Below are 222045 nucleotides of genomic sequence, written 5' to 3' on the forward strand. Positions count from 1 at the left end.
GTAGCCGGCCTGAGAGGGTGACCGGCCACACTGGGACTGAGACACGGCCCAGACTCCTACGGGAGGCAGCAGTGGGGAATATTGCACAATGGGCGCAAGCCTGATGCAGCAACGCCGCGTGCGGGATGACGGCCTTCGGGTTGTAAACCGCTTTTAGTAAGGAAGAAGGGGCTTCGGCCTTGACGGTACTTGCAGAAAAAGGACCGGCTAACTACGTGCCAGCAGCCGCGGTAATACGTAGGGTCCGAGCGTTGTCCGGAATTATTGGGCGTAAAGAGCTCGTAGGCGGTTTGTCGCGTCTGCTGTGAAAACTAGAGGCTCAACCTCTAGCCTGCAGTGGGTACGGGCAGACTTGAGTGCGGTAGGGGAGAATGGAATTCCTGGTGTAGCGGTGGAATGCGCAGATATCAGGAGGAACACCGATGGCGAAGGCAGTTCTCTGGGCCGTAACTGACGCTGAGGAGCGAAAGCGTGGGGAGCGAACAGGATTAGATACCCTGGTAGTCCACGCCGTAAACGTTGGGCGCTAGATGTGGGGACCTTTCCACGGTTTCCGTGTCGTAGCTAACGCATTAAGCGCCCCGCCTGGGGAGTACGGCCGCAAGGCTAAAACTCAAAGGAATTGACGGGGGCCCGCACAAGCGGCGGAGCATGCGGATTAATTCGATGCAACGCGAAGAACCTTACCAAGGCTTGACATACACGAGAACGGGCCAGAAATGGTCAACTCTTTGGACACTCGTGAACAGGTGGTGCATGGTTGTCGTCAGCTCGTGTCGTGAGATGTTGGGTTAAGTCCCGCAACGAGCGCAACCCTCGTCGCATGTTGCCAGCACGTAATGGTGGGAACTCATGTGAGACTGCCGGGGTCAACTCGGAGGAAGGTGGGGATGACGTCAAATCATCATGCCCCTTATGTCTTGGGCTTCACGCATGCTACAATGGCCGGTACAAAGGGCTGCGATGTCGTAAGGCGGAGCGAATCCCAAAAAGCCGGTCTCAGTTCGGATTGAGGTCTGCAACTCGACCTCATGAAGTCGGAGTCGCTAGTAATCGCAGATCAGCAACGCTGCGGTGAATACGTTCCCGGGCCTTGTACACACCGCCCGTCAAGTCATGAAAGTCGGTAACACCCGAAGCCGGTGGCCTAACCCTTGTGGAGGGAGCCGTCGAAGGTGGGATCGGTGATTAGGACTAAGTCGTAACAAGGTAGCCGTACCGGAAGGTGCGGCTGGATCACCTCCTTTCTAAGGAGCAACTCGGAAGCCTTCGGGTTTTCGCAGTGCGCCAGATCAGACCGAACGTGTCTGCTGGTTGCTCATGGGTGGAACATTGACATAGGTGCTCGTCTGAATGGTTCAGACCTAGTACGCCACTTCGGTGGTTGGAACGGTGGGGGCCGGCCGGTCGGGCACGTGCACGCTGTTGGGTCCTGAGGGGCCGGACAACTCCTGGGCTTCGGCCTGGGGTGATGGTCTCTTCAGACCTTCACGAAGCCGATGGTTCTGATTCGGTGGGTGTGGGGGTTCTGGCCGTCTGTTGAGAACTACATAGTGGACGCGAGCATCTTAGAAGCAGCCCTTTGGGGCTGTTTCACAAAGATTTCGATGACATGGTCCTTCGGGGCTGTGTCTGACTAATCATTGGTCAATCTCGCACTTTCGGGTGCGCGATCGATTCAAACTCATGTGATTTCAAGTTTCTAAGAGCAAACGGTGGATGCCTTGGCATCTGGAGCCGAAGAAGGACGTCGTAATCTGCGATAAGCCTCGGGGAGCTGATAAACGAGCTGTGATCCGAGGATTTCCGAATGGGGAAACCCCGCCAGGCCCTTAGGGTGACCTGGTGACTCCCGCCTGAATATATAGGGCGGGTAGAGGGAACGTGGGGAAGTGAAACATCTCAGTACCCACAGGAAGAGAAAACAACCGTGATTCCGTGAGTAGTGGCGAGCGAAAGCGGAAGAGGCTAAACCGGTCATGTGTGATACCCGGCAGGGGTTGCATGATCGGGGTTGTGGGACCTTTCGGACTGTACTGCCGTGCAGTCACGGTGACGCGTCAGGTATAGACGAACCGCATTGAAAGGCGGACCGGAGTGGGTGTGAGTCCCGTAGTCGAAATGCCTGGCCGGCCGGAGAGGTATCCCAAGTAGCGCGGGGCCCGAGAAATCCCGCGTGAATCTGTCAGGACCACCTGATAAGCCTAAATACTCCCAGATGACCGATAGCGGACAAGTACCGTGAGGGAAAGGTGAAAAGTACCCCGGGAGGGGAGTGAAATAGTACCTGAAACCGTTTGCTTACAAACCGTTGGAGCCTCCTTGTTGGGGTGACAGCGTGCCTTTTGAAGAATGAGCCTGCGAGTTAGTGATCTGTGGCGAGGTTAACCCGTGTGGGGCAGCCGTAGCGAAAGCGAGTCTGAATAGGGCGATTCAGTCGCAGGTCCTAGACCCGAAGCGAAGTGATCTATCCATGGCCAGGTTGAAGCGACGGTAAGACGTCGTGGAGGACCGAACCCACTTCAGTTGAAAATGGAGGGGATGAGCTGTGGATAGGGGTGAAAGGCCAATCAAACTTCGTGATAGCTGGTTCTCTCCGAAATGCATTTAGGTGCAGCGTTGCGTGTTTCTTGCCGGAGGTAGAGCTACTGGATGGCCGATGGGCCTCAACAGGTTACTGACGTCAGCCAAACTCCGAATGCCGGTAAGTGAGAGCGCAGCAGTGAGACGGTGGGGGATAAGCTTCATCGTCGAGAGGGAAACAACCCAGACCACCAACTAAGGTCCCTAAGCGCGTGCTAAGTGGGAAAGGATGTGGAGTTGCACAGACAACCAGGAGGTTGGCTTAGAAGCAGCCACCCTTGAAAGAGTGCGTAATAGCTCACTGGTCAAGTGATTCCGCGCCGACAATGTAACGGGGCTCAAGCACGCCACCGAAGTTGTGGCATTGACATTTGTGGTAGGCCTTCGTGGTCCAGCCGTGTTGATGGGTAGGAGAGCGTCGTGTGCCGGGTGAAGCGGCGGTGGAAACCAGCCGTGGACGGCACACGAGTGAGAATGCAGGCATGAGTAGCGAAAGACGGGTGAGAAACCCGTCCTCCGGAAGACCAAGGGTTCCAGGGTCAAGCTAATCTGCCCTGGGTAAGTCGGGACCTAAGGCGAGGCCGACAGGCGTAGTCGATGGACAACGGGTTGATATTCCCGTACCGGCGAAGAACCGCCCACATGAAATCAGGAGTGCTAAGCATCCCAAGACGCGTGGATCCCTTCGGGGACGATCGCGTGGCGGCATGCGACCCCATCTGGTGGAGTGAGCGTATTAACAGGTGTGACGCAGGAAGGTAGCCCAGCCCGGGCGATGGTTGACCCGGGGCAAGCGTGTAGGCCGAGCGATAGGCAAATCCGTCGCTCATCAAGGCTGAGACGCGATGCGGATGAAAAGTGGGTGATCCTATGCTGCCGAGAAAAGCATCGACGCGAGGTTCCAGCCGCCCGTACCCCAAACCGACTCAGGTGGTCAGGTAGAGAATACTAAGGAGATCGAGAGAATCGTGGTTAAGGAACTCGGCAAAATGCCCCCGTAACTTCGGGAGAAGGGGGGCCTGAGGCGTATTAGGACTTGCTCCGAAAGCGTTTGAAGGCCGCAGAGACCAGTGGGAAGCGACTGTTTACTAAAAACACAGGTCCGTGCCAAGTCGCAAGACGATGTATACGGACTGACGCCTGCCCGGTGCTGGAAGGTTAAGAGGACCGGTTAGCCGCAAGGCGAAGCTGAGAATTTAAGCCCCAGTAAACGGCGGTGGTAACTATAACCATCCTAAGGTAGCGAAATTCCTTGTCGGGTAAGTTCCGACCTGCACGAATGGCGTAACGACTTCCCAGCTGTCTCAACCGCGAACTCGGCGAAATTGCATTACGAGTAAAGATGCTCGTTACGCGCAGAAGGACGGAAAGACCCCGTGACCTTTACTACAGCTTGGTATTGGTGTTCGGTGTGGCTTGTGTAGGATAGGTGGGAGACTGTGAAGCTGGCACGCTAGTGTCGGTGGAGTCATTGTTGAAATACCACTCTGGTCACTCTGGATATCTAACTTCGAACCGTGATCCGGTTCAGGGACAGTGCCTGGTGGGTAGTTTAACTGGGGCGGTTGCCTCCCAAAAAGTAACGGAGGCGCCCAAAGGTTCCCTCAACCTGGTTGGCAATCAGGTGGCGAGTGTAAGTGCACAAGGGAGCTTGACTGTGAGACTGACAGGTCGAGCAGGGACGAAAGTCGGGACTAGTGATCCGGCAGTGGCTTGTGGAAGCGCTGTCGCTCAACGGATAAAAGGTACCTCGGGGATAACAGGCTGATCTTGCCCAAGAGTCCATATCGACGGCATGGTTTGGCACCTCGATGTCGGCTCGTCGCATCCTGGGGCTGGAGTAGGTCCCAAGGGTTGGGCTGTTCGCCCATTAAAGCGGTACGCGAGCTGGGTTTAGAACGTCGTGAGACAGTTCGGTCCCTATCCTCTGCGCGCGCAGGAAATTTGAGAGGATCTGACCCTAGTACGAGAGGACCGGGTTGGACGAACCTCTGGTGTGCCAGTTGTTCCGCCAGGAGCACCGCTGGTTAGCTACGTTCGGAATGGATAACCGCTGAAAGCATCTAAGCGGGAAGCCGGCCTCAAGATGAGATTTCCATCCCTTCGGGGGAGAGGCTCCCAGCCAGACGACTGGGTTGATAGGCCGGATGTGGAAGACAGGACTAACGACTGTCGGAGCTGACCGGTACTAATAAGCCGATAACTTGATAATCATTACACTCACACGATTTGAACTCATTCAAGTAAAGGCCGTGTGCGTGGCCTGAGATGTCTCGCGTCCACTCTGTGGTTCCCTTCAGACGGAAACACACGTAATTCAATACGACCCCCACCACGGTGAGGGGTCCACCGAAACCACCAACCCCGCACACCACGTGCGGCCCAGTTGGTCCTAGAGTTTCGGCGGCCATAGCGCGAGGGAAACGCCCGGACACATTCCGAACCCGGAAGCTAAGACTCGCAGCGCCGATGGTACTGCAGGGGGGACCCTGTGGGAGAGTAGGACACCGCCGGACAAACATTACGAAGAGCCGCCCACCACGTGGGCGGCTCTTCGACTTTAACAACCACGAACACCCGAGCCGCACAGCACCCGTCATGGGCGGCTCTTCGACTTCAACAACCACACCACCAGAGCCGCGCAGCATCCGTCATGGGCGGCTCTTCGACTTCAACAACCACACCACCAGAGCCGCACAGCACCCGTCATGGGCCAGCTGGGCGGCTTTTCTGCGTGACCACGTACCCTGAAGACATGGGTGCTCGACTCGCCGATGCCGTGAGCCCCTACCTGCGGGCTCACGCGGGGAACCCTGTCGACTGGTTCCCGTGGGGAGACGACGCCTTCGCGGAGGCTCGCCGGAGGGATGTGCCGCTGCTCATCTCGATCGGCTACGCCACCTGCCACTGGTGCCACGTGATGGCCAGGGAGAGCTTCGGCGATGCGTTGACGGCGCACGAGCTCAACGCGCACTTCGTCGCGGTCAAGGTCGATCGCGAGGAGCATCCCGACGTCGACGCGAGCTACCTCGCCGCGGCCTCCGCGTTCACGCGCGAGCTCGGGTGGCCGCTGACGGTCTTCGCGACGCCCGACGGCCGCGCGTTCTACGCCGGCACCTACTTCCCACCACATCCGCAGCGTGGAATGCCGTCGTTCCGACAGGTGCTGGGTGCCGTCGGCGAGGCGTGGCGCGAGCGCCGGGGCCAGCTCGAGGAGACGGCCGCAGCGGTCGCGACCGCCCTGGCCGCAGCCTCGCTGGCGCCGACGGCCGGCGCGCTGCCGGGCGAGCAGGAGCTCGGCGCCGCGGTGGCCGAGCTCTCAGCCGACGAGGACCGCGTGCACGGGGGCTTCGGCGGCGCGCCGAAGTTCCCGATCGCTCCGGTGCTCGGCTTCCTGGCGCGGAACGCCGGCAACGGGCGTGAGCTCGCCCGCCGCACGCTGCTCGCCATGGCGGGGTCGCCGCTGCGGGACGACATCGACGGCGGCTTCTTCCGGTATGCCACACGGAGCGACTGGAGCGAGCCGCACTACGAGCGGATGCTCACCGACAACGCCCTGCTGCTCGACGTCTCGGTCGAGCTCGCGCGAGGCGCCGACGCCGACGCGGACCCCGTCGCCGTCACCGCGGTCGGTCGGGGGATCGTCGACTACCTCACCACGACACTGCAGCTTCCGGAGGGCGGATTCGCCTCGGCGCAGGACTCCGAGAGCCTGGTCGACGGCGTTCGCACCGAAGGCGGCTACGCCACGGCCGACGCCGAGCGACGGCGGACGCTCGAGCCCCCGGCGCTCGACGAGAAGGTGCTCACCGGGTGGAACGGACTCGCGATCGGCGCCCTGGCCCGGGCGGCTTCGGTGCTCGACGCACCCGGCGCGCTCGTCGCGGCCCGCCGCTCCGCCGACTACCTCCTCGCCGAACACCTCTCGCCCGACGGCGTCGTGCGGAGGGCCTCCCGCGACGGCGTCGTCTCGTCGGCGCACGCGGCCCTCGAGGACGTCGGGATGCTCGCCGGCGGGCTGATCGAACTGGCGCTCGCGACCGGTGAGGTCGAACACGCGGCGGTCGCGCGAACGCTCATCGACGCGGCGCTCGATGCCGCGCCGGACACCACGGACGACGACGTCACGACGGCCGAACCCTCGGCCGTGTTCGCGGTGCCCGGCGGAGCCGACCCGGTGCTCGCGGAGCGCGGGCTCGCCCTGCCCACCGATCCCGCAGAGGGGGTGGCGCCCTCGGGGATCACCGCGTGCGCGACGGCGGCCTGGCGGCTCTGGCTGCTCGGCGCCGGCGACCGCTATCGCGAGGCGGCCGAGCGGGCGATGCGACAGCTCGCGGGTGCCGCACTCGAGCGGCCGATCGCCTTCGGCGCCGCGCTCGAGCTCATGACGCGGTTCGCGGCACCCGTGGTGCAGCTGGTCGTCGTGGTGCCCGAGCGCGACGGGCCGGGCCGCCCGCGCGGCGACGAGGAGCTCATCCGTGCGGCGGGGGCGGCGGAGGCATCCCTCGTCGTGATCGTCACCGAACGCGAGGCGGCGGCATTCGCCGACGCCGGCTTCGACCTCCTCGCGGGCCGCCGGCTGATCGACGGGCGCACGGCGGCGTACCGCTGCCGCGAGTTCGTGTGCGCGTTGCCGGTCACGGACCGGGCGGCGCTCGAGGGACTCGCGCCGTGACCTCGCCATGTCCGGTTACATTCGAATGCGAGTTCGAACAGGTGTGGAGAAGCCTGTGGATAACTCAGGCGGACGTCGCGCGCCCCGCCTCCCATTCGCTGCGGAGCAGGCCGTAGATCTCGCTGTCCTGCCAGCCGTCGTACCAGACGTCCTCGATCAGGGTGCCCTCGAGACGCATCCCGAGCCGACGGCAGAGCGCGGCGGACGCGACGTTGCGCACGTCGACGTGCGCCTCCAGCCGATGCGGTGCGACGACCTCGAACGCGAAACGCACGGCCTCGCGCACCGCCTCCACGGCGAGCCCGCGGCCCTGGAAGGCCGGATGGAGCACCCAGCCGAGCTCGAGCTGCGCGTGCTGGGTGCTCGAGAGGCGGAGCATGACGTCGCCGACGACGCGATCGCGATGGCGGTCGTCGACGACGGGGGCCGTCGAGCGCTCGCCGCGCAGCGCCATGGCGAAGTGGAACGCGTCGCCGGTCTCGGCCAGCCGGCGCATCCCGGCGCGCTTCAGCGTGTGGACGTGCGCCTCCTCGCGACTGCGGGGCGGCCACGGGATGTAGCGCAGCACCTCGGGCAGGCGCTGGTACTCCCAGATGTCGTCGCTGTCGTCGGGTTCGATCGGGCGCAGCGTCATCCGCTCGGTGCGGAGCGGGGAGGTGAGCGAGTCGGCGTCGAAGGGGAGCGCCATGGCGGGCGCGCGCCTGGCGTCGACGGCGTCGGCTTCGCTGGCGAGTTCGTCGGTCATGCTCCGACGCTAGCGGCTGGCGGCGCGGGGCGCCCGGACGTGCGCGGTGGGACCGCCCCGGCTCAGCCGGCGAACGGTGCGGTGCTCGCTCGGATGACGAGCGCGGCGTCGACGTCGGTCGAGGTGGGCGGGGCGCTCGGATCGTCGATGCGCCGCAGCAGGTGCTCGACCGCGAGGGCTGCGATCACGCCGAACGGCTGTGCGACCGTCGTGAGGGCCGGGCTGCAGTACGCCGCCAGGGCGATGTCGTCGACCCCGACGACCGAGACGTCCTCGGGCACGCGCCGACCGAGCTCGTGGAGTGCGCGGATCGCGCCGAAGGCCATCTCGTCGCTCGCGACGAACACGGCGGACGCCTCGGGGATGCGGCCGAGCAGCAGGCCGGCCTGGTAGCCCGACTCGGGCGACCAGTCGCCGTGGAGCAGCGGCGGCACCTCTCGGCCCGCCGCCTCGAGCGCGGCGCGCCAGCCCGCTGAGCGACCGGTCGAGTCGAGCCACTCGTCGGGGCCGGCGACGTGCCAGACGGTGGGGTGGCCGAGCTCGAGCAGGTGCTCGGTGGCGAGGCGGCCCACCTCGAACTGGTCGATCGCGACGACTTCGCTCGAGAGCGTGCGGGAGCCGTCGATGGTGACGGTCGGGATGCGCCGGGCGATCGCCTCGACGGCGTCGGTGCCGGTCGGGACGGGCACGACGAGCACGATTCCCTCGACCGACTGCTCGTCGAGCCGGCTCATCGCGGACGCGATGGCGGCGGGGTCGAGCGAGCTCGCGGTCGAGATGTTGACGGCGTAGCCCGCGCGACGTGCGGCGGTCTCGACGCCGTGCGTGACGGCGGAGCCGGAGTAGTCGACCGTGGGCAGCACCACGACGCCGATGGTGCGCGTGCGGCCCGACGACAGCGCGCGCGCTGCGCTGTTCATGCGGTAGCCCAGCGCGTCGACCGAGCTCAGCACGCGCTCACGGGTCGCGGCCTGCACGTTGGGGTGGCCGCTGAGCACGCGGGAGACGGTCTGCGCCGAGACGCCGGCGTGGTTCGCGACGTCCGCCATGCTCGGCGAACGCGTGCGGCCGCTCGCGTCGAGCCGCCTGGTGTTGGTCATCTGGGTGGCCCTCCAACGGTGGTAGCGGAAACATGCTACCGCGATCAGCGAAGATAAAGCAGTACCCCTGACCATCGAACTCAGGCTTGTTATCGATAACAAATTGTGGCACCATCGGAGCACGCCCCTGCGGAACCGTCCCCCGAGACCGTGGCGGCCTGGATCGTTGCACGACGCATTCCGAGCTCATTCAAAGGAGAGGCAGCAGTGAAGAAGACAGTCATGCGCACGGTAGGCATCACCGGCGCGTTGGGCCTCGGCCTGGCGCTCGCCGGATGCTCCGGAGCCGCCGAGCCCGCCTCGTCGGGCCCCAGCGAGGTCACGTTCTGGGGCTGGGCCCCGGGCTACGCCGACGCCGTCGACGCGTTCAACGCCTCGCAGGACGACGTGGTCGTGAAGTACGAAGAGGTCGCGCCCGGCGCCAAGGGCGGCTACGACAAGATGCTCAATGCCGTGACGGCCGGCAACGCGCCGTGCCTCGCCCAGGTCGGCTACGAGACCCTCACGAGCTTCGCCGCGCAGGGCGCCCTCGAGGACGTCTCCGAGTTCGCGAACGAGAACGAGGGCGAGTTCACGCCCGCGACCTGGTCGGCCGTGTCGATCGGCGACGCCGTCTACGGCGCGCCCGTCGACCAGGGCCCGATGGCCCTCTTCTACAACAAGGCGGTCTTCGACGAGCTCGGCATCGCCGTGCCGACCACGTGGGCCGAGTACCAGGCCGCGGGCGAGAAGCTCAAGGCCGCGGGCAAGTCGCTCTCGGCGAGCTACCTCAACTACGACTACGCCGGCTTCGACTGGCAGGCCGAGGCCCCGTGGTTCTCGGTCGACGGCGACAGCTGGAAGGTCTCGATCGACTCGCCCGAGGGCCAGAAGGTCGCCGACTACTGGCAGGGCCTCACCGACGCCGGTCTCATCAGCCAGGCCCCCATGTGGGACCAGTCCTGGTACACCGGTCTCGGCGACGGCTCGATCGCGACGCACGTCGGCGCGGTCTGGATCGCGGGCATCCTGAAGGGCAGCGCCCCCGACGGCGCCGGCAAGTGGGCCGTCGCGCCCATGCCGCAGTGGGAGGCCGGCGACGACAAGGTCGGCAACGTCGGCGGCTCGGCCACGGCCGTGCTGAAGGGCTGCGAGAACCCCGAGGCCGCGTGGGCCTTCGCGCACGCCATGAGCACCGATCCCGACATCTACACCGGGCTCATCGAGGCGGCGGCGCTCTACCCGGCCGCGACCGAGCTCCTCGACCTGCCGGCGCTCACCGAGCCCGACCCCTACTTCGGCGACCAGGTCATCTTCGACGTCTTCGCCGAGGCCTCGCCGAACGTGACGACCGGTTGGACCTGGGGTCCGAACATGCCCGAGACCGTCGGCTTCCTCGACGACGGGCTGGGCAAGGCCTGGTCGGGCCAGGGCACCTTCGCCGACGCGCTGGCGAACACCCAGCAGCAGACCCTCGACGCACTCGAGGCGCAGGGCCTCTCCGTCTCGGAGTAGCTCCCGGACCTGCGGCCGGGGCGGCGAACGTCGCCGTCCCGGCCCCACCCCGGGGCATCCCACTCGACCACGTCGGCCGAAACGCGGCCGACCCACCCATCGCACTGACGCAGGACGACATGGACACCTCATCGACTCGGGCGGTCACCGCCGCCGACACCGGGCGCCGCGGCATCGGCCGTGCCGCCGCGGGTGCCCCGGCACCGGGCGGCACCGCTCGCGCCCGCTCGGGCGGCCGCTGGCGCACCCCGCTGCTCTTCCTGCTGCCCTTCGGCGTGCTGTTCATCGCGATGTACCTCGTGCCGATCGTGTTCGCGTTCGTGCAGAGCCTGTTCACCCTGCAGCGCTCGGGCCTCGGCCTCGAGGCCCCCACGCTCGAGTTCGCCCCGCTCGCGAACTACGAGCGACTCCTCGGCGACACCGAGTTCCTCGCCTCGCTCGGCCGCGTCGCGCTCTTCGGGCTCGTGCAGGTGCCGGTCATGCTCGGACTCGCGCTGCTGCTCGCGCTCCTGCTCGACTCGAAGTCGGCGCGCGGCAAGGGCTTCTTCCGCCTCGCCGCGTTCCTGCCCTACGCCGTGCCGGGCGTTATCGCCGCGGTCATGTGGTCGTTCCTCTATTCGCCCGTGACGAGCCCGATCAACACCTTCCTCGAGCGGGCCGTCGGCACCGGCATCCCCTTCTTCGCCCCCGAGATCGTGCTGTGGGCCGTCGCGAACATCGTGACCTGGGGGTGGACGGGCTACAACATGCTCATCATCTACTCCTCGCTGCAGACGATCCCGGCCGAGACGATCGAGGCCGCCCGCCTCGACGGCGCGGGCCCCGCCCGGATCGCGTGGAGCATCAAGATCCCGATGGTCCGCCCCGCACTGGTGCTCACCGCCGTGTTCTCGATCATCGGCTCGGCCCAGCTCTACAACGAGCCGAAGGTGCTGCAGACCATCTCGGGCGGCGCGATCAGCAACACCTTCACGCCGCTGATGGCGGCGCAGGCGCAGGTCACCGCCCAGAACTACCCGTACGCCGCCGCGCAGTCGGTCGTGCTGGCACTCCTGGTCGGCGTGCTGTCGTTCACCTTCTTCAAGCTCACGAATCGAGGCGAACGATGACCGCCCCCACGCTCGCCTCGGCGACGCGCACCCCGCGCAACGACCGGCCGGATGCCTCGCGCCCCCGCCGCTCGAACCGTGAGGCGAGCCTCGCGAGCCGCCTCGGCGTCTTCGCCCTGCTCGGTCTCTCGGCGTTCTACTTCATCATGCCCATCTGGTGGCTCGTCGTCGCGTCGACGAAGCCCGCGGGGCACCAGTTCTCTGAGCCCGGCCTCTGGTTCGACGGGTTCGGCCTGTTCGACAACATCGCGCTCGTCTTCGCCGAGTCCGACGGCATTTTCGGGCAGTGGATGCTCAACAGCGTCTTCTACGCAGGCGTCTCGGCCGTCGTCGGCACGCTGCTCTCGGCGATGGCCGGCTACGCGCTGGCGAAGTACGAGTTCCGCGGCCGCGGGGTCGTCTTCGGGGTCATCCTCGCCGCCGTGCTCATCCCCAAGGTGATGTTCACCCTCCCGCTCTTCCTGCTCTTCAACCAGGTGGGCCTGCTCAACAACCCGCTCGCGGTGCTGCTGCCGAGCGTGGTGAGCCCGTTCGGCGTGTACCTCGCGCGCGTGTTCGCCGCCCAGTCGGTGCCCGACGAGCTCATCGAGGCCGGCCGCATCGACGGCGCGGGGGAGTTCCGCATCTTCTTCTCGATCGGCGTGCGGATCATGTCGCCCGCCCTCGTCACGATCTTCCTGTTCCAGTTCGTCGAGGTCTGGAACAACTTCCTGCTGCCGTTGATGGTGCTGAATGACAGCTCGCTGCAGCCGGTCACGGTCGGCCTCGTCGGCTGGGCGGGCAGCAACGGGCAGGTTCCGGCGGGCACCGTCGTGGTCGCCGCGCTGCTCTCGGTCGTGCCGCTCATCATCGCGTTCCTCGGCCTGCAGCGCTTCTGGCGGGCCGGCCTGACCGCGGGAGCGGTCAAGTGAGCGCGGGCGCCACCGTCGGCACGAGCGCGCTCTCGGTCGTCGACGGCGGGTTCCTCCGGCACGGCCGCCCCCACCGCATCCTCTCGGGCTCGATGCACTACTTCCGCGTGCACCCGGCGCAGTGGCGCGACCGCCTCGAGCGCCTCGTCGCGCTCGGCCTCAACACCGTCGACACCTACGTGGCCTGGAACTTCCACGAGCGCCGCCGCGGCGAGCTCGACTGGAGCGGCTGGCGCGACCTCGAGGGCTTCATCGCGCTCGCCGGCGAGCTCGGCCTCGACGTCATCGTGCGCCCCGGGCCGTACATCTGCGCCGAATGGGACAACGGCGGGTTCCCCGCCTGGCTCTCGGGCACGCCCGGGATGCGGTTGCGGTCGAGTCATCCGGCCTACCTCGACGCGGTCGACGCCTGGTTCGGCGAACTGCTGCCGCGCCTCGCGCCGCTGCAGGCATGGCACGGCGGGCCGATCGTCGCCGTGCAGCTCGAGAACGAGTACGGCAGCTACGCCGACGACGTCGACTACCTCGCCTGGCTCCACGACCGTCTCGTCGCGGGCGGCATCACCGAGCTGATCTACACGGCCGACGGCCCGACCGAGCTCATGCAGGACGGCGGCAGCGTGCCCGGCGTGCTCGCGACCGCGACGTTCGGCTCGCGCGCCGCGCAGGCGGCGTCGATGCTGCGCGAGCGGCGCGACGGCGAGCCGTTCGTCTGCGCCGAGCTCTGGAACGGCTGGTTCGACCACTGGGGCGACCCGCACCACGTGCGCACTCCGGCGGGCGCGGCGGGCGTCGTCGCCGACATCCTCGCCGAGGGCGGTTCGCTGAGCCTCTACATGGCGCACGGCGGAACGAACTTCGGCCTCTGGTCGGGCGCGAACCACGACGGGGTGCGCCTGCAGCCGACGCAGACGAGTTACGACTCGCACGCTCCCGTCGCCGAGAACGGCGCGATCACCGAGAAGTTCCGGCTCATCCGCGAGGTGCTCGTGGATGCCACGGGGCGGGTGCCGGCCGAGGCATCCCCGACCCCCGCCGTGCTGCCGGCCGCGACCCTGCCGCTGCGGCCGATTGCCGGCCTCCTCGAGACCGTGCGTCGCTCGGGCCGCGAGGTGCGCACCGCGATGCCGCCGAGCTTCGAGGAGCTCGGTCTCGACGCCGGGCTCGCGCTCTACCGCGCCGAGCCGATCGTGCCGCGCGGCGGAGCCCTGCTCACCGTGCGCGGCCTCCGCGACCGCGCCGTCGTCTTCGTCGACGGCGTGCGCGTCGCGGTGCTCGACGCCGATCAGGCGGCCGCGGGGGTGCGGATCGCGGGGGAGGGCCGGACCGTCGTGCTCGAGCTCCTCGTCGAGAACCAGGGCCGCATCAACTACGGCCCGCTGCTCGGCGAGGGCAAGGGCATCCTCGGCGGCGTGCAGCTCGACCGTCGGCTCGTGCAGCGCTGGTCGACGCGGGCGCTGCCGCTCGACGAGTGGGGCGAGCACGAGCTCGCGCCTGCATCGCACGGTTTCAGGAAATGGGCCGCGAATCAGGACGATTCTGCGGATTCCGTCCTGACCAGCGCACTTTCTCCTGAAACAGGTGATGGCCGTGACGGGCTGGCCACCGCGGTACTGAAGGTGGACGAGCCGGCCGACGCCTTCCTCGCGTTCCCCGGCTCGGGCAAGGGCTTCGTCTGGGTGAACGGGTTCCTGCTCGGCCGCTACTGGGAGATCGGCCCGCAGCTGACCTATTACGTGCCCGCGCCCCTGCTGCGCGCGGGCGAGAACACCATCACCGTGCTCGAGCTCGAGCGCCTCGGCGGCACCGTCGAGCTGCGCCCGCAGGCCGAGCTCGGACCCGAACAGGAGTACATCGAGACCTTCGACTGAACTGCGCCGTCGGCGCGGGTCGATATGGACGCGTCGACTCGACGCGGGAATGGAGACGAAGATGCCTTCATCACGCCCACCGGGCCGCCTCTGGCGCCTCGGACTCGCGTGCGCGGTCGCGAGCGGAATGCTCGTCCCGCTCATGGCGACGCCCGCCGTCGCGGCAACCGCCGCGCCGGACGGGTTCACCGCTCCGGCGCCCGGCGCGTCGTTCGGCCTGCGGACGAGCGACCTCGCCGTCACCGCCGACGCCGCGTTCCCCCAGGTGATCTCGTACGCCGACCGCGACTCGGGCGCCGTCATGCACGGCAACGACGTCACGATCGCCGCCGTGACGATCAACGGCACGGCGCAGCCGGTCGAGGTCGTCTCGCAGGCCGACGGCCGGAGCGCGGTCGACTACGTGCTCACCCCCACGGCGCTCGCCGGCGTCTCGATCGAGGCGCGACTCTCGGTCAAGGGCAACGTCGTCACGATCGAGGTGACGAAGATCGTCGACCCCGACGGCGTCGTGAAGACCCTCCAGATCCCCGACCACCGGCTCGTCACGGTCTCGTCGGCGGAGGCCGGCGCCGCCGTCGCCGCGGCGAACCTGTCGGTCGACCGCGGTGCGTCGGGCGACGTGTTCCTGCCCGTCACCGCGTCGACGCCCGTCGACGCGGCACCCAGGGGATCGAACACGATCATCGCCAACACGGGCGAGCTGGCCGCCGCCTTCGCGACGAACGCGCTCTACGACACCTCGTCGGGGCCGAGCTCGAAGGACGCGGGCAACTTCTGGCGCCAGGCCGTCGCCGGCGACGGCGGGGTCGAGGTCGGCATCGCGAGCGGGCCTTGGCTCTATCGCGCGCAGGGCCAGGACGGCACCGAGGAACTGCCCTGGGTCAAGGTCGCGATCACCCCCGACGCCAACGGCGACGACGTCGTCGACTGGCAGGACGGCGCGATCGCGATGCGCGACATCCGCATCGCCCCCTACAAGGGCGAGCAGACGCCCGAGAACGTCATCACGCACATCCCCTTCAACTTCGCCTCGCAGGCGACGCACCCGTTCCTGCGCACGCTCGACGACGTGAAGCGCATCGCGCTCAACACCGACGGACTGGGCCAGGTCGCCATGCTCAAGGGCTACACGAGCGAGGGGCACGACTCGGCGAACACCGACTACGGCGACAACTTCAACGAGCGCGCCGGAGGACTCGCCGAGCTCAACGCCGCCGTCAAGGCCGGTGCGAAGTGGAACGCCAGCTTCGGCGTGCACATGAACGCCACCGAGATCTACCCCGAGGCGAACTCGTTCAGCGACGAGATCGCGAACGAGAACGCCAAGGGCTGGAACTGGCTCGACCAGTCGTACTACATCGACCAGCGCTACGACCGCGCCTCGGGCGAGCTCGACCAGCGCATCGGCGAGCTCGCCGATGCGACCGACGACAACCTCGACTTCGCGTACATCGACGTCTACTACGAGCACGGATGGCTCGCGCAGTCGCTGCAGGACTCGCTCGTGAAGCACGGCTTCCGCGTCGGCTCGGAGTGGGCCGACAAGCTCGCCGAGAACAACACGTGGTCGCACTGGGCGAATGACGAGAACTACGGCGGCTCGTCCAACAAGGGCGTCAACTCGCAGATCCTCCGCTTCGTGAACAACACCGAGGCCGACGTCTGGAACCCGCACCCGCTGCTCGGCACGAGCCACATCGTCGAGTTCGAGGGCTGGACGGGCCAGAACGACTTCGACGCGTTCCTCGCGAACGTGTGGACGGCGAACGTGCCGGCCAAGTTCCTGCAGCACCACGAGATCACGCGCTGGACGGCGGACCGCATCGACCTCGAGGACGGCGTGAGCGTGACCGGCACGAGCGCCGCGGACCGTTCGATCACGGTCGACGGCGCCGAGGTGCTGCGCGGCGGCACCTACCTGCTGCCGTGGTCGTCGAAGCCGGGCAAGGACGCCGACAAGCTCTATCACTACAGCCCGGCGGGCGGCCAGACGACGTGGCAGCTCACGGCTGACTTCGCGGATGCCTCGTCGCTGCAGCTGTTCGCACTGGGCGACGCCGGTCGCACCAAGGTCGCCGACCTCCCGGTCGTCGACGGCGCCGTGACGATCGACGCCGAGGCGGGGCAGCCGTACGTGCTGGTCGCCGGCAAGAAGGCCACGGGCGCGTCGACCCTGCCGAAGAAGGTCTCGTTCGGCCAGGGCACGCAGGTCGTGGACCCCGGCTTCAACGGGCAGGACCTCGCCGCGTGGAACCCCGTCGGTGCGGCGAGCATCGAGCGCGACGACCGCGGACGCCGCGCCGCGGTGCTCGGCGCGGGCGAGTCGTCGATCAGCCAGCGGCTCGGCGAGCTCGAGCCCGGCACCTACGCGGTGTCGGCCGACCTCGGCATCGCGGCCGGCCAGACGCGCGCGACGACCCTCTCGGTCGACGTGCGCGGCGACGCCGGCGATGACGCCGCGACGAGCGTCGACAGCTCGGGCGCCGTCAACCTGATGGCGGCCGATGAGTGGCGCGACACCACCCTGCAGCGCCTGCGGACCTACGTCACGGTGACCGAGGAGACGCGGCCGACGCTCACGATCGCCGCGGCGGAGGGCGACGCCCCGGTGCGCATCGACAACGTGCGCGTCGTCGCGACCGACGACCCGGCCACGGGCGACGCCGGCGATGGCGAACGCGTGCTCGTCGACGAGGACTTCGAGCAGGTCGACCAGGGCTGGGGCCCGTTCTTCAAGGGCGACGCCGGCGGCTCGACCGACCCGCGCACGCACATCGCGAAGCGCAACGAGCCCTTCACCCAGCAGGGCTGGAACGGCCGGAAGTTCGACATGGTGCTCGGCGGCGACTACTCGCTCATGGCGCACGAGGAGAACCGCGGGCTCGTGTACCGCACCAGCGAGTACACCGCGCCGTTCGAGGCCGGGCACCGCTACCGGGTCTCGTTCGACTACCAGAGCGGCGTCGCGGGCGCGTACTCCTTCGTCACCGGGGTCGACCAGATCGCGGGCGGCGTCTCGAAGGCCGTCGACCTCACCTCGACCGAGTTCGGGGCCGTCCACGAGACGACCGAGTTCGTGCACGAGTTCGACGCGCCGGCGTGCGGCGACCCGTTCATCGGCCTCCGGCGCAACGCGGTGGGCGGCACCGGGTCGGACCTGATCCTGGACGACCTGCGGATCGTCGACCTCGGCGAGAGCGAGACCACGGGCGCCTGCGCCCGCCTCACCCTCGCGGCGCCGGTGAGCGGACTTGTTCCGGGTGAGGCGAACACCTTCACCACGAGCTTCACGAACCACGAGGGCGAGGCCGCGACCGACGTCGGGACCACGCTCGCCGCGCCCGACGGTTGGAAGGTCGCGCCGGTCGGCGCAGCCGAGTTCGCCTCGGTCGCGCCCGGCGCCACCGTGAAGACGACGTGGCGGGTGTCGGCACCGGCCGACATCGAGCAGGGCAGCTACGAGATCTCGGCGGCGACCGGCTACACGGTCGCGGGCGGAGAGCGCACCGTCGAGGCATCCGTCTCGGTACCGACGCTCCCGCCGGGGCTGATCCCGCAGTCGCGACTCGCGATCGCGGGCGTGAGCGACGCGGAGCCGGGCACCGGCGACGGCAGCGCCCGCGCCGCCATCGACGGCAACGCGGCCACCATGTGGCACTCCGCGTGGTCGCAGGTGAATCCCGACACGCCCTACCCGCACTGGATCGCGCTCGACCTCGGCGACAGCTACGCCGTCGACGGCTTCGACTACCAGGTGCGGCGCGGCAACGGCTCGATCAAGGCCTACGAGCTGTACCTCAGCGCCGACGGCACGAACTGGGGCACGCCGGTGAAGACCGGCGAGTTCGCCTCGACCGCCGAGGTGCAGCACCTGTCGTTCGAGGCGCGTGACGCGCGGTTCGTCAAGCTGGTCGGCCTCAACGCGATCAACGGGGCGGCCTTCGCCGGCGCGAACGAGCTCAACGTCTGGGGCACCCGTGCGGCTGCGCCCACGCCCCTGCCGAAGGACGCGATGACGGTCGTCGACTTCGACTCGCAGGAGACCGAGGGCGAGGACGGCCACGCCGCGAACGTGATCGACGGCGAGTCGGCCAGCTGCTGGCACAGCGAGTGGCTGAACGACTCGCCGGCCTACCCGCACCACGTGGCGGTCGACCTCGGCGGCTCGCAGGAGCTGCGCGGCATCTCGATCCAGCAGCGTCCGGGCTCCGAGCCCAATGGACGCATCAAGGGCTACGAGGTGTACGTGAGCGCCGACGGCACCGACTGGGGTTCGCCCGTCGCGACGGGCGAGCTCGGCACCGGCACCGCGCCGCAGCCCGTGATGTTCGACGCGCCGGCCACGGCCGGCTTCGTCAAGGTCGTCGCCACGAGCTCGCACAACGGGCAGCCGTGGGCCTCGATCGCCGAGCTGGAGTTCTTCGGCGTCGAGTGAACCACCGGTGCCGGGCGGGCCGCTGAACACCCGTCCGGCGCCGGCCGTGCGAACGCCCCCGCGATCCTCACCGCGGGGGCGTCCGTGCGTCCCGAGGCGCGGCTAGCGGCGGTGCCGCTTGCGGAACTCGGCCGGGCCGACGCCGACGCGCTGCGTGAAGAGCCGCGAGAAGTAGGCGGGGTCGTCGTAGCCGACGCTCGCCGCCACGGCCTGCACCGACAGCGTCGTGGACGCCAGCAGGCCGCACGCGCGGTCGATCCGGGTGCCGATGACGAGCTCGTTCGGCGTGCCGCCGGTGACCTCGCGGACGTGGTCGCGGAGCGTGCTCACGCTGACGCCCGCGAGCGATGCCCTCGCCGCGACATCCAGCTGCAGCGCCGCGTCGGCCTGGACTGCCGCGACCGTCGCCTCACCGGCCGTCGACGAGGCCCGACCGGCGACCGAGTCGGCGAGCAGCGCCTGAGTGAGCATCGACGCGTCGACGGCGGCCCGCCATCCGGGGCGCCCGAGCGCATCGTGCAGCGATCTGAAGCGGCCCGGCAGCTCGTCGGGCAGCCGTGCACCCGGTTGCACGGGCCGTCGCCGGTCGAGCACGCCCATGCCCTCGAACGCGGCGACCGTCGCCCCGGAGCAGAGCACCCAGTGCTCGGTCCAGCCGCGCGGCGAGGCGTAGTCGTGCGGGCGCTGGGGGAACACCTGGATCGTCGCCGGCGCCTCGACCGCGATCGTGCCGACGAACGGATCGCGGTAGACGCCCGACCCGCTCGAGACGAACACGATCGCGTAGTCGCTCAGGCGGCGCCCGCCGCCGAACCCCGGTGAGGGGCCCGTGTGCTGCCCGGCGCCGAGGCACGCGAGGCCGTGTTGCGCGAGCAGCGGGTGCGACTGCGAATAGATCGCCCAATCGGTCATGAAAGTCCAATTCCGTGTTGTCAGGAGTCTATTCCGCTCCGCGCCGCCCGAACTGATCATGGATTCATGCTGACGTCGAACGGATACGTGCTCGAAGAAACTCCATCACGGCTCGGCGGGCTCGAGCCCGTGCCGATGGAGGAGCGCGGCGACCGCGAGGCGCTGTGGGCCCGGCTGCGCCGCGACGGCTACCTCTTCCTCACCGGGCACCTCGCGCCCGACGACGTGCTCGAGTTCCGCCGCTACTACTTCGACGCGCTCGACCGCGCCGGGCTCATCGCCGAGGGCTCCGACCCGGTCGACGGCATCGCCGCGCCCGACGACGTCGACCGGGCCGCATACCGGCGCATCCTCTTCGACGAGATCGTGCCCGGTGCCCAGTACGAGGCGCTCTGCCGGTCGCCGCGGATCGCCGAATGGTTCGCGTGGCTCCTCGGCGACGACGTGCACCTGCACCGGCGCAAGATCATCCGGCACACGAAGCCGGGCGAGCGCGGCATCGGCACCGCCACCCAGGCCCACTACGACCTCGTGTACCTCCGAGAGGGCAGCGACCGGGTGCTCTCGATGTGGATCCCGCTCGGCGACATCCCGCTCGAGCGCGGCGGGCTCGCCTACCTCGAGGGCAGCCACCGGCGGGTCATGGCGCAGGAGGCGGCGGGCGAGCTCCGCCACCCGGCGGCGTCGATCACGGCCGACCTGCCCGGCCTCGCCGACGAGCACGACGCGCGCTGGCTCGTCGCCGACTACGCGGCCGGCGACGTCATGGTGCACTCCGCCCACATCGTGCACGCCGGTCTCGACAACGTCGACACCGAGGGCCGCATGCGCCTGTCGACCGACATCCGATACCAGCGGATGTCGGAGCCGATCGACTGGCGCTGGCAGAACCACTGGCACCTGGACGACGGGCTGTGACCGGCGCTCATCCCGCGCCGGCGGGCTCCGGAGTGCACGACGCGACGCCGCCGCCCCCGCTCGTGCTCATGTCGGACTGGGGGAGCGACCTCGGCCCGTCGGCGTTCCCCGCGGCCGCCGCGGCGGACGGCTACGACGGGGTCGAGCTCTGGTGGCCGGCCGACCGCCGGGACCAGGACGGGCTGGGAGAGGCGATCGCCGCGACCGGCGGCGCCCTCGCGCTGCTCGTCACGAGTCCGGCCGGCGACCCGCACGAGCACGTCGACGAGATCGAACGTCAGCTCACCGAGATCGACCGGTCGGGACTCGCGGTCGAGCACCTCACGCTCCATCTCGGGCGCGACCACTGGGGGCTCGACGTGCAGCACGACCTCGCCCGACGAGTCGTCGACTGGCGCGGGCGCTTCGGCCTCGACGTGCTCGTCGAGCTGCACCGCGGACGCATCCTGCACTCGGCGCACCACTCGCGCGAGATCCTGACGGCCCACCCCGAACTGCGCGTCACGTTCGACGTCTCGCACTGGATCGTGGTCGCCGAGTCGATGCTCGACGACCAGACGGCCGCCGTCGAGCTCGCGATCGAACGGGCGGACCACATCCACGCGCGCATCGGCCACCCGCAGGGGCCGCAGGTGACGTCGCCCGAGACCGCCGACGGGGCGATCGTCGAGCGTCACTTCGCGTGGTGGGAGCGGATCGTCGCCCGCATGAGGAACGAGGGGCGGCGTCCCAGCGTGCTCGCGGAGTTCGGGCCGGTGCCCTACGCGCCGGCTCGACACGACGGGCGAGCCGTCGTCGACCCGGCGCGATCGAACCGCTGGATCATGCACGAGGTCCGCCGGAGGCTCTGACGAACGTCGGCGGCCGCGGCCGCGGCGGCGACAGTATGCGCGCCGGTCAGCGCAGTTCGTCGGCGCGCACGCCGAAGACGGCCTCGAGGCCGTCGATCCAGGCGCGCTGGTCGCCCGCCCTGGCGTACTCGCGCGAGCGCACCATCGGGGTGTGCAGCAGCACGCCGGCCATGTGCCGGAGGGCCGCCTCGACGCGCTCGTCGGTCGCGGCATCGCCGGTGCTGCGCGAACGCGCACGGGCGATCTCGGCGTCGAGCACGCCCTGCACGTGCGAGCGGAGCGCGACGACCGAGGGCGCGAGGTCGAGCTCTTCGCCGACCGCGCCGAAGTTGCGGGCCGCGCGGTCGACGATGACGCGGGCGTCGTCGGTCGCGCCGAGCTCTTCGAGCGGGGCGTGGCGGCGGATCGTCTCGAGGTCGAGGAGCTCGACGCCGTCGACCTCGACGACGTCGGTCGCGACGTTGCGCGGCATGCCGAGGTCGATGACGAGCTGGCGCGCGTCGTGCGCGGCCTCGGGCACCGGGCACCAGGCGCGGAACTCGGCGAGCACGGCCGACGACGAGGCATCGGGCTGCGAGTGCGAGGCGGCGAGCGTCGCCCGGCCGCCTTCGAGCAGCACCCCGTCGACGACGTGATGGTCGGCGGTCGTGCACGTGATGATGACGTCGGCGGCCGCCGCAGCGACCGCGTAGCCCGCGTGCGACACCGCGGTGATGCCGTGGCTGCGGGCGAACTTCGCGGCACGGCCGGAGGGCGAGTAGACGCGGACGTCGTTCGCGCCGCGATCGCGGAGGGCCGCGAGCGTCGCGCCCGCGTACTGGCCGGTGCCGACGAGCAGCACCCGCGCCGCCGACCAGTCGCTGACGCGGCTCGACGCGAGCTCGAGGGCGAGGCGCACGAGCGAGCGGCCCGCGCCGCCGACGCCGGTCTGGTTCTTCACGCGGCGGGAGGTCTGCGAGGCGCGCTGGAACAGCCGCTCGAGCTCGGGGGTCGTGGTGCCCTCGGCACGGGCCCGCTCGAGCGAACGGCGCACCTGCCCGGCGATCTCGCCCTCGCCGACGACGACCGACTCGAGGCCGGAGGCCACCGAGAAGAGGTGGCCCGCGACCGCGTTGCCGTGCACGAACCCGAAGGTCGCGCGCAGCTCGTCGGGCTCCACGCCCGCGACATCGCTCACGGCGCGGATGGCCTCGTGCACCGCGGGGACGGGTGAGTCGCCCTCGGGGGTGTCGAGGTCGAGGTAGGCCTCGAAGCGGTTGCAGGTGGCGACGACGATCGCACCCTGGAGCGTGTCATGACGGTCGAGGATGCGCGGCGCGGCGGACTCCGCGTGCGCCGACAGACGCTCGAGTGTGTCGAACCCGGCGTTCTTGTGGCTCGCGGTCAGGCAGATGAGCACTCGAAGATTCTACCCGCCGTCGAAGGCGAGGATGACTCACGCGGTCATGCCGCGCCGATGAGGCGGGTGCGGCCGACGGGGCGCCCCCGCGTCGGGACGGAATCAGCGCGCAGCCGCCAGCATCTCCCGCGTGATCACGGGGATGGGCGCCGTGAGCGGCGGCAACTCGAGCCCCTCCCGCTCGAGGGCGGCCCGATGCAGGGCCTTCCACGAGCGGACGACCGCGTAGAACGGGGCGTCGGTGACGGCGAAGGCACCGGGACGCTCGGTCGCGAGGATGATCGGCAGGGCGATGCTCGCGCCGTCACGGCGCACCCGCACGACGACGATCGGCACCGGTCGGCTGCCGGCGATCAGCTCGTCGGCACGGATGTTGCGGACCTCGTGCCACGCGAACTGCGCCGTGCGCCGCGGACGGCGGCCTCCGCTCCAGAACGAGAGCCCGTGGTCGTCGGCGACGATCGAGAAGCGCTGCGAGAGCGAGGGCCGGCGGCCCAGCAGCTCGGCCAGCATCGCGTCGAGCTCGCGGTGGCGCAGGCCGCATTCGACGGGGCCGTCGAAGCTCCGCTCGAGCGCGCGGCGCCGGGCGCGGCATCGTGCGAGCACGACGAGGCGGACGGCGGTCGCCACGATCACCAGCACGGCGACGGCGCCGAGGAAGCCGATCGTTCCCGTGCGGCCCGACACCTCGGGCAGTCGCGGGACGAGCTGCTCGACCTGCGGCGCCCCGGCGACGAGCGCGCCGACGACGAGCAGGGTGAGCACGGCGACGAGGACGGTGGGGGGCAGGCGTCGCTCGGCGCTGTTCATCGGCGCGCGCCGCTCGAGGCGTCGGCGCCGCTCGTGGGCCGGGCGGCGCCGGGCGGGAGGCACCCGCATCCGCAGAGGCAGGCGGGCATGGGCGCAAGGGGAACGGTGACGATTCGGGACACGTCGCTTCTCTCCGTGGGTGGCGGAGGCGCGGCGACGTCGACGTCGCCACGTCGTCGCGCCCGGGGGGACGGCACGACGGGACCGACTTTAGCGCGAACGCCCGCGCGAAGGTAAGGGTTCTTCAATTCGGTGTGGCGAGGCACAGACCGCTCCCGACCGGGTGCGGTCGCCGTCGAGGCCTCCTCCCAGCGCGATGCGAGACAATGTCGGGCGTGATCCTCTCCCCGCAGCACCCGCTCTCAGCCGGCCTCACCAGCGACTCGCGCCTCGTGCGCGCCTATCGCGGGGAGCGCGCCGACACGACGCCCGTCTGGTTCATGCGGCAGGCGGGCCGGTCACTGCCCGAGTATCGCGAGCTGCGCGTCGGCACGCGCATGCTCGACGCCTGCCTCGACCCCGCGATGGCGAGCGAGATCACCCTGCAGCCGGTGCGCCGCCACAAGGTCGACGCGGGCATCTTCTTCAGCGACATCGTCGTGCCGCTGAAGCTCGTCGGCGTCGACGTCGAGATCCAGCCGGGTCGCGGCCCGGTGTTCGGCAAGGGCTACGGGGATGCCGCCGCCGTCGCCGAGCTGACGGCGATCGACCCCGCACGCCTCGACGAGGCATCCGGGCCGATCGCCGAGGCGGTCGCGCAGACGATCGCCGAGCTCGCGACGACCGACAACGGCTCGGGCACCGCGACCCCCCTCATCGGCTTCGCCGGCGCCCCCTTCACCCTCGCGGCGTACCTCACCGAGGGCGGCCCCTCGAAGGACCACCTCGCCGCGCGCACCCTCATGCACGCCGACCCCGGCGCGTGGCGGGCGCTCATGGAGTGGACGGCCGAGCTCACCGGCCGCTTCCTGCGCACGCAGATCGTCGCCGGCGCCTCGGCCGCCCAGCTCTTCGACTCGTGGGCCGGCGCGCTCTCGCTGGCCGACTACGAGACCCATGTCGCGCCCGCCTCGGCCCGCGCGCTCAGCTTCGTGCACGACCTCGAGTACGCGACCACGGATGCCGCGGGGCAGGCGCAGCCCGCCCGGCCGGTGCCGGTCGTGCACTTCGGCGTCGGCACCGGTGAGCTGCTCGGCGCCATGAAGGAGGTCGGGGTCGACGTCGTCGGCGTCGACTACCGCGTGCCGCTCGACGTCGCCGCCGCACGTATCGGCGCAGGCGTGCCGCTCCAGGGCAACCTCGACCCCGCGCTGCTCGCGGCGCCGTGGCCCGTGCTCGAGTCCGCCGTGCGCGAGGTGCTGCGGCAGGCCGAGGCCGCACCCGCCCACGTCTTCAACCTCGGGCACGGCGTGCCGCCCGAGACCGACCCGGCCGTGCTCACCCGCGTCGTCGAGCTCGTGCACGAGGCGGGCGCCGCGTGAACGACGGACAGCCGGCGGCGGAGCGGCTGACGGCCGACGTCGTGGTCGTCGGCGGCGGGGTCGCGGGCATGGTCGCCGCGCTCGAGTGCGCGAAGATCGGCCTCGCCGTCACGATCGTCGAGCGCCGCGACGCGCCGGGCGGCTGCGTCGGCCGCATCGAGCTCGACGGGCTCACCCTCGACTCGGGTGCCGAGTCGTTCGCGACGCGCGGCGACGGCGTCGCCGAGCTCCTCGGCTCCCTCGGCCTCGACGACGAGATCGTGGATCCGAACCGCGCGGGCGCCTGGCTGGTGTGGGGCGCCGGCGACGGACTCGACGCCGCACCGCTGCCGAAGACCGGGGTGCTCGGCATCCCCGCCAACCCGCTCGGCGACGACGTGCGCCGCATCATCGGCTGGAGCGGCGCGACGCGCGCCTACCTCGACCGGATCAAGCCGATCCTCCGCATCGGCCGGGCGCACAGCCTCGGCGAGCTCGTGCGCTCGCGCATGGGCCAGGCCGTGCTCGACCGTCTCGTGACCCCGATCTCGTCGGGCGTGTACTCGGCCGACCCCGAGCTGCTCGACCTCGACGTCGTCGCGCCCGGGCTCAACGAGGCGATGACCCGCACCGGCTCGCTCTCGGGCGGCGTCGGCCAGCTGGTCGAGCAGCGCAAGGCGGGCGGGGCGGTCCGCGGGCTCCGCGGCGGCATGCACACCCTCGTCGACGCGCTCGCCCGCGAGCTCGAGCGCTTCGGCGTGACCGTGCTGACGGGAGTCGAGGTCACCGGCCTCGCCCGCGCCGGCGACGGGTGGACGGTCACGGGCGAGCCCGTGGCATCCGCTGCCGACGACGCCGTCGCGGAGGCCGCCGTCGGCGCCCCCGAAGCGGCGTCACCGCTCGAGATCACCGCGCCCGACGTCGTGCTCGCCGCCGCGGGGCGCACCTCGCTCGGCCTGCTCGAGGCGGCCGTCGAGGGCTGGGAGTCGACCGCGGACTGGCCGCAGGGCGCGTCCGTCGAGCTCGTGACGCTCGTGCTCGACGCGCCCGCGCTCGACGCCGCCCCACGAGGGACCGGGGTGCTCGTCGCCGCCGACGCGCCCGGGATCGTCGCCAAGGCGCTCACGCACTCGACCGCGAAGTGGTCGTGGCTCGCCGAGGCCGCGGGCGGGCGTCAGGTCGTACGCCTCTCCTACGGCCGCGCCGGCCAGCCGAATCCCCTCGAGGGGCGCAGCGACGCGGAGGTCGCGGAGCTCGCGCTCGCCGACGCGAGCGCGGTGCTCGGCGTGCCCCTCGACCGCGGGATGCTCCGTGCCTCGGGCCGCACCGTCTGGCGCGACGCCGTCTCGCACGCCGCCATCGGCCAGCTCGATCGCGTGCGCTCACTGGAGGAGACGATCGCCGCCGAACCCGGCATCGAGGTGACCGGTTCGTGGGTCTCGGGCACGGGGCTCGCCTCGGTGGTCCCGCACGCGAAAGCGGCCGCGGCGCGCGTCAGGCACCGCAGGGTCGCACCCGACGGCACTGCATAGCCGAAACGGAATATTTCGTCGCAACCCCCTTGCGCGGCTCGTCGCGGGGTCTACGCTGGAGAGGTCGCTGCATGCGCCGCAGTGCGGAAAGTCGGGGGTGCACATGAAGGGCAAGGTCCTCTTCGTCGTCGGACTCGGAGTCGGGTACGTGCTCGGCACGCGGGCCGGTCGCGAACGTTACGAGCAGATCAAGCGCGCCGCCGAGGGCGTCTGGAACACCCCGGCCGTGCAGCAGGGCGTCGACACCGTCAAGGGCTTCGCCGCCGACAAGGTGGGCGACCTCTCCGACAGCGTGCTCGACGGCGTGAAGTCGTTCATCGGCAACGCGACCCGCGGATCGGGCGCCACCCGCCAGGACGTCTCGGACGCCGCCGCGAAGGCCAGGCAGGGCGTCGCGAAGGGCGCGAGCGCGACGAAGTCGGCGGTCGACGACGTGGCCGACACGTTGAGCGAGGCGATCGACTCGGCCGCCGCGACGGCCGCGGGCGCCGCGAAGCCGGCGAAGTCGACCAAGGCCGCCCCGAAGCGGGGCAACTCGTCGCGCGGCGCCTAGCCCGCGGCATCCGACCCAGAGAACCGAGGTGACCGCGCGATGGCCGCACCGACGAACGACGACCGCTCGCTCTTCACGCTGATCGGCGAGCTGCCCGACACGATCTCGAACCTCGTTCGGGCCGAGATCGACCAGATCAAGGCCGAGATCACCTACAAGGTGAAGCACTTCGGCATCGGCTCGGGCTTCTTCGTCGTCGCCCTGGTCGTGCTGCCGTTCCTGATCTTCACCCTGCTCGCCGCCGCGATCTTCGCGCTCGCGCTGGTCATGCCGGCGTGGGCGGCCGCGCTCGTCGTCTCGGGCGTGCTGCTGATCATCATCGCCGTGCTGGTGTGGATCGGCATCGTGAACTTCAAGCGGGGCTCGGAGCCCCTCGAATCGGTCGAGAGCCTGAAGGCCGACCTCGACGCACTGAAGGGAACGGGTGACTATGACCGCCGCTACTGACGCCCCGCGGCCCTCGAAGCGCGAGAGCGCGCAGCGCGCGCGCAACCTCACGCGGGTCGAGGCCCGCGCCGCCTCGACGCGCGCCCGCGCCGAGTTCGCCGGCACGCTCGACGCCCTGGAGGACAAGCTCAACGTGCCCAAGCAGGTGGGCATCCGTGTCGACCGCGCGAAGGCGTCGTTGAAGGCCTTCTACGACGAGCAGCCCGGGGTCGCGATCGCGGCCGCGGCCGGCGTCGCCGCAGCGGTCGGCGGGCTCGTCTGGCTCATCGTGCGATCGAAGCTCGGCGACTGAGCGGCACGAGACGAGAGGATGCGTCGGTGCCACCGCACACCGCAGACACCGTCGTCGAACGGGTGGCCGAGGCGCTGCGCGCCGAGATCCTGAGCGGAGCGGTCGCCCTCGGCTCGCCGCTGCGCGAGGAGGCGGCCGCCGAACGCTTCGGGGTGTCGCGGCACACGGTGCGCGCGGCGTTCCAGCGGCTCGTCGCCGAGCGGCTCGCGGTGGCGGAGGCGTACCGCGGCGTGCGGGTCGTGAGCTTCGACCCCGACGAGATCGTCGCGCTGCAGCAGTTGCGGGCCGCGCTCGAGGGCGAGGCGGTGCGGATCGCCGGCGAACGCTTCGGGGCCGCGTGGCCCGAGGAGGTGCTCGCACCGGCCGTCGCGGTGCTCGACCGGCTCGGCCGGATCGCGGCGGCGGCGCCGGGGGCCAGGCCGACTGCCGTCACTGAGCCGGCCGTCTCAGGCTCCGAGGCCGACGACGGCATCGACTGGCTCGAGGTCGAGCGGCTGCACGCCGACCTGCACCGCGCGATCGTCGCGGCCTCGTCGAGCCCGCGCATCATCGAGGCGCACGACGCGCTCGGCAGCGAGCTGCTGCTGTTCCTGCTGCACGTGCGACCGCACTACACGCTCGAGGGGCTCATCGCCGAGCACCGCGAGCTGCTCGAGGCGGTGCAGCAGCGCGGGGCCGAGGCCATGCGCGAGCACCTCGCGCACTCGACCGAGCTGCTGCTCGAGAGCTGAGCCGAGGGGGCCGGGCCCCCTGCCTGCCCTGCCTTGCCCGGCCCGGCCGGCCGGAACGCGCTACGCGGTGATCGCGGCGTACCAGATGAGCAGCATCGTCACGAGGAACCCGACGACGTAGTTGATCGCGAGGAAGCGCCGCCATCCCGCGTTCGCAGCGCCCGAATCGGCGTCGCTCACGGAGGCGAAGGGTGCCGCGGCGGCGAGGTATGGCGTGACCAGCAGTGCCGCGAGCGGCCCCGGCCAGGCGGTCGCGAGCATGAGCAGGCCGGCGATCGTCCACGCCGCGATCGCGAAACGCACCGTGCGACGGGCGCCGAGCACGGTCGCGATGGAGGCGATGCCGCCCTCGCGGTCGGGCACGATGTCCTGCACGGCGCCGAAGGCGTGGCTCGCGATGCCCCACGCGAGGAACGCCGCGAGCAGCGCGAGCAGTTGCGGCGTGAACGTCGCACCGGCGAGCACGAGCCCGTAGACCGCCGGGCTCACGAAGTGCACGCTCGAGGTCAGCGAGTCGAGGAACGGCACCTCCTTGAAGCGGAGCCCGGGTACCGAGTATGCGGCGACGGCGAAGAGGCTCACGACGAGCACCGCCCAGGAGGCGGGACCGCCGAGGAGCACGAGCGCGACGACGAACGGCGCGCACAGCGCGATGGCGGCGACGATCGTGAGGCGGTGCCGGCCGGGCTCGAGCAGCGCGCCCTCGACGCCGCCCTTGCGCGGGTTCGCGGCGTCGGAGGCGTAGTCGAACACGTCGTTGATGCCGTACATCGCGAGGTTGTACGGCACGAGGAAGAAGAGCGTGCCGACGACGAGGGCGAGGTCGACCTCGCGCGTCGTCAGCAGGTAGGCCGCCGCGAACGGGAAGGCCGTGTTCACCCAGCTCAGCGGGCGCGAGGCGGTGACGAGCTCGGCGACGACGCCGCGGCGGGTGTCAGTGCGCACGGTCGGGCTCCCGGGGCGCGAGGAGGTTCCAGAGGCCGCTCAGCAGGAGCACGCCCGCGATCGGGTAGGCGAAGTCCTCGATCGGCGCGAGGCCGATGCGCACCCCCCAGATGTGCGCATCGCTGTAGCCGAACAGGCCGGTCGCGATCATCACCGTGTCGAACACCGCGGTCAGCACCACGAGGGCCGCCGCGGTGACGAGCACCGCACGGAGGTGCCCGCGCGGCGCGCGCCGCCATCCGACGGCGGCGACCACGCCGGCGACGACGAGGAAGACGAGGGAGAGCAGGGCGTAGGTCATCGTCGCGCCTCCGGTGCGCGTGCCGTCGTCGGTGCGCCCGGTGCGCCCGGTACCCCGGATGCCCGCCGCTCCCGGCGCGCGGCGAGCATGCGCAGCGTTCCCGTGTAGAGCACGAGCGTCAGATAGCAGAGGAAGGCGAGGAAGACGAGCTCCTCGAGCGGAAGCTCGGGGGCGAGCAGCACCCCCGTGCTCACCGGGTTCTCACCCCGGTGGAAGATGCCGAGGGCGATGCCCGCGAGATCCCAGCCGAGGAAGAACGCGAGCCCCAGCCCGAGCACGATCGCCGCGCGGCCACCCCGACCCGGTGCGGCGAACACGAGCCGGAATCGCGCGTCGAGGAGCGCCATGCAGGCGAGGCCGCCCATGAGGATCACGAGGTACGCGAGGCTCATGCCGGCACCCTCCGCACCGTCGGCTCGGGCAGCGGGCCGGTGCCGCGCTCGCCGCGGATCGCCTTGAGCACGAGTTCCGCGCTGATGAGGCACATCGGCAGCCCGATGCCGGGCACCGTCGTCGCGCCGGCGAAGTACAGGCCCTGGACCGTCGGCGACGCGGTGCGACCGCGGAAGAAGGCGCTCTGCCGCAGCACGTGGGCGGGCCCGAGCACCGAGCCGCGCCACGAGTTGAAGTCGTCGACGAAGTCGGCAGGGCCCACGGTGCGCCGCACGACCACGCGCTCGGCCAGGTCGGCCTCGCCCGTCCAGGCGGCGATCTGCGCGATCGCGGCGTCGGCGACCCGCTCCACGTCGGGGTCGCCGGCCCCGTCGACGCCCCCGCGCCCGAGGCCCGGGTCGGCCGGCACGGGCACGAGCACGAAGAGGTTCTCGTCACCGGCGGGCGCGACGGAGGGATCGCTCGCGCTCGGCATGCAGACGTAGAGCGACGCCGGGTCGGGCACGGACGGCGAACGGCCGAAGATGCTCGCGAAGTTGCCCTCCCAGTCCTCGGTGAAGAGCAGGTTGTGATGCGTCAGGCGGGGGAGGCGGCCGCGAACGCCGAGCATCACGAGCACCGCGCCCGGCCCCGGATCGGCGCGGCGCCACGAGGCGTCGGAGCGACTGCGCAGCCCGGGCGGCAGCAGGGCCTGCTCGGTGTGATGGAGGTCGGCGGCCGAGACGACGAGGTCGGCCTCGGCCGTGCGCTCGGCACCCGAGGCGTCGAGGTACCGGATGCCCCGTGCCGCACCCGACTCGACGACGATGCCGGTCACCCGTGCGTTCGTGACGATGCGCGCGCCCGCCCGCCGGGCGAGGCGACCGACGCCGTCGATGAGCTCGCGGAACCCGCCGAGCGGGTACCGCACGCCGTCGTCGAGGTCGAAGTGGCTCATCAGGTGGTACATGCTCGGCGCGGCCTGCGGGGAGGTGCCGAGGAACACGGCCGGGTAGCCGAGCACCCGGCGGAGCCGCTCGTCGCGGAAGCGCGCCGCGACGAAGCGGTCGAGCGGCTGCAGCAGCAGCCGGCTCAGCCGACCGAGCCGGCGGAGCAGCGGCGCCGACAGGAGCGCGCCCGGCGAGGAGAAGTCGGTGTACAGGAAGTGTTCGACGGCGAGGCGCGCGGTCTCGCCGGCCGAGTCGAGGTGACGCTCGAGCGCCTGCCCCGCCCCCGGCTCGATCGACTCGAAGGCCGCGACCGAGCGGGCGCGGTCCGAGCCGAGGTCGAGGTGACCCGGCCGCTCCTCGAAGAAGACGCGGTACCCGGGGTCGAGGCGCACGAGCTCGAGCTCGGCCGCGGTCGTCGTGCCCATCATCCGGTAGAAGTGCTCGAACACCTCGGGCATCAGGTACCACGACGGCCCGGTGTCGAAGCGGAAGCCCGAGGCATCCCAGCGGCCGGCGCGGCCGCCGATCGTGCCGCCCTGCTCGTACACGGTGACCTCGTGCCCGTCGCGGGCGAGGAGCGCCGCCGTCGCGAGGCCGGCGATGCCCGCCCCGATCACGGCGATGCGCGTCATGCCGGGACTCCCACCGGCGCGGTCGTCGCGACCGAATGCGGCCGCGAGGCCGCGGCGCGGGCGAGCAGCAGCAGCTTGCGGCCGGCTGGCACGCTCACCCGGACCGTGAGCAGCTCGCTCGCCGGGGTGCGCCGCAGGCGCTCGGCGAGGGCGGAGAAGAGCGCGTGCGCCGCGGCGACCGCCCGGCGGCACCCGCCGGGGAGCTCGCCGACGACCTCGCCGGCGATCGCGAGGTCGCGATCGATGTCGTCGAGGAGGCGGTGCTTGTCGGACTCGCCGAAGTCGCGCGGGTCGACTCCGGGGAAGTAGCGGCGGTCGAGCGACCCGACGTCGTCGGCGAGGTCGCGCAGGAAGTTGATCTTCTGGAACGCGGCGCCGAGGTGGCGTGCGCCGCGCTGCCAGCGCGCATCGCGCTCGTCGTCGGCGGGTAGCCCGTCGCTGAACGCCCGCAGGCACATCAGCCCGACCACCTCGGCCGAGCCGTAGACGTACTCGCGCAGCTCGGCCTCGTCGAACGCCACCGGGTCGAGGTCGCGGCGCATGGAGGCGAAGAACGGGCGGGTCAGCTCGGCGCCGAAGCCGGTGGCGCGCGCCGACTGCGCGAACGCGTGGACGACGAGGTTCGAGCTGTAGCCCCTGGCCATCGCGAGCTCGGTCTCGGCCTCGAGCGCGTCGAGCAGCTCGCGCCGCTCGCTCGCGTCGAGCCCGGCCTCGGCGGCGGGGCCGTCGACGATCTCGTCGGCGATGCGCACGAGCGCGTAGAGGTCGGCGAGGTGGGTGCGGATCGCGGGGGAGCACAGCCGGCTCGCGAGGCCGAAGGACGTCGAGTAGCGCGAGATCACCTGTGCGGCGCTCTGCCGCGCGGTGCGGTCGTAGAGCGCGAGGCCCGTCGGCGCGCCGGCGTTCATCGCGCACGCTCCACGCAGTGCCGGGCCGTCGCCGTGAGCGAGGCGGTCAGCCGGGCGGGGAGCCCCGCCCGCCCGACGGCGGCGACCGCGTCGTCGCAGCGCTCGTCGATGAGCCGCTCGACGCGCTCGCGCGCTCCGCTCGACTCGATCGCCTCGCGCAGCCGTCGTGCTCCCGACTCGTCGAGCTCGGCGCAGCCGAAGTCGGCCGCGACCTGCTGCCACGACGCGTGCTCGCGCGCGTAGGCGATCAGCAGCGTCTCCTTGCCCTCGCGCAGGTCGCCCACCACCGACTTGCCGGTGACGTCGACCGCGCCGAACACGCCGAGCACGTCGTCGCGCAGCTGGAACGCGACGCCCAGGTGCCGGCCGATCTCGCCGAGCTCGAGCACCGACTCTGCGGGCGCCCCGCCGAGCACGGCGCCCGCCTGCAGCGGCGCGCTGAACGAGTACGAGGCCGTCTTGTGCTCGATCATCGCGAGGATGTCGCCCTCGCCGGGCGCGCCGCCCGACTGGCGCACGTCGGCGTGCTCGCCCGCGGCGGCGAGGAAGACGCATTCGTCGAGGATGGCGAGCAGCAGCTCGCGCACGCCGACCGGGGCGTCGAGGCCCGCGACGATCCGGTGCGCGCCGCTCAGCAGCAGGTCGCCCGCGAGGATCGCCGACGCCTCGCCGAGCTCGTTCGCCCGGGCGCTCGAGAGGCCCCGGGCGAGTCCCTCGATCGCGAAGCGGCCGGCGACGTTGGGGGCGCCGCGGCGCACGAGGTCGTGGTCGATGACGTCGTCGTGCATGAGGAACGCGGTGTGCAGCAGCTCGAAGGCGGCGGCGAGCCGCACCGCCTCGGCGGAGTTCGGGCTCGCGAAGGCCGCGTGGGCCTCGAGCACGAGCGCGGGCCGGATGCGCTTGCCGCCGGCCGCGCCGTCGCGGGCCGCCTGCCAGAGGAGGACGTAGTCGCGGCCGTGGCTCGTCGCGCGATCGACGCGCTCGGCGAACCAGCCGTCGAGGTACTCGTCGACCGCCGCCCGGTCGGCGAGCGGCCGGTCGAGCGTCGCGCCGATCATGAGGCGATCGCCTCGGGGGCGGCGTCGGCGCCGAGGAACGGCAGCAGTCGCGCCTGGAGGACGAACCACGGGCTGAAGGCCCACGGCGCGTGCTCGATCGCGAGCGAGAGCCGTTCGAGCTCGACCCACCGGTGGTCCATCACCTCGCCCGGGTGCGGCTCGGGCGTCGACGTCGTCGTCGCGGTGTAGACGGGGCACAGCTCGTTCTCGACGACCCCGGAGGCGTCGGTCGCGCGGTAGTGGAAAGTCGGCAGGACGGGCTCGATGCGCTCGAGCTCGAGTCCGAGCTCGAACTCGCCGCGCCGCCGGATCGCGTGCACGAGCGTCTCCGCGGGCGCGGGGTGGCCGCAGAACGAGTTCGTCCACACGCCGGGCCAGGCCTGCTTCGCGAGGGCGCGCCGCGTGACCAGCAGCTCGCCGCGGTCGTTGAAGACGTGGCACGAGAAGGCGAGGTGCCTGGCGGTGTCGGCGCCGTGCACGCTCGACTTCGGCGCCCGGCCGATCGGGCGGTCGTACGCGTCCAGCAGCACGACCTCTTCGATGTCGTCGGCTCCCATGCTCGCTCCATCCCTCGGGATCGCGTCGCCGCGATGTTCTGTCGCCTCGATCATTAGCTGCCTTGGCTAGTAAACAGCTTAGCGAGAATAGTACCGAGTTGGCTACAATCACCTCATGGCAGCAGAGGGGGAGTCGCCGCACGACGTCCGCGCGGGGATGCACGACCCGCGGATCTTCGACGGCGCCGGCGAACTCGTCGACCGGACGGGGCTCGACGACGCCGAGATCGACCAGATCGTGCGGGTCATGCAGAGCCTGCGCGGCTGGCACGACGCTGCGCGGCGCATGAGCGAGGTCTCGAGTCGCTACATGAAGCTCAACGAGACCGACATGCGGGCCCTGCGATTCCTCATCGCCGCGCGCAACCAGGGCGAGATCGCGACGCCCGGCGCCCTGAGCGAGTACCTCGGCATCTCCAGCGCCTCGACGACGAAGCTCCTCGACCGGCTCGAGCGCGGCGACCACATCACCAGGTCGCCGCACCCCACCGATCGCCGGGCGCTCGCCATCACCGTCACCGACGAGACCCGGGCGGTCGCGCGCGAGTCCGTCGGGCGCCTGCACGCCCGACGGTTCGCGGCGGCCGCCGCGCTCGCGCCCGACGAGCGCGAGGTCGTCATCCGGTTCCTCGACGCGCTCAGCGCGACCGAGCTCGACCTCGAGCACCCCGACGACGGCTGAGCCAGGGGCTCACACCTCGGGGCGGGCGCGCTCCCATGACGCGACGGGCCCGTCGACCACTGCGAAGAGCGGGTGGGCCTCGGGAGCGACGACCCCGGCCCAGCGCACTGCGAGCTCGGGGCTGCGCGCCTCGAGCTTCGCCATGAGATGCCGCCACTCGAGAGCCAGCTGCCCGCTCGACACCTCGATCGCGACGGGCGGGGCGCTGCGCCGGTGCACCTTGGCCGCGTCGAAGCGGTAGCCGCGCTCGCCGGCCTCGGCGGCGACGGCCGCGAGGTAGTCGCCGATCGCCCCGAGCGGGTCGGCCGCCTCACGGAACCGCTCGAGCTGCGGGTGGTTCGTGTAGCCGCGGGTCGCCCCCTCGAGCACCGCCTGCGCGAGCAGCGTCTCGCGCCAGCAGGCGGTGAGGCCCTGCCGGTCGAGGTAACGGGGATGCACCGACCAGATCCGCATGGCAGGCAGCCTATGCCGAGCCGGCGGCCCGCGAGCCGCACTGGCGAGCGGCGCGGGCGCGAGGCATCCACTCGCTTTTGGCCGTTCGAAGAGAAAGGGGGAGACTGGAGGCATGTCTTCCCCCGCTGCCGAAGCGGCAGCCGACGCGTTCCAGAACAATTCCGATGCTGCAGGGGCCGACGGCCAGCAGTCGCCCGAGGGCTACACGGTCTTCGCGGTGCTCCGTCGCGACCCCGCTCGCCCCGACGACTTCGACGGGCACGACGTCCGCCGGGTGGTCGAGGAGCTCGACGGCGTGATCTCGCTCGTCGAGAACGAGGGCGTGACCCTCCGCGGCATCTACGACGTCTCGGGCCTGCGCGCCGACGCCGACGTCATGCTGTGGCTGCACGGCCCCACCGCCGAGGGCCTGCAGTGGGCCCTGCGCGAGCTCCGCCGCGCCCGCCTGCTCAAGGCGCTGCTCCCGACGTGGAACGCCATGGGCGTGCACCGCGACGCCGAGTTCAACAAGGCGCACGTGCCCGGGTTCCTCCGCGGGCTCGAGCCCAAGGCGTGGATGACCGTCTACCCCTTCGTCCGCAGCTACGACTGGTACCTGCTCGACCCGGCCGAGCGCAGCCGGATGCTCGCCGAGCACGGCCGCAAGGGCGCCTCGTTCCGCGGCGCCATCGCGAACACCGTCAGCGCCTTCGCCCTCGGCGACTACGAGTGGCTCCTGCCGATCGAGTCCGACGAACTCACCGAGCTCGTCGACATGATGCGCGAGCTCCGTGCCACCGACGCACGCATGCACGTGCGCGAAGAGGTGCCGTTCTACACCGGTCGTCGCATCACGACCGCCGAACTCGTGGAGGTCCTGCAGTAATGGTCGCGACGAACCTCGGATCCACCGGAGCGGCGGGCGCCCCTCGCGGCCGCAAGCCCGGCCCCGCGGCCTCCGCCCCGTGCGCCCAGGGCGCGATCGTCCCGGGGGCGACCCCCGCGGCGCAGCAGGGTGCCGAGCACGTCACCGAGCCGGTCGCCTACGACGCGATCCTGCTCGCCGGATTCGGCGGCCCCGAGGGCCAGGACGACGTGATCCCGTTCCTCCGCAACGTGACGAGCGGGCGCGGCATCCCCGACGAGCGCCTCGAGGAGGTCGCGCACCACTACCGCCACTTCGGCGGCGTCAGCCCGATCAACGAGCACAACCGCGAGCTGAAGGCGGCCCTCGAGGCCGAGCTCGCGCGCCGCGGCGTCGACCTGCCCGTGCTCTGGGGCAACCGCAACTGGGATCCCTACCTCAACGACGCGCTCGCCGAGGCGAAGGCCGCAGGCCGCACGAAGCTCATCGCCATCGCGACGAGCGCCTACAGCTCGTACTCGAGCTGCCGCCAGTACCGCGAGGACTTCGCCGACGCGCTCGCCGACACCGGGCTCGGCGACGTGATCCAGATCGACAAGGTGCGCCAGTTCTTCGACCACCCCGGCTTCGTGCAGCCCTTCGTCGAAGGGGTGCGCGACGGCATCGCGAGCCTGCTCGAGCAGAACCCCGGCCTCGAGCGATCCGCCATCGAGGTCCTGTTCGCGACCCACTCGATCCCCTCGACCGACGCCGCGAAGTCGGGCCCGGCCGAGCGGGGCTTCGGCGAGGGCGGCGCGTACGCGGCCCAGCACCTCGCCGTCGCCGAGGTCGTCATGCGCGAGGCGGGCGCCGACGACGTGGCGTGGCAACTCGTCTACCAGTCGCGCTCCGGCCCGCCCTCGATGCCGTGGCTCGAGCCCGACATCAACGACGCGATCGCCGAGCTCCCGGCCGCGGGCCGATCGGCCGTCGTGATCGTGCCGCTCGGCTTCGTGAGCGACCACATGGAGGTGCTCTGGGACCTCGACAACGAGGCGCTCGAGACCGCCGGCGAGCACGGGCTCGCCGCCGTGCGCGTGCCGACCCCGGGCACGCACCCCGCGTACGTCGCCGGCCTCGTCGACCTCGTGCTCGAACGCGTCGAGGGCACCCCGGTCGCCGACCGGCCCGCCGTCACCGAGCTCGGCCCCTGGTACGACGTCTGCCGCCCGGGCTGCTGCGAGAACGTGCGCCTCGGCTTCCGCCCGGCCCTCGCGGGGATCGCGCCGTGACCGTCATCAGGGTCGGCACTCGCGGCAGCGCTCTCGCGATGGCGCAGACGCGCCAGATCTCCGAGCGGATCGCGAAGGCCGCCGGGGCCGAGATCGAGCTCGTGCCCATCACGACGCAGGGCGACACCTCGCGCGCCTCGCTCGCCTCGATCGGCGGCACCGGGGTCTTCGCCGCGGCGCTCCGCGAGGCACTGCTCGCGGGCGAGTGCGACCTCGTCGTGCACTCCCTGAAGGACCTGCCGACCGCCGAGCACGCCGGCCTCCGCCTCGGCGCCGTGCCGAAGCGGGTCGACGCCCGCGACGTGCTCTGCGCCCGCGACGGACTCACCCTCGCGACGTTGCCCGAGGGCGCCCGCGTCGGCACCGGTTCGCCGCGACGCATCGCGCAGCTCGGCGCCGCGCGCCCCGACGTCGTCGCGGTCGACCTCCGCGGCAACATCGACACCCGCCTCGGCAAGGTCGAGTCGGGCGAGCTCGACGCGGTGCTGCTCGCCGCCGCCGGGCTCGGTCGCCTCGGGCGGCTGGATGCCGCGACCGACCACCTCTCGCTCAGCGACTGGCCGACCGCACCGGGCCAGGGTGCCCTCGCGATCGAGGTGCGGCGCGAGCGCGGCGACCGCGACCTCGAACGCGCGCTCGAATCCATCGACCACCCCGTCACGCGGGCGACCGTGCTCGCCGAGCGCCTCGTGCTGGCCGGGCTCGAGGCCGGCTGCGCCGCGCCGGTCGGTGCGACCGCCTTCCTCGAGGACGAACTTCTGTTCCTGACGGCGAGCGTGTACAGTGCCGACGGGACGCGGCGACTCACCAGCTCGCACGCGGCCACCCCCGAAAGCCGCTCGGCCGCCGATCTGGCGGATGCGGCACGCGACGTCGCAGACCGCGCCGTCGACGAACTCCTCGGCAACGGCGCCGCAGACCTCGTTCCCCCTGAGGAGCAGCCGTGACTGAATTCGAACCGATGACGGGCGCCATCAGGCTGCCCGCATCGGCCGGTGCCGCCAAGCCGCTCGCGGGCTGGCGCGTGCTCGTGCCCCGAGGCGGCCCCTGGGGCGACGGCGTGGCCGCGGCGCTGCGTTCGCGCGGAGCATCCCCGATCATCGCGCCCCTCATCAACTTCGCGCCCGCCGACGACCAGCCGGCGCTCGAGGCCGCCCTCGCGAAGCTCGCCGCCGGCGAGTTCGACTGGCTGACCGTCACCAGCGCGACGACGGTCGACGTGCTCTCCTCGTACGGCGCCGTCATCCCCGAGACGACGAAGGTCGCAGCGGTCGGCGAGACGACCGCTGCCGCGCTCGTCGCCGCGGGGTACCACGCCGACATCGTCCCGGCGGAGGACAACTCGGCGCGCGGCATGCTCGAGGAGTGGGAGGCCGCGACCGACGGCGCGGCCGGCCTGCGCGTGCTCGCGCTGCGCTCGGCGATCGCGAAGCAGGTGCTCTCGATCGGCCTCGAGCGCATGGGCCATCACGTCGAAGCCGTCGTCGCCTACCGCACGGTGGGCGTGCCGGTCGCCGAGAAGGTGGCCGCCGACGTGCGGGCGGGCCTCGTCAACGCCGTGCTCGTCACCTCGGGCAGCGTCGCCGAGCAGGTGCAGAACCAGCTCGGGCCACTGCCCGAGTCGACGCTCGTGGCCGCGATCGGCCCGCAGACCAAGAAGGACGCCGGGGCTGTGGGCCTCCGCGTCGACGTCGTGGCGCGCGAGCGCTCGGCCGAGTCGCTCATCGACGCGGTCGTCGACGCGGCGACCGCGCTCGCGTAGCCGCTTCACTGCCCCGCTGCCCCGCTGCCCCGCTGCCCCGCGCCCCGCTGCCTGTGCAGGAGAATTGCGGTGGGCGGCCCGAATCCTGCCCTGCCAGTGCACTTCTCCTGCAGAAGCAGCAGCGGAGGCGGCGCACAGCCTGGCGCGCGTAGGCTGGTTCGGTGAGTTCCACGCCTGCGCCCCGCGTCCGCCCGCGCCGACTTCGCGAGACCCCGGCCCTGCGCCGCCTCGTCTCCGAGACCCGCCTCGACCCCGCCGATCTCGTGCTGCCGATCTTCGTGCGCGAGGGCGCCGTCGCGCCTCTGCCGATCGCCTCGATGCCCGGCGTCGTGCAGCACTCGCTCGAGAGCCTCCCGCGGGCGATCGAGGAGGCCGCCGCGGCCGGTGTCGGCGGCGTGATGCTCTTCGGCGTGCCCGCGGTGCGCGACGCCCGCGGTTCGGGCGCGACCGATCCCGACGGCATCCTCAACGTCGCGACCCGGGTGGCGGCCGAGGCATCCGCCGGCCGTCTCGTGGTGCAGACCGACCTCTGCCTCGACGAGTTCACCGACCACGGGCACTGCGGCGTGCTCGACGAGCGCGGCCGCGTCGACAACGACGCGACCCTCGAGCGGTACACCGCGATGGCGCTCGCCCAGGCGCGCGCCGGCTCCGAGCTGCTCGGCCTCAGCGGCATGATGGACGGCCAGGTCGCCGCCGTGCGCGAGGCGCTCGACGACGCCGGTCACCAGGACGTCGCGCTCCTGGCCTACTCGGCCAAGTACGCGAGCGCGTTCTACGGTCCGTTCCGGGACGCCGTCGAGTCGACCCTCGAGGGCGACCGGCGCACGTACCAGCTCGACCCCGGCAACCGCCGCGAGGGCCTCCGCGAGGCCATGATCGACATCGACGAGGGCGCCGACGTCGTCATGGTGAAGCCCGCGGGCGGCTACCTCGACGTGCTCGCCGACGTCGCCGCCGCGAGCGAGGTTCCCGTCTGGGCCTACCAGGTCTCGGGCGAGTACGCGATGGTCGAGGCCGCCGCCGCGCACGGCTGGATCGACCGCAAGCGCGCCGTCATCGAGTCGGTGCGCTCGATCAAGCGGGCCGGCGCCGACGTCGTGCTCACCTACTGGGCCGTCGAGCTGGCCGAATGGATCCGCAACGGAGAAGCCGCATGAACGCCACGAATGCCGAACTCTTCGCCCGAGCGCAGGCCGCGATCCCCGGCGGGGTGAACTCGCCGGTGCGCGCGTTCCGCTCGGTCGGCGGCACGCCGCGATTCCTCGTCTCGGCGAAGGGCGCGGTCGTCACCGACGCCGAGGGTCGCGAGTACGTCGACCTCGTCGCCGGGTGGGGGCCCGCGATCCTGGGTCACGCCGACCCGCGCGTCGTCGACGCGGTGCAGGATGCCGCGAGCCGAGGCCTCTCGTTCGGTTCGTCCACGCCCGCCGAGACCGAACTGGCCGAACTCGTCGAGGGCCGTGTCGCGCCCGTCGAGCAGCTGCGCCTCGTGTCGACCGGCACCGAGGCGACGATGAGCGCCATCCGGCTCGCCCGCGGCTTCACCGGCCGCGACCTGCTCGTGAAGTTCGCCGGCCACTATCACGGCCACTCCGACGGCCTGCTCGCCGAGGCCGGCTCGGGCCTCGCGACCTTCGCCCTGCCGGGCTCCGCCGGCGTGCCGGCCGACATCGCCGCGCTGACGCTCGTGGTGCCCTACAACGACCTCGACGCGCTCGCCGCGGTGTTCGCCGAGCACGGCGACCGCATCGCCGCCGTCATCGTCGAGGCGTCGGCCGCGAACATGGGCGTCGTGCCGCCCGCGCCCGGGTTCAACCGTGCGCTCGTCGAGCTCGCCCACGCGAACGGCGCGCTCGTCATCAGCGACGAGGTGCTCACCGGCTTCCGCGTCTCGGAGGCGGGCTGGTGGGGGCTCGAGTCCCGCGACGAGGCCTCCGCCTACACCCCCGACCTCATGACCTTCGGCAAGGTCATCGGCGGCGGCATGCCCGTCGCCGCGCTCGGCGGTCGCGCCGAGATCATGCAGCAGCTCGCGCCGCTCGGGCCCGTGTACCAGGCCGGCACCCTCTCGGGGAACCCGGTCGCGGTCGCCGCCGGCATCGCGACCCTTCGGGCCGCGGATGCCGCGGTCTACGAGCGGCTCGACGCCGCCGCCGCGACGATCAGCGCGGCGACCTCGGAGGCGCTCGCCGCCGAGGGGGTCGCGCACCGGGTGCAGCGGGCCGGCAACCTGTTCAGCTTCGTCTTCGGCGAGGCGCTCGCGGGCAGCGAGGTGCGCGACTACGCGACGGTGCTGCGGCAGGAGTCGTGGCGCTACGCGCCGTTCTTCCACGCGATGCTCGACCGGGGCGTCTCGCTGCCGCCGTCGGTGTTCGAGGCGTGGTTCGTCACGGCCGCGCACGACGACGCCGCGATCGCGCGGATCGTCGACGCGTTGCCCGCCGCGGCGAAGGCCGCCGCCGCCGCGACCCCCGCCTGACCTCGTCACCCACGACGGGGAGGAGCCGTTTCCCAGGACGAGGCACCGCGTGGCCGGGCCCCGCGCGGCGTGTCGTCCTGAGAAACCGCCCGTCCGGCCCGCGCCGTCCTCAGGAGCATTCGGTGCGGAGGCGGATGGGGCAGTATTGAGGCATGGCGAAGCTCCGAGTGCACAGCGACCGGGTCGAGGTCCACCTCACCGCGGCCGAGAAGTCGCTCGCGCTCCGCGGCGCCGACCTCGTGGTGCAGCGCGACGACATCCGATCGGCGACGATCACCGACGACCCGTGGATCTGGATCCGGGGCATCCGCCGTCGCGGCACCGAGGTGCCCCTGGTGGTGGCCGTCGGCGTCTGGAAGTACCACGGCGGCAGCGACTTCGTCATCGTCAAGGGCAAGCGGCAGGCAGTCGTGCTCGAGCTCGCCGACGGCGAGTTCGCCCGCATCATCCTCAGCACCAACCACGCCGCCGAGCTGATCGACCGACTGCGGCTGACGCCGCTCGACGAGTCGTCCGACCCCGCGGGCGAGTGACGCGCGGCGGAGTGTTCCACAGCGGATTCGGCGGCGACATCCGCCTCGTTTAGGATGTCCCCCGGATGTCGCGGCACGGCCGCGCCGCCGCCGGGGGCCCTGCGTCCCCCGACGGCGCAGGCGAGGCATCCGCGACCCGAACAGCTCCCGGCGCGCCGGTGACCCGACCAGCCGGCAGGAGGCCCCCGCTCGTGGCGAAGCGTCTGCCCTCCCCACCGCCCGTGCTCTCCGGCTACAGCTACGTGCGCCCGCTCGGCACGGGCGGCTTCGCCGACGTGTTCCTCTACGAGCAGGACCTGCCGCGACGGGTCACCGCCGTGAAGGTGCTGCTCGTCGACGTGGTCGACGCCGAGGCGCGACGGGCGTTCACCGCGGAGGCCGACGCGATGGCGCGCCTCAGCGCGCACCCGTCGATCGTGACGATCCACCAGGCCTCGATCTCGGCCGACGGCCGCCCCTACCTCGTCATGGAGTACTGCCCCGAGTCGCTCGGCGCCCGCGCGAAGCGCGGACCGGTGCCGGTCGGTGAGGTGCTCGACATCGGGGTGCGCATGGCCGGCGCCCTCGAGACGGCGCACCGCTCGGGCCTGCTGCACCGCGACATCAAGCCCTCGAACCTGCTGGTCAACTCCCTCGGTGCGCCCGTGCTCGCCGACTTCGGCATCGCCGGCACGATCGGCGAGGGCGGCGCGGGGGACACCTTCGCGATGTCGATCCCGTGGAGCGCGCCCGAGGTGCTCGGCGAACGCACGACCGGCACGGTCGCCACCGAGGTGTGGGGGCTCGGTGCCACGCTCTACACGCTGCTCGCCGGCCACAGCCCGTTCGAGCTCGCCGAGCGCAGCCGGAACAGCGTCGACCAGCTGTCGCGCCGCGTGCTCGGCGCGAAGTACACGCCACTCGCACCCCGCGGCGTGCCCGCGCGCATCGACACCGTGCTCTCGACCGCGATGCAGCGCGACCCCGCGCGTCGCTACACCTCGATGACCGAGTTCGGCGAGGCGCTCCGCTGGGCGCAGTTCGAGCTCGGCATCGCGCCCACCGGGCTCGAGGTCGCCTCGCCCGAGTGGGCGGCTGCGGCTCCGCTCGGCTTCGCGGATGCCTCGGCGAGGGGCCCGGTCGTGACCACCGTCAACGCCGACTCGCGCCGTGCGGGCCGTGCGGCGGCGGTCGCCGCGGCGAGACCGTCCGGCCCCGTCGTCGACGACGGCGGGCTCGCACCCGCCCGGTCGCGCGGCGGGTGGCTGAAGCCGGTGCTGATCGGCGTCGGCTCGGCGGTCGCGGTGCTCGCCGCCGGCGCGGTCGGGCTCGTGGTCGCGGGAGTGATCTGATGGCGGCGCGACGCGCCGCACGGGCGGGCCTTCGCCGTCGCGGAGGGCGGCGCGGGGCGGTCATCGCCTCGGTCGCGGGCCTCGCCGCCGTCGCGACGGTCGTCACCCTCGCGGTCACGGCCAACGGCTACGAGGCGCAGGAGGTGCCCCGGCTCGAGACCGCCGTCTGGGTGACGCGCGACAGCGGGCAATACGCGCGGGTCAACACCGACCTCGCAGAGATCGACCTCGTGCGCGACGTCGAGGACCCGAGCGGGGTCGTGCAGTCGGGCTCGGAGATCTCGCTCTACAGCCAGGGCTTCCGCCAGCGGTGGCGCATCGATCCCGCCGATCCGGTCGACCTCGTCGCCGAGGACGGCGGCGGCTCGATGCCGACGCCCGTGGGCACCCGCGACGTCGCGACCGCGGGCGAGTGGATCGCCTACCGAACCGACACCGGGACGGTGCACGCGGGGCGCATCGACGGCGACGACGCGTTCCCCGTCGACCCGTACGCCGAGGAGCGCACGGAGGACGGCGAGGAGAAGACCTACGCGGCCGCCGCCGTCGGGATCTCGCCCGACGGGCTGATGGCCCTGTACTCCGCACGCGAGGAGGCGGTGCGGACCTTCGACGTCGCCACCGGGGAGTTCGTCGGGCGGGCGGAGGCGATCGCCGACCCGCCGGCGCCCGACGCCCGGCTCGAGGTCACCGTCGTCGGCGAACGCTGGGTCATGCTCGACGCCGCCGACGCCCGGGCGTGGGTCGCGGGTCGCGACGCCGCCGTGCCGGTCGACGTCGCGGCCGACGCGCGCCTCCAGCAGGGGGCGGGGGCCGCGGAATCGGTCCGCATCGCCGACTCCGCCGGGCTCGTCGAACTGCGTCTCGACGGCGGCGACGCCGAACGCGTCGTCGACGCGAGCGGCACCCCTGCCGCGCCGATCGTCGCGGGCGGCGAGCTCGTGGCCGCCTGGCTCGGCGTCGACGGGGGCACCGCCTGGACGAGCGGCACGGGCGAGACGGTTCCGCTCGAGACGCCCGACGGGCAGCGCGAGGCCGAGGGGCCGCAGGCGATCACCCCCGTGCTGCGCGGCAGCGGCGACCGCGCGGTGCTCAACGAGACCTCCTCGGGGCTCGTCTGGACGGTGCCCGACGGCCGCATGGTGCCGATCGAGCAGTGGGAGCTCGACGACGAGGTCGAGGACCGCGTCGGCACCCGGGAGGTCGAGGACCTCGCCCGCCAGGAGCCGCCCGTGGCCGTCGCCGACAGCTTCGGCGTGCGTGCGGGGCAGCAGGTCGAGCTGCCCGTGCTGCTGAACGATCACGACCCGAATGCCAAGGACGTGCTCACGGTCGACCCGGCGTCGATCTCGGGCGGCCTCGCCGACGCCGGCTTCGGCGAGCTGGCCCTCACCTCCAACGACCAGACCCCCGCCGTCCGGGTGCGGGCGGCCTCGGGCTCGACGACCTTCAGCTACGCCGTGACCGACGGCGCCGCGACCTCCGAGCCGGTCACCGTCACGCTCACCGTCGTGCCCGACGAGGTCAACGGCGCGCCCGTCTGGTGCGGCGTCGCCGACTGCGCGCAGCGCTGGCCCGAACCGCAGCTCATGCCCGGCGGCACCGCGCTCGTGCCCGTGCTCCCCGGCTGGGTCGACCCCGAGGGCGACGCCTTCGTGCTCGCCGACGCGCAGCCGGTCGACCCGAGCGCGCCGGTCACGGTCGTGCCGATGGCCGACGGCCGGGTCGCCGTCAGGCACACCGACCCGAACGCGTCCGCCGAGAAGGTGCAGGTGCGCGTCACCGTCGCCGACGTGCACGGCGCCGAGGCCGAGGCGACGCTCGACCTCAGGGTGACCTCGAGCGCCTCGCTCGCCGTGACCCCGGTCGCCGTCACCGCCGGCGCGGGCGAGACGGCCATCGTCGAGATCGTCGAGCACGTGAGCGGCGGTTCCGGGTCGGTGCGACTGCTCGACGCCGTGCCGACGGCGGCCGCGGCGAGCGGCGGCCTCACGGTGGCGCCGAACGCCGCGGCGGGCGAGGTCGAGCTCTCGGCCGCGGAGCCCGGCGCCTACCTCGCGACCTTCACCGTGCAGGACGTCGTCACGCGTGCCGAGCAGACGGCGACGATCCGGGTCACCGTCGCCGCTCCGGGCGCGCCGCTCGCCCTCGCCCCGATGACGGCCTTCGTGCGCGTCGGCGAGGACGCGATGGTCGACGTGCTCGGCGCCGCGCAGAACACGAGCGGGCGCGTGCTCGTCGTCACCGACGCGGTGGCGATGGCGCCCGAGCTCGGCGTCGGCGTGGTCGCGCAGTCCCAGGTGCGGGCGACCGGCACGACGCGCGACGGCCGGCCTGGTCTCGTCGGCCGCGCGAAGGTGACCATCGCCGACGGCGCCGGAGCGACCGCGGTCGGCGACCTCAACGTCTTCCTCGTCGCGCCCTCGGCCGGGCTCAGCCCCATCGCGATGCCCGACACCGTCACCATGCGCGCGGGCGAGCTCATCTCGATCCCGGTGACGGCCAACGACGTGAGCCCGCGGGCCGAGCGGCTCGTGGTGCACCCCGAAGTGACCTCCTCGGGCGCCGAGGGCGAGCTCGCGTTCGCCGCGGGCGACGAGGTGCGCTACCTCGCACCGGCCGTGCCCGGCACCTACGAGCTCGGCTACGCCGTCGGCCTCGAGCAGGCGCCCGAGCGGCTCGACCACTCGACCGTCACCGTCACCGTGCTGCCCGAGGGCGCGAACCGCGCACCCGAGCCGCACCCGCTGGTCGCCCGCGTCCTGAGCGGGCAGAGCGTGCGCATCCCCGTGGCCGCGACCGGCATGGACCCCGACGGCGACCGGACCGTGCTCGCGTCCGTCACGCAGCCGAAGGCCGGACTCGGCATCGCGACGATCTCGGCCGAGGGCGATGCGATCGTCTACACCGCCCCCGAGAGCGCCACGGGCGACGCGCAGCCGTCGTTCGAGTACACCGTTCGCGACGCCTCCGGCGCCGCGGGCACGGCGCAGGTCCGCGTGGGGGTGCTGGCGGCCGCCGTCACCGACGCGGCGCCGGTGACCTTCAGCGACTACGTCCGCGTGCAGCAGGCCGCCGACTCGCCGGTGACGGTCGAGCCCGCTGGGAACGACCTCGACCCCGCGCAGGGCGAGCTCGAACTCGTGAGGCTCGTGCCGAACGCCCCCGAGGGCAGCGCCGAGTACCGCCGTCTCGAGGCGCTCGTCGACGACGCGACCTCCTTCGGCGACGGTCGCGTGGTGCTGCATCCCGGCGACGTGGTCGGGGCGAACTCGTACCGCTACACCGTGAAGTCGCTGCGCAGCTCGAGCACCGCCGAGGGCCTCGTCGTCGTGAACGTCATCGAGGGCGAGGCGACCGACGCGCCGCTGGTGACCGACACCGTCGTGACGGCGCGCTCGCGGGCCGATCTCCCGACCGACGGCATCGACGTGGTCGCCGGCCACGTGGTGTGGGCCTCGGGAGAACTCGGCGAGCTCGACCTCGAGCTCTGGGGCGACGAGTCGGGCGACTACCGGGTCGAGGGCCACCGCATCACGGGCCCGCTGCCCGACGGCGGGGCGCTCGTGCCGTTCCGGCTGCACGGCGAGGACCGCGCGGGCCGCGAGGCCGAGGCGTTCGGGTTCCTCGTCGTCCCTGCGGCCGACGACCTCCGGGTGCAGCTGCGCGCCGACGCCGAGCCGATCGAGGTGAAGGAGGAGGCGCAGCTCGAGTTCGAGGTGCGCGAGCTCCTCGACCTGCCGAAGGGCGACCGCGTCGAGGTCGGCGCCGACGGCCCCTACACGGTGCAGCGCGCTGCGGCGAGCTGCACGCCCGTCTCGGGCGGCCGTGCGCGGTACTCGGCGGGCGCGGATGCCCCGTGGAGCGACCGCTGCCTCATCCCCGTGCGGCTCGACGGGCAGAAGACCTGGTCGTGGATCGGGGTGCCCGTCGCGATCGTCCCGAAGGACCCCCAGGCGATCCTCTCCGCGGTGAGCCGTACGGTGGCCCCCGGCGCGACCGAGAAGATCGCGCTCTACGACGAGATGACCACCTGGGAGGGCGGGCGCGAGGGCGACCGTTCGAAGCTCGACTACTCGGTCGCGTACTCGGGCACCGCGTTCACGGTCGTGCAGTCGGGCGGCAGCGTGAGCTTCGAGGCGCACGCCGACGCCCGCCCGGGCACGCGCGAGACCGCGACGGTCAGCCTGAGCGCGTTCGGCGGGGTCTCCTCGGCCATCACCCTCGTCGTGGGGCAGGCTCCGGCCGATTCGCCGCGCGGCGCCGTGTTCACCCAGCAGTGCTCGGTCGGCAGCGGCACCTCGTGCACCGTCACCGTCATCGGAGTGCCCGGCGAGTACGACCCCTTCGCCGGCAAGACCGGGGCCGGACTGAAGCTCGAGAGCCTCGGCGCGGGCGCGAACACCTGCCAGGTCGCAACGATGCGCGCCGCCGACGACCGTTCGATCGTCGTCACCTGGCCGAGCGGGCAGAACGCCTTCGGCGGCGAATGCGTCGTGCCGTACGTCGTGGTCGACGCGCAGGGCCGCCCGGGCGAGGGGCGTCTGACGGTCGACCTCCTCGGGCTCCCGCAGCCGCCCGCGTCCATCTCGACCGCCGACTTCACCGCGACGAGCGTGACCCTCGAGGTCTCGCTCGGCGAGGCCCTGCGGGCCCACCCCGCCGTCACCGGCGTCGAGATCCTCGAGGGCGGGCGCACCGTTCCGGCCGAGTGCTCGCCGGGAGCGCCCGGCGTCTGGTGGTGCACCGTCGGCGGGCTCGTGCCCGGTGAGCGCCACGACTACGCCGCCCGCGTGGTGAACCCCGTCGGCAGCTCCTCGCCGACGAGCAGCGTGACGACGTGGTCGTACGAGTCGCCGAGCATCGGGGGCGTCAAGCTCACCCCCGTCTTCCGGCAGGGCACCACCTCGCCCTCGGCGGGCGTCGTCGAGCTCGTGGTCACCGCGAAACCCGACGCGCGCGCGTTCCGGGTGGTGGAGACGGGCCAGGTCATCGACCGTCGGGGCCAGGAGACGCGCACCGACCTCGTCCTCACGCCCGGACCGCAGACGATCACGCTCGTGCCGATCAGCATCTTCGAACCGCCGACGGGGCGCGGCGGCAACGAGGGCGGTTCGGCGGCGACGCCCGTGACCGTCGCGGGCGCACCGTACTTCGACCCGAACAACATCGGGGCGACTGCGACGTCGAACAGCTCGCTCATCGTGACCGGCGTCACCCCGAGCGCGAACCACAGCGCACGCGCCGCCGAGACCGTCTACTTCGCCTGGCGTCCGCGCGAAGGATCGCCCGAGTGCTGGACCGACGGCTCGGGCGCCCTCGCGTACGACGCCGGCGGCGCGACCGTGAGCACGGGCCCGACGATCAGCGGCCTCGAGCAGGTCCGCTACAACGTGATGGCGTGCACGTCGAACGGCTTCGGGGTCGCGACCTCGGGGGTCGCCCAGGTGCGCGTGTCGACCTGGCTCGACGAACCGCAGGCGAGCTCGACGACGTACACCGTCGGGCCGGCACCGAGCGGCGGCGGCAACTCGTTCGCCTACCACGTGACCGCCGGCCCCTCGCTCACCGCCTCGCCGAACTTCCACGTCGAGTACGTGTTCGACGGCACCGCGGTCGCGGCCGATGCGTTCGCCTCGGGCTTCACCTCGTCGTCGGCGCCGTCGACGATCCTGGCGCGCCAGTGCAGCGACGAGGAGGGGTGGTACTGCTCGCAGGGCATCCCGATCACCCCGACCGGTGCGCCCACGATCGTCGACGTCGACTTCGCCGACAGCTGCGTCGTCGTGCCCAAGAAGCCCGAGGACGAGCGCGGGGTCGTGGTCTCGCCGGCTGCGAGCGGCTCCGTCGTGCTCTCCGACGTGACCGCGCCCGACACCGCCGGGACCGTCTCGTTCACCGTCTCCTTCACCGGCGCGTACGCGAAGCTCACGCCGATCACCCGGACCGGGCCGCCGTGCGCGCCCGGGAACGGCCCCTGACCCCGCCAGCACCCCCGCCCGAGACATCCAGCCCCCTTCGAGAGGAACCCCAGTGACGATCGCCCCGGAGCAGTCCGCCTGGTTCGCCGAGACGTTCTCGCTCATCGCCGACAACATCGAGCAGGCCGTGCTCGGCAAGCGGCACGTCGTCGAGCTCGTGCTCGCGACGGCGATCTCGGGCGGGCACGTCCTGCTCGAGGACGCCCCCGGCACGGGCAAGACCGCGCTCGCCCGGGCGATCGCGCAGACGATCCACGGCACGAGCTCGCGCATCCAGTTCACGCCCGACCTGCTGCCGGGCGACGTCACCGGCATCACGGTCTTCGACCAGAAGGCCGGGCGGTTCGAGTTCCACGCGGGGCCGGTCTTCGCGAACATCGTGCTCGCCGACGAGATCAACCGCGCGAGCCCGAAGACGCAGTCGGCGCTGCTCGAGGTCATGGAGGAGGGCAACGTCACCACCGACGGCGTCACGCGCCCGGTCGGCAACCCGTTCCTCGTGATCGCGACCCAGAACCCCATCGAGCAGGGCGGCACGTACCGCCTGCCCGAGGCGCAGCTCGACCGATTCACCGTGAAGACCTCGATCGGCTACCCCGACGAGGCCTCGACCATGCGCATCCTGCAGGCCGTTGGCGCCCCGAAGCCGACGCTCGAGGGCATCGTCGGCACCGACACGATCGTGGCGATGACCGAGCTGTCGCGCGGCGTCTACGTGAACCCGCTCGTCTCCGACTACGTCATGCGGCTCGTCGACGCGACCCGCAGGGCGACCGAGGTGCGCCTGGGCGTGAGCGTCCGCGGCGCGATCGCGCTGTCGCGCCTCGCGATGACCTGGGCCGCCGCCGCCGGGCGCACCTACGCGACCCCCGACGACGTCCGCGAGCTGGCCGTCGCGGCGCTCGCCCACCGCCTCGTGCTCGAGCCCGAGGCCGAGTTCGACGGGGTCACGGCGGTCGCGATCGTCAACCAGATCCTCCTCGACGTGCCCGCTCCCCGGGAGAACGGGGTGGCGTGACCCAGCCGACCGATCTCCTCCGCAAGCCCGCGACCGCCGACACGGTCACCTCGACCCGTGGCGCCACGGTCACGCGGCTCGCTCGCACGCGCCGCGGCCCGGTGGCCGAGGGCGCGGCCCGGCTGCGCCGCGGCGCGCGAGCCGTGGGCGGCGCGTCCGCGCGCGCGGTCGCCTGGGTGCGGGAGACGGTCTCCCCGGCGGGGATGCTCCTCGTCGGCCTCGTGGTCGCGGGCGTCGTCGCCGGGGCCGCGTTCGGCTGGTTCGAGGGGTGGGTCGTGGCCGCCATGGCGGGCGCGCTCCTGCTCGTGTGCGTGCCCTTCCTGCTCGGCGCCCACGACTACCGCGTGCGGCTCGAGCTCGACCGCGACCGGGTGATCGCCGGGTACGAGATCAGGGGCACCCTCGACCTCGTGAACGACGGCGCCCGGCCCGCGCTGCCCGGGATCGTCGACATCCCCGTGGGCGACGGACTCGTCGAGGCCCACGTCCCGCTGCTTCGCGGCGGCGGGCACCATCGCGAGGAACTGCTCATCGCCGCGCAGCGCCGCGGCATCATCGACGTCGGGCCGATGACGGTCTCGCGCGGCGACCCGCTGCGGGTGCTGCGTCGCGAGATGAGCTGGCCCGAGGTGCAGCGGGTGCACGTGCACCCCGTCACGGTGGCATTGCCGCCGTCGAGCGCGGGGCTCATCCGCGACCTCGAGGGCGCACCCTCGAACCAGCTCGTCGACGCCGACCTCTCGTTCCACGCGGTGCGCGAGTACGTCGTGGGCGACTCGCAGCGGCACGTGCACTGGAAGTCGACCGCCCGCACCGGCCGCCTCATGGTGCGGCAGTACGAGGAGTCGCGACACGCGCGCATCGCCGTCCTCCTCGACCTCGACCTCGACGGCTACTCGAGCGACGACGAGTTCGAGCAGGCGGTGAGCGCCGCCGCCTCGCTCGGCGTGCAGGGCGTGCGCGAAGGACGCGACGTGCTCGTCGGCGTGAGCGCCGAGCTCGACACCGCCGACCGCGGTGCGGTCCAGTCGATGCGGTCGCTGCCGACGGTGACGTCGCGGGTGCTCCTGGACGGGATGTCGGGCCTCTCCGGCGCCTCGGCCGCCGGTGCGGGCGCCGGCGTGATCCGGCTCGAGTCGGTGGCCGCCCTCGTCGCGCAGTCCTTCGGCGACCTCTCGATCGCCTACCTCGTGACCGGGTCGCTGGTGCCGCTGCAGCGCCTCCGTCGTGCGGCCGTCACGCTGCCGCCCGGCATCGCGGTCGTCGCGGTGCGCTGCGAGCCGGGCGCCGAGCCCGCAGCCCGCCGTTCGAAGGAGCTCACCGTGCTCACCCTCGGCGAGCTCGGCGACCTCGGCCAGCTCCTCGCGAGAGGGGCCCTGCGATGAGCGCACCGGCGGCCCGCCGCCGCGCCGAGGCGCCCGCCCCGGGCGTCGACCCGCTGCGCATGGCGCTCGGCCTCGGCTACGTCGTCGTCGCCGCGGTGCTGGCGACCGTCGCGGCGTGGCCCGTGTACGCCGCCCCGCGCATGCTCCTGGTCGCGGCCGTCGGCACCGTCGCCGGCCTCGGGGTCGCGATCGTCGCGCAGTCGCTGCGCCTGCACGGCCCGCTCGCGGCGCTGTTCGCCGTCGGTGCGACCGCCGTCGTGTACGCCCTCATCGTGGTGCCGGTCGCCGTTCCGGGCGCGGTCGGCGACGCCCCGACGTGGCTGCGCGGCATCCGCGACGGCTTCGTCGGCGTGATCGTCGGCTGGAAGCAGCTGCTCACCCTCTCGCTCCCGCTGGGGGAGTACCAGGCCGTCCTCGTGCCGTTCCTCCTCGTGATGCTCGTCGGCTCGCTGGTCGCCGGGCTCCTCGTGATACCCGACCGGCGCAGCTCGCCGCTCGCGGTCGTCGTCGGCTTCGCGATGTCGGGCTTCGGCCTCGCGTTCGGCTCGAGCTCGCTGAGCGAGCCGCTCGTCGTGGGTCCGGTCGTCGTGCCCGCACCGCGCGAGCTCGCCGTCGGCATCGGCGGGCTCGCCGCGGCGCTCGTGTGGCTGCTGCTGCGCTCGCGGTCCATCCGTGCCGTCGCGCTGCGACGGGCGACCGCCGGCACCGTGCAGCGCGCGGGCCTCTCGGGCTGGCCGGCGGTGCGCCGACGCGCGCTCGCCTCCGTGCTCGTCGCGATCGCACTCGTCGTGGGAGCCGTCGTCACCCCGGCCGCCGCGCAGTTGACCGATCGCTCGGCCCTGCGCGACCGGATCGAACCCGCCGTCGTGCTCCGGCAGACCGCGACCCCGCTCGCGAGCTACCGGGCGGCGTTCGGGGCGGACCGGATCGACGAGCCCTGGCTGGTGATCGAGGGCGACACGGGCGGCGTCGAGCGCCTCCGTCTCGCGACGCTCGACAGCTACGACGGCGAGACCTTCCACGTCGCGGCCGCCCGCGACGACGCGGCGGCACGATTCAGCCGGCTGCCGCGTGCGGCCGCGCGCATGCCGGGCGACGTCGCCTTCGGGCTCACGGTCGACGACGGCTACGCCGGCGTCTGGGTCCCCGCCCCGCTCGGGCTGCGCGCCGCCCCCGAGTTCGAGGGCGCGCGGCGGGCCGCCCTCGCCGACGGCTTCCACCGCGCCGCAGACGGGGCGACCTCCATCGACATCGCCGCGGTGCCGGATGCCTCGGCGCCGGTCTCGGGCGCCGGGCACGGCCTGCTGCCAGGCGATGCGTACTCGCTCGTCTCGGCCCCCGACGCGCCCGCGCCGCTCGGCGAGCCCGACTCGACCCCGCTGATCGACCTCGACGAGTATCCCGCGCTCGCCGAGTGGGTCGAGATGCAGGAGCAGCCCGCGACCGCCGCCGGCTTCACCGAGCTCGTCGATCGCCTGCGCGGCCGCGGCTACCTCAGCCACGCCGCCGTCGACGGCCCCGACGCCGCCGAGTGGATCTCCCGCCTCGACGCCGGGTACACGTTCCTGCCGAGCTACTCGGGGCACTCCGCTGCGCGGATCGAGGCGCTCTTCACCCAGCTCGTCGACCAGCAGCGGCTGGCCGGACCTGACGCGTCCGATGCGGCGCTCGTCGCCGCCGTCGGCGACGACGAGCAGTTCGCGACCGCGATCGCGCTGCTCGCGCGCGCACTCGGCTACGAGTCGCGCGTCGTGCTCGGGTTCCGGCTCGCGGGAGCCGAGGAGGTGCCGGGTGCGGCCGCATGCACCGAGGTGTGCGCCGGCGGAGCGCTGGCGGCCTGGGCCGAGGTGACCGCCGAGGGCGGCGCGTGGACGCCCGTCGACGCGACTCCCCAGCACGAGGTCGCCCCGAGCCTGATCAAGGAGGGCGAGCAGCTCCCCGAGCACCCGACCACCCCCGACCGCACCGACACCGCGACGGTCGACCCGCCCGCCGCCCAGAGCGAGGCGAGCGAGACCGCGGCGGCGTCGCCCGAGGAGACCGACCTCGGCCTCGTCTCGCTGCTCTCGATCCTCAAGTGGGCCGGGCTCGCCGGCGCGGCGGTGCTCCTGCTCCTGCTGCCGTTCAGCGTGCTCCTCGCGGCGAAGGCCGCCCGCTCGCGCCGACGTCGGCACGAGCCGGTGCCCGAAGTGCGTATCGTCGGAGCATGGGACGAACTCGTCGACCTGTACGCGGACCACGGGCTGCCGGTCTCGGCGACCGCGGACCGCGCGGCCGCCGCACGGGCGACCGGTCGGCGCGCCGCCGTCGAGCTCGCGGCGAGGGTCGACGGCGCCGTGTTCGCCGGTGACCCGCCGGGCGACGCCGACGCCGAGGCGGCGTGGGCGATCGTCGACGCCGAGCGCGCAGCGTTGCGCGCCCGTGCGCGTGCCCGCGCGCGACTCGCGGCGAAGCTCTCGTTCGCCTCCCTGACCCGCCCCCTCCGCCCCGCTCGCGCATCACTCGAGGAGCCAGCACGATGACCCCAGTCGACTCCCAGCAGCTCGTCGCCGCCACGTTCATGGCGGTCGGGTTCTCGCTTCTGATCGGCATCGGCCTGTACGTCTGGTACGCGGCGATGCTCGCGAAGGTGTTCGCGCGCTTCGGGCAGCCCGCTTGGTCGGCGTGGGTTCCCGTGTACAACGAGATGCAGCTCTTCAAGATCGGCCGTCAGCAGCCCTGGCTCGCCCTGCTCATGTACGTGCCGCTCGCGCAGGTCGTCGGCCTCGTGTTCAAGGTGTTCGCACTGCACCGCATCAGCACCCAGAGCTGGCGGGGCGTCGGCACCACGGTGCTCGGCGTGCTGCTCCCGCCCGTCTGGGCGACCGTGCTCGCGACGGGGCCCTCGCCCGACCCCGAGCTCGGCCGCATGCCGCTGCGGGGCGCCGGCGCGGGGGAGATCCCGCCCGTCGCCCCCGGGGTGCCCGGGGGGCCGCTCGCCGCCGCGCCGCACCTCGCTCCTGCTCCCCAGCCCGCCCCGCTCGTCGCACCGTTCGTCCCCGCGGCGCCGGTGGCGCCGGCTGCGGCGACCGCACCCACTGCGCCCCCCGCGCCGATCGTCGCGGCGGCTCCGCCCGCGGCCCCCGCGCACATGTCGGCGGCCGCGCAGGCCTGGGCCTCGCCGCTCAACGACGCGCCGGCATCCGAGGCGCCCGCGCGCGCGACCGCAGCACCGGTCGTGCCGCACGTCGTGACCGACGACTCCGTCTCCTCGCTCTTCGCCCCGCCGAGCTCCCAGCCGCCGGTGGCCCCGGTCGCCGAGCACGGCGTCGTGGCGCCCCGCATCCCCGGGCGGATCGAACCGCTCCCGCCGATCCCGCAGGCCCCCGCGCCCGAGCCCGCTGCCGCACCGCCCGCGGTACCGCCCGCGGCGAGCCCGGCACCGGCCGTCGACGCGGTCCCGCCGCAGCCGAGCGGCGCGGCGGCGGCCTACGCCGCACTCGCCGCGCCGCTCGGGGCCCAGCCGCCCGCAGCGCCGGCCGTCCCTGCGGTTTCCGCCGCCTCGATGTTCGACCCGTTCGAACCGGCCGACGCCCCGACCATCGTCACCGGCGAGGGCGACGACGACCCGTTCGACCGCACCGTCGTGGTCGCCCGCCGACCGCTCGTGCGCTGGCGGCTGGCGCTCGAGGACGGCACGTCGCTCGAGCTCGACGCCCCCGTCGTCGTGCTCGGCCGCAATCCGCGCGCTGCGCTCACCGGCGAGCAGCGCCTCGTCGTGCCCGACCTCAGCCGCACGCTCTCGAAGACGCACGCGGTGCTGCGCCTCGACGGCGAGCAGTGGAGCGTCACCGACCTCGACTCGACGAACGGCGTCATGGTGCCCGACGCGGGCGGCGTCGACCGGCTGATCGACCCGGGCGTGCCCACGCCGGTGGCGGGCCGCCTCGTGCTCGGCACCCTCGCCGTCGCGCTCGAGCGGGACGGGCAGCAGGAGGCCCCGCGCTGATGCCCGAACACCGCGTGAGGCTCGCCGCCGCCGCCGCAAGCGACGTCGGGCTCGTCCGCCGCACCAACGAGGACGCCGCACTCGCCGAGTGGCCGGTCTATCTCGTCGCCGACGGCATGGGCGGGTACGAGGCGGGCGACCGTGCCAGCGCGGCCGTCGTCGACGCGTTCCGCGAGCACGTCCTGGGCCGGCCGATGGCGACCGTCGTCGGCGTGCGGGAGTCCCTCGCCGGCGCGAGCGCGCGGGTCGCCGCCGTGGCGGCCGGCACCGATCGGGGTGCGGGCAGCACCGTCGCCGGGGTGGCGCTCGTCGACGACGAGGGCGAGCCGGCCTGGCTCGTCTTCAACGTCGGCGACTCGCGCGTCTACCGACACCTCGGCACCGAGCTCGAGCAGCTCACGGTCGACCACTCGCTCGGCCAGGAGCTCGTCGACGGCGGTGCACTGCGCGCCGAGGACCTTGCGACGTTCGAGCGTCGCAACGTCATCACGCGGGCGATCGGGGCCCCCGACAGCACGGCCGACAGCTGGCTGCTGCCCGTCGTGAACGGCGAACGCCTGCTGATCTGCAGCGACGGCCTGACCTCCGAGGTGAGCGACGAGGGCATCCGGGCGACGCTCACGATGAGCGGCCGGCCCGAGTCCGCCGCGGCGGCGCTCGTGCAGCGCGCCCGCCAGGCGGGCGGGCACGACAACATCACGGTCGTCGTCGTCGACGTCCTCTCCGGCGGCCTCGACGAGCACGCGGATGCCACGACCGGCGTCCCCCGCATGGCGCCCGAGGGCGCAGGCTCGCCCGAGGTCGACGACGAGACGACGATCCCCGTGCGGAGGCGTTCATGAGCGAGGAGCACGCGGGTTCGATGCTCGACGACCTCGAGTACGACGACCTCCACGACGAGGCGACCGTGGTCGTCTCCCGCGTCGATGACGAGACGGTCGTCGTCGAGCGCACGGTCGTCCGCGGCGACGCCGGCACCGAGGCCGAGGCGACCGTGGTCGTCCCGCGCACCTCCGCTTCCGACGAGGCGACGGTGGTCGTCGACCGGGGCGACTCCTCGAGGCGCCGGCTCACCCACCGGGGTGCGCCCGTCATGCACGCGCCGACCCGACGCGACCGTCGCCGGCCCGCGCCCGCACCGGTCTCCGAGGAGGTGCTGCGGACCGCCGAGCCCGGCGCCGGCCCCGGAGTGCTCGACCGGTACGAGGCGCGCGCGCCCGAGGCATCCCCGCCGCCGCGACCGCCGAGGTTCGCCGCGGGGCCGCCGCCGACCCGCGACACGACCGCGACCCTGCCCTCGGTCGTGCGTCGTACCCGGCGCACGGCCGTCGCCTCCATCGCCGTGTTCGCCGGAGCGTGCCTGCTCAGCGTCGGGGGGCTCGTCGCGCTCGCCGCGACGGTGCTCGGCGAGCTGTTCGGCTGACCCGCCGACTCCCGGTCAGATCGGGGCGACGGGCTCGACGACGACCTCCGAGGGGAGCCCGAGGAACCCGTCGACCTCGGCGAGCCGTTCGTCGAGCGAGCGGCGCTCGGCGCGCGAGAACCCACGCCACGGCACCACCCTGAGGGTCGCCCGCGAGCCCTGCACGATCGGTGCCCAACGCCCGACCATCGTGCCCCCGATGAGCATCGCGTGCAGCGGGAACTCGGGGATGATCGGTGCGGCGATCCCCGGCGGCTGCAGGTAGGCGCGGGGCATCGCGTAGCCCATCACGTACTCGTCGTAGCCCTGCAGCAGGTCGACGCGCGCGGGGTCGTCGTCGACTGCCGCGCGCTCGCCGCCGCGCGACGACCAGGCGGCCGCGACGGCCGCGTCGTGCCAGAGCTCGGTCTCGTCGGGGTCGTCGAGCCGCTCGATCCGGCCGTCGGTGCGGGCGGATGCCTCGACGAGCGCGGTACGGACGTCGCGCAGCGTGAACCCCGACCAGGTTGCGAGGTCGCGCGTCGTCGCCGGCCCCCGGGTGAGCAGCGCGCGTTCGACGAGCTCGGCGAGCGCCTCCTCCCTGGGGCGCGGCGGGGCGGCGGGCACCCGCTCGTCGAACGCCGCGTAGCTGCGCTGCTTCCCGACGCTCGCACCCGAGATCGCGACGAGCTCGAGCTCGGCGCGGAGCAGCACGAACATCAGCCCCTCCTTCGGGAGGCCCGCATCGACGAGCGCCGCGCCGAGGAGGTCGCGGGTGCGATGGCCGGCCGCGAGCTCGCGCGCGACGACGTCGACGGCGCGGCGCCCGGCCTCGCCGTCCCATCCGGCCTTGCGGATGGTTCCCGCCATCTGCTGCCGCACGCGCGGGGCCGAGAGCTCGAGCAGCCACCGGGCGTCGGCGGGCACCACGAAGTGCCAGGTGGGCCGCAGCACGTGCGTGCGGAGGATCACGCCGTCGTCGATGCGGGCGGCGACGGTCGCGGCATCGGGGCGCGCCGACCCGGGCAGCCGCTGCGCGAGGCCCCACTGGGCGGGCAGGTACTCCTGCGCCTGCACCGCGAGCGCCCGGGCCACGACGGCCTCGGGGGTCGTGGGAGACGCCGCCCACGTGGCATCCGCGCCCTTCGCGGCCGTGTCGTTCGTGATGGCGCCGCGCAGCCCCTGCGCGAACAGCCGGCGCGATCGGAGCTCGGCGGCGTCCACCTACGAGACGTCCCTCCGCCAGGTCGTGGCCCCGCCGATCGCCGTCGTCACGAGCGCGATCCCGAGCAGCACGAGCCCGCCCTGCCACCACTCGAGCGTCTCGGCCGCGCCGAACGCGGCGACCGTGTAGAACGAGGCGCCGACGAGCGCATCGCTCGCGGCGCCCGGCAGGTATCGTCCGACGGTCGCGGTGACGTCGTTGAGCGACGCCGCGAAGCGCAGGATCGGCTCGAGGAACTGGGTGAACGCGATGACGATCACGACCGCGGCGACCTGGTTCGTCACGAGCACGCCGAGCCCGACGCCGATGCCGCCCCAGAGCGCCATCGCGAGGACGCCACGGCCGATGAGCGCCCAGGTGTCGCTCGAGTCGAGCCCGGTCTCGAGGCCGAAGCCCGCGAGGGCCGCCGCCGCCGAACCGACCGACACCGCGTAGCCGATCACGCCGAGCACGGCGCCCGCGACGAGCTGCGAGACGAGCTTGGCCGACAGCACGACGGTGCGGTGCGGCTCGGCGAGGAAGGTCGGGGTGAGGGTCTTGTGCCGGAACTCGCTCGTCACCGCGAGCGCGCCGAGGAGCAGCGGGAACACGTAGCCGATGCTCGAGGCGAAGCTGTACAGCAGCGGGGCGAGCTCGACGTCGGCGGGCAGCGGAGCGCCGCCCGACTCCGCCGCGGCGTCGGGGTTCGCGCCGAGCCAGCTGAACAGGGCGCCGAGGCCGCCCGCCATGAACGCGACGTACGCGGCCAGCAGGATCGCGAGCAGCCACCACATGCGGGTGGTCAGGAGTTTCTGGAACTCGGCGCCGAGCGCGCGGAAGAAGCTCATCGCACGCCCTCCTCACCGGTGGGGGCGTCGCCGGCCGGAGGCTCGTCGGGCGGTGGTGCCGCCTCGTCCGCGCCCGGCGCGTCGACGGACGCGTCGGTCGCCGCCACGCCCGTCGCGTGGTCCGCGAGCGCCTCCTCCTCGGGGGAGTCGCCGACGAGCGAGAGGAACGACTCCTCGAGTCCCGACTTCAGCCGGTGCAGGGCGCTGAGCTCGACGCCGCCGAGGAACGCCGCATGGCCCACCCGCCCGGGGTCGGGCTCGTCGACGATGAACCCGCTGCGGCCCGCGTCGTACGCGAGGCCGGCCGAGTCGAGCGCGGACGCGAGCGCGGCCCGGTCGGGGGAGTCGACGATGGTGCGCGGGGCGGCGTCGAGCTCGAGGCTCGCGAGCGTTCCGCGCTTCACGAGTCGCCCGCGCGAGATGATGACGACCTCGTCGACCGACTGCTGCACCTCGCTGAGGAGGTGCGACGAGACGAGCACCGTGCGGCCCTCGCGTGCGAGCGTCTGCAGGAACACGCGGATCCAGCGGATGCCCTCGGGGTCGAGGCCGTTGATCGGCTCGTCGAGCACGAAGACGCCCGGGTCTCCGAGCAGCGTGTACGCGAGGGCGAGGCGCTGGCGCATGCCGAGCGAGTAGCCGCCGACGCGCCGGTCGGCGAACTCGGCGAGGCCGACCTGCTCGAGCACCACCGGCACCCGCGTCGAGGGGATGCCGGCCGCGGTGGCGTACACCCGCAGGTGGTTGCGGGCGGTGCGCCCCGGGTGGAAGTTCGCGTCGAGCGCCGCGCCGACCGTCTCGAGCGGGCGCGGCAGCGCGCGGTACGGCGTGCCGCCGAACGTCGCCGTGCCGCTCGACGCGCGGACCAGCCCGAGCAGCACGCGCAGCGTCGTCGTCTTGCCGGCGCCGTTCGGCCCGAGGAACCCGGTGACCCTCCCCGGCTCGACCGTGAAGCTGAGGTCGTCGACGGCGGTGACCGCGCCGAAGTGCTTGCTGAGCCCCGTGATCTCGATGGGGATGCCGTCGGCCATGCGCGCTCCTCACGTCGGGGGCCGTCGTGAGCCGCAGGTGGGCCGCGCCCCCGCACGACCCGTGACCGCGGCCGAGGCCCCGGACATGCTCACCCTAGCGAGATCGGGGGGCACGAGGCATCCGTCTCGTGGGGGATTCGCAGATCAGGGCGGGGAATCCGCAGCCGCTCAGTTCAACGGGCGGATGCCGTCGGGCAGCACGCCGCCCGCGTAGAGCCCGGTCGCCAGGTCCTGCAGGGCGCCGAGCGCGACACGCTGGGTCGTCGGGCCGTACGAGAGGCGGGCCACGCCGAGGGCCTCGAGCCGTGCGGGCGCCGGCACGCCCGGCAGCCCGATGAGGGCGAGCTTCTGCTCGCCGATGCCGGCGACGAGCTCTTCGATCTCGGCCTCGCCGAACACGCCCGGAACGAACACGCTCGTCGCACCCGCGTCGAGGAACGCGCGACCGCGCTCGACCACGTCGGCGATCCACACCTCGCGGGGGCGCTCGTGCCCGCGCAGCCAGGCGTCGGTGCGGGCGTTGAGCGCGAACGGCACGCCCTCGGCGGAGGCCGCCGCAACGGCCGCCTCGACGACCGCGACCGATTCGGCGAGCGGCTTCAGGCGGTCCTCGATGTTCGCGCCGACGATGCCCTCGCCGATCGCGCGACGCACGGTCTCGCCGGCGTCGCCGTAGCCGTCGTCGAGGTCGGCGCTCACGGGCACCTCGACGGCGCGCGCGATGCGGCCGGCCATGTCGAGCATGAGGTCGACCGGGATCTCGCCGTCGGGGTAGCCGAACGACGCGGCGATCGAGTGGCCGGCCGTCGCGAGGGCGCGGGTCTCGGGCAGGGCGGCGACGGCGCGGGCGCTCACGACGTCCCACACGTTCACCACCTGGAGGAGCTCGGGGGCGGAGTGCAGGCGGCGGAGTTCGGCGGCGGTCTCGACGAGGGTCATGACCTCACCCTAGGACCCGCCGGGGCGTCCGAGCAGGTCCGGGACCATAGCATTGGGGGTCATGTCCGAGTTCCTCGAGCGCGCGTCGCGCCTGCCCGTCACCGAGTTCGCCTACCCCGGGCCGCTCCGCGACCGGCTCAACGCCGTCGACGAGGGCGAGGGGCTCACGACCGTCGCGGAGTGGCGCGAGGTGCACGAGGGCTTCTGGAACGGCGCGGAGCACACCGTGAGCACCGGTGGCACGGCGGTCCTCGACGACGACACCTGGGTAGTGCTCGAGCGGTTCCGGGTCGTCGAGCTGCCCCCGCCGAGCTGACTCGGCCCCGCGGGGCCCGCCGTGCCGAGCCCCGGACGCGTCCCCGGGTAGCATTCCGGCATGGGGGAGACGCCGGAGGGGGCAGCAGCAGGTCGCAGGCCGCGCCGGTTCTCGGCGAACGCCCTCCTCGACGGGTTCTTCTTCGTCTACGCGGGCATCGCGGCCGTGTGGCTCGCGTGGCTCATCCTCGAGCAGAGCTTCGACTGGGGATGGTTCGGGCTGCTGTTCTTCGTCGCGTTCTGGCTGGTGCTCGCGTACCTCGTGCTGCCGCGCCTCCACCGCATCCTCACGACGATCTACGTGCCCGACTACTTCATCGGCCGCGCGCGCACGAGCGACGGGCTGCTCGGCGATCCCGTCAACCTCGCCCTCGACGGCGGGGAGGAGCACGTGCACGCCGCCATGCGCGCCGCCGGATGGACGAGGGCCGACGACGTGACGCCGGCCTCGAGCTGGCGCATCGTCACCTCGACCATCACCCGCCGCAGCTATGACGAGGCCCCGGTCAGCCCGCTGTTCCTCTTCGGCAGGCAGCAGGACTTCGCCTATCAGCAGGAGGTCGACGACAACCCCGCGAAGCGGCATCACGTGCGCTTCTGGCGCACCCCCGACGACTGGCTGCTGCCGGGCGGGCGCCGGGTCGACTGGCTCGCCGCGGGCACCTTCGACCGCGCGGTCGGGTTCTCGCTCTTCACCCTGCAGGTCACGCACAAGATCGACGCCGACATCGACGTCGAGCGCGACCACATCGTCGCGACCGTGCTGGGCGCCAACCCCGCGGCACGCCTCGACGTGCTCGAGGACTTCTCGACCGGCTACCACTCGCGCAACGGCGGCGGCGACTCGATCAGCACCGACGGCGGCCTGCCGGTGCTCGACGTCGGCGAGGTCCCGCTCGGCGCGATCGAGCCGGCCCGCGAGGAGGGACGCGCATGAGCAGCGGCAAGCGCCCGGCCTACGAGTCGCCCGGCGACCTGGCCCGGCCGAGCGAGCCGGCGCGACCCTCGATGCGGCGCCCCGCCGCGACCGTGTTCGGCGCCGTGCTCGTCGTGCTGCGCGTCGTCGCCGGCGTCGTGTGGCTGCTCGCGCTCGCCGTGCAGTGGCGGCAGGTGCTCGAGGGCGACTTCGGCATCGAACTCGACGGCGACGTCGACGCGCAGACCGTCTCCGACGTCGGCCTGGTCCTCATCCTCGTCGGCGGCGGCATCGTGCTCGCGATCGAGCTCGTGCTCGCGGTGCTCGTGTACCGCGGCAGCAACTGGGCCCGCATCACGGTGATGGTCTTCGCGACGATCAGCATCACCTGGTCGGCCGTCGACTACTTCGGCGGCGACGCCGAGATCACGCTGCGCACCACGCTCGTGACGCTCGCCCTCGACATCCTCGTGCTGCTCGCGCTCTCGAGCCGCAACGCGCGGGCCTACGCCCGGCGTCGCCGCTGAGTCACGCCGCCGCGTGCGCGGGGCACTGGGCCGAGCCGCACGACTCGCACAGCACGAACTCGGTGTCGCACGAGGCATCCGTGCAGTTGGCGGTGCGGTTCGTCGCGCCGCCGCAGCGGGCGCACTCGCCGATCACGGCGGCGTGGTCGCTGAAGTCGATCGAGCCGCGGCCGTCGAAGACGTAGAGCGAGCCCTCCCACAGCCCGTCGTCGCCGAAGCGCTCGCCGTAGCGCACGATGCCGCCGTCGAGCTGGTAGACCTCGCCGAACCCGCGGCTCACCATGAGGCTCGAGAGCACCTCGCAGCGGATGCCGCCGGTGCAGTACGTCACGACCGGGCGCCCCTTGAGCTCGTCGTACTTCCCCGAATCCAGTTCGGCGACGAAGTCGCGCGTCGTCTCGACGTCGGGCACGACGGCGCCCGCGAAGCGGCCGATCGCGGCCTCGAGCGCGTTGCGGCCGTCGAAGAAGGCGACCTCGTCGCCGCGCTCGGCGACGAGCTCGTGCAGCGCCTCGGGGCTGAGCCTCGTGCCGCCGCCGACGACGCCCTCGCCGTCGACCGCGAGCTCCTCGGGCGCGCCGAACGAGACGATCTCATCGCGCACCTTGACGCTGAGCTTCGGGAAGTCGAGGCTCGCGCCCGACTCGTCGAGGCCGGTGCCCTCGCTCCACTTGAAGTCGATGTGCTTGAACGCGGGGTAGTCGCGCGTCGTGCGCACGTACCGCTTGAGGGCGCGCAGCTCGCCGCCGAGCGTGCCGTTCAGGCCGTCCTTCGAGACGAGGATCCGCCCGCGCAGCCCGAGCGACGAGGCGAGGTCGCGCTGCCAGAGCCGCACCGCGTCGGGGTCGGCGAGCGGCGTGAAGGCGTAGTAGAGGAGGATCTTGGCGATCGGCACCACGAGAGTCTACGAGTGGATGCTCCGCGCTCGCCGTGTGCGCCCGGCCTAGGCTGGTGGCATCCGTCGAGAGGAACGCCGATGTTCGATCACGACCCGTACGCCGCGCTGCAGGCGCTGAAGCCGATGGCGGAGTTCACACTCGAGAGCGCCGACTTCGTCGACGGCGCCGAGCTGCCGCTGCCGCTGCGCGCCGCGGGCCAGGGCGCCGGCGACCGTTCGCCGCAGCTGTCCTGGTCGGGGTTCCCGCCCGAGACGCAGAGCTTCGCCCTGACGTGCTTCGACCCCGACGCGCCGACGGGTTCGGGCTGGTGGCACTGGGCGGTCGCGAACCTCCCGGCGTCGGTCACGAGCCTCGACGCCGACGCCGGCGAGCCGGGCGCGCTGAAGCTGCCGACCGGAGCCCTCGTGCTTCCGAACGAGGACGGCGAGCGCCGCTACGCCGGTTCGGCGCCGCCGCCCGGCACGGGGGTGCACCGCTACATGTTCGTCGTGCACGCGCTCGACGTGCCGCGCCTGTCGATCGACCCCGAGGCGACGCCCGCGAACCTCGCGATCCAGTGCTTCTTCCACGGCATCGGCCGCGCGGTGCTCGTCGGCACGGCCGTGAACCCCGCCGACGTGTAGGCGTGCGGCCCCGCCCCGTCGGCCGCTCGCGCATGGCCGTGCGCCCCGCGCACCGTGGCGGTGCGACTGGTGACGCCGATGCTGGGACTTTCGCTTTCGAGCTATGCCAGTTCCGCCTCATCGAAACGGGCGGAGGTGCGCGGCCGAGTGGCGACGGGGTCGGTCCCGCCGTTGACAGGGAGGGGACACCGCGCAGGATGCTGCGGGAGTGCCGCATCCGTGAGTGAGGCGGAACTGGCATAGGCGAAACGCGAAACAGTCGGCGAGGGCGGCCGACCGGCCGGCGCACTACTCACCCGTCGTCGAGCCAGCTCCCGGGAACGAAGCCGCGGCGTCCCTTGCGCCCGGCGCGGTGGAGGCGGCCGGACGGCGTCGGCGCCGGCATCGGTGCAGTGCGTGCCGTCGGTGACGCCCGGGGCGCCCGCGACGGCTGCTCGGGCGGAACCGGTGCGCGGTCCGTGCCGAAGCCGTAGCGGTGATCCCAGAGGTCGAACAGCTCGTCCACGGCCGAATCGAGTGCTCGCATGAAGTCCTCCTCGAGCAGGTAGAGGCGCTCGGTGTACGCCGGGAGCACGCGTACCACGCCGTGGTCGCGCAGGATCCGGAGATGATGCGACACCGCCGAGCGCGACACCTGGAACTCCATCGAGATGAGGTCGTTCAGCATCCCGACCGGGTGCGAGCCGACGGCGAGCACCTCGACGATGCGGCGACGCACCGGCTCGGCGAGGATCTCGAAGGGATGCATCGTCGCAGGCTACGTCGCGCGCGATGCCGGGGTCGCCGGCGAGCGCGCCCGACGGGTCGGGCCGAGCGTGCGGCCTCCTGGGGAGAACAGGACGAAGCGGGAAGGAGCGGGCGGGCTCAGTGCTTGTTGCCGCTGAGCGCGAGCACTCCGCCGAGACCGATCATCATGACGCCGCCGGCGGCCGAGAGGTGCTCGATGCGTCGCGGGGTGCGGGCGAACCAGTCGCGGGCGGCGCTCGCGGCGAGCGCCCAGATCGAGTCGAAGACGAGCGCCAGCACGATGAACACGACGCCGAGCTCGAAGAGCTGCAGCGGGATCGCCCCCGCCTGGAAGGACACGAACTGCGGCAGCACGGCGACGAAGAAGGCGATCGTCTTCGGGTTCGTCACCCCGACGACGAAGCCCTCGGCGAGCTGCCGCCAGTGCGAGCGGGGCGGCGCGTCGTCGCTCGCCGCACGCGAGGCCTCCTTGCGATGGCGGATCGCCTGCACGCCGAGGTAGACGAGGTACGCGGCGCCCGCGAACTTGATGATCGTGAAGAGCACGACCGACTGCGCGACGAGCGCGCCGACGCCGAGGGCGACGGCCATCACGAGCGGCACCATGCCGAGGGCGTTGCCGACGACGCTGAGCAGCCCGCCCAGGCGTCCGAGCGCGAGCGAGCGGCCGATGACGAAGAGCACGCTCGGGCCGGGGATGAGGATGAGCGCGATCGAGGCGAGGACGAACGTCCAGAGGTGCTCGACGGGGACCATCCGGGCATCCTAACCCCGTCGACCGGTCGGGACGATACGGTGGCAGGCGTGAGCGACCACATCTCCGCGAGCGTGGCCGACGGGGTCGGCCACGTCACGCTCGACCGACCGCAGGCCCTCAACGCGCTCTCGTACGAGATGATCCGCGCCCTCGCCGAGGTGTTCGAGGCGTGGCGGCACGACTCCGAGGTCGGTCTCGTCGTGCTCGACGGTGCGGGCGAGCGCGGCTTCTGCGCCGGTGGCGACGTGCGCGAGCTCCACAGCTACGCCGTGAACGACGACCACGCCGAGGCCCGTGAGTTCTTCCGCGCCGAGTACCGGCTCGACGCGGCGATCGCCCGCTACCCGAAGCCCGTCGTCGCGATCATGGACGGCATCACCATGGGCGGCGGCATCGGCCTCGCGGGGCACGCCTCGGTGCGCATCGTCACCGAGCGCTCGCGCATCGCGATGCCCGAGACCCGCATCGGCTTCACGCCCGACGTCGGCGGGTCCTGGCTGCTCGCGAAGGCGCCGGGCGAGCTCGGCGTGCACCTCGCCCTCAACTCGCGCACCATGGACGCGGCCGACGCGCTGCACGCCGGCTTCGCCGACGCCTTCGTGCCGTCCGAGCGCATCCCGCACGTGCTGCAGGCCCTCGCCGAGCGCGCCGACCCCGGCAGCCCGGCCGAGATCGTCATGCTCTTCGACGAGACGCCGGGCCCGTCGGCGCTCGCGCTCGCGCGCGACTGGGTCGACGCCTGCTACTCGGCGCCGACCGTCGCCGAGATCATCGCGCGACTGCGCGCCTTCGCCGACGGGCGCGAGGATGCCTCGTCGAGCGCCTTCCCGACGCATCCCCTCGACCCGGGGGCGACTGCCTACGCCGCCGCGGCCGCCGACGAGCTCGACGCCCTCTCGCCGACCGCGCTGTCGGTGACGCTCGAGTCGGTGCGGCGGGCGCGCACCCTGCCGAACCTCGAGGCCGCGCTCGAGCAGGAGTTCCGGGCGGTGACGTGGTTCATCGAGCAGCACGACCTCCGCGAGGGCATCCGTGCGCAGGTGATCGACAAGGATCGGGCCCCCCGCTGGAACCCGCCCGAGCTCGACGACGTGCCGCCGGGTCTCGCCGCCCGTGTGCTCGACGAGGCGCGCTTCGAGCCGGTCTTCGGCTAGCCGCGAGTTCCGCTACCCGCCCGCCGGGGCCGCCTTCGCGAGTGCGGCCTCGAGCGCGACCCACGAGAGCATCGCGCACTTCACGCGCATGACGTACTTCGAGACGCCGTGGAACGCGATCGCGTCGCCGAGCAGCTCCTCGTCGGGCTCGCCCGCGCCCTGCGAGCGCAGCATCGCACGGAATCCCTCGATGAGCCCGTGCACCTCGTCGACGGGCCGACCCGTCGCGAGCTCGGCGAGCGTCGAGGCCGAGGCCATCGAGATGCTGCAGCCGTCGCCCTGCCAGGCGAGGGCGGCGAGGCGCTCGCCGCCCTCGTCGAGCTTGACGCGCACGGTGATCTCGTCGCCGCACGTCGGGTTGAACTCGTGGTGCTCGGCATCGGCGCCCTCGAGGGGCCCGTCGCCGTTGCGGCGCTTCGCCTGGTCGAGGATGATCTGCTGGTACAGCCCTTCGAGCCCGCTCACGCGATCACCGCCGCGGCCTCGTCGGCGACGCCGAAGAACCGCCGCACCTCGCCGAGGGTCGCGACGAAGCGATCCATCTCGTCGGCCGAGGTGTAGACGTGCGCGCTCGCACGGGTGGTCGCGGTGATGCCGAGCGCTCGATGCAACGGCTGCGCGCAGTGGTGGCCGACCCGCACGATCACGCCGGCGTCGTCGAGGAACTGCCCCACGTCATGCGCGTGCACCCCGTCGACGGCGACCGAGACGAGCCCGGCGCGCGGCGAGCCAGGGGGCGGCCCGATGAGGCGCACGCCGGGCACCTCGGCGAGCTGCACCGCGACGCGTTCGGCGAGGGTGCGCTCGTGCGCCGCGACCGCGGCCATGCCGATCGACTCGAGGTAGCGCACCGCCTCGGCGAGGGCGACGACCTGCGACACGGGCTGGGTGCCGGCCTCGAAGCGGTGCGGCGCAGGCAGGAACTCGGCCGAGTCGACGGTCACGCGCGTGATCGTCGATCCGCCGGTGCGGGCGGGCGGCAGGGCGTCGAGCAGTTCGGCGCGGCCGTAGAGCACGCCGATGCCGTTCGGGCCGAGCATCTTGTGCCCCGAGAACGCGGCGAAGTCGACCCCGAGCGCGCCGAGGTCGCTCGGCAGGTGCGGCACCGACTGGCAGGCGTCGAGCACGACGAACGCCCGGGGCGAGCGCTCGCGCACGACCGTGACGACGTCGGCGACGGGGGCCAGGTAGCCGGTCACGTTCGACACCGCGGCGATCGCGACGACCCGCGTGCGGTCCGAGAGTTCGGCGGCGAGGGCGTCGACCGACCAGAGGCCGCGCTCGTCGACGCGCACGGCGCGCAGGCGCGCGCCGGTGCGCGCGGCGAGGCGCTGCCACGGGATCAGGTTGGCGTGGTGCTCGGCCTCGGTCACGACGATCTCGTCACCGGCCTCGAGGGCGAACCGGGATGCCTCGGGCCCGCCGAGTCCGGCCGAGGCATCCGCCATGCCGAGCGCGACGATGTTGAGCGCGTCGGTGGCGTTCTCGGCCCAGACGATCTCGCGTTCGCCTGCGCCGACGAAGCGGGCGACCGTCGCGCGGGCGTCCTCGAAGAGGGTCGTCGACAGGCCCACGGCGGCGCTCGCGCCCCGGTGCACCGGGGCGAGGTGCTGCTCGAGGTAGTCGCGTTCGGCGTCGAGCACACGCGCGGGGCGCTGCGCGGTCGCCGCCGAGTCGAGATAGGCGACCGACGCGCCGCCGTCGGTCGGAGCGCCGTAGGCGGCGCCGTCGGCGAAGGCGGGGAAGTCGCGGCGGAGGTCGGTGACCGTGCGCTGCCCGATGGTGTCGAGATCGCTGGTGCTCATCCCTTCCATCGTCCCACGGCGGACGGCGCGGAAGGCCGGTCACGGGAGATGCACAGCCGCGGCCGGCCGGCACGGGATCTCGGGACGACGGATTGGCAAATGTATACATGGGCCAAGAAATGAGCGATTGTTTGCGCAGGATTTCGCATGAGTGTATACATGAAGCGGGAGGGAGGGGCGATGCGAGCGAGTGAACGGGCGTACCGCGCGTTGCGCGAGGAGATCCTCGACGGCACCCTCCAGCCGGGTGCCGCGCTCGCCGAGGTCGAACAGGCGAACCGGCTCGGCGTCTCCCGGACCCCGGTTCGCGAGGCGCTCGCACGCCTCGAGGCCGACGGCCTCGCCACCGCCGCCTCCGCGCGCGTGCTGCAGGTCTCGGCGCTCGACGTCGCGAGCATCGTCTCGCTCTACGAGCTGCGCGAGGCCCTCGAGGGCCAGGCCGCCCGCCTCGCCGCCGCCCGGCGCGATCCCGCCCGCTTCACCGTGCTCCGCGAGCGGATCGTCGGCGCACCCGAGCTGCTCGACGCCGGCGACGAGGGGATCCGCGCCTACTACGACGCCGTCGACGCGCTCGACGACGAGATCGAGTCGGCCGCCGCCAACCCGATGCTCGGCGCGGCGCTCCGCAGCGTCCGCCTGCACTCGGCCCGGGTCCGCCGGCTCGCCCGTCACCATCCCGAGCGGCTTCGCGCCGCGGCATCCGAGCACCTGCTCATCGTCGATGCGATCGTCGCGGGCGACACCGCCCTCGCCGCCCATGCCACCCACGTGCACCTGCACCTGAGCCTCCGCCACGCGCTCGCCTCGATCGAGGCTCGTCACCCCGACGGCCACCGCGTAGCCTGACCGATGGAACACTTCAGAAAGGTCCGCCCCATGCACCTCCACCACGTTCGCACCCACCGCAGCGACGAGAACCTCGCCCGCGAGGGCCAGCTCGCCTGGAAGCTCGCGGGCGTCGCGACCGACCCGGTCGAGCTCGACGACGACGTCGTCGACATGGTGGTGAACCGCGTCATCGACAACGCCGCGGTCGCGGCGGCCGCCGTGGCCCGGCGCCCCGTCGTCTCGGCGCGCAGCCAGGCCCTCTCGCACCCCGTCTCGATCGGCGGCGACGGCGCGACCGTGTTCGGCGCCGACGCGGCCCGTCGCACCAGCCCCGAGTGGGCGGCCTGGGCCAACGGGGTCGCCGTGCGCGAGCTCGACTACCACGACACCTTCCTGGCCGCCGAGTACTCGCACCCCGGCGACAACATCCCGCCGATCGTCGCGGTCGCCCAGCACCTCGCGCAGAGCCGCGGCCTCACCGGGCGCGACGTGGTGCGCGGCCTCGCGACGGGCTACGAGATCCAGATCGACCTCGTGAAGGCGATCTCGCTGCACAAGCACAAGATCGACCACGTCGCCCACCTCGGTCCGTCGGCTGCAGCCGGCATCGGCACCCTGCTCGGCCTCGACCAGGAGACGATCTTCCAGGCCATCGGCCAGGCGCTGCACACGACCACCGCGACCCGCCAGTCGCGCAAGGGCGAGATCTCCACGTGGAAGGCCCACGCTCCCGCCTTCGCCGGCAAGATGGCGATCGAGGCGGTCGACCGCGCGATGCGCGGTGAGACGAGCCCCGTCCCCATCTACGAAGGCGAGGACGGCGTCATCGCGTGGCTCCTCGACGGTCCGGATGCCTCGTACGACGTGCCGCTGCCCGACCAGGGCGAGGCGAAGCGGGCCATCCTCGACTCGTACACGAAGGAGCACTCGGCCGAGTACCAGGCCCAGGCCTGGATCGACCTCGCCCGCAAGCTGCACGACGAGTACCCGCTCATCCTCGACGCCGAGCACATCGAGTCGATCACCCTGCACACCTCGCACCACACGCACTACGTGATCGGCTCGGGCGCGAACGACCCGCAGAAGTACGACCCCGACGCCTCGCGCGAGACGCTCGACCACTCGATCCCGTACATCTTCACGGTCGCCCTCCAGGACGGCGCGTGGGATCACGAGACCTCGTACTCGCCCGAGCGCGCGCACCGCGCCGACACGATCGAGCTGTGGAAGAAGGTCACGACCGTCGAGGACGCCGAGTGGACGCGCCGCTACCACTCGCTCGACATCGCCGAGAAGGCGTTCGGCGGACGGGTCGTCATCAAGCTCGCCGACGGCGGCGAGATCGTCGACGAGATCGCCGTGGCCGACGCCCACCCGCTCGGCGCGCGGCCGTTCGCCCGCGAGCAGTACGTGCACAAGTTCCGCACGCTCGCCGAATGGGCCGTCGCCCCCGACGAGATCGAGCGGTTCCTCGACCTCGCGCAGCGCCTGCCCGAGCTCTCGCCCGACGAGCTCGGCGGGCTCACCTTCACCGTCGCGCCGGGTGCGCTCACGGGCGTCGAGATCCCCGAGGGGCTGTTCTGATGCTGTACTCGTCCACTCCGGCGCACGAGAAGCGACGCCTGTTCCGCGAGCGGCTCGCGACGGGCGAGATCATGCGGTTCCCTGGCGCGTTCAACCCGCTCTCGGCGAAGCTGATCGGCGAGCGCGGCTTCGAGGGCGTGTACATCTCGGGTGCCGTGCTGTCGGCCGACCTCGGCCTGCCCGACATCGGCCTCACGACCCTCACCGAGGTCGCGGGCCGCGGCCGGCAGATCGCCCGCATGACCGAGCTGCCGGCGATCATCGACGCCGACACCGGCTTCGGCGAGCCCATGAACGTGGCCCGCACCGTGCAGGAGATGGAGGACGCGGGCCTCGCGGGCCTCCACATCGAGGACCAGGTCAACCCGAAGCGCTGCGGCCATCTCGACGGCAAGCAGGTCGTCGACGACGAGACGGCCCTGCGCCGCATCCGCGCCGCCGTCGACGCCCGCCGCGACGAGGACTTCCTGATCATGGCGCGCACCGACATCGCCGCGGTTGACGGGCTGCAGGCCGCGATCGACCGGGCCAAGGCCCTCGTCGACGCCGGAGCCGACGCGATCTTCCCCGAGGCGATGCGCTCGCTCGAGGAGTTCGCGGCGATCCGCGCCGCGGTCGACGTGCCGCTGCTCGCCAACATGACCGAGTTCGGCAAGAGCGAGCTCTTCACGGTGCAGCAGCTCGCCGACGTCGGCATGAACATCGTCATCTGGCCGGTGTCGCTGCTGCGGCTCGCGATGGGTTCGGCGATGCGCGGGCTCGACGAGCTCGCGGCCTCGGGCTCGCTGACCGCGCAGCTCGGCGAGATGCAGCACCGCTCCGAGCTCTACGACCTCGTCGACTACGAGGGCTACAACCACTTCGACACTTCGATCTTCAACTTCACCGTGGGCGACACCCCGGTGGTCGAGTAGCGAAGCGTCTCGAGAAACCACTTCACGCCAACGCAAGGGAGCATCAATGGCCGAGCAGGAGATCTACAAGGGGCTGGCCGGCGTGCCGGTCGACTACACCGCCGTGTCGAAGGTCAACCCCGAGACGAACTCGCTGCTCTACCGCGGGTACCCCGTGCAGGAACTCGCCGCCTCGTGCACGTTCGAAGAGGTCGCGTACCTGCTCTGGTACGGCGAGCTGCCGAACGACGAGCAGCTCGGCGCGTTCGAGGATCGTGAGCGGTCGCTGCGCGGGCTCGACCACGAGGTCAAGCGCATCATCGACGAGCTGCCGCTCACCGCCCACCCGATGGACGTCGTGCGCACGGCGGTCAGCGTGATCGGCGCGAGCGACGCGACGACGCCCGACGACTCGAGCGACGCCAACCTCGACAAGGCGATCCGGCTGTTCGCAAAGCTGCCGTCGATCGTCGCCTACGACCAGCGCCGCCGCCACGAGCTCGAGTTCGTCGAGCCGCGCGACGACCTCGGCTACTCGGCCAACTTCCTGTGGCAGGCCTTCGGCGAGGTGCCCGAGCTGCCCGTGGTGAACGCCTTCGACGTGTCGATGATCCTCTACGCCGAGCACTCCTTCAACGCCTCGACGTTCACGGCGCGCGTGATCACCTCGACGCTCTCCGACCTGTACTCGGCGGTGACGGGGGCGATCGGCGCGCTCAAGGGCCCCCTGCACGGCGGGGCCAACGAGGCCGTCATGCACGCCTTCGACGAGATCGGCGCGGGCGAGGGCGGCGCCGAGCGGGCCGTCGCCTGGCTCGACGAGGCGCTCGCCTCGAAGCGCAAGATCATGGGTTTCGGGCACCGCGTCTACAAGAACGGCGACTCCCGCGTGCCGACCATGCGCGACGCGATGGAGCGCATGGTCGAGCACTACGACCGTCCCGACCTGCTCGAGCTGTACGTCGCGCTCGAGCAGGCGATGGGCGAGCGCAAGGCCATCAAGCCGAACCTCGACTACCCGGCCGGCCCGACCTATCACCTGATGGGGTTCGACACGCTCACGTTCACGCCGCTGTTCGTGGCGTCGCGGGTCACCGGGTGGACGGCGCACATCATGGAGCAGGCCGCGTCGAACGCGCTCATCCGCCCGCTGTCGGTCTACAACGGGGTCGACGAACGGCACGTGCCGGCGAAGGGCTGAGCCGTGGCGCACGTCGTCCTCGAGATGTCGATGACGGTCGACGGCTTCACCGCCGCCCCGGGCGTCAGCGTCGGGTACCCGCTCGGCGTCGACGACGACGTGGCGCACGAGTGGGCTCGCCCGCCGCTCTTCGACGGTGCGGTGCCGCGCGACGACCGCGACGGCATCGTCGACACCGAGCCCGCGCGGATCGACCGCGAGGCCGCGGAGCGCATGTTCGAGGCGACCGGGGCGTTCGTGATCGGCCGCCGCACCTTCGACCTCGGGGAGGCGCGCTGGGGCGACGACCCGATCCTGCAGGGCCGGCCGTGCTTCGTCGTGACCAGTCGTGAGCACGAACCCGTCGTGCGGGGCGGTTCGCAGTTCGAGTTCGTGACCGGCGGCGTCGCGGAGGCGGTCGCGCTCGCGAGCGAGGCCGCGAGTGCCGCCGCGGTGTGCATCCTGGGCGGCGCCGGGGTCGCACGCCAGGCGCTCGCCCTCGGCCTCGTCGACGAGGCTCGGTTGCATCTCGTGCCGGTGCTGCTCGGCACTGGGTCACGGCTCTTCGCCGACACGGAGTCGCACCGGGTCGAGCTCGAGCCGATCAGCGTCGCGCAGGGCGCCCGGGCGACGCACCTGCGGTACCGGGTGCAGCGCGGTACGTCGGCAGGGTGATCGCTAGACCACGATGAGCTCGGTCGGCGAGGTGTTCATCAGCACCGCACCCTCGTCGCCGACGACGACGATGTCCTCGATGCGCACGCCGAATCGGCTCGGCAGGTAGACCCCGGGCTCGATCGAGAACGCCATGCCCGGCTCGAGCGGGCGGGTGTTGCCGGCGACGATGTACGGGTGCTCGTGCACCTCGAGGCCGATGCCGTGGCCGGTGCGGGTGATGAAGTGCTCGCCGTAACCGGCTCGCTCGATCACCTCGCGGGCGGTGCGGTCGATCGACTCGGCGGTCGCCCCCGGGCGCACGGCGTCGACGGCGGCGCGCTGCGCCGTACGCACGAGGTCGTGTACCGTCGCGAACTCGGGGTCGGGCTCGCCGCCCGCCACGAGGTAGGTGCGCGTGCTGTCGGAGTTGTACCCGGCCGGGTTCGGTCCGCCGATGTCGACGACGACCGGGTCGCCCGCCTCGATGACCCGGTCGGATGCCTCGTGGTGCGGCGAAGCCCCGTTCGGGCCGGAGGCGACGATGACGAAGTCGGCCGCGCGGTGCCCCTCCTCGACGAGGGCGGCGGCGATGTCGGCGGCGACCTCGTTCTCGGTGCGGCCGGCGCGCAGCCATTCGCCGATGCGCAGGTGCACCCGGTCGATCGCGGCGCCGACCGACGCGAGTTCGTCGACCTCGAACGGCTGCTTGCGCATGCGCAGCTCGGCGGTGAGATCGCCGGCGGGGCGCATCCGCAGCTCGGGCCGGGCCGCCTGCAGTCGGAACGCGTGCAGGTACGGCAGGTGGTCGTCGACGGCGGCGCTGGGGGGTCCGGCCGCCGCCCCGGCGCCGAGCTCGCCGAGGAGCGCCGCATACGGGTCCTGCCCGTCGAGCCACGTCACGAAGCGCACCCCCGCCGCCTCGGCCGCGCTGCCCTCCCAGCCCCCGCGTTCGAGCGCCGGCAGGATCATGACCGCATCGCCGGGCGCGGCGGCCGGCACGGCCAGCAGGGTGAGCCGCTCGTGCGAGGGCACCGAGTGACCGACGAGGTAGGCGAGATCGGGCCCGGGGGCGACGAGCACGACGTCGACGCCGGCGTCGACCGCGGTCTCGGCGAGTCGGCGGAGTCGGTCGGTGGTCGTGGCGGCGGAGGCGGCGTTCGACATGGCTCGGAGTCTACGAGGGGCCCTGCCCGTTGGCCACAACATCGGCGCGAGGCATCCGTCTCTCATTGTCGCAACCCGATGATGATGGGGTATCGACCACGAATCAGGCATACAGTCATCGACCATGCACATGTTCTTCCGCACGATGCTGCATTTCGTGCTCGCCCGCTTCCGTTCGCGGCTCGGGCACGGCGATGTCGCCCGCACGAACTTCATCACCCTGCCGACCGACCTCGACATCCTCAACCACATGAACAATGGGGTCTACCTCTCGATCATGGATGTCGCGCGGTTCGAGATGCTCGTGCGCAACGGCGTCTGGCAGCTCATGCGCGACCGCGGCTGGTACCCGGTGGTGGCGAGCGAGACGATCACCTTCCGCAAGTCGCTGAACCCCTGGAACCGGTTCACGATCGAGTCGCGGATCATCGGCCACGACGACAAGGCCGTCTACATGGAGCAGCGCTTCGTGCGGCCGGATGCCTCGGGGAGCCCCGAGATCTACGCGACCGGCTACATCCGGGCGCGCTTCCTGCGGAGGTCGGGCGGCACCGTACCGATGCCCGAGCTCGTCGAGGCGTTCGGCGTCGAGGGGTTCCACGGGATCCCCGAGTGGATCGAGCGCTGGGGCGACGACGTCGCGCTGCCGCCGATGCGTGCGGCGGCGCCGTCGGTGTGGAGCGACTAGCCCTGGCCCTGGCCCTGGCCCTGGCCCTGGCCCTGGCCCCGGCCCCGGCGCCTGCTAGCTTCGCGCCTGCTTCGGCACGACGACCTCGCGGATGATGAGCAGGATGCCGGCGGAGATCGGGATCGCGACGAGCGCGCCGAGCAGGCCGAGCAGCGTGCCGCCCGCGAGCGCCGAGATGAGCACGATCGTGCCGGGCACCTGCACCGCCTTGCCCATGACCTTCGGCGTGAAGATGTACGCCTCGACCTGCATGTAGACGAGCATCGCGATGAGCACCACGATGCCGGCGACGGGCGAGACGAGCAGGGCGATCACCGTCATGATGACGGTCGTGATGACCGTGCCGATGAGGGGGATCAGCGTGATGAAGAACGCCATCGCGCCGATGAACAGCGCGTACGGCACGCCGACCGCGATGAGCAGGAGGGTCGAGAACACCGAGTTCACGAAGGCGAGCACGACCATGCCGCTCAGGTACCGGCCGATCGACTGCATGATGCGCTCGGCGTAGCCCTCCACCCGCGTGCGGTGGCTCGCCGCCACGAGCGTGTAGCAGGCGCGCTTGGTCGTGTCGAGCGTCGCGATGAAGTAGATCGAGAGCACCACGACGAACACGCCGGTCGAGATGCCGTCGAGCAGCGCCGCGCCGAACTGCAGGGCGCCGCCGCCGACCGCGGCCCAGAAGTCGGGGTCGGCGAGGATGCCGCTGACCCACGCGACGGCCGACTCGAGCAGGCCGTTCGTCGCCTCGTTGACCCGGTCGAACCAGCCCGAGGCGTAGAGGTCCTTGAGCTCGGCGGGAAGCGCCTTCGCGAACGAGACCGCCTGGCCGATCACGGGCGGCACGACGAGCCAGACGACGCCGACGATGACGCCGACGAAGAGCAGGATCACGGTGACGATCGCGACGCCCCTGCGCATGCCGCGGCGTTCGAACCAGCGGATGAGCGGATCGAGTCCGAGTGCGACGAACGCGGCGATGAAGACCGACAGCACCACGCTCGAGAGGTTGACGACCGCGACGGCGAGCCCGAGCGCGAGCAGCACGCCGAGCGTGACGATGAAGCCCCAGCGCAGCGGGTGGTTCACGAAGAGGCTGCGGCGCTCCTCGGTCGAAGAGGTGCTGCGCCGACGAAGCCGATCTGCCGTGTTCACGGCGTCAGTTTAGGGGCGGGCTGCGCTGCGCTCGGCACCGTGAGGTCGCGGTAGTGGGGCGAGAACTCGGGGTAGTACGTCTCCCAGACGGGAAGCGCGGCGCCCGACCGCGAGGCCGCGAGCCGGTCGAGGTAGAAGTCCCAGCCGGGGCCGATGCTCGCGGCGTCGGACGCGTCCTTCACTCGCTGTCCGAGCGTGAGCGTGGTCATGCGGCCGCCCTCCACGAGGTGGCAGAACACGCGGACCCCCGTCGGGCCCGAGCCGGAGTCGGCGGTGAAGCTGTGCGGCGCGCGGCACTCGAGGATGGTGACGTTCATCCACTCGGCGCCCTCCTCGCTCATCTGGAAGCGGACGCCGCCCGTCGACGGGCTGCCCGTGTACGTGCCGATCCATCCCTTCATGGCGTTGGGATTCGTCAGGCTGAACCACACGTCTTCGATGGGGGCGTGGAACAGGCGGTCGAACTGCAGGTACAGGCCGTCGGCCTTCAGCACGTAGTGTCCGGTCGGTTTCGCGGTCATCATCGCCCCCACTCGTCGTGACTTTCAGGCTAATCCGGGCGGGTGCGAAGCACTAGAGTCGGGGCATGAGTTCCAAGGGGTCGCAGCGCGTCGCGCACGAAGAAGCAATGGACATCACCGAGGGCAAGTCGGGGCTGTGGGGTTGGCTCGCCGGACTGATCGTGCTCGCCGTCATCGCGGTGCCGCTCTCGGCGTCGTTCGCCTTCGCGACGCATCCGAACACGCAGCAGCTGTTCTCGGGCCGCCTCGAGGAGGTCGGCAACAGCGCCTACCAGGCGTTCTGGTGGGTCGTGACGATCTTCCTCGTCGCCCTGCCGTTCCTCGTCGGCTACGTGGTCGCGAAGCTCTCGGTGAAGTCGCTGGTGATCGTCGGCGCGATCATCGCGCTCTTCGTCATCGCGATCATGATCCTCGGGCAGGTCTTCGTCTTCTAGGCGCGGCGGCGTCGGCGCGGCCCGGGGGCGGCCGGTGCCTCGCCGACGCCCTCATGGCGGCGTTCCGTACCATACGGTATGGTACGGAATATGGATGTCACGTTCCCCGACCCCGTCTGGCCCGTCGTGCTCCTGGCGGTCATCTGCCTCGGCGACGCCCTGCTGTGCCTCAAGCCCGTCGCGTTCATCGCGAAGTGCTTCGAGGACGTCGGCTTTCCGAGGCGGTGGTGGTGGGTGATGCCGCCGATCAAGTTCGCCGCTGCGGCGGGCCTCATCGCCGGCATCTGGATCCCGTACCTCGCCGCCCTCACCTGCGCGGCGCTGGTCGCCTACTTCCTCGTCGCGATCGCCATGCACGTGCGGGCGCGCGACTTCGGGCGCAACCTCTTCGTCAACGCGACCGGCATGCTCGTGATCTGCGTCGCGACCGGACTCTTCTGCTTCGTGCTCTGAATCGAGGCGTCGACCCTCAGCCGCGGGCGTCGTCGCCGCCCGGCGCGTCCGCGAGCGGGGCGATCTCGAGCAGCAGCTCGTAGACCCCGCGGAGTTCGTCGGCGCCGATCGGCGGCACCGTCGCCGCTGCGCCCACCGAGACGAGGTACGGCACGAGCGCCGCGGTGCGCGCGGCCGCGTCCGAGGAGGTCGCCGGCCGCCAGACGGCCTGGAGTGCCTCGATGACGCGCGCGTCGATGCGGGCCTGCGTCGCACGGGCGTCGTCGTCGGTGCGGGCCCAGGCGCGCACGGCGGCGTCGAGCTCGGTCGGGCGGATGGACGGCCCCGTCGCGAGCGCGAGTTCGCTGAGCCACTGGAGGGTCGCGCGAGTTCCGCCGTCGCCCCGCGCCGCGATGCCCTCGTCGATCGCCGCGGTCGTGCGCTGCTCGTAGTACGCGAGCAGCGCCTGCTTGTACCCGCCCGCACCGTCGAAGTGGTGGTGGAAGGAGCCCTTCGTCACGCCGAGTCGGGCGGCCAGGCGGTCGATGCGCAGCGCCGGCGCCCCCTCGTTGGCGAGCACCGACAGCCCCTCGTCGAGCCACTGCTCTCGTGTCGTCGCCATGGAGCCACCGTACCCGACGGTATGGTCGGCCGGGCGCGGCGGCTCAGCCGGCGAGCTGCTCGAGCACGGCCATCGCCGCGTTGTGCCCGCCGATCCCGCTGACGGCGCCGCCGCGCACCGCGCCCGACCCGCACAGCAGGATCGCGGGATGCCGCGTGGCGACGCCCCAGCGCTCGGCGGGGGTCGTGAGCGGCGTGCCGGGCTCGGCCCACGGCCATGACAGCGGGCCGTGGAAGATGTTGCCGCCCGGCATGCGGAGGGTCGCCTCGAGGTCGAGCGTCGTCTTCGTCTCGATGCAGGGGCGCCCCGAGGCATCCCGCATGATGACCGACTCGATGGGCTCGGCGAGCACCGAGTCGAGGGAGTCGAGCACCGCCTGCTGCAGGAGGTCGCGCAGCTCGTCGTTGCCGTGGCGCTCGAGCAGGCGGTGCGGCACGTGCAGGCCGAACACGGTGAGCGTGTGCGCGCCCGAGGCCGCGAGCTCGGGCGACAGGATCGACGGGTCGCTCAGCGTGTGGCAGTAGATCTCGCAGGGCAGCGGCGAGGGGATGCCGCCGCGCGCCGCCGTCGCGTACGCCGCGTCGAGCTGCGTGGCGAGTTCGTTGATGTGAAAGGTGCCCGCGAACGCCTGCTCGGGCGCGACCTCGGCATCGCGGAGGCGGGGGAGCCGGGTGAGCAGCAGGTTCACCTTGACCTGCGCGCCCTCGGGGGCGTGCAGCGCACGCAGCCGCTCGCGCACGACGGGCGGAACGGCGACCGGGCCGTCGTCGGAGAACCGCGCCTGGTCGCGCGGGGCGACGCCGGTGCCGCCGAGGTGGTCGGCGGGTGCTTCCGGGGCGCCCGCCTCGAGGAGCCGCTCGAGCACGGCGGGCGCGACATTCGCGAGCAGGGTGCCCGCGGTGGCGAGGCGCTCCGCGCCCGCGAGCCGGTAGCGCACGCGGCCGGCCGGGGCGACGCCGAGCACCTCGGCGCCCGTGACGAGCGTCGCGCCGGCCTCGCGCGCCGAGCGGGCGAGCTCGCCGCTCACGGCGCCCATGCCGCCGACGGGCACGTCCCAGTCGCCGGTGCCGCCGCCGATCACGTGGTAGAGGAAGCAGCGGTTCGCATCGAGGGCGGGGTCGTCGAGCGCGGTGAACGTGCCGATGAGTCCGTCGGTCGCGACGACGCCGCGCACGAGGTCGCTCGCGAACCGCGCGTCGATCGCCTCGCCGAGGGGGCGTTCGACGAACGCGTTCCACGCCTCGTCGTCGCCGATGAGGGCGCGGGCCTCTGCCCGGGTCGGCAGCGGTTCGGTGAGGGTCGGGAAGAGCCGCTCGGCGAGGTGCGCGGTCTCGGCGTAGAACGCCTCCCAGGCGGCCGCGTCGTCGGCGGCGCCGACGCGGGTGAAGGCGGCGGCGGATGCCGCTGCGTCGGCCTCGCCGTCGACGAGCAGCCCTCGCTCGGGGTCGGTCGGATCGGGCGTGTAGGAGGAGAAGCGGCGGCGCACGAGCTCGACGTCGAGGCCGAGCTCGTCGATGATGCGCCGCGGCAGCAGGCTCACGAGGTACGAGTACCGGCTGAGCCGGGCGTCGACGCCCTCGAAGGCCACGGCCGAGACCGCCGCCCCGCCCAGGTGGTCGTCGCGCTCGAGGAGGAGCACGTCGAGCCCGGCGCGGGCGAGGTAGGCGGCCGCCGTGAGGCCGTTGTGTCCGCCGCCGAGGATCACGACGTCGTGGGCGGAGGGCGCGGGCACTGCCGCGTGCTCGGTGCTGGGCATGAGACGAGCGTAGGCCGTGGCGGCCCGGCCGCCGACCGCCGTCGAGCCGGGGCCGAGCCGCCTCGGGCTACTTCGTGCGGCCGCCGATGCCGATCGTGTCGCCGTCGCGGCCCACGACGACGGTGCCGCCGAAGCTCTTCCGCGCGTGACGCTTCCACACCTGGTCGGGCACGTCGCGGACGCCGGCGGGAACGAGGTGGCTCAGTGCGAGGGTGCCGACGCCGGCCGCGGAGGCCAGCTGGCCGACGCGGTCGGAGGCGGTGTGCGTGCGCGAGAAGGTCTCGGCGAGCCGGGGGTTGATGGTCGCGAAGTAGGCGTGGTCGTAGACCTCGTGCACGAGGAGGTCGGCGCCGCGGGCGAGGCGCACCAGGTTGTCGGACGGGGCGGTGTCGCCGCTGACGACGACCGACCCGTCCGCGGTGTCGAAGCGGTAGGCGAACGAGGGGAAGACGGGCGGGTGGTCGACGAGGATCGCCGTGACCCGTACGAAGCCGTCGTCCATCACCTCGAACGGCTCCATGTCGGGAGCCCGGTTCGTGGCGCTCGCGCCGATGTCGGGGAGCTCGATGTCGTGCGGGTCGAGCACGTTCCAGATGTCGGGCTTGCGGCTCTCGGCCATGCGCGTGTTGAGGTCGTAGGCGGTGGCGGCGACGGCGCCGCGGAGGAAGTCGGTGAGCCCGGGGGTTGGTGCTTCGGGCTGCTGCACCGGGGCACCGGGCGCCTGCGGGACGCTCCCCGCCGGGCCCGGGCCGTAGATGCCGACCGATCGCGAGATGTTGCCGCGCGCGCCGGGCGCGCCGTAGTTCAGCCAGAAGAGGTTGTAGACCTCGGCCAGGTGGTCGGAGTGCAGGTGCGTGATGAACACCGACTGGACCTGCTCCATCGTGAGGCCCGCTCGCGCGTACGCCGTCACGGCACCCGGCCCGAGGTCGACGAGGTAGGCCCGGTCCTCGACCAGCACGACGGTGCAGATGCCCAGGCGCCCGTCCTGCGGGGGCGGGCCGCCGGCGGTGCCCGCCAGCACCACGCGCGTACGGTAGCCGCGGGCGGTCAGCGGCGCCGCGGCGGCCGGGGCGGTCGCGAGGCCGACGCTGCCGGCGCCGATCGCCGCGGCTCCGGTGAGCATGCCACGACGGGTGAGCCCGGAGGCGGATGGGGATTCGAACGTCATCGGTCTTCTCCTCAATTCTGGATACGGTATCCGAAACAAGGTATCGAGACCGACCGCCCAGAGCAACGACGAGTGGGGCGCGGGTCGCCCCGCGCCCCACTCGACGGCAGGTCGGCCCCCTCGGTTCAGCTCGCCCGGCGCATCGCCCGCACGCCGACGAGCACGCCGATCGCGCACGTCACGATCGCGGCGATCGCGCCGCCCACGACGGCCGGGGCGCCGAAGTCGCCCGCGAGCAGCGCCCGCTCGGCGCCGACGAGGTAGCTCAGCGGGTTCACCGCGGCCGCGACCTTCATCCAGCCGGGGCCGTCGTCGAGGGGCAGGAGCATGCCCGACAGGATCATCAGCGGGAACAGCAGGGTCTGGTGCACCATCCAGAACATCCAGTCGCGGTTGCGGCACGAGAGCGCGAGCGTGTAGCTCAGTGCGCCGAAGCCGATGCCGAAGACGGCCAGGATCGCGAGGCCGACGACGAGGCCCGGGACATCCACCGAGAACCCGAAGGGCACCGCGACCACGACGACGATCGTGCCCTGGACGACGAGCGGCACCACCTCCTTGAGGGCGCGGCCGACGAGCAGGGCGCTGCGGGAGAGCGGCGCGACGAGGGTGCGCTCGTGCGATCCGGTCTGCATCTCGAAGAGCAGGTTGGCGCCGGTCGAGGCGGTGCCGAACAGCGCCACCATCACGAGGATGCCGGGCACGAACCACTGCAGGGTGCCGGCGACGTCGCCGCCCGCCGCCCCGATGAGCAGCGGCCCGAACAGGCCGAGGAAGACGAGGGGTTGCACGAGCGAGAACATCACGCTGAACGGGTCGCGCACGAGCGGCTTCGACTCTCGGACGAAGACGGCGGCGGTGTCGCGGAGGAAGCCCGTCGGGCGGGTGCCGGCGGTGGTGCCGGCGGGAGCGATGGTGGTCATGGCGAGAGTCCTTTCGGTGGGTGGAGGTCAGGCGGCGGCGGGTGCGGACGCGGCGGACGAGGCAGCGGCGGGCGCGGCGTTCGCGGCCTCCTCGCGGAGGCTGCGGCCGGTGAGCGCGAGGAACACGTCGTCGAGGGTCGGCTGGCGATGGGTGGCCGCGGCGACGTCGATGCCGGCGTCGGCGAGTTCGCGGATGTAGCGGGGCAGCGCGCGGTCGCCGCCCGGCGCCCTGACCGTCACGACTCGGTCGGCGTCGCCGTCGGGTCCGCCCTGCTCGCCGCCGAGGCGGGCGGCGGCGGTCGCGGCATCCGATGCGCGTTCGAAGGTGAGCGTGACCCGGTCGCCGCCCAGCGACTCCTTGAGCGCCCAGGCGGTGTCGTCGGCGATGACCGAGCCGTGGTCCATCACCATGACGCGCTCGGCGAGGCGGTCGGCCTCGTCGAGGTAGTGCGTCGTGAGGAAGATCGTGGTTCCGGTCGCGCGGCGCAGCTCGACGATGTGCTGCCAGAGGTTCGCCCGGCTGTGCGGGTCGAGACCCGTCGACGGCTCGTCGAGGAAGAGCAGCTCGGGGTGGTGGATGAGGCCCAGCGCGATGTCGAGCCGGCGCTTCTGCCCGCCCGAGAGCGACTGCACGGTGCGGTTCGCGACCTGGCCGAGCTCGAGCGACTCGATGAGCTCGGCGGCGCGCGCCCGCGTCTCGCGTCGGCCGAGTCCGTAGAACGCGCCCTGGGCGTGCAGCTCGTCGCGCACGCGCTGCGTGTGCCCGCCCGAGCTGCCCTGCCCGACGTAGCCGATGCGGCGGCGCACGCCCGCCGGGTCGCGGCGGACGTCGCATCCGGCCACGACCGCGTCGCCGCTCGTCGCGGGCAGCAGCGTGGTGAGCATGCGGAGGGTCGTCGACTTGCCGGCGCCGTTCGGGCCGAGGAATGCGACGAGCTCGCCCCCGCCGACGGCGAGGTCGAGCGAACGGACGGCCTCGACGGTCTGCCCCTTCGAGCGGAACGTCTTCGTGAGGCCCTGTGCGGTGATCATCTGGTTCGTCATGACCCCAGCCTTTCGAAGCATCCGGTCACTTCCTGTCCGGTTTCAGGAGAGAATCGGAACATGGGCGCGACCACCTCGAGAACCCTCGAACTCCTCTCACTGCTGCAGAGCCACCGGCACTGGTCGGCGCGCGAGCTCACGGGGCGGCTCGGCGTGAGCGACCGCACGCTGCGCCGCGACGTCGAGCGTCTGCGCGAGCTCGGCTACGGCATCGAGTCGCTGCGCGGCACGGCCGGCGGCTACCGGCTCGAGGCCGGCACCGGCCTGCCGCCGCTGCTGCTGAGCGACGACGAGGGCGTCGCGATCGCACTGGGACTGCGCTCGCAGGCGACCGCGGGTCTCCGCGGCGCGGAGCACACGACCCTCTCGGCACTCGCGAAGATCGAGCAGGTGCTGCCGCCCGCGCTGCGCCGCCGCATCGAGGCGCTCCAATCGCACACCGCGGTGGGCGCCGGCGGTGCGTGGAATCGCTCGGGCCGGCCCACGCCAGAGGTCGACACCGAGCTGCTCGGCGTCCTCGCGCTCGCCTGTCGCGACAGCGAGCGGCTGCGGTTCAGGTACACGGATGCCACGGGCGCGCCCTCGGCCCGCATCGTCGAGCCCTACCGGCTCGTGCCCGTGGCGCGCCGCTGGTACCTCCTCGCGTGGGACCGGGAACGCCTCGACTGGCGCACGTTCCGGCTCGACCGCATCAGCGAGGTGTTCTCGACCCGCGTGCGGTTCGAGCCCGAGGAGGTGAGCGAGGAGGCCGCGCGCGAGCGGGTCGAGCGCGCCGTGCGCCATCGACGCAGGAGCATCCGCGCCCGCGTCGTCGTCGAGCTGCCGCAGGCCGAGCTCGTCGAGCACCTCGGGTGGTACGGCCGCGAGGTCGAGGCGGTCGACGCCGCCCACTGCGCCTGGCCGATCGAGGCCGAGTCGGTCGAGGCGCTCGGCATGGCGCTCATGTGGCTGCCCGCGGGCGTCGGCTATCGCATCGACGGCTCGCCCGAGCTGCGGGAGTTCCTCGGCGCGCAGGCGGAGCGGTTCGCGGCCGCGGCCGCAGCGGGAGCGGCGCCGTCGGCCTGAGCCGTCGGTCGGGGCACCCGGTTGCCGCCGGTCGCGCCGGTCAGTCGCCGTGCGCGCCGAAGGCGGCGAAGAACACGTCGAGGGCCGAGTCGACCTGGGCCTCGATCTCGGGCGCCGTCGGGATCGCCGCATCGCCGAGCAGCATCGCCCGGTTGACCGGTTCGCCCATCACCAGCCAGTTGAGCTGCGCGGCCGCCCGCTCGGCGTCGTCGACGCGCACCGCGCCGGCATCGCCGAGCTCGGCGATGAGGGCGGCGAGCTTGGTGATCGCGCGCCGCGGCCCCTGCTCGTAGAGGGCGGCCGCGAGCTCGGGGGAGCGCTGGAGCTCGCCGATCACCAGGCGGCGCAGGCTCAGCACGTCGGGCGCCATCACCGCGGTGAGCTGGGCGATGAGGAGCGCCCGGAGGGTCGGGCGGGCGTCGGAGGCGGGGTCGAACACGGGCGGCGAGGGGACGGCGCGGCGTGCGGCGACCGTCTTCGCCGTGACGAGCTCGAGGAACAGTGCGCGCTTGCTGCCGAAGTGGCTGTAGAGGGTCTGCTTGGCGACGCCGCACTCCTTCGCGATGGAATCCATCGTCACCGACTCGTAGCCGGTGGACAGGAACTGGCGCTCGGCCGCGAGGAGGGCGGCCTCGCGCTTCTGCAGTGAACTCGGGCGCATCTGAAGACCTCCTTGCAACATCATACTGATGAGTCTATATTCAAAACGAGACTCACCAGTCCAGAAACGAGGCGATCATGTCACGCACACCAGCACTCGAATTCGACGCAGAACTCAGGGTCGCGCCCGAAGCGGCCTCGTGGACCGTCTTCGAGGTGCCCGGCTCACGCGCCCACTTCGGCACCGGCAACCCGGTGCGGGTGACCGGCACGATCGACGGGCATCCCGTGGCGATCACGCTCATGCCTTCCGGCACGGGCACCCACCTCGGCCCCGTGAAGGCGGCGACCCGCAAGGCGATCGGCAAGGCCGCCGGCGATCGGGTGCACGTGCGACTCGAGCGGGCCGAGGCATGAGCGCCGTCGAGTCGGTGCGCACGGCCGCGGGCGACCGCGTCGTGTTCGACCGCCACGGCGAGGTCAGCGCCCCCGCCGCGCTCTTCATCCAAGGTGCAGGGCCGACTCGCGCGGGCGACCCGGTGACCGCCGAGACCGCCCGGCTGCTCGCCGAGCGCGGCTTCCAGGCGCTCGTGCACGACCGCGTGGGACGGGGAGACTCGGCGGCGGCCGGGCCGATCTCGCTCGAGCGCGAACTCGACGCGATCGCGGCGCTCGCCGCATCGGCGGCCGGCCCGGTCGTGCTCGTGGGCCACTCCTCGGGGTGCGCCATCGCGATGCTCGCGGCGGCGCGCGTCGATCGGCTCGCGGGCCTCGTGCTCTGGGAGGCGCCGCTCGGCCAGTTCGCCGACGGGGCCCCCGCGTGGTGGGCCGAGGTCGAGCGGCGGCTCGAGGCCGGCGAGCTCGAGCAGGCCGTCGCTGCCTACATGGTCGGCATGCCGCCCGAGTGGCTGGAGGAGCTGAGGCGCTCGCCCGACTATCCCGGGCTCGTGCACAGCTGGATCCCCGACGGCCGGGCGCTCGCCTCGGTCGAGTCGGCCGGCCCGGCGGCGTCGATCGGCGGGCTCGGGGTGCCGGTGCTCGCCGTCGTCGGCACCGAGACGTTCCCCGGCATGGCGGCGGCGGCCGACGGCATCGCGGCGGCGGCGCCCCACGGCGCGAGCGAGGCGCTCGCCGGCGCGTGGCACAGCTGGGACCCGGAGGCGATGTCGGCGCGGCTCGCCGCGCTCCTCGCCGGTTGAGGCGAGCACCGGGGCCTGCCGCCTCGACGTTCAGGCGCTGCGCTCGAGCGTGCCGACGACCACGTCGTCGTCGCCGAGCACGGTCATCGTGTCGCCGTCGATCGTGGCCTCGTCGAGCGCCGACAGCCAGGTGTCCACGCCCTCGCAGGCCATGCGCGTCGAGGCGACGTCGTCGAACTCGATGCGGCCGCCGCCCTCGTCCTCCCAGCGTCCGGTGAGGCGGTTGCAGCCGTCGGTGCCGGCGAGGGCGCCGTCGGCGGCGAGCACGAGCGAGGGGGAGGCGGGATCGCCCGCGTCGCCCCACGTGCCCACGGGACCCGTCGCCGGTGTCGCCGACCCCGCTGACGCGGTCGGCGCCGGTGCCGATGAGGGCGGCGCCGAGGCGGGCGTGCTCGCCGGGGGAGTGTTCGAGGCGCCCGAGCCCGAGCACGCCGTGACCAGCACGAGCACCGCGGCCGCGAGCGACGCGCCGAACGCCGTGCGAACGGCTCGCCGGCCCAGCACCGAGCCGGTCATGCGCCGGGCGTCGCCCCGTCGCTCATTCGTCCTCGCCCGTCTGCACGCTGTCGCTCGACTCCAGCGTGCCGATCTCGGCGCCGTCGGAGCCGTACACCGTCATCGTGTCGTCGGCGATCGTGGCCTGGTCGAGCCCCGAGAGCCAGGTGTCGATGCCCTCGCAGGCCTTCATCGTCGACGCCGCGTCGTCGAACTGCACGTGGTCGGACTCGTCGACCGTCCAGGTGCCGGTCAGCCGGTTGCAGCCGTCCGTGCCGCTGAAGCTGCCGCCGTCTTCGAGCGTGAGCGACGGCGCCTCGGCGTCGTCGGCATCGCCCCACGTGCCGGTCGGATCGATCGAACCGCCCTGCACCGAGCCCGCTTCGCCGAGGCAGCCGGTCAGCGCGAGCAGCAGCACGGCCGCGCTCGCCACCCCACCGGTTCCCCGGACGACCTTCCCCCGAGTCGTCATGCTCGCGACACTACTGCGATGCGGCGCGAACCGCCATGCCCCGAAGACGGGGCGATGCGTCAGGGGGCCGCCGCGGCCGACGGCGTCGCGGTCGCCCGTGCGGCGCGGGCGAGGGCGTCGCGGGAGGCGACGACGGCGGGACGGTCGGCCGCGGCGTGCCGAGTCGAGGTGAAGACCTCGCGCTCGGGATGCCCCGGGAGGTCGACGAGCCGCACGCTCGGCGCCTCGCCCGCCCACACCAGGTCGGGCAGCAGGCCGACCGCGTTGCCCGAGCGGATCAGCCGGATGTGCGCCATGAGGTCGGCCGTCTCGAAGCGGACGTCGGGCTCGAAGCCCGCTTCGCGGCACAGCTGCTCGGCCCACTCGCGCGAGGCGGTGCCCTCGGGCTCGAGCACCCACGGCAGGGTCGCAGCCGTCTCGAGCCCGGCCGCCGCGGCGAGTCCGGCCGATCGGGCCGCCGGATGCGGCGGCAGCGCGAGGCGGATGGCATCCGCGGCGAGGTGCACGCGGTCGAGCTCGGCGCGATGCGCTCGGGTGTGCCCGGGGTACTGCTCGGCCACGACGAGGTCGAAGTCGCGCGCCGCCACCTCGAACAGGCCGACGTCGGGCTCGCGTTCGGTGATCTCGACCCGCAGCGCCGGGTGCTCGGCGCGCAGCAGCGTGAGTGCCTGCGGCACGACCGCGTGCGCCGCCGACTGGAACACCGCGATGCGCACCGTTCCGCCGACCGCGGTGAGCGAGCGCGCCACCTCGGACTCGGCCTCCTCGAGCCGATCGAGGATCGCCCGGGCGTGTTCGACGAGGACGAGCGCCTGCGGCGTGAGCTGCACCCGCCGCCCGACCTGCACGAGCAGCGGCACGCCCGCCTCGCGCTCGAGCAGGCTGAGCTGCTGCGACACCGAGGACGGGCTGTACGAGAGGGCGTCGGCGACCGCCGTCAGCGTGCCGCGCTGGCTCAGTTCGACGAGCAGCCGGAGTCGGCGGACATCGAGCATGGGGCCTCCGTGGCATCCGAACGATCTTTCGGTTCTTCCGAACAGTATTCATCAGAATCATTCGCTGTACCGAATGGATGTCCCGGGCGCACACTTGATCCGACAGGCGCGCGTACCCCCGGCGCGCCCGAAGAAAAGGACACTACCCTCGTGACCATGTCGAACGCCGCCACGGATGCCCGGCCGGATACCGATCACGTCGTCGCCCTCGTGCGCCGCTGGCTCGAAGAGAGCGCGAAGCACCCCGTCGAGCCCGCCGCCGAGCGCCTCGCGGGCGTGCTGAAGGACCCGAACGGACTCGCCTTCACGGTCGGCTTCGTCGACGGCGTCATGCGCCCCGAAGACCTGGGCGTCGCCGGCCGCAACCTCGAGCAGGTCGCGAAGCTCACCCCGAAGTTCCTGCCCTGGTACCTCAAGGCCGCGATCCGCCTCGGCGGCGTCGTCGCTCCCGTGCTGCCCTGGGCGGTCATCCCGATCGCGCGACGCGTGCTGCGCGCCATGGTCGGCCACCTCGTGCTCGACGCGACCCCCGACAAGCTCGGCCCCGCGATCGCGAAGCTGCGCGAGTCGGGCAACCGCCTGAACCTGAACCTCCTCGGCGAGGCCGTGCTCGGCGAGCAGGAGGCCGACCGCCGGCTCACCGGCACCTTCGAGTTCCTCGCCCGCGACGACGTCGACTACGTCTCGATCAAGGTGTCGTCGGTCGTCAGCCAGCTCTCGATGTGGTCGTTCGACGAGGCCGTCGCGAAGGTCGTCGCGAAGCTCACGCCCCTCTACGAGCTCGCCGCGGCGAGCGAAGCCCGCGGCAAGGCGAAGTTCATCAACCTCGACATGGAGGAGTACCGCGACCTCGACCTGACCATCGCGGTGTTCACGACCCTCCTCGACCAGCCGCAGCTGCGCGGCCTCGAGGCGGGCATCGTGCTGCAGACCTACCTGCCCGACGCGCTCGGCGCCATGCAGGAGCTCACGACCTGGGCGACCGCGCGCCGCGCAGGCGGCGGCGCCCCGATCAAGGTGCGCGTCGTGAAGGGCGCGAACCTCGCCATGGAGCACGTCGACGCCGCCGTGCACGGCTGGCCCGTCGCGACCTACGGCACCAAGCAGGACTCCGACACCAACTACAAGCGCGTGCTCGACTGGTCGATGACGCCCGAGCGCACGCACGCCGTGAAGCTCGGCGTCGCCGGCCACAACCTCTTCGACGTCGCCCACGCCTGGCTCACCGCGCGCGAGCGCGGGGTCGAGAGCCGGGTCGAGTTCGAGATGCTGCTCGGCATGGCCACGGGCCAGGCCGAGGCGGTGCGCGGCGACGTCGGCAACCTGCTGCTCTACACGCCCGTCGTGAACCCCTCCGAGTTCGACGTCGCGATCGCCTACCTGATCCGCCGCCTCGAAGAGAACGCGAGCGACGACAACTTCATGTCGGCCGTGTTCGAGCTCGCCGCGAACGAGGCACTCTTCGAGCGCGAACGCGCCCGCTACGAGCGCTCGCTCGCCGCGCTCGAGGCCGAGGTCGCGGTGCCGACCCCGAATCGCACGCAGAACCGCCGCACCGAGTGGGACGGCGACGCCCTCGCCGCCGCCATGGCCGGCCCCGAGGCCCCGGCGCCCGGCACCGAGCACGACGACGATGCCTCGCTCACGAGCGTCGTGCTCGGCATCACGCGCGGCTCGGGCGGGACACAGCTGACCGACGCCGTGGCATCCGGATTCGCGATCGCCGACGACGACGCGGCGGGGGCCGCCGGCGTCGCAGCGGTCGCACCGGCCGCCGCGCCGAGCGGCCCGGGCGTGACCCCCGGCTTCCGCAACGAACCCGACACCGACCCGGCGCTCGCGCCGAACCGCGAGTGGGGCCGCCGCATCCTCGCCCGCGTGCCCGACACGACCCTCGGCCTGGCGACCATCGAGGCCGCCCGCGTCGACGACGAGGCCGAGCTCGAGCGGATCATCGCGACCGTCGCCGCCCGCGGCAAGGCCTGGGGCGAGCTGCCCGGCGCCGAGCGCGCCGCGGTGCTGCACCGCGCGGGCCTCGCGCTCGCCGCGAACCGCGACCGCCTGATCGAGGTCATGGCCGCCGAGACCGGCAAGACCATCGCCGAGGCCGACCCCGAGATCAGCGAGGCGATCGACTTCGCGCACTACTACGCCGAGCGTGCCCGCGAGCTCGACCACGTGCAGGGCGCGACGTTCGTGCCCTCGAAGCTCACCGTCGTGACGCCGCCGTGGAACTTCCCCGTCGCGATCCCGGCCGGCGGCGTGCTGGCCGCGCTCGCCGCGGGCTCGGGCGTCGTCATCAAGCCCGCGAAGCTCGCGCAGCGCTCGGGCGCCGTCATGGTCGAGGCGCTGTGGGAGGCCGGCATCCCCAAGGACCTGCTCGCACTCGTCGACATCGGCGAACGCGAGCTCGGCAGGCAGCTCGTCTCGCACCCGAGCGTCGACCGGGTCATCCTCACCGGCGCCTACGAGACGGCCCAGCTGTTCCGCTCGTTCCGCGAGGACCTGCCGCTGCTCGCCGAGACGAGCGGCAAGAACGCGATCATCGTCACGCCCTCGGCCGACCTCGACCTCGCGGCCTCCGACGTCGTGAAGAGCGCCTTCGGCCACGCCGGCCAGAAGTGCTCGGCCGCCTCGCTCGTGATCCTCGTCGGCTCGGTCGCGAAGTCCGAGCGCTTCCACCGCCAGCTCGTCGACGCCGCCACCTCGCTGCGCGTGGGCTACCCGGCCGACGCGCAGAGCCAGATGGGCCCGATCATCGAGCCCGCGAACGGCAAGCTGCTGCACGCGCTCACCCAGCTCGGCATCGGCGAGCAGTGGCTCGTCGAGCCGAAGCAGCTCGACGACAGCGGCAAGCTGTGGTCGCCCGGCGTGCGCGCCGGCGTCGCTCCCGGTTCGTACTTCCACCTCACCGAGTTCTTCGGGCCGGTGCTCGGCATCATGCACGCGAAGGACCTCGACGAGGCGATCCGCATCCAGAACGCGGTCGACTACGGGCTCACCGCGGGCCTCCACTCGCTCGACTCGGGTGAGCTCGCGACCTGGCTCGACAAGGTCGAGGCCGGCAACCTCTACGTCAACCGCGGCATCACCGGCGCGATCGTCGAACGGCAGCCGTTCGGCGGCTGGAAGCGCTCGGCCGTCGGCGCCGGCGCCAAGGCGGGCGGACCGAACTACCTGTTCGGCCTCGGCGACTGGGTGCCCGCCGCCGGCGCGTCGTCGAAGTCGCTGCACCTGCGCGGCCTCGAGCGCCGCGTCTCGGAGCTCATCGAGGCCTCGCAGCCGGCCCTCGACTACGACTCGTTCGAGGTGCTGCGCCGCTCGGCGCTCTCCGACGAGGTCGCGTGGGCCGAGGAGTACGGCACCGTGAAGGACGTCTCGGGCGTCGGCGTCGAGCGCAACCTCTTCCGCTACCGCTCGCTGCCCGTCGCCGTGCGCATCGGCGAACGCGCCTCGCTCGCCGAGGGCCTGCGCGTCATCGCGGCCGGCCTGCTCGCCAAGTCGGCCTTCACCGTCTCGTCGGCCGTCGAACTGCCCAAGGGCGTGCGCACGCTGCTCGGCGCTCGCGACATCCGGATCGTGCGCGAGGGCGATGCCGCCTGGCTCGGCCGCGTGACGAAGGACGCGGCGGCGGCGCTCGGCGCGAGCCGGGTCCGCCTCGTCGGCGGGGATGCCTCGGCGCTGGCCTCGGCGCTCGGCGGTACGCCCGACGTGGCCGTCTGGTCGCACCCCGTCACCCCGTCGGGCCGGGTCGAGCTGCTGCCGTTCCTGCACGAGCAGGCGATCTCGATCACGAACCACCGCTTCGGCAACCCGACGACGCTCTCAGACGGGGTGATCTGAGCCCGCTTCCTCGCCCGCTGCTGCTTCTGCAGGAGATTTGACGCGACAGCCGCTCTCAGGTGGCCATGCGTCCTGATTTCCTGCAGAAGCAGCGAAGCCGGTCGGGATCGCGGCTACTCGCGCCCGCGATTGCGGCGGCGGATGCCACGGGGTGCACGCCCGCCGACGAACGAGCGGGCCGAGTCGACGACGAAGCCCTGGCGCAGCGCCTCGCGCCCGATGAGCATGCGGAAGCCCATCTCGTCGCGGTTCGTGAGGGTCACCTCGGCGGTGACGGTGCGCTCGCGCAGCACGAGGTCGAGGAGCACCACGATGCGCTCCTCGGAGTGGCCGGAGGAGCTGCGCACCTGCCGCCGGTCGTGTACGGGCAGCTCGACGACGACCGCGTCGTCTTCGCTCTCCTGCCAGGGGCGGATGCCGAAGCGGACACGGCCGAGCGCCGCTCCGGCCGAGTCGTCCGCGTCGTCGGGATCGCCCGGAAGCTCTTCGACGTCGAAGGCGTGCAGCGACGACGAGCGTGCTCCGGTGTCGAGCTTCGCCTTGATCCAGGGCACTCCGGCATTCGGCAGGCTCACCCATTCGCGCCACCCGGCGATGGTGCTTGAATGGGATTCCTCGTTCACTCGACCATCTTGGCAGGGCTCACCCGATGAAACTCGCGATCCTCTCGCGCGCGCCGCAGGCGTACTCGACCCAGCGACTGCGCGCCGCCGCGCAGCAGCGCGGTCACCAGGTGAAGGTGCTCAACACCCTGCGCTTCGCGATCGATCTCTCGGGACCCGAGCCCGACCTGCAGTTCCGCGGCCGTCCGCTCTCCGACTACGACGCGATCCTGCCGCGCATCGGCAACTCGATCACGTACTTCGGCACCGCCGTCGTGCGTCAGTTCGAGCAGATGGACGTCTACACGCCGAACACCGCGAACGGCATCACGAACGCCCGCGACAAGCTCCGCGCGAACCAGATCCTCTCCCGGCACAACATCGCGCTGCCGCCGACCGCGTTCGTGCGCAACCGCGCCGACGTGCGGCCCGCGATCGAGCAGGTGGGCGGTGCGCCCGTCGTGATCAAGCTGCTCGAGGGCACCCAGGGCATCGGCGTCATCCTCGCGCCGCAGGTCAAGGTCGCCGAGGCGATCATCGAGACGCTGCACTCGACGAAGCAGAACGTGCTCATCCAGAAGTTCATCGCCGAGAGCCGCGGCCGCGACATCCGGGCCCTCGTCGTCGGCGACCGCGTCGTCGCCGCGATGCGCCGTGTCGCGAACGGCGACGAGTTCCGCTCGAACGTGCACCGCGGCGGCAGCGTCGAGGCGGTCGAGCTCTCGCCCGAGTACGAGCTCGCGGCGGTGCGCTCGGCGCAGATCATGGGCCTCAAGGTCGCGGGCGTCGACATGCTCGAGGGCAACGACGGCCCGCTCGTGATGGAGGTCAACTCCTCGCCGGGCCTGCAGGGCATCGAGACGGCCACGAACCTCGACGTCGCAGGCGCGATCATCGACTACATGGCGAACCAGGTGGCGTTCCCCGAGATCGACGTGCGCCAGCGGCTCACCGTCTCGACCGGGTACGGCGTCGCCGAACTGCTCGTGCACGGCAACGCCGACCTCGTCGGCAAGACGCTCGGCGAATCGGGACTCTGGGAGCGCGACATCACCGTGCTCACGCTGCACCGCGGCACCACCGTCATCCCCAACCCGCGCAAGGGCGTGGTGCTCGAGGCCGACGACCGGCTGCTCTGCTTCGGCAAGCTGGAGGAGATGCGCTCGATGATCCCCGAGCGGCGTCGCCGCCGTGCGAAGGTGCGCAAGCTCCCGAAGCAGCCGATCCCGGTCGCCGAGTAGCGCTGCCGCGCCACTGCGCCGCCGCGCCACTGCGCCACTTGCGCCCCTGCTGCGCCGGTTGAAGTGGCGCAGAGCGTGCGCGAGTGGCGCAGCGGGCAGGGGTCCCGGGCGGCGAAGGTGGGCGTGGGATGCCTCTGCGAGGACGGCCGTGTGCCCCCGGCGTCAACCGGCGTCGAGCGCGGCGCCGACGATGGCACGGGCGGCGGATGCCTCGACACCGAGCCTGCGCGCGAGTGCGGCGTAGTCGGCGGCCGCCTGCTGCAGCCGTCGCTCTGCGGGGTCGCCGTGCTCGGCCACGAAGGTGCCGTTGCGGCCGCGCCCCTCGATGACGCCGTCGGCCTCGAGCGCCTTGTACGCCTTCGCCACGGTGTTCACCGCGAGGCCGAGCTGCTCGGCGAGGGCGCGCACGGTCGGCAGCTTCGAGCCCGGGGCGAGCCGGCCCGCGGCGATCTCGGCGACGACGGCGCGGTGCAACTGCTCGTAGGGGGCTGCGGTCGCAGCCGGGTCGATCGAGAGGCCGAGGCTCGAGGCATCCATGTCGGTGGTCGCGACGTCAGTCGCGGTTGCGGTTCACCAGGCGCGAGAGCACGATCGCGCTGCGCGTGTGGTCGACGTTCGGGGCGATCCGCACCCGCTCGAGGGCGTCTTCGAGCGAGGCGATGTCGCGCGCGCGGATCTGCACGATCGCGTCGGCGCTGCCGGTGACGGTGCCCGCGTAGACCACCTCGGGCACGTCCTGCAGGATGCGCTTGAGTTCGTCGGGGGCGACGGTGCCCCGGCAGAAGAGCTCGACGTAGGCCTCGGTCGACATGCCGTCGACGGTGGGGTCGACCTGGATGGTGAACGAGCGGATGACGCCGTCGGCGACGAGCCGGTCGACCCGGCGCTTGACCGCCGAGGCGCTGAGCCCCACGGACGACCCGATGTCGCCGTACCCGGCCCGGGAATTCTGCCGGAGCAGGTCGAGGATGGCGCGATCGAGGTTGTCCATGGTGGGAGTGTACGCGGGTTCTTTGCGCCATGACACCCGTTCGCGCGGGATTCGTGCGGCAGCTGCCGCGTTCAGTCGACGGTGGCGAGTGCCGCGCGCCGCGCGCGGAGCCCGTCGAGGAGCGCGGCGATGCCGAGCTCGAACGCCGCGATGGCGCTCGTCGACTCCTCGTAGCGGGGATCGAGTGCGGCATGGGCCCGCTCGAGCTCGGCGGGCACCGAGGCCTGGTCGAGCATGTCGCTCGGCGCCACGATGTCGAGCGCCGAGCCGAGCACGTGCGCCTCGACCGTGCGCATCACGGCGACCGCGTCCTGCAGGGGCCAGCCGCCGTCGATCAGTGCGCCGATGACCGTGTCGTAGATCACGAACGTCGACACGTCGCGGATCGGCGTCGTCGCGAGCACGCGGATGAGGTTCGGGTGGGCCGCGAAGACGGTGAGGTACGAGCGCGCCCAGCCCTCGAGGCCGACGTCCCACGGCTGCCCGTCGAAGGGCGAGGTGTCGATGCCCTCGACGATGCGGGCGCGCACGAGCTCGATGAGCTCGTCGCGGCTGCCGACGTGGTTGTAGAGCGAGGACACCTGCCGGTTCACGCGCTTCGCGAGGCTGCGCATGGTGAGCGCGTCGCTGCCGTGCTCGTCGACGAGTGCGAGGGCGGCCTCGACGAGCTGCTCGCGATTCACCGTCGACATCGTTCCACCTCGACTCTTCCGTCCGCCCTCCGCAGAGTGTAACCTCTCAGCACTGATACGAACAGTGTTCGTATGAACACTGTTCGTACGACGCTCCCGGCTCACGAAGGCAACGGTGCATGACGACGATCCACTTCTCCGGCGGAACCATCTGGCGCGGCGCGGGAGCGCCCGCGGCGCGCGCGCTCTTCGTGCGTGACGGGGCGGTCGTCGCATTCGATGACGAGGCGGATGCCGCGGCCGACGCCGCACTCGCGTCCACCGAGGTGGAGGCGGTCGACCTCGACGGCGGGTTCCTCATGCCCTCCTTCGGCGACGGGCACGCCCATCCGTTGTTCGGCGGGCTGGAGGCCGAGGGGCCGGCGGTGCGCGACTGCACCACCGTCGACGAGATCGTCGCCGCCGTCGCGGAGTACGCCGCCGCGAACCCCGACCTCGAGTGGATCATCGGCGCCTCCTACGATCCGAGCCTCGTCGCCGAGGGGCTCTTCGACGCCCGCTGGCTCGACGCGGCCGTCGCCGATCGCCCGGTCGTGCTGCGCGCCTACGATTACCACACGGTGTGGGTGAACTCGCGGGCGCTCGAGCTCGCCGGCATCGACGCCGAGACCCCCGACCCCGTGCTCGGCGAGATCATGCGCCGCCCCGACGGCACCCCGCTCGGCACCCTGCGCGAGTGGGGCGCTGTCGATCTCGTGCTCGACGCCGCCGGAGTGCGGCCCGCCGAGGAGCGCATGCGCGCCCTGCAACGGGCCGGCGAGTACTACCTCGAGCGGGGCGTCACCTGGGTGCAGGACGCCTGGGTCGAGCCCGGCGACGTCGACAGCTACCTCGAGGCTGCGGAACGCGGCATCCTGCCGGTGCGATTCAACCTCGCGCTGTACGCCGACCCCCGCCGGTTCGCCGAGCAGCTGCCCCGCATGCGCGAGTCACGAGCCCGCGTGGCGGCGCTCGGCTCGCCGATGCTCACGGCGAACACCGTGAAGTTCTTCGCCGACGGGGTGATCGAGTCCGAGACGGGCGCCCTGCTCGAGCCGTACTGCTCGGGACTGCACGATCACGGCGAACGCAAGCTCGGCATGACGGTCTGGGAGGGCGACTCGCTCCAGGACGCGGTGCTCGCCGTCGATGCCGCGGGTTTCCAGGTGCACATCCACGCGATCGGCGACGCCGCCGTGCGCCAGGCCCTCGACGCGATCGAGCGTGCGATCGACGCCAACGGGCCGCGCGACCGCCGCCCGGTGATCGCGCACGCCCAGCTCGTCGACGAGCGCGACCTCGCCAGGTTCGCCGAGCTCGGCGTCGTCGCCTGCATGCAACCGCTCTGGGCGCAGCTCGACCCGCTGATGACCGTGCTCACCGTGCCGCGGCTCGGGCAGGAGCGCGCCGACCGGCAGTACCGGCTGCGCACGATCGACGACTCGGGCGCCGTGCTCTCCTTCGGCTCCGACTGGCCCGTCAGTTCGGGCGCCCCGCTCGACGGCCTCGCGATCGCCGTCTCGCGGCGCACGAGCGACGGCGTGCCCGAGGGCGGCTGGACGCCCGAGGAGATCCTCCCCGTCGAGCGCGCGCTCGACGCCTACTCGACCGCCGTCGCCCACCAGGCGTTCGCCGACGAGGCATCCACCCCCTGGGGCCGCATCGAACCCGGTGCGAGCGCAGACCTCGTCCAGCTCGCGCGTGACCCGCGCGACCTCCCCGCCGGCGAGCTCGCCGGTGTTCCCGTCATCGCCACCTACCTCGCAGGAAGTCCCCGATACCGCGCCGCAACGTAGCCGCGCACCCACGAAAGGATCCCCCGTCCATGTCCCAATCCCCGGCCCCGGAACCGCTGATCTCGCCGACCCAGGCCACCGCGCAGGTGACCCAGGGCCGCTTCAAGCGGGTGCTCGGCACCCCCTCGCTCGTGCTCTTCGGCCTCGTCTACATGGTGCCCCTCACCGTGTTCACGACGTACGGCATCGTCACGCAGCTCACCGGCGGACGCGTGCCGCTCGCCTACCTGATCACCCTCATCGCGATGGTGTTCACCGCTCGTTCGTACGCGCGCATGTCGGTCGCCTACCCGTACGCGGGTTCGGCCTACGTCTACACGCAGCGCAGCTTCGGCGGGGCCGTCGGCTTCCTCTCGGGGTGGGCGCTGCTGCTCGACTACCTGTTCCTGCCGATGATCAACTACCTCGTGCTCGGCATCTACCTCTCGGCGTCGTTCCCCGGCATCCCCGCCTGGGTGTTCGTCGTCGGCGCGATCGCGCTCGTCACGGTGCTCAACGTCGTCGGCATCGTCTCGGTCAATCGCACCAACTTCGTCATCATCGCGGTGCAGACGATCTTCATCGTCGTGTTCCTCGCGCTCGCGTTCTCGACGGCGGCCGGCAACGGCGTCGACCCGCTCCTGCCCTTCACGGGCGACGGCACCGTCGAGGGCTTCGCGGCACTGTTCGCCGGCGCCGCGATCCTCTGCCTGTCGTTCCTCGGCTTCGACTCGGTCTCCACCCTCGCCGAGGAGGCGAAGGACGCGAAGCGCTCGGTTCCCCGGGCGATCATGATCACGACCATCGGGGCGGGCGCGATCTTCATCGTGATCTCGTACGCCGCGCAGCTCGTTTTCCCGTCGAACGCCTTCACCGACGTCGACTCGGCCGGCCTCGACGTGGTCGCCGCCGCCGGCGGCGAGTGGCTCTCGACCCTGTTCATCGCGGGCTACGTCGCCGGTGCGACGGGTTCTGCGCTCACCTCGCAGGCCTCGGTCGCCCGCATCCTCTTCGCGATGGGCCGCGACGGCGTGCTGCCGCGCGCGGTCTTCGGGCGGCTGAGCAAGCGCTTCGGCACCCCGGTCATCGCGGTGCTCGTCGTCTCGGCGATCTCGATGCTCGCGCTCGTGTTCGACCTGCTGCTCCTCAGCGAGATGATCAGCTTCGGCGCGCTCATCGCCTTCTCGGTGGTCAACCTCTCGGTGATCAAGCACTACTTCATCGACGGCCGCGAGCGGTCGGGCATCGCCGTGCTGAACAACCTGGTGCTGCCGCTCATCGGATTCGCGCTGACGGTGTGGCTCTGGACGAGCCTCTCGGGCCGCACCTTCTTCATCGGCCTCTCGTGGCTCGTCTTCGGCGTGATCATCCTCGCGATCGCGACGAGGGGATTCCGCCGGCCCGTGCCGATGCTCGACCTGAAGGAGTGAGCCAGGTCGAGACGCCCGCCTCGAGGTTGAGGCGGGCGTCTCGCCGTGCACCCGTCGCGATCTAGGCTGTGCGCATGCCCTACGACGATCGCGTACGCCTCGGCGTGCAGCTGCAGCCTCAGCACGCCCGATACGAGTCCATCCGCGACGCGGTACTGCGGCTCGAGGAGCTCGGCGCCGACCTCGTCTTCAACTGGGACCACTTCTTCCCGCTGCACGGCGATCGCGAGGGTCTGCACTTCGAGGCGTGGACGATGCTCGGCGCCTGGGCCGAGCAGACCGAGCGCATCGAGTTCGGCACGCTGGTCAACTGCAACTCGTACCGCAACGCCGACCTGCAGGCCGACATGGCCCGCACCCTCGACCACATCTCGGCCAAGGGCACGGGCGTCGGCCGCTTCGTGTTCGGCACCGGCGCCGGCTGGTTCGAGCGCGACTACGTCGAGTACGGCTACGAGTTCGGCACCCGCGGCTCGCGCCTGAACGACCTCGGCGCGGCGCTGCCGCGCATCGAGGCGCGCTGGGCGAAGCTCAATCCGGCGCCGACCCGCCGCATCCCCGTCATGATCGGCGGCAAGGGCGAGCAGAAGACGCTGCGCCTCGTCGCGAAGCACGCCGACATCTGGCACTCGTTCGTCGCGCCCGACGAGCTCGCGCACAAGCTCGACGTGCTGCGCCGATGGGGCGACGAGGTCGGGCGGGATGTCTCGGAGATCACGGTCTCGAACGAGCTCGATCGTCGCGGCCTCGACGTCGAGCACGCCGATGCCCTCTACGACGCGGGGGTGCGGCTCTTCACCATCGGCGTCGACGGGCCCGACTACGACCTCGAGCCGGTGAAGCGCTGGCTCGCCTGGCGCGACGCCCGCAACGGTTGAAATCCGCTGGGTGGCGCGTCACTCGGCGGCGGGCTCCTCGGCTGCGTTGAGCCCGGCCGTGCCGTCGGCGTGCAGGCTGGCCGCGATCACGAGGGTCTGGTCGAAGCCGAAGCTGACCGTCAGACCCTCGGGCGGCAGGATGCCGCCGTCGGTGCAGGCGCTGCCGGCCCCGAGCTCGGGCACCGCCACGACGATGCACATGTCCTCGCCGCCGCCCTGTGTGGCTGCGAAGAGTTCGGCGCCGTCGGACCGGGTCATCAGCAGCCTCGTGCTCGCCCGGTCGAGCTCGCTTCCCGCGAGCACATCGTCGGCCACCGTGTCGGACGGCCGTTGCTCGCGTGCGAACACCGCGTAGACGGGCGTGAGCTCCACGGGCGTGCCGGGTCCAGTGATGACGGATCCCTCGGCGCTCGTGTCCGGCTGGGAGCCCCCACCGATCGCGTCGCTCGTTCCGGCCACCACCGGCTCTGCGGGAGCGGCCGTGAGGCCCGAAACACCGACGCCGATGGCGATGCCGACGACGAGCGCCGCCGTTCCGCCGACGATCGCCCAGCGGGCGGTCGGCGGGCTGGTCCGCCCGGTCGGCGGCTCGGCGGCGTGGGCGTCCCCGTGGTGGTCGTGGTGGTCGGCCACCGCGGCGGCTCGGATGCCATCTGCTGCTCGGTCGAACGGAACGCCGGCAGCGGCGCTCGCGCTCGCCGCGGCATCCGCCAGCTCATGCAGCTCCGCCTCGGCCGCCGCGCGCTCGTCGGGCGAGGCATCCGCCCCGTAGACGATGCGCTGCAGGCGTCGCCGTCGTTCCTCGTGCTCTGTGCCGTCCACTCGCCCTCCCGGCCGGGCCGGCCTCGGCCGGGTCAGCTCAGGATGCCGCAGACCGGCCGCAGGGGCAAGCGGCGAGCCGGGCGCTCGGCGCCCGGCCGCTCAGCGCCCGGTGACGGTGATCGACCCGTTCGACGTCGAGAGGTCGAGCAGGAACTCCCCGTCGGCGATGTCGTCGATGTCGACGTCGACCGAGCCGTTCGAGGTGTCGGTCTCGACCCGGTAGCTCACCCCGTCGGTCGGGACGGAGAGGTCGATCGCGCCGTTCGAGGTGTGCGCCTCGACCTCCTGCGGCGTCTCCAGCCGGAGCTCGATCGCGCCGTTCGAGGTCGATGCGCGCACGCCGTCGCCGGCGAGCCCGCGACCCTCGATGCGTCCGTTGCTCGTCTTCGCCTCGATCCCGCCGGTGACGTCCTCGAGCTCGATCCGCCCGTTGCTCGTCTCGACCTCGACCTCGTTCACGCCGGTGAGGGTGATCGCCCCGTTCGAGGTCGCGCCGTCGACGTCGAGGCCGATCGGCACCTCGACCGTGTAGTCGACCGAGCAGTTGTTGCCGCAGCCGCCGAGCACGAGCACGTCGCCGCGCACCTCGGCCGTCTCGCCGATCTCGCGGTCGCCGCGGTACGACACGGTGCGCGACACCTCGATCGTCGTGGCGCCCTCGACGCCCTCGATCGTCACGCGGCCCTCGGGGTGGTCGATCTCGATCGACCGCACCGAGCCGTCGAGGGTGGCGTCGTCGCTGAATCGTTCGAGCGGGGCGAGCCAGGCGCATCCGCTCATCACCGTCGCGGCCGTCGCGGCGACCGCGACGATCCCGATCGTCCGGCCCGTGCGCGTCATCCGAGTCATGGTGTTCCCCCTTGCGATCGGGCACTTCCGTGCCCGAGATCGATGCTAGCCAGCCGTGCCCTCGTGCGAACGGGGGCTCACCCCCCGATCGGGCCGGGGGATGGCGGGGGAGTAGGGTGTGCGCATGGGCAGCGTGACCGAACCTGCCCCGGGGGAGTCCGGGCCGCCTGAGCCCGCGGACGGCAGCACGCCGGTCGAGCGCGACACCCGGGGCGACCGGGGCTTCTTCGGACAGCCCCGATCACTTGCGAACATCTTCGGGGTGGAGATGTGGGAGCGGTTCAGCTTCTACGGCATGCAGGGCATCCTGCTGATCTACCTCTACTACTCGGCCGCCGAGGGCGGCCTCGGCATGGACCAGACCGCCGCGGCCGGCATCGTCGGGGCGTACGGCGGCGGGGTGTACCTCTCGACGATCCTCGGGGCGTGGCTCGCCGACCGGCTGCTCGGCAGCGAGCGCGTCCTGTTCTACAGCGCGATCGTCATCATGGCCGGACACATCGCGCTCGCCCTGCTGCCCGGGTTCGTGGGCGTCGGGGTCGGGCTCGTGCTCGTCGCCTTCGGCTCGGGCGGCCTCAAGGCGAACGCGACGAGCGTCGTCGGCACCCTCTACTCCGAGCACGACCCGCGCCGAGACGCCGGCTTCTCGATCTTCTACCTCGGCATCAACCTCGGCGCCTTCCTCGGGCCGATCCTCACGGGGCTCCTCGCCTCGACGCTCGGGTTCCACTGGGGCTTCGGGCTCGCGGCCGTCGGCATGGCGATCGGCCTCATCCAGTACTCTTTCGGGCGCAAGCGGCTGCCGGCCGTCGCGTCGGCTGTGCCGAACCCGCTGCCCCGTGATCGCATCGGGCTGGTGATCGCGATCGCGGTCGCGGCCGTCATCGCCGTCGTCGTGCTCGTCCTCACCGGCGCGATCACCGCGACGAACCTCGTGACCTGGGTGATCATGGGCACGATCGCCGCGGCGGTCGCCTACTTCGCGGTGATCCTCGCGAGTCGTCGCATCGAGGTCGTCGAACGGCGCCGCGTGCTCGGGTTCATCCCGCTCTTCATCGCGAGCGTCGCCTTCTGGTCGCTGTACCAGCAGCAGTTCACCGTGCTCACGATCTACTCCGACGAGCAGCTCAACCGCGACCTGTTCGGCTGGGAGATGCCGGTGTCGTGGGTGCAGTCGATCAACCCGATCTTCATCATCATCCTGTCGGGCGTCTTCGCCGCGATCTGGACGAAGCTCGGCGACCGCCAGCCCTCGACGCCGATCAAGTTCGCGCTCGGCACCGCCATCATGGGCGTCGCCTTCCTCCTGTTCATCCCGTTCGCGGGCGGCGGGCCGAACTCGACGCCGCTGCTCGCGATCATCGGCATCCTCTTCGTGTTCACCGTCGCCGAACTGCTGCTCTCACCCGTCGGTCTGTCGGTGACGACGAAGCTCGCGCCCAAGGTGTTCCACACGCAGATGGTGGCGCTCTTCTTCCTCTCGGTGGCGCTCGGCACAGCGATCTCGGGGCGGCTCGCCGAGTTCTACTCGAGCCAGAACGAGGTCGTCTACTTCGGGGTGCTCGGCGGCATCGCGATCGTGCTCGGCCTCGCGCTCGCCGTCGGCAGCCGCGGGGTGCTGAAGCTCATGTCGGGGGTGCGCTGACCGGCCGCGTGCGACGCGACCGGCGTGAGCGGTTACGATTCGAGGGATGTCCCGACCGCTCGTGGTGATCCCCACGTACAACGAACGTGAGAACCTCGCCACCATCGTGGGCCGGGTGCGCACGGCGGTTCCGGATGCCTCGGTGCTCGTCGTCGACGACGCCTCGCCCGACGGCACCGGGGTGCTCGCCGACGAGCTCGCGGCGGCCGACGGCGCCGTGAACGTGCTGCACCGCGCGGGCAAGGAGGGGCTGGGTGCGGCGTACCTGGCCGCGTTCGACTGGGCGCTCGGCCACGGTTACGACCCGATCGTGCAGATGGACGCGGACGGCTCGCACCTGCCCGAGCAGCTTCCCTCGATGCTCGCCGCGCTCGCCGGCGTCGACCCCGCGGGCGAGCCCGTCGACCTCGTGATCGGCTCGCGCTGGGTCGCGGGCGGATCGATCGAGAACTGGCCGAGGCGTCGGCAGCTGCTCTCGCGCGGCGGCAGCGCGTACGCCCGGTGGGTGCTCCGGCTCCCGACGCGCGACGCGACCGCGGGGTACCGCGCGTTCCGGGCCGCCGGCCTCCGGCGGATCGGGCTCGAGGACGTGCACACCCGCGGCTACGGGTTCCAGGTCGACATGCTGTGGCACGCGCGCGACGCGGGGCTCACGATCACCGAGGTGCCGGTCACCTTCGTCGAGCGCGAGCGCGGCCGCTCGAAGATGAGCCTCGGCATCGTCGTCGAGGCGATGCTGCGCGTCACCGGGTGGGGCATCGCGAGCCGCTTCCGCCGCGCCGGCCGCGCGGGGCGGGGCGCTCAGCCGGCGAGCAGCGACGGTTCGGCGACGAGGCGTTCGCGCGCCTGACGCCGCGCGCCCGCGAACACGGCCCCAGGGCCGAGGCGGGCGGGGGCGAGCGTGGGGATGGCTTCGAGCGCACCGCCGCCGATCGTCGGCCGGTTCGCGCGGAACGCCGCGTCGACGTCGCCGAGGAGGACGCCCCAGTAGCCGCCGACGATGACGGCGGACGGGTCGAGGGTCGGCACCACGAGCTGGAGCGCCCGGCCGATCCAGTGCGCGGCGTCGAGCCACGACCAGCGGGCGCGGTCGTCGGCGGCCGCGACCCGTTCGACCAGTTCGACGAGGGCCGCGGCCCGGCCCTGCGCGGCGGCGAAGTCGGTGAGGCCCGCGCGCTCGAGCACGAGCTCGGGGGCTGCGACCGTGGCGAGGCAGCCCTGCTGGCCGCAGGTGCAGCGCGCACCGCCCGGCACGACCGGGAGGTGCGCGAAGGTGCTCGCGAGGCCGTGGGCTCCCGTCAGCGGCCGACCGCCCGAGATCGCCGCGGCCGTCACCGCGTCGTCGCCGGCGATGTAGAGCATCTCGTCGATGCCGGGGAGCTCGGCGTGCTCGGCGAGGGCCGCGGCCATCGCCGCAGGCTGCAGCGTGATCGGCAGCGACAGCCCGGGCTCGAGCTCGGCGACGGCGGGAGCGAGGCTCCGCAGGGCCGCGAGCACGTCGACGGGTTCGCTGCCGATGCGTGCGTCGGTGATGACCACGGCGGGCCGCCCGACGACGGCGCCGTCGACGAGCACGGTGAGGTCGGCGACGCGCTGGGCCCCGCGCTGCGCCCGCGCGACGGCGCGGGTCAGGACGATCGCGAGGGACTCGAGCGGGTCGGCGGGGCCGCGGTCGGCATCGATCAGCGGTTCGACGAACCGGGCGAGCTCGTGGCCGCCGAGCGCGGCGACGGTGGCGATCGCCTCGTCGGGCGCGAGCATCGCGGTGACGAGCACCCGGTCGGCAGCCGCGAGGGCGAGCGGCGCCGCGCGGCCGTCGCCGGAGGCCGCGGTGTCGCCGGGGCGCAGCACGCCGGCGTCGAGCAGGCGCGAGGTGAGCCCCGCGATGGTGCCGCGCCCCAGCCCCGTCGCCGAGGCGAGTTCGGAGCGGGTGGCCGGCCCGTGGACGACGAGGTGGTCGAGCAGCCGGGCCGACTGCGCCCGGTGCACCTCGTCGAGCGGGCCGGTGGTGGTGGGTACGGGAGGTTCGCCGGCCGCGGTCATGTCGCAAGCATGCTCGGCTCGCGTCGCGCGGTCACGTACCCCGTTCGGGGGTGATTTCGAACCCCGGCGCACCGGCTCGCGCAGGAGAATGGGCCCTATCCCTCGCTGTGAGCGGGGGATAGGGCCCATTCTCCTGCAGAAGCAGCAGCGCGAGCGGCTGCAGGTGAAGGAGCAGGAGCAGGAGCACGAGCAGGCGCAGCAGGCGGCGCCGGGTCAGAGCAGCGGGCGCACGCTCGCGTAGCCGTCGCCGACCACGGTCGACGGGGTGTCGTAGACGCGGGTGGCGCGCGAGGCATCCGACCAGCGCGGCCACGCCTCGCCGGGGTCGCCCTTCGCGATGAACGCGACCGCGGCGGCGTGCAGCTCGTCGGCGAGCGCCTGCGGCGGGTTCGGGCCGGCGAGCGGCACCATGGCGGGGCCGTCGAGGCAGTCGAAGAAGAACGGCACGTCGAGGCAGTGCTCGGCGAAGCCGAAGGCGCCCGACGGCCACGAGAAGCGGTAGAGCCAGGTGCCGGCCGAGCCGGCCGCCGCCCGTGCGGCCACGGCGCGCAGCATCGGGGCCTTGAACATGCGGTCGGTGACGAGGCGGCCGAGCAGGCGGGCGTTGCCGAGCCTCGCGACCTCGCGGTTGGCGGCGAGGTACTCGCGCGCGACGGGCTTCGCGAGTCCCGACTTCTTCAGCAGCATCGACTTCGGCACGAAGCGCAGCAGCTTCGGCGCGTCGAGCAGGGCCATGGCGAACTCGTCGTCGGTCGTGCCGAGCACGAGCGGCTTGCCGGCGCCGACGCCCGCGGCGAGCGACTCGGGCGTCGAGCGGACGAGCAGCTCGCCGTCGATCGTCGGCCCGAGCTGCAGCCCGAGCTCGAGCAGCTCGTTCATCGCGTCGGGGCCCTCGAGCGCGGTCGCCGTCTTCTGCACCTCGAGCAGGCGCTCCTCGTCGACCGAGCGGAATCCCGCCAGGTCGGGTTCGACGCCGAGCTGCCGGGCGACCTTGCGGCCGAGCGCCTCGGCGCGCTCGGGGGTGACGTCGGCCGTCGCCCCCGAGATCGCGTAGACGCCGTGGAAGAGGTGCTGCGCCGCCTCCATGCCGAGGAGGGTGAGCACCGCGCCGCCGCCGGCCGACTGCCCCGCGATCGTCACGCGCGACGGGTCGCCGCCGAAGGCGCCGATGTTCTGCTGCACCCACTCGAGGGCGAGCAGCCAGTCGCGGACGCCGCGGTTCGAGGGGGCGCCGTCGATCCAGCCGAAGCCGTCGAAGCCGAGCCGGTACGAGATGGTCACGGTCACGATGCCGTCGCGGTTGAAGTTGCGGCCGTCGTACCAGGGGCTCGCGGGCGAGCCGGCGAAGTAGCCGCCGCCGTGGATCCACACGAGCACCGGGAGCCCGGCCTCCCCGTCGGCGGGTCGCGTCGGCGAGGGCGTGAACACGTTCACGTTGAGGGTCGAGTCGCCGGGCACGCTCGGCTCGGGGATGAGCGTGACGCCGGGGTCGCCGCGCTGCGCGGTCGGCGCGAACTCGAGGGCGTCGCGCACCCCCTCCCACGGGGCCTTCGGCACGGGCGCGGCGAAGCGGAGCTCGCCGATCGGCGCCTCGGCGAACGGGATGCCGAGGAACGCGGCCGACCGCTCGGCGCCGGCTCCGGCCGTGGCGTCGCCGGCCGAGCGGACGGTCGGGCGCCACTGGCCGCGGACGCGGCCGGCGAGCGTGTCGACCTCGACGAACGGGGTCGGCGCCGAGGCATCCGGCTCGATGCCGGCGGCGGACTGCGGGAGGGGGGTGTGCGACATGTGGAGCTCCTAACGCACGCTCTTGATCGGGGCGGTCGCGATCGCCGCGACGATCGTGAGGACGATGCCGAAGACGAACAGCATCGCATAGCCGCCGAGCGAGGTGATGATGACGCCCGCGATCGCGGCGCTGAGCGCCTGCGGCACGTTGGTGGCGATGTTCAGGATGCCGAGGTCCTTCGCGGCGGCGGTTCCGCCGCCGGGCAGCACCTCGGTCATGAGGGCGGCGTCGACCGACATGTACAGGCCGAAGCCGATGCCGTTGACGAGGTTGAAGATGATCATGCCGGTCATGTCGGGCATGACGATCGGCACGACGAATCCCGCCGCCATGATCGCCGACGACACGTAGATGAAGACCTTGCGCTTGCCGATCCTGTCGCTCCACCAGCCCGAGAGCGCGATCGCCGCGAGCGTCGGCACGAGCGAGATGAGCGTCAGCATGACGGTCGCCGAGCCGGCCTCGGCGAGCGACATGCCGATGTAGTCGGTGAGCATGTAGAACGACATCGCGACGACGACGAAGTAGCCGAGCATGAGCGCGAAGCGCGCGGTGAAGGCCCAGGCGAAGTCGGGGTGCTGCTCGGGGTTCACCCAGAAGCCCGAGAGGAACTGCTTCCAGCTCCAGGGCTCGACGGTCGCGTCCTTCGACGGCCAGTCGCGGTCGACGACGACGAAGACGAGGGTCACCACGATGATCGCGACGCCGAACGAGGCGTAGCCGAGGCCGAGGTTCATCGACTCCGCGAAGACGCCGGCGGCCATGATGCCGAGGGTCATGCCGACCTGCGTGCCGATGCCGAACATGGCGCTCGCGCCGCCGCGCTTGTCGCGCGGGAAGCGGTCGGGCGTGATGGCCGAGAGCGGGCCCTGCACGGCGTTGAGCGACACCTGGATGACGACCCAGAAGACCGCGACCCAGAGCACGGAGTCGAGGTAGCCCATGCCGAGCAGCAGCACGCCGCCGATGAGCGCGCCGCCGACCATCCACGGGGCGCGGCGGCCGAGGCGCGAGCGGGTCCGGTCGCTGATCGCGCCGACGATCGGCTGAGCGAAGAGGGTGAACACGAACGACACCGTCGAGACGATCGCGAGGTTCTGCACCTTGTTCGCCTCGTCGAGGAGGGCGACCTGCATCGGCAGCATGATCGCCCCGATGCCGCCGTAGATGCCGAACAGCACGAGGCCGGTGGTGAGGAGGCCGGGGAGGGTGCGCCAGGTGGGCGGCGGGCTCGCCGGCGCGTCGCCGGGCGCGGGTTCGGTGGCCGAGATGACGCCGGTCGGCGCGAGCTCCGTGGCCGGGTCGCTGGGGGGATGGACGGACATGGGGCTCCTCTTCATCGAGACGGCCGGGGGCGGAACGTCGATCAATACCGAGTGATATTCGGGATAAGTGTGGCGCGACGATCGTTAAAGTTCAAGTCGCGAACTATATGGATGCCGGAGGCCGAGCACGGGGTGCGCCGACCTCTGCCGGGCTCGGCCCGAGACGGCCCGGCCTCGGCTGAGAGCTCTGCCGAGTGCCTGCCCAGGCTCAGCGGCGGGCGAGGGCCGCCGGGTCGGCGATGAGCCGCGTGACGGCGGCGCGCTCGGCACCGACGAGTGCGGCGTCGCGGCCCAGGCGGCTCGCGGCGACCGGCGGGGCCTCGAGGAAGGCGCCCGCGATGCCCGGCTGGATCGCCGCCAGCCGCGCACCGAGGTCGTCGGCGAGCGCCGCGAGGTAGCCGCCCACGACGATGAGCGTGGGGTCGACGGTGAGGCAGACGATCTGGAGCGTGCGCGCGAACTCGGCGGCGCCCCCGTCCCACGCGGCCGTGGCGGCGGGTTCGCCGGCGGCGATGCGACGCACGAACTCGTCGAGCGCCGCTGCCAGGCCCGACTCGCGCGCGAGCTCCGAGAGTCCGGCGCCCTCGAGCAGCACGTCGGGGCCGGCGACGGTGATGAGGCATCCGCGCTGGCCGCACTCGCAGGGTCCGCCGTCGGGCACCACCGGCAGATGCCCGAGCGCGCCGGCGAGGTGATGGAGGCCGTCGAGCGGTGCGCCGTCGACGACGATCGCGCCGCCGATGCCCGAGTCGCTCTTGAGGTAGACCAGCTCGCGCGGCCGCCCCGCCGCGGCGTGCTCGGCGATCGCGGCCACGGCGGTGTCGGCGACGAGGTGCAGGCGCCCGGCGTCGCCGAGCCGGGCGAGGCCGGGGGAGCGCTCGCGCAGCATCCCGATGAGGTCGACGGTGCCCCAGCCGAGGTCGGTGTCGGCGATGACGACGGGCGGCTCGCCGCCGACCGGGGCCCACACCACGACGGTGGCCTCGGCGACCGCGCGCTCGCCGAGGGAGGCGATCGCCTCGTCGAACGCCTCGGCGGCGAGGTCGAGCACCCGCTCGGGGTCGCCCATCGGGCGACCGTGACGACGGTCGACCCTGGTGAGACGCTGCCCGCCGAGCGTCGACGCGACGGCGCTCGCGCGGTCGGCGTCGATGAGCACCGTGACGATCGCGAGATGATCGCCCGAGAGCTCGAGCAGGGTGCGCGGGCGGCCCTTTCCCTCGGCGGCGACGGCGATCGTCTCGCGCACGAGCCCGTCGCCCTCGAGCTGTCGCACGAGGGCCGTCACCGAGCCGCGGGCGAGCCCCGTGGCATCCGCCAGATCGCTGCGCGACGCGGGGCCGGCCTCGGCGAGCCGGCTCGCGACGAGTGCGAGGTTGTGCCGGCGGACGTCGGCGCTCGCGAGCGAGGTCATGCGGTGGGCGACCGGCGGAGGATGCCGATGAAGTCCTCGATGTGGGCCGCCATGTCGATCGAGGGGTCCATGAGCCACTGCGTCTGCAGCCCGTCGGCCAGGGCGAGCAGCATGGTCGCCACCCGGTCGGGATCGAGGTCGGCGGGCAGCTCGCCGTCGCGCTGACTCTCGCGGATGCCCTCGGCGGCCATCTCGCGGAATGCCTTGAAGCGCTCGTCGAAGAACGGGCGGGCGGCGTGCTCGGGCTCGGTCGCCTCGGTCGAGAGGCGCGCGTAGAGCTGCACGAGCCCCGGCACGTCGACGTTGTGGCGGATCACCTGCACGAAACCGTCGAGCATGCTGAGCTCGTGGTCGGCGTCGGCCGCGGCGATGGTCTCGCGGTCGACCTCGTCGCGCTTGCGGAGGATCTCGGCGAAGAGCTCCTCTTTCGAGGAGAAGTAGTGCAGCAGGCCGGCCTGGCTGAGGCCGACGGCGTCGGCGAGCTCGCGCACCGAGGCGCGACCGTAGCCGTTGCGGGCGATCACCTCGAGTGCCGCGGTGAGGATCTCCTCCCGCTTGGCGATGCCTTTCGCGTACGAACCCCGTCGTGCCATACCTGCATGCTAGTCGCTTGCCAACTAAAACCGAGTGACGTATGGTTTTCGCACTCGGTCTCATCGGCGAGGCCGCTCGAGAAGGATTCCCCCAGATGACAACGGCGTCCACCCCTGAACCCGCCACCGACCAGCGCCTCGACGACCCCGAAGCGGCACTCGCCTTCTTCGAGGACGCCGCGGGCAACGAAGACCCGCCCGCCCCGATCACCGGCGTCCGGCGCCTCCTCGGCTGGATCATCCCGGCGAACCTCGGCATCTTCATGATCTGGGGCGCCGTCCCTGGCATCCTGCTGCCCGCCCAGATCACGTCGCAGTTCGGCGAGGCCGACAAGGTCACGAACCTCCTGATCGTGACGACCATCGGCTCGTTCTTCTCGATGCTCGCGCAGCCGATCGCCGGCCAGATCTCCGACCGCACCCGCTCGCGGTTCGGCCGCCGTGCGCCGTGGATCTTCCTCGGCTCGCTCGCGGGCGGCCTCGCGCTCGTCGGCCTCGCCTTCGCGGACTCGCTCGTGGGCGTGGTGATCGCGTGGACCCTCGTGCAGATCACCTACAACTTCGCGCAGGGCCCCCTCAGCGCGGTCATGCCCGACCGGGTGCCGCTCAACCGCCGCGGCACCTTCGCCGCGCTGTCGGGCATCGGCCTGATGGTCGGTGCGCTCGGCGGCCAGATCGTCGGCTCGCTGTTCCTCGGCTCGATCGCCGCCGGCTACGTGACGTTCGCCGTGTTCTCGCTCGTCATCCTCACGCTCTTCATCGTGTTCAACCCAGACCACTCCTCGAACGACCTCGTGCCCGAGCCGTTCAAGCTCGCCGACTTCCTGCGCACCTTCTGGGTGAACCCGGTCAGGCACCCCGACTTCTTCTGGGCGTTCACCGGCCGGCTGCTGCTCTACACCGGCTACTTCGCGGTGACCGGGTACCAGTTCTTCCTGCTCACCGACTACTTCGGCATCGAGAACCCGGGCGAGGTCATCCCGCTGCTCGGCCTCATCAGCCTCGCCGGCATCCTCATCGCGACGGTCGCCTCCGGCCCGCTCTCCGACCGGTTCGGGCGCCGCAAGCCGTTCGTCTTCGCCTCCTCGCTCGTCACCGGCCTCGCGCTCGTGGTGCCGTGGGTCTGGCCCGACCTCACCGCGTGGATGATCATGACCTTCATCGCGGGCCTCGGCTTCGGCATGTTCCAGGCGGTCGACACGGCGCTCATGAGCGAGGTGCTGCCCTCGGCGAAGTCGTTCGCGAAGGACCTCGGGGTCGTGAACATCGCCGCCACCTTGCCGCAGACGCTGGCTCCGGCGGTCGCCGGCGCGATCGTGCTGACGTTCGGCTACGCCGGGCTGTTCCCGGTCGGCATCGTCCTCTCGGTGCTCGGCGCCTTCGCGGTCTGGCCGATCAAGGCGGTGAAGTGATGGCGGATGCCACGGGCACGACCGCGGCGCCGACCTCCGCGCCGCTCGGGGCCGGGACCGGCGAGGCATCCGCTCGGCCGAAGCGGCCGCGAGCGCTGCTCGTCGTCGGCCTCGCGGGGCTCGCCCTCTTCGTCGCCTTCGCGATCGCCGTGCTGCAGGACGTCGACGCGCCGTTCACCCAGCCGTTCGACGAGGCCTGGCGCGTGCTCGTCGGCCTCGCGCCGGGCACCGGCGGCGAGGCGTGGGCGCTGCCGATGTTCTTCCAGGTCCTCGGCGAACTGCCCGGCGCGGTGCTCACGATCCTCCTCATCCCGATCTGGCTGTTCGTGGTGCGGCGGTGGCGCTCGGCGCTGTTCTTCCTCGCCGCGGAGGTCGGGGGCACCCTCCTCGTCTCGCAGCTCGTGAAGAACCTCGTCGACCGGCCCCGCCCGGCCGACGACCTCGCCGCCGGCCTGTACGGCCCGCTGTTCTCGGTCGACCACGGTTCGTTCCCCTCGGGGCACGCGGTGAGCGCGGGCATCCTGCTCGTCGCCGTGGCGGCGATCCTTCCGGCGGCGAAGCGCCGCTGGTGGTGGATCGCGGGCGCGCTCATCGCGGTCGGCATGATCTGGCAGCGCACCCTCATCAACGCGCACTGGTTCTCCGACGCCGTCGTCGGCGTCGTCGGGGGAGCGAGCGCGACCCTCATCATCTGGTGGCTCTTCGCGAAACTGCTCGCGAAGGACTACGGCAGACCACTCTTCCGGCGCAGCACCGTCGCGCCGGCGAACGAAGGAGCAGCATCATGACCGACACCCTCGAACCGACTGCTGTCGACGCCGCCGCGGCCTTCGCCGCGCGCGACGCCGCCGAGATCGTGGCCGAGCTCACCCTCGAGGAGAAGGCGTCGCTCACGAGCGGCGCGAGCTTCTGGACGACGAAGGCCGTCGAGCGGGCCGGCGTGCCCTCGATCGTGCTCACCGACGGGCCGCACGGCGTGCGCCTCCAGCGCGGCAGCGCCGACCACCTCGGCATCGGCGACAGCGTGCCGGCGACGTGCTTCCCGCCCGCGGTGGCGCTCGGCTCGACCTTCGACCCCGAGCTGCTCGAGCGCGTCGGCCGGGCGCTCGGCGAGGAGGCGCGCGCCGAGGGTGTCGGCGTGCTGCTCGGCCCTGGCATCAACATCAAGCGCTCGCCGCTGTGCGGCCGCAACTTCGAGTACCTCTCGGAGGACCCGCTCGTCTCGGGCGTGCTCGGCGCGGCCCTCGTCACCGGCCTGCAGTCGCAGGGCGTCGGCGCGTCGCTCAAGCACTTCGCCGCGAACAACCAGGAGCACGACCGCATGCGCGCGTCGAGCGACGTCGACCCGCGGCCGCTGCGCGAGATCTACCTGCGCGGCTTCCAGCGCGTCGTCGAGGACGCGCAGCCGTGGACGGTCATGTGCTCGTACAACCGGCTCAACGGGGTGTACACCTCGGAGGACCCGTGGCTGCTCACGAGCGTGCTCCGTGACGAGTGGGGCTTCGAGGGCCTCGTCGTCAGCGACTGGGGTGCCGTGAACGACCGCGTGGCGGGCCTGCCGGCCGGCCTCGACCTCGAGATGCCCGCCTCCGACGGCCGCACCGACGCCCAGCTCGTCGCCGCCGTGCGCGACGGTCGCCTCGCCGAGTCGGCGCTCGACCTCGCGGCGAAGCGCGCCGTCGAGCTCGCGCAGAAGGCCGTCGCGGGCGCCGACGCCGACGCCGCGTACGACGTCGACGCGCACCACGCCCTCGCCCGCGAGGCCGCAGCACGCGGCGCCGTGCTGCTGCGCAACGAGGGCGGCCTGCTGCCCCTCGACGCGTCGCGGACCGTCGCCGTGATCGGCGCCTTCGCCGAGACCCCGCGCTACCAGGGTGCGGGCTCGTCGCTCATCAACCCGACGCGGCTCGACACCGCGCTCGGCGCGATCAGCGAGGTCGCGGGCGAGCCGAACGTGGCGTACGCGGCCGGCTTCACGATCGACGGGGATGCCGGAGCCGACGCCGCCCTCGCGGCGGCCGCCGTCGCACTGGCCGCGACGAAGGACGTCGCCGTGGTGTTCCTCGGCCTGCCGGCCGCGGCCGAGTCGGAGGGCTTCGACCGCGAGCACCTGCGGCTGCCCGCGAGCCAGCTCGCGCTCGTCGAGGCCGTGCGCGCCGCGAACCCGAACACGGTCGTCGTGCTCGCCAACGGCGGTGTGGTCGAGCTGCCGTTCGCCGACGTCGTGCCCGCGATCCTCGAGGGCTGGCTCGGCGGACAGGCCGGCGGCAGCGGCATCGCCGACGTGCTCTACGGCGCCGTGAACCCCTCGGGCCGGCTCGCCGAGACCATCCCGCTGCGCCTCGAGGACACTCCCGCGTTCCTCGACTTCCCCGGCGAGTTCGGGCATGTGCGCTACGGCGAGGGCCTCTTCGTCGGCTACCGCTGGTACGACGCCCGCGACGCCGCCGTGCGGTACCCGTTCGGCCACGGCCTCTCGTACACCACGTTCGCGTACTCGGGCCTCTCGGTCGCCTCGGATGCTGCGGGGCTCACCGTGCGCGTGACCGTCGAGAACACCGGGGTGCGCGACGGCCGCGAGGTCGTGCAGGTCTACACCGGCCTCGCCGGGTCGGCCGTGCAGCGCGCACCGCGCTCGCTCGCCGGATTCGCCTCGGTCGAGCTCGCCGCGGGCGAGTCCCGCGAGGTCGAGGTGCGGGTGCGCCGCGAGGACCTCGCGTACTGGGACGTGCGCGTCGACCGCTGGGTCGTCGAGGGCGGCGAGCTCACGGTCGAGGTCGGGGCGTCGAGCCGGGACATCCGGCTCACCGGAGCCGTCGCGATCGACGGCGACGATGTGCGCCTGCCGCTCTCGATGGAGTCGTCGATCGCCGACGTCATGGCCGACCCCATCGCGGGCCCCGCGGCCGCGGCGGCGCTCGCGTCGCTCGCCGACGGCATGGGCGACACCGACGTCTTCACCGACGAGGGCATGGCGAAGATGATGGTGTCGTTCCCGATCGGGCGACTCGTCGGGTTCCCGGGCATCCCGGTGTCGTACGAGCAGATCGAGCAGCTCATCGCCGCGGCGAACGCCGGCGCGGCGCAGGCCCGGTAGGGGAACGCGCGCCCGAGCGGCACCCGTCGTGCTGGACTACGTCATTGAGTCGCCGCTGGCATCAGTGACGTAGTCCGGCGGGGTCGGGGGCGCCACCGACCAGGTCGGCTCCGCGCGGCGTGCGAGCGCGCGGGGCGGCCCCGGTGCGGGGCAACCGTCGCCCTCGTAGCGTTCAGCGCATGAACGTCGCCGTCGTCGCCGGCGCGATCTCCACCGGCCTCTTCGCCATGAGCTACCTGCCCATGCTGGTGAAGGCCGTGCGCTCGAAGGACCTGTCGTCGTACAGCGTCGGCAACCTCGTCATCACGAACCTCGGCAACGGGCTCTACACCGTCTACGTGCTGAGCATGCCCTTCGGGCCGATCTGGTTCCTGCACGCGTTCTACCTCGTGAGCTCCGCGCTCATGCTCGTCTGGTTCGTGCGCTACCGCGCGTCGTCCGCGTCGTCCGCGTCGTCCGCGTCGTCCGCGTCAGGGAGTCAGGAGGCGGATTCGCCTCGGTCGCGGGGCAGCAGCCCGTCGACCAGCGCGTCGATCACCTCGTCGGTCGAGGTCTCGGGATCGATCGGCGAGGTGAGCCGGTCGAGCAGCAGGCCGTCGAGCGCGTAGTGGAAGAGGGCGATCTCGCGGGGACCGCCCGGCAGGCCGGCCTGCCGGTTGAAGGCGACGTCGCCGGCGAAGCCCACCCGCTGCCACTCGCGCAGCACCGCGGCGACCTCGGGGCGGCGGGTGCTCTCGAGCCGCAGCTCGAACAGCGCGATCGTGACCTCGCGCTCGTCGCTGAGCCGCCGGACGATGTCGCGGAGGTAGTCGGCGAAGAGCGCCGGGCCGGCGGGCTGCACGGCCCGGGTGTCCAGGTCTTCCGCCGTCGGGCCGATCCGCTCGCCGATGCGCGCCATGAGCCCGGCGATGAGGGCGTCGCGGCTGGCGAAGTAGTTCGAGGCGGTGCCGACCGGCACCCCGGCCTCGCGGTCGACCGCGCGGTGCGTGAGGCCGCGCGCTCCCTCGGCGGCGAGCACGGTGATCGCGGCGTCGGCGAGGAGGCGTCGGCGTTCGTCGTTGCGGGCCATGTGCTGGAGTCTAGCCAAGATCACGACAGCTGTAGCGGTTCAGTGGCGTTAAGTACAACATCTGTTGTAGTATTTCGATCACGACAGATGTTGTGAATGGAGAATCGATGCGAGAACTCAGCTACTACGTCGCCGTCACCCTCGACGGGTTCATCGCGGGCCCGAACGGCGAGTTCGACGCGTTCCCGGTCGAAGGCGAGCACATGGCGGCGATCAACGAGCGTTTCGCCGACACCGTCCCGACCGACGCGGCCGCGGCGATCGGGCTCGCGCAGGATCGGCGTGCCTTCGACACCGTGCTGATGGGCTGGAACACCTACGCCGTCGGGCTGCCGTTCGGCGTCGACAGCCCCTACCGCCACCTGCGGCAGCTCGTGTTCAGCCGCGAGCACGAGGCGACGGGCCCCGGAGTCGAGACGGTGCGACGCGATCCGGTCGAGCTCGTGCGCGAGCTGAAGTCCGAGCAGGGCTCGGGCATCTGGTTGTGCGGCGGCGGTGCGCTCGCGGCGCAGCTCGCCGATGAGATCGATCGACTCGTGCTGAAGCGGTACCCCATCCTCTTCGGCGGCGGCATCCCGCTGTTCGGCCCGCGCCCGTACGCGCCGACCGGCTTCACCGAGGTCGCCACCCAGGTCTTCGGCAACGGCGTGGTGTTCTCGGAGTACGAGCGGACGCAGTAGGCGCGCGCTTCGCTCCCCGCCCGCAACCCCCTTGTCGACGTCGCGAGCTGCGACCTAGACAGGGGTGGGAGCGAAGGAGGAACGACATGGCGATCAGGCTGAACGAGACGGCGCTCCGCCACGCTCGCTCGCTCGTGCGCGACGGCGAGGTCGAGCGCGACGAGCGCGACGACTGGAGCGAGCACGCGCCGACGACCGACGAGGAGAACGCGTTCATCGATGAGGAGGGCTGGACCGAGTACCGGCACTGGCACCTCGGCATCGACGACGAGGCCGACGAGGAGACGAAAGAGGCCTACTCGTTCCCCTACGGCGACTTCAACAGGGTCCATCGCTGCGGAGTGATCTCGCTCGAGAGTCGGGCCGGGCAGTTCGACCACGACGAGATCCGTGACGCGGCGAAGCGCCTGCTCGAGCTGATCGACGAGGAGTGAGCGGATCGCCGCTCCCGCAACCCCTTGTCGCGCGGACTCGCGTGACGTAGACCGGAAGCGTCGTCGAGTACGGAAGGAGCAGCAGCATGAGGCGTGAGCGCAAGGAGGCGAAGCAGGCGATCGACGCCGCACGCGCGGCCGAGGCCGAGGTGCGGCGCATGGCGAAGCGATCGCCCAAGGGGTCGCGGGCGCGTTCGCGTCTCGAGTCGGCGGTGCGCTTCGCGGAGGCCGAGGTGACTGTGGCACGGGCCGGGCGTCGCGACTCGCCCGTGCTCGCGGCGAGGCGCGCCGAGCGCGCCGCCGCGCGACTCGACCGAGCGGCGAGCCGGTTCGGGCCGAGCGCGGGGACGGTCGGCCGAGGAGGCCGGAAGCGCGTCCTCGGCGGCGATGCCGCGGCGCGGTCGAAGACGCGCGCCGAACTCCTGAAGCGCCGGCGCAAGCAGGCCGAGCAGGCGCGGAAGATGGCCAAGAAGGTCGCGGCGCTCACGATCGGCCAGGCGATCGTCGTGCCGAACGATCGGAATGCGGCGGATGCGCCCGCCGGGACGGCGGGCGGCGCCGGGCGCGGCACGGGGGTCAGGCGTCGGGCGGGAGGCCCGCGACCGACAGCGTGATGACCCGGCGGCCGCGCCCTGTGCTCAGCTCTTCGCGGTGCTGCGGGGCTTCGCGGCCGGCTTCGCGGCGGCAGGCTTCGCGGCGGCAGGTTTCGTCGCGGCCGTCGCGGCCGGCTTGCTCGCGCGCGGCGACCGCACGGTCTTCGGCGCCGCCGACGAGGCCTGCGCCGCGGCATCCTGCACCGGGCGCGCGATCGGCGTGAGCCGGGCGAGCTGGGTGACGTGCTGCGGGCCGAGCTCGTCGAGGGTCTGCACCTCGAGCAGCTTCATCGTGCGCACGACCTGCTTCGACAGGATCTCGATGGTCTTGTCGACGCCCTCGCGCCCGCCGGCCATGAGTCCGTAGAGGTAGGCGCGGCCGATGAGGGTGAAGCGGGCGCCGAGCGCCACCGAGGCCACGATGTCGGCACCCGACATGATGCCGGTGTCGAGGTGCACCTCGAGGTCGCCGCCGACCTCCCGCGCCACCTCGGGCAGCAGGTGGAAGGGGATCGGCGCCCGGTCGAGCTGGCGGCCGCCGTGGTTCGACAGCACGATGCCGTCGACGCCGCGGGTCGCGAGCTCCTTCGCGTCGGCGAGCGTCTGCACGCCCTTCACGACGATCTTGCCCGGCCACATGGCGCGGATCGTGTCGAGGTCGTTCCACCCGATGGTGGGGTCGAACATGCCGTCGATGAGCTCGCCGACGGTGCCGCCCGTCGACTGCAGCGACGCGAACTCGAGCTTGGGCGTCGTCAGGAAGTCGACCCACCAGGCGGGTCGGGGGAGCGCGTTGATGACGGTGCCGGGGGTGAGCTGCGGCGGGATCGAGAAGCCGTTGCGGGTGTCGCGCAGTCGCGCGCCGGCGACGGGCGTGTCGACCGTGAAGAAGAGGGTGTCGAACCCGGCCGCCGCCGCACGGTGCACGAGCTCGTACGAGCGCTCGCGGTCGCGCATGACGTAGAGCTGGAACCAGTTGCGGCCGTTCGGGTTCGCCGCCTTCACGTCCTCGATCGAGGTCGTGCCCATGGTCGACAGGGTGAATGGGATGCCCGCAGCGCCCGCGGCGCCCGCGCCGGCGATCTCGCCCTCGGTCTGCATCATGCGGGTGAAGCCCGTCGGCGCGATGCCGAAGGGCAGCGCGGTCGGGCCGCCGAGCACCTCGCGGCTCGTGTCGACCTCGGGCACGTTGCGGAGGATGCCGGGGTGGAACTCGATGTCCTCGAAGGCCTGCCGGGCGCGGGCCAGCGACAGCTCGCCCTCCGCGGCGCCGTCGGTGTAGTCGAACGGCGCCTTCGGCGTGCGGCGCTTCGCGATCGTGCGGAGGTCGGCGATCGTCAGCGCGGCGTCGAGCCGGCGCCGCTTCGCGTCGAGCGTCGGCTTCTTGAAGCGCATGAGCTCGGCGAGCTCCTTCGGGTTCGGGAACTGGCGCTTGACCATCGTGGTGCTGCCTTTCGTGCTGGTGGGGGTCAGTGGTGGTGGATCGAGGTCTCGGCGTAGTAGCCCGAGATGTGGTCGTGGGTGCGAGTGCGTGCCGACGGGGCATCCGCCGCCCTGATCGCCTCGACGATGCCGCGATGCTCGCCGCGCAGCCGCTGCGAGGTCGCCTGCCAGTCGTCGAGATGCGCGAGGCCCTCGAGGGCGTACCCCTCGATGCCGCTGCGCAGCCCGGCCATCGTCGCGGTGATCACCTGGTTGCCCGAGGCCTCGGCCAGCGCGAGGTGGAACTCGGCGTCGAGCGCGAGGAATTCGGCGGCGGTGAGGGCGGGGGAGTCCATCGCGTCGAGCAGGCGGTCGGCCGCGCCGAGCTCCATCGGGTCGGATGCCTCGCGCCCGAGCCGCTCGGCGAGCTCGCCCGCGACCGCGCTCTCGAGGATGAGCCGGGTGCGCACGATGTCGGCGACCGGGAACCCGCTCGCCGCGACCTGGAGGCGCATGAGCGCGCTCATGCCGCCGCCGGGCGTCGCGATGATGACCGCGCCCGCGCTCGGGCCCGAGCCGGCCTGGGTGCGGATGAGGCCGAGCACCTCGAGCACCCGCAGGGCCTCGCGCACGCTCGACCGGCCGACGCCGAGCTCGGCCGAGAGCGCGCGTTCGCCGGGGAGCCGGTCGCCGGGGCGGAGGGCGCCGTCGAGCAGCTGCGTCTCGATGTGCTCGAGCACGGTGCGCCATGCGCGCGTCTCGCTCATGCCCTCGCTCCTTCGCCGTCCGCCGTGGCACGCCGCCATCGCGGCATGTGGTCAGACCACAGGGTAGCACGTGTGGTCAGACCACATGGCGGATGCCCCGGGGCCGACCCGGGGCATCCGCTGCAGCACTGCTCGTCGCGCTGAGGCGGGTTCGACGCATCCTCAGCGCGGCGAACCCGCCGCAGCGCGGAACGGGTCGCGTCAGGGCACGACGACCGCGCGCCCGCGCAACGTGCCGTCGTGCAGGCGCCGGTACGCCTCGGGAGCCTCGTCGAGCGTGAAGCGCTCGGTCTCGATCTTCACGAGCCCCGAACGGGCGAGGTCGAACACCTCGAACAGCTCGGCGCGCGAGCCCCAGTAGGGCGAGCGCACCGTCGCGTCGTACGGGGTCGTGAGCATGCCGACGGGCAGCGCCCCCGCGCCCACGCCCACGAGCACCTGGTCGCCCTCGACCGCGAGCATCGCGTGCCCGGCGTCGAGCGTCGGCTGGATCGCGACGAAGTCGAACACGGCCGCCGCGCCCCTGCCACCGGTGAGCTCCTTCACCCGGGTCGCCGACTCGGCGTCGGACGGGAACACGTGGTGCGCGCCGACCTCGGTGGCGAGCCGCAGCTTGTCCTGGCTGACGTCGAGCGCGATCACCGTCGCCGGGGTGAGCGCCCGCAGGATCTGGATCGCGACGTGGCCGAGTCCGCCCGCGCCGATCACGACGGCGGTCGAACCCGGTACGAGCTTCGGCAGCGACATCTTGATCGCGTGGTACGGCGTGAGCCCCGCGTCGGTGAGCGCCACGTGCTCGACCGGGTCGAGGTCGCCGAGCGGCAGCAGGAAGCGTGCGTCGGGCACCACGAGATACTCGGCCATCGCGCCGGGCGCACCGAGCCCCGGCGGGCGGATCTCGAGCTCGGCGGCGCGCTCGCAGTAGTTCTCCTTGCCCTGCGCGCACTGCGCGCAGCGGCCGCAGCCCCACGGACCGTACACCGCCACCGCCTCGCCGACCTCGACGCCGGTCACGCCCTCGCCGAGCTTGTCGACGACGCCCGCTCCCTCGTGGCCCAGCGTGAGCGGCAGGCCGTAGACGTACTGCTCCTCGTTCAGCCCCATGATGAAGCTGTCCGAGTGGCAGGCGCCGGCTGCGGTCACCCTGATGCGCACCTCGCCCGGGCCCGGCTCGGGCGTGTCGATCTCGACGATCTCGGGCGGCTGCCCGATCGTCCGGTACTGCAGAGCCTTCATCTCGATCCCCTTTCGTGATGGCGGCGCGGCGACCGCCGGGCTAGTCCTTCTTCGGCCGGATGCGCACCCGCCCCCGGCCGGTCTCGTCGAGCTCCACGACGCCGCCCCGCGACTTCAGGAACTCGGTGAACGACGCGAAGCCGAGCCGCCGCTCCTGGAACGAGGGGTCCATGCGCAGCATCTGGTTCTTCACCGCGCTCGACGACTGCCACTCCTCGTCGTTCTTCGCGTGCAGCAGCTCGATCGCCTTCTGCAGCAGTCGCCCGGGGTTGCGCGGGCTGCCGCTGCCGTCCTCGGCGGGTACCGGGTCGGCCGGCGCCATGAACTGCAGCACCCGGGCAGACGGCCGCTCGACCGGCTCGTCGGGCTCCGCGGCCTTCGGTTCGCTCTTCGCCCTGCCCCGCGAACGGCCGGATGCCTCGGGCGCCTCGTCGCTCGCTGCCTCGACCGTCTTCGTCGACGCCCTGCGCCGACGGTTGGGGGCTGGCGCCGCGGGCGCGACCGCCGCAGCCTCGTCGGCGTCGTCGACCTCGGCGTCGGCGTCGGTCGTCAGCAGCGCGTCGTAGTCGGCGAACTCGTCGACCGCCGCCGTCAGTGCCCGGCTCGTGCCGCCCGCCACGCCGATGCCCACGACGTAGCGGCCGAGCCGCTTCGCCTTCTGTGCGAGCGCGACGTAGTCGGAGTCGCCCGCGACGATCACGATGTGCGAGAGGTCGTCGATGCGGAACATGTCCTCCACCGCGTCCACCGCGAGCCGGATGTCGGCGCCGTTCTTCGTCGCCGAGAGCGGGAACAGCTGCACGAGGTCGACCGCACGGTCGATGAGCTGGCCGCGGTAGCTCGCGTTCACGGGCGTCGACCAGTCGGCGTAGGCGCGGGCGATCGCGATCGTGCCGAACGTCGCCGCGAAGTCGAGCACGGCGTCGATGTCGACCGTCGCCTCCCGCAGCTTCTCGGCGGTCTTCGTGCCGGCGGACGGCGCCTTCGAGCGCGAGGTGTCCTTGCGGTAGGCGAAGTCGCCGTGCAGTTGGTCGTATCGCGAGATGACGATGTTGTCGAAGTCGAAGTACAGGGCCACGCGGGGTTCAGCCGAGACGGGCATGGAGACCTTCCATCGAGGGTGTTCCTCCGATGCTACGCCGCCGAGCTGAACGCGCCCCGGAACGGGCGGCCCCGGCCCGTCGCTCGCGCTCCGCTCGTCGTGGCGGGGGCTTCCCCGTCACGCGGCGAAACACGGGAATACCGGCTCCGACGCGTCGTTGTGGTCACTGCCGGGCGGGATCGCCGCGCCGGCGCCGACCCGACCGCCGACCCGACTGGAGCCCCGATGACCGAGACCGCAACCGCCGCCGCACGCGCCCGCATCGGAGCGTCCGACCTCGAGATCGCCCCGCTCTCGCTCGGCACGAACGTCTTCGGCTGGACCGCCGACCGCGATGCGACCTTCGCCGTGCTCGACGCGTTCACCGCCGGCGGCGGCGACTTCCTCGACACGGCCGACGGCTACTCGCACTGGGTTCCCGGCAACACGGGCGGCGACAGCGAGCGGCTGATCGGCGAGTGGATCGCGTCGCGCGGCGCGCGCGACGACGTCGTCATCGCGACGAAGGTGAGCACGCACCCCGAGTTCCAAGGGCTCGCCGCCGCCAACGTCCGCGCAGCGGCGGATGCCTCGCTCCAGCGCCTCGGCACCGACGTGATCGACCTCTACTACGCCCACTTCGACGACCCCGAGGTGCCGCTCGAGGAGACGGTCGGCGCGCTCTCGGCCCTCGTCGACGCCGGCAAGGTGCGCGCCATCGGCATCTCGAACTACTCGCCCGAGCGCATCGACGAGTGGTTCAGCGTGACCGAGGCGAACGGATTCCACCGTGCGGTGGCGCTGCAGCCGCACTACAACCTCGTCGAGCGCGACTTCGAGACGAACGGCCTGCGCGAACGAGCCGAGCGCGAGGGGCTCGCGGTCCTCCCGTACTTCTCGCTCGCGAAGGGCTTCCTCGCCGGCAAGTACCGCTCCGAGGCGGATGTCACCGCCGACGGCGCGAGCGTGCGCGCGGGCGGGGCTGCGCCCTACCTCGGGGAGCGCGGGACCCGGGTGCTCGGCGCGCTCGACGCGGTCGCGGCCGCCCACGGGGCATCCGTCGCCTCGGTGTCGCTCGCCTGGCTCCGTCGGCAGCCGACGGTCGTCGCGCCCATCGCGAGCGCCCGCAACGTCGAGCAGCTCGGCGACCTGCTCGCCTCCCTCGCGCTCGAGCTGAGCGGCGAGGAGCTCGCCGCCCTCGCCGACGCCTCGGCCTGATCCCTCCGGCACGCCGGCGACACGGCCCGCTCCGGGCCGCGTCGCCGCCGTCGGGGGCACGCGCCGTGCCATGATGCGGTGACGTCGCCTCCCCGGGCGACCCGGGGAGGGGCGAGCGTGAAGGCTCACTGGTGGCGGCTCGACCCGGGAGGGGCCATCGTCGGGCTGCTGGCCGCGGCGCTGTCGATGACCCCGTCACTGCTGCCCCGCCCGGCGCTGTTCCAGGGCATGATCACCGCGCTCGCGTTCCTCATCGGCTACGGCGCAGGGGTCGGCCTCTGGTGGCTCGTGCGTCGGTTCGTGCCCTGGCGGCCGACGCCCGCGCAGCGCCGCATCGGCTGGTGGGCCTGGGGCGGCGCCGCCGTGCTGCTCGCGATCGTGCTCGGCCTCGCCTCGGTCGGCTGGCAGAACGAGGTGCGTCGCACCGTGGAGCTCCCCGAGATCGACGGCTTCGACGGGCTGGTCTTCCTCGTCGGCTTCGTGCCGGTCGTGCTCATCGGCATCGCCCTCGCCCGTGCGGTGCGCCGGCTCGGCACCCGCCTCTCGGTCCGGCTCGGCCGCGGCTGGGGCGCGACGGCCACGGCGGCGATCGTCGTCGGCGCGACCGTCGCGGTGGTCTCGGTCGTGATGTTCGGCCTCGACCGTCTCTACCTCGCCAACAACGGCCCCGCGGCGCCGTGGGTCACCGAGCCGATGAGCGCGTTCCGTTCGTCGGGACCCGACTCGGAGGTCGAATGGGACGTGGTCGGCCGGCACGGCACCGCCTTCCTCGGCGGCGGGCCGACCGCGGCCGACATCGAGGAGCTGACCGGGCGCCCCGCGCTCGAACCGGTGCGGGTCTACGTCGGGCAGGCGAACGCCCCGACCGTCGAGGAACGCGCGGCCATCGCGGTGCGCGAGCTCGAGCGCACCGGGGCGTTCGAGCGCGAGGTGCTCGTGGTCGCGACGACGACCGGGTCGGGATGGCTCGAACCGCAGGCCGTCGACGCCGTCGAGTACCTGCACGGCGGCGACACGGCGATCGTGTCGATGCAGTACGCCTACACGCCGAGCTGGGTGTCGTTCGTGTTCGACCCCGACGCGCCGGTCGCGTCATCCGTCGCGCTCTTCGATGCCGTTCACGCGAAGTGGGAGACCCTGCCCGAGGCGACCCGCCCGCAACTCGTGGTCTACGGGCTGAGCCTCGGTGCGCACGGCACGCAGGAGGCGTTCGACGGGCTCGACGAGCTGCGCGCCCGCACCGAGGGCGCCCTGCTCGTCGGCAGCCCGAACGGCTCGACCATGTGGCGCACCCTCACCGAGAGCCGAGACGAGGGCAGTCCGCAGTGGCAGCCCGTCGTCGACGGCGGCAGGGAGGTCCGCTGGCTCTCGGGCCCCGGAGACTTCCACGCGCTCGGGCCCGACTGGCAGGCGCCCCGCGTCGCGTACCTGCAGCACGCGAACGACCCGGTGACCTGGCTCGGCCTCGAGCTGATCTGGGAGGAGCCCGACTGGCTGAAGCCGGGCGAGCGGGCCGACGAGGTCAGCGACTCGATGCGCTGGATCCCGGCCGTGACCGCCCTGCAGGTGGTCATCGACATGTTCATGGGCGAGAGCGTGCCCGCGAGCCACGGCCACAACTACGGCGACGTCGTGCTCGACGGGTGGCAGGCGGTCACGGGCGACGGCGAGCTCCACGAGGCGGCGCTCGCGCGAATCCAGGGGGTGCTCGAGGGGTATGCCGAGGTGCAGCCGGTCGGCAGCGTCAGCGAGTAGCGGCGCGCGCGTCGGCTCGGCCGTGTCGTGGTTCGTGCGCCCGCACCGCGCGGCCGGTTAGGCTGCGCTCGTCGGTGCTTGGGGGAGCAGGGCTCGGGGAGCCCGGCGCGATGGGGAGGAACGACATGCGCGTTGCCGGAGGTGCCGCCGTGCCGGCGGTCGTGATCATGGCCATGGCGCTCGCCGGGTGCACGGCGGCCGCCGAGCCGTACGCGCCGCGGATCGAGCTCGGCGCGGCGCCGCCCGCCGACGCGGTCGAACTCGCCGAGGGCGCGCTCGACCCCGCGCTCGAGGCGCTGCCCGGTCTCGTCGAGCGCGTGCTCGACGAGACCGGCGTGCCCGGGGCGGCCGTCGCGGTCGTGCACGACGGCGACACGGTGTTCGCTGAGGGATTCGGCGTGAGGAAGGTCGGCGAGGACGACCCCGTCGACGCGGAGACGGTGTTCCAGGTGGCGTCGATGTCGAAGCCGATCGGGTCGACCGTCGTCGCGACGCAGGTGACCCAGGGCGTCGTCGGGTGGGACACGCCGGTCGCGCCGCTCCTGCCGGGCTTCGCGCTCGCCGACCCGTGGGTCACCGAGCACCTCACCGTCGGCGACCTCTATGCCCATCGCTCGGGCCTGCCGCTCGCCGCGGGCGACGACCTCGAGGACATCGGCTACGACCGGGAGTATGTGATCGACCACCTCCGGTACCAGCCGTTGAACCCGTTCCGGGTGAGCTACGGGTACGCGAACTTCGGCATGACGACGGGCGCCGAGGCCGTCGCGAACGCCGCCGGCGTCGACTGGGAGACGCTCTCGGAGCGCGAGCTGTACGAGCCGCTCGGCATGACCGCCACGAGCTCCCGCCACGACGACTTCCTCGCACGTGACGACCGCGCCGCACTGCACGCGCTCGTCGACGGTGAGTTCCAGCCGCTCTCCGAGCGCGACCCCGACGCGCAGTCGCCGGCGGGCGGCGTGAGCTCGAACGCGGTCGACGTGGCGAAGTGGATGAACTTCGTGCTCGCCGACGGCGTCGTCGACGGCGAGAAGCTCATCGACACCGCCGACCTCGCCGCCGCGATGCGCCCGCAGGTCACCTCCGCGCCCTCCAGCACCCCCGGCATGCGGTCGGGGTCGTACGGCTACGGGTTCAACGTCGGCACCCAGACGAGCGGCCGTGCGACGGCCTCGCACTCGGGCGCCTTCGTGCTCGGGGCCGGCACGAACTTCCAGCTGGTACCGTCGCTCGGGCTCGGCGTCGTCGCACTCACGAACGGGGCGCCCGTCGGGGCCGCGGAGGCGATCGTGAGCGAGTTCCTCGATCTCGTGCAGTACGGCGAGTCGACACGCGACTGGGTGGAGGCCTACGGCGCGGCGCTCGCGCACTACCGCGAGCCGGCGGGCGACCTCGTCGACCAGTCGCGCCCGGCGTCGCCCGCGGCGCCGTCGGCGCCGCTCGAGTCCTTCGCCGGCAGCTGGTCGAACGACTACTTCGGCCCGGCGGAGGTCGTCGTCGACGGGGACGCACTCGTCGTGCGCCTCGGCCCCGACGGCGGCTACGAGGTGCCGCTCGAACCGTGGGACGGCGACGTCTTCGCGTTCACGCCCGGCGGCGAGAACGCACCCGACGGCTCGCACTCCTCGGCCGCGTTCGTGCTCGGCGAGGCGGCGGGCGCCTCGACGATGACGCTGCAGTTCTTCGACGCCAACGACCTCGGCACCTGGACGCGCTGAGCGAGATCAGCTGCGCAGCACGACGTTCTCGGGCTCGTCGCCTCGGAGCATCCGCTCGATCTGGCGGCGCAGCAGCCGGGCCATCCGCGGGATCATCGCCGTGGACGCGCCGCCGACGTGCGGCGAGACGAGCACGTTCGGCAGCGCGAAGAGCGGGTGCCCGTCGGGCAGCGGCTCGGGGTCGGTGACGTCCAGCGCGAAGCGGAGGCGGCCGCTGCGGGCCTCGGCGAGGATCGCCTCGGTGTCGGCCACCCGGCCACGGGCGATGTTCACCACGAGGGCGCCGTCGGGCAGCGCGGCGAGGAACTCGACGTCGATGAGCCCCTCGGTCGCCTCGCTGAGCGGCACCCCGACGATGACGATCTCGGCCTCGGGCAGCAGCGCGGGCAGCTCGTCGACGCCGTGGATGCGCCCGCGCTCGTCGTCACGGGCGTGCCCGGCGACGCGCGTGATCTCGACCTCGAACGGCACGAGGCGGTCTTCGATCGCGCGGCCGACGCCCCCGTAGCCGACGATGAGCACGCGCCGGTCGGCGAGGCTCGCGTGCCGCGCGGGCGCCCAGCGGCCCTCGCCGGCGGCGCGAACGAAGTCGGGGATGCCGCGCTGCGACGCCAGCACGAGGGCGAGGGTCAGCTCGGCCGTCGAGGTCTCGTGCACGGTCGCGGCGTTCGCGAAGACGTGCCCCGGGGGGAGGGCTGCGGCGATGTCGTCGTAGCCGATCGACTGCGACTGCACGAGCCGGGTCGTGACGTCGGCGAGCGCCCCGAGCCGGTCGGCGGCACCCATGTACGGTGGCACGACGATGTCGAGGTGGGCGGCCGGCGGCGGCGAGTCGAGCGCCCAGGTCACGACCTCGACGCCCTCGGGCGGCGCGCCGAGGGCATCGCGGAGGGTGGCACCGGGAACGGAGACGAGGAGGCGGTCGGTCATGGGCTCGATCCTCGCAGACGCCGTCGCGCGCCGCTGCTAGCGTTGCGGCCATGGATGACGCGGCCGAGCGCAACGCGGACCGCCGCGACCGCGGCCACGGCGACGGCGAGCGGGGCCGCGGCCGCCGCAGCCGCCACGACCGGCCCGACGACGAGCGCGTCGAGGCGCTGAAGGAGCGCGTCTACGCGACGTTCACCGGCCTCGCGATCGTCCTCGTGCAGCTGGCGAACGTCGAGCACGTGCAGCCGGCGCGCGCGGCCGTCACCCTCCTCGTCGGCATCGTCGCGATCACCGCGGCGGGCTTCGTCGCCGACGTCATCGCGCACCTGGCCGTGCACGCCGCGTTCCCCGACCGCGCCGAGGCCGGGCGGATGCTCCGGACCTCGGGGTCGGCGCTCGCCTCGGCGGCCGTGCCGTTCCTGCTCCTCGGGCTCGCGGCGCTCGGACGCATGGAGCTCGAGACCGCGCTCCGCGCCTCGTCCATCGTCTACGTCGCCACGCTCGGCCTCATCGGCTTCGTCGCCGTGCGCCGCACGCGGGTCGCCTGGTGGAAGCAGCTCGTCGCGATCGGGTTCCTGCTCGCGCTCGCGCTCGGGGTCGTCGCGCTGCAGCAGCTCGCGCACGGCCACTGACCCCGCGGCCGTCACACTGTCAGAGGCTTCCTCAGCACTGGGTATGTTGGAGGGACGCCGCGCGCGACTGCACCACGTGGCATCCGTTCGAACCATGAAGGAGCGCGCGTGACCGCATCTCGCACGGCCATCGACGACGTCTACGCCCAGATCCTCGCCCGCAACCCGGGCGAGTTCGAGTTCCACCAGGCGGTGCGCGAGGTCTTCGGCTCGCTCGACCGAGTGCTCGAGCGCAACCCGCACTACGTGCAGGCGTCGATCCTCGAGCGCATCTGCGAGCCCGAGCGGCAGATCATCTTCCGGGTGCCGTGGGTCGACGACGCCGGTCGCGTGCAGATCAACCGCGGCTTCCGCGTGCAGTTCAACTCGGCGCTCGGCCCCTACAAGGGCGGGCTGCGGTTCCACCCGAGCGTGCTGCTCGGCACCGTGAAGTTCCTCGGCTTCGAGCAGATCTTCAAGAACTCCCTCACCGGCATGCCGATCGGCGGCGGCAAGGGCGGCAGCGACTTCGATCCCAAGGGCAAGAGCGACGCCGAGGTCATGCGCTTCTGCCAGTCGTTCATGACCGAGGCGTACCGGCATCTCGGCGAGTACACGGATGTCCCGGCGGGCGACATCGGCGTCGGTGCGCGCGAGATCGGCTACCTCTTCGGCCAGTACAAGCGCATCACGAACCAGTACGAGTCGGGCGTGCTCACCGGCAAGGGCCTCACCTGGGGCGGCTCGCTCGTGCGCACCGAGGCGACCGGCTACGGCGCCGTGTACTTCACCCAGCACATGCTCGAGACCCGCGGGCGCTCCTTCGACGGGGCGCGCGTGCTGGTCTCGGGGTCGGGCAACGTCGCGATCTACGCGATCGAGAAGGTGCACGAGCTCGGCGGCGTCGTGATCGGCGCCTCCGACTCGTCGGGCGCCGTGTACGACCCCGACGGCATCGACGTCGCGCTGCTCCGCGAGGTGAAGGAGGTGCGCCGCGACCGCATCGAGCAGTACGTCGCCGAGCGCGGCGGCCGGGCCGAGTTCGTCGCCGGCGCCACCGTGTGGGACCTCGCCGACCGCGGGCCCGTGCAGGTCGCGCTGCCGTGCGCGACGCAGAACGAGCTCGGCGAGACGCACGCCCGGGCGCTCGTCGCCGCCGGCGTCATCGCGGTCGCCGAGGGCGCGAACATGCCCACCACCCCCGAGGCGATCACCGTGCTCCGCGACGCGGGCGTGCTGTTCGGCCCGGGCAAGGCGGCGAACGCCGGCGGCGTCGCGACGAGCGCGCTCGAGATGCAGCAGAACGCGTCGCGCGACTCGTGGAGCTTCGAGCACACCGAGCAGCGCCTCGCCGAGATCATGGAGTCGATCCACGAGCGCTGCGCGACGACGGCCGAGGAGTACGGCGCACCGGGCGACTACGTGGTCGGCGCCAACATCGCGGGCTTCGTGCGCGCGGCCGACGCGATGCTCGCGCTCGGCGTCATCTGAGGTGAACGGCCGAGCCCCCGCCGTCGGCTAGCCTCGCTGGGTGCGGATCGCAGTCGTCGGCGGCCTGCTGGTCGCGCTCGGAATCATCGCGGTGGCGGGCGGTGTGCTCCCCATCGAGGCGGTCGGCGCCCTCGCGGCACGGTCGGCGCCGATCCTCGGCTTCGTCGTCGCGATGACGATCGTCGCCGAGCTGGCGGCGGAGGCCGGGGTCTTCCGGTCGATCGCGCAGCACCTGGCCCGTTTCGCCAGGGGTCGCGCGATGGTGCTGTGGCTGCTCGTGGTGGCGCTGGCGACGGCGTCGACGGTGTTCCTCTCGCTCGACACGACCGCGGTCCTGCTCACGCCCGTCGTGGTGTCGGTCGCCGCCCACGCCCGCATCTCGCCGATCCCGTTCGCCCTCACGACGGTCTGGCTCGCGAACACCGGCTCGCTGCTGCTTCCCGTCTCCAACCTCACGAACCTGCTCGCGGCCGAGCGGCTCGGCGCGCACCCGGTCGAGTTCGCGGCGGTCATGTGGGCGCCGGCCGTGGTCGGCGTGCTCGTACCCGTCGCGTTCCTGCTGGCGACGCGGTGGCGGCAGCTCGGCGCCCGGTTCGAGCCCGACGAGCCCGTGCCGGCCGAGGACCGGGTGCTGCTCGCGATCGGCTCGGCGGTGCTCGTGCTGCTCGTCCCGCTCCTCGTGTCGGGGATCGAGGTGTGGATCCCCGCGACGGCCGGCGCGGCGGTGCTGTTCGTCGCCTTCCTCGTGCGCCGCCCCTCGGTGCTCCGACCGGCGCTCGTGCCGTGGCAGCTGGTCGTGTTCGTCGCCGGGCTCTTCCTGGCCATGGAGGCCGCCCACGAACTCCGCCTGACGGAGGTCCTCGCATCCATCGCCGGCGAGGGGGAGGACCCGCTCGCGCTTCTGCGGCTGGCCGGCGTCGCCGCGGTCAGCGCCAACGCGTTCGACAACCTCCCCGCGTACCTCGCCCTCGAACCGTTCGCGTCGAGCCCGCTGCGCAGCGCGGGCCTGCTCATCGGCGTGAACGCCGGTGCGCTCATCACCCCCTGGGCGTCGCTCGCGACCCTGCTCTGGCATCACCGCCTCGTCTCGATGGGCGTGCAGATCTCGTGGCCGAAGTTCGCCGCGCTCGGGCTCGCGGTGGCGCCGTTGACCGTCGCCGGCGCCGTATTCGCGCTCGTGGCGGTCGGCTGACGAATCGTGACCGCCGCACGGGCCGCCGCGCACGGAAGGTGCGATGATGAGCGCCGTGACCAGTGCATCCCGTGACGTCGGCCCGCTCGAGTTCCCCGCCTTCCCCCGCGAGTTCGTGATCGGCTCGGCGACCGCGGCGTACCAGATCGAAGGCGCGGCCGACGAAGACGGCCGCACGCCCTCGATCTGGGACACCTTCAGCCGCACGCCCGGCCGCACCTGGAACGGCGACACCGGCGACGTCGCCTGCGACCACTACCACCGGCTCGAGTCCGACCTCGACCTCATGGCCTCGCTCGGGCTCGAGGCGTACCGCTTCTCGCTCTCGTGGTCGCGGCTGCTGCCCGGCGCGGGCGACCGGCCGAACCCTGCCGGGGTCGACTTCTACTCGCGGCTCGTCGACGGGCTCCTCGCCCGTGGCATCCGCCCCATCGCGACGCTCTACCACTGGGACCTGCCGCAGGAGCTCGAGGACGCGGGCGGATGGGCGAACCGCGACACCGCCCTGCGCTTCGCCGACTACGCGGGCCACGCCGTCGACGCGCTCGGCGACCGCGTGCACACGTGGACGACGCTCAACGAGCCGTGGTGCTCGGCGTACCTCGGCTACGGCTCGGGCGCTCACGCTCCGGGTCGCACCGACGGCGCCGCCGCGCTCGCCGCGGTGCACCACCTGAACCTCGCGCACGGGCTCGCGGTGCCCGAGATCCGCCGTCGCGCGACGAACTCGCCCGACGTCTCGGCGACGCTGAACTTCCACGTCATCCGCGGCGGCGACGCCGAGGCGACCCGGCGCATCGACGCGCTCGCGAACCGGGCGTTCACCAGCCCGATGCTGCTCGGCCGCTACGACGACGACCTCATCGCCGACACCTCCGCGGTCACCGACTGGTCGTTCGTGCGCGACGGCGACCTCGAACTCGTGCACCAGCCGATCGACGTGCTCGGCGTCAACTACTACTCGACCGTGACGGTCGCGATGTGGGACGGCGTGAGCGAGCGCAGCCGCAACGACGGCCATAAGGACGTCGGCGGCACGCCGTGGCCCGGCAGCGAGCACGTGGAGTTCCTGCCCCAGGACGGGCCCTACACCGACATGGGCTGGAACATCGCGCCCGACGGCCTCGAGGAGCTGCTCGTCTCGCTCGCCGAGCAGTTCCCGGGCCAGCCGCTCATGATCACCGAGAACGGCGCGGCGTTCGCCGACGTCGTGACCCCGACGCCCGAGGGCCCCAGGGTGCACGACGTCGAGCGCGTCGACTACCTGCGGCGGCACTTCGCCGCGGCCCGCCGCGCGATGAACCGCGGCGTCGACCTGCGCGGCTACCTCGTCTGGTCGCTGCTCGACAACTTCGAGTGGGGCTACGGCTACTCGAAGCGGTTCGGCATCGTGCGCGTCGACTACGACACGCAGGAGCGGCTCGTGAAGGACAGCGGCCGCTGGCTCGCAGGACTCCTCGCGTCCCGGCGCTGAGCGGCCGCGCCGCGGTGGGGCAGCCTCAGCCCCGCGAGGCCGCGGCCGCGACGAGGTTGTGCAGCTCGGCGTCGTCGTACGCGAAGCGGTCGAGCCCCGCACGGTTCGTCAACAGCACGAAGCACACGCCGAGCGACGGCGTGATCCAGAACTCGGTGCCGGCCCAGCCCGCGTGCCCGTACGTGTCGCGGGCGAGCAGCCCGGGATCCGCGTTCGGCAGGTTCCAGGCGAAGCCGAAGTCGCGGCCGCGCTCGACCGTGTACGAGCCGAGCCGCGGCATGTCGACGGTGAGCGACCGGCGCATCGCCTCGACCGCGAGGGGCGACACGACGGCGCCGTCGTCGCGCAGCAGTGCCGAGCCGAGCGCGAGCAGGTCTCCGGCCCTGCCGAAGGCCCCGCCACCGGGGTTGCGCTGCTCGGCGTAGACGTCCCAGTCGAGCCCGCACTGCGCCGCATCGACCGGCGCGTGCTTCGACGAGGCGCGGTCGAAGGTCAGCCCCGTGGCATCCGCCCGGCGTGCGATCTCGTGGAAGCGCCGCTCCCAGGGCTCGCCCGTCGCGTGGGCGATGAGTGCGGCGACGCCCTCGAAGGCGATGGTCGAGTAGCGCGCGGCGGTGCCCGCCGCGAAGTCGCGGCCGCCGGCGAGCAGGGCCGCGCGGAGGTCGGGCACGTCCATCGCGGGCTCGGGGATGCCGGAGGTGTGGCTCACGAGGTGGCGCAGTTGCACCTCGTCGGGACGAAGCGCGGCGAACTCGGGCAGCGCTCGGGCGAGCGGCGTCGTCGGCGTGAGCCGGCCCTCCTCGACGAGGCTGAGTGCGGCGAGGCCGGTGATGGGCTTCGTCACCGAGAAGATCGGGTAGTGATCGTCGACGGATGCCTCGCCGAACGCCTCGAGCGCCACCACGCCCTGCGCATCGGCGATGCCGAGCACCGCGGTGGGCAGCACCCCGGACGCGACGTGCGCGCGGGTCCAGTCGAAGGCGGCGTCGAACGTCGGCATGGGAGTCCTCTCAGGTGGCGAGTCGTCGGGCGCGGTTCGAGATGTCGGCGTCCGGCTCGCTGGTCATCCTCGCAGAGGATCCGCCGGGGGTCACGGCAGTTGCTCGACTTGGGCCCGTGCACGGGCTCGAGCTGAGCGACGGCGAACGCGGTGCCCCCATCGGGGTCGGAGTGCGGCCGACGAACGACTTCGTGACCTACGGCGTCGGGGTGTCGACCCTCGGAATGCGCGACACCGAGTTCGCTCGCGGCCGGGTCGCGGCCACGGTCGGCAGCCCCGTCGGCGTCGCCTGAGCTCGCGGGTCGGGCGAGGCGATCGGGGTCGCCTCGGTCGGCACCTGCAGCGCCTCGGTCGGCACGGCGATGGCTGACGTCGGCACGACGGCGATCGCGGCCGTCGGCGGGGCGTCGAAGCGCACGGCGGGCGCCCAGCGTCGCTGGGGGTGCCTCGCGAGCCGCATGCCGCGCGACACGACGAGCCAGGCCACGCCGATGAGCGCCGCGACGCCGGCCGCGATCGCGGCGACGCCGAGGCCCCAGCGGGGGCCCCAGCTGTTCGCGACGGCGCCCACGATCGGCGCACCGATCGGCGTGCCGCCCGACAGGATGGCGAAGTACAGCGCGAGCACCCGCCCGCGCAGCGCGGGGTCGGTCGTCGTCTGCACGTAGCCGTTGGCCGTCGTGAGCATCGTGACCGCGGCGAAGCCGATGAGCACCGTCGATGCGGCGAAGAGCACGAACGTCGGCATCACGGCTGAGATCGCCGCGGCGACGCCGAAGCCCGCGGCGGCGATGATGACGACGCGCATGCGGGCGCGCTCGCGCCGGGCGGCGAGCAGGGCGCCCGCGAGCGAGCCGATCGCGAGGATCGAGTTGAGCAGGCCGTACTCGCCGGCGCCCCGCCCGAACTCGACGGCCATCGTCGACGAGAAGATCGGGAAGTTCATGCCGAACGCACCCACGAGGAACACGATGACGAAGACGACGACGAGGTCGGGCCGGCTCCACACGTAGCGGAAGCCCGCGACGAACGCGCCGCGTTCGCGGCTGGCCCGCGGCATCCGCTTGAGCTTCTTGCCCTTGAGCATGGCGAGCGCGCCGAGCACCGCGAGGAAGGTGACGGCGTTGATGATGAAGACCCAGCCCGAGCCGACGAGCACGATGAGCACACCGGCGACGGCGGGGCCGATGAGGCGCGCGGTGTTGAAGGAGGCCGAGTTGAGGGCGACCGCGTTCGACATGTCGGAGCTCGAGACGAGGTCGGTGACGAAGGTCTGGCGCGCCGGGTTGTCGATCGCGTTCACGATGCCGAGGAGGCCCGCGAAGACGTAGAGGTGCCACAGCTCGGCGTGGCCGAAGATGAGCAGCAGGCCGAGGGCGAGGCCGAGCAGCATGAGCGCCGTCTGCGTGCACATGAGGATCTTGCGGCGGTCGAAACGGTCGGCGATGAGGCCCGTGACCGGCACGAGCAGCAGCTGCGGGGCGAACTGCAGGGCCATCGTGACGCCGACGGCGAGGGCGTCGTTGGCGGTGAGCTCGGTGAGGACGACCCAGTTCTGGGCGGTGGCCTGCATCCAGGCGCCGACGTTCGAGACGAGGGCGCCGATGAACCAGATTCGGTAGTTGGCGTGGCTGAGGGAGCGGAACATGGCACTCACTGGTCGAGGAGCCTCCCGAGGATCGTGGTGGCGCGCGCGAGGACCTCGCGGTCGGCGGGGTCGAGCGCGGCGTACCGCTTCGCGATCCACGCGTCACGGCGCTTGCGGGTCTCGCGGACGACGACGTCGCCCGCTTCGGTCACCTCGACGAGCACCTTGCGCCGGTCGTCGTCGTCGGTGCGGCGGGTGACGTAGCCGGCGTCGACGAGGCAGTTGACCGTGCGGTTCATGCTCGGTGCGGTCACCCGCTCGAGCTCGGCGAGGCGGCCGATCGTGAGCGGCCCCTCGCTGTGGATCCACCCGAGCGTCGAGAACTGCGAGGCGCTGATCTCGGTGTCGCTGCGCTGCTGGCGCAGGCGCCGCGAGAGGCGCATCACCGCGATGCGGAGCTCGGTCGACTGCTCGGCCAGGGTGAGGCGTCGAGGGGATGCCGCGGGGTTCGGTCGCGTGATCGCGGCAGTGTTCGTGGCATCCGTCATGATGCTTAGTCTAACAAATTAGTGTGGCTAAGTATTTCAGCGGCGGGGGCCGGAGCGCCGCCGGTCGGCGGCGCTGCCTCGAGCGGGGCGATCGCTGCTACAGTGCCGCTACGCTCGACGGCTTCGGCCGACCCGATCGAGCGACGGGCACGGCCCGCGTGATCGAGGAACGAGACGACGTTGACCCGCTCCCTGCCCGATGTCGGTGCACCCCGGCTCCCCGAACTCGAGGCGCTCGCAGGCCTCATCGACAGCACCACGGTGAGCGGCATCCCGACGCTGGTCGCCCCCTCCTCCCGTGGGCAGCTGATCACCGCGGGGCTGCTCTTCCGAGTCGGCTGGGCCGACGAGACGCTCGCCACCCGGGGCATCACGCACCTCGTCGAGCATCTCGCGCTCTTCGGCCTCGGGCAGGTCGACGCCCACCACAACGGCGCCACCGACGAGCTGTTCACCCTCTTCCACGTCACCGGCACCGAGTCGGAGGTGGTCGACTACCTCAACGGCGTCTGCGCGGGGCTGACGGACCTGCCCGTCGAACGCATGGACGTCGAGAAGGAGATCCTCCGGACGGAGGCCTCCCGCCGCGACACCCGCTGGGCGGCGCCGCATCTCGAGCGCTACGGTGCGACCGGACCGGGGCTCGGCTCCTTCGACGAGTTCGGACTGGATGCGCTCACCGCCGACGACCTTCGCGCGTGGGCCCGCACCCGGTTCACGCGTGACAACGCCGCGCTCTGGATCGCCGGCGACGGGATACCCGACGGCCTCGAGCTCGCGCTGCCGGCGGGGGAGCGATCACCGGTTCCCGAGTGGCGCGAGCTGGACCAGCCGAAGCCGGCCTGGTTCGAACGCGGTCAGGACGTCGTGCTGCTGCACGCGGTCGTCGAGGACCGGTCGGTCGCGAGTGTCTTCGCCGGAGTCGCATCGAAGGCGCTGTTCCGCACCCTTCGCCAGGAGGGCGGGCTCTCCTACTCGGCGCAGTGCGAATGGCAGCCGATCGGTGCCGGCCGGGGACGGGTGGTCGTGTTCGCCGACGCGCGCCCCGAGACGCGAGAGGCGGTCGCCGTCGGCGTCGTCGGGGTGCTCGAGGCGCTGGCAGCCGGCCAGGTCGACGAGCACGACCTCGACGCCGTCAAGACGGCCGCCAGGCAGCAGTCGGAGATGCCCGACCTCGGCGCGGCGATGCTGCCGACGGTGGCATCGTGGTTGCTCGAGGGCGTGCCGATCCGAGCGCGCGACGAGGTGAACCGCGACGTGGAGGCGCTCACCGGTGCAGACCTCGCACGCGTGGCGAGGGCGGTGCTCGACGATGCCGTCGTGCAGGTGCCTGCCGGGGTGACGGCCCTGAACGGCCGCGGTTTCGTGCAGACGCCGATCCAGTCGGCCGCGGCGGTCGGCGGACGGCGCCACCCGCACGTGTCGGTACCCGATGACGTGCTGATCATCGGCGAGGAGGGCGTCTCCCGGCAGCTCGGCGACCGCGTCGCGACCGTCCGATTCGACGAGTGCGTCGCGATGCTCACGGTGCCCGACGGCGCCCGCCAGCTCTACGGCAGCGACGGGTTCATGCTCGTGATCGAGCCCAACCTCTTCCGCGGGGTGACCCCCGACGTGATCGTCGGGGTCGATGCGATGGTGCCGGCCGAGGTGCACATCGCGCTCCCGCCGCGGGAGCTCGACCAGATCCCGCCGAAGCCCGGTCCGACGCCGCATCCCGTCCGCGACGCGATGGTCAACTTCGCCGTCGCGGTCGGCATCTCGGTGCTGGGGCTGATGCTGCTCTCGGCGGCGGGAGCCCTGAGCGGAACGGCGGGCCGGGGCATCATGTCGGTGGCGATCGGCGCCCCGCTCGGCGTCCTCGCGTACAACCTGCGGCCGATCGTCGCGGACCGGTGGCGTCGGCGACGCGGGTGATCCGGATCGACGACGAAGGGCCCGCGCGGTGATCGCGCGGGCCCCCCGGAGGCAGTGCCTCAGTCGCAGGTGAACTTCGCGTCGCCCCACACCCCGTGGGCGCCGTTGATGCTGCCGGGCGCCTCGACGACCAGGTCGACGTACTGCACGCCGCTCAGGTCGACGTTCACCGACTCGGGCGCGAACCCGGGCGTGAACGTGCGCGACTGGTAGCGGTTCTCGCCGTCGGCGTCGACCTTGAAGATGACGTTGCCGGCGAACTTCGCCTCGAGGCCCACGTCGGCCGTGAAGGCCGAGCACGCCCCGCCGACGTAGTACGTGATCTTCGAGAGCGCGTGCACCCCGAGACCCTTCTCGTACGTCGGGTTCGCCCCGGTCGCCGGGTCGACGTAGTTGATCGCGAGCGGCACGTCGGGCGAGTTCGCGGCGTCCTTGTTCGCCACGTCCTTGCCGATGACGCCCCAGCCGTTCGTGGCGTTCAGCCACTGCAGCTCGGAGGCGAAGACCGTGCCCGACGGCGGCGTCGGCAGCGGCTGGTCGACGACCTTCCAGTCGAAGATCTTCATCCGCGACTCGGTCGGCAGCACGACGTAGGCGAGCTCCTTCGACGGGTTGAGCCGCAGCACGTTCGAGTACACCTGGTACTTGCCCGTCGGGTACTCGTACACGTTCGGGTTCGTCGCGCTGTTGCGTCCGAGCGAGGTGATCGCGACCGTCGACCCCTGCAGGCCCGAGGCCTGCAGCAGCCAGTTCGGGAAGTACACGCTCTGCTTCGCCACGGTGCCGTCGGCGTAGTGCAGCTCGAGCTCGGGGTTCACCCCGCCGCCCGTCGCCGCCGAGGCGAGGATGGCCAGGTGCGTGCCCGTGCCCGAGAGCGCGATGGTCTGCCCCGCGGGCGAGACCGAGTCGGCCGGGCCCGAGGGAGCCGGCCACGTGTACTCGATCGCCGCGTCGCCGGTGCCGACGGTGACCGTCGAGCCGGGGGTGACCCCGGCCCGCGCGAGCGCCTCGGCCGAGAAGCTCGCGCCGCCGCCGTCGAAGTTCGCCGCCTTCGCCGTCGCGATCTCGCTGATCGCGTCGGCGTTGTACGCCCCCGCGAGCGAGCCGTACGCGACGTAGAGCTGGTTGGCGCCCGTCATCGTGTGCTGCCGGCCCTTCGACGCGTACGCCGCCTCGACGGCGACGGTCTGCAGGTCGGCGGCCGCGGCATCCGTGACCTCGAAGACGAACTCGGCGCTCGCGGTGCCGCCCTTCTTGACCGTGCCCGCCTCCGCGCCGTTCGACGAGACCAGCGTCCAGCCCTCGGGCGCGACGGGCGTCAGCACGACGTCGTCCTTCGCCTTGGAGCCGGTGTTGGTGAAGGTCGCCGAGACGGTGGTCTCGTCGCCCTGGAAGACGCGGTCGACGAGGTCGACGGCGACGGATGCCGCGGCGAGGTCGGCGTCCTGGCCGCCGACGCCGCTCGTGTCGGTGAGGGTCAGCCGCACCGACTCGTTCGAGTCGATCGCGCCGGTCGAGATCACCACGACCCCGCCCGCCTGCTCGGGGAGGAACGCCCAGCCGGGCGCCTCGTCGAGCTCGGCGACGTCGTCGACGCGCGGCAGCGTCGCGCTGCCGAGCTTGACGGTCTTGGGCTCCGAGCCGGTGTGCGCCTCGACGCGGTAGGGCCGCGACTCGGCCTTGCCGTCGTAGTCGCCCTCGCGCTCGCCGATCTCGATGCGCACGGTGCCCTTCTTGCCGGCCTCGGGTGCGTCGACCGCGAAGCGCTGGGTGCTCGACTCGCCGTCGGCGTAGCCGCGCGTCACCTCGTCGTCCTCGTAGAGCGCGAACTCGCTCTCGCCCTGCGGGTAGACCGACAGGGTGATGGGCGAGTCCTCGGGCACGAGCGACGCGTTGCGGGCGACGATGCCCTGCGGCACGAGCGCGCCGGCGCGCACGAAGATCGGCAGCTTGTCGAGCGGCGCCGGGTGCCCGTTCAGCACCTGGCCCCCCTCGTAGAGCTTGCCCGTCCAGTAGTCGACCCACTGTTCGCCCTCGGGCAGGTAGATGCCGTTGCGAACAGTGGTCTTCGTGAAGACCGGGGCGACGAGGTAGTCGCTCCCGAGCAGGAACTCGTTGTTCGCCTCGACGCTGTACGAACCCGAGTCGTTCGGGTACTCGAGCGCGAGCGAGCGCATCATCGGCAGGCCGCTGCGGTGCGACTCGGCTGCGAGCGAGTAGATGTACGGCATGAGCTGCTGGCGCAGCTGCAGGTACGAGCGGTTGATCGCGGTCGCCTGCTCGCCGTAGAGCCAGGGGCGCTTGTCGACCGAGGCCCAGCCGCTCATCGAGTAGAGCGCGGGGGCGAAGGCCTTCCACTGCAGGTCGCGCACGTAGCTCTCGGCGGAGCCGCCGAAGATGCCGTCGACGTCGCCCGTCGTGAAGGGCAGGCCCGAGTTGCCCGCGCCGGTGAGCGCCGAGACCTGCCAGCGCACGGCGTCGAGGTTGCCCGAGTGGTCGCCGGTCCACTGCATGCCGCAGCGTTGCGAGCCCGCCCAGCCCTCGACCATGAGCGAGGTGCCGCGCGCGTCGGAGTACTGCTCGATGCCGCCGTGGGCGGCCTCGCAGCCGGTGAGCGCGAGCCGGTAGCCGGCGCCGACCCAGGCCACGTCGAGCTTGCGGAGCCGGACGCCGGCCTCGCCGACCTCGTACTCCTGCTCGGTCAGCGAGCGCTGCGTCCAGAGACCGGTCTTCAGCGCCGTCTCGGACTCGATCGCGTCGACGGTCTCGGGCAGCTCCTGGTACTCGCAGCCGTAACCGTCGTTCACCAGCATCCAGCCGGCGGGCATGTCGTGCTCGACGAAGTCCTTCGCGATCTCGAGCGCCTGCGGGGTGCGGAGCTTCGCCGGATCGCGGTACGCCGTGTACGTGGGGCTCGATCGGTTGTAGCAGTCGGCGTCGCCGTACTCGAGCGCGTACACCGGGGGCATCGCCGGACGGCCGGTGAGCTTCGTGTAGCCGTCGAGCGCGTCGGTGTAGTCGCCGACGAAGTAGTACGCGTCGAAGCGCGCCTCGGCGTGCGTCGTCGTGCCGCCGGCGAAGTCGTAGCTGCCTGCGGCGAAGGTGTTGCGGAGGACTCCGTAGCCGTTGGACGACATGTAGTAGGGCACCGCGTTCGGGTAGCCGTCGTCGTCCCAGTCGTAGCTGCGGGCCACGTTGATGGTCGCGCCCGTGTGGATCGACCGGCCGTTCTGCATGCCGCCGCCGAGGAACTGCTCGCCGTCGACCGCGGACAGGTGCTGGGTCGTCGACCCGCTGCCGAAGGTCAGGGCCTCGGACTCGGCCCAGACGACCGAGCCGTCGGCGCGCTTCAGCGTCGTCGCGCCTGTGGCGCGGTCGATCTCGAGCGAGACCTGCTCGGTCGCGACGGTGATGGTGTCGCCCTCGACGACGTCGACGGATGCCTCGTCGAAGTCGTCGGCGCCGACGACGATGTTCGCCGTGCGCGCCGGGTCGTTCTGCGGGGTGTTCGCCGGGTCGGTGAACTCGCCGGTCGGCGTGGCCTCGAGCCGCAGCGTGCGCTCGTCGAGGAAGGTGGCGCGGATGGCGCCGTGCTCGGCCTCGAGCGTGACGCTCGCGCCGTCGGCGGTGACGTCGGTCACGGCGCCGAGCGTCTCGCCCGACTCGTCGACGGGGACCTCGGGATTGACCTTCTTCGGGGTGATCGGCGTGGGCTCTGACGAGGCGGCGGCGGCCGGCTCGGTCGGGGTGCCGACCGCGAAGGCGACGGCGCTGAAGCCCGTCATCGCGACGAGCGCCGCGAGGCCGAGGGCGGTGGTGCGCCGCGGTCGGCCCGCGGCGCGTGTTCCAGGTTGCTGCATCGTTGCTCGCATTCTCGGAAGTGATGGTTTCTGACGTTTTGAACCGTCAAACGTTCAAATAAGATCACTCCGAAATCACCGCCGTCAAGAGGTCGTCGCAGTTCAGGACGAACGGCCTGCCACAATGACCACATGCCGACCTTCACCGACGCGCACGGGGTCCGAGTCCACTACGAGTCGTGGCGCGTCGCCGAGCCGAGTGCGGTGATCCAGCTCGCCCACGGCGTCGGCGAGCACATCGGGCGCTACGGCGAACTCGTCGAAGCGCTGAACGCCGCGGGGTACTCGGTCTGGGCCGACGATCACCGCGGCCACGGCCAGACCGGATTCGAGCAGCACGGCGGCGACCTCTCGCGCATGGGCCGGCTCGGGCCCGGCGGACTCCGGGCGGCCGTCGACGCCGTCGAGCAGTTCACCGGCGTCATCCGCGGCGAAGAGGGCCCCGACGTGCCGCTCGTCTACCTCGGCCAGTCGTGGGGCTCGTTCCTCGGGCAGATCATCATGAACCGCAGCCCCGAGAAGTACGACGGGTTCGTGCTCACGGGCACCGCGTACCGCACGCCGTTCGACCTGCACTCGCCGAGCAACACGCGCTTCGGGCACACCGGGCCGACGCCGATGGAGTGGCTGAGCCGCGACCCGGAGGTCGCCGCCGCGTTCATGGCAGACCCGTACACGACGGAGGTGTCGCTGCCGAAGCTGTTCGGGCTGCCCGACACGCTGCGCCTGATGGGGCTGCCCGCCCGCGACCTGCCGCCCGAGCTGCCCGTGCTCATCATGAGCGGCACCGAGTGCGCCGTCGGCGGGGAGCGCAGCGTGCGCCGGCTGGCTGAGGCCTACGTGCGACGGTCGGGCCTGCGCGACGTCGAGGTCATCGTGTACGACGGCGCGCGGCACGAGCCGTTCAACGAGACGAACCGCGACGAGGTGCGGGCCGACCTCGTGCGCTGGCTCGACGAGCGGTTCGCGGTCGACTGAGCCGGCTCCGGCCGGCCGCGGCGCGAACGGCCCGGAGGCTCAGGCGACGAGCGTCCAGACGATGATCGCCGCGACGACGGCGAGCACGATGACGAGCCCGATCGCCGCGCGCCCGATGCGCCGGCGGCTGACCGTGCCGGGCTTCAGCGAGTCGCGCGAGAGTCGGTCGAGGTTCGGGGCGACGGCCTGGTACGGCGGGTCCTTCGGGGCGGCCACCGGGGGAGCCGCCGGTGAACTCGGGTCCGGATTCCGGTCGTCGTCGTCCATCCGCGCAGTCTACGGCGAGCCCGAACAGGCCGAGGGAGCGCCGGTGCATCTGAGCGAATGATCACCCGAGGTGCATGCAACTGATCGAATCACGCCGAGTATTGACATACTCGCTCATCGCTCGTTAGCTTCGAGGAAACCCGGGACCACCTGACCGCCGATGCTCGAGGAGGACACCGATGTCCAGACGGCCCCGCGCCACCGCGCTCGCCGCAACCGTCGCCGTAGGAGCGCTCGCGCTCATCGCCGCACCGATCCCGGCCAACGCCGCCGACGCCACGGGCGCCGGCGACGAGCTCACCGGGGTCGCGCTCATCCCCGCACCGACCGAGCTGACCGGCGGCGCGGGCGCGCCCGTCGAGCTCGGGCCGGGCAGCGTCATCAAGGTCCACCCCCGTGACGACGGCGCCGCCGAGGTCGGCGAGGGCCTCGCCGAGCTGCTCCGGGATGCCACGGGCTACGCCGTGCCCGTCGGGCAGCGCGCGGCGGGGGCATCCCAGGGTGCGACCATCGTGCTGTCGACCCGCGGCGACGCAGCCCTGGGCGACGAGGGCTACCGCCTGGAGGCCGAGGGCGCGCGCGTCTCGATCGAGGCGCACAGCGCCGAGGGGCTGTTCCGCGGAGTGACCACCCTGCGTCAGCTCCTGCCCGACGAGATCGAGTCCGCCGGGGCATCCGGCATCGACTGGGCGGTGCCCGCGGTCAGCATCGGAGATGCGCCGCGCTACGACTACCGCGGCGCGATGCTCGACGTCGGCCGCCGCTTCTACCCCGTCGAGGACGTCAAGCGGTTCATCGACCAGATGGCGCTCTACAAGTACAACGCACTGCACATGCATCTCACCGACGACCAGGGCTGGCGCCTGACGGTCGACGCGCGCCCCGAGCTCACGCAGATCGGCGCGTCGACCCAGAGCGGCTGGAAGCCCGGCACGGGCGGGCCCTGGTTCTACACGAAGGCCGACTTCCGCGAGATCGTCGACTACGCCGCCGAGCACTTCATCGAGGTCGTGCCCGAGATCGACGGGCCGAGCCACGCGATGGCGGCGAAGGCCTCGATCCCCGAGATCAACTGCGACGGCAAGGCCACAGCTCCGTACTCGGGCTTCGACGTCGGCCTGCCGACCATCTGCCTCTCGCCCGAGAAGCGCGCCGAGGTGCGGGCCTACCTGCAGGACGTGTTCACCGAGGCGGCGCAGCAGAGCTCCTCCGACATCGTGCACATCGGCGGCGACGAGGTGCCGTCGACGACGCAGGAGCAGATGGACTGGTACGTCGAGACCTCCTCCGAGATCCTCACCGAGCAGGGCAAGCGCATCATGGGCTGGCACCAGATCGGCGCCTCGCCGCTTCCCGAGGGCGCGATCATGCAGTGGTGGGCCGACGCGGGCGACCAGGCGTCGATCGGCACTCCGAACGAGCGGCCCGACGTGCGCGAGCTCCGCAACGCGCTCGCACAGGGCGCGACGGTCGTGGCGTCGCCGGCAGACCGCTCGTACCTCGACATGAAGTACGACGCGACCGTGCCCTACGGGCTCAGCTGGGCCGGGCTCGTCGACCTCGAGCGCTCCTACGACTGGGACCCGATCTCGGTGACCTCGAGCGTCGACGGCAGCGTGTCGCTCGCGACCGAGGAGCAGATCGAGGGCGTCGAGGCGGCGCTCTGGGCCGACCGGGCGTACTACGGCTCGACGAAGCTGCCGACCTCGCTCGACCAGTTCATCCCGGTCTCGCAGTACGCCGACTTCGTCAGCTTCCCGCGCATGCCGGCGATCGCCGAGGTCGGCTGGTCGGCGCCCGAGGTGCGCTCGTTCGACGACTTCGAGCGTCGCATCGTCGCCCACGCCGACCGCTGGGACGAGATGGGGATCGGCTACTACAAGGCGCCCGACGTGCCCTGGCAGGAATAGCCGGAGTCACGGCCGACGAGGCGCCACCGGGTCTCCCGGTGGCGCCTCGTCGTGTTCGTAGGGCGCGCGGCTAGACGCCCGCGTGCCACGGCGGCACGTCGTAGCCGAGCAGGCGGATGCGGGGATGGTGCGCTGCGCGCGACTGGGTCGCCCACGGGTAGACGATCGTGGTGACGTTGCAGTTGCCGAGCACGGGCAGCAGGTCGCGGTACCCGTCGGGGTCCATGCCCGCGAGCTCGCAGAACAGCAGCCGGATGAGCGTCGCGTGCGCGACGATGAGCACTCGGCCGTCGGGGAACTCCGTTGCGAGCTCGTCGAAGACGGGCAGCGCACGGGCGATGCCGGCGCGGCCGGTCTCGCCGCCCGGGAAGGGATTCGACGCCGGCGCCTCGCAGAACGCCGCCCACTCCTCGGGGAACTGCTCGACGAGCTCGTCGGGCGTCAGGCCCTCTGCAGCGCCGAAGTCGATCTCGACGAGCCGCGGTTCGCTGCGCACGGGCAGTCCCGTGGTCTCGGCGGCGGGCGCCGCCGACTTCTGCGCGCGGCTGAGCGGCGAGGCGACGATCGCGTCGAGCTGCGCGCCGACCGCCCAGGCGCCGAGCGCTGCGGCCTGCCCGAGGCCGTGCCGCGTGAGCGGCACGTCGGAGTTGCCCGCATAGCGGTGCTCGGCGTGCCAGACGGTCTCGCCGTGCCTGGCCAGGAAGAACGTCGTCATGCCGCCAGCGTACGCATGTGGGGTCGACGAACGGGAACGAGTCGCAGGATGGATCGGGGGAAACGCCGAGAACCGTCGGTGCCGATGGCCGATCATCCTGCGGCCCGCCACGCGTCCACCGCGTGATCCGTAGGCTGTACCGCATGCACGGTGAATACAAGGTGCCCGGCGGCAAGCTCGTGATCGTGGACTTCGACGTCGAGGGCGGTGCGCTCCGCAACGTCCGCGTCGCGGGCGACTTCTTCCTCGAGCCCGACGAGGCCCTCGACGACATCAACGCTTCGCTCGAGGGGCTGCCCGCGGCATCCGACGCGAAGCAGATCGCGTCGGCGATCACCGCGGGCCTCCGCAGCGACGCCGTGATGCTCGGCTTCTCCGCCGAGGCGGTCGCGGTCGCCGTGCGGCGTGCGCTCACCGAGGCGACGAGCTGGGCCGACTACGAGTGGGAGATCGTGCACGACGACGCCGTGCCGCCGCGCACGCACCTCGCGCTCGACGAGGTGCTCGCCACGCGCGTCGGGGAGGGGCACCGCAAGCCCACCCTGCGCTTCTGGGAGTGGGACGAGTCGGCGGTCGTGATCGGCTCGTTCCAGTCGGTGAAGAACGAGGTCGACCCCGAGGGTGCCGAGAAGTACGGCTTCGAGGTCGTGCGGCGCATCTCGGGCGGCGGCGCGATGATGATGGAGCGCGGCAACGTCGTCACCTACTCGCTCTACGTGCCCGCCGAGCTCGTGCAGGGCATGAGCTTCGCCGACTCGTATGCGTTCCTCGACGACTGGGTGCTGCAGGGGCTGCGCAACGTCGGCATCGAGGCGACGTACCAGCCGCTCAACGACATCGCGAGCCCGGCGGGCAAGATCGGCGGCGCCGCCCAGAAGCGGCTCGGCTCGGGCGGGGTGCTGCACCACGTCACCATGGCGTACGACCTCGACAACGAGAAGATGCTCGAGGTGCTGCGCATCGGTCGCGAGAAGATCAGCGACAAGGGCATCGCCTCGGCGGCCAAGCGGGTCGATCCGCTGCGCTCGCAGACCGGACTCAGCCGAGCGGCGATCATCGAGAGCCTGAAGCAGACCTTCGCCTCGCTCACCGGCGCGACGGCCGGCACCGTGTCCGCCGACGAGCTCGCCGAGGCCGAGGCGCTCGTCGAGACGAAGTTCGCGACCCGCGAGTGGCTCTACCGGGTGCCGTGATCGGCGCGCTCTGACACTGACCCGCCAGGCGGATCAGTGTCAGAGGACGCTCGGCAGTCCGTGCCCCGGGACCCCGCGAGGAAGTCTCAGGGTCGCCCCGCTAGACTCGCCGGGTGGATTGGTGGATCTGGCTCCTGTGCGCGCTCCTCGCCGTCGTCGTGCTCGGCGTCGCGGTCAAGCGCGGCTGGATCGATCTCTCCGACAAGACGAAGAAGGGCCGCCCGAGCGGCAGCGCCGTCATGATGATCGGCGACGAGGTCTTCGCGCCGCGCAAGTACGAGGCCCAGGTCGAGCTCGACCGGCAGAAGCGCCTGCCGACGCCGGCACCGACGCCCGACGGCGACAAGGGCATCGCCTTCGCCGACGAGCAGGATGACTCGGGGGCGCCTGCGCGGGCCGAGCGCTTCAAGGGCTCGATCCGGCTCGACGTCTGACGCCGCGACGTCCGGCGACTACGCGACCGAGGTCGGGCAGCCGAGCTCGGCGGCCACTGCGCGCATCGCCGCCGCCGCCGTCGCGACCGTCATGAGCGCGTTGCCGCCGACGATGTGCAGTCCGTAGGCGTCCTCGAGCGCGACGAACGTCATCGCGAGCTGCTCGTCGTCGAGCCTCGCGGTGAAGAGCCCGGCGGCCCGGCCCGCCGCGAGGATGCGACGGTACGTCTCGAGCTGGCGCAGGTAGAGCTTCTGCACGAGCTCGTCGTGGAGTTCGGAGTTGCCGCTGAGCACGTCGAACTCGTAGAGCAGGCTCATGAGCGCGTCGTCGGGACCGCTCGGGAGGCCGCCCTCGATCGCCGCGGCGAGTTGCTCGCGCGGGTCTTCGAGGGCCGCGATCGTGGCGTCGCGCTGGTCGCAGAAGCGCTCGACGCCGGCCGAGTGCGCCTCGACGAGCAGGGCGTCGAGGTCTTCGTAGTAGTAGAGGATCGCGCCGCGGGTAAGCCCGGCCTGCGCCGCGACATCGGTCAGCGACAGCGATCGGAGGCCGTGCATGCGCCCGGCGGCATACGTCGCCTCGATGAGCGATTCGCGTCGCGCGCGCTGGTCGCGGGGTCGGGCCATGCCTTGACACTAACCGATCGCCCTGCCATGCTCGGTGCATTCTTTGACACTTGAGTCAAATTATCCGTCCCACCCACGCACCACTCGGATCCCCCGACGAAGAGAGACCGACATGTCCACCCCTCCCTCACTCGACACCGCCGCGACGACGACGCACGGCGGGCAGCTGTCGCGCTCGCTCGGCGTCGGCGGCAACGTCCTCATCACGCTCTCGGGCATCTCGCCCGCGTCGAGCGTCTTCATCCTCGGCGGCGCCGCCCTCGCGACGTACGGCACCGGCGTCTTCTGGGGCTTCGCCCTGGCCGGCGTCATCAGCCTGCTCGTCGCGCTCTGCTACGCCGAGCTCGGTTCGCGGCATCCCATCGCGGGCGGCGACTACTCGCTCGTGAGCCGCGTGCTCGGCCCGGCCTCGGGCGCCGCCGTGTTCTTCATCAACCTCGTCACGCTGCCGCTCATCGTGGCGATCTTCGCGCTCGGCGTCGCCGACTACCTCGGCGTCGCGATCGCGGGGCTCGACCCGCTGTGGACGGCGCTGATCGTCATCGTGCTCGCGACCGTGACGGCGTGCTTCAACATCCGCACGAACGCGTGGGTCACGGGCGCCTTCCTCTTCGTCGAGATGGCCGCGCTCGTGCTGCTCGCCGTGCTCGGGCTGATCCACGTCGAGCGCCCGGTCACCGCGCTCTTCGACCCGCAGGTGCTCGACCCCGCGAGCGGCGGCCTCGCCCCGCTCGGCATCGCGGGCCTCGTGCTCGCGATCACGCAGGGCATCTTCTCGTACAACGGCTACGGCGGCGCGATCTACTTCGCCGAGGAGACCCGCAACGCCCGACGCACGATCGCCCGCGCCGTGCTCTGGAGCGCCCTCATCACGGTGCTCGCCGAGCTCATCCCGCTCACCGCGATCCTGCTCGGCGCCGACTCGCTCGAGGGCCTCTTCGGTGCGGCGCTGCCGGTCGAGACCTTCCTCGCCGAGCGCGCCGGCGACGCCGTCACGATCGTCGTGCTCGTCGCGATCGCCCTCGCGATCGTGAACGCCATCATCGCGATCGCGCTGCAGTCGGGGCGCCTGCTCTTCGCCGCCGCACGCGACCAGGCGATGCCCGCCCGACTCGCGCGGCCGCTGGCCACGGTCTCGCCGTCGACGAAGATGCCGGTCGTCGCGACCGTGGTCATGGGCTCGCTCGCGCTCGCCGCCTGCTTCGTGCCGTTCGACGTGCTGCTCAACGCCACGGGCTCGACGCTCGCGTTCAGCTACGGCTTCATCGCCCTCGCCGCGATCGTCGTACGCCGTCAGACGAACCGCGAGACCGCGGCCGGCGCCTCGACTTCGGCGTACTTCCGCATGCCGTTCTGGCCGCTCGCACCCATCGTCGCCCTCGCCGCGATCGCGACGATCTTCGTGATCGGCATCCTCGACCCGGCGCAGTGGCTCAGCCTCGGGATCGCGGCGGCGATCATCGTCGCCGGGTTCCTCTACTACGCCCTCTACCTGCGCGCCCACCCCGGAGCCGCGCACCTGCTCGACGCCGACGAGGACGACGAACTCGCCTGACGGCCCGCTGACGGGATCGCGCGGCTCGGCTGCGTGATCCCGTCACGACGAGGCATCCACCCCTCGACGCACCGCCCGCACCACCGCAGATCGCAGAAAGTCCAGCATCATGACCCTCGACCTCCTCATCACCGGCGCCCGCGTGCGCACCTTCGACCCGGCCCAGCCGTGGGCCGAGGCGATCGGCGTCTCGGGCGACCGCATCGCCTACGTCGGCCCGGCGGCGGATGCCCCGGCCGCCCGCCGCACGGTCGCGGCCGACGGACGGCTCGTGACCCCCGGGGTCATCGACAGCCACAACCACCTGCTGCTCGGGTTCGACGAGGACGCCGTCTCCCTCGAGGGCGCGCACAGCCTCGAGGAGGTGCGCCGGCGCATCGCCGCATTCGCCGCCGCGCGACCCGAGCTGCCGTGGATCTGCGCCGAGAACGCCGTCTACGCGATCGTCGAGAACCGCCGCCCGAACGCCCACGACCTCGCGGGGCTCGACCCGCACGGCCGTCCGATCTTCGTGACGACGTACGACCAGCACTCGGTCTGGCTCGACCGCCGAGCCCTCGAGGTGCTCGGCGTCGCCGACGGCGGCGAGATCGCGTGGGGCCGCGCCGAGCGCGACGCCGACGGCACGGCGACCGGCTGGGTCACCGACTTCTACACGAGCGCGATGACGGTCGCGGGGCTCGCTGCGCTGCAGCGGGACATCCCGATGTACTCGCCCGAACGCCGCTACCGCAAGCTGCGGGCGAGCATGCGCATGGCGACCGCCCTCGGCATCACGACCGTCGTCGAGCCGCAGGTGCCGCTCGCCGAGCTGCCGCTCTTCGAGCGGGCGCTCGCCGAGGGCGTGCTGAGCTCGCGGGTGATCGCGGCGCTCTTCCACCCGGTGGGCGCCGACGGCGCCTTCCGGCGCACACTGCGCGACACGATCGACGATGCTGCTGCGCGGTCGGATGCCGCGGGGCTGCTGCGGCTCGGGCCCATCAAGCTCTACTCCGACGACGTCATCGAGCCGCACACCGCGCTCATGCTCGACGACTACGCGAACCGGCCCGGCCGGCGCGGCCATCCGAGCCACGCGGGCAACGGCGGGCGCGAGCTCGTCGACGTCGTCACCGAGCTCGACCGGCTCGGCCTGCAGACGCACACGCACGCGACGGGCGACGCGGGCATCCGCCTCGCGCTCGATGCGATCGAGCACGCGCAGCGGGCGAACGGCACCGTCGACCGGCGCCACGGCATCGTGCACGTCGAGTGCCTGCACCCCGACGACCTGCCGCGCTTCGCCGAGCTCGGGGTGACGGCCGCGATGCAACCCAGGCACTGCTCGCCCGACCTCGTCGCCGGCACCTGGATGGAGAACGTCGGCGAGGAGCGCTGGAGCCGGGCCTGGCGGTTCCGGAGCCTGCTCGACTCCGGCGCCACCGTCGCCTTCTCGAGCGACTGGCAGGTCGGCGAGATGGATCCGCTCGTCGGGATGTTCTCCGCGGCGACGCGATCGGCGCTGGACGGGACGGACGCGTGGACGGCGGGGGAGCGCGTCGGGCTCGACCGCTCGCTCGAGGCCTACACGGTGCACGGCGCGCGAGCCTGGCATCTCGAGCACGCCCGGGGCCGGCTCGCCGTGGGCATGGACGCCGACCTCGTCGTCTGGTCGGGCGACCTCTACGCCCACGAGTGCGACCCGGCGGGACTGCTCGGCGAGCACGCCGAGGTGACGATGGTGGGTGGGCGCGTCGTGCACTCGCGCGGGGCGGTCGCCGACGTCGTGGGCGCCGTTGCGGCCGGCGACCCCGCAGCCGGTCGCGAGGTCGCCGACGCGCACGCCCACGAGCATCCGCACTGACCCCCGGACCCACCGCCGGAGGGGCGACTGGCAGACTGGAGCGCGTGGCCCCCGACGAACCGAACCGCATCATCCACGCGGACAACCTCGCCGTACTGCCCACGCTGCCCGAGGGCGGCTTCACGCTCATCTACCTCGACCCGCCGTTCAACACGGGGCGCGCGCAGGCGCGGCAGGCCACCCGGCACGTGCGGCAGGGCGCGAAGGCCGACTCGGCGGCCGCACCCGAGGCGGCGAGCGGCGACACGAGCACCGCGAACACCATCACCGGCTTCGCCGGGCGCCAGTACGAGCGCATCCGCGGCGATCTGCTGCGGTACGACGACCGATTCGACGACTACTGGGCGTTCCTCGAGCCGCGCCTCGTCGAGGCGTGGCGCCTGCTCGCCGACGACGGCACCCTCTACCTGCACCTCGACTACCGCGAGGCGCACTATGCGAAGGTGCTGCTCGACGCGCTGTTCGGGCGCGAGTGCTTCCTCAACGAGCTGATCTGGGCGTACGACTACGGCGCGAAGTCGAAGCGCCGCTGGCCGACGAAGCACGACACGATCCTCGTCTACGTGAAGAACCCCGACGCGTACTGGTTCGACTCGACCGCGGTCGACCGCGAGCCGTACATGGCCCCGGGGCTCGTGACGCCCGAGAAGGCCGAGCTCGGCAAGCTGCCGACCGATGTCTGGTGGCACACGATCGTCTCGCCCACCGGCAAGGAGAAGACCGGCTACCCGACGCAGAAGCCCGAGGGCATCCTGCGGCGCATCGTGCAGGCCTCGACCCGCGAGGGCGACTGGGTGCTCGACTTCTTCGCCGGCTCTGGCACGACCGGCGCGGTCGCCGCGACGCTCGGGCGCCGCTTCGTGCTCGTCGACGAGCACCCCGACGCGATCGCCGTCATGCAGGCGCGCTTCGCCGAGGTCGCGGGCGTCGAGTTCTCGTCGGGTCCTGACTCGTCCGAGTGAAGTCCGGCGCGCTGAGCCGCCTTCGAGCCCGGCTCTGAGCGCCGGACTTCACTCAGGCGCTCGGCGGCCCCTACGCCGACTCGCGCACGACGAGCTCGGTCGGCAGGATCGTCGCGTGCGGCACCTCGGCCTCGCCCGTGATCAGCCGCAGCAGCACATCGGCCATCGCCGCGCCCGCCGCCTCGGAGGGCTGCGCGACGGTCGTGAGCGCCACCGGGCCGGCGATCGCGGCGGGGCTGTCGTCGAAGCCCACCACGGCCACGTCGTCGGGCACCCGCAGCCCGCGCTCGCGCAGCTCGCCGATGACGCCGGTCGCCATCAGGTCGCTCGCGACGAACAGCGCGTCGAGCCCGTCGTCGCCGACGCGGTCGAGCAGGCGCCGTGCGGCGAGCGTCGCCCCGGCCGCCGTGAAGTCGGCCGTCTCGAACAGCTCGTCGGAGAGCCCGGCGCCGCGCACGGCGTCGAGGTAGCCGTCGAGGCGGTCGATGCCGGCCGGCATGTCGACCGGCCCCGTGATCGACCCGATGCGACGGTGGCCCCGCTCGATGAGGTACCGCGTGCCCGCCGCAGCGGCGGCGCGGTTGTCGACGTCGACGAAGTAGTCGTCCTGTCCGGCGTCGAGCGCGGGCCGGCCGCCGAAGACGAGCGGCACGGCCGGGCGGGTGTCGGCGAGGATCGCGTCGCCCACGTGGTGCGAGATGACGATCGCGCCGTCGACCACGCCCGAGTTGAGGTAGCGCAAGGTCTTCTGGTGCGGGTCGGTCGAGGCGACGAGCAGGTTCAGCACGAACTCGCTGTCGTCGACCCGGCTCGTGATGCCCTTCACGATCGTCGCGAAGTAGGGGTCGCTGAAGAACCAGGTCACGTCTTCGGGCACCACGAGTGCGATCGCGTTCGACGAGCGTCGCGCGAGCGAGCGCGCCGCGCGGTTCGGCACGTAGCGCAGCTCGGCGACCGCGGCGTTCACGGCCTCGACGATGTCGGGGCTGACCTTCGGCGAGCCGTTGACCACGCGACTCACCGTCGCGCGCGACACCCCGGCCACGCGGGCCACCATCTCGAGGGTCGGGGGCGACCCCGCGGCATCCTTCGCCATGTCGTCAGTCTAGGTCTGCGTTCAGAGCGCGCGTTCGCGAATGATCCGCGCGTACTCGCGTCCGCTGAGCTTCACCGTGCGCACCTGGGTGTCGTAGTCGACGTGCACGATGCCGAAGCGCTTGTCGTAGCCCCACGCCCACTCGAAGTTGTCGAGCAGCGACCAGTAGAAGAACCCGCGCACGTCGACCCCGGCGTCCGCGGCGTCGAGGGTCGCGGCGAGGTGCAGGCGCAGGAACTCCGCGCGGTCGGCATCGTCGATGCGGATGCCCCCCGTGCCCTCGTCGACCGTGACGGCGTCGCCGTAGGCCGCGCCGTTCTCGGTGACGGCGAGCACGACCCCGGCCGGTTCGGCGTAGTCGTCCCAGATGCGCTGCAGCAGGCGGGTGAGGCCCTCGGGCTGCACCTCCCAGTTCTGCGCCGTGCGCGGCAGGCCGCGCTCGACCGAGTGGAGGCCGTCGGGTGCGGGGTAGGGGCTGCGCGTCGGGCGCGCGTTCGCGGGTGCGCCCGAGACCGGCGGCGTCGCGGGCGGCGCGGCCGAGACGAGGTCGCCGTGGTAGTAGTTCACGCCGAGCGTGTCGATCGGCGTCGAGATGACGGCGAGGTCGCCGTCGTGCACGGCGGCCTCGAAGCGCTCGACCGCGGCGGCGTCGACGGCCCTGATGTCGTCGACGACGTCGGCCGGGTACGCGCCCCGGAAGACGGGGTCGAGGAACCAGCGGTTGAACTGCCCGTCGAGGCGCCGTGCGGCGTCGACGTCGGCGAGGTCCTGCGGGTCGGCCGGGTCGGCGACCGTGTGGTTCAGGGTGAGCCCCAGGTCGAGCGAGGCGTCGCGCGCCCGCAGCTCGCGCACGACCTGCCCGTGGCCGAGCAGCAGGTGGTGCGAGGCGAGCAGGCCCTCGGCGACGCTCTGGTGGCCCGGCGCGTGCTCGCCGCCCGTGTACGAGAGGAACGACGCGCACCACGGCTCGTTGAGCGTCGTCCAGGTGGTGACCCGGTCGCCGAGCGCGTCGTGCAGCGAGAGCGCATACTCGGTGAAGCGGTCGCTCGTCTCGCGGGCCGTCCAGCCGCCGAGCTCCTCGAGCGCCTGCGGCAGGTCCCAGTGGTAGAGCGTCAGCCACGGCTTGATGCCGGCGCCGAGCAGTTCGTCGACGAGGCGCGAGTAGAAGTCGACGCCCGCGGGGTTCACCGCGCCGCCGTCGGGGCGCACCCGCGCCCACGACGTCGAGAACCGGTAGGTCTGGAGCCCGAGCTCGCGCATGAGGGCCACGTCCTGCGGCATCCGGTGGTAGTGGTCGCAGGCGACGTCGCCGTTGTCGGCGCCGTGCACCGCGCCAGGGACCCGGGTGAAGGCGTCCCAGATGGAGGCCCGGCGGCCGTCCTCGAAGGCGGCGCCCTCGATCTGGTACGCGGCCGTGGCCGCGCCGAACAGGAACCCGTCGGGGAAGCGGCGGCCCGTGGCATCCGTCGTGGCGGTCATCTGGCGTTCCTCTCGAAGTTCGACGGTCATCCCTTCACTGCTCCTGCCATGATTCCCGAGATCAGCTGCTTTCCGGCGATGACGAACAGGATCAGCAGCGGGATGGTCGCCATCACCGCACCGGTCAGCACGATCGAGTAGTCGATGTAGAAGCCCGACTGCAGCTGGCTGAGTGCGGTCTGCAGTGTGGGGTTCGACGGGCTCAGCACGATGAGCGGCCAGAGGTAGTCGGTCCAGGCGGTCATGAACGTGAACAGCCCGAGGATCGCCATCGCCGGTCGCGCAGCGGGCAGGCCGACGGTGAAGAAGGTGCGGAGCTGGTTCGCGCCGTCCATGCGCGCGGCCTCGATGAGCTCGTCGGGAATGACGTCGACCAGGTACTGCCGCATGAAGAAGACGCCGAATGCGGTGACGAGCGTCGGCACGATGACCGCGCCGATCGTGCCGGTCCAGCCGAGCTCCTTCATGATCATGAAGAGCGGGATGATGCCGAGCTGGGTCGGGATCGCCATCGTCGCGACCACGAAGACCAGGAGGCCGTCGCGTCCGCGGAACCGGAGCTTCGCGAACGCGTACCCGGCGAGCGTCGAGAAGGTCACGACCGAGATCGTGATGATCGTCGAGATCAGGATCGAGTTGCCGAGCGCGAGCCAGAACGGGATCGCGTCGAACACCTTCTGCGCGTTGGTGAGGAAGTTGCCGCCCGGGATGAGCGGAAGGGTCTCGCCGCGGGTCGAGTTCGTGCCGGAGCCGACGACGAACGACCACCACAACGGGTAGGCGCTGCCGATGAGGAACGCGGTGAGCAGTCCGTAGGTGAGGAACCCGGGGCGGCTGCCGAGGCCGGCCACGCCCGAGCGGCGACGACGGGGCGCCGGGTCGGCCGGACGCTCGTCGCGGGGGCGTCGCGGCTGGTCGGGCTCCACGACGTCGACCTGGACGGCGGGCAGCGGCTCGGGAATGGCGGTGCTCATCGGTTCTCTCCTCTGGCGAGGGCGCGGCGGGTGCGGCGGTTCGGGCGACCCTCTCCGGTCGCGATGCGCCGCGAGATCAGGAAGTTCACGAGGCCGAAGCCCACGATCAGCAGGAACAGCAGCCACGCGACGGCGGCGGCTTCGCCGAAGTCGCGGCGGAAGAAGGCGAGCTCCCACATGAAGAGCACGGTCGTCTGGAACTGACGGTCGCTGCCGCCGATGCCGCCCGCGCTCGAGACGTCGAACAGTCTCGGCTCGGCGAAGATCTGCAGGCCGCCGATGGTGGCCGTGATGATCACGAAGATGAGGGTCGGCCGGATCGAGGGGATCGTGATCGAGAAGAAGCGTCGGATGCTGCCGGCCCCGTCGATCGCGGCGGACTCGTAGAGGTCGCGGGGCACGGCCTGCATGGCCGCGAGCAGGATGAGGGCGTTGTAGCCGGTCCAGCGGAAGTTCACCATCGTGGCGATCGCGACGTGGCTGAGGAAGGTGTCGTGCTTCCACGCCTGATCGGGGATGCCGATGAGGTTCAGCAGGTTGTTCGCGAGACCGTCGGCCTCGTTGAAGATGCTCGAGAAGATGAGGGCGACGGCGACGGGCGTCACGACGAAGGGCAGCAGCACGCCCATGCGCCAGAAGGTCGGGGCGCGGAGCCCCTGGTCGAGCAGGTACGCGCAGACGATCGCGACGATGAGCTGGGGGATCGCGGACAACAGGAAGATGCTGACGGTGTTGAAGATCGAGTTCCAGAACATGCTGTCGCCGAGGATCTCGACGAAGTTGTCGAGCCCGACGAACGCGCCCTGACCCTTCAGCAGGTCCCACTCGTGCATCGACACGACGAGGGTGTACCCGAGCGGGAAGAGGCCGACGAGGGCGAAGAGGAGGAAGAAGGGGGAGACGTAGAAGTACGGGGACGCCTTCAGGTCGAACCTGGACAGTCGCTGCCGGAACGTCGGTCGGGGCTGGCCTGCGGGCGGCGGGGTCGGCGCCGCGTCCGCGCGGGGTGTGCGGAGCGTGGTGGTCATGGCTGGCCGTTCTCGGGGTGGGGAGATCTGGACGGGACGGGGTCCCCGGGCGCGAGCCCGGGGACCCCGAATGCGCGGGCGGTCGGTCAGTCCTCGACGAGCTCGTGGAGGAGCTCGATGGCCTGGTCCCACCCGGTGGTGGCGTCGACCTCACCGCGGTCGAGGGCGTCGAGCACGGGGCCGAACACGTTCTCCTGGATCACCGAGTCGTCGGCGCCCTTGAACTGGGCGACGACGCCTTCGGCGCGCTTGGCGAGGATCGCACCGGTGGGCGCGCCGTTGAAGAACTCGTTGGGCTCGGCTGCGGACGCGAGCTCCTCCTGGGCGTCGAGGGTGCTCGGGAAGTTGCCGGCGGCCTTGGACTGCTTGACCTGCTGTTCGGGCTGGGTCAGCCAGTCGGCGAGCTTCGCGGCCTCCTCCTTGTGCTGGCTGGTCTCGGGGACGGAGAGCCAGGCACCGCCCCAGTTGCCCTGGCCGCCCGGGAACACGTCGGCGAAGTCCCAGCCGGTGGAGGCGTCGCCGCCGCCGGCCTCGGTGCTGCCCTGGATGACGCCGAGCATCCAGCCGGGGCAGACCGCCGTGGCGAAGGTGCCGTCGACGAACGACTTGCCGCTGTTCCAGTCCCACTCGGCCTGCGCAGCCGAGAGCTTGTCGCCGACCGCGGCGGCGAGCAGGTCGAAGTTCGCCTTGAGTTCGGCGTTGTCTTCGACGTTGAGTTCGCCGTCGCTCGTGTAGTAGCCCTCGGGCATCTGGTTCACGATCGAGTTCCAGACGAAGCCGGACTGGTCGAACCACGCCTTGCCGGTCGCGGCCTGGTACTCGCGGCCGACGTCGAAGTAGTGCGCCCAGTCGCCCTCGAGCAGCGCCGCGACCTCGTCGCGGTCGGTCGGAAGGCCGGCGGCGGCGAAGGCCGGGCCGTTGTAGCAGAGACCCGTCGGACCGATGTCGGTGCCGTATCCGATGACGCGGCCGTCGGCGTCGGTCGCCTGGTCGTACTTCCAGTCGACCCAGTCGCCCTTGCGGTCTTCGATGCCGTACTCGGTGAGGTCGACGAACTGGTCGGAGACCTCCATGATGGCGCCGAGCCAGCCCTCTTCGATCGCGACGATGTCGCTCAGGCCGGAGCCCGCGGCGATCTTCGTGAACGCGTCGGTACGGGCGTTGCCGCCCGTGTCGATGTTGGTCGCCTCGATCTTCACGCCGGGATTCGCTTCCTCGTACTCCGCGTAGAGGTCGTCGTAGCCGAACGTGCCGAAGGTGGTGATGGTGAGGGTGATGTCCTCGCCGTCGGAGCCCTGGTCGCCACCGGTGGAGCAGGCGGTGGCAAGGAGGGCGATGGATGCCGCGCCGGCGAGGGCGACGACACCGCGGGTGCGTCGTGAGAGCTTCACGGTCACTCCTTTGTGTGCGTGGGTTGTGTGCGTGGGGATGTGTTTCGGTGCAAGGGTGAGAGCGCTCTCTCACATCAACGTGAGAGCGCTCTCACGCCGTCGGGAGGCGACTCTACGAGTGATTTCGACAGATGTCAAGAGAGCGCTCTCACGAAGCTCGCCGCCTGCGCATCCGGCCGGTCGGCACACGCCGCTGGGAAGTGGCCGGTCGTCGGGACCGGAGCGCCGGGGAGGCCCCGCGTAGACTCGTGAGAGTGTCCGATCCCGCAGGCCAGGCCCCCATCGACGAGGCGGTGCAGCGACGCCGCATGACCATCGCGCTCTCGCTGATCGCGGTCCTCGTCGCGATCGCCGTGCTCGTCGTCGGCGCGGTCGTCGGAACCGGGGGCGGCAGCGGTGCAGCGGCCGGCCCCGAGGCATCCGCCGATGAGACCGCGACCCCGCGCCCGGCGCCGACCGCGCCCGCGGCGCCCGCGACGGTCGACACCTTCGACAAGTCCGCGCACTCGCTCGACGACCCTGCGAGCATCTGGGTCGTCGTCAACCAGGTGCGTCCGCTGAACCCCCAGGACTACGTGCCCGACGACCTCGTCGAGGTGCCCGTCGCGCACACCTGGGTGCCCGAGCTGCGGCAGGAGGCCTCCGACGCGGTCGTCGCGATGTTCGCCGCCGCAGCCGAGGAGGCCGACTACTACCTGGCCTCGAACAGCGCCTACCGGAGCTACGAGACGCAGGTCGAGCTCTACGGCGACGGCAGCGACCCGACGACGGCGCCGCCCGGGCACTCCGAGCACCAGACCGGCCTCGCGATGGACATCGGCACGGAGGGCGGCTGCTCGTTCGAGTGCATGGACGACAGCGCCGAGGGCGAGTGGGTCAGGGCGAACGGGTACCGCTTCGGCTTCATCCTCAGGTATCCCGCCGACAAGGTCGAGGTCACCGGCTACCCGCACGAGTCGTGGCACTTCCGCTACGTCGGCGCCGAGCTCGCCACCGAGATGCACGAGCGCGGCGTGACGACCCTGGAGGAGTTCTTCGGCGTCGAGGGCGGCGCGGCGCAATGAGCCGGATGCCCCGGGCGACCCCGGTGCCGCACCGCGGCCTGTCGCTCGCGGTGCTCATCGTCAACCAGCTGCTCGCGGGCGTCGGAGTCGCATCGGGCATCGCCGTCGCCGCCCTGCTCATCGGCGAGCTCACCGGCGCCGCCGTGCTCGGCGGGCTCGCCCAGTCGGCGAGCGTGCTCGGCGCGGCGATCACGGCGATCCCGCTCGCCCGTCTCGCCGTGCGCTCGGGCCGCCACGTCGCCCTCGCGACGGGCTACGCCCTCGGCATGACCGGCGCCGTGCTCATCGTCGTCGCGGCGATGAGCGGGTGGGTGCCGCTCGTGTTCCTCGGGCTCGCCGCCTTCGGCGCCGGCACCGCGGCCGGCCTCCAGGCCCGCTTCGCGGCGACCGAGGTCGCCGCGCCGGGCTTCGAGGCGCGTTCGATGTCGCTCGTGCTCTGGGCGACGACGATCGGCTCGGTCGCCGGGCCGCTGCTCTCCGAGACGGGCGACACGGTCGGCCAGGCGCTGGGGCTTCCGCCGCTCGTCGGCCCGTTCCTGTTCTCGGGTGCGGCGTTCGCGCTCTCGACCCTCCTGGTCGCGACGCTGCTGCGCCTGCCGAAGGCGGGGCAGCTCGCCGCCGACGCCGTGCCGGCCCCGGTGCCCGCGCCGGGGGAGGGGAGGGCGCCGGAGGAGGGGAGTGCGCCCGAGGGCGCCCTCGCCGAGCCGATCGGGGCCGAGGTCTCCGCGTCGACGGTCGCCGAGGCATCCGGCCCCGCGCCCGCACGGTCGATCGGCGCGTGGGACGCGCTCCGCATCGCGGCGCGGACCCCGCGCGCGCTCTTCGCGATCCTCGCGATCGTCTGCTCGCACACCGTCATGGTCGGGGTCATGGTCATGACGCCGGTGCACATGATGGCGCACGGGCTCTCGCTCACGCTGATCGGCGTGGTGATCAGCATCCACATCCTCGGCATGTACGGCGCGAGCCCCCTCGTGGGGTGGCTCGCCGACCGCATCGGCTCGTCGCGCGTCATCTTCATCGGGGTCGGCGTGCTGCTGTCCGCGACGCTCGTCGGCATCCTCGCCCCGGCCGACGACATGCTGCTCGTGCCGCTCGCGCTCGGACTGCTGGGCCTCGGCTGGTCGTGCGGGCTCATCGGCGGCTCGACGCTGCTCACGAGCTCGGTCGACCCGTCGATCCGCGTGCCACTGCAGGGCGCCACCGACGCGGCGATGAACCTCTCGGCGGCGATCGCCGCGGCCCTCTCGGGCTTCGTGCTCGGCGTCGGGGGCTTCGCCGGCGTGAACGTCGTCGCCGTGCTGGTGCTCGTGCCGCTCGTCGTCGCGGGCATCAGGGCCGCGCGGTCGGGCGGCGCCGGTGCCGAGGTCAGCGCCGGGGCCGGCGCGCCCGTTCGCTGAGCGCTTCGAGCAGTGCTGCCGCGGTGGCCGCGTCGCGCACCGTCACGACGAAGCGCCGCCCGTTCTCGCGCACGACCTGGAGCGCCTCGCCGCTCTGCAGCACGATGCCGAAGGAGCCGTCGGGGGCGAGCCTGACGCCCCATCCGCCGAACTCGGCCGTCGGGTTGACGTCGGTCACCGACACCGTGCGCACCTGATCGAGCGGCACCCGGAACCAGGGCGCGCCGATCGACGAGCGCACCTCGAGGCCGCGCTCGTCGATGCGCACCCGGAACACGAAGGTCGAGGCCGCCAGCACCAGGAGCAGCAAGGTGGTCGCGAGCATGATCCACCAGACGGGCGATCCCACCGCCGCGAAGACGATCGTGCCGATGGCGAGGGCGGCGATGCTCGCCCCGATCGCGATCATCGCCGCACGCGACATCGTCGTGGTGCGCACCCAGACGGCGCGCTCGTCGGGCTGCAGCTCGAGCGGTGCGACGGTCTCGCTCGCGTGCGGCCCGGCGATCGTCGTGTCGGGCTGGGCGAACCAGGCGGCGAGCCCCGCGAGCACGGCGAGTCCCGACGAGACGAGCAGCGGGATGCCGACGCCGGGCGCCTCTGCCGGGTCGTCGAGACCGCGCTGCATGCCGAGCGACCAGGTCAGCAGCACGACGAGCAGCACGGTGGTGCCGAGCGAGAAGGCGCCGAGCAGCCGCATCATCGGACCCCATCGGCCGTCGCGGGTGCCCGCGAACATGAACCCGACGAAGAGCGCGGTGAGGCCGAAGCCGAGCACCGCGGCGCCGAGCGGCACCGTCCACGCCGGGGCGAACGCGTCAGGGGCGCCGCCGCCGCTCCAGTGCGTCGCGACGGTCGAGGGCACCTCGGGCAGCCAGGCGAGCATGAGGGCGACGCCGACGACCGTGACGAGCACGGGCGCGAGAGCGGCGACGAGCAGGAAGCGCCGGCGGGCGGTGCGGAATTCGTCTGAGCGGGTCATCGGTACGTCTCCTTGACGAGGGCGGCGAGGGCGTCGGGCGAGAGGGCGAGGGCGCGTGCACGGGCGACGAGCGCCTCGATGTCGTGGTGCAGCTGGGCGAGGGGCTCGACCGCGTCGGTGGCCACGGCCCCGCGGCCTCGGCGCATGTCGACGAGGCCCTCGTCGCGCAGCAGCTGGTAGGCGCGCAGCACCGTGTGCAGGTTGACGCCGAGCGAGGCGGCGACGTCGCGGGCCGACGGGAGACGGTCGCCCGGGCGGAGGCGCCCGGCGGCGGCATCGGCGCGGACGGACGCCGCGACCTGGGCGAAGATCGGCGTCTCGCTCGCGGGATCGACTCGGATCAGCACGGAACCTCCTTCACAACTGTTCTATAAATACTAGAACAGTTCGGAACGTCTACGCGACCCTCGTGAAGTGAGAGCGACGTTCGCTTTTCAAGAGAGCGTTCTCACCGCTCTCCCAGAGTTTGAGAGGCATCCTCACAAAATCGCGTGATGAGGTGTCGTGTCCTCCGAAACGCCGACCCGAAATCCCCCATTCGTGTTCAAACGCCTCAGTAAGACTCCGCCTGCCCCCATGCCCGAACGCCGTCGCTCGACCTTCCGGTCGCCCGGCGTGATCGACGCCACCCTGCTCGCAGAGGGGGCGACGCCCGAGGAGGCGACGTCGGCGTCCGTCGAGGACGTCGAGCACGGCGAGCTCGCGACCGCGTCATCGGACACGGCCGAGGCGAGCGCGCCCGCGCGGCGACGCAGGGGGTTCCGCCCGGCGCCCGAGGCCGCCGCTCCCGAAGACGCGGTCTCCGACGCACTCGACTCCGGGCTCGCCGAGGCCGCGCCCGAGTCGTCGGCTGACGCCGACGCCGGCGCCGACGCCGATTCGAGCTCGGACTCGAACGCCGACACCGAGGCCGACTCGAGCTCGGACGCGAACGCCGACACCGAGGCCGGCTCCGACGCCGATTCCGAGTCCGCCGCGGGCTCGGACGCCCCCGCGGAGCGCCACCGCCGGCCGCGCCACCGCGCCGACCACCTGCGCAACCGTCGTCCGTCGAGCGGCGCCCGCCGTCTCGTGGCGCTGTCGTGCACCACGGCGATCCTCGGCGTGAGCGCCTTCGGCGCCGTCGCGGCGTCGGCCGACCCGCAGGAGTCGCCCTCGCTGCTCGCGCAGGAGCAGGCCGCGACGGAGGACCTCGTCGCGGCCGGAGCCGCCGACGAGATCGTGTCGACCCCGGCGCCCGCGGACGAGGGGCCCACGATCACGAGCGGGCTCTCGACGGCCTCGGTGCCGTTCACGGGCGGCACGCAGGTCACGGTCACGGGCGAGGACCTCGACCAGGTGGGCGCGGTCAGCGTCGCCGGCGTGCCCGCGACGATCGTCGCTGCCGACGAGGGCGCCGTCACCTTCGCGGTGCCCGCGACGAGGGTCGACGCGCTCGGCGGCGTCGAGGTGCAGTTCACGGATGCCTCGGGCGGCATCGTCCCCGTCGAGGAGACGGTCTCGTCGATCGCCGCCGCAGGGGTCGAGCTGTCGTCGACCACGGTCGCGCCGACCGAGCATCTCGACGCGCTCACGCTCACCTACACGAGCAGCCCCGCGATCGACGCGCAGCTCGGCTACGTGCTCGCTCACTGGAACAACTACAACACCGGCGAGTATCTCGTGCTGAGCGGCGTCGACTGCGCCAACTTCACGAGCCAGTCGCTCATCGCCCGCGGTTGGAAGATGGACACGGGCTGGTACTACGACCGCGCGACCGGCGCGATGTCGGCCAGCTGGTCGAGCTCGACCGCCATGCGCGACTGGCTCTACGGCCGGCCCGACCTCGCGACCCCGCTCGACGACTCGCAGCGCGGGCTCGTGAAGGTCGGCGACATCGCCCAGTTCGATTGGGACGGCTCGGGCGACCGCGACCACACCGCGGTCGTGACGCGCGTGGAGCACTCGGCCGACGGCACGGCGGTCTGGGTCGGCGGCCACACCAAGGACGCCGACTACTGGAACGTCGACGAGGCGCTCGCCTCGGGGGGCGGCTCGGTCACCTACTTCTCGCTGAAGTAGGCCGCGGGCCCGCCCCGGCTGCTCGTGCAGGAGAAGTGCGCTGAGCCGGGTCGTCAGGGGAGGACAGCGCCCATTTTCCTGCACCCGCAGCGGCAGACCGCACCCGCGGCCGGCGCTCAGCCGCCGAGCGCGGCGTCGACGATGCGCTTCGCCTCGGCCTGCACGAGCCGCAAGTGCTCCTCGCCCCTGAACGACTCGGCATAGATCTTGTAGACGTCCTCGGTGCCGCTCGGTCGCGCGGCGAACCACGCGTCGGCGGTCTCGACCTTCACCCCGCCGATCGCGGCGTCGTTGCCCGGTGCCTTCGAGAGCTTCGCCGTGATCGGGTCGCCGGCGAGCTCGGTCGCCGCGATGGCGTCGCCGTCGAGCCGGCCGAGGGCGGCCTTCTGCGCGGCGTTCGCCGGGGCATCCACCCGCTCGTAGGCGGGGTCGCCGAACCGCTCGACGAGCTCGGCGTAGAGCTCCGAGGGCGACTTGCCGGTGACCGCGCGGATCTCGGCGGCGAGCAGGCACAGCAGGATGCCGTCCTTGTCGGTCGTCCACACGGTGCCGTCGAAGCGCAGGAACGAGGCGCCCGCGCTCTCCTCGCCGCCGAAGCCGACGGAGCCGTCGACGAGCCCGGGCACGAACCACTTGAACCCCACGGGCACCTCCCAGAGGCGCCGGTCGAGCGACGCGGCGACCCGGTCGATCATCGACGACGAGACGAGCGTCTTGCCGATCGCCGCGTCGTCGCGCCAGCCCGGCCGGTGCGCGAAGAGGTACTCGATCGCGACCGCGAGGTAGTGGTTCGGGTTCATGAGGCCGCCGTCGGGCGTGACGATGCCGTGCCGGTCGGCGTCGGCGTCGTTGCCCGTCAGGAGGTCGTACGACCCGGCCTGGGCGACGACCGAGGCCATCGCGTTGCGGCTCGACGGGTCCATGCGGATCTTGCCGTCCCAGTCGAGCGTCATGAACGACCAGCGCGGGTCGACCCGCTCGTTCACGACGGTGAGGTCGAGGCCGTAGCGGTCGCGGATCGCGCCCCAGTACGAGACGGATGCCCCGCCTAGCGGGTCGGCGCCGATGCGGATGCCCGACCGTCGGATCGCCTCGAAGTCGATCGCGTTCGCGAGGTCGTCGACGTACGCGCCGCGGAAGTCGTAGGTCTCCACGCCGCTCGGCTCGGCCTGGTTCACCTCGCGCAGGCCGCCCGCGATGAGTTCGTTCGCGCGCGCCGCGATCCACGAGGTCGCGTCGCTGTCGGCCGGGCCGCCGTGCGGGGGGTTGTACTTGAAGCCGCCGTCCTGCGGAGGGTTGTGCGACGGCGTGATCACGATGCCGTCGGCCTCGCCCTCGGCGCGCTTGGCGGGGTCGTTGTTCCACGTCAGGATCGCGTGCGAGAGCGCGGGCGTCGGCACGTAGTCGTCGAACTCGTCGGCGAGCACGCGCACCCGGTTGCCGACGAGCACGTCGAGCGCGGTGGTCTGCGCGGGCGCGCTCAGCGCGTGCGTGTCGGCGCCGATGAAGAGGGGGCCGGTGATGCCCTGGGCGGCGCGGTACTCGACGATCGCCTGGGTCGTCGCGAGGATGTGGTCCTCGTTGAAGCTCGTCGTGAGCGACGAGCCGCGGTGGCCCGAGGTGCCGAACACGACCCGTTGCTCGGGCACCGACGCGTCGGGCTTCAGCTCGTAGTACGCCCTGATGAGGGCTTCGACGTCGACGAGGTCGGACTCGATGGCCGGGGTTCCCGCTCGCTCATGCATGCGAACCAGTCTGGCACCGCGCCTCGCGCGCCGACAGGTGCGTTACGGGGCCTCGTCAACCCGCGAGCGCGTGCAGCGCCGTCGCGATCGAGTAGATCGCGAGCCCGGCGAGGGCGCCCACGACCGTGCCGTTGATGCGGATGAACTGCAGGTCGCGCCCGACCTGGAGCTCCAGCTTCTCGGTGGTCTCGCGCGGATCCCACCGCTCGACCGTCTCGGTGATGACGCCGGCGATCTCGTGGCGGTAGTTGCGCACCACGTAGGCCGCGGCATCAGTCAGCCAGGCGTCGACCTTCGCGGCGAGCGCCTCGTCGGTCGAGAGGCGGACGCCGACCTCGACGACCGCGTCGCGCAGCGCGACCCGCAGCTCGCTCGCGGGGTCGGCGAGCCCCTCCTCGAGCGTCGACTTGACCGCGCCCCACGCCTCGCCCGCGAACTCGCGCACGCGGGGGCTCGCGAGCAGCTCGGCCTTGAGCCGCTCGACGCGGGCGATCATGCCGGGGTCGTGCTGGAGGTCGTCGGCGAGCTCGGCGAGGTACCGGTCGATCGCGACCCGCAGCGGGTGCGCGTCGTCGTCGCGCACCGACCGCACGAAGGCGAGCACCTCGCGGTGGGCGCGGTCGTCGACGAGCCGGTCGACGAAGCCCGGCATCCACCGCGGAAGCCGCTCCGACACCATGCGCTCGAACGCCTCGGGGTGCGCGGCCAGCCAGGACTCGGCCTTCTCGAGCACGGCGTCGACGGCGGCGCGCTGCTGGTCGGCGGCCACGAGGCTCGAACCGACCCGGCCGATCGCCGGGCCCCACTCGGGCTCGAAGAGGTGGCGGCGGGCGAGCCGTTCGATGACGTCCTCGACGTCGTCGTCGCCGAGCAGTGTGAGGATGCCACGGGCGGCGACCGCGGCCTCGGCGGTGACCCGCTCGGCGTTCGCGGGCTCGGCGAGCCAGCCGCCGACCCGGCGCGCGATGCCGATCGAGCGGAGCTTGCCGAGCACGACCTCGTCCGAGAGGAACTCGTGCTCGACGAACGCCCCGAGGGTCGCCCCGATCTCGTCCTTGCGCTTCGGGATGATGGCCGTGTGCGGGATGGGGATGCCGAGCGGGTGCCGGAACAGCGCGGTCACCGCGAACCAGTCGGCGATCGCGCCGACCATCGCGCCCTCGGCGGCGGCGCGCACGTAGCCGAGCCAGGCGATGTCGTCCTGCAGGGCGAAGGAGACGGCGAAGACGACGGCGGCCACGACGAGCAGGCTCGTGGCGACCCGCTTCATGCGTCGCAGGGCGGCCAGCCGCTCCGCGTCGCCCGGCACGGGCGGCGCGGTGCTCGTCGTCACCGCGGGATCCACCCCCGCAGTATTTCAGGCGCCTCCCGCGGCGCTCGTTAGGCTTGGCGCATGACCACGGATGCCACGCCGACACCCCCTGACGAGACGTACTCGTACCTCGGGCCGGCCGGCACCTTCACCGAGGCGGCCCTGAAGCAGGTGCCCGAGGCCGCCGGCAAGCACTGGCGCTCGGTCAACAACGTGGGCGAGGCGCTCGCCGACGTGGTGAGCGGCCGCTCGACGGCGGCGATGATCGCGATCGAGAACTCCATCGACGGCGGCGTGAGCGCAACGCAGGATGCACTGGCGACGGTGCCCGGCCTCCGCATCGTCGGCGAGTACCTCGTGCCCGTGAACTTCGTGCTCGTCGCCCGGCGCGGCACCGCGCTCGCCGACGTGAAGGTCGTCAACGCGCATCCCGTCGCCTACGCGCAGTCGCGAGGCTGGCTCGAGCGCGAGCTGCCCGACCACGGGCACATCCCGGCGACGAGCAACGTCGCGGCCGCGGCATCCCTCTTCGAGGACTCGCAGGCCGACGCGGCCGTCGCACCGCCCGGAATCACCGAGCACCTCGACGTCGAGGTGCTCGCGCGCGACCTCGGCGACAACCCCAACGCCGTGACGCGCTTCGTGCTCGTCAGCCGGTCGCGGGTGCTGCCCGAACCGACCGGGGCCGACAAGACGAGCCTCATCGTCGAATTGCCCGACGACGAGCCGGGCGCCCTGCTCGCGATGCTCGAGCAGTTCTCGACGCGGGGCGTGAACCTGTCGCTCATCCAGTCGCGGCCGATCGGCGACGCCCTCGGGCGGTACCGCTTCGTCGTCGACCTCGACGGCCACGCGGCCGACGAGCGCGTCGCCGACGCGCTGCTCGGCCTGCGGCGCACGAGCCCGAAGGTGATCTTCCTCGGCTCCTATCCGCGCGCCGACGAGCAGGAGGTCGCGTACCACTCGAAGTACGATGACGAGATCTTCATCGAGGCCCGCGACTGGCTGCGAGGCATCCTGAGCGGCGAACCCGACGGCGCCTGACGGCGACGAGTCGCGAGCGAGGAGGTCGACGATGACCGACGGCGAACCCGGCATGGACCCGAGATACGACCCGCGGTTCCAGCGCGGGTACGACGCCTCGCGAGACGGGGATGCCCCGCTCCCGGCGGTCGCCCCGAGTGCGGCCGCGCCCGGGGCGGGTGCCGAGCTCCGGCCCGACGCCGAGCGCGAGATGCGCGCCGTCCAGGCACCGGACCGCCTCCGGTCCGACGCGCATGACCCGGTCGCGGAGGCGGAGCCGCAGGCGCCTCCCCAGCCGCGGGTCGAGCCTGCGCATCCGACGCAGCCGTCCGATCGCGAGGACGCGGGGGCCGACCACGAGCCCGGGCCCGATCGCAGCGATGCCGCCGCCCTCGCGCGGAGCTGGCTGATCGTCGGGTGGGCCGTGACGGCCGGGGCGACGGCGATCGGCGCGTGGTTGCTGTGGAGCGTGAACTCGGACTACAGCTACTACAGCGGCATCGCCGATCCCTCGTCCGAGGGCCTGCGGATCCTCGGCTGGACGCTCGCGCCGGCCCTCGTGCTCACGGGCATGGTCGGCGCGGTCGTCGTGACCGCCGTGGCGGCCGATCGCCACGACGAGCCGCGTCCCCCCGACGCGGGCCCGACCCGATTCCGGCGCCCGCTCACGTGGTGGGCGCTGCCGGCGATCGTGGTCGTCGCCGTCGCGTCCATCGCCTGGGCCGTCGGGCTCGCCGTCGAGGGCAACGCCGCCGGCTCGGGCATCACGTTCACGCCGAGCGGCAACGCGACCGAGGGTCAGGAGGCGCGCCTGAACACCATGGCGCTCGGGCAGGTCGCCCAGATGCTGATCGGGCCGATCGCCTCCGCCGCGGTGGCCGCGCTCGTCGCGGTCGCGGTGCTCGAGGTGCGACGCGCCGTGCGCTCGGGGAGTACGGACATCGGCTGAGGAGGGCGGTCGGGTCAGCGCGTCGCCCGGCGCGGCTCGGCCGCCCGCTCGGCCCGGCCGAGACCGCCGTCGAGGGCCGATTCCCAAGCCGAGTGCACTGCGGCGGTGATGGCGCCCCGCACGACCGTGTTCTCGGTGAACGGCGAGAGCCGCACGTCGATCGGGGACGCGCCGCCGACGTCGAGGCGCCGTTGGAGTGCGGCCGTCAGGACTTCGCCACCGCGTGCGATGCCGCCGGTGATGTACATGCGATGCAGGTCGAGGGCGAGCAGGATCGGCGCGAGCGCGCGCGCCGCGACGTCGGCGAGGAGGTCGACGATCTCGATCGCGGCGCGCTCGCCGTCGTTCGCCCGCTCGAACACCTGCGCCGTCGCCGCCTCGGCGCCGAGCACCGAGGCGAGGCGGGTGAACGGATCGCGCGCGGCGACGAGGCGCGCGACTTCGTCGATCCGCTCGGCCCCCACGACCGCCTCCAGCGCCGCCGGTTCGCCGCTCCACGGGTCGGTCACCCGCAGTGCTCCGATCTCGCCCGCGGCGCCGAGCGGCCCGCGGTAGAGGCGCCCGTCGAGCACGAGGCCGGCGCCGAGCCGCTCGCCCCACTGCACGGTGAGGAACGACGGCGGGCAGTCGTCGAGCTGCGACATCGCGAGCGCCGCGAGGTTGGCGTCGTTGTCGAGCTCGGCCGTGCAGGTGAAGCCGCGACCGAGCTCGCGCGTCAGGTCGAGGTCGGTCCAGGCGTCGATGCCGCGGATGACGCGCACCCGGCCCTCGGCGTGGTCGATCATGCCGACGCTCGCGATCGAGAGCGCCGCCACCGCCGGGCGAGTCAGCTCGGCGTCGCCCAGCGCGCGATCGATGGTCGCGCTCGCGAGGCGCAGCAGGTCGCGACCGTCGTGCAGCTCGTGCTGGGCGTCGGCCGAGGCCAGGACGGTGCCCGAGGCATCCGCCACCTCGGTGACGACGCGGTGGAGCCCGATGTCGACGCCGACGACGTGGAACCGCCCCGGCGTGACCGTGAAGCGGGCCGCGGGCCGGCCGAGCGACTCGGCGGGATCGTGGCGGCGCAGCCAGCCGTCGGCCTCCAGCTCGTCCATGATGGTCGCCACCGTCGAGCGCGTCAGGCCCGTGCGCTCGGCGATCTCGACGATGCGCTGAGGCGCTGAACCGGCGCGCAGCTCATCGAGCACGCGAGCGGTGTTGTATCGCTTCAGTCGTGCGGTGCCGACGATCGGGTCGTTCATGCTGGCTCCGTTCCGGGACTACTTTAGCCGAGACTTTACGTTAAGACCTTGCGTAATTGGCCGCGCTCTGGTTGGGTCGGTCGAGACGGCGCGGATCGCGCCCGCACACCTCCGGCGAAAGGCCCGATGATGCACCCAACGCCCTACCGTCGTCGAGCGGTGATCGCGCCGCTTGCGGCGCTCGCGACGACCCTCCTGCTCGTGACCGGCACCGCCGTCGGCGCGAGCGCCGAACCGCCCGAGCGCACCGCGAAGCTCAACGTCCCGCCGAAGACGGCGAGCGGCTTCGAGCCGGCTCGCGATGCAGCCGAACGCCTGCTGGGCGTCGCCGCCGACGGCTTCGACTTCGCGCGACTCGACCCGGCCGACGGCGCCGACCGCTACGAGATCACCGCGAAGCGCAACCACGTCCGCGTCGCCGCGACCGATCCGGCGACCGCCATCGCCGGCGTCAACGCCTACCTGGGCACGATCGGCCAGTCCATCTCGTGGAACGGGCGCAACCTCGACGAGGACGCCGCGCTGCCCCTGCCGAGCACGCCGATCACGGCGAGCTCGAACGTCTCGCACCGCTTCTACGGCAATGACACCGAGGACGGCTACACCGGCGCCTACCGCAGCTGGGAGCAGTGGGAGCGCGAGATCGACGAGCTCGCGGCACTCGGCTTCAACGAGGTGTTCATGCCGGTGGGGTCCGAGGCCGTGTACTTCGAGGTCCTCCAGCAGTTCGGCTACACGGCCGACGAGGCGCGCGCCTGGATCCCGCTGCCGAGCCACCAGCCGTGGTGGCTGCTGCAGAACATGTCGGGTTACCCCTCCGGCACGAGCGACGAACTCCTCGAGCAGCGGACCGAGCTCGGGCGCAAGATCGCCGACCGTCTGCGCGAACTCGACATGACCCCGGTGCTGCCGGGGTACTTCGGCACCGTGCCGACCGACTTCGCCGAGCGCAACGCCGGCGCCCGGGTCGAGCCGCAGGGCGGCTGGGTGGGCTTCGAGCGGCCCGGCTGGCTCGACCCGAACTCGAGCGTGTTCCCCGAGGTGGCCGAGGCGTTCTACGCGGCGTCCGAGCAGAAGCTCGGTGCATCGGCCGCGTACAAGATGGACGTGCTGCACGAGGGCGGTCGTCGCGGTCAGGTCGACGTGCCCGCGGCCACGCGCGCCATCGAGGCGTCGCTGCAGGCCGCGCGCCCCGGAGCCACGTGGGTGCTGCTCGGCTGGCAGAACAACCCGCCCGCCGATGTCGCCGCCGCTGCGAATCCCGAGACGACGTTCATCGTCGACGGGCTCTCCGATCGGTACGACGGCCGCGGCGGGCTCGAGCAGCAGTGGAGCGGGATTCCCTACGCCTTCGGCACCATCTGGAACTTCGGCGGCCACACGACCATGGGTGCCGAGCTCACGACGTGGAACGAGCGCTACTACGACTGGCTCGACGCCGAGGGCAGTGCGGTCGACGGCATCGCCGCGATGCCCGAGGGCGGACTCAACAACCCCGCCGCGATCGACTTCTTCGCCGGGCTCGCCTGGCGCGACGGCCCCGTCGACGTGAACGCCTGGTTCGACGACTGGACCGAGCGCCGCTACGGCGTCGACGACCCCGAGCTGAAGGCCGCGTGGCGCGCCCTCGCCGAGACCGCCTACACGCTGCCGACCAACGACAGCTACAGCGAGGCGCACGACGGGCTCTACGGCGCCCGGCCTTCGCTCTCGGCGAGCCGCGCCGCGACCTGGTCGCCCGGCAGCTTCTCGTACGACCCCGACCGCTTCGCAGAGGCGCTCGACCACCTGCTCGCCGCCGCGCCGGCGGCCGGCGGCACCGCGAGCTACCGGTACGACCTCATGGATGTCGCGCGCCAGGTGACCTCGAACACCTCGCGGGTGCTGCTGCCGCAGCTTCAGCAGGCCTACGGCATGCGCGACCGGGCGGCGTTCACGCAGCTCAGCGAGGAGTGGCTCGGCAACATCGACCTGCTCGACGACCTCGTCGCGACGCAGCCGCAGACGCTGTTCGGCCGCTGGATCGCCGACGCCCGCGACGCGGCCGCCGACGCGGCCGAGGCCGACCGCCTCGAGTTCGACGCGCGGTCGATCGTCACGACCTGGGGCGACCGCGACGCCGTGAACGCGGGTCTCAACGACTACGCGAACCGCGAGTGGCAGGGCCTCGTCGGCAGCTACTACAAGGACCGCTGGGAGCGCTTCTTCGCGAGCGTCCAGACGGCGTTCGACACCGGCAAGGCGCCGGCGTCGATCGACTGGTACGCCGTCGGCGCCGAGTTCGCCGCCTCGACCGACACCTCGGACTTCGCGACCGAGGCCGAGGGCGACGTCGTCGAGCTGGCCGCGCTCGCGGCCGCTGCCTGGGACGCGACGGCGCCCGACGTGCCCGAGCCGCCGGCCGCGGGGGAGCACTTCCTCTCCGACCTGCCGTTCGCGACGGTGTCGCTCAACGCGGCCTACGGTCCGATCGAGCGCGACACCGAGATCGGCGAGGCGGCGTACGGCGACGGAAAGCCGATCCGGCTCGCGGGCGTCGAGTACGCCAAGGGGCTCGGCGTGAACTCGCCGACGACCATCGGGTTCAACCTCGGCGGGAAGTGCTCGGCGTTCGCCGCGGTCGTCGGCATCGACGACATCATGAACAAGGCGGGGGCGTCGCCGAACGTCGTCTTCCGCGTCGTCGCCGACGGCGAGGTGCGCTACGACAGCGGCGCGATGACGAAGGGCCTCTCCGCCGAGGTCGCCGTCGACGTCACGGGCGTCGACCGGCTCGAGCTCGTCGTCGACCCGAACGCCGCAGGCTCGCCCGCCGGCCAGGCCGAGTGGTGGGACCGCGCCGACTGGGCGGATGCCGCGGTGAGCTGCGGCTGACGCACCGCGCCATCCACGGGCGGGACCGGCCGGAACGGCCGGTCCCGCCCTCGTCCCGCCTCGCCTGATCGAAACCCGAAGGGGGCTCTTACGGTTCGGCCCCGACGTGTGCTTGGCTGAGCCATGGACTCGAACGGGGCACCCGCCGAGGTGCGATTCAACGGCAAGCTCGCCATCCTCCTGGCGATGGCGATGTTCGTCCTGGTCGTCGACACCTCGCTCATGAACGTGTCGATCTCCGCCGTCGTGCGCGACCTCGACACCACCGTGAGCGGCGTGCAGGGGGCGATCGCGCTCGAGGCGCTCGTCTCCGCCGCGTTCATCCTGATCGGCGGCAAGACCGGCGACCTGATCGGCCGCAAGCTCGCGTACGTCCTCGGCCTGCTCGGCTACGCCGTCGGGGCGGTCGCGATGATGCTCGCCCAGGACCTCACGGCGATCATCGTCTTCTGGGCGTTCATCGGCGGCATCGGCGCCTCGCTCCTGCTGCCGGCGATGCAGTCGCTCATCCACGGCAACTTCGAGGGCGCGCACCAGAAGCGCGTGTACGCCCTCGTCGGGGCGTCGGCCGCGATCGCCGCGGCGGTGGGGCCGCTGCTCGGCGGCTTCATCACGACCTTCCTCTCGTGGCGGGTCGGCTTCGCGCTCGAGGCGGTCATCATCGCCGTGGTGCTCGCCGGCATCGGCCTCGTGAAGGACGTGCCGTACCACGGCGACCGCTCGGTCGACTATGTCGGCGCACTGCTCTCGATCGTGGGCATGGGCGGCGTCGTCACCGGCATCCTCGTGTGGCAGGAGGGCGGCGGCTACGTCGGCCTCATCATCGGCATCGGCGTGGTCGGCCTCGGGCTCCTCGTCTTCTGGCTGCGCAACCGCAAGCGCCGAGGCAAGCCGATGCTGCTCGACCCCGCCCTCTTCGAGTCGAAGATGTTCCGCACCGGGGCGAGCGGCCAGCTGCTGCAGCAGATCGCCCTCGGCGGCACGATGATCGTGCTCCCGATCTACCTCCAGATGGTCTTCGGCTACAACGCGCTGGAGGCGGGCCTCTCGATCGCACCGCTGTCGCTCAGCATGTTCGTCGTCGCACTGCTCGCCGGGCGCGGGCTCAAGCGCCGGCCCGCCACGGTCATCCTCTGGGGCTTCGTGTTCGTCGTCGTCGGGGTCGCGGTGCTGGTGCCGATCGTGCCGATCGCCGACTCGGGCTGGTACCTGACGGTGCCGCTCATCATCGCCGGCTGCGGGCTCGGCCTGCTCGTCTCGCAGCTCAACAACTACACGCTGTCGCCGATCTCGGACGAGCGGGTGAGCGAAGCCGCGGGGGTCAACTCCGCCGCCGGCTCGTTCGGCCTCTCGTTCGGCCTCGCGTTCGCCGGGGCGATCATGCTCGCGACCCTCGCGTTCACCTTCACCGCGAGCGCCGAGTCGTCGACCGTGCTGAGCGCCGACGAGGCGCAGCAGGTCTCGACCGTGCTCGAGGAGGACGCCGAGATCATGAGCGACGCCGGGCTCGCGGAGCTCCTCGTCGACCAACCGGCCGACGTGCAGGACGAGATCATGCGGATCAACACCGACTCGCGCGACATCGCGCTCCAGGTCGCCCTGTTCGTGCCGATCCTCGCCGGCCTGCTCGGCGTCCTGAACGCCCTGCGCATGCGGCGGCTGCCAGACCCGAAGCCGTCGGAGGCGGCCGAGGGCACGATGCTCGGCTGAGCTCAGTTCGGGACGCGCACGACGAGGGCCCTCGGATCGACCCGGAACCTCGCCGACACCACGCTGCCGAACTCATCGCCGTCGATCTCGAACTCCTGCGGTCCGCCCTCGATCTCGAGTTCGACCGAGCGGCCGCGCCGGTAGACGATCTGCTGCCGGCGGTTGCCGCTCGTGAGGTCGATGAACTGCCGTCCGAGAGCCGACTTGCGCAGCACCCGGTTCTCCCACACGACGGTGCGCCAGATGAGCACCCAGCCGAGCAGGTTGCGCGGCTGCAGCACGACCACGTCGAGGTGCCCGTCGTCGATCTCGGCATCGGGGATGAGCTCGATGTTGCCGGGCAGGTAGCCGAGGTTCGCAACGAGGATGCTCGCCACCCGCGCCCGGTGGTGGCGCCGCGTCTCGAGGCGGTACACGGCACGGTACGGCTGCGAGGCGGGCAGCGCCCGCAGCCCGGCGTCGACGTAGGCGAGCCAGCCGACCCGCTTCTTGAGCTCGGGGTTGGTGTTCTGGATCATCTCGGCGTCGATGCCGATGCCCGCCATCACGAGCGAGACGTGCGACTCGTCGTCGCCATCGGGGCGGGTGATGTCGGCGACGATGACGTCGACGGGGCGGTCGACGCCGGCGAAGGCCAGCACGACCGCGTCGTCGATGTCGTTCACGGGGATGTCGAGGTTGCGGGCGAAGAGGTTGCCGGTGCCGATCGGCACGATACCGAGCGGGATGCCGGTGCCGCGGAGCGCGGCGGCGACCGACCGCACCGTGCCGTCGCCGCCTGCGGCGATCACGAGGTCGACGCCGGCCTCGGCGGCCTCGTGCGCCATGCCCTTGCCCGGGTCGTCGACCGTGGTCTCGATCCACAGGCTCGGCGCGAACGACTGGCGCTCCTCGGCAGCGGCCACCGCGGCGCGCAGCGCATCGGTGCCCTGCTTGCTGGGGTTGAAGATCACGGCGGCGCGCAGGCGCGGGTGCGCGGCATCCCCCCGCCGCTCGTTCCGTTCGTCCGACACGCTGCCACCGTATTGCATCCGCCCGTGAACTCGGCGAACGGGCGCATCCCGCCCATGAAGGGTGTCGGATGCCCCGGGCTAGACTTGCTCGGGTGATCGATCCCGTACTGCTCCGCGAGAACCCCGACCTGATCAAGCGTTCGCAGGAGCTCCGCGGCGAGTCCTCGGAGCTCGTCGACGAGGCGGTGGCCGCCGACTCCGCACGCCGCACCGCGATCACCGTCTTTGAGGCGCTCCGCGCCGAGCAGAACGCCTTCGGCAAGCAGGTGGCGCAGGCGCCGAAGGACGCGAAGGCCGCACTCGTCGCGCAGGCGCAGGAGCTCGCGGGCCGGGTCAAGGCCGCGAACCAGGCCGTGAGCGACGCCGAGGCCGCCTTCACGCTCGCCGTGCAGAAGCTCGGCAACGTCGTCATCGACGGCGTGCCCGCCGGCGGTGAAGACGACTACATCGTGCTCCGCGAGGTCGGCGAGATCCCCGCGTTCGCGTTCGAGCCGCGCGACCATCTCGAGATCGGCGAGCTCCTCGACGCGATCGACATGCAGCGCGGCGCGAAGGTGTCGGGCGCGCGCTTCCACTACCTCAAGGGCGTCGGCGCCCGCCTCGAGCTCGCCCTCATGAACATGGGCCTCGACCGCGCGATTGCCGCGGGCTTCACCCCGCTCATCACGCCGACGCTCGTGCGGCCCGAGATCATGAACGGCACCGGCTTCCTCGGCGCGCACGCCGACGAGGTCTACTACCTGCCCGAACAAGAGCTGTACCTCACCGGCACGAGCGAGGTCGCGCTCGCCGGGTACCACGCCGACGAGATCATCGACGTGTCGAACGGGCCCATCCGCTACGCCGGCTGGTCGACCTGCTACCGCAGCGAGGCCGGCTCGCACGGCAAGGACACGCGCGGCATCATCCGCGTGCACCAGTTCAACAAGCTCGAGATGTTCACGTACATCGACCCGGCCGACGCCGAGGCCGAGCACGAGCGCCTGCTCGCCTGGCAGGAGGGCATGCTGCAAGACCTGGGGCTGAGCTACCGCGTCATCGACACCGCGGCCGGCGACCTCGGTTCGAGCGCGGCGCGCAAGTACGACGTCGAGGCGTGGGTGCCGACGCAGGGCGCCTACCGCGAGCTCACCTCGACCTCGAACTGCACGACGTTCCAGGCGCGCCGGCTCGACATCCGCCACCGCACCGCGACCGGGAAGACCGCGCCCGTCGCGACGCTCAACGGCACCCTCGCGACGACGCGCTGGCTCGTCGCGATCCTCGAGACGCACCAGCAGGCCGACGGCTCGGTGATCGTGCCCGAGGCGCTGCGCGGCTACCTCGGCGGACTCGAGCGACTCGAGCCCGTCGCCCGATGAGCATCGAGCGGACGCCCGAGGCCGACGTCGCGACGGAGGCCTGGTTCGTCGCGCTCGACGTCGACGGCACGATCATGCACGAAGACGGCACGATCGACGACGCCGTCGCCGAGTCGGTCGCCCGCGCCGTCGCGCGCGGTCACCTCGTCACGCTCGCGACCGGCCGCTCCTGGTCGACGACGCGGCCGGTCATCGACGCGCTCGGCCTCGCCCCCGAGTACGTGGTGTGCGCGAACGGCGCCATCACGATGCGCCGCGACGACACCGCGCCCGACGGGTACGTGCGCGAGCACGTCGAGACCTTCGACCCCACGGCGGTGCTCGAGCGCATCCGCACCTTCCTGCCTTCGGGCAAGTTCATGGTCGAGCTCGCCGACGGCTACCGCCTCTACACCGAGGGCATGACCGAGTGGAACCTCGAGAACGCCCGCGAGGTCGTCTTCGACGAGCTGCTCGACCAGCGCGCCACCCGCGTCGTCGTGACGAGCCTCGAGCACGGCCTCGACGAGTTCTTCGGCATCGTCGACCAGATGGGCCTCCATCACGTGAGCTACGCGATCGGCTGGACGGCCTGGCTCGACATCGCCCCCGACGGCGTCAACAAGGCGACGGCGCTCGAACGGGTGCGCGGATGGCTCGGCGTCGACGCCGCCCGGGTCTTCGCCGCCGGCGACGGCCGCAACGACCTCGAGATGTTCGCCTGGGCGGGGTCCGCCGGGCGCGCCGTCGCCATGGGGCAGGCCCCTGACGAGGTGCGCGCCGCGGCCGGGGAGGTGACCGGCACGGTCGGCGAGGCCGGTCTCGCCACCGCGCTCGACTCGCTGCCGTAGCCCGCGGAATCGCACCCTGACCGGGCCGCACGACTAGAATCGACGGGTCGGGAGGGGACGACGTTGGAGCGAGAGGACGCCGGATCCGGCGACGGCGCGGGTGGCGCGCCGATCGGCGAGCCCGCGGGCACGTACGACGAGGCGCAGGAGGCGCACGAGGCGAACCAGGGCGAGCACGACCAGGCGCACGACGACGTGGCGCCGGTCGCGACGCGTCACGGCCGCCTGCCCCGGCACTCGGGGCCGCGCACCGCGGTGAAGCTCGTGGCATCCACCGCCGCCGTGCTGCTCGTGAGCGCGGGCGCCGTCGGCGCCTACGCGGCGGCCGATCTCGTCGGCTCGGTCGGTACCGGCGTGACGCTCGCGAACGAGGAGATCCTCGAGGGGGTGCCCGACATCGGCGCGATGGACGGCGGGCTCAGCTTCCTGCTCGTCGGCAGCGACAAGCGGCCGGCCGACGGGTCGTTCGGCGACCCCGAGGTGGACTCGGGCGTGCTCAACGACGTCAACATGCTGCTGCACATCTCGCAGGACCACTCGCACGTCGAGGTCGTCAGCTTCCCGCGCGACATGATGGTCGCGGTGCCCGAGTGCCCCGACCCGGTCGACCCGGCCTCCGGCCCGCTCTCGGCGATGTCCGAGGTGCCGCTCAACAGCGTGCTGGGCCATGGAGGCCTGGGCTGCGTCGTGATGACGATCGAGCAGCTCACCGGCACGAAGATCCCCGTCGGCGGGGTCGTGGAGTTCAAGGGCGTCGCGGCGCTGTCGTCGGCGGTCGGCGGCGTCGAGGTCTGCCTCGTCGACCCGATCGACGACGAGGACTCGGGCCTGCACCTGCCCGCGGGCCGGAGCACCATCGAGGGGTACGACGCGCTCGCGTTCCTGCGCACGCGTCACTCCGTCGGCGACGGCAGCGACCTCGCCAGGATCGCGAGCCAGCAGGCCTTCCTGGCGTCACTCGCGCGCACCCTCCAGTCGAGCGGCACGCTCAGCGACCCGGTGAAGCTCTATTCCATCGCCAAGGCGGTGCTCTCGAACATGGAGCTCTCGAACTACCTGCAGAACCCGACGGTGCTCATGTCGATCGCGCGCACCCTCCAGGACGTCGACCTCTCGAAGATCGCGTTCATCCAGTACCCGACCGCCGAGTACGGCGACGGCCAGCACGTGGTCCCCGCCGACTCCGCGGAGGCCGTCAATCTCGCGCTCCAGGAGGACCGCCCGGTCGTCCTCGATCCGACCGCGAACGACAACTCGGAGTTCGGCACCGCCGCCGCCGATCCCGCGGCCGGGCCCGCCGAGGCGCCCGCCGCAGAGGAGGCGCCGGCGGCGACCGAGCCCCCGGCCACGGCGTCGGCACCGCCTGCCGAGCAGCTGCCGCCCGACGTCACGGGACTCACCGGCGACGAGGTGCGCTGCGCCACGTCGAACGACGGCTGACCGGGGCATCCGACCGCGCTTCAGCGCTCTTTCAGGAGCGCCTGCGAGGCTGAGCGGAACGCGATTCGGCTAGAATCGGGGCCTGCCTGTACGACGAACCCCTCGACGGGGCGTCGCGCGGGCGAGGAGGGCTGTCCGAGCGGCCGATGGAGCTGGTCTTGAAAACCAGTGGGCAGAAATGTCTCGTGGGTTCGAATCCCACGCCCTCCGCGCGACCACCAGACACGAGAGGATCCCGGTGAACGAAGCGTTGCGACCCAGCTCGCGGCGCGCCGCGAAGAACCCCGCGGTGGCGCAGCACGGCAGGCTCCGCAAGCGGTCGGTCGGTCGCACCCTCGCGAAGGTGGCCGGCATCGGCCTCTCGGTCGTCCTCGTCTCGGGCGGCGCGGTCGCCGCGTACGCCGCATGGGACCTCGCGAACACCCTGAAGCCCACCGTCTCGCTCGGCAATGAAGACGTGCTCGAGGGCGTGCCCGACGTCGGCGCGATGGAGGGCGGCGTGAACGTGCTGCTCGTCGGCAGCGACAGCCGCGAGGGCCAGGGCGACGGCTTCGGCGATCCCGACGAAGAGACCGCCGTGCTCAACGACGTCACGATGCTCATGCACATCTCGCAGGACCACTCGCACGTCGAGGTCATCAGCTTCCCGCGCGACATGTTCGTCGACGTGCCCGCGTGCACCGACCCCGAGGACCCGTCTGGCGAGCCGCTCTACGAGCAGTACGGCGTGAAGATCAACTCGGTGCTCGACTACGGCGGGCTCGGCTGCGTCGTGAAGACGGTCGAGCAGCTCACCGGCGTGACCATCCCGTTCGCCGGCACGGTGCAGTTCCTCGGCGTCGCGGCGATGAGCGAAGCCGTCGGCGGCGTCTCGGTCTGCGTCGCCGAGCCCATCGAAGACGAGCACACCGACCTCTACCTCGACGCAGGCATGCACGAGCTCAAGGGCCTCGAAGCGCTCCAGTTCCTGCGCACGCGGCACGGCGTCGGCGACGGCTCCGACCTCGGGCGCATCTCGAACCAGCAGGTCTTCATGTCGGCGCTCGCCCGCAAGCTGCAAGACGGAGGAACCCTCGGCGACCCCGTCGCGCTGTACTCGATCGCCAAGGCCGCGCTCGCGAACATGGAGCTGTCGAGCTCGCTCGCGAACCCGACCACCATGGTGTCGATCGCGAAGGCCATGAAAGACATCGACCTCGCCAAGATCGCGTTCATCCAGTACCCGACCGGCACCACCGACGGCGGCGTGATCCCGAGCGACTCGGCCGAGATCGTCAACCTCGCGCTGCAGAACGACACCCCGGTGGTCTTCGACCCGACCGCCGACGAGGCCTCGTTCGCGTCGGCGGGCGACCCCACGGCCGTGCCGGCCGAGGGCGAGGCCGCACCCGCCGAGGAGGCTCCGGCCGAAGAGGCACCGGCCGAAGAGGCTCCGGCCGAGGGCACGGCGACGCCCGCGCCCACGACCGAGGCGCTGCCGATGGATGTCACGGGCCAGACCGCGGCCGAGACGCGCTGCTCGGCCGGGCGGACCCTCGACGACCAGTAGTCCCGCAGGCGGCCCTCACGCCTCGAATCGTGATTCGGGGGATCGTCGGGTTATGATGACAGTCGCGTGTGCGCGTGCGCACCCGCAAGGAGACGTCGCATAGTCCGGTCGAGTGCACCACCCTGCTAAGGTGGAGTCCCCGTAAGGGGACCGCGGGTTCAAATCCCGCCGTCTCCGCTCGAAACGCCTGATCAGAGCCCGAATCCGCAGCAATCGGATTCGGGCTCTGTCTCGTCCTGGCGAGCCTCGGATGACTGGCGGATGCCAAGCCCGCACTGCGCGAGGCTGTGCGAGGCTGCGATTAGACCCAGTTCTCGGGGTCGAAGACCGACTCGCGGAACGCGGATCGCGAGCCCGTGGGCACGATCACGAACGCGTCTTCGGTGAGTCGCGCCTGCTCCTCGAGCGCTTCGGCCTCCTTGACGAACGACTCGGCGATCGCGAGCAGCTGCGTCCCGCGGCGGGTCGTGTCGACGGAGAGGTGGAGGTCGCGCACCGTCTGCCCCTCGAACGCCTGCTCGGCGGCGAGGCGGCGGTACGCGTGCCCGGCGGCGCGCAGGATCGAGCCGTCGGCGACCGCGAGCATCGACGCGAGGTCGGCGTCGCTGAAGTAGCCGTAGGAGACTTGGCCGGCCACCACGGGATCGAGGGGCACGTGCTCGGTGTCGCCGATCTCGTACCTCAGCTTGCCGACGTCGCTGGCGCCGTCGATGGGATCTGCGCCGGGGTGTTCCATCTCGCTCTCCAATCGGTAGCGCCCCCTCGGGGAGGCCGAATCACCCGAGGGGGCGCTCCGCGCGGCGTGAGGAGGCCACGTGCCCGAGCATACAGCCAGCACTCAGGCAACGCTCAGGAAATGCCGGAGCCCCCAACCGCCGGTTGGCGATCGGGGGCTCCGCGGGGGAGGGGCTACTCTCAGGCCGCGTTGGTGCCGTTCGAGTAGATGATGCCGGCGTTGTCGACCACGCCGCCGTCGACGACGTACCGGGTCTTCGCCTCGTACGTCTCGTTGGTGAACTGGCCGTCCAGCACGGGGATGTCGCCGCCGTTCGGGTAGATGAACCCGCCGGTCGACTTGATCCAGAACGAGGGGTCTTCCTCGCCGGCCGCCTTCACCCGCACGAGCCCCTTGCGGCGCCCGTCGATCGGGATCAGGAACCAGTACTTGTCGGAGCCCGAGAACGCCGTCTTGAGCCACGAGAAGCCCACGACGTCGAGATCGGCGCCGAGGTCGACCTGCTGCTGAAGCTGGACGCCGCCCGACGAGCCGGGGACGTAGGTCAGCGACATGCCGGTGAGGGCCTGCTTGATCATCGGCACGAGGGCCGGGTTGACCACGAGGGCGAACTTGGTGAAGTTCACCTGCTTGCCGTTCACGACGTGCGTGTTGGCCTGGGCGATCGCGTCGGCGAGCGCCTGGACGGCGGTCGTCGGCGTGAGGGCCGGGTTGGTGGTCGCGCCGGAGACGGCGACGTGGCCGGTCGTGCCGAGCACGCCCGTGTTGATGCCGCTCGAGGTGAGCAGCAGCTTCACGGCGGCGACCTCGTCCGAGTCCTCCGCGCGCGAGGCGAACTCCTCGAACGCCTCCTTGATGAGGTCGACTCGGGCACCGCGGGAGTTGTAGATCGTCTCCCACTGGATGTCGAGGCCGAGCTCGCGGACGCTCGTGCGCAGGAACTTGTTGCTGCCCGCGAACGAGAGCTTCGGAGCGGGCTGCTCCGGGAGCTTCTTCGGCAGGCCGCCGATGAAGCGCTCGCCGTTGTTCTCGTCCGGGATCTCGCCCGCGATGCGGAAGTCCCAGTACTCGACGTTCTGGTTCACGCGGTCGATGATCTGCGTCTTGGTGAACCGGTGGCTCACGGGCGCGCGCTTCTCCCAGTCCGCCAGGAAGTCGGCCTCGAGGGTCGGCTGAAGCTGGATCGGGAGGTCGCTGTAGGCCAGCGCCTCTGCGAACTGACGCTGCGCGCGGCGGTTGCCGTCGAGCGCGTCGTAGTAGAGCTCGCCCGCCTCGCACTGGCGCTTGGTGAGCGTCTGCTCTTCGGGGGTGATGATGTCGAACATCTGCGCTCCTTAGGCGGCGGCCGCGAGGCCGAGGGACGGGGTGACGAGGAACCAGAGGCGGGAGCCCGCGGCGGTCTTCGCCCGCGTGGCGATGCCCACCTGCCGGTTGGTGCCGGCGGTCAGCGTGATGACGTTCGCCGAGGTGATGTACACCTTGGCGCCGACGGCGCACGTGCCGGCGATGCCATCGACGCCGACCTCGGCGAGGATGCCGAGCGTCGCGTGGTAGCCGGCGCCCTCGTCGTCGGGCACGGGCTCCGACTTCACCACGCCCACGAGGTCGCCGACCGTCAGGAACTCGCGCACGAGCGCGGCCTGCGGCACCGACACCGGGATGTTGAAGATCGGGTCGAGGTTGTTGGTCTTGATGGTGGCTGCGCGGGTACCCATCAGCGGGCCGCCTTTCCGTGGTGGGCCTCGCGGCGCACCCGCAGGCGCTCCGCGTAGTCGGTGTCGCCGCCGCTGCCGGGCTGGAGCGGGCCGGCGTTGATGACCGACTCGCTCTGGACGGCGGTGCCGCCGCCCTGCGGAGTGGTCGGGATGGCGCCGTTCTGGGGCACGAAGCCCTCGCGAACGGACTCCACGAACTGCTTCTGAGCGGCGATCGCGTCCTCCGCCTTGGTGCCCGCCCGAACCGCCTCGTAGGCGACCGTGCGAGCAGCCTTCGGCAGGCCGGACTCGGCGACGAGCTCGAGGCCCGCCACCATCTCATCGCCCTCGGGGGCAGCGGGAGTGTTCGACGCCTGGATGGACTCGGCGAACGTCGCGAGCTCGGCCTTGACCGTCTCGGCGACCAGCGCCTTCATCTCCTCGGGGGTCATGTCACTTCCTTCTGATTCGAGGGGGGTTGCGGAGGATTCCGCCGCCCGGCCGGTAGCCGGGTCGTTCGAGATGAGTCGCCGAAGCGACTCAGAGACGCGCTTCACGATGGCGCCACCGGCACCCGGGATCGCGACGACGTCGATGGAGTTGAGGGGGTGCGACTCGAAGCCGGTGACGATCTCGCCCGTGAAGTCGCCCACGGTGCCGATGATGTAGTTCGACATCGCGTAGATCGACATGCCGATCTGACCGTGGAACTGCTGGAGGTATTCGCGGTCGGCTGCGTTGAACTCGAAGTCGGCGTAGAGCGCCTGCTCGCCCGCCTCCCACGACGCGACGCTGACCTGCTTCGCAGCCATCGCCTCGCCGCGGCGGACGCCGGGCACCTCCCACTCCTCCGTCCAAGTCGGGTGGTTCCAGTACGACGACCCGTCGATGGGGGCGAGGATGTCCTTGTCGCGCTCCAGCACCTCGGGCGGGTAGAACGTATCGCCCGACAGGTTCATGCCGGCCTCGATGATCCGGCACCGATAGACAGGCCCGATCGCATCGGGATAGGTGCTCAGCGCCTCCCGAACCATGCCGCGGTTTCCGCCGCGCACCTGCTTCGTGGTCATGCGGGAAACCGTACAGCCAACTTTCAGCGAACGCTCAGACTCGCCGCGCCCGCTCGAGATCTCGTTGGTAGACGCTCCAGACGACGACCGCTGCGAGGTGGCGGTCGGGGAAGTAGCCGATGAGGTCGCGGTCTTCGCTGCGCGGCGCCCAGGTGACCGCGCGGAAGAGCTCGCGCTTGCCGTACTCGCCGAGTCCGATCGTCACGAGCCGGATGATCGCGATCTTGCGCTCGCCGTCGAACATGATCCACTCGCCACGGCGGACGCTTCGGAGATCGGGGCGCCAGTATCGCATCAGTTCGAACATACATTCGAATGGTGCGATCGGCGATACGGCTACTCGCCCTTGTCGCGCGCCTCGTTGTCGCCGTCGCTCGTCTTGCCGACCTTGAGCTCGTCGTCGCCCTGCTTGTTGACGCCGCCGGCCTTCTCATCATCCTTCGCGGGGTCGGGCTTGTTCAGCTTCGCCGTCTTCTCGTTGTTCGGGATGAGCACGCCCTGGGGTGCCTTCGAGCCCTCCTCCGTCGGGATGCGCAGGCGTGCGGCGACGGGATTGCGGATCTCCTCGGGCTCGAAGAGGCCGGTGCCCCAGGCGGCGATCATCATCTGCGCCTCGCGGAAGGGCGACTCGTCGTCGATCTCCGGCCAGACGATCTCGAGCTTCGGCGCGCCGAGCAGCTTGCCGATCTGCCGGAAGAATCGATCGGCAGCCTCGCGCCGCGAGCGCACCCACGCCTTCACCATCGGGTCGAGTTGCTTCGCTGCGGCGTTGCCCGACTTGCCGAGCACGTCGTCGAGCACCATGTTCGCGCCGACGGCGGCCGCGGCCGCGAGCGGTTCGCCGTTCTCGAAGGAGACGTCGGAGTTGCCCCGCTGCGCCTCCATGTAGCCGTTCACCGAGCCGGCGGTGCCGCCGATCTCCGTGCTGCCTGCGACGACGGCGGCCTGCTTCTTGGCCTGATCGGCGGTCGACGCCTTGAACTGCCACGCGAGCAGCGCGAGCGCTTCCGCGAACTTCGCCTGGTTCGCGAGGTAGGAGTCGTACTTGTCGACCCACCGCAGCGACGCGAGGAGATCGGGGACGCCGAGCGGCCAGCCCGTCTGCGAGTTCACCCGCCAGTTGACCGCGATCCACTCCTTGTCGATCGGAATCCGCTTGCCCGGCGACTCTTCGATGTAGTCGGGCCCGAGGCCGGCCACGGGCGTCTCGGGGGTCGTGTAGTAGACGTCGATCGTCTCGCCGTGCGGCTTCGCGACGGTGCGCTTCGTGTACGTGCGGCGCACGTACCAGACGAGCTCGGGGTCATCGCCATCGATCCACGGGACGCCGACCTGCTCGAACGGCACGCGGATGATGCGCTTCGTGCGCGTGTTGACGAGGAAGATCGCGTTGCCGTCGGTGCCGTGGGCCCGGTTGATCTCCTCGAGCGCCGTCGCCGAGAAGAGCCGGGTGATGTTGTGGTCGTCGAGGAACGCGCGCTTGCCGTTGCCCAGACGGTTGAAGCCGATGCCGGCGCCGTAGGCGTAGAAGCCCTGGAGGTCGCTGATCCGCTTCAGGATCGAGTCGGCGGTGACGTACGGGCGCAGCTGCTCGGACGCCTTGCGCAGCGTCGCGATGTCGAGGCCGGTCGCCGAACCGGTCACGCCGCCGACGCGATTCCATCCGCGAGCGTCGATCATCGCCGCGACCTTGGCGAGCGTCTCCTCCTGGCGCGAGATGGTGTGCGCCTGCTCGCCGAGGAGGTCGCGCAGCTGCTCGTACGTTGGCGCACCTACCGCGCGCACGACCTCACTCCCGACTGACATGGGTTCAGGGTAGCCGTAGCATTCAGCGAACGCTCAGGAAGCGTTCAGGGTGTAGGCCATCTGCCAGTCGTCGTAGAAGCCGCTCTCCATGCCCCGCTCGACGACGTCGTTGGGGTCGGTGTGCACGGTATCGCCGTCCTGCGGCCCGTCGAGGTGTCGGAGATCGGCCGCGGCGTACCACGCGGCGTCGGCGGCATCCGGCGACTTCACGCCGCGCTTCTTCATCTCGCGCTTCGACTCGATCTTCATCGCGCCGTGCGGGTCGATGAATTCGTACGTGATGTCGCCAAGCTGCTGCACGAGCACCTTGTCGAGGCGGTCGATGTCGATGAGCCCGGCCTGCATCCGCTTCGCGAGGTGGTCGAACTGGTAGTCGCGGTTCCGGTGCCATGCGCGGCTGTCCGGGGTCGGGCCGCCCGACTGCATCTCGATGACGCGGTAGTGCCCCCATGCGAGCTTCTTGAGGCCGTCGATGAAGCCGACGCCGAGGCCGCCGGAGTCGACGCGCACCTCGGAGGCGCCGAGGTTCAGGGCGTGCTGATGCACGAGCGTCGCCTGCCCGACCTGCTTCTCACCTTCGGCCGAGATCGTGTCGACGAGCGGCACGCCGCGCCAGCGGTCGACGAGTCGGAGCTTGCCACCGATCTCGTTGCTCAGTCGGAGCGGGGCGGCCGTCTCGTCGTCGAGCTCGTAGAGCTCGCCCTGCGTGAAGGAGTAGAGGTAGCTCCAGTCGCCGTTGATCGAGCGCGCCACGTCCATGCCGAGCCAGACGGTCGTGCCCTCGCCCTCGGTGAAGACCTTCGCGTCGAAGCCCTTGCCGAGGATGTCGTCGGTGAAGAGGTTGTTGCCCTCGTCGTAGGCGAACTCGCCGAGCACGCGCGCCTTGTAGCGGCTCGAGTCTTCGCCGTACTCGGCCTTCTTCTCGACGACGTACGAGAGGTCGGTCAGGTTCTCGAGCGCTTCGGCCGGCATCCCGAGCCCGCGCGGCATGCCGCGGTGGCGCTCGCACTTGCAGATGCCGCCGCCGTGGAAGTTGGGCGAGTCGAGCACGGAGATGTGGTGGAGGCTCCACACGTCCTGGAGCGTCGCGGTCTTCTCCTCGCCCGTCTCCTCGTCCGTGAAGGTGCGGGGCGTGTCGTCGAGGAAGATCTCGCCGAACCGCGAGCGCGGGTTGGTCGGGTTCCCGATGAGCAGACGCCGGCTCTTCGCGTTCGACGTGATGTTCGAGAGGTCGTCGATCATGTTGCCGAGCAGGCCGCACGCCTCGTCGCCGATCGCGAGCACGTAGCCGTCGTGGATGCCCTGGAACGAGTCTTCCTTGTTGTCCGGGGGCTTGCGGCCGTGGCCGATCAGGTTGCCGAGATCGTCCTTCCACTTGTTGTCCCCCGTGATGCGCCCTGGCAACGGGTGATCGGGCATGTCCGTCTCTTCGCCGTTCTCGACGGCGCGCAGGTACTCGGCGTACCGCTTGTGGCTGAGCGACCAGAACTTGCGGATCTCGCGCCAGAGGATCGCGCCGACCTGATCGGCCGACGGCGCCGTGCTCGCCACGAACACGCGCTGGATCGGGTGCGTGTCGATCCACCAACAGACGAGGAACGCCGCGATGAAGCTCTTGCCAACGCCGTGGCCGGCGCGCACCGCGATCGACTTCTTGTCGCCGCACGCGAGATCCATCGCGATGTCGACCTGCTTCTCCCAGATGTCGACGCCGAGCACGTCTTTGCCCCAGAGTACGGGGTCGGTCTTGTAGCGCTCGCGACGCAGTGTCTTCTCGAACTCCTCCTGGACGTCCGGGAGGAGCCGCGAGAGGTAGTTCGGGTCGTCGATCACAGCGGAGTCTCGACGGGGACGCGGCCTTCGATCATCTTCACGGCGTGCGGCATCGCAACGGGCAGGATCTCGGCCATCTCGGCGCTGAAGTCGATCTCGGGGTGTCGCTTGGAGAGCTCGAGGCCGACGCGCTCGTACATGAGCATGATCGCTTCGAGCATGAGACGGGCCTGCGATCGATTGATCTCTCGCATCGCGCGTGCGATGTCGACTTTGTCCGTCTCGAGCACCTTGAGGATCGTCTGGAGCACCTGACGGAGCGGGGTCGCGGCGTCGAGCGTGTTGCCCGACTCGGCGATCTTCATCAGCCGATCCTTCAAGTCCATGAGGTCGTCGATGAGCAGGAGCTTCCGCTGCGCCTGCGAGAGCCAGTCGCGCGAGTCCAAGATCTCGAGCACGCGCGCCGCGGCCGCGGCCGGCGTGAGCGTGTTCCCGACGATGCTGGAGAGCTCGGTGGGGCTCTTGCCGCTCGACGCACCGCGCAGCAGCATGCGGTCGATCTTGCCGACCGCGCGCGTGTGATCGTACTGCTGCGGGGTACCCATGATCCTCACAGCGTACGTTCAGGAACGGACGCTGTGCACGGAATGCGGGCCGCGCGCCCTACTGCGTCAAGAGGCGATACGTCATCGAATCGCGCTCGAGGGGAGCATGCTCTTCGATCTCAATGTCTTCGTCAATTGGCCTTGGCTTTGGCGCTGCAACTAGGAACTCTGGGCGCTCGATTGCCCATTTCACGAGTGTGTCTTTGACCCCTCGCAAGTCCTGCCGCCTGCTGCGTGGAGAGTACGTGCCGTCGTCCCAGAACCCCGGCATGTAGTCCAACCAAATCGAGCCCGGATAGACCGGGCCCTCCATGTGTGGAGCGAGGAGCGCGTAGAACGCTTCGACTTCCGCGGGCTGCCAATGAGCGCCCTCGGGGAGGTCATGGCCGATGGCTTTCTCGGTGCTTCCGGTCATCAGATCGTGGCCCACTGCGGCGAGGATGCGGAGCATGAGCACGGAGCCGAGCAGGCTCGAACGACGGAGCTCGTCAGGCGAGAGGGTGCCGTTCTGCACTGCCTGGAGGTCGGGGAAGGCGTCGACTGCGCGATCGAGGAATGCTCGTGCATTGTCAGCGATGTCACGCTCCTTGAGGGTTACCTCTTGGATCTTCGACACGCGCCCGTCGAGGCCCACTGTCACGCAGCGGATGATCTCGACGACGTGCTTGGCGCCGAGCAGGAAGGGTGAACCGCGGCCCAAGCGATCGCCCTCGAGGTCGAGCCGGCCGACGAGCAGCGGGTGGTCGTTGACGAGCGGGTAGGCGCGGTTGACGACCTTGCGCGAGTCGAATCGAGAGCGCACAGAGGCGGTGATTCCAAGCTGGTTGTCCGCGATGTCGAAGAACATCTGGCGGTAGGCCATGGGGTCATCTTCGATGAAGATCTGGAGTGCGACGTGGTCGTTGGCGAGCGTCGCCATGCGCTTCTTGAGCTTCGCGATCGTCGCCCGAGCATCCTCCTCGGCCCTGCCGCCTGGATCCTGGCGCCTCGCCGCGGCGAGGTGGTTCTGCGCCTTGTCGATGTCGTCGGCGAGCGACTTCATCGCCATGTTGATGCCCAAGATGCGGTGCTGGCCGTCGAGGATGTTGATGTCCATGAGCGAGCGCAATGGGTACCGCAAGATGCCGAAGGTTGTGCCCTCGACCTCTGTCAACACCTCGAAGTCGAAGATGTCCGGGGCGCGCATGATGAGGCCCGGAACGACCCAATCTTCATGCTGACGTATGTATTGCCCGAACTCGAGCGCGTGCTTTGGGCGGATGGCCCGGTTGCCCTCGGTGGGCTTGTCCGGGTCGGGCGGCATGATGCTGGCGATCACGCTTTCGAGCGAGAGGTCGAGCGAATAGACGGTGCGACCGCCCTGGCGGAAGCGCGTCGCTGCGAATCGCGGACGCGAATCGTTGCCCGGCACCTCGGGAATCACAATCCCAGCCTCGGCCATGCTGGTGTCCCTTCGACGGTTGTGGATGTCGTGCAAAGAACCACAGTAGAGCACAGCGAATTACAGCGCCAAAGAGACGAATTAAGAAGATCCCGAATGTCCCCCGCCCGGCCTATGCTGTGGAACAAACGCCACGGGGGCGGGACGGTAACGAAGGGGTGCCATGAACACTTACATCCACGACGCCGAAGGTGCGCGGCGGTTCGCCGTGCAGACGAACGCGAAGCTGCCCGAGTCGATCTTCTTGAGCGGGCCGCGAGGCTTCTGCGTCGAGTTCGACCTCGAGACGCTGCACACTATCGTCGCGCGCGAGTACGAGGCCATGATCGCGCGCCGGGCGATCACCGTGCGCGCGGCAGCATAGAGGCCCGCCACGATGGGCGGGCCCCTGTCCCCCTTTTGGGGGATTAGTGACTAACTGGCGCGACGCCGGGCACCGGATCCGGGTAGTAGACCCAGTCGTAGCGCCCCTCGTCTTCCTGCTTCTGGTTCAGCTTCACCGCGAGACGCGAGACGTCGGGGTACGCGCCGATGGAGCCAACTGCGGGGGAGAGTGCGCGCCGAGGCGACCCGCCAGGATCCACCCAGTCGCCCGACTCTGTACGGTTTCGGACGTGGTGCGACGCGCGCAGCTTGTAGGCGGGCCGCGTCACTGCACCACCTGGAAGCTCGGCGGGGGCGGCACGTCCCGCGCCGGCACGATAATGATCGTGCCGGCGGGGACGGTGACCTCTTCGGGCGCGACCGTCACCCAGAACGGCTGCCCCGGCTCGTTGCCGGTGGCTCGACCGATGTGGATGCGGCCGCGCTCGTCGAGGCGGGCAAGGCGAGCACGAGACTGGATGCGGTCAGCCATCGGTACCTCCGGGGAGCGGGTGCAGCGCCATGACCTCGGCCATGCTCTTCGAGCGCGCCTCGGTCACCATCTGAGAGATGGGATCCATCTCGTCGACGATGTCCGGGTGGAACTCGAGGCGCGAGACGCCGTCGCCGACCAGAAGGAATCCGGGGGCGAAGCGCGCGAGGCCGAGGCCGGACTGCTGCGTGACCGCGAGCGCGTACCCGAAGGGGTGCAGCGCGTATCGGTTCACGTGGTAGAGCAGGCCCGAGTCGACGAGGTCGCCGAGCACGAGCATCTGCTCGCCCTCGGACTCGCGCACCCGCTGCACGGCGGCAAGGCGCTGCTCGACGGTCGGTGCCGCCGGGTTCGTCATGCTCGCCTTGAGAGAGGCGAGCGGAAGCTCGCCGCGCATCAGGCAGCCGACTCCTGGGCCTGCTCGAGCTCGATCGCGGCGACCCAGGCGCGGGACATCTCGATCAGCCGCTCGAGGTGCGCGACGAGGTCGGCCGACTCCTCGGCCGCCGCGACCGCGCCGAACTCGACGCGCAGCAGGTCGAAGCGCGTGAGCGCGCCCTCGGCCTCGTGCTGGACGGCGATGTGCGCCGCGATGTCGCCGCTGATCCGCTGCGAGGCGTCGACGGCGGTGCCGTTGGGCAGGCCCGCGAGGGCGGTCGGCGTGGGCGTGCCGACGACCTCGACCGCCTCGGCGAGCAGCTGGAGGCCGTCGTCGCCGATCTCGGGCGCGGTGCCGTCGGCGTACTCGACGCGGGCGGCGTCGACCGGCTCGCCGACGCCCAGCGCCTCGGCGAGCGCGGCGTTCGCGGCCCCCACCTCGGGGTCGACCTCGATGGCGTGCGGCACGCCGGTCAGGATCTCGTCGAGGTCGCTGAAGTGCGCGTGGATCGCGTCGAGCACCGCCTGCGGGGCCTCCTGCTCGACGGCGAGGTTCAGGGCCTCGTTGCGGAGCCGCTCGGCGAACTCCTCGAGCTCCGTGCCGTCGTAGCCGTCCGCCGCGGCCTTCACGAGCCGGGCGTCGTACCCGGCGAAGAACTCGGCGGGGTTCTCGATGTTCGGCTCGTCGGCGCGGGCGGCGTCCCCGAGGTCGATCGGCTCGCCACCGAGCGCGGCGTGGTCGATCCCCTCGGTGGCGGCGGCGGACTCGGTGGGGTTGGTGCTCTTGCTCATGTGGATCTCCTCTGTTCAGGCCGCGATGTCGGCGGCGTCGGCCGCTGCTCGGTCGAGCAGACGGAGTTCGGCGAGCGCATCGGCGGCGATGCGCAGGAGGGGGATGCGACGCGAGGCGCGGCGCTCGGCGAGCATGGCGGCGTCGCCGGGGAGACGGAACCGTTCGGCCGGCACCGTGTCGGCGGCAGCCGCGATCTCCATCAGCAGGTCGATCGTCTGCTCGTCGGGGGCGTCGTAGAGCGCGAAGCGCTCGTCGGCGATCAGGGCCGCGGCCGCGGCGTCGGGGGAACTGGTCGTGCTCATGCTGCTGCTGCCTTCCGAACAGTGTTCGTGAGTTCGTCGATGAGGTCGGGACGGAAGCCCGCCCAGTGTCGGGTGAGGCCGTCGGCGTCGCGGACGACGACGACGGGCGCCGAGAGGTAGCCGAGGGTCTTCACGAACTCCAAGGCGGTCGGGTCGGTGACGAGGTCGCGCTCGGCGTACTCGAGGCCGGCGGCGTCGAGGCGGCGCTTGGTGAGGTCGCACTGCGAACAGGTGCCTTTCGGCTTGACGAAAACGACGATGTCGGCCTCGCCCGGATTAGCCGCTATTCCGGGCGCGTCGTCGACGAGCTCGAGCGGCTTGGTGGGCGGTTCGGCCGCCTCGGGGAGGGCATGCGCGGGCTCGCGGCGGATGCCCGCGGCGATGTCGCGGTCGGCGTCGTCGATGCCGGCCTGGATCAGGTCGTCGAAGTCGCTCATGCGCCGCCCACTCCTTCGTTGTCGGCCCGACGTGCTCGCGAGAGGCGCGCGCTGAGCGAGCCGCCCTCGTGGCCGGCCGGGGTGTCGTTCGTCGTCTGCGCCCGCTCGCGCTCCTGGAGCACGTCGATCGCGGCCACGAGGTCGACGACGTCCTGCTTCGCCGTCGCGATCCCCGTCTCGGTTCGCTGGACGTGCCCGACTGCCGTCTCGTGCTCCTCTTCCCACTCGACGACGGCCTTCTTGCGCTTCTCGAGCTCGCGGCGCAGGTAGTCGAGCGCCGCGCTCATGCCGCGACCTCGTCGGGCCCGGCCTGCGCGAGGCTCTCGAGGTAGTCGTTCGTCGCCCGGCGCTCGAGCTCCGCGGCGTGCTGCCGCGCGTAGGCCCGGACGCCGACGCCTGCCGCCATGATCCGCGCCGCCTTCCGCCGCGCGCGCCGGCCCGCCTGCTCGGCCTCGCGGCGCGCCTGCCGTGGCGAGTGCATCGCCTCGGTGGCCTTCACCGGGATCTCGTCGTAGGTCGGTGCGACGTCCATGCGCTGCTCGCGGTCACCCGCCCGCTTCACGTACCTCTGCATCGCCTGCTCCTCTCGTGCTCGCGGCGGGCCTGGATGCCGCCGATACCGTCCACGCTACCGGGGTAAATGGGTAAACGCACGGAATAGAGGGGTCAATCGAAAATCTGGCCTGATCTGCTGTTTCCTGCCGCATTTCACTGTGATTTCTTGCGATCCACCGCGTTCTGGGGGCTTGCCTTCGGCGCGTCGTGCCCCCACAATGCCCGCATGGCTGGTGCAATCATCCTCGCGCTCTCGATCATCGTCCTGGTGGGCCTCATCGGCTTCGGCGTCGCCCTCGGCATCACCCGCGGCGAGCCCTCCAAGCGCGAACGCCGTGCCATCGAAGCGGCCGGCGTCGCCGCCCGTCGAGTCGCCAACCTCCTCGGCGTCTCCGAGGCCGAGGCTCGCGGCATGCTCGTCGACGAGGTCCAGCGCGAAGACCGCATCTCCGGCAACGCCCGCGAGGCATCGCAGGTCGACTGGGACGAGCTCGCCACTCGGCTGATCGCCGCCAACTGATCCACGGCGAGAACGTGCACGGCTAAACGACGTCATTGGAGCTTCCCCGCGCAGTGGGCAGGTAGCGCCCCTCTCTCAGCCCGCACCCGGTGTTCTCTCGAATTCTTTCCGGCAAACATTCAGCCGGCATTCGTCGCTCGGCGATGTGCAACGGATCGGGGGCACCCGTACCCCGGGGGAGGGGGTGGGGTGCATGCCAATTTTCGATCGAGCATGCCCCTATGTGCACCCCTGTGCATAGCCCTGTGCATAGCGGCTCGTCTGTGTGCACATCTGAGCATATCTAGTGACCGGGTAAGTAATTCAGGAAATCCGCGAGATCATGCGGATCTGTTGATTTGGGGCAGGCCCGCACCCTCTGCCCCTGTACTTATGCACTTATCTGATAATCCACTAATCATCGCTATACATAGGGGGATACACTAGTACCGGTACAGCATCCGCCTATTCATTGGCCTCTGTCCTGCTACCTCTGTCCCGTATCGGGTATCGAGCACAATTGATCGGCTGACAATCTGATTGTCAATGCGACATATTGCCCTGTACCAATGTCCGCTTGATAACCCGATTGTCAGGGTTCCCGGTTCCTGCCATGCACCCGCCTACCGACGTGCCGCGTATCGCGGTGTACCGTGGCGATCGTGACCAATCACAGCGACGACATCGAGCGCGCCGGGGCTCGCCGTGTCGAGGCTGAGCGGGTGCTTGCCCAGGCGACTGATGATCTGCGGGCGGCCGTGCTGGCAGCTGTGGCGGACGGTGTGCCCGTGGCGCGGGCGGCCCGCATGGGGCAGGTGTCGCGCGTATCCGTGCACCGCTGGATAGCCGAATCTGAATCGGCAGAAAAGTAATTCGCGTTTCTGACTTGTAATCTGGTTTACATGTCTGTATGGTGGTAGCAACCACACAGAAACCCCCGCATCGGCGGCAACCGATCGGGGGCGTGACCATCATTCTGAAGGGAATGACGATGAGCACCACTGTAGCAATCGCCATGGCCGTTCGCCATGACTGCCGGACGTACCTGATCCGATACGCGGACGGGATGAGCCGCCGCGTGCTGGCCAGTTCGACCGAGGCCGCGCGCAGCTTCGGCTACACCTCGTATCCGGGGCAGGCGATCGTGGATGTCGCCCCGGCCGGCGAGGGGGTGTGATCATGCTCACCTGTGCGAATTGCGGGCACCGTGCCGGCGTCGATTACGTGGCCATGGCGGACGAGTGCCCCGCGTGTCACGTCACCCCGTTCCCCGAGCTCGTCGTGATCAGCGGGCAGGACTTCCACGATGCGCTGCACGCGGACGCGCTCGACCCTCGCGCCAAGGCGATCGCCGACGCCATTACGGGCGCACGCGGGGGCCACAAGTGGGACCGAATCGGCGGACTCTACGAAAACGCCTACCGGGGCGCGCTCGCAGGGCTGGCCATGGCCACTGTGACGCGGCCCTACATTGCCGCCGATGGCGAGCGGTTCGCGACGCGGCAGGACGCGGGCGAAGCCAGCGCCGAAGACATCGCCGACTCTCGGGATTCCTGACACTGTGCCGCGCCCGAGCGGCTAGCCATTCCTTCTAGCCGCTCTGCGAGCCGCACAGGCTCACCCGATACCAACGATGGAAACGGAGCAACGATCATGAGCACCACGCGACAGAGCACGGAACGCCGAGCGACGAACCGCGAGCGCCGACACGTCGAGCGCATGGCCACGATCGAGCGCAAGCGCGCCCGGATGGTCAAGCGGTTCGAGACGGGCAGCATGCCCGCGATCTCGGGGCGCTGAGCTATGGAACTGGCGAACTTCCGAATCGGTACCGACTACGTGTCGGGCGATCGCTGGCAGAGCAACGTGGGCGGCATCCGTGCGACGACGCACGGCGCGATTCGCCGACGCACGAAGACGGTTCGCATCGTCGCGAGCCTGTCGGCCGACGCAATGCACGCCCTCGCGGCGCGGTCGCTGCTCGCGCAGATCAAGGGCAGCGTCCGAGTTCCCGAGGGGACGCGCGCCGAGATCGTGCCCGAGCCGGTCAGCATGAGCCCCGACGGGCAGCGCCGCGACTTCGCGGTTCAGTTCGTCCCCGTGAGCTCCGAGTGAGCACGCCCGCCACGATCTCGGGCGCGTGGCTCGACGTCGTGCCCGAGGTCGGCGGCGTGGCTGTCCTGGCCGCGCTCGCGATCCTGTCGGCCTACGCGGTCGATTCCATCAAGAAGGCGCGACCCCGGCCGCGCTACCGCCGCCGCTCCGGCGGCACAAGATAGCGACTAATCGCGATCGACTGTAATAAATCCCTTGCGCGCGACGTGCGCGGGGCATAATCTCAACGCCTGAGGAGGGCAAGCACCATGAGCACGATCACTCTCGAACACACGCACGCGGGCGGCACGCTCGCACGCGGCACCGCACGCGGCGACGGATCCGCCGAAGTCCTGAAGTCGTGCGGGTGGCGCTGGGGCCGTTCGATCGGGGCATGGTTCATCCCGTCGAGCCGCGACCACCTGCCGAACGATTGGAAGATCGACCGCACGCGGAAGGCACTGGAGGCCGCCGGGTTCACCGTCGAACTCGACGTCTCGCGAGAGCTCCGCGACATGGCCGAAGTCGAGGCGGGCAAGATCGAGCGCCAAGCCGATCGCGTCGAGGCGCTCGAAGCCAAGGCCGAGCGGAAGGCGGGCGCGGCGGATGCCGCCGACGACCGCGCACGGCGCGCGCTCGACTCGCTGCCCTACGGCGGCGAGCCGATCAAGATCGGGCATCACTCCGAGCGGCGGCACCGCAACGCGATCGCGAAGGCGGATCGAGCGATGGGCGCGAGCGTCGCGGCCGATCGCGAGGCAACGAAGGCCGCCGAGCGCGCCGAGATCGCCGCGCGCACGACGGATCACCGCTACGACCCGCAGACGGTCGCGCGGCGTATCGAGCGGCTCGCGCCGGAGATGCGGAAGCTTGAACGCTCCGTCAAGACCTCGAACGACAACGCCGAGCGCTACGCGGCCGCGCACGCCGACGACCCCGAGCGGATCGAGCGCTACAACGCGCACACCGCGCGACTGGTCGCGATGCTGGAGGAGAAGCGCCAGCAAATCGCCTTCTGGGAGGGCGTGCGCGCCGAGCAGATCGCCGACGGGGTCGCGGGTGACTTCTCGCCCGAGACGATCGCCAAGGGCGATGTGGTCGGCTTCCGCTTCGACGACGCGGCGATCGTTACCCGCGTCAACCCGAAGGGCGTTTCCGTCGTCTACTGGCCGCGCTGGGACTCGGGGCGGATGAACGGGCAGACGGTGCCCTATGGCGACATCAAGACGCACCGGAAGCCCGACGACGACGAGCGCGCCGCGCTCCTCGCGCGTGCCAAGGCGGGCACCGACGAGAACAAGAAGCGCACCGCGGCACTCGTGGCGCAGGGGTACGCACGATGAGCACGCAAGCGACCGCCTACAAGCGCGGCAACGACTGGCACGCCGAATACGCCGTCTCGGGCGTGGGCAACGAAGCGAGCGCGGCGCGCGTGGTCGCGTCGCTCATCGCCGCATCCGCTGAGCACGTCGGCGAGTGGCACGAGGGCGACGGACTGCCCGAGGCGAAGCTGGTGCATCGCACGAGCCGAGACGGCACGGTGACGCTCTACTACGTCGGCAAGCTGCGCCCGCGACCGCTCACGAGCCGGAGTAACCCCATCCTGGCCGATGTCCGGTGGAGGCTCGACGCCCCGGTTGGGAACCGTCACGGCGGCCCGGACGTGCGCCGCAAGGCTCGCGCCGGGATGGCTCGCGCGCTGCTCGCCTACATCGACCCCGAGGGCATGGGCAGCACGCCCGCGACCCCGGCCGAGTGGCGCGAGCGCGAGCACGCGACCAAGGTGCTGACGAAGTACGTTCGCGTCTTCGACTGGGCGGGGGAACTGCGATGAAGCTGGCGAATCCCCACGACTACGCCGTGACCTATGACGCCTACAACGGCGGCCGCACGTGGTGGATCGAGGGAACCGGCGGCCGAGTGCCGGGCGGGCCGTGGCGCGACCGCGACGCCGCCGAGGCCGCGCTTACCGTCATGCTCGCCGAGGCCGGCACCGCGAAGACGGATGCCGCGTACCTCGAACCGGGCGACGTCGTGACGAATGCCCGAACTGGGCAGGTGTTCACGGTTCGGCGCGTCGCCGTGCCCTACGGCGGCCCCCGCTGCCTGTTCGTCGAGTTCGCCGACCCGATCCCGGCCGAACCGCTGCCCGAGGCGATCGTGAAGGCTGCGCGCGGCGCGGATGCCGCCGCGATCAAGGCGCGCCCCCAACGTCTCCGCATGGTGCGCGCCGCCGCCGTCGATCAGCTGAACCGCGACCGCTTCACCGTCGCCGAGGAAGAGAGCGAGGCCGCCGCGTGAGCAAGCCCTACCCGCCGAAGGTTCGGCAGATGACACCGCGGCAGCGCGAGCGCACCGAAGAGGCATGGCGCTACGCGGTGGGCTACCCCGCGGGGTGGCGCGATCGCATGCTGAGCGCCGCCGCGCGCAACACCGGGCGCGCGGCGGATCCCGGCAGCGTGCTCCGTGCCTGGGGGATCGAAGCATGAGCGGCCTCGACAGCGTGGAGGGCGGCGCCGAGCGCGTCGCGAAGGCCCTCGATTTCGCGTCGAACTCAGGCGGCAGGCTCGGAACCGAGGCGCGCGCCGAGATCTTCGCGGCGATCGACGCCGAGCCGGGCACGCCTGAGGCGCGCGCGGCCTGGGAGGTCGCGCGCGCTCGGATCGTCCACGACAGCAACGCCGCCCCCAAGGTGAACCTCTGGCGCGCCGTGGCGGCGTACCTCGCGCGAGGCGGCCGCGCTCTGTCGCCCGATGCGACCCCTGATCCGGCCGTCATCGTGGCGGCCATCGAACGAACGACGACGATGCGGCCGGGCCGCGCGCCGAAGAGCGAAGGAGAGCAGGCAGCATGACCGAACTTCGAACCCCCGAGCAGATCGTCGATGACGTGTACTGGACGCTCTCGGGCTTCCCCACTGAGCCGAGCGGCCCCGACCTGCGGGCGCTCATGGTGCGCGCCATCGAAGCGGACAGGGCACAGCGGCTCGACGTGGCCGACGCCGTGGCGAACTTCGACAAGGCGATCACGTGGGATGCCGCCGACGACATCGCCGAACATCTCAACTTCGGCGAGGCCGAGGCGATGGCGCGAGTCTTCACCGCGGCGGGCAAGCCCGACCGCGCGCACGACATCCTGACCGCGTGGGCGGAGGCCGAAGGGGACTACGACGCCGACGACCCCGAGTTCGCCGAGCATGCGGCGACCATCGCCGAGTACGCGAAGGCGGCGGGGCGACCGTGGACTGAGGCGGCCGGACGATGAACCCCGACCCCTACGCGCTCTCGATCATCGCCGCGCGGCACGCCCGCGAGGAGCGGCACCGCGAAGCGCGGCAGGCCGAACTGCACCGCGCGGCGGTCGCCCGTCGTCGCAAGGCGAAGAGGGGCGGGCGGCGATGAGCGGCACGACCTCGAACATGGGCGTGATCGCAGATCTGCGCCGGTTCCGCGTCACGTACCCGAACGGGGCGCGCATCATCAACGCTCGCACCGCCGAAGAGGCGGCGCAGGACGCACAGACGCGATGGGGCACGCCGCCGGCACGCGTCGAAGAGATCAAGGAGGCATGACGCCATGAGCACCTGGAACAGCATCACGATCGCCAACGCACCTGCCGAACTCAAGCTGGAGGACATCTTCACGCGCTGGCCGGAGCTCACGCGCGACGGCGAAATCTGGGAGTCGCGAGACGAGGACGATGAGCGCGAGGCGGTGACTCCGTCCCGCGCCAAGTGGCAGCCGATCGACACGCCTCGCGAGGAGTGGGCCTATCAGGGGCGCGACGCGAGCCCCGAGGGCGACATCACGATCACCGGGCACAGCAAGTACCGCGCGACGAGCGCCGAGAGCGCGCTCTACGAACTCAGCGCCGCCTACCCCGAGATCACCGTCTCGTGGTCGCAGGAGTGGGACGACGACGAGCCCGGCCAGTGCCTCGACGTCATCCGCGCGGGCGAGATCGTGCGCGAGTCGTCGCTGGTCGTGCACATGGTGCCGATGACGCTGCCCGACCTCATCGCGGCCGCTCGTGAGGCGCTGGCGAGCGACGTGAAGGCGGTGCACGAGAACGGGGGAGTCACGTACCCGGTTGACGACGCGCTGCGCGCGCTGCTGCTGGCGCTCGAACCCGAGGAGGAGACGAAGTGAAGACCCCCAGCGAGCTCGCCGACGAGCAGATGCGCGCATTCACGATCCAGCACGACGAGGATGTGGAGGAGCGCAGCGCCGAGTACATCCACGAGCAGATCGTGGAGGCCATCGAGGCCGACCGGGCGCAGGCCCCCTCGATCCCCGTCGGCGCGCCCGGTTCGATCGGCCATGTCCCCGAGCAGATCGCTCGACTGATCCGCGAGATGGCCGCCTTGGATGAGGCAGAGCGCAAGCTGAGAGAGGCTCAGGCCGCTGTGCGGGCCGCCGAGAAGAAGGTGACCTACGCCCGGCAGCGGGCCGACGCCCAAGCCCGTCAGGTCGGCAGCATGGGGCTTCGCGCCGGATGGGTGACGCCCGAGCTTGTGAGCGAGGTGCGCCCGTGATGTTCAGCAGCGGCAAGCACGAGAAGTGCACCGCCGATCCGTTCCCCGTGGTCAACCCGCTCATGGGGCGACGATTCAGCTTCAGGACGAAGAAGGCGATGATGTCGTGCGAGTTCATCGAGGGGCGCCCCGAGTTCGACCGCTCGCTCACCAACCCGAAGAGTTGGGCACTCCACGACGCGCGGCAGTACCGGGCGACACGATCCGAGAGGCGGGGCGCGCCCGTCAGGTGGGACGACGTGCGCCGCGTCTTCGAGCAGGCCGTGGGAGCGGCGTTCTACTCCGACTACGAAGATCACGACGAGATGGTCACTCACGCCCGCGCCGTGCTCACCCGTCTGGCGCGCCTGGAGCAGGCGGCGGAACTGGGCGAGTTGGAGCGCGCCGAAGCCGCCGACACGTACCGCCCGCTCCCGATCCATCGAACTGAGGCTGGCTACCCGAACTGCTCGACCTGCGACGGCGGCGGCTGCCACGACTGCACGGATCCGGCATGACCATCCGCGAGCGGATCGAAGCCGCAGGCATCCCGTACCCCCTCAACTGGGACGACATGGGCTCTTCCGAGAAGGACCTCTGGGAAGACCGCCAGATCGCCCGCCTCGACAAGAAGGAGATCTAGACCATGACCGCATTCAACATCGAGGACGTCCAGCCGCTCTATGACGGCGGGAAGCGCTCGCTCGACCTCTCCGTCACGAACGGGGTGGGGCGCGTGAGCCTCGTTGTCTCGGATCTGCGCTACGCGCTCGCGAAGGGCAAGAAGCGGAAGTTCAACACGCAGGTCACGTTGACGCCCGAGAAGGCCGTCGCGCTCGCGATCGCGCTGCTGAACGGGGCGCGCAACGTCGAGGCCGGGGTGCACGGCAGCAGCGCCGATGCGCAGTACGAGAGCCTGTCGAACGCGCACGCGGCACTCAACCTGCGCGCGGTGGCCGAGGGGTAGCCGTGCTCACGGCGTCCGTCGGGCCCGCAGTCGGCCGGGCCTACGTGCCTCGCCGGGGCATGGGCACGGTGTACGCCTCGCCGACGGGCGGCAGCCTCATGACGGTCATCCTCGACCGCGGCGGCCATCGGGTCGCCATCCAACGATCGAACATCCACTGGCGGAAGATCCGCCGAACCGAAGGGAGCGCCGACATGGTGAACCTCACGCCCAAGCAGGAGATGCACCTGCGCAACGTCCGCACGGCCGCCGAGGCGCGCCGCAACGCGAAGGCCGGCGCCGCCGCCCGAGCGCGCGAGATCGTCGCGCAGGAGATGGCCGAGTACGACAAGCGGCTCGACATCGAGGTGCGCATGGCCTTCGATGCAGGCGCGCCGAAGTCGCAGATCGGCGACGCGATGGGCACCACGAACATGGGCACCGTGCGCGACTCGCTGAACCGGACGGACTCGATCGCCGAGGCGCTGCGCGCCGACCGGCCGAGCGACGACCGCTTCGCCTGGAACGCCGAGACGGGCGTGCTCAACGTCACCCTGAGCGGCGACGACCTCACGGCCGCGTGCGCCGCCGAGGGGTGGCCGGTCGAGGAGGCGATGAAGCACGGCCTCGCGAGCGCCGAGTTCACGGTGCAGAGCGGCGTGCTCGTGCCCGCCTCGGGCGACTTCCTGATCGAGCACGGGCGACGGCACCCTGTCACCGTCTGGGGCCTCGCGCACGAGGCCGAGATCGGCGCGTGGATGCGCGGGGAGGCGAAGGCAGCATGAGGAAGGCAGTGGAAACCATCGTCGACCCGACGCAGGGCGGCGTGCATCAGGATCCCGAGTCGGTGCCGCTGCGCACCCTCGAAGACCGCATGGCGCAGATCGCGGCGGGCCCGTCGAGCTACAGCGACCCGCGCTGCGGCTGCGAAGAGGACGGCGCGGGCGCGAAGTGCGACTGGGACGACCTCGCCACGCTCGAGCACGTGTACGCCGTGCGGATGGCGGCGGCGGCATGATCCCGGCGCTGCTCTGGCTCGCGCTCGTGCTGCTCGCGCTCTGCGGCGTCGGTGTCGCGCTCGCCGTGCTCGGCATCGCGCTCGAACGTCGCACCGCGCGACTGCACGAGGAGGCCGCCCGCGAGGTGGCGACCTTCCCGACGCCGATCGTGCTGGAGCCCGCCGTGATCGAGTTCGAGGTCACGCCGGTCACCCTGAAGGAGGCGGCGTGAGCTTCCCCGCTCGATTCCCCGGTCGCTGCGCGGAGTGCGGCGGGAAGATCCACGAGGGCGAGCAGATTCAGTCGCCGCCCGAAGGGCAGGTGACCGGCGTCTACCGGCACGTCGTCTGCCCCGAGCCGATCGACCCCGCCCGGCCCGCCGCCCATGAGGAGCAGTGCTCCGAGTGCTTCATGATCCACCCGAAGGGAGCGTGCGACGCATGAGGTGGGAAGATCCTGAGCCGCGCCATAACGAGCGACACGACTGGGCCGATGCTGCCGACCAGCTGCGGGCGCGCCCTGGCGAGTGGGCGCTCATCGGCACCGACGTCAAGATGTCGGCGGTGAACAGCCTGACCAATGGCACCAAGAAGTTTCCCAAGGGGGAGTTCCAGTTCACCGTGCGGGGAACCACCCCGCGAGGGCAGGGCGAGCATCGCGCGGCCAAGGTGTACGCGCGATACATCGGAGAGGACTCGCGCGATGACGGTTGACGAGATGGAGGTGCGCACGCTGGAGCGCTGGAGCGAGGCGAACGAACTCGACGCGCTCGCGAGCTTCACCCCGCAGGGCGAGGTCGTCATCCAGGACGCCGAGACGGGCCGCGAGCTCGTCACCCTGCCCGACTACGCGACGTTCGAGGACTTCACCTCGGAGCTCGACCGGAAGGTGGCGAACGGTGACGACTGACAAGATCTACTGGCCGGGCGACCCGGCGGCCCCCGAGGGCGCGAAGGTACTGCGGCCGGCGCAGGTCGAGGCGATCATGCGCACGATGGCCGAGCCGACGCGCGCGGCCGTCTGGGGCAGCGAGATGGACACCGGCAAGACCGTGTGCGCGATCGAGTTCATGCTCCGCATGGGGTTCCAGCGCGTGCTCGTCGTCGGCGTGAAGGACACGTACCAGCAGTGGGCCGACCGCCTCGCCGCACAGTCGGACGGCGCCGCCGTACTCCTTCGCATCGACGACTCGGCCGCGGGCAAGCGCAACTTCAAGGCGCTCATCTCGGGGGAGCCGGGCCTCTACTTCGGCGGTAGCCAGTACCTCGCCGCTCAGGACTGGGAGCGCCTGCCGACGACCGACGAGCAGGGGCAGCCGATCTGGGAGCGGAAGCGCTCGACGAACGAGGTCGTCACCCGCGTCCCCACGAAGGCCGAGCCGATCGGCCCGCGCCTCTACCCGAAGCAGGAGATGCGCCGCCATCACGTCAAGGTCTACTCGAAGATGGCCCCGCTCGACGCGCTGATCGTCGACGAGGTGCACGTGGTCGCGAACCGGAAGACGAACGGCAACGGCACGCTGAAGATCCTCGAAGGCAAGAAGGGCGGCCCGCAGCCGTTCAAGCTCGGCATGTCGGGCACGTTCGTCGGCAACCGCTTCGAGAACGCCTGGGGTGTCACGTCGTGGGCGTGGCCGAGCTTCATCGACAACTCGTTCATCCGGTGGCGCGCCGAGTGGTGCGCGCTCACGACGCCGTACGGCAAGGGTGGCGAGCCGGTCACCGACGGGAGCGGTCGCCCCGTGCTCGTCGTGACCGGCGAGCGCAACCCCGGCCAGTTCGTGAAGTCGCTCCCGTGCTACATCCGCCTCCCCGACCCGCTCGGGCCCGCGCCCGAGCCGTTCGTCTTCGAGGTGCCGATGCTCCCGCAGCAGAAGCTCGACTACGAGGCGCTCGAGGAAGACGGCTTGGTGTGGCTCCGCTCGCACACTCGCCTCGAGCCGCTCGTGACCAACCTCCCGATCGCGAAGCGCACCCGCCTGCGCACGGCGGCCCTCGGCACGATGTCTTTCGATGCCGAGGGCGAGATCGTCTTCGACGAGCACACCGAGTCGACGAAGCTGTGGGCGCTGCGGCAGGTGCTCGACGACGAGCGGTTCCGCGGGCGGCAGGTGAGCGTCTATACGCACTCGAAGCAGTTCGCGAAGATCCTGGTCGAGCGGATGCAGGCGGCCGGCTACGACGCCCGGCTCTGGACGGGTGACGTCCAGTCGAAGCAGCGCGACAAGCTGAAGGCCGGATGGCTCGCGAGCGAGTTCCAGTACCTCGTCTCCGTCATCACCTCCTTCTCGACGGGCCTCGACGGCTTCCAGAACGTCTGCAACCGCGTGGTGTGGGTGTCGGAAGAGGACGACAATGTCGCGAACATGCAGGCGATCAAGCGATACTGGCGATCGGGGAACCCCGCTATGCTCGCCGATTTCATGCACGTCAAGCTCGTCTCCGAAGGCACGCTGGAGACGGACGTGCGCCTGAACAACATCGAGAAGACAGACGTGATGCGCCGCACGCTCGCGGCCTGACGAAGGGAGCCGGGATGCAAGGGAAGAAGACCAACCACGCCGAGATCATGCGTCTCACCGCGCTGAAGTGGAAGGCCGCGGCGATCGCCGAGCGCCTCGGGTGCTCGACGGTCACCGTCTACCAAGTCCGCAAGGCGGCGAAGGTGCGGGCGGCTCACAACGCCGAGCCGACGCTCGCCGACGCGCCCGAGCACGAGCTCGTCGCCGTCCGCCGTCTCGTCACGAGGCGCGTGCCCGACGCAGAGGCGGCGAGCTACGTGCTCGCCATGATGGGGGTGGCGGCCTGATGGCGACGCTCGAAGAGATGCGCGACACACTGAACGCCTACGACGAGTGGCGACAGCAGACGGCGCTCAACCCCGACACCTCGATCGAGGCGTTCCTTCGCGAGCAGCGGATCCGGGCCTGGGATCCCTCGCTCGCGAAGATCGAGGAAGCGATGACCCAGCTTCGCCCCGGCGAGACGATATCGGTGCTCGTGGCCGGCGAGGACTGGGCCTCCCCGTGGAGCATCACCGTACAGATCACAGCTAGAGCAGGAGAATCCGAATGAGCACCGTCATCACCGAGTACGAGGAGCGCGTGCAGAACGCCCGCCCCGCAGCGCCCGCCGAGGTCGTCTACGAGCCGGTCACCACGCCGGCCGCGGCGCCGAAGGCCAAGCCGCGCTCGAAGCCGAAGCGGCAGCCGACGCTCGCCGAGCGCATCGAGCGGGAGCGGCTGGCGATCGAGGCGAAGCGCCTGCTGGAGCAGGAGCAGAACCGGGCGCAGCCGTACGACCCGCTCACGAAGACGTGGCTCGCCGTCGCGCTGATCGTCGCGGCCGTCATCTTCGCCACGTCGGCGCTCTTCTCCTTCGCGGCCGTCGCGGCGGCCGCCCAGTGGATGATGCCCGAGTGGACGTGGCTCGTCTGGGTCGTGCCCGGCTTCCTCGAGCTCTTCATCATCTGGTTCGGCTTCGACGCGATCATGAACCAGGCGAAGGGGTGGAAGAAGGACTCCTGGACGGCGCTCGTCTGGATGCTCGTCTTCGCCTCGGTCGCCGTCGTCGCCAACGCGGCGCACACGATCGACTCGTGGGGGTTCGAGGTCGCGATCGTCACGTGGCAGGCGTGGATCGGTACCTTGATGGCGGCGCTCGCGCCGTTGTCCGTCGTGCTCATCACGAAGCGGGTGTCCAAGCTCGTGTTCGTGCGGCCGCCGGAGAAGGAGCGGGAATAGTGGCTAATCCGCGAGCACCACGGCTGCGCACGCGGCCGAGCGACGTCGCCGACGAGTTCGTGGCCGCGCTGCGCGAGAACGACAGCAGCGAGACGCCGCGGAACTGCCTCGGGCGCGAGGCCACCTACGCGCTCTACCGGAACGCGCCGGGCCCGGACGTCGCGAGGGCGCTCTGCGAGGGGTGCCCGCTGCTGGAGCTCTGCGACGCCGTGGCGAAGGTCACGAAGCCGGCGTGGGGCGTCTGGGGCGGCATCGCCTACTACCAGGGCGCCCCGCACTACACGTACACCGACGCCGCAGCGTAACGCAGCAAATTAGCGGCAAAATACAGCGTTGCGCGGGTTTTAAACATGGCTCATCTGTGGTACGTTTCCACGGACGAGCGGAAGAGGAGGAGGACACAATGAGCGACATCATCGAGATCAGCGTTGACCGCGAGGGCGGGCACTACGTCAGCGACACCCACGTGCCGGGGCCCAAGACGACACTGTCGCAGATCAGCGGCGTGCTGGCCGAGCGCGTGCTGCGCCGGGTCGGGCGCCCCGCGGGCGATGTGACCGTGCGAGAGGTCGAGACGACCTTCGCCTACAGCGAGGTCACGCTCGACAGCCGGGTCGAGTTCACGATCTACGTCGACGGCGAGCAGGTCTTCGACGCGAGCGGAGCGCTCCAGGATCAGGGCAGCGAGCTCACGGGCTACGGGGCCTTCGAGGCGTGGCTGAACGACGTCGACGAGGACGTGCAGCAGCGCCGCGACCCCGACGAGATCTCGGAGCGCCTGGGGCAGGCCGTGGTCGCCGCCGCGCTGGCGCCGAAGACGACGGGCCGCGTCGGGCCGATCCCCGACGAGGATCTGCGTGCGATCGCGTACGCGCTGCTCACTGCCGAGACGCCCCGCGACCGGCAGCGCCGCGTCGGCGCATCGAACCTCGCGAACCCCTGCGACCACGACCTCGCCTGCGACTTCGCCGGCATCCAGCGCTCGGCGGCCCAGGCCGACCGCGCGTGGATGGGCCGCGTCGTCGGCACCGCATTCCACGGCGTGCTCGAGGATCGCGAGCAGGCGAGCCTCGACTTCGCGCTCACCGGGCCCGAGACGACCGTCTGGGATGCGCCCGCCGTGAAGTGGATCGGCCAGTCGTTCCCCGACATGAAGATCGAGGAGCACCTCACGCTCGGCGAGATCGAGGGCTACGGCCCGATTGGCACCACGCGCGACATCGGCCTGAACGCCGACCACATGGGCGACTGGAAGAATTCGACCCGGCACAAGTCGCTGCTCATGATCGACTACCTCCGGATCAAGGGCTTCTTCAAGATGCCCGACGGCTCGGCGATCGAGCCCTACGGCCGCACGCACAAGGAGATCAAGCTCTCCGAGCGCGAGTACGACAAGGCCATGGTGAAGCAGGCGTACAAGCTCCAGGGCTACTACGCGCAGCTGCTCCTCTACGGCCTCGCGCTCTACCGCCGCGGCACGCCCGTCAAGAAGCTCTCGAACATCTTCCTGAACCGCGACGGCACCGGCTGGTTCGACGTGCCCACGGCCGACGGCTACGACGACCCGAAGCGCGTGCACGACATCTGGGTGCTCTCGTTCCCGTTCAACCTCCAGCAGGCCGAGCTCGCGTGGAACCGCGGCGTCTCGATCTGGCAGCACCTCCAGGCGGGCGGCTCGCCGGCCGACTTCGAGTCGCGCGACGAGTGCTTCACGTGCGAGGTCAGCGGGCGTTGGGCGCCGGCCGCGGAGGTCGCGGCGTGAGCGTCCACGTGGAGGTCGATGTCGTGATCGCGGGCGGCAACGCCCGCCGCTCCCTCGAGATCAATCTCCTGACGACGCCGACGCTCACGAGCGTCTGGGGCCAGCGCGACCTCGACGAGGTCGGCACGTACGAGGTCATCTCGTCCGGCGGCGGCCGCCTGCTCGACGCCCAGTTCGACCACCGCTACGGCGACGACTACGGCGTGCTGATCGCGAAGGCGACCACGGCCCTCCGGGAGGCGCACGGCCAGATCTGATCCGAGACGCAACGCAACTGAGCAAGTACATTCACAACCAGAGGAGGACACAATGAGCGACAACGCTCCCCAGTTCGTCGACCCGTTCGCGGGCATGGACACCCCCGGCCAGGACACCACGGCACTCCAGTCCCTCATGCACTACGCGATGCCGGGCCGCGGCAAGACGACCGTTCTCGGCTCGATGGTGAAGGTGCCCGGCTTCGAGCAGGGCCTCATCATCGACGTCGACAACGGCACGCGCGTGCTGCGCAACGACCCGGCGATCAAGCTCGCGCTCGACGAGGGCCGCCTGCGCATCCTGAAGGTCGACAAGACCAAGCCCGCTGAGGCCGTCGCGAAGATCGACTACATCATCGATCAGGTCACGTCGCAGGATCTCGGCTACCGGTTCGTCGGCCTCGACACCCTGAGCTACGCCCAGGACGCGATCGAGGTCGTCGCCGACGCGCAGTTCGCGACGAGCGGGAAGGGCGGCACCCGGGACGGGTTCGCCGTCTGGAACATGGTCGGCGCGAAGACCGTCGAGTGGGTCGCGAAGCTGCACAACTGCCCGTGGCTGCTCGGCGTCATCAACGTGCACGCGAAGGAGCAGACGACCGACCAGGGCCAGTACCGCATCCTGCCCGAGCTCGGCGGCTCGACGAAGAACAAGATCGGCGGCGACCCCGACCTCGTCGCATACCTCGACTGGATGACCGGCGTCGACCCGGCCAACCCCGACGTGCCGCACCTCTGCGCGTACCTCGGCAAGAGCCCGGTCTACATCGCGAAGAACCGCGACATGCTGCCGGATCTCATCGTCGACTACGACATGCCGACCCTGTTCCGCATGCTCGAGCAGAAGGACGCGTACGTGGACGCGGCCGCCCAGGACGCCGCCGTTCAGGCCGCGCTCACCACCCCGACCGCCGCGCCGACCCCCGTCGCGGCCTGAACCGAAGGAGATCATCGCCATGACTCGTACCATCCAGCACGACGCGACCGCAGCGCAGGAAGCCGCGGCCGGCGGCGGCAACCGGCCGGTGCCCGGCGGGAAGTACCTCGCCCGCATCCTGCCGACGCGCAAGGGCGGCACGTTCCTCGAGGAGAAGCCCGCCGCCAACGACGGGCCGAACGCGCAGAAGCGCATCCTCAACGTCCGCTTCGAGATCCAGCCGGGCCAGATCGCGGCCGGGCGCAACGTCTTCGCCCGCGTGCCGCTCTTCCCGCGCTGGGCGCCGAAGGGAGACCCGAAGTACCCGATGGGCGCGCCCGCCTTCCTGTACTTCCAGTTCTTCGGATCGCTCGGGGTGCCGGTCGACAACCCGGCGCTCACCGAACTGCCGGACGACCAGTTCATCCTCGGCAAGCTCGTCGTGATCACCGTGAAGGAGGTCGGGCCGGACGACCGCAACCCCGACGGCTCGAACGAGGTGACCGGCATCGAGTCGGCCGAGGGCTTCGCGATCCAGCAGGCGGCCGGTGCCCCCGGCGTGCCCGCCGCCGCGGCACCGCAGGCCGCCGCCCCGCCCGCGTGGACGCCGCCCGTCGCCCAGCAGCAGGCCGCAGCGCCCGCGCCCGCCCCGGCGCCCGCCGCGCCCCCGCAGCAGGCTGTCTGGACGCCGCCCGTGCAGCAGCAGGCGGCCCCGCCCGCGCCGCCGCAGCCGGTCGCCCAGCCGGTCGCCGTCGCCCCGCAGGCGCCGCCCGCGGCCGCGCCCTCGCCGCAGGGTGCGATGCCGCCGTGGATGGTGACGCCGCAGCAGGCCGCCGAGGTCGTGCAGCAGCAGGCGCCCGCCGCCCCGCCGCAGCCGGTCGCCGTCGCGGCCGCGCCCGCCCCGGCCCCTGCGCCGGCACCCGCGCCCCAGGCGCAGCAGGGGCAGCCGTGGGCCGCCGCCGGTACCCCCGGCGTCGGCACCACGTTCTGACCGCCGATTAGTCGCTAATCGGCCAGGGGCAACGGACAAGCCCCGCAGGCCCGCACGTGAGCAGACGTAGGGCAGGCAGCAAACCGGGACGGCGCACGGAGCCGTGATTTTGAACGGCGGCGGCCACCGAGTACAAGGGCCGCCGCCCACAGTTCCCCGTTCATCCAAGCAAAGGAGTGCCGTGCCGCAGGCGTCGCGACCGATCGTTGAGCATGCTCTCGCGATCGCGGAAACTGGCCTCAAGGTCTTCCGTCTGCGACCCCTCGACAAGCGCCCCCTCTACGAAGGCTGGCAGCAGGAAGCGACGACCGACCCGGCCGTCATCGCCCAATGGTGGGCCGAGAACCCGAACATGAACTACGGGATCCCGACCGGCCTCGACAACAACCTCGACGTCATCGACCTCGACGGGCCCGAAGCAGTCTCGTGGTGGCGCAGCACCGGCTTCCACTCCGATGCCATGGTGGCCACGCCGAGCGGCCCGAACCGCGTCCACGTCTACTGGCGCATCGACGACGTCGAGATCCCGAACTCGCAGAGCCGCCTCGCGCCGCACGTCGACGTGCGCGGCGAGGGCGGGTACGTCGTCGGCCCCGGCTCGATCATCCCCGCGGGCACCTACCGCGGCACCATCCGCAACATCCCCGACATGCCCGCCGAGCTCATCGCGATGATGCCGCAGCGGCAACAGATCATCATCGAGCGGCCCGACGTCCCCGAGGTGGAGGTCGCGAGCACGGGAGAGCAGGCGCAGATCGAGCGCGGCATCGCTGACCTCGACGCGCTGCCGCGGCCGTGGCACGAGGGCGCAGGGTGGCGCTCGACCATGTACCGCGTCGCGTGCTGGTTCCTGCGCATGGCGCAGACGCCCGGCTACGCGATCACCGAGGAGCAGGCGCTCCAGATCATCCTCGACCACACCCCGACCGACGACGTGTGGACGACCAACGACCTCATGCATCAGTGGGACTCGGCGCGCAAGAGCGTCGCCGGCCAGTACGCGGATGCCCCGCACGAGATGCTGCCGCCGTTCCTGCCGTTCCTCGACGTCGCGAACCTCCTTCCCGACCGCTCACCCTCGGGCCTCGTCTTCAGCGACCTCATCATGGGCGAGCCGGACATCCGAACGGCCTCGTCGTACTGGCAGCGCCGCCAGATCATCATGCGAGAGGCCCTCAGCCTCGGCATGACGCCCCAGCAGGCCGCGACCCTCGGATGGCACGCGGCCGTCTCGATCGCGCTCCAGGCGACGCCGGGTGGCGCCGCAGAGGTGTGGCGCGAGGTCGCGACCCTCCAGGCAGAGCTCGAGCGCGAAGCCGAGGAGTCCGCCGAGCAGGCCGCGGCACCGGGGCCGGGCGCGCTCGAGGAGCGCGTGCGCCGGATCCCGCTGCTCGACAAGCGCGAGCGCGACTACCTCGCATCCGAGAACGGCCATTGGTGGGGCGACCGCTACCTCCAGTGGGCGCGCGACGAGGTGAAGGTGTTCAACGCCCCGTACCACCGCGCCGCCCTCTGGGTCGTGCTCGCCTCCGCGCTCGCCGAGTACGGCTACGTGCCGACGGCCGGTCGCCCGACCGACCTCAACGTCTACGTGCTCACGCTCGGCGACACCTCTACCGGCAAGAGCGAGGCGAAGGCCATGGAGGAGCGCTGCATCAAGGCGTGCTTCCCCTCGAACGACACCCCGCTCGTCGGCCCGAAGGTGTCCGAGGTCGGCCTCCTGCGCAAGCTCGCGATGCGCGACGGCAAGCCCTCAGTGCTGCTCGCCGACGAGGCATCCGGCCTCTTCAAGCAGATGCGCGACGCGAACTGGGCGGCGGGCCTCTCCGAGCTCTTCGCACAGCTGTACGACAACGACATCCCCGGCATCGAGATGACGACGCACCGCGATGTCTCCGGCGTCGACGCGACGACGTGGTTCACCTTCCATCTCTCCGGCGTCTTCAAGCGCACCGCGCGCGTGCTCACGTTCGAGGAGTGGGAGTCGGGCCTGCTGCCCCGCATGATGATCGCCATCGGCGAGCCGAAGGTGCGCGAGCGCGAGGCATTCCGGCTGAAGCTGAAAGAGGGCGAGGAGGCCCAGCACTACGACCGGATGCCGAAGCACTGGGCCGCCGAGTTCGCGCAGGCCGTGCAAAAGCTCAAGGTCGCCGCGGCGCAGCAGGGCGTCAACGTCTCCGAGCGCTGGCAGATCCCGCTCGGGATGGAGAAGCAGGCGATCGACCGCCACGACATCCTGACAGCGCGGCTCGCCGACTTCGCCGCCGGCCACGAGCTCGCCGAGCAGATCGACCCCTACACCGTCCGTCTCGGCGTGAACGTGCTGAAGTGCGCGGGCCTCGTCGCGATGAGCGAGGGCGCGCCGAAGATCACCGGCCGCCACATGCTGATCGCGATCGACTACGCCGAGGAGTGGCTGGCCAACGCCGTCGCCCTCGCGCAGGCGACGAGCGCGACCGCGCTCACGCGGAAGCTCGACGACCTCGAGAAGTTCATCGCGACGCAGCGCGGCAGCGAGGTCGACATGACGCGCGTCTACCAGTTCTCGAAGGTCGACAAGCGGTCGACGGACTCGCTCGTCGAACTGCTCGAAGCGCAGGGCCGGATCGCCAAGGGCTTCGGCGCACTGTCCAACCCGGTCGTCTTCATCAAGCGCCCGGCCATCCGAACGATACCCAGAAGCACAGACGAGGAAGGAGCAGCATGAGCAGGAGGCAGTACATCGGCCCGCCGCGTCGCGAGGCCGTCGAGGCAGCCCTGAAGGTGTGGCGCGCGACCGGCCGCCACCTCACCACGACCCCGGCGAAGAAGGAGGAGGGCGTCAGGCTGCTGGCCAGCCACGGCATCTTCTCGGCCCGCCGCATCGCCGAGTTCACGCACTGGGATCCGCGCCACGTGCTCCCCGTGCTGCACGAGCTCGACTACGACTTCGAGGCCGCCGTGAAGGGCCTCCTCCGGCCCGAGGCGCTGCCCGCCGTGCTCGAGGTGTGCGACATGCTCGGCCGCGGCGAGGTCGACTCCCGCATCGTCCTGGCCGCGCTCGACCGCGGCGTCACCCAGCACATGCTCAGCAGCCTGACCGGCGTACCGCAGCGCACGATCTCGAACTGGGCGAAGCGGCCCCACGCAGCGGCGCGAGGGCGGGCCGCAGCATGAAGACGACCTACGACTACGACCAGATCGAGCGGATGCTGAAGCGGAAGCGCACGGTCAGCGACATCGCGATCCGCCTCGGCGCCTCGCGGCGGCAGATCGGCCGCATCCGCCGTCGCCTCGGCCTCTCCGCGGAGCGGGAACCGCTCGCGCCCCGCGCCGAGCGCGTGGCGGCCGCCGAAGCGCTGCTCGACGAGGGGTACGCGCCGACGACGGCCGCGAAGATGTCGCACCTCAACCCGGGCTCGTTCCGGGATGCGCACCGCGACCGGGTGTTCACGCGGGAGCAGATCATCCAGGCATCCACGCTCTCGCGGCGGATGGCCAGATTGGAGCGAGCATGAGCAGCATCAGCGACATCCTGATCGAGGGGCGGCAGCACGTGCTCGCCGACGACGATCGAGGGCACAACTACTGCGCGCGCTGCGACGAGTCGTGGCCGTGCATCACCTCGCGGCTCGCCGACGCGCTCGAGCTCGAGCACGCCGAGCACCGCGCCGCCGTCGCGGCGGCCGGCAACGATGAGCCGAGCGAGGTCGATCGCATCGCCGAGACGCTCGGCATCCGCCTCCTGCCGTGGCAGCGCGACCTCGCGACGCGCGTGCTCGCAGGCGAGGTCGTCTTCCTGGCGCGCGGCCGCGCGGGCGGCATGACGATGGTGCAGCGCGTCGTCGCCCGGGGCCTGAAGGAGCGGGGCGAATGAGCCTCCACATCTCCCGGGGATGGCCGGGGCAGCAGCACATGGAGGCCGAGTGCCCGTGCCCAACCGAGGCGTGCGGCTACGTCGACACGTCGAAGGTCGTCGACGCCTGCGAGCAGCACCCGGTCGCCCGAGCGAAGACGATTCGCTCGAGCCACGACTCGCGGGCATGCCCGGCGCGCAACGGCGAGCGGAGCGTGTCGTGACCTGGGCGGCGAACGGTCGCACCGCGTCGAACTCGAACGACCGCGGCAGCGCCGAGACGCGGCGTCGCCGCAAGCAGTGGCTCCTCGACGAGTTCGGCGACGGCGTCCAGGCGCAGTGCGGGTTCGACGGCTGCGAGACGATGGTCACCTTCGAGACGATGCAGGTCGATCGGTTCCCGATCGCAGGCATCGACGGTGGCACGTACCGGCGCGGCAACATCCGGCCGGCGTGCGGGCCGTGCAACTTCGCCGACGGGCTGGAGATCGCCGCGAGGCGGCGCGAGGAACTGAAGGCGGCGGCATGAGCGCGTTCAGCCCCCGCCAGATGTTCCTTCTCGACCTCGCGTGCGGGCCGATCGTTGACGCCTTCGGCGGCCTCGGGTACGGAGCCTTCCTTGTCGGCACCGCGGCAACGCGCGGCGAGTACCGCGATGTCGACGTGCGCGTGATTCTCGAGGATGACCGCTACGACGCGCTGCTCGCTGCGACGAGCCCCGAGATGATGGCCTTCCTCGGCCTCGCGATCGGCCAGTACCTCGCCTCGGTCACCGAGTTGCCGATCGACTTCCAGATCCAGCGCTTCACCGAGGCGAACGCGAAGCACGACGGGTCGCGCAACCCCCTCGGCGTGCGCGGCCTGATCAACTTCCGGGGCGACGCCGTGCCGCCTCTCCAGGCTGCCGACCTCCTGCCCAACGACCGAAAGGGGAAGCGATGAGCGCGCTCGAGGTGATCGAATGCGACCGCTGCGGGAAGACGCGCGCCTTCGAGAAGGGGCCGCGCCAGACGAGTTGGGGCGTCATTCGCAGGCTCATCGGCAAGGATGGCTGGCACGTCGTTCGCCGAACAGGTGAGCCGGTGCGCGACATCTGCCCGACGTGCTGGGGGGTGGGGCTTCGATGACGTTCCCGCTGCCGATCGCGGGCGAGGTGCGGCCCGAAGATGTCGAGGCGATCCGCGCCGCGAAGATCTCCCTCGCGCCGCCGTTCAACGTGACGATCGTGGAGGCGGTGCCAGGCGAGCCGGGCCGCGTGCTCGCGCTGCGCGAGCGCCCGGGGTTCGTCTGCGATCACGCGCTCGTGCCCGACCCCTCGCGCGCCGACGTCATGCGCGACGCGCTGTGGTGGGTGCTCGACGAGCGCCGAGAGGATCCGCGCGCGACGAGCTTCTGGGAGCACGGCGACATGATGCTCGGCGCCATCCTCGGCGCGGTGCCGCTCGGCTTCGAGCAGCGCCCGTTCAGCTGGGACGACGACGCATGATCCGCCGACTCTGTGCCGTGCTCGACGTGCTCTTCCTCGTCGGCCTCGTGCTGCCGTTCGCGCTCATGCTGCTGTTCTTCGCGTGGCTCGACGAGGGGCGGCGGCGATGATGCCCTACGGCGGCGCCCCGGTGCTCGACGACCCTGAGCTCTTCGAGCAGGGCGCCGAGGTAGAGGTCGAGGTCGTCGAGAACGACGCGGCCTACCACGGCCCTCGCGAACGCACGTCGCCGCCGTTCCCGTCCGAGCCGCCCGCGGGGTTCGAGTCCTGGCGAGCGTTCTTCCAAGACGCGAAGGAGCAGGTGCGTGCCCGCAAGGAGCGCCCGACGAACGCGCCCGTCCAGCCGATCGGCTACACCGAGATCGACCCGCTCGCGAAGACGACGCCGCTGAGCATCCGCAAGCTGGCGAAGACGGTCGCGGACGCCGGATGGCTCTACTCGTGCCGCCGCTACGAGTGGCACGTGCCCGATCGGTTCTACGTCGGCGACTCGGCGGTGACCGGCGCCCGCGCTGGCGACCTGAAAGAGGCCGCGCACGACGAGGCCAGCTACGCGCTGATCGCGGCGCCGGCTGCCGGCCAGGGCAAGGTCGGGTTCAAGGCGTGCTGGGCGGCGACGAAGACCGGTGCGTCGTTCGATTTCGTGCAGGCCACGGATCCTGTCGGCGTCCTCCGTGAGCTCTACGCCGACTACAAGGCGGGGAAGGCGCCGCGGCTCGACAAGCGCGAGACGGCCGAGTCGGTCGCGATCCGGCAGCGCCAGATGGACGAGCTCGCCGAGCGCGCGAGCTGCACGTACAACACGGGGGAGACGTACCTCGAGCGCCACCCGCTGTTCAAGGCGGCGGGCGAGTTCAACGAATGGCTGGAGGAGTGGATCGCGCTGACCGCTCCGAAGGCCGAGATAGCCGCTAATCAGGAGGAGGCGATCGCAGCATGACGACGATCCTGGGCATCGACCCCGGCGGGCGGCCGTCGGCGGCGAAGTCGCGCTCGGCGACCGGCTGGAGCGCGTGGGAGTACGACGCCGTGACGCCGCCGCGGCCGATCACGCACGGGCAGGTACAGGGCGACGAGTGGCGCTTCCGGCGCTGGTTCCTCGAGGAGATGCCCGAGGCGTTCCCCGGCGGCCGCCCCGACGAGATCGTGTGCGAGCGATTCCTGCCGGACGGCCGCACGCTCTTCCCCGACATCACGCCGCTGAAGATCGAGGGCATTCTCATCATGGCGCGGCCCGACACGGTGTTCCAGCCGAACGGCTTCAAGAGCGCGCTCGTCGACAAGAAGATCCACGAGCTCGGGCTCTGGTGGCCGGGCGAGGGGCACGCGATCGACTCGATGCGGCACGTCTTCGCGCTGCTGAAGGAGCGGCGCCACATGCCCACGCTGATGCTGTGGCCGCCGCGGAGGGCATCGTGAGGGCCCGCCTCGAGTACGCCGCGATGCTTATCGCGTGGACAACCTGCTGGTTCCTGCTGCCGTTCGCGGCCGAGGCGCGGGCGTGATGCGATGATGGAGCCCATGACCGGCCAATGGGCCGCGGCCCGCGACGGCTCGTGGTTCAACCACCCGAACACCTCGACGCCCAAGGTGATCCACGTCGCGACGAGCGACGGCTTCGCGCTCTGCGATCCGCGAGTGCCCTTGTCCGAGCACTCGGCATGGCTGCGGCCGCAGGAGGTGCCGGTCGAGGTTCGCTGCCGTCGTCGGGCGTGTGCGGCCGCCTTCGACGGCGCGCACTGAAAGACCGCCCGCAGCGCTGACGAGGGACGCTGCGGGCGGTCGGTTCAGGGGCGGCCTAGTGCAGCTTGCTCCACGCGGCCGCGATTTCGGCGTTGCGCCCGACGGCGTCGAGCTCGGCGAGGCCCGCGATCGAGGCATCCGCGTACGCCTCGGGGATGCCCTTCGAGAGGATGCTGAGGTACGCGGCGCCGCCGGCCAGCACGGGCGTGACGATGGCGAGGCCGACGGTGACGCCCGCGAGGAGCCACCCGGCCGGGTCGTTCACCAACTGGACGACGGCCGCGGCCGTGGGGATGCCGGTCGCGAGCGTGGCGGCGTACGCCTGGGCGGTCGTGCGCACGAAGCCGCGCTTGGCGGCCAGCTTGACGCCCTCGGGGACGATCTTCTCGTCGGTCATCTACTTCTCCTTCTCGATCAGGCCGACATGCGCGGCGATCTCATGGACGAGCGCCACGGTGGCGTCCGACTTCCTCTGGTGCTTCTCCTGCCACTCGAGCGCCTCGGTGACCTCCTCGCGGAGGTTCGTCGAGTGGTCGTTCTCGACCTGCGCGCGCACCCGCTCCAGCACCTCGCCCTGAGATTCCATCGTCTCGTCCTGGTCGCCGAGGCGATCCTCGATCCGCTTCAGGTGGTCGGGGAGCTCGAGCACGACGTCGATCGTCTTCACGAACTTCGAGATCACCGGCCACGCCTTCCGGATGAAGACGGCGAGGCCGATGAGTGCAGCGATCCAGATCAGCGCCGTGTAGGTGCTGGTCGCTTCGAGGAAGCTCTGGATCGGGGCGGGCAGGTTCATGCGTGCTTGTTCAGCCACTCGGCGAGCAGCCGCACGCGGCCCTTTCGCGAGTTTGGCCCGTCGATTCCGTCGATCTTCGAGGTGGCGGGGTACCACCCGCGGCGGCGCGCGGCCGTCTGCCCGAGCCAGACGAAGTTCGAGTACTGCCGCGGGTCGCCGTTCTGGTACGGGTCGCCGTCGGCGTCCGCGTTCGTCGTGCGGCCGAGCTTCATGCTGTTGAGCATGCGCGCGAGGATGATCGTCTCGACCTTGCGCGTCATGGGGCCGGGGTCGCCGTCGATGAGGTAGCCGTGGGGGTAGAGGCCCATGCGGCGGCCGATCGTCTGCACGAGCGTCCAGTAGACCTCGCCGGGGTCGCCGTCGTTGACGGCCGTCGTCTGGAGCTTGCCGCCGCTCGGGGCGCTCGGCGCCGGCACGGGGGCGCTGGCCTTGCCCGCGAAGAGGGTGGCGACGGAGTGCTTCGAGTAGTTGCCGTCGACGCTCAGGCCCGCGACGCTCGCGCGCGAGGTGAACTGGTGCACGTCCCAGCGGTCGATGCGGCCCTGGAGGCTCGGCGTGTGGTCGGGCGTGTGGCCGGTGGGGAAGTCGCCGTAGGCCGACCACCAGATGCGGATCCCGGCGTCGGTGACCTTGTCCCACGGCCCGTTCGTGCGCGTGAGGTGCGCAGGGCAGTAGAGCCAGAGGCGCGAGAACGGGATGCCGGTGCGGGCGCGCACGCGGCCGAAGAACCGCATGACGTCGTTCTGGCGAAGGAACGTCGGGTCGCCGTCCAGCGGTTCGTTGTCGAGGGCGAGCACGTCGTGGTCGCGGTCGAACTTGTAGAGCGAGCGCACGAAGTGATCGGCCTGCGCCTCGATGTCGTCGAAAGCGATGCCGGGGTCGTCCTCGCCGGGCAGGTAGTAGTGCCCGACGCCGGGGATGCCCGCGCGGCGCGCGCCGTCGATGTGCTGCTGGTAGCCGGCCGCGGTGTACGGCGTGCCCGTCTGCTGGCCGGCCGCCTTGGCGATCAGGAACTCCACGCCCTCGCGCCGAGCGCGGCCGTAGTCGATTCCGATCTGGCTTCCGGAGACGTCGATTCCGAACGACGACATGGTGATCTCCTCTACTTGACCTTGATGATGGCTCGCAGCGCGATGTACGGCTGGAGGTTGTTGTGCGGATCGCTGCCACCGACGTCGGTGGTCTTGACGTTGTCGGCGCCGTTCCAGCCGGAGCCGAACCATGCCGCCCAGCGTGCGCCGCCGGACGAGATGCCGAGGATCGTCGCCTGCGCCGAGTAGAGCCGCGTGGTCGAGTTGTTGCCGCCGATCACGCGGTGCGAGTGCGTGGGCATCTGCGCGGCAGTGAGGGTGTGCGTCTTGGCACCGCCCTTCTTGCCCATCGCGTTGAACTCGGCCTGACTCGTGTCGTAGCCGACGGGGGTGCGGCCCTTGAGGTTCGGTAGGTGGAAGGTGCTGGTGCCGTTCCCGGCGCCGTACGTCGTGCCGAGTCGCGAGAAGAGTGTCGCGTACGTGGTGCGGCTGACCTGCTGCCCCTCGGCGAAGAGCCACCCTTCCGGGGCGGCAGTTCCGGCGAAGAACATCACGCCGCCGACCGGGATGCGCGCGTTGATGAGATCGAGGGCGGCGCGCAGCTGGTCGATCATGTTGTTCCAGAGCACGTCGAAGTCCTTGACGGGTACGCCGCCACTGAGCTTGGTCAGCCCCCACGTCTCCGTCATGCCGCCACCGTACAGCGAACGCTCAGCGAACGCTCAGACTAGATATGGATGCCCCAGCCCCAGGCAGCGCCTCCGCCGGGCCCCGGAGGGGTGTAGCGCTTGATCGCCTCGACGTAGACGGAGCCGATCTCGGCAGTGAAGGCCGCGTGCATGACCTCGAGTTGCGCTCCCGCGATGTCGGCCTCAGCCTGGGGCGGGATCGCCACACCGATGACCTCGGCGTATTCACTGAGGATCGCGGCATCCGCGGCCGGCGGGATCGGCGTCGCGATGACCTCGGCGTAGTCGCCGGCCAGGGAGACGCCGGGAGGCGCCTGACTGATGGCCTCGGCGTACTCGGAGCGCAAGCGCGCCTCGGCGACGGCGCCGGGCGGGATCCCGTGCATCGCTTCCGCGTACTCGCCAGCAACCCCCGCGACGCCCGTGCCGCCGTGGATGGCCTCGGCATAGGTGCCGTCGAGCGCTCGCTCTCCCGGCGCGCCGTCGTTGAGAATCGCCTCGGCATACTCGCCAGCGACCGCGCGATCAGGGGTCGCCCCGGTGCCGCCGATGACCGCCTCGGCATAAGCCGACTGCGCTCGCGACTCGAGCGGGGTGCCGAAGATGAACAGGCCGACGCCGTGATCGGAGGTAGACGCGGCGCCGCTGATCGTGGCTTGGACGCGCTGTGCGCTGGTGATGGTGTTGTGCGCGACGGAGAGCCCCGACGAGCCCGTCGCGTTCGCGTCGAGCGTCCATCCTGACGCGGGGTCGGCCGACGAGGGGTTCGTCGGCGTTCCGCTCGTGAAGCGGCCGATCGACACGGCGAGAGCGTTCGCGCGCGCGGCAGCTTCGAGAGTTGCCGAGGTCGCCGCGCCATCCTCGATGAGGAACACCGCGAAGGCGTCGAGCACGGGCGTGTCGAGCCCGCGGACGACGAGCACGACATACCCCGAGCCCGGCGACGTCTGCGACAGGGTGATATTCCCGCCGCCGGTCACACCGGTCAGCGTGTGGACACGGAACCCGTACCTGAGGATCGCCGTCGCCATGCCGCCGAGTTCTGCCGACCACGTTCCGAGCCCGCTCGGAGTGACAGCCGACGTGCCGGAGTTGTAGGTCGACGTGATGCAGATGACGAGATCGGACGGCACGAGCGCCGTCGCGATCGGGACGGAATGGGCCGTCGAGGCGGTCGCGCCGGTCAGTACCTCGATGACCGGGTCGGCCATGCTAGGCGACCTCGGCGCCGACCTCGAGCGCGTTCACGGCCGACGCGACCCACGCCGCCGACGTCGCAGGGTCGACCTCGCGGATGGCGCCGTACCACTGCTGCGAGGCGCCGAGAGCGACGGCAGGCTGCGTGTAGTCGGTGCCGCCAGAGCGCACGAGGCTCTTCAGGTTCGCCGCGCCGACGCCGGTCTTCGAGGCGTGCATGTTCTCTTGCACGCCGAAGATCGTGCCGACCGAGCCCGAGAGGTTCGTGACGCCGTACGAGTCCTTCGCGCCGACCGTAGACGACGCGTTGTAGTCGCTCCCGCTCGGCGGGATCTCGTCGACGTTCTGGTAGTTCGCACCCGAGCCGATGGGCGTGAAGTCGGTGTGAGCACCCGCCGCGTTCGGGAGGAGCGCCTGGATCACGACCTCGCCCAGGAAGGTGTTGTTGGGAGCCGAGCCAGAGGTGTTCAGCAGGTAGAAGTCGTCGTAGGTGACTGCGGTGTCCATCGTGCTGGCGCCGCCGAGCGACACCATGTCGAAGGTGGTCGCCGTGCCGGCGTTCTTCGTGTCGCCCGAGAAGTTGATGATCTGCGTGCCGTTGAGCTTCACCTCTGCCACGCCGCCCGAGTCCGCGATCGTGGCGCGGAGCTCGATGAAGTACCAGTTGCCCGCGACGATGAGGCCAGCCGCAGAGGATGCCGCGACCGTGCCGCCGCGCATCACCTGGATCTGACCCGTGGTCGACACCTGAATGCCAGCGTGCTG

225 protein-coding genes, 2 tRNA genes and 3 rRNA genes (1 of these 230 only partly in view) are annotated in these 222045 nt (G+C 71.6%); 138 read left to right on the forward strand and 92 right to left on the reverse strand.

Annotated features, from left to right (window positions below):
• The 4 genes from ACFVTH_RS07835 to ACFVTH_RS07850 all read left to right on the forward strand — a co-directional run.
• Positions 1-1247 (forward strand): 16S ribosomal RNA (locus ACFVTH_RS07835); the annotation flags it as partial.
• A gap of 445 nt (positions 1248-1692) precedes the next feature.
• Positions 1693-4795 (forward strand): 23S ribosomal RNA (locus tag ACFVTH_RS07840).
• A gap of 187 nt (positions 4796-4982) precedes the next feature.
• A 5S ribosomal RNA gene (gene rrf / locus ACFVTH_RS07845) occupies positions 4983-5099 on the forward strand.
• A 239-nt stretch (positions 5100-5338) separates the two neighbouring features.
• Positions 5339-7258 (forward strand): thioredoxin domain-containing protein, encoded by a 1920-nt coding sequence (locus ACFVTH_RS07850; RefSeq protein ID WP_387088810.1) that lies wholly within the window; start codon positions 5339-5341, stop codon positions 7256-7258.
• Positions 7259-7322: 64 nt separating this feature from the next.
• Here ACFVTH_RS07850 and ACFVTH_RS07855 read toward each other — a convergent pair whose 3' ends face one another.
• Positions 7323-8003, reverse strand: a complete 681-nt coding sequence (locus tag ACFVTH_RS07855; RefSeq protein ID WP_387088813.1) for a GNAT family N-acetyltransferase — start codon at positions 8001-8003, stop codon at positions 7323-7325.
• 62 nt (positions 8004-8065) lie between these two features.
• The gene (locus ACFVTH_RS07860; protein WP_386939282.1) at positions 8066-9103 is read right to left on the reverse strand and encodes a LacI family DNA-binding transcriptional regulator; all 1038 of its coding nucleotides are present in this window, start codon (positions 9101-9103) and stop codon (positions 8066-8068) included.
• A gap of 207 nt (positions 9104-9310) precedes the next feature.
• Between ACFVTH_RS07860 and ACFVTH_RS07865 the strand changes: the two genes are divergently transcribed.
• From ACFVTH_RS07865 to ACFVTH_RS07885, 5 genes are all read left to right on the forward strand, one after another.
• Entirely contained in the window at positions 9311-10597 is a 1287-nt protein-coding gene (locus ACFVTH_RS07865; protein WP_387088816.1) for an ABC transporter substrate-binding protein, read from the forward strand.
• Between the two features lie 119 nt (positions 10598-10716).
• On the forward strand, positions 10717-11706 hold the full coding sequence (locus tag ACFVTH_RS07870; RefSeq protein ID WP_387088819.1) for a carbohydrate ABC transporter permease: 990 nt from the start codon (positions 10717-10719) through the stop codon (positions 11704-11706).
• Complete coding sequence (locus ACFVTH_RS07875; RefSeq protein WP_386939277.1) at positions 11703-12617, forward strand: carbohydrate ABC transporter permease; 915 nt, start codon at positions 11703-11705, stop codon at positions 12615-12617. Before ACFVTH_RS07870 ends, ACFVTH_RS07875 begins: the two co-directional genes overlap by 4 nt.
• The gene (locus ACFVTH_RS07880) at positions 12614-14488 is read left to right on the forward strand and encodes a glycoside hydrolase family 35 protein (RefSeq protein WP_387088822.1); all 1875 of its coding nucleotides are present in this window, start codon (positions 12614-12616) and stop codon (positions 14486-14488) included. The genes ACFVTH_RS07875 and ACFVTH_RS07880 overlap by 4 nt, the downstream gene beginning before the upstream one ends.
• Positions 14489-14549: 61 nt before the next feature.
• The gene (locus ACFVTH_RS07885; protein WP_387088825.1) at positions 14550-18926 is read left to right on the forward strand and encodes an endo-alpha-N-acetylgalactosaminidase family protein; all 4377 of its coding nucleotides are present in this window, start codon (positions 14550-14552) and stop codon (positions 18924-18926) included.
• A gap of 102 nt (positions 18927-19028) precedes the next feature.
• Here the strand turns inward: ACFVTH_RS07885 and ACFVTH_RS07890 are convergent, their stop codons facing one another.
• Positions 19029-19838, reverse strand: a complete 810-nt coding sequence (locus tag ACFVTH_RS07890) for a helix-turn-helix domain-containing protein (protein WP_387088828.1) — start codon at positions 19836-19838, stop codon at positions 19029-19031.
• A gap of 66 nt (positions 19839-19904) precedes the next feature.
• Between ACFVTH_RS07890 and ACFVTH_RS07895 the strand changes: the two genes are divergently transcribed.
• Positions 19905-20756: a phytanoyl-CoA dioxygenase family protein gene (locus tag ACFVTH_RS07895; RefSeq protein WP_387088831.1), complete on the forward strand. Its 852-nt coding sequence runs from the start codon at positions 19905-19907 to the stop codon at positions 20754-20756.
• A complete protein-coding gene (locus ACFVTH_RS07900) occupies positions 20753-21607 on the forward strand; it encodes a sugar phosphate isomerase/epimerase family protein (protein ID WP_387088834.1) in 855 nt (284 codons plus the stop codon). The genes ACFVTH_RS07895 and ACFVTH_RS07900 overlap by 4 nt, the downstream gene beginning before the upstream one ends.
• Before the next feature lie 46 nt (positions 21608-21653).
• Here ACFVTH_RS07900 and ACFVTH_RS07905 read toward each other — a convergent pair whose 3' ends face one another.
• On the reverse strand, positions 21654-23006 hold the full coding sequence (locus ACFVTH_RS07905) for a glutamyl-tRNA reductase (RefSeq protein WP_387088837.1): 1353 nt from the start codon (positions 23004-23006) through the stop codon (positions 21654-21656).
• Between the two features lie 102 nt (positions 23007-23108).
• Complete coding sequence (locus ACFVTH_RS07910) at positions 23109-23816, reverse strand: hypothetical protein (protein WP_387088841.1); 708 nt, start codon at positions 23814-23816, stop codon at positions 23109-23111.
• A gap of 326 nt (positions 23817-24142) precedes the next feature.
• Here ACFVTH_RS07910 and hemE point away from each other — a divergent pair, with 326 nt between their 5' ends.
• From hemE to ACFVTH_RS07940, 6 genes are all read left to right on the forward strand, one after another.
• Positions 24143-25297, forward strand: a complete 1155-nt coding sequence (gene hemE / locus ACFVTH_RS07915) for a uroporphyrinogen decarboxylase (protein WP_387088844.1) — start codon at positions 24143-24145, stop codon at positions 25295-25297.
• Positions 25294-26808, forward strand: coding sequence for a protoporphyrinogen oxidase (gene hemG / locus ACFVTH_RS07920; RefSeq protein ID WP_387088847.1), 1515 nt, complete (start codon positions 25294-25296; stop codon positions 26806-26808). The genes hemE and hemG overlap by 4 nt, the downstream gene beginning before the upstream one ends.
• 103 nt (positions 26809-26911) lie before the next feature.
• The gene (locus tag ACFVTH_RS07925) at positions 26912-27361 is read left to right on the forward strand and encodes a YtxH domain-containing protein (protein WP_387088850.1); all 450 of its coding nucleotides are present in this window, start codon (positions 26912-26914) and stop codon (positions 27359-27361) included.
• 39 nt (positions 27362-27400) lie between these two features.
• The gene (locus ACFVTH_RS07930) at positions 27401-27808 is read left to right on the forward strand and encodes a phage holin family protein (RefSeq protein WP_386939260.1); all 408 of its coding nucleotides are present in this window, start codon (positions 27401-27403) and stop codon (positions 27806-27808) included.
• A complete protein-coding gene (locus ACFVTH_RS07935; protein ID WP_386939259.1) occupies positions 27792-28100 on the forward strand; it encodes a DUF3618 domain-containing protein in 309 nt (102 codons plus the stop codon). Before ACFVTH_RS07930 ends, ACFVTH_RS07935 begins: the two co-directional genes overlap by 17 nt.
• Positions 28101-28126: 26 nt before the next feature.
• Positions 28127-28831 carry a GntR family transcriptional regulator gene (locus ACFVTH_RS07940; protein WP_387088853.1) on the forward strand — a complete coding sequence of 235 codons (705 nt, stop codon included), beginning with the start codon at positions 28127-28129 and terminating at the stop codon, positions 28829-28831.
• Positions 28832-28891: 60 nt separating this feature from the next.
• Here the strand turns inward: ACFVTH_RS07940 and ACFVTH_RS07945 are convergent, their stop codons facing one another.
• The 7 genes from ACFVTH_RS07945 to idi are packed head-to-tail and all read right to left on the reverse strand — an operon-like array spanning position 28892 to position 34554.
• Complete coding sequence (locus tag ACFVTH_RS07945; RefSeq protein ID WP_387088856.1) at positions 28892-29776, reverse strand: prenyltransferase; 885 nt, start codon at positions 29774-29776, stop codon at positions 28892-28894.
• Entirely contained in the window at positions 29766-30077 is a 312-nt protein-coding gene (locus ACFVTH_RS07950) for a lycopene cyclase domain-containing protein (RefSeq protein WP_387088859.1), read from the reverse strand. The genes ACFVTH_RS07945 and ACFVTH_RS07950 overlap by 11 nt, the downstream gene beginning before the upstream one ends.
• Positions 30074-30469 carry a lycopene cyclase domain-containing protein gene (locus tag ACFVTH_RS07955; protein ID WP_387088862.1) on the reverse strand — a complete coding sequence of 132 codons (396 nt, stop codon included), beginning with the start codon at positions 30467-30469 and terminating at the stop codon, positions 30074-30076. The genes ACFVTH_RS07950 and ACFVTH_RS07955 overlap by 4 nt, the downstream gene beginning before the upstream one ends.
• Positions 30466-32031 (reverse strand): phytoene desaturase family protein, encoded by a 1566-nt coding sequence (gene crtI / locus ACFVTH_RS07960; protein WP_387088864.1) that lies wholly within the window; start codon positions 32029-32031, stop codon positions 30466-30468. The genes ACFVTH_RS07955 and crtI overlap by 4 nt, the downstream gene beginning before the upstream one ends.
• Complete coding sequence (locus tag ACFVTH_RS07965) at positions 32028-32939, reverse strand: phytoene/squalene synthase family protein (RefSeq protein ID WP_387088867.1); 912 nt, start codon at positions 32937-32939, stop codon at positions 32028-32030. Before ACFVTH_RS07965 ends, crtI begins: the two co-directional genes overlap by 4 nt.
• Positions 32936-33997: a polyprenyl synthetase family protein gene (locus tag ACFVTH_RS07970; protein WP_387088870.1), complete on the reverse strand. Its 1062-nt coding sequence runs from the start codon at positions 33995-33997 to the stop codon at positions 32936-32938. Before ACFVTH_RS07970 ends, ACFVTH_RS07965 begins: the two co-directional genes overlap by 4 nt.
• Complete coding sequence (gene idi, locus ACFVTH_RS07975) at positions 33994-34554, reverse strand: isopentenyl-diphosphate Delta-isomerase (protein ID WP_387088873.1); 561 nt, start codon at positions 34552-34554, stop codon at positions 33994-33996. The genes ACFVTH_RS07970 and idi overlap by 4 nt, the downstream gene beginning before the upstream one ends.
• Before the next feature lie 115 nt (positions 34555-34669).
• On the opposite strand from idi, the gene ACFVTH_RS07980 reads away from it, so the two are divergent.
• Entirely contained in the window at positions 34670-35236 is a 567-nt protein-coding gene (locus ACFVTH_RS07980) for a MarR family winged helix-turn-helix transcriptional regulator (RefSeq protein ID WP_387088876.1), read from the forward strand.
• Between the two features lie 9 nt (positions 35237-35245).
• Here ACFVTH_RS07980 and ACFVTH_RS07985 read toward each other — a convergent pair whose 3' ends face one another.
• Complete coding sequence (locus tag ACFVTH_RS07985; protein ID WP_387088879.1) at positions 35246-35689, reverse strand: pyrimidine dimer DNA glycosylase/endonuclease V; 444 nt, start codon at positions 35687-35689, stop codon at positions 35246-35248.
• 112 nt (positions 35690-35801) lie between these two features.
• On the opposite strand from ACFVTH_RS07985, the gene hemQ reads away from it, so the two are divergent.
• The 15 genes from hemQ to ACFVTH_RS08060 all read left to right on the forward strand — a co-directional run bounded on the left by hemQ (position 35802) and on the right by ACFVTH_RS08060 (position 57707).
• Positions 35802-36554, forward strand: coding sequence for a hydrogen peroxide-dependent heme synthase (hemQ, locus tag ACFVTH_RS07990; RefSeq protein ID WP_386939241.1), 753 nt, complete (start codon positions 35802-35804; stop codon positions 36552-36554).
• Positions 36554-37804, forward strand: a complete 1251-nt coding sequence (locus tag ACFVTH_RS07995) for a ferrochelatase (protein ID WP_387088881.1) — start codon at positions 36554-36556, stop codon at positions 37802-37804. Before hemQ ends, ACFVTH_RS07995 begins: the two co-directional genes overlap by 1 nt.
• On the forward strand, positions 37801-38751 hold the full coding sequence (gene hemC, locus ACFVTH_RS08000) for a hydroxymethylbilane synthase (RefSeq protein WP_386939237.1): 951 nt from the start codon (positions 37801-37803) through the stop codon (positions 38749-38751). Before ACFVTH_RS07995 ends, hemC begins: the two co-directional genes overlap by 4 nt.
• Before the next feature lie 14 nt (positions 38752-38765).
• The gene (locus ACFVTH_RS08005) at positions 38766-39566 is read left to right on the forward strand and encodes a uroporphyrinogen-III synthase (protein ID WP_387091805.1); all 801 of its coding nucleotides are present in this window, start codon (positions 38766-38768) and stop codon (positions 39564-39566) included.
• 161 nt (positions 39567-39727) lie between these two features.
• The gene (gene hemB / locus ACFVTH_RS08010; RefSeq protein WP_387088884.1) at positions 39728-40726 is read left to right on the forward strand and encodes a porphobilinogen synthase; all 999 of its coding nucleotides are present in this window, start codon (positions 39728-39730) and stop codon (positions 40724-40726) included.
• The gene (hemL, locus tag ACFVTH_RS08015; protein ID WP_387088887.1) at positions 40723-42048 is read left to right on the forward strand and encodes a glutamate-1-semialdehyde 2,1-aminomutase; all 1326 of its coding nucleotides are present in this window, start codon (positions 40723-40725) and stop codon (positions 42046-42048) included. The genes hemB and hemL overlap by 4 nt, the downstream gene beginning before the upstream one ends.
• Positions 42049-42200: 152 nt before the next feature.
• Positions 42201-42581: a hypothetical protein gene (locus ACFVTH_RS08020; RefSeq protein ID WP_387088890.1), complete on the forward strand. Its 381-nt coding sequence runs from the start codon at positions 42201-42203 to the stop codon at positions 42579-42581.
• 191 nt (positions 42582-42772) lie between these two features.
• Positions 42773-43912 carry a serine/threonine-protein kinase gene (locus tag ACFVTH_RS08025; protein WP_387088893.1) on the forward strand — a complete coding sequence of 380 codons (1140 nt, stop codon included), beginning with the start codon at positions 42773-42775 and terminating at the stop codon, positions 43910-43912.
• Complete coding sequence (locus tag ACFVTH_RS08030) at positions 43912-49893, forward strand: Ig-like domain-containing protein (protein ID WP_387088896.1); 5982 nt, start codon at positions 43912-43914, stop codon at positions 49891-49893. Before ACFVTH_RS08025 ends, ACFVTH_RS08030 begins: the two co-directional genes overlap by 1 nt.
• Positions 49894-49945: 52 nt before the next feature.
• The gene (locus ACFVTH_RS08035) at positions 49946-50911 is read left to right on the forward strand and encodes an AAA family ATPase (protein ID WP_386939227.1); all 966 of its coding nucleotides are present in this window, start codon (positions 49946-49948) and stop codon (positions 50909-50911) included.
• Positions 50908-52296: a DUF58 domain-containing protein gene (locus tag ACFVTH_RS08040; RefSeq protein WP_387088898.1), complete on the forward strand. Its 1389-nt coding sequence runs from the start codon at positions 50908-50910 to the stop codon at positions 52294-52296. The genes ACFVTH_RS08035 and ACFVTH_RS08040 overlap by 4 nt, the downstream gene beginning before the upstream one ends.
• Positions 52293-54818 (forward strand): transglutaminase domain-containing protein, encoded by a 2526-nt coding sequence (locus ACFVTH_RS08045; protein WP_387088901.1) that lies wholly within the window; start codon positions 52293-52295, stop codon positions 54816-54818. Before ACFVTH_RS08040 ends, ACFVTH_RS08045 begins: the two co-directional genes overlap by 4 nt.
• A complete protein-coding gene (locus ACFVTH_RS08050; RefSeq protein ID WP_387088904.1) occupies positions 54815-56284 on the forward strand; it encodes a DUF5684 domain-containing protein in 1470 nt (489 codons plus the stop codon). Before ACFVTH_RS08045 ends, ACFVTH_RS08050 begins: the two co-directional genes overlap by 4 nt.
• Complete coding sequence (locus tag ACFVTH_RS08055) at positions 56284-57126, forward strand: PP2C family protein-serine/threonine phosphatase (RefSeq protein ID WP_387088907.1); 843 nt, start codon at positions 56284-56286, stop codon at positions 57124-57126. The genes ACFVTH_RS08050 and ACFVTH_RS08055 overlap by 1 nt, the downstream gene beginning before the upstream one ends.
• On the forward strand, positions 57123-57707 hold the full coding sequence (locus ACFVTH_RS08060; protein WP_387088910.1) for a hypothetical protein: 585 nt from the start codon (positions 57123-57125) through the stop codon (positions 57705-57707). Before ACFVTH_RS08055 ends, ACFVTH_RS08060 begins: the two co-directional genes overlap by 4 nt.
• Before the next feature lie 15 nt (positions 57708-57722).
• On the opposite strand, the gene ACFVTH_RS08065 is transcribed toward ACFVTH_RS08060, so the two are convergent.
• From ACFVTH_RS08065 to ACFVTH_RS08080, 4 genes are all read right to left on the reverse strand, one after another.
• The gene (locus ACFVTH_RS08065; protein ID WP_387088913.1) at positions 57723-58910 is read right to left on the reverse strand and encodes a winged helix DNA-binding domain-containing protein; all 1188 of its coding nucleotides are present in this window, start codon (positions 58908-58910) and stop codon (positions 57723-57725) included.
• Positions 58911-59738: an ABC transporter permease gene (locus ACFVTH_RS08070; RefSeq protein ID WP_387088916.1), complete on the reverse strand. Its 828-nt coding sequence runs from the start codon at positions 59736-59738 to the stop codon at positions 58911-58913.
• Positions 59735-60769, reverse strand: coding sequence for an ABC transporter ATP-binding protein (locus ACFVTH_RS08075; RefSeq protein ID WP_387088919.1), 1035 nt, complete (start codon positions 60767-60769; stop codon positions 59735-59737). Before ACFVTH_RS08075 ends, ACFVTH_RS08070 begins: the two co-directional genes overlap by 4 nt.
• Positions 60770-60937: 168 nt before the next feature.
• Positions 60938-61708 (reverse strand): isocitrate lyase/phosphoenolpyruvate mutase family protein, encoded by a 771-nt coding sequence (locus ACFVTH_RS08080; RefSeq protein ID WP_387088922.1) that lies wholly within the window; start codon positions 61706-61708, stop codon positions 60938-60940.
• A gap of 61 nt (positions 61709-61769) precedes the next feature.
• Here ACFVTH_RS08080 and ACFVTH_RS08085 point away from each other — a divergent pair, with 61 nt between their 5' ends.
• The 3 genes from ACFVTH_RS08085 to ACFVTH_RS08095 are packed head-to-tail and all read left to right on the forward strand — an operon-like array spanning position 61770 to position 63466.
• On the forward strand, positions 61770-62024 hold the full coding sequence (locus ACFVTH_RS08085; RefSeq protein WP_387088925.1) for a hypothetical protein: 255 nt from the start codon (positions 61770-61772) through the stop codon (positions 62022-62024).
• A 60-nt stretch (positions 62025-62084) separates the two neighbouring features.
• A complete protein-coding gene (locus ACFVTH_RS08090; protein WP_387088928.1) occupies positions 62085-62960 on the forward strand; it encodes an LssY C-terminal domain-containing protein in 876 nt (291 codons plus the stop codon).
• On the forward strand, positions 62957-63466 hold the full coding sequence (locus ACFVTH_RS08095; protein ID WP_387088931.1) for a hypothetical protein: 510 nt from the start codon (positions 62957-62959) through the stop codon (positions 63464-63466). Before ACFVTH_RS08090 ends, ACFVTH_RS08095 begins: the two co-directional genes overlap by 4 nt.
• Position 63467: 1 nt before the next feature.
• On the opposite strand, the gene ACFVTH_RS08100 is transcribed toward ACFVTH_RS08095, so the two are convergent.
• Positions 63468-64361: a rhodanese-related sulfurtransferase gene (locus tag ACFVTH_RS08100; RefSeq protein WP_387088933.1), complete on the reverse strand. Its 894-nt coding sequence runs from the start codon at positions 64359-64361 to the stop codon at positions 63468-63470.
• An 81-nt stretch (positions 64362-64442) separates the two neighbouring features.
• On the opposite strand from ACFVTH_RS08100, the gene ACFVTH_RS08105 reads away from it, so the two are divergent.
• Positions 64443-64988 carry a YbhB/YbcL family Raf kinase inhibitor-like protein gene (locus tag ACFVTH_RS08105; RefSeq protein WP_387088935.1) on the forward strand — a complete coding sequence of 182 codons (546 nt, stop codon included), beginning with the start codon at positions 64443-64445 and terminating at the stop codon, positions 64986-64988.
• Positions 64989-65280: 292 nt separating this feature from the next.
• Here the strand turns inward: ACFVTH_RS08105 and ACFVTH_RS08110 are convergent, their stop codons facing one another.
• Together ACFVTH_RS08110 and ACFVTH_RS08115 are read right to left on the reverse strand one after the other, a co-directional pair.
• A complete protein-coding gene (locus ACFVTH_RS08110) occupies positions 65281-65736 on the reverse strand; it encodes an ArsR/SmtB family transcription factor (protein WP_387088938.1) in 456 nt (151 codons plus the stop codon).
• 116 nt (positions 65737-65852) lie between these two features.
• The gene (locus tag ACFVTH_RS08115) at positions 65853-66491 is read right to left on the reverse strand and encodes a LysE family translocator (RefSeq protein ID WP_387088941.1); all 639 of its coding nucleotides are present in this window, start codon (positions 66489-66491) and stop codon (positions 65853-65855) included.
• A gap of 48 nt (positions 66492-66539) precedes the next feature.
• Here ACFVTH_RS08115 and ACFVTH_RS08120 point away from each other — a divergent pair, with 48 nt between their 5' ends.
• Positions 66540-67646 carry an enoyl-CoA hydratase/isomerase family protein gene (locus tag ACFVTH_RS08120; protein WP_387088944.1) on the forward strand — a complete coding sequence of 369 codons (1107 nt, stop codon included), beginning with the start codon at positions 66540-66542 and terminating at the stop codon, positions 67644-67646.
• Positions 67647-67658: 12 nt separating this feature from the next.
• Here ACFVTH_RS08120 and sufU read toward each other — a convergent pair whose 3' ends face one another.
• Both sufU and ACFVTH_RS08130 read right to left on the reverse strand, forming a co-directional pair.
• The gene (gene sufU / locus ACFVTH_RS08125) at positions 67659-68111 is read right to left on the reverse strand and encodes a Fe-S cluster assembly sulfur transfer protein SufU (protein ID WP_387088947.1); all 453 of its coding nucleotides are present in this window, start codon (positions 68109-68111) and stop codon (positions 67659-67661) included.
• Positions 68108-69451: an aminotransferase class V-fold PLP-dependent enzyme gene (locus ACFVTH_RS08130; RefSeq protein ID WP_387088950.1), complete on the reverse strand. Its 1344-nt coding sequence runs from the start codon at positions 69449-69451 to the stop codon at positions 68108-68110. Before ACFVTH_RS08130 ends, sufU begins: the two co-directional genes overlap by 4 nt.
• Positions 69452-69631: 180 nt before the next feature.
• Here ACFVTH_RS08130 and ACFVTH_RS08135 point away from each other — a divergent pair, with 180 nt between their 5' ends.
• Genes ACFVTH_RS08135 through ACFVTH_RS08155 form a run of 5 tightly spaced genes read left to right on the forward strand, consistent with a single transcriptional unit; the run spans position 69632 to position 74611 of the window.
• Positions 69632-70297, forward strand: coding sequence for a GntR family transcriptional regulator (locus ACFVTH_RS08135; protein WP_387088953.1), 666 nt, complete (start codon positions 69632-69634; stop codon positions 70295-70297).
• A gap of 30 nt (positions 70298-70327) precedes the next feature.
• Entirely contained in the window at positions 70328-71863 is a 1536-nt protein-coding gene (locus tag ACFVTH_RS08140) for an MmgE/PrpD family protein (protein ID WP_387091808.1), read from the forward strand.
• On the forward strand, positions 71863-72777 hold the full coding sequence (prpB, locus tag ACFVTH_RS08145) for a methylisocitrate lyase (protein WP_387088955.1): 915 nt from the start codon (positions 71863-71865) through the stop codon (positions 72775-72777). The genes ACFVTH_RS08140 and prpB overlap by 1 nt, the downstream gene beginning before the upstream one ends.
• Positions 72778-72823: 46 nt before the next feature.
• Entirely contained in the window at positions 72824-73957 is a 1134-nt protein-coding gene (locus ACFVTH_RS08150; protein WP_387088958.1) for a bifunctional 2-methylcitrate synthase/citrate synthase, read from the forward strand.
• 3 nt (positions 73958-73960) lie between these two features.
• Positions 73961-74611, forward strand: a complete 651-nt coding sequence (locus ACFVTH_RS08155; RefSeq protein ID WP_387088962.1) for a dihydrofolate reductase family protein — start codon at positions 73961-73963, stop codon at positions 74609-74611.
• 3 nt (positions 74612-74614) lie between these two features.
• On the opposite strand, the gene ACFVTH_RS08160 is transcribed toward ACFVTH_RS08155, so the two are convergent.
• Complete coding sequence (locus ACFVTH_RS08160; protein ID WP_387088965.1) at positions 74615-75757, reverse strand: M24 family metallopeptidase; 1143 nt, start codon at positions 75755-75757, stop codon at positions 74615-74617.
• Positions 75758-75881: 124 nt separating this feature from the next.
• Here ACFVTH_RS08160 and ACFVTH_RS08165 point away from each other — a divergent pair, with 124 nt between their 5' ends.
• On the forward strand, positions 75882-76445 hold the full coding sequence (locus ACFVTH_RS08165; protein ID WP_387088967.1) for a thioesterase family protein: 564 nt from the start codon (positions 75882-75884) through the stop codon (positions 76443-76445).
• Positions 76446-76499: 54 nt separating this feature from the next.
• On the opposite strand, the gene ACFVTH_RS08170 is transcribed toward ACFVTH_RS08165, so the two are convergent.
• Positions 76500-77600, reverse strand: a complete 1101-nt coding sequence (locus ACFVTH_RS08170; RefSeq protein WP_387088970.1) for an AI-2E family transporter — start codon at positions 77598-77600, stop codon at positions 76500-76502.
• A complete protein-coding gene (locus ACFVTH_RS08175; protein WP_387088973.1) occupies positions 77597-78124 on the reverse strand; it encodes an SRPBCC family protein in 528 nt (175 codons plus the stop codon). Before ACFVTH_RS08175 ends, ACFVTH_RS08170 begins: the two co-directional genes overlap by 4 nt.
• A 62-nt stretch (positions 78125-78186) precedes the next feature.
• On the opposite strand from ACFVTH_RS08175, the gene ACFVTH_RS08180 reads away from it, so the two are divergent.
• Complete coding sequence (locus tag ACFVTH_RS08180) at positions 78187-78555, forward strand: hypothetical protein (protein WP_387088976.1); 369 nt, start codon at positions 78187-78189, stop codon at positions 78553-78555.
• Between the two features lie 90 nt (positions 78556-78645).
• A complete protein-coding gene (locus ACFVTH_RS08185; RefSeq protein ID WP_387088979.1) occupies positions 78646-79008 on the forward strand; it encodes a DoxX family protein in 363 nt (120 codons plus the stop codon).
• A gap of 16 nt (positions 79009-79024) precedes the next feature.
• Here the strand turns inward: ACFVTH_RS08185 and ACFVTH_RS08190 are convergent, their stop codons facing one another.
• The 5 genes from ACFVTH_RS08190 to ACFVTH_RS08210 all read right to left on the reverse strand — a co-directional run bounded on the left by ACFVTH_RS08190 (position 79025) and on the right by ACFVTH_RS08210 (position 84503).
• Complete coding sequence (locus tag ACFVTH_RS08190; RefSeq protein WP_387088982.1) at positions 79025-79609, reverse strand: TetR/AcrR family transcriptional regulator; 585 nt, start codon at positions 79607-79609, stop codon at positions 79025-79027.
• 43 nt (positions 79610-79652) lie between these two features.
• Complete coding sequence (locus ACFVTH_RS08195; RefSeq protein WP_387088985.1) at positions 79653-81365, reverse strand: phytoene desaturase family protein; 1713 nt, start codon at positions 81363-81365, stop codon at positions 79653-79655.
• 67 nt (positions 81366-81432) lie between these two features.
• A complete protein-coding gene (locus ACFVTH_RS08200; RefSeq protein WP_387088988.1) occupies positions 81433-82536 on the reverse strand; it encodes an MBL fold metallo-hydrolase in 1104 nt (367 codons plus the stop codon).
• 125 nt (positions 82537-82661) lie between these two features.
• Positions 82662-83459, reverse strand: coding sequence for an ABC transporter permease (locus ACFVTH_RS08205; RefSeq protein WP_387088990.1), 798 nt, complete (start codon positions 83457-83459; stop codon positions 82662-82664).
• Between the two features lie 27 nt (positions 83460-83486).
• Positions 83487-84503, reverse strand: coding sequence for an ATP-binding cassette domain-containing protein (locus ACFVTH_RS08210; protein ID WP_387088993.1), 1017 nt, complete (start codon positions 84501-84503; stop codon positions 83487-83489).
• 60 nt (positions 84504-84563) lie between these two features.
• Here ACFVTH_RS08210 and ACFVTH_RS08215 point away from each other — a divergent pair, with 60 nt between their 5' ends.
• Positions 84564-85568: a helix-turn-helix transcriptional regulator gene (locus ACFVTH_RS08215; RefSeq protein ID WP_387088997.1), complete on the forward strand. Its 1005-nt coding sequence runs from the start codon at positions 84564-84566 to the stop codon at positions 85566-85568.
• A gap of 40 nt (positions 85569-85608) precedes the next feature.
• Here the strand turns inward: ACFVTH_RS08215 and ACFVTH_RS08220 are convergent, their stop codons facing one another.
• Positions 85609-86229, reverse strand: a complete 621-nt coding sequence (locus ACFVTH_RS08220; RefSeq protein ID WP_387089000.1) for a TetR/AcrR family transcriptional regulator — start codon at positions 86227-86229, stop codon at positions 85609-85611.
• A gap of 77 nt (positions 86230-86306) precedes the next feature.
• Here ACFVTH_RS08220 and ACFVTH_RS08225 point away from each other — a divergent pair, with 77 nt between their 5' ends.
• Together ACFVTH_RS08225 and ACFVTH_RS08230 are read left to right on the forward strand one after the other, a co-directional pair.
• Positions 86307-86585, forward strand: a complete 279-nt coding sequence (locus tag ACFVTH_RS08225; protein ID WP_387089003.1) for a DUF1905 domain-containing protein — start codon at positions 86307-86309, stop codon at positions 86583-86585.
• Entirely contained in the window at positions 86582-87367 is a 786-nt protein-coding gene (locus ACFVTH_RS08230) for an alpha/beta fold hydrolase (protein WP_387089006.1), read from the forward strand. The genes ACFVTH_RS08225 and ACFVTH_RS08230 overlap by 4 nt, the downstream gene beginning before the upstream one ends.
• Positions 87368-87397: 30 nt before the next feature.
• Here ACFVTH_RS08230 and ACFVTH_RS08235 read toward each other — a convergent pair whose 3' ends face one another.
• From ACFVTH_RS08235 to ACFVTH_RS08245, 3 genes are read right to left on the reverse strand one after another with little or no spacing between them, the layout of a single operon-like run.
• Positions 87398-87883, reverse strand: a complete 486-nt coding sequence (locus tag ACFVTH_RS08235; protein ID WP_387089009.1) for an META domain-containing protein — start codon at positions 87881-87883, stop codon at positions 87398-87400.
• A gap of 22 nt (positions 87884-87905) precedes the next feature.
• Positions 87906-88334 carry an META domain-containing protein gene (locus ACFVTH_RS08240; protein WP_387089012.1) on the reverse strand — a complete coding sequence of 143 codons (429 nt, stop codon included), beginning with the start codon at positions 88332-88334 and terminating at the stop codon, positions 87906-87908.
• A 59-nt stretch (positions 88335-88393) separates the two neighbouring features.
• Positions 88394-89329, reverse strand: a complete 936-nt coding sequence (locus tag ACFVTH_RS08245) for a LysR family transcriptional regulator (protein WP_387089015.1) — start codon at positions 89327-89329, stop codon at positions 88394-88396.
• A gap of 156 nt (positions 89330-89485) precedes the next feature.
• Here ACFVTH_RS08245 and ACFVTH_RS08250 point away from each other — a divergent pair, with 156 nt between their 5' ends.
• Positions 89486-93172, forward strand: a complete 3687-nt coding sequence (locus ACFVTH_RS08250; protein WP_387089018.1) for a proline dehydrogenase family protein — start codon at positions 89486-89488, stop codon at positions 93170-93172.
• 113 nt (positions 93173-93285) lie between these two features.
• Here the strand turns inward: ACFVTH_RS08250 and ACFVTH_RS08255 are convergent, their stop codons facing one another.
• Positions 93286-93795: an ATP-dependent zinc protease gene (locus ACFVTH_RS08255; RefSeq protein ID WP_387089021.1), complete on the reverse strand. Its 510-nt coding sequence runs from the start codon at positions 93793-93795 to the stop codon at positions 93286-93288.
• Positions 93796-93821: 26 nt separating this feature from the next.
• Between ACFVTH_RS08255 and ACFVTH_RS08260 the strand changes: the two genes are divergently transcribed.
• Complete coding sequence (locus ACFVTH_RS08260) at positions 93822-95015, forward strand: RimK family alpha-L-glutamate ligase (protein WP_387089024.1); 1194 nt, start codon at positions 93822-93824, stop codon at positions 95013-95015.
• A 162-nt stretch (positions 95016-95177) separates the two neighbouring features.
• Here the strand turns inward: ACFVTH_RS08260 and ACFVTH_RS08265 are convergent, their stop codons facing one another.
• The 3 genes from ACFVTH_RS08265 to ACFVTH_RS08275 form a co-directional block, all read right to left on the reverse strand.
• Positions 95178-95552, reverse strand: a complete 375-nt coding sequence (locus ACFVTH_RS08265; RefSeq protein WP_387089027.1) for a GntR family transcriptional regulator — start codon at positions 95550-95552, stop codon at positions 95178-95180.
• A gap of 16 nt (positions 95553-95568) precedes the next feature.
• Complete coding sequence (locus tag ACFVTH_RS08270; RefSeq protein ID WP_022889580.1) at positions 95569-96006, reverse strand: Lrp/AsnC family transcriptional regulator; 438 nt, start codon at positions 96004-96006, stop codon at positions 95569-95571.
• A gap of 71 nt (positions 96007-96077) precedes the next feature.
• Complete coding sequence (locus tag ACFVTH_RS08275; RefSeq protein WP_387089030.1) at positions 96078-96698, reverse strand: TetR/AcrR family transcriptional regulator C-terminal domain-containing protein; 621 nt, start codon at positions 96696-96698, stop codon at positions 96078-96080.
• A gap of 119 nt (positions 96699-96817) precedes the next feature.
• On the opposite strand from ACFVTH_RS08275, the gene ACFVTH_RS08280 reads away from it, so the two are divergent.
• From ACFVTH_RS08280 to ACFVTH_RS08290, 3 genes are all read left to right on the forward strand, one after another.
• Positions 96818-98473 (forward strand): amidohydrolase, encoded by a 1656-nt coding sequence (locus ACFVTH_RS08280; protein WP_387089033.1) that lies wholly within the window; start codon positions 96818-96820, stop codon positions 98471-98473.
• Between the two features lie 29 nt (positions 98474-98502).
• Positions 98503-99882 (forward strand): APC family permease, encoded by a 1380-nt coding sequence (locus ACFVTH_RS08285; protein WP_387089036.1) that lies wholly within the window; start codon positions 98503-98505, stop codon positions 99880-99882.
• Positions 99883-99956: 74 nt separating this feature from the next.
• Positions 99957-100760 carry an LLM class F420-dependent oxidoreductase gene (locus tag ACFVTH_RS08290; RefSeq protein ID WP_387089038.1) on the forward strand — a complete coding sequence of 268 codons (804 nt, stop codon included), beginning with the start codon at positions 99957-99959 and terminating at the stop codon, positions 100758-100760.
• 18 nt (positions 100761-100778) lie between these two features.
• Here the strand turns inward: ACFVTH_RS08290 and ACFVTH_RS08295 are convergent, their stop codons facing one another.
• Positions 100779-101582, reverse strand: coding sequence for a hypothetical protein (locus ACFVTH_RS08295; protein ID WP_387089041.1), 804 nt, complete (start codon positions 101580-101582; stop codon positions 100779-100781).
• A gap of 99 nt (positions 101583-101681) precedes the next feature.
• Entirely contained in the window at positions 101682-102422 is a 741-nt protein-coding gene (locus ACFVTH_RS08300; protein ID WP_387089044.1) for a DUF4097 domain-containing protein, read from the reverse strand.
• A 133-nt stretch (positions 102423-102555) separates the two neighbouring features.
• Between ACFVTH_RS08300 and ACFVTH_RS08305 the strand changes: the two genes are divergently transcribed.
• Positions 102556-104076 (forward strand): peptide MFS transporter, encoded by a 1521-nt coding sequence (locus tag ACFVTH_RS08305; RefSeq protein ID WP_387089047.1) that lies wholly within the window; start codon positions 102556-102558, stop codon positions 104074-104076.
• A gap of 46 nt (positions 104077-104122) precedes the next feature.
• Positions 104123-104926 (forward strand): polyprenol monophosphomannose synthase, encoded by an 804-nt coding sequence (locus ACFVTH_RS08310; RefSeq protein ID WP_387089050.1) that lies wholly within the window; start codon positions 104123-104125, stop codon positions 104924-104926.
• Here the strand turns inward: ACFVTH_RS08310 and ACFVTH_RS08315 are convergent.
• The 5 genes from ACFVTH_RS08315 to ACFVTH_RS08335 all read right to left on the reverse strand — a co-directional run bounded on the left by ACFVTH_RS08315 (position 104878) and on the right by ACFVTH_RS08335 (position 111240).
• Positions 104878-106119, reverse strand: coding sequence for an ROK family protein (locus ACFVTH_RS08315; RefSeq protein WP_387089053.1), 1242 nt, complete (start codon positions 106117-106119; stop codon positions 104878-104880). The two genes, ACFVTH_RS08310 and ACFVTH_RS08315, sit on opposite strands and share 49 nt — an antisense overlap.
• 213 nt (positions 106120-106332) lie before the next feature.
• Entirely contained in the window at positions 106333-107907 is a 1575-nt protein-coding gene (locus tag ACFVTH_RS08320; RefSeq protein WP_387089056.1) for a carboxylesterase/lipase family protein, read from the reverse strand.
• 9 nt (positions 107908-107916) lie between these two features.
• The gene (locus ACFVTH_RS08325; RefSeq protein WP_387089059.1) at positions 107917-109233 is read right to left on the reverse strand and encodes an MFS transporter; all 1317 of its coding nucleotides are present in this window, start codon (positions 109231-109233) and stop codon (positions 107917-107919) included.
• Between the two features lie 208 nt (positions 109234-109441).
• Positions 109442-110647 carry an ROK family protein gene (locus tag ACFVTH_RS08330; RefSeq protein ID WP_387089062.1) on the reverse strand — a complete coding sequence of 402 codons (1206 nt, stop codon included), beginning with the start codon at positions 110645-110647 and terminating at the stop codon, positions 109442-109444.
• A complete protein-coding gene (locus ACFVTH_RS08335) occupies positions 110644-111240 on the reverse strand; it encodes a TetR/AcrR family transcriptional regulator (protein WP_387089065.1) in 597 nt (198 codons plus the stop codon). The genes ACFVTH_RS08330 and ACFVTH_RS08335 overlap by 4 nt, the downstream gene beginning before the upstream one ends.
• 95 nt (positions 111241-111335) lie before the next feature.
• Between ACFVTH_RS08335 and ACFVTH_RS08340 the strand changes: the two genes are divergently transcribed.
• Genes ACFVTH_RS08340 through ACFVTH_RS08350 form a run of 3 tightly spaced genes read left to right on the forward strand, consistent with a single transcriptional unit; the run spans position 111336 to position 115749 of the window.
• Positions 111336-112652, forward strand: coding sequence for an MFS transporter (locus tag ACFVTH_RS08340; RefSeq protein WP_387089068.1), 1317 nt, complete (start codon positions 111336-111338; stop codon positions 112650-112652).
• Entirely contained in the window at positions 112652-113440 is a 789-nt protein-coding gene (locus ACFVTH_RS08345; RefSeq protein WP_387089071.1) for a phosphatase PAP2 family protein, read from the forward strand. Before ACFVTH_RS08340 ends, ACFVTH_RS08345 begins: the two co-directional genes overlap by 1 nt.
• Positions 113437-115749 (forward strand): glycoside hydrolase family 3 C-terminal domain-containing protein, encoded by a 2313-nt coding sequence (locus ACFVTH_RS08350; protein ID WP_387089073.1) that lies wholly within the window; start codon positions 113437-113439, stop codon positions 115747-115749. The genes ACFVTH_RS08345 and ACFVTH_RS08350 overlap by 4 nt, the downstream gene beginning before the upstream one ends.
• Before the next feature lie 478 nt (positions 115750-116227).
• Here the strand turns inward: ACFVTH_RS08350 and ACFVTH_RS08355 are convergent, their stop codons facing one another.
• Positions 116228-116818 (reverse strand): TetR/AcrR family transcriptional regulator, encoded by a 591-nt coding sequence (locus tag ACFVTH_RS08355; RefSeq protein WP_387089076.1) that lies wholly within the window; start codon positions 116816-116818, stop codon positions 116228-116230.
• 107 nt (positions 116819-116925) lie between these two features.
• On the opposite strand from ACFVTH_RS08355, the gene ACFVTH_RS08360 reads away from it, so the two are divergent.
• From ACFVTH_RS08360 to ACFVTH_RS08370, 3 genes are all read left to right on the forward strand, one after another.
• A complete protein-coding gene (locus tag ACFVTH_RS08360) occupies positions 116926-117498 on the forward strand; it encodes a dihydrofolate reductase family protein (protein ID WP_387089078.1) in 573 nt (190 codons plus the stop codon).
• 86 nt (positions 117499-117584) lie between these two features.
• A complete protein-coding gene (locus ACFVTH_RS08365) occupies positions 117585-117932 on the forward strand; it encodes a hypothetical protein (RefSeq protein ID WP_387089081.1) in 348 nt (115 codons plus the stop codon).
• A gap of 86 nt (positions 117933-118018) precedes the next feature.
• Entirely contained in the window at positions 118019-118546 is a 528-nt protein-coding gene (locus ACFVTH_RS08370) for a hypothetical protein (protein WP_387089084.1), read from the forward strand.
• Between the two features lie 24 nt (positions 118547-118570).
• On the opposite strand, the gene ACFVTH_RS08375 is transcribed toward ACFVTH_RS08370, so the two are convergent.
• The 4 genes from ACFVTH_RS08375 to ACFVTH_RS08390 form a co-directional block, all read right to left on the reverse strand.
• The gene (locus tag ACFVTH_RS08375; RefSeq protein ID WP_387089086.1) at positions 118571-119965 is read right to left on the reverse strand and encodes an alpha-hydroxy-acid oxidizing protein; all 1395 of its coding nucleotides are present in this window, start codon (positions 119963-119965) and stop codon (positions 118571-118573) included.
• A gap of 29 nt (positions 119966-119994) precedes the next feature.
• A complete protein-coding gene (locus ACFVTH_RS08380) occupies positions 119995-120714 on the reverse strand; it encodes a FadR/GntR family transcriptional regulator (RefSeq protein ID WP_387089089.1) in 720 nt (239 codons plus the stop codon).
• A gap of 201 nt (positions 120715-120915) precedes the next feature.
• Entirely contained in the window at positions 120916-121950 is a 1035-nt protein-coding gene (locus ACFVTH_RS08385) for an NAD(P)-dependent alcohol dehydrogenase (protein ID WP_387089091.1), read from the reverse strand.
• 40 nt (positions 121951-121990) lie between these two features.
• Positions 121991-123052 carry an NYN domain-containing protein gene (locus ACFVTH_RS08390; protein WP_387089094.1) on the reverse strand — a complete coding sequence of 354 codons (1062 nt, stop codon included), beginning with the start codon at positions 123050-123052 and terminating at the stop codon, positions 121991-121993.
• A 225-nt stretch (positions 123053-123277) separates the two neighbouring features.
• Between ACFVTH_RS08390 and ACFVTH_RS08395 the strand changes: the two genes are divergently transcribed.
• The 3 genes from ACFVTH_RS08395 to ACFVTH_RS08405 all read left to right on the forward strand — a co-directional run bounded on the left by ACFVTH_RS08395 (position 123278) and on the right by ACFVTH_RS08405 (position 127725).
• Positions 123278-124249, forward strand: a complete 972-nt coding sequence (locus ACFVTH_RS08395; RefSeq protein WP_387089098.1) for an aldo/keto reductase — start codon at positions 123278-123280, stop codon at positions 124247-124249.
• 117 nt (positions 124250-124366) lie between these two features.
• Positions 124367-126004 carry an alpha/beta hydrolase gene (locus tag ACFVTH_RS08400; RefSeq protein WP_387089101.1) on the forward strand — a complete coding sequence of 546 codons (1638 nt, stop codon included), beginning with the start codon at positions 124367-124369 and terminating at the stop codon, positions 126002-126004.
• Positions 126005-126129: 125 nt separating this feature from the next.
• Entirely contained in the window at positions 126130-127725 is a 1596-nt protein-coding gene (locus ACFVTH_RS08405; RefSeq protein WP_387089104.1) for a serine hydrolase, read from the forward strand.
• Between the two features lie 6 nt (positions 127726-127731).
• On the opposite strand, the gene ACFVTH_RS08410 is transcribed toward ACFVTH_RS08405, so the two are convergent.
• Positions 127732-128655 (reverse strand): 2-hydroxyacid dehydrogenase, encoded by a 924-nt coding sequence (locus ACFVTH_RS08410; RefSeq protein ID WP_387089107.1) that lies wholly within the window; start codon positions 128653-128655, stop codon positions 127732-127734.
• A 50-nt stretch (positions 128656-128705) separates the two neighbouring features.
• Between ACFVTH_RS08410 and ACFVTH_RS08415 the strand changes: the two genes are divergently transcribed.
• From ACFVTH_RS08415 to ACFVTH_RS08430, 4 genes are all read left to right on the forward strand, one after another.
• On the forward strand, positions 128706-129287 hold the full coding sequence (locus ACFVTH_RS08415; protein WP_387089110.1) for a hypothetical protein: 582 nt from the start codon (positions 128706-128708) through the stop codon (positions 129285-129287).
• 108 nt (positions 129288-129395) lie between these two features.
• Positions 129396-130757: an NADP-specific glutamate dehydrogenase gene (gene gdhA / locus ACFVTH_RS08420; protein ID WP_387089113.1), complete on the forward strand. Its 1362-nt coding sequence runs from the start codon at positions 129396-129398 to the stop codon at positions 130755-130757.
• Between the two features lie 40 nt (positions 130758-130797).
• Entirely contained in the window at positions 130798-131949 is a 1152-nt protein-coding gene (locus tag ACFVTH_RS08425; RefSeq protein ID WP_387089116.1) for an SLC13 family permease, read from the forward strand.
• A gap of 46 nt (positions 131950-131995) precedes the next feature.
• Entirely contained in the window at positions 131996-133423 is a 1428-nt protein-coding gene (locus ACFVTH_RS08430) for a GH1 family beta-glucosidase (protein WP_387089119.1), read from the forward strand.
• A 25-nt stretch (positions 133424-133448) separates the two neighbouring features.
• On the opposite strand, the gene ACFVTH_RS08435 is transcribed toward ACFVTH_RS08430, so the two are convergent.
• The 3 genes from ACFVTH_RS08435 to ACFVTH_RS08445 form a co-directional block, all read right to left on the reverse strand.
• The gene (locus tag ACFVTH_RS08435; protein ID WP_387089122.1) at positions 133449-134423 is read right to left on the reverse strand and encodes a serine hydrolase domain-containing protein; all 975 of its coding nucleotides are present in this window, start codon (positions 134421-134423) and stop codon (positions 133449-133451) included.
• 196 nt (positions 134424-134619) lie between these two features.
• Positions 134620-136071, reverse strand: coding sequence for an MFS transporter (locus tag ACFVTH_RS08440; protein ID WP_387089124.1), 1452 nt, complete (start codon positions 136069-136071; stop codon positions 134620-134622).
• Positions 136072-136076: 5 nt separating this feature from the next.
• Positions 136077-136559, reverse strand: a complete 483-nt coding sequence (locus tag ACFVTH_RS08445; protein WP_387089127.1) for a MarR family winged helix-turn-helix transcriptional regulator — start codon at positions 136557-136559, stop codon at positions 136077-136079.
• Between the two features lie 180 nt (positions 136560-136739).
• Between ACFVTH_RS08445 and ACFVTH_RS08450 the strand changes: the two genes are divergently transcribed.
• A complete protein-coding gene (locus ACFVTH_RS08450; protein ID WP_387089130.1) occupies positions 136740-138476 on the forward strand; it encodes a M16 family metallopeptidase in 1737 nt (578 codons plus the stop codon).
• Between the two features lie 59 nt (positions 138477-138535).
• Here the strand turns inward: ACFVTH_RS08450 and ACFVTH_RS08455 are convergent, their stop codons facing one another.
• Positions 138536-142336 (reverse strand): NPCBM/NEW2 domain-containing protein, encoded by a 3801-nt coding sequence (locus ACFVTH_RS08455; RefSeq protein ID WP_387089134.1) that lies wholly within the window; start codon positions 142334-142336, stop codon positions 138536-138538.
• Between the two features lie 132 nt (positions 142337-142468).
• Here ACFVTH_RS08455 and ACFVTH_RS08460 point away from each other — a divergent pair, with 132 nt between their 5' ends.
• Positions 142469-143314, forward strand: coding sequence for an alpha/beta hydrolase (locus ACFVTH_RS08460; RefSeq protein WP_387089137.1), 846 nt, complete (start codon positions 142469-142471; stop codon positions 143312-143314).
• 39 nt (positions 143315-143353) lie between these two features.
• On the opposite strand, the gene ACFVTH_RS08465 is transcribed toward ACFVTH_RS08460, so the two are convergent.
• On the reverse strand, positions 143354-143581 hold the full coding sequence (locus tag ACFVTH_RS08465) for a hypothetical protein (protein WP_387089140.1): 228 nt from the start codon (positions 143579-143581) through the stop codon (positions 143354-143356).
• 179 nt (positions 143582-143760) lie between these two features.
• Between ACFVTH_RS08465 and ACFVTH_RS08470 the strand changes: the two genes are divergently transcribed.
• Positions 143761-145491 (forward strand): beta-N-acetylhexosaminidase, encoded by a 1731-nt coding sequence (locus ACFVTH_RS08470; RefSeq protein WP_387089143.1) that lies wholly within the window; start codon positions 143761-143763, stop codon positions 145489-145491.
• 70 nt (positions 145492-145561) lie between these two features.
• On the opposite strand, the gene ACFVTH_RS08475 is transcribed toward ACFVTH_RS08470, so the two are convergent.
• Positions 145562-146206 carry a histidine phosphatase family protein gene (locus tag ACFVTH_RS08475; protein WP_387089146.1) on the reverse strand — a complete coding sequence of 215 codons (645 nt, stop codon included), beginning with the start codon at positions 146204-146206 and terminating at the stop codon, positions 145562-145564.
• Between the two features lie 143 nt (positions 146207-146349).
• Between ACFVTH_RS08475 and ACFVTH_RS08480 the strand changes: the two genes are divergently transcribed.
• Both ACFVTH_RS08480 and ACFVTH_RS08485 read left to right on the forward strand, forming a co-directional pair.
• The gene (locus ACFVTH_RS08480; protein WP_387089149.1) at positions 146350-147399 is read left to right on the forward strand and encodes a biotin/lipoate A/B protein ligase family protein; all 1050 of its coding nucleotides are present in this window, start codon (positions 146350-146352) and stop codon (positions 147397-147399) included.
• Between the two features lie 113 nt (positions 147400-147512).
• A complete protein-coding gene (locus ACFVTH_RS08485) occupies positions 147513-147833 on the forward strand; it encodes a hypothetical protein (RefSeq protein ID WP_387089152.1) in 321 nt (106 codons plus the stop codon).
• 18 nt (positions 147834-147851) lie between these two features.
• Here ACFVTH_RS08485 and ACFVTH_RS08490 read toward each other — a convergent pair whose 3' ends face one another.
• Positions 147852-148457 (reverse strand): TetR/AcrR family transcriptional regulator, encoded by a 606-nt coding sequence (locus ACFVTH_RS08490; protein WP_387089155.1) that lies wholly within the window; start codon positions 148455-148457, stop codon positions 147852-147854.
• Positions 148458-148569: 112 nt separating this feature from the next.
• On the opposite strand from ACFVTH_RS08490, the gene ACFVTH_RS08495 reads away from it, so the two are divergent.
• From ACFVTH_RS08495 to ACFVTH_RS08505, 3 genes are all read left to right on the forward strand, one after another.
• Positions 148570-150012, forward strand: coding sequence for an APC family permease (locus ACFVTH_RS08495; RefSeq protein WP_387089158.1), 1443 nt, complete (start codon positions 148570-148572; stop codon positions 150010-150012).
• Positions 150013-150121: 109 nt separating this feature from the next.
• The gene (locus ACFVTH_RS08500; RefSeq protein ID WP_387089161.1) at positions 150122-151855 is read left to right on the forward strand and encodes an amidohydrolase; all 1734 of its coding nucleotides are present in this window, start codon (positions 150122-150124) and stop codon (positions 151853-151855) included.
• Positions 151856-151899: 44 nt separating this feature from the next.
• Positions 151900-152817: a DNA-methyltransferase gene (locus ACFVTH_RS08505; protein ID WP_387089164.1), complete on the forward strand. Its 918-nt coding sequence runs from the start codon at positions 151900-151902 to the stop codon at positions 152815-152817.
• Between the two features lie 70 nt (positions 152818-152887).
• Here the strand turns inward: ACFVTH_RS08505 and ACFVTH_RS08510 are convergent, their stop codons facing one another.
• The 5 genes from ACFVTH_RS08510 to ACFVTH_RS08530 form a co-directional block, all read right to left on the reverse strand.
• Positions 152888-153913, reverse strand: coding sequence for a LacI family DNA-binding transcriptional regulator (locus ACFVTH_RS08510; RefSeq protein WP_387089167.1), 1026 nt, complete (start codon positions 153911-153913; stop codon positions 152888-152890).
• A gap of 21 nt (positions 153914-153934) precedes the next feature.
• On the reverse strand, positions 153935-155392 hold the full coding sequence (locus ACFVTH_RS08515) for a GH1 family beta-glucosidase (RefSeq protein ID WP_387089170.1): 1458 nt from the start codon (positions 155390-155392) through the stop codon (positions 153935-153937).
• Between the two features lie 26 nt (positions 155393-155418).
• On the reverse strand, positions 155419-156366 hold the full coding sequence (locus tag ACFVTH_RS08520; RefSeq protein WP_387089173.1) for a carbohydrate ABC transporter permease: 948 nt from the start codon (positions 156364-156366) through the stop codon (positions 155419-155421).
• Positions 156363-157394, reverse strand: coding sequence for a carbohydrate ABC transporter permease (locus ACFVTH_RS08525; protein ID WP_387089176.1), 1032 nt, complete (start codon positions 157392-157394; stop codon positions 156363-156365). Before ACFVTH_RS08525 ends, ACFVTH_RS08520 begins: the two co-directional genes overlap by 4 nt.
• Before the next feature lie 86 nt (positions 157395-157480).
• On the reverse strand, positions 157481-158785 hold the full coding sequence (locus ACFVTH_RS08530) for an ABC transporter substrate-binding protein (protein WP_387089179.1): 1305 nt from the start codon (positions 158783-158785) through the stop codon (positions 157481-157483).
• Positions 158786-159039: 254 nt separating this feature from the next.
• Here ACFVTH_RS08530 and ACFVTH_RS08535 point away from each other — a divergent pair, with 254 nt between their 5' ends.
• Positions 159040-159849, forward strand: a complete 810-nt coding sequence (locus tag ACFVTH_RS08535; protein ID WP_387089182.1) for a M15 family metallopeptidase — start codon at positions 159040-159042, stop codon at positions 159847-159849.
• A gap of 5 nt (positions 159850-159854) precedes the next feature.
• Positions 159855-161249: an MFS transporter gene (locus tag ACFVTH_RS08540; RefSeq protein ID WP_387089185.1), complete on the forward strand. Its 1395-nt coding sequence runs from the start codon at positions 159855-159857 to the stop codon at positions 161247-161249.
• On the opposite strand, the gene ACFVTH_RS08545 is transcribed toward ACFVTH_RS08540, so the two are convergent.
• Both ACFVTH_RS08545 and ACFVTH_RS08550 read right to left on the reverse strand, forming a co-directional pair.
• Positions 161218-162231, reverse strand: a complete 1014-nt coding sequence (locus ACFVTH_RS08545; protein WP_387089187.1) for a DUF1648 domain-containing protein — start codon at positions 162229-162231, stop codon at positions 161218-161220. The genes ACFVTH_RS08540 and ACFVTH_RS08545 overlap by 32 nt on opposite strands.
• Positions 162228-162578 carry a GntR family transcriptional regulator gene (locus ACFVTH_RS08550; protein ID WP_387089190.1) on the reverse strand — a complete coding sequence of 117 codons (351 nt, stop codon included), beginning with the start codon at positions 162576-162578 and terminating at the stop codon, positions 162228-162230. Before ACFVTH_RS08550 ends, ACFVTH_RS08545 begins: the two co-directional genes overlap by 4 nt.
• A 229-nt stretch (positions 162579-162807) precedes the next feature.
• Between ACFVTH_RS08550 and ACFVTH_RS08555 the strand changes: the two genes are divergently transcribed.
• On the forward strand, positions 162808-164292 hold the full coding sequence (locus ACFVTH_RS08555) for an amidase domain-containing protein (RefSeq protein ID WP_387089193.1): 1485 nt from the start codon (positions 162808-162810) through the stop codon (positions 164290-164292).
• 116 nt (positions 164293-164408) lie between these two features.
• Here ACFVTH_RS08555 and pgm read toward each other — a convergent pair whose 3' ends face one another.
• On the reverse strand, positions 164409-166037 hold the full coding sequence (pgm, locus tag ACFVTH_RS08560; protein ID WP_387089195.1) for a phosphoglucomutase (alpha-D-glucose-1,6-bisphosphate-dependent): 1629 nt from the start codon (positions 166035-166037) through the stop codon (positions 164409-164411).
• 55 nt (positions 166038-166092) lie between these two features.
• Positions 166093-167370 carry a DUF445 domain-containing protein gene (locus ACFVTH_RS08565; RefSeq protein ID WP_387089198.1) on the reverse strand — a complete coding sequence of 426 codons (1278 nt, stop codon included), beginning with the start codon at positions 167368-167370 and terminating at the stop codon, positions 166093-166095.
• A 60-nt stretch (positions 167371-167430) separates the two neighbouring features.
• Here ACFVTH_RS08565 and pheA point away from each other — a divergent pair, with 60 nt between their 5' ends.
• Complete coding sequence (gene pheA, locus ACFVTH_RS08570) at positions 167431-168393, forward strand: prephenate dehydratase (protein ID WP_387089201.1); 963 nt, start codon at positions 167431-167433, stop codon at positions 168391-168393.
• A 31-nt stretch (positions 168394-168424) separates the two neighbouring features.
• A complete protein-coding gene (locus ACFVTH_RS08575) occupies positions 168425-169321 on the forward strand; it encodes a hypothetical protein (RefSeq protein ID WP_387089204.1) in 897 nt (298 codons plus the stop codon).
• Positions 169322-169335: 14 nt separating this feature from the next.
• On the opposite strand, the gene ACFVTH_RS08580 is transcribed toward ACFVTH_RS08575, so the two are convergent.
• On the reverse strand, positions 169336-170562 hold the full coding sequence (locus ACFVTH_RS08580) for an ROK family protein (RefSeq protein WP_387089207.1): 1227 nt from the start codon (positions 170560-170562) through the stop codon (positions 169336-169338).
• A gap of 159 nt (positions 170563-170721) precedes the next feature.
• Between ACFVTH_RS08580 and ACFVTH_RS08585 the strand changes: the two genes are divergently transcribed.
• Complete coding sequence (locus ACFVTH_RS08585; RefSeq protein ID WP_387089209.1) at positions 170722-173436, forward strand: alpha-N-acetylglucosaminidase TIM-barrel domain-containing protein; 2715 nt, start codon at positions 170722-170724, stop codon at positions 173434-173436.
• A 123-nt stretch (positions 173437-173559) separates the two neighbouring features.
• Complete coding sequence (locus ACFVTH_RS08590; protein ID WP_387089211.1) at positions 173560-175146, forward strand: MFS transporter; 1587 nt, start codon at positions 173560-173562, stop codon at positions 175144-175146.
• A gap of 2 nt (positions 175147-175148) precedes the next feature.
• Here the strand turns inward: ACFVTH_RS08590 and ACFVTH_RS08595 are convergent, their stop codons facing one another.
• A complete protein-coding gene (locus tag ACFVTH_RS08595) occupies positions 175149-176159 on the reverse strand; it encodes a diacylglycerol/lipid kinase family protein (protein WP_387089214.1) in 1011 nt (336 codons plus the stop codon).
• Between the two features lie 92 nt (positions 176160-176251).
• Here ACFVTH_RS08595 and serS point away from each other — a divergent pair, with 92 nt between their 5' ends.
• From serS to ACFVTH_RS08625, 6 genes are all read left to right on the forward strand, one after another.
• Positions 176252-177520: a serine--tRNA ligase gene (gene serS, locus ACFVTH_RS08600; protein ID WP_387089216.1), complete on the forward strand. Its 1269-nt coding sequence runs from the start codon at positions 176252-176254 to the stop codon at positions 177518-177520.
• Positions 177517-178350: an HAD family hydrolase gene (locus ACFVTH_RS08605; RefSeq protein WP_387089219.1), complete on the forward strand. Its 834-nt coding sequence runs from the start codon at positions 177517-177519 to the stop codon at positions 178348-178350. The genes serS and ACFVTH_RS08605 overlap by 4 nt, the downstream gene beginning before the upstream one ends.
• A gap of 63 nt (positions 178351-178413) precedes the next feature.
• Positions 178414-179790, forward strand: coding sequence for an LCP family protein (locus tag ACFVTH_RS08610; protein ID WP_387089221.1), 1377 nt, complete (start codon positions 178414-178416; stop codon positions 179788-179790).
• A gap of 125 nt (positions 179791-179915) precedes the next feature.
• Positions 179916-180000 (forward strand) — tRNA-Ser (locus tag ACFVTH_RS08615).
• A 28-nt stretch (positions 180001-180028) separates the two neighbouring features.
• Complete coding sequence (locus ACFVTH_RS08620; protein ID WP_387089224.1) at positions 180029-181339, forward strand: LCP family protein; 1311 nt, start codon at positions 180029-180031, stop codon at positions 181337-181339.
• A gap of 88 nt (positions 181340-181427) precedes the next feature.
• Positions 181428-181516, forward strand: a tRNA-Ser gene (locus tag ACFVTH_RS08625).
• A gap of 124 nt (positions 181517-181640) precedes the next feature.
• Here the strand turns inward: ACFVTH_RS08625 and ACFVTH_RS08630 are convergent.
• The 9 genes from ACFVTH_RS08630 to ACFVTH_RS08670 all read right to left on the reverse strand — a co-directional run bounded on the left by ACFVTH_RS08630 (position 181641) and on the right by ACFVTH_RS08670 (position 190500).
• Positions 181641-182075: a hypothetical protein gene (locus ACFVTH_RS08630; protein WP_387089226.1), complete on the reverse strand. Its 435-nt coding sequence runs from the start codon at positions 182073-182075 to the stop codon at positions 181641-181643.
• Between the two features lie 179 nt (positions 182076-182254).
• Positions 182255-183400 carry a hypothetical protein gene (locus ACFVTH_RS08635; protein WP_387089229.1) on the reverse strand — a complete coding sequence of 382 codons (1146 nt, stop codon included), beginning with the start codon at positions 183398-183400 and terminating at the stop codon, positions 182255-182257.
• A gap of 9 nt (positions 183401-183409) precedes the next feature.
• On the reverse strand, positions 183410-183790 hold the full coding sequence (locus ACFVTH_RS08640; protein ID WP_387089231.1) for a capsid cement protein: 381 nt from the start codon (positions 183788-183790) through the stop codon (positions 183410-183412).
• Positions 183790-184839: a hypothetical protein gene (locus ACFVTH_RS08645; RefSeq protein ID WP_387089234.1), complete on the reverse strand. Its 1050-nt coding sequence runs from the start codon at positions 184837-184839 to the stop codon at positions 183790-183792. The genes ACFVTH_RS08640 and ACFVTH_RS08645 overlap by 1 nt, the downstream gene beginning before the upstream one ends.
• Positions 184840-184873: 34 nt before the next feature.
• The gene (locus tag ACFVTH_RS08650; protein WP_387089236.1) at positions 184874-185134 is read right to left on the reverse strand and encodes a hypothetical protein; all 261 of its coding nucleotides are present in this window, start codon (positions 185132-185134) and stop codon (positions 184874-184876) included.
• A 41-nt stretch (positions 185135-185175) separates the two neighbouring features.
• Positions 185176-186645: a hypothetical protein gene (locus tag ACFVTH_RS08655; RefSeq protein WP_387089239.1), complete on the reverse strand. Its 1470-nt coding sequence runs from the start codon at positions 186643-186645 to the stop codon at positions 185176-185178.
• A gap of 33 nt (positions 186646-186678) precedes the next feature.
• On the reverse strand, positions 186679-188478 hold the full coding sequence (locus ACFVTH_RS08660; protein ID WP_387089242.1) for a hypothetical protein: 1800 nt from the start codon (positions 188476-188478) through the stop codon (positions 186679-186681).
• Positions 188475-189023 (reverse strand): hypothetical protein, encoded by a 549-nt coding sequence (locus ACFVTH_RS08665; RefSeq protein ID WP_387089245.1) that lies wholly within the window; start codon positions 189021-189023, stop codon positions 188475-188477. Before ACFVTH_RS08665 ends, ACFVTH_RS08660 begins: the two co-directional genes overlap by 4 nt.
• A 58-nt stretch (positions 189024-189081) precedes the next feature.
• Positions 189082-190500: a DNA sulfur modification protein DndB gene (locus tag ACFVTH_RS08670; RefSeq protein WP_387089248.1), complete on the reverse strand. Its 1419-nt coding sequence runs from the start codon at positions 190498-190500 to the stop codon at positions 189082-189084.
• Between the two features lie 127 nt (positions 190501-190627).
• Between ACFVTH_RS08670 and ACFVTH_RS08675 the strand changes: the two genes are divergently transcribed.
• Complete coding sequence (locus ACFVTH_RS08675; protein WP_387089251.1) at positions 190628-190828, forward strand: hypothetical protein; 201 nt, start codon at positions 190628-190630, stop codon at positions 190826-190828.
• 43 nt (positions 190829-190871) lie between these two features.
• Here ACFVTH_RS08675 and ACFVTH_RS08680 read toward each other — a convergent pair whose 3' ends face one another.
• The 8 genes from ACFVTH_RS08680 to ACFVTH_RS08715 form a co-directional block, all read right to left on the reverse strand.
• Positions 190872-191117, reverse strand: a complete 246-nt coding sequence (locus ACFVTH_RS08680) for a hypothetical protein (RefSeq protein WP_387089254.1) — start codon at positions 191115-191117, stop codon at positions 190872-190874.
• Positions 191114-191320 carry a hypothetical protein gene (locus ACFVTH_RS08685; protein ID WP_387089257.1) on the reverse strand — a complete coding sequence of 69 codons (207 nt, stop codon included), beginning with the start codon at positions 191318-191320 and terminating at the stop codon, positions 191114-191116. The genes ACFVTH_RS08680 and ACFVTH_RS08685 overlap by 4 nt, the downstream gene beginning before the upstream one ends.
• Positions 191313-191678, reverse strand: a complete 366-nt coding sequence (locus ACFVTH_RS08690) for a hypothetical protein (protein ID WP_387089260.1) — start codon at positions 191676-191678, stop codon at positions 191313-191315. Before ACFVTH_RS08690 ends, ACFVTH_RS08685 begins: the two co-directional genes overlap by 8 nt.
• Before the next feature lie 38 nt (positions 191679-191716).
• Complete coding sequence (locus ACFVTH_RS08695) at positions 191717-192490, reverse strand: hypothetical protein (RefSeq protein ID WP_387089263.1); 774 nt, start codon at positions 192488-192490, stop codon at positions 191717-191719.
• Between the two features lie 15 nt (positions 192491-192505).
• The gene (locus ACFVTH_RS08700; RefSeq protein WP_387089266.1) at positions 192506-192793 is read right to left on the reverse strand and encodes a hypothetical protein; all 288 of its coding nucleotides are present in this window, start codon (positions 192791-192793) and stop codon (positions 192506-192508) included.
• A complete protein-coding gene (locus ACFVTH_RS08705; RefSeq protein ID WP_387091811.1) occupies positions 192790-193053 on the reverse strand; it encodes a glutaredoxin domain-containing protein in 264 nt (87 codons plus the stop codon). Before ACFVTH_RS08705 ends, ACFVTH_RS08700 begins: the two co-directional genes overlap by 4 nt.
• Before the next feature lie 173 nt (positions 193054-193226).
• Positions 193227-193517: a hypothetical protein gene (locus ACFVTH_RS08710; RefSeq protein ID WP_387089269.1), complete on the reverse strand. Its 291-nt coding sequence runs from the start codon at positions 193515-193517 to the stop codon at positions 193227-193229.
• Positions 193514-193804, reverse strand: coding sequence for a hypothetical protein (locus tag ACFVTH_RS08715; protein ID WP_387089272.1), 291 nt, complete (start codon positions 193802-193804; stop codon positions 193514-193516). Before ACFVTH_RS08715 ends, ACFVTH_RS08710 begins: the two co-directional genes overlap by 4 nt.
• 207 nt (positions 193805-194011) lie before the next feature.
• Here ACFVTH_RS08715 and ACFVTH_RS08720 point away from each other — a divergent pair, with 207 nt between their 5' ends.
• The 47 genes from ACFVTH_RS08720 to ACFVTH_RS08950 all read left to right on the forward strand — a co-directional run bounded on the left by ACFVTH_RS08720 (position 194012) and on the right by ACFVTH_RS08950 (position 217567).
• A complete protein-coding gene (locus ACFVTH_RS08720; RefSeq protein ID WP_387089275.1) occupies positions 194012-194305 on the forward strand; it encodes a hypothetical protein in 294 nt (97 codons plus the stop codon).
• Positions 194306-194946: 641 nt separating this feature from the next.
• Positions 194947-195156, forward strand: a complete 210-nt coding sequence (locus ACFVTH_RS08725; protein ID WP_387089278.1) for a helix-turn-helix domain-containing protein — start codon at positions 194947-194949, stop codon at positions 195154-195156.
• A 92-nt stretch (positions 195157-195248) separates the two neighbouring features.
• Complete coding sequence (locus ACFVTH_RS08730) at positions 195249-195461, forward strand: hypothetical protein (protein ID WP_387089281.1); 213 nt, start codon at positions 195249-195251, stop codon at positions 195459-195461.
• On the forward strand, positions 195458-195841 hold the full coding sequence (locus ACFVTH_RS08735; protein ID WP_387089284.1) for a hypothetical protein: 384 nt from the start codon (positions 195458-195460) through the stop codon (positions 195839-195841). The genes ACFVTH_RS08730 and ACFVTH_RS08735 overlap by 4 nt, the downstream gene beginning before the upstream one ends.
• 96 nt (positions 195842-195937) lie before the next feature.
• Positions 195938-196084 carry a hypothetical protein gene (locus tag ACFVTH_RS08740; protein ID WP_387089287.1) on the forward strand — a complete coding sequence of 49 codons (147 nt, stop codon included), beginning with the start codon at positions 195938-195940 and terminating at the stop codon, positions 196082-196084.
• A gap of 3 nt (positions 196085-196087) precedes the next feature.
• Positions 196088-196399 (forward strand): hypothetical protein, encoded by a 312-nt coding sequence (locus ACFVTH_RS08745; RefSeq protein ID WP_387089290.1) that lies wholly within the window; start codon positions 196088-196090, stop codon positions 196397-196399.
• Complete coding sequence (locus ACFVTH_RS08750; protein ID WP_387089293.1) at positions 196396-196563, forward strand: hypothetical protein; 168 nt, start codon at positions 196396-196398, stop codon at positions 196561-196563. The genes ACFVTH_RS08745 and ACFVTH_RS08750 overlap by 4 nt, the downstream gene beginning before the upstream one ends.
• 84 nt (positions 196564-196647) lie before the next feature.
• Positions 196648-197721 carry a DUF3560 domain-containing protein gene (locus ACFVTH_RS08755; protein WP_387089296.1) on the forward strand — a complete coding sequence of 358 codons (1074 nt, stop codon included), beginning with the start codon at positions 196648-196650 and terminating at the stop codon, positions 197719-197721.
• Positions 197718-198212, forward strand: coding sequence for a hypothetical protein (locus ACFVTH_RS08760; protein WP_387089299.1), 495 nt, complete (start codon positions 197718-197720; stop codon positions 198210-198212). The genes ACFVTH_RS08755 and ACFVTH_RS08760 overlap by 4 nt, the downstream gene beginning before the upstream one ends.
• Positions 198209-198679 (forward strand): hypothetical protein, encoded by a 471-nt coding sequence (locus tag ACFVTH_RS08765; RefSeq protein ID WP_387089302.1) that lies wholly within the window; start codon positions 198209-198211, stop codon positions 198677-198679. The genes ACFVTH_RS08760 and ACFVTH_RS08765 overlap by 4 nt, the downstream gene beginning before the upstream one ends.
• The gene (locus ACFVTH_RS08770; protein ID WP_387089305.1) at positions 198676-198867 is read left to right on the forward strand and encodes a hypothetical protein; all 192 of its coding nucleotides are present in this window, start codon (positions 198676-198678) and stop codon (positions 198865-198867) included. The genes ACFVTH_RS08765 and ACFVTH_RS08770 overlap by 4 nt, the downstream gene beginning before the upstream one ends.
• Positions 198864-199232 carry a hypothetical protein gene (locus ACFVTH_RS08775; RefSeq protein WP_387089308.1) on the forward strand — a complete coding sequence of 123 codons (369 nt, stop codon included), beginning with the start codon at positions 198864-198866 and terminating at the stop codon, positions 199230-199232. Before ACFVTH_RS08770 ends, ACFVTH_RS08775 begins: the two co-directional genes overlap by 4 nt.
• Positions 199229-199642 (forward strand): hypothetical protein, encoded by a 414-nt coding sequence (locus tag ACFVTH_RS08780; protein ID WP_387089311.1) that lies wholly within the window; start codon positions 199229-199231, stop codon positions 199640-199642. The genes ACFVTH_RS08775 and ACFVTH_RS08780 overlap by 4 nt, the downstream gene beginning before the upstream one ends.
• On the forward strand, positions 199639-199779 hold the full coding sequence (locus ACFVTH_RS08785) for a hypothetical protein (protein WP_387089314.1): 141 nt from the start codon (positions 199639-199641) through the stop codon (positions 199777-199779). Before ACFVTH_RS08780 ends, ACFVTH_RS08785 begins: the two co-directional genes overlap by 4 nt.
• Positions 199776-199949, forward strand: coding sequence for a hypothetical protein (locus ACFVTH_RS08790; RefSeq protein ID WP_387089317.1), 174 nt, complete (start codon positions 199776-199778; stop codon positions 199947-199949). Before ACFVTH_RS08785 ends, ACFVTH_RS08790 begins: the two co-directional genes overlap by 4 nt.
• 4 nt (positions 199950-199953) lie before the next feature.
• Complete coding sequence (locus ACFVTH_RS08795; protein ID WP_387089320.1) at positions 199954-200526, forward strand: hypothetical protein; 573 nt, start codon at positions 199954-199956, stop codon at positions 200524-200526.
• Positions 200523-200912: a hypothetical protein gene (locus ACFVTH_RS08800; RefSeq protein WP_387089323.1), complete on the forward strand. Its 390-nt coding sequence runs from the start codon at positions 200523-200525 to the stop codon at positions 200910-200912. The genes ACFVTH_RS08795 and ACFVTH_RS08800 overlap by 4 nt, the downstream gene beginning before the upstream one ends.
• Positions 200912-201409, forward strand: a complete 498-nt coding sequence (locus ACFVTH_RS08805) for a hypothetical protein (protein ID WP_387089325.1) — start codon at positions 200912-200914, stop codon at positions 201407-201409. The genes ACFVTH_RS08800 and ACFVTH_RS08805 overlap by 1 nt, the downstream gene beginning before the upstream one ends.
• The gene (locus ACFVTH_RS08810; protein WP_387089328.1) at positions 201406-201534 is read left to right on the forward strand and encodes a hypothetical protein; all 129 of its coding nucleotides are present in this window, start codon (positions 201406-201408) and stop codon (positions 201532-201534) included. Before ACFVTH_RS08805 ends, ACFVTH_RS08810 begins: the two co-directional genes overlap by 4 nt.
• Positions 201535-201537: 3 nt before the next feature.
• Positions 201538-201858: a hypothetical protein gene (locus ACFVTH_RS08815; protein WP_387089331.1), complete on the forward strand. Its 321-nt coding sequence runs from the start codon at positions 201538-201540 to the stop codon at positions 201856-201858.
• A gap of 2 nt (positions 201859-201860) precedes the next feature.
• Complete coding sequence (locus ACFVTH_RS08820) at positions 201861-202622, forward strand: hypothetical protein (protein WP_387089334.1); 762 nt, start codon at positions 201861-201863, stop codon at positions 202620-202622.
• 8 nt (positions 202623-202630) lie between these two features.
• A complete protein-coding gene (locus ACFVTH_RS08825) occupies positions 202631-202855 on the forward strand; it encodes a hypothetical protein (protein WP_387089337.1) in 225 nt (74 codons plus the stop codon).
• Positions 202852-203067: a hypothetical protein gene (locus ACFVTH_RS08830; protein WP_387089340.1), complete on the forward strand. Its 216-nt coding sequence runs from the start codon at positions 202852-202854 to the stop codon at positions 203065-203067. The genes ACFVTH_RS08825 and ACFVTH_RS08830 overlap by 4 nt, the downstream gene beginning before the upstream one ends.
• Positions 203064-203279, forward strand: a complete 216-nt coding sequence (locus tag ACFVTH_RS08835; protein WP_387089343.1) for a hypothetical protein — start codon at positions 203064-203066, stop codon at positions 203277-203279. The genes ACFVTH_RS08830 and ACFVTH_RS08835 overlap by 4 nt, the downstream gene beginning before the upstream one ends.
• On the forward strand, positions 203276-203548 hold the full coding sequence (locus ACFVTH_RS08840; protein ID WP_387089345.1) for a hypothetical protein: 273 nt from the start codon (positions 203276-203278) through the stop codon (positions 203546-203548). The genes ACFVTH_RS08835 and ACFVTH_RS08840 overlap by 4 nt, the downstream gene beginning before the upstream one ends.
• On the forward strand, positions 203538-203744 hold the full coding sequence (locus ACFVTH_RS08845; RefSeq protein ID WP_387089348.1) for a hypothetical protein: 207 nt from the start codon (positions 203538-203540) through the stop codon (positions 203742-203744). Before ACFVTH_RS08840 ends, ACFVTH_RS08845 begins: the two co-directional genes overlap by 11 nt.
• On the forward strand, positions 203734-205356 hold the full coding sequence (locus tag ACFVTH_RS08850) for a hypothetical protein (protein ID WP_387089351.1): 1623 nt from the start codon (positions 203734-203736) through the stop codon (positions 205354-205356). The genes ACFVTH_RS08845 and ACFVTH_RS08850 overlap by 11 nt, the downstream gene beginning before the upstream one ends.
• Before the next feature lie 14 nt (positions 205357-205370).
• Complete coding sequence (locus ACFVTH_RS08855) at positions 205371-205643, forward strand: helix-turn-helix domain-containing protein (protein WP_387089354.1); 273 nt, start codon at positions 205371-205373, stop codon at positions 205641-205643.
• Positions 205643-205909, forward strand: coding sequence for a hypothetical protein (locus ACFVTH_RS08860; RefSeq protein ID WP_387089356.1), 267 nt, complete (start codon positions 205643-205645; stop codon positions 205907-205909). Before ACFVTH_RS08855 ends, ACFVTH_RS08860 begins: the two co-directional genes overlap by 1 nt.
• Positions 205906-206577 carry a hypothetical protein gene (locus ACFVTH_RS08865; RefSeq protein WP_387089359.1) on the forward strand — a complete coding sequence of 224 codons (672 nt, stop codon included), beginning with the start codon at positions 205906-205908 and terminating at the stop codon, positions 206575-206577. The genes ACFVTH_RS08860 and ACFVTH_RS08865 overlap by 4 nt, the downstream gene beginning before the upstream one ends.
• A complete protein-coding gene (locus tag ACFVTH_RS08870) occupies positions 206577-206882 on the forward strand; it encodes a WhiB family transcriptional regulator (RefSeq protein ID WP_387089362.1) in 306 nt (101 codons plus the stop codon). Before ACFVTH_RS08865 ends, ACFVTH_RS08870 begins: the two co-directional genes overlap by 1 nt.
• A gap of 98 nt (positions 206883-206980) precedes the next feature.
• The gene (locus ACFVTH_RS08875) at positions 206981-208339 is read left to right on the forward strand and encodes a hypothetical protein (RefSeq protein ID WP_387089365.1); all 1359 of its coding nucleotides are present in this window, start codon (positions 206981-206983) and stop codon (positions 208337-208339) included.
• Positions 208336-208596, forward strand: a complete 261-nt coding sequence (locus tag ACFVTH_RS08880; RefSeq protein ID WP_387089368.1) for a hypothetical protein — start codon at positions 208336-208338, stop codon at positions 208594-208596. Before ACFVTH_RS08875 ends, ACFVTH_RS08880 begins: the two co-directional genes overlap by 4 nt.
• Positions 208597-208648: 52 nt before the next feature.
• Positions 208649-209533, forward strand: a complete 885-nt coding sequence (locus ACFVTH_RS08885) for an AAA family ATPase (RefSeq protein ID WP_387089371.1) — start codon at positions 208649-208651, stop codon at positions 209531-209533.
• Between the two features lie 19 nt (positions 209534-209552).
• On the forward strand, positions 209553-210503 hold the full coding sequence (locus ACFVTH_RS08890; RefSeq protein ID WP_387089374.1) for a hypothetical protein: 951 nt from the start codon (positions 209553-209555) through the stop codon (positions 210501-210503).
• Between the two features lie 181 nt (positions 210504-210684).
• Complete coding sequence (locus ACFVTH_RS08895; RefSeq protein WP_387089377.1) at positions 210685-213210, forward strand: bifunctional DNA primase/polymerase; 2526 nt, start codon at positions 210685-210687, stop codon at positions 213208-213210.
• Complete coding sequence (locus ACFVTH_RS08900; RefSeq protein ID WP_387089380.1) at positions 213207-213659, forward strand: hypothetical protein; 453 nt, start codon at positions 213207-213209, stop codon at positions 213657-213659. The genes ACFVTH_RS08895 and ACFVTH_RS08900 overlap by 4 nt, the downstream gene beginning before the upstream one ends.
• A complete protein-coding gene (locus ACFVTH_RS08905) occupies positions 213656-214000 on the forward strand; it encodes a hypothetical protein (protein ID WP_387089382.1) in 345 nt (114 codons plus the stop codon). Before ACFVTH_RS08900 ends, ACFVTH_RS08905 begins: the two co-directional genes overlap by 4 nt.
• On the forward strand, positions 213997-214359 hold the full coding sequence (locus ACFVTH_RS08910) for a hypothetical protein (RefSeq protein ID WP_387089385.1): 363 nt from the start codon (positions 213997-213999) through the stop codon (positions 214357-214359). Before ACFVTH_RS08905 ends, ACFVTH_RS08910 begins: the two co-directional genes overlap by 4 nt.
• Complete coding sequence (locus tag ACFVTH_RS08915) at positions 214356-214562, forward strand: hypothetical protein (RefSeq protein WP_387089388.1); 207 nt, start codon at positions 214356-214358, stop codon at positions 214560-214562. Before ACFVTH_RS08910 ends, ACFVTH_RS08915 begins: the two co-directional genes overlap by 4 nt.
• Complete coding sequence (locus ACFVTH_RS08920) at positions 214559-214867, forward strand: hypothetical protein (RefSeq protein WP_387089391.1); 309 nt, start codon at positions 214559-214561, stop codon at positions 214865-214867. Before ACFVTH_RS08915 ends, ACFVTH_RS08920 begins: the two co-directional genes overlap by 4 nt.
• Positions 214864-215280 (forward strand): hypothetical protein, encoded by a 417-nt coding sequence (locus tag ACFVTH_RS08925; RefSeq protein WP_387089394.1) that lies wholly within the window; start codon positions 214864-214866, stop codon positions 215278-215280. The genes ACFVTH_RS08920 and ACFVTH_RS08925 overlap by 4 nt, the downstream gene beginning before the upstream one ends.
• Positions 215277-215465: a hypothetical protein gene (locus tag ACFVTH_RS08930; protein ID WP_387089397.1), complete on the forward strand. Its 189-nt coding sequence runs from the start codon at positions 215277-215279 to the stop codon at positions 215463-215465. Before ACFVTH_RS08925 ends, ACFVTH_RS08930 begins: the two co-directional genes overlap by 4 nt.
• Complete coding sequence (locus ACFVTH_RS08935) at positions 215462-215824, forward strand: hypothetical protein (protein ID WP_387089400.1); 363 nt, start codon at positions 215462-215464, stop codon at positions 215822-215824. Before ACFVTH_RS08930 ends, ACFVTH_RS08935 begins: the two co-directional genes overlap by 4 nt.
• A 106-nt stretch (positions 215825-215930) precedes the next feature.
• A complete protein-coding gene (locus ACFVTH_RS08940) occupies positions 215931-216764 on the forward strand; it encodes a hypothetical protein (RefSeq protein WP_387089402.1) in 834 nt (277 codons plus the stop codon).
• Entirely contained in the window at positions 216761-217243 is a 483-nt protein-coding gene (locus tag ACFVTH_RS08945; protein ID WP_387089405.1) for a hypothetical protein, read from the forward strand. The genes ACFVTH_RS08940 and ACFVTH_RS08945 overlap by 4 nt, the downstream gene beginning before the upstream one ends.
• Before the next feature lie 102 nt (positions 217244-217345).
• Positions 217346-217567: a hypothetical protein gene (locus ACFVTH_RS08950; protein ID WP_387089408.1), complete on the forward strand. Its 222-nt coding sequence runs from the start codon at positions 217346-217348 to the stop codon at positions 217565-217567.
• Positions 217568-217622: 55 nt separating this feature from the next.
• Here ACFVTH_RS08950 and ACFVTH_RS08955 read toward each other — a convergent pair whose 3' ends face one another.
• The 6 genes in view from ACFVTH_RS08955 to ACFVTH_RS08980 are tightly spaced (at most 38 nt apart) and all read right to left on the reverse strand, a layout consistent with a single transcriptional unit that may run on beyond the window.
• Positions 217623-217964 (reverse strand): hypothetical protein, encoded by a 342-nt coding sequence (locus tag ACFVTH_RS08955; protein WP_387089411.1) that lies wholly within the window; start codon positions 217962-217964, stop codon positions 217623-217625.
• Entirely contained in the window at positions 217965-218363 is a 399-nt protein-coding gene (locus ACFVTH_RS08960; RefSeq protein ID WP_387089414.1) for a hypothetical protein, read from the reverse strand.
• The gene (locus ACFVTH_RS08965; protein WP_387089417.1) at positions 218360-219454 is read right to left on the reverse strand and encodes a GH25 family lysozyme; all 1095 of its coding nucleotides are present in this window, start codon (positions 219452-219454) and stop codon (positions 218360-218362) included. The genes ACFVTH_RS08960 and ACFVTH_RS08965 overlap by 4 nt, the downstream gene beginning before the upstream one ends.
• A gap of 11 nt (positions 219455-219465) precedes the next feature.
• Positions 219466-220083 (reverse strand): phage tail protein, encoded by a 618-nt coding sequence (locus ACFVTH_RS08970; protein WP_387089420.1) that lies wholly within the window; start codon positions 220081-220083, stop codon positions 219466-219468.
• A gap of 38 nt (positions 220084-220121) precedes the next feature.
• A complete protein-coding gene (locus ACFVTH_RS08975) occupies positions 220122-221294 on the reverse strand; it encodes a hypothetical protein (protein WP_387089423.1) in 1173 nt (390 codons plus the stop codon).
• Between the two features lies 1 nt (position 221295).
• On the reverse strand, positions 221296-222045 hold the 3' portion of the coding sequence (locus ACFVTH_RS08980) for a hypothetical protein (protein ID WP_387089425.1). 255 nt of this gene lie beyond the right edge of the window; the window shows 750 of its 1005 coding nt (coding positions 256-1005); its start codon lies off the right edge, out of view; the stop codon is at positions 221296-221298.

It is taken from the genome of Agromyces sp. NPDC058104, from assembly GCF_042884835.1.
Taxonomy (GTDB): Bacteria; Actinomycetota; Actinomycetes; order Actinomycetales; family Microbacteriaceae; genus Agromyces.

Excerpts from the sequence above, each read along its gene's own strand:
- ACFVTH_RS08245 (WP_387089015.1), bottom strand. The coding sequence starts at position 89,329 with ATGCTCGATGTCCGCCGACTCCGGCTGCTCGTCGAACTGAGCCAGCGC.
- ACFVTH_RS08260 (WP_387089024.1), top strand. The coding sequence starts at position 93,822 with ATGAAACTCGCGATCCTCTCGCGCGCGCCGCAGGCGTACTCGACCCAG.
- ACFVTH_RS08030 (WP_387088896.1), top strand. The coding sequence starts at position 43,912 with ATGGCGGCGCGACGCGCCGCACGGGCGGGCCTTCGCCGTCGCGGAGGG.
- ACFVTH_RS08765 (WP_387089302.1), top strand. The coding sequence starts at position 198,209 with ATGAAGCTGGCGAATCCCCACGACTACGCCGTGACCTATGACGCCTAC.
- ACFVTH_RS08500 (WP_387089161.1), top strand. The coding sequence starts at position 150,122 with ATGACCCTCGACCTCCTCATCACCGGCGCCCGCGTGCGCACCTTCGAC.
- ACFVTH_RS08240 (WP_387089012.1), bottom strand. The coding sequence starts at position 88,334 with ATGACGACTCGGGGGAAGGTCGTCCGGGGAACCGGTGGGGTGGCGAGC.
- ACFVTH_RS08865 (WP_387089359.1), top strand. The coding sequence starts at position 205,906 with ATGAGCACCGTCATCACCGAGTACGAGGAGCGCGTGCAGAACGCCCGC.
- ACFVTH_RS08605 (WP_387089219.1), top strand. The coding sequence starts at position 177,517 with ATGAGCATCGAGCGGACGCCCGAGGCCGACGTCGCGACGGAGGCCTGG.
- ACFVTH_RS08060 (WP_387088910.1), top strand. The coding sequence starts at position 57,123 with ATGAGCGAGGAGCACGCGGGTTCGATGCTCGACGACCTCGAGTACGAC.
- hemL (WP_387088887.1), top strand. The coding sequence starts at position 40,723 with ATGAACGCCACGAATGCCGAACTCTTCGCCCGAGCGCAGGCCGCGATC.
- ACFVTH_RS08455 (WP_387089134.1), bottom strand. The coding sequence starts at position 142,336 with ATGCAGCAACCTGGAACACGCGCCGCGGGCCGACCGCGGCGCACCACC.
- ACFVTH_RS08365 (WP_387089081.1), top strand. The coding sequence starts at position 117,585 with ATGGCGATCAGGCTGAACGAGACGGCGCTCCGCCACGCTCGCTCGCTC.
- ACFVTH_RS08740 (WP_387089287.1), top strand. The coding sequence starts at position 195,938 with ATGAGCACCACGCGACAGAGCACGGAACGCCGAGCGACGAACCGCGAG.
- ACFVTH_RS08080 (WP_387088922.1), bottom strand. The coding sequence starts at position 61,708 with ATGACCCTCGTCGAGACCGCCGCCGAACTCCGCCGCCTGCACTCCGCC.
- ACFVTH_RS08875 (WP_387089365.1), top strand. The coding sequence starts at position 206,981 with ATGAGCGACATCATCGAGATCAGCGTTGACCGCGAGGGCGGGCACTAC.
- ACFVTH_RS08370 (WP_387089084.1), top strand. The coding sequence starts at position 118,019 with ATGAGGCGTGAGCGCAAGGAGGCGAAGCAGGCGATCGACGCCGCACGC.
- ACFVTH_RS07985 (WP_387088879.1), bottom strand. The coding sequence starts at position 35,689 with ATGCGGATCTGGTCGGTGCATCCCCGTTACCTCGACCGGCAGGGCCTC.
- ACFVTH_RS08700 (WP_387089266.1), bottom strand. The coding sequence starts at position 192,793 with ATGAGCACGACCAGTTCCCCCGACGCCGCGGCCGCGGCCCTGATCGCC.
- ACFVTH_RS08945 (WP_387089405.1), top strand. The coding sequence starts at position 216,761 with ATGACGACGATCCTGGGCATCGACCCCGGCGGGCGGCCGTCGGCGGCG.
- ACFVTH_RS08180 (WP_387088976.1), top strand. The coding sequence starts at position 78,187 with ATGAGTTCCAAGGGGTCGCAGCGCGTCGCGCACGAAGAAGCAATGGAC.
- ACFVTH_RS08305 (WP_387089047.1), top strand. The coding sequence starts at position 102,556 with ATGGGCAGCGTGACCGAACCTGCCCCGGGGGAGTCCGGGCCGCCTGAG.
- ACFVTH_RS08650 (WP_387089236.1), bottom strand. The coding sequence starts at position 185,134 with ATGCGATACTGGCGCCCCGATCTCCGAAGCGTCCGCCGTGGCGAGTGG.
- ACFVTH_RS08325 (WP_387089059.1), bottom strand. The coding sequence starts at position 109,233 with ATGTCCGTCCATCCCCCCAGCGACCCGGCCACGGAGCTCGCGCCGACC.
- ACFVTH_RS08950 (WP_387089408.1), top strand. The coding sequence starts at position 217,346 with ATGACCGGCCAATGGGCCGCGGCCCGCGACGGCTCGTGGTTCAACCAC.
- ACFVTH_RS07935 (WP_386939259.1), top strand. The coding sequence starts at position 27,792 with ATGACCGCCGCTACTGACGCCCCGCGGCCCTCGAAGCGCGAGAGCGCG.
- pgm (WP_387089195.1), bottom strand. The coding sequence starts at position 166,037 with ATGCATGAGCGAGCGGGAACCCCGGCCATCGAGTCCGACCTCGTCGAC.
- ACFVTH_RS08955 (WP_387089411.1), bottom strand. The coding sequence starts at position 217,964 with ATGACCGACGAGAAGATCGTCCCCGAGGGCGTCAAGCTGGCCGCCAAG.
- ACFVTH_RS08915 (WP_387089388.1), top strand. The coding sequence starts at position 214,356 with ATGAGCCTCCACATCTCCCGGGGATGGCCGGGGCAGCAGCACATGGAG.
- ACFVTH_RS08775 (WP_387089308.1), top strand. The coding sequence starts at position 198,864 with ATGAGCGGCCTCGACAGCGTGGAGGGCGGCGCCGAGCGCGTCGCGAAG.
- ACFVTH_RS08205 (WP_387088990.1), bottom strand. The coding sequence starts at position 83,459 with ATGACCACCATCGCTCCCGCCGGCACCACCGCCGGCACCCGCCCGACG.
- ACFVTH_RS08545 (WP_387089187.1), bottom strand. The coding sequence starts at position 162,231 with ATGACCCGCTCAGACGAATTCCGCACCGCCCGCCGGCGCTTCCTGCTC.
- ACFVTH_RS08515 (WP_387089170.1), bottom strand. The coding sequence starts at position 155,392 with ATGACCGCCACGACGGATGCCACGGGCCGCCGCTTCCCCGACGGGTTC.
- ACFVTH_RS08210 (WP_387088993.1), bottom strand. The coding sequence starts at position 84,503 with ATGACGAACCAGATGATCACCGCACAGGGCCTCACGAAGACGTTCCGC.
- ACFVTH_RS08640 (WP_387089231.1), bottom strand. The coding sequence starts at position 183,790 with ATGGGTACCCGCGCAGCCACCATCAAGACCAACAACCTCGACCCGATC.
- ACFVTH_RS08340 (WP_387089068.1), top strand. The coding sequence starts at position 111,336 with ATGACAACGGCGTCCACCCCTGAACCCGCCACCGACCAGCGCCTCGAC.
- ACFVTH_RS08150 (WP_387088958.1), top strand. The coding sequence starts at position 72,824 with ATGGCCGAGCAGGAGATCTACAAGGGGCTGGCCGGCGTGCCGGTCGAC.
- ACFVTH_RS07910 (WP_387088841.1), bottom strand. The coding sequence starts at position 23,816 with ATGAACAGCGCCGAGCGACGCCTGCCCCCCACCGTCCTCGTCGCCGTG.
- ACFVTH_RS08075 (WP_387088919.1), bottom strand. The coding sequence starts at position 60,769 with ATGGCCGACGGCATCCCCATCGAGATCACGGGGCTCAGCAAGCACTTC.
- ACFVTH_RS08195 (WP_387088985.1), bottom strand. The coding sequence starts at position 81,365 with ATGCCCAGCACCGAGCACGCGGCAGTGCCCGCGCCCTCCGCCCACGAC.
- ACFVTH_RS08855 (WP_387089354.1), top strand. The coding sequence starts at position 205,371 with ATGCAAGGGAAGAAGACCAACCACGCCGAGATCATGCGTCTCACCGCG.
- ACFVTH_RS08130 (WP_387088950.1), bottom strand. The coding sequence starts at position 69,451 with ATGAGCACCAGCGATCTCGACACCATCGGGCAGCGCACGGTCACCGAC.
- ACFVTH_RS08510 (WP_387089167.1), bottom strand. The coding sequence starts at position 153,913 with ATGGCGAAGGATGCCGCGGGGTCGCCCCCGACCCTCGAGATGGTGGCC.
- ACFVTH_RS08795 (WP_387089320.1), top strand. The coding sequence starts at position 199,954 with ATGAGCACCTGGAACAGCATCACGATCGCCAACGCACCTGCCGAACTC.
- ACFVTH_RS08385 (WP_387089091.1), bottom strand. The coding sequence starts at position 121,950 with ATGAAGGCTCTGCAGTACCGGACGATCGGGCAGCCGCCCGAGATCGTC.
- ACFVTH_RS08635 (WP_387089229.1), bottom strand. The coding sequence starts at position 183,400 with ATGTTCGACATCATCACCCCCGAAGAGCAGACGCTCACCAAGCGCCAG.
- ACFVTH_RS08520 (WP_387089173.1), bottom strand. The coding sequence starts at position 156,366 with ATGAGCACCGCCATTCCCGAGCCGCTGCCCGCCGTCCAGGTCGACGTC.
- ACFVTH_RS08905 (WP_387089382.1), top strand. The coding sequence starts at position 213,656 with ATGAAGACGACCTACGACTACGACCAGATCGAGCGGATGCTGAAGCGG.
- ACFVTH_RS08885 (WP_387089371.1), top strand. The coding sequence starts at position 208,649 with ATGAGCGACAACGCTCCCCAGTTCGTCGACCCGTTCGCGGGCATGGAC.
- ACFVTH_RS08105 (WP_387088935.1), top strand. The coding sequence starts at position 64,443 with ATGTTCGATCACGACCCGTACGCCGCGCTGCAGGCGCTGAAGCCGATG.
- ACFVTH_RS08490 (WP_387089155.1), bottom strand. The coding sequence starts at position 148,457 with ATGGCCCGACCCCGCGACCAGCGCGCGCGACGCGAATCGCTCATCGAG.
- ACFVTH_RS08780 (WP_387089311.1), top strand. The coding sequence starts at position 199,229 with ATGACCGAACTTCGAACCCCCGAGCAGATCGTCGATGACGTGTACTGG.
- ACFVTH_RS08695 (WP_387089263.1), bottom strand. The coding sequence starts at position 192,490 with ATGAGCAAGAGCACCAACCCCACCGAGTCCGCCGCCGCCACCGAGGGG.
- ACFVTH_RS08085 (WP_387088925.1), top strand. The coding sequence starts at position 61,770 with ATGTCCGAGTTCCTCGAGCGCGCGTCGCGCCTGCCCGTCACCGAGTTC.
- ACFVTH_RS08335 (WP_387089065.1), bottom strand. The coding sequence starts at position 111,240 with ATGGCACGACGGGGTTCGTACGCGAAAGGCATCGCCAAGCGGGAGGAG.
- ACFVTH_RS08430 (WP_387089119.1), top strand. The coding sequence starts at position 131,996 with ATGAGCGCCGTGACCAGTGCATCCCGTGACGTCGGCCCGCTCGAGTTC.
- crtI (WP_387088864.1), bottom strand. The coding sequence starts at position 32,031 with ATGACGCGCATCGCCGTGATCGGGGCGGGCATCGCCGGCCTCGCGACG.
- ACFVTH_RS08790 (WP_387089317.1), top strand. The coding sequence starts at position 199,776 with ATGAGCGGCACGACCTCGAACATGGGCGTGATCGCAGATCTGCGCCGG.
- ACFVTH_RS08480 (WP_387089149.1), top strand. The coding sequence starts at position 146,350 with ATGCACGGTGAATACAAGGTGCCCGGCGGCAAGCTCGTGATCGTGGAC.
- ACFVTH_RS08410 (WP_387089107.1), bottom strand. The coding sequence starts at position 128,655 with ATGACCGACCGCCTCCTCGTCTCCGTTCCCGGTGCCACCCTCCGCGAT.
- ACFVTH_RS08235 (WP_387089009.1), bottom strand. The coding sequence starts at position 87,883 with ATGACCGGCTCGGTGCTGGGCCGGCGAGCCGTTCGCACGGCGTTCGGC.
- ACFVTH_RS08965 (WP_387089417.1), bottom strand. The coding sequence starts at position 219,454 with ATGTCGTCGTTCGGAATCGACGTCTCCGGAAGCCAGATCGGAATCGAC.
- ACFVTH_RS08005 (WP_387091805.1), top strand. The coding sequence starts at position 38,766 with ATGACGGGCGCCATCAGGCTGCCCGCATCGGCCGGTGCCGCCAAGCCG.
- ACFVTH_RS08970 (WP_387089420.1), bottom strand. The coding sequence starts at position 220,083 with ATGACGGAGACGTGGGGGCTGACCAAGCTCAGTGGCGGCGTACCCGTC.
- ACFVTH_RS08345 (WP_387089071.1), top strand. The coding sequence starts at position 112,652 with ATGGCGGATGCCACGGGCACGACCGCGGCGCCGACCTCCGCGCCGCTC.
- ACFVTH_RS08300 (WP_387089044.1), bottom strand. The coding sequence starts at position 102,422 with ATGACGCGCACGGGCCGGACGATCGGGATCGTCGCGGTCGCCGCGACG.
- ACFVTH_RS08720 (WP_387089275.1), top strand. The coding sequence starts at position 194,012 with ATGGCTGGTGCAATCATCCTCGCGCTCTCGATCATCGTCCTGGTGGGC.
- ACFVTH_RS08630 (WP_387089226.1), bottom strand. The coding sequence starts at position 182,075 with ATGGAACACCCCGGCGCAGATCCCATCGACGGCGCCAGCGACGTCGGC.
- ACFVTH_RS08840 (WP_387089345.1), top strand. The coding sequence starts at position 203,276 with ATGAGGTGGGAAGATCCTGAGCCGCGCCATAACGAGCGACACGACTGG.
- ACFVTH_RS08555 (WP_387089193.1), top strand. The coding sequence starts at position 162,808 with ATGCCCGAACGCCGTCGCTCGACCTTCCGGTCGCCCGGCGTGATCGAC.
- ACFVTH_RS08710 (WP_387089269.1), bottom strand. The coding sequence starts at position 193,517 with ATGAGCGCGGCGCTCGACTACCTGCGCCGCGAGCTCGAGAAGCGCAAG.
- ACFVTH_RS08465 (WP_387089140.1), bottom strand. The coding sequence starts at position 143,581 with ATGGACGACGACGACCGGAATCCGGACCCGAGTTCACCGGCGGCTCCC.
- ACFVTH_RS08715 (WP_387089272.1), bottom strand. The coding sequence starts at position 193,804 with ATGCAGAGGTACGTGAAGCGGGCGGGTGACCGCGAGCAGCGCATGGAC.
- ACFVTH_RS08315 (WP_387089053.1), bottom strand. The coding sequence starts at position 106,119 with ATGACCGCGGCCGGCGAACCTCCCGTACCCACCACCACCGGCCCGCTC.
- ACFVTH_RS08745 (WP_387089290.1), top strand. The coding sequence starts at position 196,088 with ATGGAACTGGCGAACTTCCGAATCGGTACCGACTACGTGTCGGGCGAT.
- ACFVTH_RS08655 (WP_387089239.1), bottom strand. The coding sequence starts at position 186,645 with ATGTCAGTCGGGAGTGAGGTCGTGCGCGCGGTAGGTGCGCCAACGTAC.
- ACFVTH_RS08575 (WP_387089204.1), top strand. The coding sequence starts at position 168,425 with ATGACCGACGGCGAACCCGGCATGGACCCGAGATACGACCCGCGGTTC.
- ACFVTH_RS07850 (WP_387088810.1), top strand. The coding sequence starts at position 5,339 with ATGGGTGCTCGACTCGCCGATGCCGTGAGCCCCTACCTGCGGGCTCAC.
- ACFVTH_RS08925 (WP_387089394.1), top strand. The coding sequence starts at position 214,864 with ATGAGCGCGTTCAGCCCCCGCCAGATGTTCCTTCTCGACCTCGCGTGC.
- ACFVTH_RS08415 (WP_387089110.1), top strand. The coding sequence starts at position 128,706 with ATGGATGACGCGGCCGAGCGCAACGCGGACCGCCGCGACCGCGGCCAC.
- ACFVTH_RS08580 (WP_387089207.1), bottom strand. The coding sequence starts at position 170,562 with ATGAACGACCCGATCGTCGGCACCGCACGACTGAAGCGATACAACACC.
- ACFVTH_RS08690 (WP_387089260.1), bottom strand. The coding sequence starts at position 191,678 with ATGACGAACCCGGCGGCACCGACCGTCGAGCAGCGCCTTGCCGCCGTG.
- ACFVTH_RS07930 (WP_386939260.1), top strand. The coding sequence starts at position 27,401 with ATGGCCGCACCGACGAACGACGACCGCTCGCTCTTCACGCTGATCGGC.
- ACFVTH_RS07950 (WP_387088859.1), bottom strand. The coding sequence starts at position 30,077 with ATGACCTACGCCCTGCTCTCCCTCGTCTTCCTCGTCGTCGCCGGCGTG.
- ACFVTH_RS07895 (WP_387088831.1), top strand. The coding sequence starts at position 19,905 with ATGCTGACGTCGAACGGATACGTGCTCGAAGAAACTCCATCACGGCTC.
- ACFVTH_RS08115 (WP_387088941.1), bottom strand. The coding sequence starts at position 66,491 with ATGGTCCCCGTCGAGCACCTCTGGACGTTCGTCCTCGCCTCGATCGCG.
- ACFVTH_RS08270 (WP_022889580.1), bottom strand. The coding sequence starts at position 96,006 with ATGGACAACCTCGATCGCGCCATCCTCGACCTGCTCCGGCAGAATTCC.
- ACFVTH_RS08185 (WP_387088979.1), top strand. The coding sequence starts at position 78,646 with ATGGATGTCACGTTCCCCGACCCCGTCTGGCCCGTCGTGCTCCTGGCG.
- ACFVTH_RS08050 (WP_387088904.1), top strand. The coding sequence starts at position 54,815 with ATGACCCCAGTCGACTCCCAGCAGCTCGTCGCCGCCACGTTCATGGCG.
- ACFVTH_RS08785 (WP_387089314.1), top strand. The coding sequence starts at position 199,639 with ATGAACCCCGACCCCTACGCGCTCTCGATCATCGCCGCGCGGCACGCC.
- ACFVTH_RS08360 (WP_387089078.1), top strand. The coding sequence starts at position 116,926 with ATGCGAGAACTCAGCTACTACGTCGCCGTCACCCTCGACGGGTTCATC.
- ACFVTH_RS08755 (WP_387089296.1), top strand. The coding sequence starts at position 196,648 with ATGAGCACGATCACTCTCGAACACACGCACGCGGGCGGCACGCTCGCA.
- ACFVTH_RS08215 (WP_387088997.1), top strand. The coding sequence starts at position 84,564 with ATGGGCGCGACCACCTCGAGAACCCTCGAACTCCTCTCACTGCTGCAG.
- ACFVTH_RS08375 (WP_387089086.1), bottom strand. The coding sequence starts at position 119,965 with ATGGTCAAGCGCCAGTTCCCGAACCCGAAGGAGCTCGCCGAGCTCATG.
- ACFVTH_RS08645 (WP_387089234.1), bottom strand. The coding sequence starts at position 184,839 with ATGACCACGAAGCAGGTGCGCGGCGGAAACCGCGGCATGGTTCGGGAG.
- ACFVTH_RS08910 (WP_387089385.1), top strand. The coding sequence starts at position 213,997 with ATGAGCAGCATCAGCGACATCCTGATCGAGGGGCGGCAGCACGTGCTC.
- ACFVTH_RS08525 (WP_387089176.1), bottom strand. The coding sequence starts at position 157,394 with ATGACCACCACGCTCCGCACACCCCGCGCGGACGCGGCGCCGACCCCG.
- ACFVTH_RS07855 (WP_387088813.1), bottom strand. The coding sequence starts at position 8,003 with ATGACCGACGAACTCGCCAGCGAAGCCGACGCCGTCGACGCCAGGCGC.
- ACFVTH_RS08540 (WP_387089185.1), top strand. The coding sequence starts at position 159,855 with ATGCCCCGGGCGACCCCGGTGCCGCACCGCGGCCTGTCGCTCGCGGTG.
- ACFVTH_RS07860 (WP_386939282.1), bottom strand. The coding sequence starts at position 9,103 with ATGACCAACACCAGGCGGCTCGACGCGAGCGGCCGCACGCGTTCGCCG.
- ACFVTH_RS08140 (WP_387091808.1), top strand. The coding sequence starts at position 70,328 with ATGCACCTCCACCACGTTCGCACCCACCGCAGCGACGAGAACCTCGCC.
- ACFVTH_RS08165 (WP_387088967.1), top strand. The coding sequence starts at position 75,882 with ATGCACATGTTCTTCCGCACGATGCTGCATTTCGTGCTCGCCCGCTTC.
- ACFVTH_RS08890 (WP_387089374.1), top strand. The coding sequence starts at position 209,553 with ATGACTCGTACCATCCAGCACGACGCGACCGCAGCGCAGGAAGCCGCG.
- ACFVTH_RS08975 (WP_387089423.1), bottom strand. The coding sequence starts at position 221,294 with ATGGCCGACCCGGTCATCGAGGTACTGACCGGCGCGACCGCCTCGACG.
- ACFVTH_RS08445 (WP_387089127.1), bottom strand. The coding sequence starts at position 136,559 with ATGACGGATGCCACGAACACTGCCGCGATCACGCGACCGAACCCCGCG.
- ACFVTH_RS08860 (WP_387089356.1), top strand. The coding sequence starts at position 205,643 with ATGGCGACGCTCGAAGAGATGCGCGACACACTGAACGCCTACGACGAG.
- ACFVTH_RS08220 (WP_387089000.1), bottom strand. The coding sequence starts at position 86,229 with ATGCGCCCGAGTTCACTGCAGAAGCGCGAGGCCGCCCTCCTCGCGGCC.
- ACFVTH_RS08290 (WP_387089038.1), top strand. The coding sequence starts at position 99,957 with ATGCCCTACGACGATCGCGTACGCCTCGGCGTGCAGCTGCAGCCTCAG.
- ACFVTH_RS07890 (WP_387088828.1), bottom strand. The coding sequence starts at position 19,838 with ATGACCGATTGGGCGATCTATTCGCAGTCGCACCCGCTGCTCGCGCAA.
- ACFVTH_RS08045 (WP_387088901.1), top strand. The coding sequence starts at position 52,293 with ATGAGCGCACCGGCGGCCCGCCGCCGCGCCGAGGCGCCCGCCCCGGGC.
- ACFVTH_RS08055 (WP_387088907.1), top strand. The coding sequence starts at position 56,284 with ATGCCCGAACACCGCGTGAGGCTCGCCGCCGCCGCCGCAAGCGACGTC.
- ACFVTH_RS08805 (WP_387089325.1), top strand. The coding sequence starts at position 200,912 with ATGTTCAGCAGCGGCAAGCACGAGAAGTGCACCGCCGATCCGTTCCCC.
- ACFVTH_RS08350 (WP_387089073.1), top strand. The coding sequence starts at position 113,437 with ATGACCGACACCCTCGAACCGACTGCTGTCGACGCCGCCGCGGCCTTC.
- ACFVTH_RS08095 (WP_387088931.1), top strand. The coding sequence starts at position 62,957 with ATGAGCAGCGGCAAGCGCCCGGCCTACGAGTCGCCCGGCGACCTGGCC.
- ACFVTH_RS08200 (WP_387088988.1), bottom strand. The coding sequence starts at position 82,536 with ATGACGTTCGAATCCCCATCCGCCTCCGGGCTCACCCGTCGTGGCATG.
- ACFVTH_RS08675 (WP_387089251.1), top strand. The coding sequence starts at position 190,628 with ATGAACACTTACATCCACGACGCCGAAGGTGCGCGGCGGTTCGCCGTG.
- hemQ (WP_386939241.1), top strand. The coding sequence starts at position 35,802 with ATGTCTTCCCCCGCTGCCGAAGCGGCAGCCGACGCGTTCCAGAACAAT.
- ACFVTH_RS08590 (WP_387089211.1), top strand. The coding sequence starts at position 173,560 with ATGGACTCGAACGGGGCACCCGCCGAGGTGCGATTCAACGGCAAGCTC.
- ACFVTH_RS08135 (WP_387088953.1), top strand. The coding sequence starts at position 69,632 with ATGCGAGCGAGTGAACGGGCGTACCGCGCGTTGCGCGAGGAGATCCTC.
- ACFVTH_RS08275 (WP_387089030.1), bottom strand. The coding sequence starts at position 96,698 with ATGTCGACGGTGAATCGCGAGCAGCTCGTCGAGGCCGCCCTCGCACTC.
- ACFVTH_RS08090 (WP_387088928.1), top strand. The coding sequence starts at position 62,085 with ATGGGGGAGACGCCGGAGGGGGCAGCAGCAGGTCGCAGGCCGCGCCGG.
- ACFVTH_RS08830 (WP_387089340.1), top strand. The coding sequence starts at position 202,852 with ATGATCCCGGCGCTGCTCTGGCTCGCGCTCGTGCTGCTCGCGCTCTGC.
- ACFVTH_RS07970 (WP_387088870.1), bottom strand. The coding sequence starts at position 33,997 with ATGATCGGCGCGACGCTCGACCGGCCGCTCGCCGACCGGGCGGCGGTC.
- hemE (WP_387088844.1), top strand. The coding sequence starts at position 24,143 with ATGTCGGGCGTGATCCTCTCCCCGCAGCACCCGCTCTCAGCCGGCCTC.
- ACFVTH_RS08320 (WP_387089056.1), bottom strand. The coding sequence starts at position 107,907 with ATGTCGCACACCCCCCTCCCGCAGTCCGCCGCCGGCATCGAGCCGGAT.
- ACFVTH_RS08685 (WP_387089257.1), bottom strand. The coding sequence starts at position 191,320 with ATGGCTGACCGCATCCAGTCTCGTGCTCGCCTTGCCCGCCTCGACGAG.
- ACFVTH_RS08070 (WP_387088916.1), bottom strand. The coding sequence starts at position 59,738 with ATGAGCTTCTTCCGCGCGCTCGGCGCCGAGTTCCAGAAACTCCTGACC.
- ACFVTH_RS08435 (WP_387089122.1), bottom strand. The coding sequence starts at position 134,423 with ATGCCGACGTTCGACGCCGCCTTCGACTGGACCCGCGCGCACGTCGCG.
- ACFVTH_RS08110 (WP_387088938.1), bottom strand. The coding sequence starts at position 65,736 with ATGCATCCCTTCGAGATCCTCGCCGAGCCGGTGCGTCGCCGCATCGTC.
- ACFVTH_RS08160 (WP_387088965.1), bottom strand. The coding sequence starts at position 75,757 with ATGTCGAACGCCGCCTCCGCCGCCACGACCACCGACCGACTCCGCCGA.
- ACFVTH_RS08190 (WP_387088982.1), bottom strand. The coding sequence starts at position 79,609 with ATGGCGACGACACGAGAGCAGTGGCTCGACGAGGGGCTGTCGGTGCTC.
- ACFVTH_RS08815 (WP_387089331.1), top strand. The coding sequence starts at position 201,538 with ATGACCGCATTCAACATCGAGGACGTCCAGCCGCTCTATGACGGCGGG.
- ACFVTH_RS08900 (WP_387089380.1), top strand. The coding sequence starts at position 213,207 with ATGAGCAGGAGGCAGTACATCGGCCCGCCGCGTCGCGAGGCCGTCGAG.
- ACFVTH_RS08845 (WP_387089348.1), top strand. The coding sequence starts at position 203,538 with ATGACGGTTGACGAGATGGAGGTGCGCACGCTGGAGCGCTGGAGCGAG.
- ACFVTH_RS07995 (WP_387088881.1), top strand. The coding sequence starts at position 36,554 with ATGGTCGCGACGAACCTCGGATCCACCGGAGCGGCGGGCGCCCCTCGC.
- ACFVTH_RS08355 (WP_387089076.1), bottom strand. The coding sequence starts at position 116,818 with ATGGCCCGCAACGACGAACGCCGACGCCTCCTCGCCGACGCCGCGATC.
- ACFVTH_RS08390 (WP_387089094.1), bottom strand. The coding sequence starts at position 123,052 with ATGCCCGTCTCGGCTGAACCCCGCGTGGCCCTGTACTTCGACTTCGAC.
- ACFVTH_RS07955 (WP_387088862.1), bottom strand. The coding sequence starts at position 30,469 with ATGAGCCTCGCGTACCTCGTGATCCTCATGGGCGGCCTCGCCTGCATG.
- ACFVTH_RS08250 (WP_387089018.1), top strand. The coding sequence starts at position 89,486 with ATGTCGAACGCCGCCACGGATGCCCGGCCGGATACCGATCACGTCGTC.
- ACFVTH_RS08940 (WP_387089402.1), top strand. The coding sequence starts at position 215,931 with ATGATGCCCTACGGCGGCGCCCCGGTGCTCGACGACCCTGAGCTCTTC.
- ACFVTH_RS07870 (WP_387088819.1), top strand. The coding sequence starts at position 10,717 with ATGGACACCTCATCGACTCGGGCGGTCACCGCCGCCGACACCGGGCGC.
- prpB (WP_387088955.1), top strand. The coding sequence starts at position 71,863 with ATGCTGTACTCGTCCACTCCGGCGCACGAGAAGCGACGCCTGTTCCGC.
- idi (WP_387088873.1), bottom strand. The coding sequence starts at position 34,554 with ATGGGAGCCGACGACATCGAAGAGGTCGTGCTGCTGGACGCGTACGAC.
- ACFVTH_RS08930 (WP_387089397.1), top strand. The coding sequence starts at position 215,277 with ATGAGCGCGCTCGAGGTGATCGAATGCGACCGCTGCGGGAAGACGCGC.
- ACFVTH_RS08460 (WP_387089137.1), top strand. The coding sequence starts at position 142,469 with ATGCCGACCTTCACCGACGCGCACGGGGTCCGAGTCCACTACGAGTCG.
- ACFVTH_RS08470 (WP_387089143.1), top strand. The coding sequence starts at position 143,761 with ATGTCCAGACGGCCCCGCGCCACCGCGCTCGCCGCAACCGTCGCCGTA.
- ACFVTH_RS08960 (WP_387089414.1), bottom strand. The coding sequence starts at position 218,363 with ATGAACCTGCCCGCCCCGATCCAGAGCTTCCTCGAAGCGACCAGCACC.
- ACFVTH_RS07885 (WP_387088825.1), top strand. The coding sequence starts at position 14,550 with ATGCCTTCATCACGCCCACCGGGCCGCCTCTGGCGCCTCGGACTCGCG.
- ACFVTH_RS08935 (WP_387089400.1), top strand. The coding sequence starts at position 215,462 with ATGACGTTCCCGCTGCCGATCGCGGGCGAGGTGCGGCCCGAAGATGTC.
- ACFVTH_RS08230 (WP_387089006.1), top strand. The coding sequence starts at position 86,582 with ATGAGCGCCGTCGAGTCGGTGCGCACGGCCGCGGGCGACCGCGTCGTG.
- ACFVTH_RS08665 (WP_387089245.1), bottom strand. The coding sequence starts at position 189,023 with ATGGGTACCCCGCAGCAGTACGATCACACGCGCGCGGTCGGCAAGATC.
- ACFVTH_RS08475 (WP_387089146.1), bottom strand. The coding sequence starts at position 146,206 with ATGACGACGTTCTTCCTGGCCAGGCACGGCGAGACCGTCTGGCACGCC.
- ACFVTH_RS08310 (WP_387089050.1), top strand. The coding sequence starts at position 104,123 with ATGTCCCGACCGCTCGTGGTGATCCCCACGTACAACGAACGTGAGAAC.
- ACFVTH_RS08330 (WP_387089062.1), bottom strand. The coding sequence starts at position 110,647 with ATGACCTCGCTCGCGAGCGCCGACGTCCGCCGGCACAACCTCGCACTC.
- ACFVTH_RS08495 (WP_387089158.1), top strand. The coding sequence starts at position 148,570 with ATGTCCACCCCTCCCTCACTCGACACCGCCGCGACGACGACGCACGGC.
- ACFVTH_RS08225 (WP_387089003.1), top strand. The coding sequence starts at position 86,307 with ATGTCACGCACACCAGCACTCGAATTCGACGCAGAACTCAGGGTCGCG.
- ACFVTH_RS07980 (WP_387088876.1), top strand. The coding sequence starts at position 34,670 with ATGGCAGCAGAGGGGGAGTCGCCGCACGACGTCCGCGCGGGGATGCAC.
- ACFVTH_RS07925 (WP_387088850.1), top strand. The coding sequence starts at position 26,912 with ATGAAGGGCAAGGTCCTCTTCGTCGTCGGACTCGGAGTCGGGTACGTG.
- ACFVTH_RS08175 (WP_387088973.1), bottom strand. The coding sequence starts at position 78,124 with ATGATGACCGCGAAACCGACCGGACACTACGTGCTGAAGGCCGACGGC.
- ACFVTH_RS08760 (WP_387089299.1), top strand. The coding sequence starts at position 197,718 with ATGAGCACGCAAGCGACCGCCTACAAGCGCGGCAACGACTGGCACGCC.
- ACFVTH_RS08395 (WP_387089098.1), top strand. The coding sequence starts at position 123,278 with ATGACCGAGACCGCAACCGCCGCCGCACGCGCCCGCATCGGAGCGTCC.
- ACFVTH_RS08285 (WP_387089036.1), top strand. The coding sequence starts at position 98,503 with ATGTCCCAATCCCCGGCCCCGGAACCGCTGATCTCGCCGACCCAGGCC.
- ACFVTH_RS08020 (WP_387088890.1), top strand. The coding sequence starts at position 42,201 with ATGGCGAAGCTCCGAGTGCACAGCGACCGGGTCGAGGTCCACCTCACC.
- ACFVTH_RS07875 (WP_386939277.1), top strand. The coding sequence starts at position 11,703 with ATGACCGCCCCCACGCTCGCCTCGGCGACGCGCACCCCGCGCAACGAC.
- ACFVTH_RS08265 (WP_387089027.1), bottom strand. The coding sequence starts at position 95,552 with ATGGATGCCTCGAGCCTCGGCCTCTCGATCGACCCGGCTGCGACCGCA.
- ACFVTH_RS08810 (WP_387089328.1), top strand. The coding sequence starts at position 201,406 with ATGACCATCCGCGAGCGGATCGAAGCCGCAGGCATCCCGTACCCCCTC.
- ACFVTH_RS07965 (WP_387088867.1), bottom strand. The coding sequence starts at position 32,939 with ATGAACGCCGGCGCGCCGACGGGCCTCGCGCTCTACGACCGCACCGCG.
- ACFVTH_RS08405 (WP_387089104.1), top strand. The coding sequence starts at position 126,130 with ATGCGCGTTGCCGGAGGTGCCGCCGTGCCGGCGGTCGTGATCATGGCC.
- ACFVTH_RS08380 (WP_387089089.1), bottom strand. The coding sequence starts at position 120,714 with ATGAGCGAGACGCGCGCATGGCGCACCGTGCTCGAGCACATCGAGACG.
- ACFVTH_RS08440 (WP_387089124.1), bottom strand. The coding sequence starts at position 136,071 with ATGTTCCGCTCCCTCAGCCACGCCAACTACCGAATCTGGTTCATCGGC.
- pheA (WP_387089201.1), top strand. The coding sequence starts at position 167,431 with ATGACCACGGATGCCACGCCGACACCCCCTGACGAGACGTACTCGTAC.
- ACFVTH_RS08280 (WP_387089033.1), top strand. The coding sequence starts at position 96,818 with ATGACGACGATCCACTTCTCCGGCGGAACCATCTGGCGCGGCGCGGGA.